At 67.0% G+C, this 200,376-nt stretch carries 183 protein-coding genes, 3 pseudogenes and 1 CRISPR repeat array; of the genes and pseudogenes, 95 read left to right on the plus strand and 91 right to left on the minus strand.

What is annotated here, in order from left to right; translation table 11 throughout:
- A CRISPR array of direct repeats spans positions 1–166; the repeat unit is 34 nt; unit sequence CCTACCGGATGGGAGTCGGTAGGGAAACCACGGC.
- A 299-nt stretch (positions 167–465) separates the two neighbouring features.
- Positions 466–540: pseudogene (locus tag HY058_09255) on the plus strand (uracil-DNA glycosylase).
- A gap of 84 nt (positions 541–624) precedes the next feature.
- On the opposite strand, the gene HY058_09260 reads toward HY058_09255, so the two are convergent.
- From HY058_09260 to HY058_09275, 4 genes are all read right to left on the minus strand, one after another.
- The gene (locus HY058_09260) at positions 625–924 is read right to left on the minus strand and encodes a putative addiction module antidote protein (GenBank protein ID MBI3497474.1); all 300 of its coding nucleotides are present in this window, start codon (positions 922–924) and stop codon (positions 625–627) included.
- 17 nt (positions 925–941) lie between these two features.
- Positions 942–1,232, minus strand: a complete 291-nt coding sequence (locus HY058_09265) for a type II toxin-antitoxin system RelE/ParE family toxin (GenBank protein ID MBI3497475.1) — start codon at positions 1,230–1,232, stop codon at positions 942–944.
- Positions 1,233–2,015: 783 nt separating this feature from the next.
- Complete coding sequence (smpB, locus tag HY058_09270) at positions 2,016–2,489, minus strand: SsrA-binding protein SmpB (protein ID MBI3497476.1); 474 nt, start codon at positions 2,487–2,489, stop codon at positions 2,016–2,018.
- Between the two features lie 32 nt (positions 2,490–2,521).
- Positions 2,522–3,412 carry a 4-hydroxy-tetrahydrodipicolinate synthase gene (locus HY058_09275; GenBank protein MBI3497477.1) on the minus strand — a complete coding sequence of 297 codons (891 nt, stop codon included), beginning with the start codon at positions 3,410–3,412 and terminating at the stop codon, positions 2,522–2,524.
- A gap of 209 nt (positions 3,413–3,621) precedes the next feature.
- Here HY058_09275 and HY058_09280 point away from each other — a divergent pair, with 209 nt between their 5' ends.
- From HY058_09280 to HY058_09295, 4 genes are read left to right on the plus strand one after another with little or no spacing between them, the layout of a single operon-like run.
- Entirely contained in the window at positions 3,622–5,904 is a 2,283-nt protein-coding gene (locus HY058_09280) for a lytic transglycosylase domain-containing protein (protein ID MBI3497478.1), read from the plus strand.
- Positions 5,905–5,913: 9 nt separating this feature from the next.
- A complete protein-coding gene (locus tag HY058_09285; protein MBI3497479.1) occupies positions 5,914–6,612 on the plus strand; it encodes a haloacid dehalogenase type II in 699 nt (232 codons plus the stop codon).
- Between the two features lie 18 nt (positions 6,613–6,630).
- The gene (locus tag HY058_09290; GenBank protein MBI3497480.1) at positions 6,631–7,500 is read left to right on the plus strand and encodes an alpha/beta hydrolase; all 870 of its coding nucleotides are present in this window, start codon (positions 6,631–6,633) and stop codon (positions 7,498–7,500) included.
- Complete coding sequence (locus HY058_09295; GenBank protein ID MBI3497481.1) at positions 7,478–8,485, plus strand: threonine/serine dehydratase; 1,008 nt, start codon at positions 7,478–7,480, stop codon at positions 8,483–8,485. Before HY058_09290 ends, HY058_09295 begins: the two co-directional genes overlap by 23 nt.
- A 363-nt stretch (positions 8,486–8,848) precedes the next feature.
- Here HY058_09295 and HY058_09300 read toward each other — a convergent pair whose 3' ends face one another.
- Together HY058_09300 and HY058_09305 are read right to left on the minus strand one after the other, a co-directional pair.
- Positions 8,849–9,355, minus strand: a complete 507-nt coding sequence (locus HY058_09300) for a polymer-forming cytoskeletal protein (GenBank protein MBI3497482.1) — start codon at positions 9,353–9,355, stop codon at positions 8,849–8,851.
- Positions 9,339–10,820, minus strand: a complete 1,482-nt coding sequence (locus tag HY058_09305) for a peptidoglycan DD-metalloendopeptidase family protein (GenBank protein ID MBI3497483.1) — start codon at positions 10,818–10,820, stop codon at positions 9,339–9,341. The genes HY058_09300 and HY058_09305 overlap by 17 nt, the downstream gene beginning before the upstream one ends.
- Before the next feature lie 535 nt (positions 10,821–11,355).
- Here HY058_09305 and HY058_09310 point away from each other — a divergent pair.
- A complete protein-coding gene (locus HY058_09310) occupies positions 11,356–12,015 on the plus strand; it encodes a TetR/AcrR family transcriptional regulator (protein ID MBI3497484.1) in 660 nt (219 codons plus the stop codon).
- Here the strand turns inward: HY058_09310 and HY058_09315 are convergent.
- Both HY058_09315 and HY058_09320 read right to left on the minus strand, forming a co-directional pair.
- Positions 12,012–13,199 (minus strand): O-antigen ligase family protein, encoded by a 1,188-nt coding sequence (locus HY058_09315; protein MBI3497485.1) that lies wholly within the window; start codon positions 13,197–13,199, stop codon positions 12,012–12,014. The genes HY058_09310 and HY058_09315 overlap by 4 nt on opposite strands.
- 38 nt (positions 13,200–13,237) lie before the next feature.
- Positions 13,238–14,032, minus strand: a complete 795-nt coding sequence (locus HY058_09320) for an SDR family oxidoreductase (GenBank protein ID MBI3497486.1) — start codon at positions 14,030–14,032, stop codon at positions 13,238–13,240.
- 171 nt (positions 14,033–14,203) lie between these two features.
- Between HY058_09320 and HY058_09325 the strand changes: the two genes are divergently transcribed.
- Positions 14,204–16,294: a PAS-domain containing protein gene (locus HY058_09325; protein ID MBI3497487.1), complete on the plus strand. Its 2,091-nt coding sequence runs from the start codon at positions 14,204–14,206 to the stop codon at positions 16,292–16,294.
- 304 nt (positions 16,295–16,598) lie between these two features.
- Here HY058_09325 and HY058_09330 read toward each other — a convergent pair whose 3' ends face one another.
- On the minus strand, positions 16,599–17,438 hold the full coding sequence (locus tag HY058_09330; GenBank protein MBI3497488.1) for a branched-chain amino acid aminotransferase: 840 nt from the start codon (positions 17,436–17,438) through the stop codon (positions 16,599–16,601).
- A gap of 200 nt (positions 17,439–17,638) precedes the next feature.
- Between HY058_09330 and HY058_09335 the strand changes: the two genes are divergently transcribed.
- The 8 genes from HY058_09335 to HY058_09370 all read left to right on the plus strand — a co-directional run bounded on the left by HY058_09335 (position 17,639) and on the right by HY058_09370 (position 26,490).
- Positions 17,639–18,715, plus strand: coding sequence for a quinone-dependent dihydroorotate dehydrogenase (locus HY058_09335; GenBank protein MBI3497489.1), 1,077 nt, complete (start codon positions 17,639–17,641; stop codon positions 18,713–18,715).
- 10 nt (positions 18,716–18,725) lie between these two features.
- A complete protein-coding gene (locus HY058_09340; GenBank protein MBI3497490.1) occupies positions 18,726–19,901 on the plus strand; it encodes an EAL domain-containing protein in 1,176 nt (391 codons plus the stop codon).
- A gap of 5 nt (positions 19,902–19,906) precedes the next feature.
- Positions 19,907–20,767, plus strand: coding sequence for a TIGR01459 family HAD-type hydrolase (locus HY058_09345; GenBank protein MBI3497491.1), 861 nt, complete (start codon positions 19,907–19,909; stop codon positions 20,765–20,767).
- Between the two features lie 141 nt (positions 20,768–20,908).
- Positions 20,909–22,348 (plus strand): metalloprotease TldD, encoded by a 1,440-nt coding sequence (gene tldD / locus HY058_09350; GenBank protein MBI3497492.1) that lies wholly within the window; start codon positions 20,909–20,911, stop codon positions 22,346–22,348.
- Positions 22,349–22,461: 113 nt separating this feature from the next.
- A complete protein-coding gene (locus HY058_09355) occupies positions 22,462–23,769 on the plus strand; it encodes a tetratricopeptide repeat protein (GenBank protein MBI3497493.1) in 1,308 nt (435 codons plus the stop codon).
- Positions 23,770–23,785: 16 nt separating this feature from the next.
- A complete protein-coding gene (locus HY058_09360; GenBank protein ID MBI3497494.1) occupies positions 23,786–25,183 on the plus strand; it encodes an amidase in 1,398 nt (465 codons plus the stop codon).
- Positions 25,180–25,674 (plus strand): DUF2937 family protein, encoded by a 495-nt coding sequence (locus HY058_09365; protein ID MBI3497495.1) that lies wholly within the window; start codon positions 25,180–25,182, stop codon positions 25,672–25,674. Before HY058_09360 ends, HY058_09365 begins: the two co-directional genes overlap by 4 nt.
- Before the next feature lie 57 nt (positions 25,675–25,731).
- The gene (locus tag HY058_09370) at positions 25,732–26,490 is read left to right on the plus strand and encodes a glutaredoxin (protein MBI3497496.1); all 759 of its coding nucleotides are present in this window, start codon (positions 25,732–25,734) and stop codon (positions 26,488–26,490) included.
- Between the two features lie 131 nt (positions 26,491–26,621).
- Here HY058_09370 and HY058_09375 read toward each other — a convergent pair whose 3' ends face one another.
- The 4 genes from HY058_09375 to HY058_09390 all read right to left on the minus strand — a co-directional run bounded on the left by HY058_09375 (position 26,622) and on the right by HY058_09390 (position 31,548).
- Positions 26,622–27,620: an aldo/keto reductase gene (locus tag HY058_09375; GenBank protein MBI3497497.1), complete on the minus strand. Its 999-nt coding sequence runs from the start codon at positions 27,618–27,620 to the stop codon at positions 26,622–26,624.
- Between the two features lie 163 nt (positions 27,621–27,783).
- Positions 27,784–28,704: an acetamidase/formamidase family protein gene (locus HY058_09380; GenBank protein MBI3497498.1), complete on the minus strand. Its 921-nt coding sequence runs from the start codon at positions 28,702–28,704 to the stop codon at positions 27,784–27,786.
- Between the two features lies 1 nt (position 28,705).
- Positions 28,706–29,704, minus strand: coding sequence for an N-carbamoyl-D-amino-acid hydrolase (locus HY058_09385; protein MBI3497499.1), 999 nt, complete (start codon positions 29,702–29,704; stop codon positions 28,706–28,708).
- A 239-nt stretch (positions 29,705–29,943) separates the two neighbouring features.
- The gene (locus HY058_09390) at positions 29,944–31,548 is read right to left on the minus strand and encodes a gamma-glutamyltransferase (protein ID MBI3497500.1); all 1,605 of its coding nucleotides are present in this window, start codon (positions 31,546–31,548) and stop codon (positions 29,944–29,946) included.
- A 234-nt stretch (positions 31,549–31,782) separates the two neighbouring features.
- Between HY058_09390 and HY058_09395 the strand changes: the two genes are divergently transcribed.
- From HY058_09395 to HY058_09405, 3 genes are read left to right on the plus strand one after another with little or no spacing between them, the layout of a single operon-like run.
- A complete protein-coding gene (locus HY058_09395) occupies positions 31,783–33,222 on the plus strand; it encodes an amidase (GenBank protein MBI3497501.1) in 1,440 nt (479 codons plus the stop codon).
- Entirely contained in the window at positions 33,219–34,703 is a 1,485-nt protein-coding gene (locus tag HY058_09400; GenBank protein MBI3497502.1) for a M81 family metallopeptidase, read from the plus strand. The genes HY058_09395 and HY058_09400 overlap by 4 nt, the downstream gene beginning before the upstream one ends.
- Positions 34,704–34,713: 10 nt before the next feature.
- Entirely contained in the window at positions 34,714–35,853 is a 1,140-nt protein-coding gene (locus tag HY058_09405) for an FAD-binding oxidoreductase (protein MBI3497503.1), read from the plus strand.
- Here HY058_09405 and HY058_09410 read toward each other — a convergent pair.
- Both HY058_09410 and HY058_09415 read right to left on the minus strand, forming a co-directional pair.
- Positions 35,848–36,150 carry an AzlD domain-containing protein gene (locus HY058_09410; GenBank protein ID MBI3497504.1) on the minus strand — a complete coding sequence of 101 codons (303 nt, stop codon included), beginning with the start codon at positions 36,148–36,150 and terminating at the stop codon, positions 35,848–35,850. The genes HY058_09405 and HY058_09410 overlap by 6 nt on opposite strands.
- On the minus strand, positions 36,134–36,850 hold the full coding sequence (locus HY058_09415; GenBank protein MBI3497505.1) for an AzlC family ABC transporter permease: 717 nt from the start codon (positions 36,848–36,850) through the stop codon (positions 36,134–36,136). The genes HY058_09410 and HY058_09415 overlap by 17 nt, the downstream gene beginning before the upstream one ends.
- 93 nt (positions 36,851–36,943) lie before the next feature.
- Here HY058_09415 and HY058_09420 point away from each other — a divergent pair, with 93 nt between their 5' ends.
- The 7 genes from HY058_09420 (at position 36,944) to HY058_09450 (ending at position 44,336) form a co-directional block, all read left to right on the plus strand.
- Positions 36,944–37,585, plus strand: a complete 642-nt coding sequence (locus HY058_09420; protein MBI3497506.1) for a CGNR zinc finger domain-containing protein — start codon at positions 36,944–36,946, stop codon at positions 37,583–37,585.
- 206 nt (positions 37,586–37,791) lie between these two features.
- Positions 37,792–38,586, plus strand: coding sequence for a sulfate adenylyltransferase subunit 2 (locus HY058_09425; GenBank protein ID MBI3497507.1), 795 nt, complete (start codon positions 37,792–37,794; stop codon positions 38,584–38,586).
- On the plus strand, positions 38,586–40,469 hold the full coding sequence (gene cysC / locus HY058_09430) for an adenylyl-sulfate kinase (protein MBI3497508.1): 1,884 nt from the start codon (positions 38,586–38,588) through the stop codon (positions 40,467–40,469). The genes HY058_09425 and cysC overlap by 1 nt, the downstream gene beginning before the upstream one ends.
- Positions 40,470–40,643: 174 nt before the next feature.
- The gene (locus HY058_09435) at positions 40,644–42,371 is read left to right on the plus strand and encodes an ABC transporter permease subunit (protein MBI3497509.1); all 1,728 of its coding nucleotides are present in this window, start codon (positions 40,644–40,646) and stop codon (positions 42,369–42,371) included.
- Between the two features lie 7 nt (positions 42,372–42,378).
- Entirely contained in the window at positions 42,379–43,719 is a 1,341-nt protein-coding gene (locus HY058_09440; GenBank protein ID MBI3497510.1) for a nitrate/sulfonate/bicarbonate ABC transporter ATP-binding protein, read from the plus strand.
- Between the two features lie 30 nt (positions 43,720–43,749).
- Positions 43,750–44,094: a VOC family protein gene (locus tag HY058_09445; protein MBI3497511.1), complete on the plus strand. Its 345-nt coding sequence runs from the start codon at positions 43,750–43,752 to the stop codon at positions 44,092–44,094.
- A gap of 26 nt (positions 44,095–44,120) precedes the next feature.
- On the plus strand, positions 44,121–44,336 hold the full coding sequence (locus HY058_09450) for a hypothetical protein (GenBank protein ID MBI3497512.1): 216 nt from the start codon (positions 44,121–44,123) through the stop codon (positions 44,334–44,336).
- Here the strand turns inward: HY058_09450 and HY058_09455 are convergent.
- The 3 genes from HY058_09455 to HY058_09465 all read right to left on the minus strand — a co-directional run bounded on the left by HY058_09455 (position 44,281) and on the right by HY058_09465 (position 48,843).
- Positions 44,281–45,432 (minus strand): hypothetical protein, encoded by a 1,152-nt coding sequence (locus HY058_09455; protein MBI3497513.1) that lies wholly within the window; start codon positions 45,430–45,432, stop codon positions 44,281–44,283. The genes HY058_09450 and HY058_09455 overlap by 56 nt on opposite strands.
- A 76-nt stretch (positions 45,433–45,508) precedes the next feature.
- Positions 45,509–47,101, minus strand: coding sequence for an ABC transporter substrate-binding protein (locus HY058_09460; GenBank protein MBI3497514.1), 1,593 nt, complete (start codon positions 47,099–47,101; stop codon positions 45,509–45,511).
- A gap of 149 nt (positions 47,102–47,250) precedes the next feature.
- Positions 47,251–48,843: an ABC transporter substrate-binding protein gene (locus HY058_09465; GenBank protein ID MBI3497515.1), complete on the minus strand. Its 1,593-nt coding sequence runs from the start codon at positions 48,841–48,843 to the stop codon at positions 47,251–47,253.
- A 246-nt stretch (positions 48,844–49,089) separates the two neighbouring features.
- Between HY058_09465 and HY058_09470 the strand changes: the two genes are divergently transcribed.
- The 5 genes from HY058_09470 (at position 49,090) to HY058_09490 (ending at position 54,331) form a co-directional block, all read left to right on the plus strand.
- Complete coding sequence (locus HY058_09470; GenBank protein ID MBI3497516.1) at positions 49,090–49,269, plus strand: hypothetical protein; 180 nt, start codon at positions 49,090–49,092, stop codon at positions 49,267–49,269.
- 75 nt (positions 49,270–49,344) lie between these two features.
- Positions 49,345–50,757, plus strand: coding sequence for an FAD-dependent oxidoreductase (locus HY058_09475; protein ID MBI3497517.1), 1,413 nt, complete (start codon positions 49,345–49,347; stop codon positions 50,755–50,757).
- Between the two features lie 5 nt (positions 50,758–50,762).
- Complete coding sequence (locus HY058_09480; protein ID MBI3497518.1) at positions 50,763–51,581, plus strand: DUF1365 domain-containing protein; 819 nt, start codon at positions 50,763–50,765, stop codon at positions 51,579–51,581.
- Between the two features lie 53 nt (positions 51,582–51,634).
- A complete protein-coding gene (locus tag HY058_09485) occupies positions 51,635–52,867 on the plus strand; it encodes a class I SAM-dependent methyltransferase (protein ID MBI3497519.1) in 1,233 nt (410 codons plus the stop codon).
- 162 nt (positions 52,868–53,029) lie between these two features.
- Positions 53,030–54,331, plus strand: a complete 1,302-nt coding sequence (locus tag HY058_09490) for an MFS transporter (protein ID MBI3497520.1) — start codon at positions 53,030–53,032, stop codon at positions 54,329–54,331.
- Here the strand turns inward: HY058_09490 and HY058_09495 are convergent.
- From HY058_09495 to HY058_09505, 3 genes are read right to left on the minus strand one after another with little or no spacing between them, the layout of a single operon-like run.
- Positions 54,328–54,765 (minus strand): nuclear transport factor 2 family protein, encoded by a 438-nt coding sequence (locus tag HY058_09495; protein ID MBI3497521.1) that lies wholly within the window; start codon positions 54,763–54,765, stop codon positions 54,328–54,330. The two genes, HY058_09490 and HY058_09495, sit on opposite strands and share 4 nt — an antisense overlap.
- Entirely contained in the window at positions 54,762–55,529 is a 768-nt protein-coding gene (locus HY058_09500; GenBank protein MBI3497522.1) for an SDR family NAD(P)-dependent oxidoreductase, read from the minus strand. Before HY058_09500 ends, HY058_09495 begins: the two co-directional genes overlap by 4 nt.
- Positions 55,530–55,546: 17 nt before the next feature.
- Positions 55,547–56,224, minus strand: coding sequence for a hypothetical protein (locus tag HY058_09505; protein ID MBI3497523.1), 678 nt, complete (start codon positions 56,222–56,224; stop codon positions 55,547–55,549).
- Positions 56,225–56,469: 245 nt separating this feature from the next.
- Between HY058_09505 and HY058_09510 the strand changes: the two genes are divergently transcribed.
- Positions 56,470–56,754 (plus strand): hypothetical protein, encoded by a 285-nt coding sequence (locus tag HY058_09510; protein ID MBI3497524.1) that lies wholly within the window; start codon positions 56,470–56,472, stop codon positions 56,752–56,754.
- A 13-nt stretch (positions 56,755–56,767) separates the two neighbouring features.
- On the opposite strand, the gene HY058_09515 is transcribed toward HY058_09510, so the two are convergent.
- The gene (locus HY058_09515) at positions 56,768–57,742 is read right to left on the minus strand and encodes a zinc ABC transporter substrate-binding protein (GenBank protein ID MBI3497525.1); all 975 of its coding nucleotides are present in this window, start codon (positions 57,740–57,742) and stop codon (positions 56,768–56,770) included.
- A 156-nt stretch (positions 57,743–57,898) separates the two neighbouring features.
- Here HY058_09515 and HY058_09520 point away from each other — a divergent pair, with 156 nt between their 5' ends.
- Positions 57,899–58,417, plus strand: coding sequence for a transcriptional repressor (locus HY058_09520; protein MBI3497526.1), 519 nt, complete (start codon positions 57,899–57,901; stop codon positions 58,415–58,417).
- A 14-nt stretch (positions 58,418–58,431) separates the two neighbouring features.
- The gene (locus HY058_09525; GenBank protein ID MBI3497527.1) at positions 58,432–59,589 is read left to right on the plus strand and encodes a GTP-binding protein; all 1,158 of its coding nucleotides are present in this window, start codon (positions 58,432–58,434) and stop codon (positions 59,587–59,589) included.
- 135 nt (positions 59,590–59,724) lie between these two features.
- Here the strand turns inward: HY058_09525 and HY058_09530 are convergent, their stop codons facing one another.
- Positions 59,725–61,230 (minus strand): malonyl-CoA decarboxylase family protein, encoded by a 1,506-nt coding sequence (locus HY058_09530; GenBank protein ID MBI3497528.1) that lies wholly within the window; start codon positions 61,228–61,230, stop codon positions 59,725–59,727.
- A gap of 223 nt (positions 61,231–61,453) precedes the next feature.
- On the opposite strand from HY058_09530, the gene HY058_09535 reads away from it, so the two are divergent.
- Positions 61,454–62,323, plus strand: a complete 870-nt coding sequence (locus tag HY058_09535) for a DMT family transporter (protein MBI3497529.1) — start codon at positions 61,454–61,456, stop codon at positions 62,321–62,323.
- An 18-nt stretch (positions 62,324–62,341) separates the two neighbouring features.
- On the opposite strand, the gene HY058_09540 is transcribed toward HY058_09535, so the two are convergent.
- The 6 genes from HY058_09540 to HY058_09565 form a co-directional block, all read right to left on the minus strand.
- Positions 62,342–62,872, minus strand: a complete 531-nt coding sequence (locus HY058_09540; protein MBI3497530.1) for a GNAT family N-acetyltransferase — start codon at positions 62,870–62,872, stop codon at positions 62,342–62,344.
- Positions 62,873–62,916: 44 nt separating this feature from the next.
- Positions 62,917–63,630, minus strand: a complete 714-nt coding sequence (locus tag HY058_09545; protein MBI3497531.1) for an ABC transporter ATP-binding protein — start codon at positions 63,628–63,630, stop codon at positions 62,917–62,919.
- A complete protein-coding gene (locus tag HY058_09550; GenBank protein MBI3497532.1) occupies positions 63,627–64,358 on the minus strand; it encodes an ABC transporter ATP-binding protein in 732 nt (243 codons plus the stop codon). The genes HY058_09545 and HY058_09550 overlap by 4 nt, the downstream gene beginning before the upstream one ends.
- Positions 64,351–65,346: a branched-chain amino acid ABC transporter permease gene (locus tag HY058_09555; GenBank protein MBI3497533.1), complete on the minus strand. Its 996-nt coding sequence runs from the start codon at positions 65,344–65,346 to the stop codon at positions 64,351–64,353. Before HY058_09555 ends, HY058_09550 begins: the two co-directional genes overlap by 8 nt.
- Positions 65,346–66,215 carry a branched-chain amino acid ABC transporter permease gene (locus tag HY058_09560; GenBank protein ID MBI3497534.1) on the minus strand — a complete coding sequence of 290 codons (870 nt, stop codon included), beginning with the start codon at positions 66,213–66,215 and terminating at the stop codon, positions 65,346–65,348. The genes HY058_09555 and HY058_09560 overlap by 1 nt, the downstream gene beginning before the upstream one ends.
- 125 nt (positions 66,216–66,340) lie before the next feature.
- Positions 66,341–67,606, minus strand: coding sequence for an ABC transporter substrate-binding protein (locus tag HY058_09565; protein MBI3497535.1), 1,266 nt, complete (start codon positions 67,604–67,606; stop codon positions 66,341–66,343).
- 150 nt (positions 67,607–67,756) lie between these two features.
- Between HY058_09565 and HY058_09570 the strand changes: the two genes are divergently transcribed.
- A complete protein-coding gene (locus HY058_09570) occupies positions 67,757–69,781 on the plus strand; it encodes a CocE/NonD family hydrolase (protein ID MBI3497536.1) in 2,025 nt (674 codons plus the stop codon).
- 77 nt (positions 69,782–69,858) lie between these two features.
- On the opposite strand, the gene HY058_09575 is transcribed toward HY058_09570, so the two are convergent.
- On the minus strand, positions 69,859–71,427 hold the full coding sequence (locus HY058_09575) for a twin-arginine translocation signal domain-containing protein (protein ID MBI3497537.1): 1,569 nt from the start codon (positions 71,425–71,427) through the stop codon (positions 69,859–69,861).
- Between the two features lie 203 nt (positions 71,428–71,630).
- On the opposite strand from HY058_09575, the gene HY058_09580 reads away from it, so the two are divergent.
- Positions 71,631–72,440 (plus strand): aspartate/glutamate racemase family protein, encoded by an 810-nt coding sequence (locus tag HY058_09580; GenBank protein ID MBI3497538.1) that lies wholly within the window; start codon positions 71,631–71,633, stop codon positions 72,438–72,440.
- A 99-nt stretch (positions 72,441–72,539) separates the two neighbouring features.
- On the opposite strand, the gene HY058_09585 is transcribed toward HY058_09580, so the two are convergent.
- From HY058_09585 to HY058_09615, 7 genes are all read right to left on the minus strand, one after another.
- Entirely contained in the window at positions 72,540–73,433 is an 894-nt protein-coding gene (locus HY058_09585; GenBank protein MBI3497539.1) for an amino acid ABC transporter substrate-binding protein, read from the minus strand.
- Complete coding sequence (locus HY058_09590; protein MBI3497540.1) at positions 73,430–74,368, minus strand: N-carbamoyl-D-amino-acid hydrolase; 939 nt, start codon at positions 74,366–74,368, stop codon at positions 73,430–73,432. The genes HY058_09585 and HY058_09590 overlap by 4 nt, the downstream gene beginning before the upstream one ends.
- Entirely contained in the window at positions 74,369–75,841 is a 1,473-nt protein-coding gene (hydA, locus tag HY058_09595) for a dihydropyrimidinase (GenBank protein ID MBI3497541.1), read from the minus strand. It abuts the gene before it with no gap.
- A gap of 26 nt (positions 75,842–75,867) precedes the next feature.
- A complete protein-coding gene (locus HY058_09600) occupies positions 75,868–76,956 on the minus strand; it encodes a dipeptide ABC transporter ATP-binding protein (protein MBI3497542.1) in 1,089 nt (362 codons plus the stop codon).
- Between the two features lie 155 nt (positions 76,957–77,111).
- Positions 77,112–78,119, minus strand: coding sequence for an ABC transporter ATP-binding protein (locus tag HY058_09605; protein ID MBI3497543.1), 1,008 nt, complete (start codon positions 78,117–78,119; stop codon positions 77,112–77,114).
- Positions 78,116–79,564, minus strand: coding sequence for an amidohydrolase family protein (locus tag HY058_09610; protein MBI3497544.1), 1,449 nt, complete (start codon positions 79,562–79,564; stop codon positions 78,116–78,118). Before HY058_09610 ends, HY058_09605 begins: the two co-directional genes overlap by 4 nt.
- Positions 79,561–80,517, minus strand: coding sequence for an alpha/beta hydrolase (locus HY058_09615; GenBank protein MBI3497545.1), 957 nt, complete (start codon positions 80,515–80,517; stop codon positions 79,561–79,563). The genes HY058_09610 and HY058_09615 overlap by 4 nt, the downstream gene beginning before the upstream one ends.
- A 474-nt stretch (positions 80,518–80,991) precedes the next feature.
- On the opposite strand from HY058_09615, the gene HY058_09620 reads away from it, so the two are divergent.
- Positions 80,992–81,513 (plus strand): hypothetical protein, encoded by a 522-nt coding sequence (locus HY058_09620; GenBank protein ID MBI3497546.1) that lies wholly within the window; start codon positions 80,992–80,994, stop codon positions 81,511–81,513.
- A gap of 82 nt (positions 81,514–81,595) precedes the next feature.
- On the opposite strand, the gene HY058_09625 is transcribed toward HY058_09620, so the two are convergent.
- The gene (locus HY058_09625) at positions 81,596–82,483 is read right to left on the minus strand and encodes an OmpA family protein (protein ID MBI3497547.1); all 888 of its coding nucleotides are present in this window, start codon (positions 82,481–82,483) and stop codon (positions 81,596–81,598) included.
- Positions 82,484–83,011: 528 nt separating this feature from the next.
- Between HY058_09625 and HY058_09630 the strand changes: the two genes are divergently transcribed.
- Positions 83,012–84,259 (plus strand): SPOR domain-containing protein, encoded by a 1,248-nt coding sequence (locus HY058_09630; GenBank protein ID MBI3497548.1) that lies wholly within the window; start codon positions 83,012–83,014, stop codon positions 84,257–84,259.
- A 12-nt stretch (positions 84,260–84,271) separates the two neighbouring features.
- Here HY058_09630 and HY058_09635 read toward each other — a convergent pair whose 3' ends face one another.
- Positions 84,272–84,994 carry a hypothetical protein gene (locus tag HY058_09635; protein ID MBI3497549.1) on the minus strand — a complete coding sequence of 241 codons (723 nt, stop codon included), beginning with the start codon at positions 84,992–84,994 and terminating at the stop codon, positions 84,272–84,274.
- 288 nt (positions 84,995–85,282) lie between these two features.
- On the opposite strand from HY058_09635, the gene HY058_09640 reads away from it, so the two are divergent.
- From HY058_09640 to HY058_09705, 14 genes are all read left to right on the plus strand, one after another.
- On the plus strand, positions 85,283–86,125 hold the full coding sequence (locus HY058_09640) for a DMT family transporter (protein ID MBI3497550.1): 843 nt from the start codon (positions 85,283–85,285) through the stop codon (positions 86,123–86,125).
- Positions 86,126–86,237: 112 nt separating this feature from the next.
- Positions 86,238–87,251: a BMP family ABC transporter substrate-binding protein gene (locus HY058_09645; protein MBI3497551.1), complete on the plus strand. Its 1,014-nt coding sequence runs from the start codon at positions 86,238–86,240 to the stop codon at positions 87,249–87,251.
- An 18-nt stretch (positions 87,252–87,269) separates the two neighbouring features.
- Positions 87,270–88,811 carry an ABC transporter ATP-binding protein gene (locus HY058_09650; protein ID MBI3497552.1) on the plus strand — a complete coding sequence of 514 codons (1,542 nt, stop codon included), beginning with the start codon at positions 87,270–87,272 and terminating at the stop codon, positions 88,809–88,811.
- Positions 88,808–89,932 (plus strand): ABC transporter permease, encoded by a 1,125-nt coding sequence (locus tag HY058_09655; protein MBI3497553.1) that lies wholly within the window; start codon positions 88,808–88,810, stop codon positions 89,930–89,932. Before HY058_09650 ends, HY058_09655 begins: the two co-directional genes overlap by 4 nt.
- Positions 89,933–89,958: 26 nt before the next feature.
- Positions 89,959–90,903 (plus strand): ABC transporter permease, encoded by a 945-nt coding sequence (locus HY058_09660; GenBank protein ID MBI3497554.1) that lies wholly within the window; start codon positions 89,959–89,961, stop codon positions 90,901–90,903.
- Positions 90,900–92,108, plus strand: coding sequence for a purine-nucleoside phosphorylase (locus tag HY058_09665; GenBank protein MBI3497555.1), 1,209 nt, complete (start codon positions 90,900–90,902; stop codon positions 92,106–92,108). The genes HY058_09660 and HY058_09665 overlap by 4 nt, the downstream gene beginning before the upstream one ends.
- Positions 92,109–92,175: 67 nt before the next feature.
- On the plus strand, positions 92,176–93,498 hold the full coding sequence (gene deoA, locus HY058_09670; protein MBI3497556.1) for a thymidine phosphorylase: 1,323 nt from the start codon (positions 92,176–92,178) through the stop codon (positions 93,496–93,498).
- A gap of 113 nt (positions 93,499–93,611) precedes the next feature.
- A complete protein-coding gene (locus HY058_09675; protein MBI3497557.1) occupies positions 93,612–94,778 on the plus strand; it encodes an efflux RND transporter periplasmic adaptor subunit in 1,167 nt (388 codons plus the stop codon).
- 19 nt (positions 94,779–94,797) lie between these two features.
- Positions 94,798–97,962, plus strand: a complete 3,165-nt coding sequence (locus HY058_09680; GenBank protein ID MBI3497558.1) for an efflux RND transporter permease subunit — start codon at positions 94,798–94,800, stop codon at positions 97,960–97,962.
- Positions 97,959–99,947: an efflux RND transporter permease subunit gene (locus tag HY058_09685; protein ID MBI3497559.1), complete on the plus strand. Its 1,989-nt coding sequence runs from the start codon at positions 97,959–97,961 to the stop codon at positions 99,945–99,947. The genes HY058_09680 and HY058_09685 overlap by 4 nt, the downstream gene beginning before the upstream one ends.
- Positions 99,948–99,986: 39 nt before the next feature.
- On the plus strand, positions 99,987–101,402 hold the full coding sequence (locus HY058_09690; protein MBI3497560.1) for an IS4 family transposase: 1,416 nt from the start codon (positions 99,987–99,989) through the stop codon (positions 101,400–101,402).
- A gap of 5 nt (positions 101,403–101,407) precedes the next feature.
- A complete protein-coding gene (locus HY058_09695) occupies positions 101,408–102,592 on the plus strand; it encodes a LanC-like protein (GenBank protein MBI3497561.1) in 1,185 nt (394 codons plus the stop codon).
- 218 nt (positions 102,593–102,810) lie between these two features.
- Entirely contained in the window at positions 102,811–103,038 is a 228-nt protein-coding gene (locus HY058_09700) for a DUF1127 domain-containing protein (GenBank protein ID MBI3497562.1), read from the plus strand.
- A gap of 58 nt (positions 103,039–103,096) precedes the next feature.
- Positions 103,097–104,389 carry an MFS transporter gene (locus tag HY058_09705; protein ID MBI3497563.1) on the plus strand — a complete coding sequence of 431 codons (1,293 nt, stop codon included), beginning with the start codon at positions 103,097–103,099 and terminating at the stop codon, positions 104,387–104,389.
- Between the two features lie 24 nt (positions 104,390–104,413).
- On the opposite strand, the gene ggt is transcribed toward HY058_09705, so the two are convergent.
- Positions 104,414–106,171 (minus strand): gamma-glutamyltransferase, encoded by a 1,758-nt coding sequence (gene ggt, locus HY058_09710; GenBank protein ID MBI3497564.1) that lies wholly within the window; start codon positions 106,169–106,171, stop codon positions 104,414–104,416.
- A 71-nt stretch (positions 106,172–106,242) separates the two neighbouring features.
- Here ggt and HY058_09715 point away from each other — a divergent pair, with 71 nt between their 5' ends.
- A complete protein-coding gene (locus HY058_09715; protein MBI3497565.1) occupies positions 106,243–107,826 on the plus strand; it encodes a tetratricopeptide repeat protein in 1,584 nt (527 codons plus the stop codon).
- Here the strand turns inward: HY058_09715 and gpt are convergent.
- Positions 107,804–108,292 (minus strand): xanthine phosphoribosyltransferase, encoded by a 489-nt coding sequence (gene gpt, locus HY058_09720; GenBank protein ID MBI3497566.1) that lies wholly within the window; start codon positions 108,290–108,292, stop codon positions 107,804–107,806. The two genes, HY058_09715 and gpt, sit on opposite strands and share 23 nt — an antisense overlap.
- 207 nt (positions 108,293–108,499) lie before the next feature.
- Positions 108,500–109,477: a DMT family transporter gene (locus HY058_09725; protein ID MBI3497567.1), complete on the minus strand. Its 978-nt coding sequence runs from the start codon at positions 109,475–109,477 to the stop codon at positions 108,500–108,502.
- On the opposite strand from HY058_09725, the gene HY058_09730 reads away from it, so the two are divergent.
- Complete coding sequence (locus HY058_09730; GenBank protein ID MBI3497568.1) at positions 109,468–110,748, plus strand: MFS transporter; 1,281 nt, start codon at positions 109,468–109,470, stop codon at positions 110,746–110,748. The two genes, HY058_09725 and HY058_09730, sit on opposite strands and share 10 nt — an antisense overlap.
- Here the strand turns inward: HY058_09730 and HY058_09735 are convergent.
- The 8 genes from HY058_09735 to HY058_09770 form a co-directional block, all read right to left on the minus strand.
- Positions 110,727–111,674: a dimethyl sulfoxide reductase anchor subunit gene (locus HY058_09735; protein MBI3497569.1), complete on the minus strand. Its 948-nt coding sequence runs from the start codon at positions 111,672–111,674 to the stop codon at positions 110,727–110,729. The genes HY058_09730 and HY058_09735 overlap by 22 nt on opposite strands.
- Before the next feature lie 15 nt (positions 111,675–111,689).
- Positions 111,690–112,436 carry a 4Fe-4S dicluster domain-containing protein gene (locus HY058_09740; protein ID MBI3497570.1) on the minus strand — a complete coding sequence of 249 codons (747 nt, stop codon included), beginning with the start codon at positions 112,434–112,436 and terminating at the stop codon, positions 111,690–111,692.
- Positions 112,433–115,639, minus strand: a complete 3,207-nt coding sequence (locus HY058_09745) for a molybdopterin oxidoreductase family protein (GenBank protein MBI3497571.1) — start codon at positions 115,637–115,639, stop codon at positions 112,433–112,435. Before HY058_09745 ends, HY058_09740 begins: the two co-directional genes overlap by 4 nt.
- Before the next feature lie 188 nt (positions 115,640–115,827).
- The gene (locus HY058_09750) at positions 115,828–116,541 is read right to left on the minus strand and encodes a TIGR02186 family protein (protein ID MBI3497572.1); all 714 of its coding nucleotides are present in this window, start codon (positions 116,539–116,541) and stop codon (positions 115,828–115,830) included.
- A 26-nt stretch (positions 116,542–116,567) separates the two neighbouring features.
- Entirely contained in the window at positions 116,568–117,488 is a 921-nt protein-coding gene (locus HY058_09755) for a sulfite exporter TauE/SafE family protein (GenBank protein ID MBI3497573.1), read from the minus strand.
- A gap of 143 nt (positions 117,489–117,631) precedes the next feature.
- The gene (locus HY058_09760; GenBank protein ID MBI3497574.1) at positions 117,632–118,348 is read right to left on the minus strand and encodes a hypothetical protein; all 717 of its coding nucleotides are present in this window, start codon (positions 118,346–118,348) and stop codon (positions 117,632–117,634) included.
- Positions 118,349–118,520: 172 nt separating this feature from the next.
- A complete protein-coding gene (locus HY058_09765) occupies positions 118,521–119,237 on the minus strand; it encodes a hypothetical protein (protein ID MBI3497575.1) in 717 nt (238 codons plus the stop codon).
- 71 nt (positions 119,238–119,308) lie between these two features.
- A complete protein-coding gene (locus HY058_09770) occupies positions 119,309–120,526 on the minus strand; it encodes an imidazolonepropionase (protein ID MBI3497576.1) in 1,218 nt (405 codons plus the stop codon).
- A 43-nt stretch (positions 120,527–120,569) separates the two neighbouring features.
- On the opposite strand from HY058_09770, the gene HY058_09775 reads away from it, so the two are divergent.
- A complete protein-coding gene (locus HY058_09775; GenBank protein MBI3497577.1) occupies positions 120,570–121,958 on the plus strand; it encodes a formimidoylglutamate deiminase in 1,389 nt (462 codons plus the stop codon).
- A 150-nt stretch (positions 121,959–122,108) separates the two neighbouring features.
- Here the strand turns inward: HY058_09775 and HY058_09780 are convergent, their stop codons facing one another.
- The 6 genes from HY058_09780 to petA all read right to left on the minus strand — a co-directional run bounded on the left by HY058_09780 (position 122,109) and on the right by petA (position 126,926).
- Entirely contained in the window at positions 122,109–122,339 is a 231-nt protein-coding gene (locus HY058_09780; GenBank protein ID MBI3497578.1) for a sulfurtransferase TusA family protein, read from the minus strand.
- A 44-nt stretch (positions 122,340–122,383) separates the two neighbouring features.
- Positions 122,384–123,235: a VOC family protein gene (locus HY058_09785; GenBank protein MBI3497579.1), complete on the minus strand. Its 852-nt coding sequence runs from the start codon at positions 123,233–123,235 to the stop codon at positions 122,384–122,386.
- A gap of 21 nt (positions 123,236–123,256) precedes the next feature.
- The gene (locus HY058_09790) at positions 123,257–124,144 is read right to left on the minus strand and encodes an S-methyl-5'-thioadenosine phosphorylase (protein MBI3497580.1); all 888 of its coding nucleotides are present in this window, start codon (positions 124,142–124,144) and stop codon (positions 123,257–123,259) included.
- Between the two features lie 222 nt (positions 124,145–124,366).
- On the minus strand, positions 124,367–125,119 hold the full coding sequence (locus tag HY058_09795; GenBank protein MBI3497581.1) for a cytochrome c1: 753 nt from the start codon (positions 125,117–125,119) through the stop codon (positions 124,367–124,369).
- Positions 125,119–126,375 carry a cytochrome b/b6 gene (locus HY058_09800; GenBank protein MBI3497582.1) on the minus strand — a complete coding sequence of 419 codons (1,257 nt, stop codon included), beginning with the start codon at positions 126,373–126,375 and terminating at the stop codon, positions 125,119–125,121. The genes HY058_09795 and HY058_09800 overlap by 1 nt, the downstream gene beginning before the upstream one ends.
- 14 nt (positions 126,376–126,389) lie before the next feature.
- Positions 126,390–126,926, minus strand: a complete 537-nt coding sequence (petA, locus tag HY058_09805) for a ubiquinol-cytochrome c reductase iron-sulfur subunit (protein ID MBI3497583.1) — start codon at positions 126,924–126,926, stop codon at positions 126,390–126,392.
- Between the two features lie 224 nt (positions 126,927–127,150).
- On the opposite strand from petA, the gene HY058_09810 reads away from it, so the two are divergent.
- Positions 127,151–127,648 (plus strand): tRNA (cytidine(34)-2'-O)-methyltransferase, encoded by a 498-nt coding sequence (locus tag HY058_09810; GenBank protein MBI3497584.1) that lies wholly within the window; start codon positions 127,151–127,153, stop codon positions 127,646–127,648.
- Entirely contained in the window at positions 127,645–128,496 is an 852-nt protein-coding gene (gene hemF, locus HY058_09815; protein ID MBI3497585.1) for an oxygen-dependent coproporphyrinogen oxidase, read from the plus strand. The genes HY058_09810 and hemF overlap by 4 nt, the downstream gene beginning before the upstream one ends.
- A gap of 120 nt (positions 128,497–128,616) precedes the next feature.
- Here the strand turns inward: hemF and HY058_09820 are convergent, their stop codons facing one another.
- The 5 genes from HY058_09820 to HY058_09840 all read right to left on the minus strand — a co-directional run bounded on the left by HY058_09820 (position 128,617) and on the right by HY058_09840 (position 133,289).
- Positions 128,617–130,395, minus strand: coding sequence for an adenylate/guanylate cyclase domain-containing protein (locus tag HY058_09820; protein MBI3497586.1), 1,779 nt, complete (start codon positions 130,393–130,395; stop codon positions 128,617–128,619).
- A 160-nt stretch (positions 130,396–130,555) separates the two neighbouring features.
- On the minus strand, positions 130,556–131,839 hold the full coding sequence (locus tag HY058_09825) for a CCA tRNA nucleotidyltransferase (protein ID MBI3497587.1): 1,284 nt from the start codon (positions 131,837–131,839) through the stop codon (positions 130,556–130,558).
- A gap of 12 nt (positions 131,840–131,851) precedes the next feature.
- Positions 131,852–132,133, minus strand: a complete 282-nt coding sequence (locus tag HY058_09830) for a hypothetical protein (protein MBI3497588.1) — start codon at positions 132,131–132,133, stop codon at positions 131,852–131,854.
- Positions 132,133–132,783, minus strand: coding sequence for a CoA pyrophosphatase (locus tag HY058_09835; protein MBI3497589.1), 651 nt, complete (start codon positions 132,781–132,783; stop codon positions 132,133–132,135). Before HY058_09835 ends, HY058_09830 begins: the two co-directional genes overlap by 1 nt.
- A complete protein-coding gene (locus tag HY058_09840; protein MBI3497590.1) occupies positions 132,732–133,289 on the minus strand; it encodes a DUF1285 domain-containing protein in 558 nt (185 codons plus the stop codon). Before HY058_09840 ends, HY058_09835 begins: the two co-directional genes overlap by 52 nt.
- Before the next feature lie 137 nt (positions 133,290–133,426).
- On the opposite strand from HY058_09840, the gene HY058_09845 reads away from it, so the two are divergent.
- From HY058_09845 to HY058_09865, 5 genes are read left to right on the plus strand one after another with little or no spacing between them, the layout of a single operon-like run.
- Positions 133,427–134,362: a MoxR family ATPase gene (locus tag HY058_09845; GenBank protein ID MBI3497591.1), complete on the plus strand. Its 936-nt coding sequence runs from the start codon at positions 133,427–133,429 to the stop codon at positions 134,360–134,362.
- A gap of 14 nt (positions 134,363–134,376) precedes the next feature.
- Positions 134,377–135,240: a DUF58 domain-containing protein gene (locus HY058_09850; GenBank protein MBI3497592.1), complete on the plus strand. Its 864-nt coding sequence runs from the start codon at positions 134,377–134,379 to the stop codon at positions 135,238–135,240.
- Positions 135,241–135,252: 12 nt separating this feature from the next.
- Positions 135,253–137,997, plus strand: a complete 2,745-nt coding sequence (locus HY058_09855) for a DUF4159 domain-containing protein (protein ID MBI3497593.1) — start codon at positions 135,253–135,255, stop codon at positions 137,995–137,997.
- Positions 137,994–140,081 carry a hypothetical protein gene (locus HY058_09860; protein MBI3497594.1) on the plus strand — a complete coding sequence of 696 codons (2,088 nt, stop codon included), beginning with the start codon at positions 137,994–137,996 and terminating at the stop codon, positions 140,079–140,081. Before HY058_09855 ends, HY058_09860 begins: the two co-directional genes overlap by 4 nt.
- 24 nt (positions 140,082–140,105) lie before the next feature.
- Positions 140,106–142,121, plus strand: a complete 2,016-nt coding sequence (locus HY058_09865) for a hypothetical protein (GenBank protein ID MBI3497595.1) — start codon at positions 140,106–140,108, stop codon at positions 142,119–142,121.
- Here the strand turns inward: HY058_09865 and HY058_09870 are convergent.
- The 9 genes from HY058_09870 to HY058_09910 all read right to left on the minus strand — a co-directional run bounded on the left by HY058_09870 (position 142,118) and on the right by HY058_09910 (position 149,994).
- Positions 142,118–142,843, minus strand: a complete 726-nt coding sequence (locus HY058_09870) for a type 1 glutamine amidotransferase (protein MBI3497596.1) — start codon at positions 142,841–142,843, stop codon at positions 142,118–142,120. The two genes, HY058_09865 and HY058_09870, sit on opposite strands and share 4 nt — an antisense overlap.
- Before the next feature lie 73 nt (positions 142,844–142,916).
- Positions 142,917–143,573 (minus strand): class I SAM-dependent methyltransferase, encoded by a 657-nt coding sequence (locus HY058_09875; GenBank protein ID MBI3497597.1) that lies wholly within the window; start codon positions 143,571–143,573, stop codon positions 142,917–142,919.
- The gene (locus HY058_09880; protein ID MBI3497598.1) at positions 143,560–143,937 is read right to left on the minus strand and encodes a hypothetical protein; all 378 of its coding nucleotides are present in this window, start codon (positions 143,935–143,937) and stop codon (positions 143,560–143,562) included. Before HY058_09880 ends, HY058_09875 begins: the two co-directional genes overlap by 14 nt.
- Positions 143,938–143,992: 55 nt before the next feature.
- Positions 143,993–144,886 carry a nitrilase gene (locus HY058_09885; protein MBI3497599.1) on the minus strand — a complete coding sequence of 298 codons (894 nt, stop codon included), beginning with the start codon at positions 144,884–144,886 and terminating at the stop codon, positions 143,993–143,995.
- 90 nt (positions 144,887–144,976) lie between these two features.
- The gene (locus HY058_09890; protein MBI3497600.1) at positions 144,977–145,357 is read right to left on the minus strand and encodes a GxxExxY protein; all 381 of its coding nucleotides are present in this window, start codon (positions 145,355–145,357) and stop codon (positions 144,977–144,979) included.
- Positions 145,358–145,411: 54 nt separating this feature from the next.
- The gene (hutH, locus tag HY058_09895; protein MBI3497601.1) at positions 145,412–146,947 is read right to left on the minus strand and encodes a histidine ammonia-lyase; all 1,536 of its coding nucleotides are present in this window, start codon (positions 146,945–146,947) and stop codon (positions 145,412–145,414) included.
- Between the two features lie 123 nt (positions 146,948–147,070).
- Positions 147,071–148,798: a urocanate hydratase gene (locus tag HY058_09900; protein ID MBI3497602.1), complete on the minus strand. Its 1,728-nt coding sequence runs from the start codon at positions 148,796–148,798 to the stop codon at positions 147,071–147,073.
- Positions 148,799–149,026: 228 nt separating this feature from the next.
- Positions 149,027–149,572, minus strand: a complete 546-nt coding sequence (locus tag HY058_09905; protein MBI3497603.1) for a hypothetical protein — start codon at positions 149,570–149,572, stop codon at positions 149,027–149,029.
- Positions 149,572–149,994, minus strand: coding sequence for a hypothetical protein (locus HY058_09910; GenBank protein ID MBI3497604.1), 423 nt, complete (start codon positions 149,992–149,994; stop codon positions 149,572–149,574). Before HY058_09910 ends, HY058_09905 begins: the two co-directional genes overlap by 1 nt.
- A gap of 204 nt (positions 149,995–150,198) precedes the next feature.
- Here HY058_09910 and HY058_09915 point away from each other — a divergent pair, with 204 nt between their 5' ends.
- The 12 genes from HY058_09915 to HY058_09970 all read left to right on the plus strand — a co-directional run bounded on the left by HY058_09915 (position 150,199) and on the right by HY058_09970 (position 163,282).
- Entirely contained in the window at positions 150,199–152,262 is a 2,064-nt protein-coding gene (locus HY058_09915) for a hydantoinase/oxoprolinase family protein (GenBank protein MBI3497605.1), read from the plus strand.
- Positions 152,263–152,264: 2 nt separating this feature from the next.
- Positions 152,265–153,941: a hydantoinase B/oxoprolinase family protein gene (locus tag HY058_09920; protein ID MBI3497606.1), complete on the plus strand. Its 1,677-nt coding sequence runs from the start codon at positions 152,265–152,267 to the stop codon at positions 153,939–153,941.
- Positions 153,942–153,986: 45 nt separating this feature from the next.
- Positions 153,987–154,706: an ABC transporter permease subunit gene (locus tag HY058_09925; GenBank protein MBI3497607.1), complete on the plus strand. Its 720-nt coding sequence runs from the start codon at positions 153,987–153,989 to the stop codon at positions 154,704–154,706.
- The gene (locus tag HY058_09930; GenBank protein MBI3497608.1) at positions 154,706–155,434 is read left to right on the plus strand and encodes an ABC transporter permease subunit; all 729 of its coding nucleotides are present in this window, start codon (positions 154,706–154,708) and stop codon (positions 155,432–155,434) included. The genes HY058_09925 and HY058_09930 overlap by 1 nt, the downstream gene beginning before the upstream one ends.
- On the plus strand, positions 155,431–156,207 hold the full coding sequence (locus tag HY058_09935; GenBank protein ID MBI3497609.1) for an ATP-binding cassette domain-containing protein: 777 nt from the start codon (positions 155,431–155,433) through the stop codon (positions 156,205–156,207). The genes HY058_09930 and HY058_09935 overlap by 4 nt, the downstream gene beginning before the upstream one ends.
- 61 nt (positions 156,208–156,268) lie before the next feature.
- Positions 156,269–157,123, plus strand: coding sequence for a transporter substrate-binding domain-containing protein (locus HY058_09940; protein ID MBI3497610.1), 855 nt, complete (start codon positions 156,269–156,271; stop codon positions 157,121–157,123).
- Between the two features lie 54 nt (positions 157,124–157,177).
- Positions 157,178–158,080 (plus strand): MurR/RpiR family transcriptional regulator, encoded by a 903-nt coding sequence (locus HY058_09945; protein MBI3497611.1) that lies wholly within the window; start codon positions 157,178–157,180, stop codon positions 158,078–158,080.
- A 366-nt stretch (positions 158,081–158,446) separates the two neighbouring features.
- The gene (locus HY058_09950) at positions 158,447–159,106 is read left to right on the plus strand and encodes a UTRA domain-containing protein (GenBank protein ID MBI3497612.1); all 660 of its coding nucleotides are present in this window, start codon (positions 158,447–158,449) and stop codon (positions 159,104–159,106) included.
- Positions 159,107–159,116: 10 nt separating this feature from the next.
- Entirely contained in the window at positions 159,117–160,163 is a 1,047-nt protein-coding gene (locus HY058_09955; protein MBI3497613.1) for an ABC transporter substrate-binding protein, read from the plus strand.
- 124 nt (positions 160,164–160,287) lie between these two features.
- Positions 160,288–161,271 (plus strand): DUF3830 family protein, encoded by a 984-nt coding sequence (locus HY058_09960; GenBank protein MBI3497614.1) that lies wholly within the window; start codon positions 160,288–160,290, stop codon positions 161,269–161,271.
- A gap of 129 nt (positions 161,272–161,400) precedes the next feature.
- Positions 161,401–162,198, plus strand: a complete 798-nt coding sequence (locus tag HY058_09965) for an amino acid ABC transporter permease (protein ID MBI3497615.1) — start codon at positions 161,401–161,403, stop codon at positions 162,196–162,198.
- Between the two features lie 130 nt (positions 162,199–162,328).
- Positions 162,329–163,282 carry a hypothetical protein gene (locus tag HY058_09970; protein ID MBI3497616.1) on the plus strand — a complete coding sequence of 318 codons (954 nt, stop codon included), beginning with the start codon at positions 162,329–162,331 and terminating at the stop codon, positions 163,280–163,282.
- Between the two features lie 12 nt (positions 163,283–163,294).
- On the opposite strand, the gene HY058_09975 is transcribed toward HY058_09970, so the two are convergent.
- Complete coding sequence (locus HY058_09975) at positions 163,295–164,161, minus strand: phytanoyl-CoA dioxygenase family protein (GenBank protein MBI3497617.1); 867 nt, start codon at positions 164,159–164,161, stop codon at positions 163,295–163,297.
- A gap of 67 nt (positions 164,162–164,228) precedes the next feature.
- Here HY058_09975 and HY058_09980 point away from each other — a divergent pair, with 67 nt between their 5' ends.
- The 4 genes from HY058_09980 to hutG all read left to right on the plus strand — a co-directional run bounded on the left by HY058_09980 (position 164,229) and on the right by hutG (position 166,854).
- Positions 164,229–165,167 (plus strand): DMT family transporter, encoded by a 939-nt coding sequence (locus HY058_09980; GenBank protein MBI3497618.1) that lies wholly within the window; start codon positions 164,229–164,231, stop codon positions 165,165–165,167.
- A 70-nt stretch (positions 165,168–165,237) separates the two neighbouring features.
- Entirely contained in the window at positions 165,238–165,540 is a 303-nt protein-coding gene (locus HY058_09985) for a hypothetical protein (protein ID MBI3497619.1), read from the plus strand.
- Positions 165,541–165,665: 125 nt separating this feature from the next.
- Positions 165,666–166,022, plus strand: a complete 357-nt coding sequence (locus tag HY058_09990) for a hypothetical protein (GenBank protein MBI3497620.1) — start codon at positions 165,666–165,668, stop codon at positions 166,020–166,022.
- 22 nt (positions 166,023–166,044) lie between these two features.
- Positions 166,045–166,854, plus strand: a complete 810-nt coding sequence (gene hutG / locus HY058_09995; GenBank protein ID MBI3497621.1) for an N-formylglutamate deformylase — start codon at positions 166,045–166,047, stop codon at positions 166,852–166,854.
- A gap of 73 nt (positions 166,855–166,927) precedes the next feature.
- Here hutG and HY058_10000 read toward each other — a convergent pair whose 3' ends face one another.
- The 6 genes from HY058_10000 to HY058_10025 form a co-directional block, all read right to left on the minus strand.
- Positions 166,928–167,593: a dienelactone hydrolase family protein gene (locus HY058_10000; GenBank protein MBI3497622.1), complete on the minus strand. Its 666-nt coding sequence runs from the start codon at positions 167,591–167,593 to the stop codon at positions 166,928–166,930.
- Between the two features lie 94 nt (positions 167,594–167,687).
- Positions 167,688–168,161, minus strand: a complete 474-nt coding sequence (locus tag HY058_10005; protein MBI3497623.1) for a DUF2938 family protein — start codon at positions 168,159–168,161, stop codon at positions 167,688–167,690.
- A gap of 133 nt (positions 168,162–168,294) precedes the next feature.
- Positions 168,295–169,218, minus strand: a complete 924-nt coding sequence (locus HY058_10010) for a DMT family transporter (GenBank protein ID MBI3497624.1) — start codon at positions 169,216–169,218, stop codon at positions 168,295–168,297.
- Entirely contained in the window at positions 169,200–169,598 is a 399-nt protein-coding gene (locus tag HY058_10015) for a type II toxin-antitoxin system VapC family toxin (protein MBI3497625.1), read from the minus strand. The genes HY058_10010 and HY058_10015 overlap by 19 nt, the downstream gene beginning before the upstream one ends.
- 12 nt (positions 169,599–169,610) lie before the next feature.
- A complete protein-coding gene (locus HY058_10020; GenBank protein ID MBI3497626.1) occupies positions 169,611–169,865 on the minus strand; it encodes a type II toxin-antitoxin system VapB family antitoxin in 255 nt (84 codons plus the stop codon).
- A gap of 58 nt (positions 169,866–169,923) precedes the next feature.
- Entirely contained in the window at positions 169,924–170,688 is a 765-nt protein-coding gene (locus tag HY058_10025) for a LytTR family transcriptional regulator (GenBank protein MBI3497627.1), read from the minus strand.
- A gap of 190 nt (positions 170,689–170,878) precedes the next feature.
- On the opposite strand from HY058_10025, the gene HY058_10030 reads away from it, so the two are divergent.
- From HY058_10030 to HY058_10050, 5 genes are read left to right on the plus strand one after another with little or no spacing between them, the layout of a single operon-like run.
- Complete coding sequence (locus HY058_10030; protein MBI3497628.1) at positions 170,879–171,463, plus strand: hypothetical protein; 585 nt, start codon at positions 170,879–170,881, stop codon at positions 171,461–171,463.
- The gene (locus tag HY058_10035) at positions 171,460–172,185 is read left to right on the plus strand and encodes an ABC transporter ATP-binding protein (GenBank protein MBI3497629.1); all 726 of its coding nucleotides are present in this window, start codon (positions 171,460–171,462) and stop codon (positions 172,183–172,185) included. The genes HY058_10030 and HY058_10035 overlap by 4 nt, the downstream gene beginning before the upstream one ends.
- Positions 172,182–173,579: an ABC transporter permease gene (locus HY058_10040; protein ID MBI3497630.1), complete on the plus strand. Its 1,398-nt coding sequence runs from the start codon at positions 172,182–172,184 to the stop codon at positions 173,577–173,579. The genes HY058_10035 and HY058_10040 overlap by 4 nt, the downstream gene beginning before the upstream one ends.
- Entirely contained in the window at positions 173,576–174,382 is an 807-nt protein-coding gene (locus tag HY058_10045; GenBank protein MBI3497631.1) for an outer membrane lipoprotein-sorting protein, read from the plus strand. Before HY058_10040 ends, HY058_10045 begins: the two co-directional genes overlap by 4 nt.
- Complete coding sequence (locus tag HY058_10050; GenBank protein ID MBI3497632.1) at positions 174,382–175,800, plus strand: hypothetical protein; 1,419 nt, start codon at positions 174,382–174,384, stop codon at positions 175,798–175,800. Before HY058_10045 ends, HY058_10050 begins: the two co-directional genes overlap by 1 nt.
- A gap of 451 nt (positions 175,801–176,251) precedes the next feature.
- On the opposite strand, the gene ychF is transcribed toward HY058_10050, so the two are convergent.
- The 10 genes and pseudogenes from ychF to rfaD all read right to left on the minus strand — a co-directional run bounded on the left by ychF (position 176,252) and on the right by rfaD (position 186,134).
- Positions 176,252–177,352 carry a redox-regulated ATPase YchF gene (ychF, locus tag HY058_10055; GenBank protein ID MBI3497633.1) on the minus strand — a complete coding sequence of 367 codons (1,101 nt, stop codon included), beginning with the start codon at positions 177,350–177,352 and terminating at the stop codon, positions 176,252–176,254.
- A gap of 237 nt (positions 177,353–177,589) precedes the next feature.
- Positions 177,590–178,177 (minus strand): annotated as a pseudogene (locus HY058_10060) (aminoacyl-tRNA hydrolase).
- Positions 178,178–178,198: 21 nt separating this feature from the next.
- Positions 178,199–178,948 carry a 50S ribosomal protein L25/general stress protein Ctc gene (locus HY058_10065; protein ID MBI3497634.1) on the minus strand — a complete coding sequence of 250 codons (750 nt, stop codon included), beginning with the start codon at positions 178,946–178,948 and terminating at the stop codon, positions 178,199–178,201.
- Between the two features lie 104 nt (positions 178,949–179,052).
- Positions 179,053–179,931, minus strand: a pseudogene (locus HY058_10070) (ribose-phosphate pyrophosphokinase).
- A gap of 199 nt (positions 179,932–180,130) precedes the next feature.
- Entirely contained in the window at positions 180,131–180,982 is an 852-nt protein-coding gene (locus tag HY058_10075; protein MBI3497635.1) for a hypothetical protein, read from the minus strand.
- Between the two features lie 213 nt (positions 180,983–181,195).
- Complete coding sequence (locus tag HY058_10080) at positions 181,196–182,347, minus strand: aminopeptidase P family protein (protein ID MBI3497636.1); 1,152 nt, start codon at positions 182,345–182,347, stop codon at positions 181,196–181,198.
- Positions 182,348–182,350: 3 nt separating this feature from the next.
- A complete protein-coding gene (gene pgeF, locus HY058_10085; protein ID MBI3497637.1) occupies positions 182,351–183,124 on the minus strand; it encodes a peptidoglycan editing factor PgeF in 774 nt (257 codons plus the stop codon).
- Positions 183,121–184,176 (minus strand): SAM-dependent methyltransferase, encoded by a 1,056-nt coding sequence (locus HY058_10090; protein MBI3497638.1) that lies wholly within the window; start codon positions 184,174–184,176, stop codon positions 183,121–183,123. Before HY058_10090 ends, pgeF begins: the two co-directional genes overlap by 4 nt.
- A complete protein-coding gene (locus tag HY058_10095; protein ID MBI3497639.1) occupies positions 184,173–184,982 on the minus strand; it encodes a prolipoprotein diacylglyceryl transferase in 810 nt (269 codons plus the stop codon). Before HY058_10095 ends, HY058_10090 begins: the two co-directional genes overlap by 4 nt.
- 165 nt (positions 184,983–185,147) lie before the next feature.
- A complete protein-coding gene (gene rfaD / locus HY058_10100; GenBank protein MBI3497640.1) occupies positions 185,148–186,134 on the minus strand; it encodes an ADP-glyceromanno-heptose 6-epimerase in 987 nt (328 codons plus the stop codon).
- Positions 186,135–186,342: 208 nt separating this feature from the next.
- Here rfaD and HY058_10105 point away from each other — a divergent pair, with 208 nt between their 5' ends.
- The 6 genes from HY058_10105 (at position 186,343) to HY058_10130 (ending at position 189,955) form a co-directional block, all read left to right on the plus strand.
- Positions 186,343–186,633, plus strand: coding sequence for an accessory factor UbiK family protein (locus HY058_10105; GenBank protein MBI3497641.1), 291 nt, complete (start codon positions 186,343–186,345; stop codon positions 186,631–186,633).
- A 198-nt stretch (positions 186,634–186,831) separates the two neighbouring features.
- Positions 186,832–187,335, plus strand: coding sequence for a YbjN domain-containing protein (locus tag HY058_10110; GenBank protein MBI3497642.1), 504 nt, complete (start codon positions 186,832–186,834; stop codon positions 187,333–187,335).
- A 39-nt stretch (positions 187,336–187,374) separates the two neighbouring features.
- Complete coding sequence (locus HY058_10115) at positions 187,375–188,184, plus strand: pyrroline-5-carboxylate reductase (protein ID MBI3497643.1); 810 nt, start codon at positions 187,375–187,377, stop codon at positions 188,182–188,184.
- A 64-nt stretch (positions 188,185–188,248) separates the two neighbouring features.
- Positions 188,249–188,881, plus strand: coding sequence for a TetR family transcriptional regulator (locus tag HY058_10120; GenBank protein ID MBI3497644.1), 633 nt, complete (start codon positions 188,249–188,251; stop codon positions 188,879–188,881).
- A gap of 195 nt (positions 188,882–189,076) precedes the next feature.
- Positions 189,077–189,535, plus strand: a complete 459-nt coding sequence (locus HY058_10125; GenBank protein ID MBI3497645.1) for a phasin family protein — start codon at positions 189,077–189,079, stop codon at positions 189,533–189,535.
- Between the two features lie 84 nt (positions 189,536–189,619).
- On the plus strand, positions 189,620–189,955 hold the full coding sequence (locus HY058_10130) for a tRNA-binding protein (GenBank protein MBI3497646.1): 336 nt from the start codon (positions 189,620–189,622) through the stop codon (positions 189,953–189,955).
- Between the two features lie 160 nt (positions 189,956–190,115).
- Here HY058_10130 and HY058_10135 read toward each other — a convergent pair whose 3' ends face one another.
- Genes HY058_10135 through HY058_10145 form a run of 3 tightly spaced genes read right to left on the minus strand, consistent with a single transcriptional unit; the run spans position 190,116 to position 192,596 of the window.
- Positions 190,116–191,438, minus strand: a complete 1,323-nt coding sequence (locus HY058_10135) for a HAMP domain-containing protein (protein ID MBI3497647.1) — start codon at positions 191,436–191,438, stop codon at positions 190,116–190,118.
- Between the two features lies 1 nt (position 191,439).
- The gene (locus tag HY058_10140; protein MBI3497648.1) at positions 191,440–192,120 is read right to left on the minus strand and encodes a response regulator transcription factor; all 681 of its coding nucleotides are present in this window, start codon (positions 192,118–192,120) and stop codon (positions 191,440–191,442) included.
- A complete protein-coding gene (locus HY058_10145; GenBank protein ID MBI3497649.1) occupies positions 192,117–192,596 on the minus strand; it encodes a MarR family transcriptional regulator in 480 nt (159 codons plus the stop codon). Before HY058_10145 ends, HY058_10140 begins: the two co-directional genes overlap by 4 nt.
- 78 nt (positions 192,597–192,674) lie before the next feature.
- Between HY058_10145 and HY058_10150 the strand changes: the two genes are divergently transcribed.
- From HY058_10150 to HY058_10170, 5 genes are all read left to right on the plus strand, one after another.
- The gene (locus HY058_10150; GenBank protein MBI3497650.1) at positions 192,675–193,565 is read left to right on the plus strand and encodes a branched-chain amino acid aminotransferase; all 891 of its coding nucleotides are present in this window, start codon (positions 192,675–192,677) and stop codon (positions 193,563–193,565) included.
- Positions 193,566–193,632: 67 nt separating this feature from the next.
- A complete protein-coding gene (locus tag HY058_10155) occupies positions 193,633–194,184 on the plus strand; it encodes a histidine phosphatase family protein (GenBank protein ID MBI3497651.1) in 552 nt (183 codons plus the stop codon).
- Positions 194,185–194,357: 173 nt separating this feature from the next.
- Positions 194,358–195,401, plus strand: a complete 1,044-nt coding sequence (locus HY058_10160) for an alpha/beta hydrolase (protein MBI3497652.1) — start codon at positions 194,358–194,360, stop codon at positions 195,399–195,401.
- Positions 195,402–195,475: 74 nt separating this feature from the next.
- Complete coding sequence (uvrB, locus tag HY058_10165; protein MBI3497653.1) at positions 195,476–197,695, plus strand: excinuclease ABC subunit UvrB; 2,220 nt, start codon at positions 195,476–195,478, stop codon at positions 197,693–197,695.
- Between the two features lie 428 nt (positions 197,696–198,123).
- A complete protein-coding gene (locus HY058_10170; protein MBI3497654.1) occupies positions 198,124–198,516 on the plus strand; it encodes an MAPEG family protein in 393 nt (130 codons plus the stop codon).
- Here HY058_10170 and HY058_10175 read toward each other — a convergent pair.
- Positions 198,506–198,808 carry a hypothetical protein gene (locus HY058_10175; GenBank protein ID MBI3497655.1) on the minus strand — a complete coding sequence of 101 codons (303 nt, stop codon included), beginning with the start codon at positions 198,806–198,808 and terminating at the stop codon, positions 198,506–198,508. The two genes, HY058_10170 and HY058_10175, sit on opposite strands and share 11 nt — an antisense overlap.
- A 109-nt stretch (positions 198,809–198,917) precedes the next feature.
- Here HY058_10175 and HY058_10180 point away from each other — a divergent pair, with 109 nt between their 5' ends.
- Positions 198,918–200,201 carry a metallophosphoesterase gene (locus HY058_10180; protein ID MBI3497656.1) on the plus strand — a complete coding sequence of 428 codons (1,284 nt, stop codon included), beginning with the start codon at positions 198,918–198,920 and terminating at the stop codon, positions 200,199–200,201.
- The last annotated feature ends 175 nt before the right edge of the window (positions 200,202–200,376 follow it).

Genomic DNA, 200,376 nt, shown 5'->3' on the forward strand with positions numbered 1-200,376 from the left:
CCTACCGGATGGGAGTCGGTAGGGAAACCACGGCGCAGTTTCAGCGCGACGGCCGGGACCATCTAGCCTACCGGATGGGAGTCGGTAGGGAAACCACGGCAGCTTGGATCGCGCCTCGACAGGAGACAGCAGCCTACCGGATGGGAGTCGGTAGGGAAACCACGGCGGTAGCGTCACGTGACAGTCCTTCAAGGACTGTCACGTGACGCTACGCTCCGCGCGATAGCCTCCAAAAAGATTCGAGCCTACGATCAGCGCCACGCCTTCCGCTCATCCGCGACACGGGAAGCGGCATCGACGCCCTGCCACAGCTCCTTGCCGAGGCCGCGCAGCCCGGGAATCGAGAGCGCTGCGCCCGTCTCCAGCGCCTGGGCACGCAACACGGTGACTACCTCAGCGATCGAGCGGCTCGTCGCCCATCCCTTCCGCCATGGCGCGCTTTACTACCTGAAGCGGCCGCTCTGGCTCGCCGACAGCTATCATTGCTCGCGTTACAACACCAACACCGTGCGGTTGACCGAGGCGATGTTCGCCGCGGTGCTGGCAAATTTGAGGTCGATGCTGATCGGATCAGCCGACCATCAGGGTCGCCAAACAACCCTGCTGCCGAGGTGAAGCGTTGGCTCAGCTCGATACGGGAGACGCGCGGAGCCGGAGGCCGAGTGCGCGAACCACCTTCAGCACTGTGCCGAGTTCCGGATTGCCCTCGGGCGAAAGCGCCTTGTACAAGCTCTCGCGCCCCAGCCCGGCCTCGCGGGCGATTTCAGCCATCCCCCGAGCACGCGCGATATTGCCGAGCACGGCCGCGATCACTCCGGGGTCGCCGTCAGCCAGAGCCGCTTCCAGATAGGCGGCGATATCCTCAGGGGTCTTGAGCAGCGTCGCATTGTCATAGCGCGTCGTTCGGACTCTTTTGCGCGCCATAGCACTCTCCCAAATCCCTAAAGTTCGCGAGCCAATACCTGAGCCCGCTTGATGTCTCGGGCTTGGGTTTTCTTGTCGCCGCCGATCAGCAGGATCGCCACATGCCGACCCTGCTGTTTGAAATACACTCGGTAGCCGGGACCATAGTCGACGCGCATTTCGCTGATGCCGCCGCCCACGGACCTCACGTCGCCGGCGAGCCCGAGAGTCAGGCGATCGATCCGCACCTGGATCCGGGCCCGCGCTGGTCGATCGCGAAGTCTACCGAGCCATGCCGCAAAAGCCGGCGTCTGGCGAACTTCCATCACCGCGCCAATTGTATCCTATAAAATACAAAGACACAAGGTGTCGAGGATCTCACAGCACCGGCTCGCGCGTGAGTTCCTCGTCGCCCACAGCGATCACTACTAGCGCTACAACACGAATACCGGGCGGCTGAAACAGTATCGATTGTGACGCTTCGTGAGCGCTCCACACTATCTATGAGGGAATGGAATTACTTTCCCATCTCCTTTGAACTTCAGGCAGAAGCTAGCCAGGTCCGCACGGACCTCCTCTTGATATTCGATGTTTTGAGCCTCTCGCTCAGCCGCTAATAGCTGCTGACCAACAATCGCCAAATCTAGTTGCCGTTGTGTTGGGTTCTTTCTCCGACGATCACGGCGAATCTGTTTGTCGCAACGAAGCAGGGAGCAAATTCGACGCTTAAGCTCTCGGATATTTCTGCTGTTTTCCGTGTTCATTTTACACTCCACCAGATTGGGAAGTCACCATAAGTAATTGAAATTGAACACTAAATTGGAAACCGTCAAGAAAAATCGATCTCGGCGCACTACGCTCTTGACAGCTTTTCCGCGTGGCGCACGCGCTGGAGCCCGATGAGCGCTGTCGATCCTAAAACTACGCGGCCTCGGCAAGGAGCTGTGGCGCGGCGCCGATGCCGCCATCCACGTCGAGGACGAGCGGAAGGCGTGGCCAATTGAATCAATGGGTTGCCGGTGTCCCAGCGTCCCCGAGCCTAGCTCCTGGAGCGGGACAGCGTTGGAGTCCACCCCTCCCGCGCCCGCGCTCCGGCGGGACGGAGGGAGCCCCTACTCCTTCGACTTCTCGCGCATGAGCCTCGCCTTGTCGCGCTGCCAATCCTGCTTCTTCAGGTGCTCGCGCTTGTCGCCTCGCTTGCGCCCCTTGCCGAGGCCGAGCTCGACCTTGGCGATGCCGCGCTCGTTGAAATAGATCGACAGCGGCACCAAGGTCACGCCCTCGCGCCGGATCGAGCCCAAGAGGCGATCGCGCTGGCGACGGTGGACCAAGAGCTTGCGCGCCCGCCTCGGCTCGTGATTGAAGCGGTTGGCGGCGCGGTATTCCGGCACATAGGCGTTGATGAGGTAGAGCTCGCCGTCCTTCTCCCCGGCATAGCTCTCGTTGATCGAGGCTTGGCCGGCGCGGAGCGACTTCACCTCGGTGCCGCTCAGCATGATGCCGGCTTCGATCGTGTCGAGGATCTCATAGTCGAAGCGGGCGCGGCGGTTCTGCGCCGCCAGGCGGGCGGCGGGATCGCGAGCCATGGTGCTGTAAGCCTAGAGAGGTCGGGGTCGGGTCAGTTGATGAGGCCGGCCGAGGTCATTGCCGCCTTCACCCTGGCCTTGGTCGCCTCGCTCAGGGGGGCCAGCGGCAGCCGGCAATTGGGCTGGCAGTGACCCAAGAGGCTGGCCGCGTATTTGACCGGTGCCGGGCTCGTCTCCACGAACAAGGCCTCATGCAACGGCATCAGCCGCTCGTTCACCTGCTGGGCGGAGCGCAGATCGGCCCGCTGCCAGGCCTCATGCATGTCGGCCAGCGCCCGGGGCGCCACATTGGCGGTGACCGAGATGCAGCCATCGCCGGCCTGGGCGAGGAAGGCGAGCGCGGTCGCGTCCTCGCCCGAAAGCTGCGCGAACGCCTCGCCGCACGCCCGCTTGGTCTTCTGCGGACGGGCGAGATCGTTGGTTGCATCCTTGACGCCGATGATGTTGGCGAGCTTGGCGAGCCGGCCCATGGTTTCGACCGACATGTCGATCACGCAGCGCCCGGGGATGTTGTAGATGACGATCGGCAGCTCGACCGCATCGTGGATCGCCTTGTAATGCAGGTAGAGCCCCTCCTGCGTCGGCTTGTTGTAGTAGGGGGTCACCACCAGGGCCGCATCGGCGCCGGCACTCTTGGCATGGCGGGTGAGTTCGATCGCCTCGTCGGTCGAGTTGGAGCCGGTGCCGGCGATCACCGGGACCTTGCGCCCGCCCGGCTTGCCGCCGGCGACCTCGACGCACAGCTCGACCACGCGCTTGTGCTCGGAATGGCTCAAGGTCGGCGACTCGCCCGTGGTGCCGCACGGGATGAGGCCGTGGGTGCCGTGGGCGATCTGCCAGGAAACGAAGGCTTGGTATGCCTTGTCATCCACCTTGCCGTTCTGGAAGGGGGTGATGAGCGCAACCAGCGATCCCTTGAACATCGTTTTCGCCTTATGGTGTCGGCCTGAAGCCGGGACGATAGTCTCCTCCGTCGAGGGCGGCAAGGCGAGGCTTCGCGCCTGCGGTTGTTGCGCCGGCATGCTTGCGGGTAGAATGCGGTCGGCGCCAAAAATGTAGATGGGGGTAGGGGTTGCGGGGAATTCGGTTGGCTCGAACATGGGCGTGGTCGCGCCTGTCGCCCGCATGTCTCATGGCCCCGCTCATGGGGCTTCTGTGCCTGGTGGGGCTCGGGGTCCATCCGGCGCTGGCGCTCGGCGGCGATGAGCTGCAAGCCGCGCGCGCCGCTTACACCGCCGCCGACATTGGCGACTACGCCAAGGCGGTGACGCTGGCGCAGCGGCTGAACAATCCGGTTCTCAACAAGATCTTGCGCTGGCTCGAGCTGAGGCGCGCCAGCTCCGGGGCGAGCTTCGCCGAGATCACCGGCTTCCTCGCGCAGAACCCCGACTGGCCCAGCCGGCGCCGCCTGCTGCTGCGCGCCGAGGAGTTGCTGCCGAGCGATCTTGCCGATGTCGCGGTCGTCGCCTGGTTCAAGGCGAATCCGCCGATCAACGCCAATGGCAAGCTGAGGTTGGCGGAGTCGCTGGCGCGAACCGGCGACGCGCGCGCCGCCGAGGAGATGGTGCGCCAAGCCTGGATCGGCGGCGATTTCACCGCCCCGCAGGAACGCCAGCTGGCGCAGCGCTACAAGGGCGCGCTCCGGAGCGAGGACCACGTCGCCCGCCTCGACCGGCTGCTCTGGGACGGCAACACCGGTGCTGCCAAGCGGCTCTATCCACGGGTCGACGACGACCACAGGGCGCTGGCCGAAGCGCGGATCCATCTCCGCGCCAATGTCGGCGGGGTCGAGTGGGCGCTGCGCAAGGTGCCGGCGCGGCTGGTGAATGACCCGGGGCTGCTCTACGACCGGCTGAAGTGGCGCCGCGTGCGCTCCAATAACGAGGCCGCGCGCGATATTCTGCTGCACCCGCCGGCGAACCTGGTCCGCCCGGAGCTGTGGTGGCGCGAGCGCGAATACCAGGCGCGGATGGCACTCCGGGAAGGCGACATCTCGCTTGCCTACAAGCTCGCTGCCGGTCACCGCCAGGCGGGCGGCATCGGCCAGGCCGACTCGGAGTTCCTGGCCGGCTTCATCGCGCTCCGTTTCCTCAACGATACCAAGCCCGCACTCGGGCATTTCCAACGGCTCTACGAGGACGTCAACACCCCGATCAGCCGCGCCCGGGGCGCCTTCTGGGCCGGTCGCGCCGCCGATACCCTCGCCAACAAGCCGCTGGCCGCCGAGTGGTACGGCAAGGCGGCCGAGCACGTGACGACCTTCTATGGCCAGCTCGCCGCGGGCCGCCTCACCGACCAGCCGCCGCCCTTGCCAAGCGACCCCAAGCCGAGCCGCGCCGAGAGCCAGAGCTTCCTCAAGAGCGAGCTTGCCCAGGCCGTGCGCATCCTCCAGGAGCTGGGCCAGACCGACAAGCTGCCGACCTTCGCCGCCGCGCTGATGACGCGATCGAAGACGCCGGTCGAGCGGGTGCTGACCCTGGCCCTCCTGCGCGAGCTCGGCCGTCCGGATCTTGCCGTGACCTTGGCCCGGCGGGTGGCGCGCGACGGCCAGGTCCTGATCGATGACGGCTATCCGGTCTTGGAGCTTCCCGACACGCCGGCGGGCGAGCCGGCGCTGGTGCACGCGGTCGTGCGCCAGGAAAGCGGCTTCGATGCGCGGGCGGTCAGCCGCGCCAACGCCCACGGCCTGATGCAGCTCTTGCCGTCCACCGCCAAAGCCGTCGCCAAGGGGCTCAATGTCCGCTTCGACTCCGCCAGCCTCTTGGGCGACCCGCATTACAATCTTCGTCTGGGCCAAGCCTATCTCTCGAGCCTGCTCGAGGACTTCGATGGCTCCTACCTCGCCGCGGTGGCGGCCTACAACGCCGGCCCCGGCCGCGTCAGGCACTGGCTCAGGGACAATGGCGACCCCAGGCGCGGCGAGATCGACGTGCTCGACTGGGTCGAGCAGATCCCGGTGGCCGAGACGCGCAACTACGTGCAGCGGGTGCTGGAAGGATTGCAGGTCTACCGCGTGCGCCTGCACGCGGCCCCGCAGCGGCTCGCCGCGGCGCAAGCGATCGGCCGCTGGTGCCTCTTTGGCTGCGGCGGCGTCATCGAGGCGAGCACGCTGCCGGCCAGGGTCGGCCGCGCCGCGGTGGAAAGCACCTGCGATCCGGCAAGCGATGCCACCTGCCAAGAGGCGCCGGCGATCGAAATCGGCTGCACGCCCGGCGTCGATCCCTCCTGCCAGGCGCCGGTGGTGCCGGTCGTGCCCGCCGTCCGCAGCCGCGCCGATCCCGAGCTGGATGGGATGCTGAGCCAGCCCATCAGGCCGGCGCGCGCGCTGCCTTCCGCCCGGGCGGAACAGGCGGGCCCGGATGTCCGCCCCGGCCTCGGCGCGATCGAGATGCCCGTCAATCACTTGAGGAAGTGACGTGCCGGAATGCCTCACGTGACAGGGCAGGTGCGTTTCAGCGACATCGGCGCCGTGGTCTTCGATGCCTATGGCACGCTGATCGACATCTCGGAGATTACCAATCAGTGCCGCGACGCATTGGGCGACAAGGCCGAAGCGCTGTCGCGCCTGTGGCGCGAGAAGCAGCTGCAATACACCTGGCTGCGCAGCCTCATGGGCGCCTACGTCGATTTCTGGCATGTGACCAGCGAGGCGTTGGAATATGCGATGGCAGCGCTGGGCATCGCCAATCCGCCGCTCCGCGCCCTTTTGATGCAGCTCTATCTCAGCCCGAAGATCTACGCCGACGTGCTGCCCACCCTGCAGCAACTCAGGGCGAAGGGCCTGCGCACGGCGATCCTGTCCAACGGCTCGCCGACGATGCTGGCCGCCGCCGTCAATTCGAACGTGCTGAGGCCGAGCCTCGATGCGGTGCTGTCGGTCGACGCGGTCAAGACCTACAAGCCGCATCCCAGCGTCTATCAGCTCGCCGTCGACCGCATGGCGGTCCCCGCAACCCGAATCCTGTTCGTCAGCGCCAATGGCTGGGATGCGGTCGGCGCCGGTCATTTCGGCTTCCACGTCGCCTGGATCAACCGTTCGGGCCTGCCGCAGGAGGCGCTGCCGCACCGGTCCGAGGCTGAGATCAAGTCATTGGCGGAGCTGCCGGCTCTGCTCGGGCTCTGAGCGAAGGCATCCCTGGCGGTGACCGGGAGCACGCTCGAGTCCGGCTACGTCTCCAGGTTCTTTTCCGCGCAAGACGGGCTTCGCCTGCACTACCGGGACTATGGCGAGGCCACGGCGCAGCACCCGGCCCTCCTGTGCTTGCCCGGCCTCGCGCGCAACGCCAAGGACTTCCACGTGCCGGCCCTTCGCCACGCCGGTAAGCGCCGCGTCATCGCTTCCGACTATCGCGGCCGCGGCCGCTCCGAGTGGGATCCCGATTGGCGGAATTACCAGCCGCGCACCTATCTCGACGACATCCGACACTTGCTCGCAGGCGCCGGCCTCCAGCGCATGGTCGTGCTCGGCACCTCGCTCGGCGGCGCGCTCGCCATGGCCTTGGGCGTGCTTCAGCCGAGCCTGCTTGCCGGCGTCATCCTGAACGATATCGGCACCGAGGTCGGCTCGGCCGGCATCGCCCGGGTACTCGCCTATCTCGCCAAGGATCGCCCGCAGCCGGATTGGCCGAGTGCGGCCGCGCATCTCAAGAGCCTGCTCCCCAATCTCTCGATCGACAGCGAGGACGGGTGGCTGCGCTTCGCTGGCGCGACTTACCGTGAAGGCGATGACGGGCTCTTGCATTTCGATTGGGACCCGACCATCGTGCGGCCGCTCTTGACCGGGCGACAGTCTCCGGTGGATCTCTGGCCCTTGTTCGGATCCCTCGGCCGGCTGCCGGTCCTGCTGATCCGCGGCGGCAAATCCGACATCCTGTCGGATGCAACCGCGTCCCGCATGGCCGACGCGCATCCCGGCATGGGCATGGTGACCGTGCCGGGCGCCGGCCATGCGCCGACCCTCGAAGAGCCCGCGGTGGTGGAGGCGATCGATGCGTTCCTCAGCGAGATCTGAACCTGAGGCCGCCCCGCTGCCGAGCTACGAGGATGTGCGCCGCGCCGCCCTCCGCCTCGCCGGCCATGCCGTCCTAACGCCGCTCCTGGAAGCCCCGCTCCTGAACCAGGCGACGGGCGGCCGGATCCTGGTCAAGGCGGAGCCGCTGCAGCGCACGGGCTCGTTCAAGTTTCGCGGCGCCTACAACCGCATCTCGCTCATCCCGGCTGCGGAGCGGGCCGCCGGCGTCGTCACCTATTCTTCCGGCAACCACGCCCAGGGGGTCGCCGCCGCGGCCCGGCTTCTGGGATTGCCGGCCGTCATCGTCATGCCGAAGGACGCTCCGGCGATGAAAGTGGCGAACACCCGGGCTTATGGCGCCGAGGTGGTGTTCTACGACCGCTACACGGAGATCCGCGAGGAGATCGGCGAGCGCATTGCCGTCGAGCGCGGCGCCACCATCGTCAGGCCCTATGACGATCCCGGCGTCATCGCCGGCCAGGGCACGGTCGGACTCGAGCTGGCACAGCAGGCAAAGGTGCTGGGCGTCAAGCCGGATGCCGTGCTGGTCCCCTGCGGCGGCGGCGGCCTCGTCGCCGGCACGGCTCTCGCCCTCGCCCATGATCTGCCGGGCGTCCCCGTCTATTCGGTGGAGCCGGCCGGGTTCGACGACACCAAGCGCTCGCTCGCCACCGGCGCGCGGCTCGCCAACGATCCGACGGCGCGTTCCATCTGCGATGCGCTGCTGGCGCCCACACCGGGTGCCCTCACCTTCCAGCTCAACCGCCTGCTGTTGGCAGGCGGAATCGCGGTGACGGACGCGGAGGCAAAGCAGGCGATGGCGGCTGCCTTCGGCTATCTCAAGCTGGTGGTCGAGCCGGGGGGTGCCGTGGCGCTGGCCGCCGCCCTCACCGGCAAGCTCGAGGCCAAGGGCAAAACCATTGCCGTCGTGGCGTCAGGCGGCAACGTCGACGCAGCACCCTATGTCGAGGCGCTTTCCGGCTAATCGGCTGAAGTCATCGGGTCTGATCCGCGGGCTTCACCATCGCCCTCGGGACGGACAAGCCTTCGCCGGATCGAGTGGGTCTGCGGCACGGAAACAATCGATCCTGACCGACGTGTCGACGAGGATCACGCCGGCACCGGTCGGCGCCGCGGCGCCGCCGCCAGATTGGGGTCGCTGCCCCCCAAGGCGCGCCAGTCGGCGCGCGCTCTCGCGCTCGATCAGCGCCTTCAGCGCTGCGCGAGCCAAAACGGATCTCACCCGAACCCAGTGAGTTCCTGGGCCCTGGCCAACAGCTCATCATCGAGCCCGAGCGCCGTGCGCGACCGCGATACCTTGCCTGCCTTGGTCGCCAACGAAAGCCGGCTAGATCCGGCTGTCGCCCTCGGAGGCCTTGTGGCCGGCGCCGTTGGTCGGGGCGACGACGACCTTGCCGACCTCGCCGGCCTTGCGCGCCAAGGCGGCCGGCATCAGCTGCTCGATCTTGCGCTGCGCTCCGGTGGTGGCGCCTTCGCCTCGGGAAAAGTGGCGGCAGTTGCCCTCGAAGGAGGCGCCGGGCTCGATCGCCAAGCTCTCCTGCATGACATCGGCAACGACGCGGGCGCTCGTCATCAAGGTCACCTGGCGGGCTTTGACCTGTCCGGTCAAGCGGCCGGCGATGCGGACGGTCTCGGCCTCGACCGCGCCCTTCACCACCGCCGACTCGCTGATGGTCACCCGCCCGCTGCGGATGTCGCCATCGACCGAGCCGTCGATTTGGATATCGCCGTCGGACTCGAGATTGCCGGTGATGCGCAGATCCGCGCTGATGATCGAGGGCGCCGATGCCTTGCTGGGCGCGACCGCGATTTCCCTGCTAGCCTTTGAAAACATCTTTGCCCGCTTTCAAGAATCTGGCCGGATCCCGGGCTTCCCCGTTAACCAGCACCTCGTAGTGCACGTGCGGCCCCGTCGAGCGGCCCGTCGAGCCCAAGAGCCCGATGACCTCGCGAAACTGGACCCGCTGGCCCCTACGCACGTTGAACTTATGCAAATGAGCGTAGCGCGTACGAAGTCCGTGCCCGTGATCGATCTCCACCAGACGACCATAGCGGCTTCTCCAGCCCGCTACCACCACGACGCCGGGCGCCGTCGCCATCACCGGAGTCTTGAGCGGCGCCGACAGATCCAGGCCATAATGCATCCCGGCCTGGCCATTGAACGGATCCATGCGCGGACCGAAGCCGCTCATCAGGGTAAAGGCGTCGATCGGCGGCGTCAGCGGGATGGCGCGTAGCGCCGATTGGATGCCGTCCAGGTGCTGCAAGTGCAAATTGAGCGCCGCCGTCATCGCCTCGATATTGCCGCCATCGGCCAGATCCTTGGGCAGCGGCACGAACGGACCGCCCTGGCCGCTCACCGACGTCCCCCGCCGTGTCGGCGCCACCGGCACCTTCGGCAGCATGGTGTCGAGGTTGAGCCCGGTGCGCGATATGATCTTCTGCACTTCGTTGAGGTCGGCCCGGGTGCGCTCGTTGAGGCGGGCCAGCACCTCGCGGTGCACGCCTTGCAAATCGGCGATCCGCGCCTCGAGGTCGCCGACCTTGCGCTTCAGGCCGGTGCCTTCATCCGTCGCCTGGTCACGCTGGACGGCCGTGCTCGCCAGCTCCTGGCGTATGCCGTCGATCGAGCTTTCGAGCTGGGCGTTGCGCGAGAGCACCAGGCGGAGATCGGTCTGCATCTGGTTCATGCGGTTGGAGAGAGCCGAGCGCTGGGCGGCGATCTCCTGCTTCTCCGCCTCGATGCTGGCGAGCTGCGAGCGCATGGTGGCGATGTGCCGCTCGAGCGCGCCGTTCTCTCCCAGCATGCTTCTGAGCGTGCCTTCCAGCTCGTTCAGCTTGTCGCCGATGGCCATCCGGTGCTGGGCAAGATTGGAGCGCTCCGCCTCCGACAGCTTCAGCTGGCTCTCGGTCGATTTCAGGTCCTGCTTCAGCGCTTCGTTCTGATTGAGCAGTCCGCGCAGATGCGCCTGCTTGGTCTCAAGCTCGCGCATGATCCCCATGACGGAGACCTGGTAGTCCCCCATCTGGTTGAGAAGATTGCGATAATCGTCCCGCGCCTGGTCCAGGGCCTCGGACTTGTTCTCGACGATGCGGCTGAACTCGAAATAGCTGGTGGAGGTGAAGCTGACCCAGGCGGCCATCACCACCCAGAAGCCGGCGACCGCCATCTGCAGGTGCCGGGAGAGCCGGACATAGCGGGTCCGCCCTTCGCTGCGCAAAATGATCTCACGTTCGACGAACCAACGGTTGGGCAGGGCCAACAGCCGTTTGGCAAGTGGTTCCGGTCGATCGAACATGAGACGGTTCTGCCAGCTCCGGAAATCGTCACGCCATGATCCGACCGCTGGCACGGATCTGCAGGCTGGTTCGAATGCGATCGGTGAAATGCGGACTCGGTCCTCGATCAAGCACCACCGCTAGCCGTAGCCATGCGGGCCTCCGCTCGCCCCCCCGACCGATTACTCCCCTGGCTGCCCCCCGGGCCGTTCCCTCCTTCGGGCACGGTCGCGACGGCGCGTACGGTATCGCGTGCCCCAAGGGTGCGCAACCTTAACCTCGTGACGATCGAGCCGGCGGAAAAGAGTGAGGCGCATCATGGACATCCTTCAAGAGCGGCGGGTTCGCCGCGGGCTCGGCGCCAGCGCCGGGGCGTGGCCGGGGGGAATCGCGATCTTCAGGCGACGCCGATTCGCGAGGCTGGACGTTCCGGACAACTAAACTGGACAGTTCAGTTTGGTTTTCGAACCCTGTACTCTCCGGTGGTCTGCCGATGATCGGAATTGCGGGGCCCGCACGGGCGCGCTCGGTCTGGATTTCCAAGCGAGAGGATGCATGGCTCTCCCCCGGACGTTGCTTGCCGCGGACTCGGAGCGCGATGGTTCCCCCCTCGCCGATAGCTCCAAGCGCGCGGCAATCCTGAAAGCGGCAACCGACAGCTTCCTCGAGGTCGGCTTCGGTGCGGCCAGCATGGATGCGATCGCGCAACGCGCGCACGTGTCCAAGGCCACGGTCTACGCGCACTTCTCCAGCAAGGAGGAGCTGTTCGGCACCATCGTCGCCGAGCGCTGCCGGACCGCCTTCGGGGATGAAGCACCGCTCTTGCCGGATGCCCCGGATGTGGCCGGGACCCTGGCCCAGCTCGGCCGACGGTTCGTCGATCTGCTGGTCTCGCCGGAGGGGCTCGCCTTCTATCGGCTCGTCGTCGCCGAGTCGCCGCGCTTTCCCGAGATCGGCCGCACCTTCTATGCAGCCGGCCCCGAGCGCCTCTATGCGCAGCTCGCCCAGTACCTCGAGGAAGCCGACCGTCGCGGCTGGCTCGGCGTGAAGGAGCCGCGGCTCGCCGCCGAGCAGTTCCTCGGCATGCTCAAGGGCGAGGCGTTCCTGAAGCGCATCCTGGGTCTCGATGCGGCCGATCCGGCCGCGCTCCAGCATGCGATCGACGCGGCGGTCGCCGTCATCCTCAAGGCCTACGCGAAGCCGCCGCCGGCTTAGCGCGCGCGCGCCGCCAGGACTGATGCGGCGAAGGCGGCGGCGAACCACAACGCCGCCAGCCACCAGAATTGCCAGATGCCATAGCTCAGCATGGAGATGAGCAGGCCCGAGGCGAACAAGGCCAATCCCGCCGCCGTTTCAGCTCGCCCCCATCCCGCATTCAGGATGGCGCGGACGATGAGCAGGACGAGCCCGGCGCCGAGAACCGCTCCGGGCAGGCCCAGCTCGAGCCACCATTGCAGGGCGGCGTTGTGCGGGTGGAGCGGCAAGAGCTGCGCCTGCATCATGCCCTCGCGGGTCATGACCGCAATCGTGGCCTCGCCCCCGGGGATCACCCGGGCGGTGTCGAGGCCCCAGCCGGCGAAGGGATGCTTGGCGATCTGGTCGCCGACGAAATTCCAGATCACCAGCCGATGCACGCCCGAGGGTTTGAGATGGGGTGCCAAGCGCTCGATGACGCCAAGCGGTATGCCCGCGAGGGGCGAAGCGAGGATCGCGACCGCTCCGCCCGCTGCGGCAGCCCAGCCGACGAAGCGCGGCCAGAAATAGGCGAGCGCGCCGGTGGCAAGCCCGGCCAGCGCGGCCAGCAGCGCCGAGGCGCTGGCAAGGTGGGCGAGGAGAACGAGCGCCGCCGCGGTCCAGAGCCCGGCCAGCCATGGGCCACGCCGCCGCCGCCGCAAAAGGATCGCCGCCACCGGCCATTGCAGCAGCACGAGCACGGTTGCGGCTCGATTGAGGAGGACGTCGATGGGTGCCCGGTCGCCCAACAGGCCGCGAACCGCTTTGAGCAGCGACAAGCCGCTCGCGATCTCGACGCCGAGCAGCACGGTGCCTAGAAGCGTGCCGATGCAAAGCCAACGCTCCAGGCTCCGCCGCTGCCGCTCATCGAGGGCGAGCGCCGCACCCAGCAGCACGAAACCGCACAGCGTGGTACCGGCGAGCCGGAGCGCCATGATGAGGCTGCGCTCCGGAGCGATCGACCAGGAGATACCAATAAGGCTCCAGACCAGCACGAGCCCGAACAGCATTGCCGTCCCGCGCAAAGGCAGGAGCGCTTCGAGCGCGGCGCGATGGTCGAGGCCGGCGCCGATGACAGCGACCGCCGTCAGCGCCAGCAGCAACGGAGCCAACGCGAGCGGCGCCGGCACGGCGAGCGGCAGGATGGAAGCGGCGCCGATGCTCAACGCCAGGGCCGAGCTCCGCGGCCAGGATAGGTGCAAGCTCAGCGGGCGACCCAGCCGCCATCGACCGGCAGCGTATGGCCGGTGACCATGGCAGCCGCATCGGAGGCGAGGTAGCGCACGGCGTCGGCGACCTCCTCGGCCTCCGCCAGCCGGCCGAGCGGCGTCAGCCCTTCGATCGCCGCCCGCATGCCGGGCTCGGCCAGGAGGTTGCGGGTGAGCGGCGTCATCGCGAAGGTCGGCGCCACCGCATTCACCCGAACCCCGCGGCCGGCCCACTCGACCGCGAGCGCGCGGGTGAAATTGACGAGCGCTCCCTTGGTCGCATGATAGGCGATGTTGGGATAAAGGCCGCCGCCGACCAAGCCCATGATCGAGGCGACGGTCACGATGCTGCCGCGCCCGGCGGCCAGCATCAGCCTGCCAGCCGCGCGCGAGCAGAGAAAGCTCCCGGTGAGATTGATCGCCAGCACCCGGTTCCAGGCCTCAAGCGGCATGGATTCGGTCGGTTGCCGGGCACCGGTTCCGGCGTTGTTGACGAGCACGTCGAGCCGCCCATGGCGGCGGCCGATCTCGGCCACGACCGCATCGACCGCGGCCTCGTCGGCCACGTCCATGGCATGGGCCTCGACACGCTTGCCGGCGGCGGCGAGCGACGCAGCCGCGCGCTCAGCCGCCGCTCCGTCGCGATCGGACAGCGCCACGATGGCACCGGCCTCGGCCAGCGCCTGAACGCAGGCAAGCCCGATCCCCGAGGCCCCGCCGGTGACGAGCGCCACCCTTCCCTCCAGGCGCCAGCGGTCGGCGGCCTTGCTTGGATCAGCTCGCTCGTTCATGCCGCTCGTCTCCCGCCCTCCCCCTTGCCCGGCGGAGCATAAGCGCAGGCGCGGCAACGCATAAAGGGCTCGTTAACACCCATAAAGGAGTCATTAACCGTTTCCTGAGACCCTTAACGAATATCTCGCGTGTCGGGTATTGGACGTCGGCAACCCAGGGTCAGCGGCGATATGTCCAGAGCCGCCGAGCTGTCGGCTACGGCTGCGGTAGTGCGAGCTGAGCTCGACGAACCGCTGCGCGATGCCGTCAACTGCCTCGCCGAAGGCTTCTCGCTTTTCGATGCGGAAGATCGGTTGGTGCTGCACAACCAGCGGGTCGCCGAATTCTATCCCTCGCTCGCCGCCCAGCTGGTGCCCGGCACGACCTATGAGGCGCTGCTGCGCGCCATGGTCAAGGGCGGTCTCGTCGGCGAGGCCGCCGGCGAGGAAGAGGAGTGGATCGACGAGCGCATGGAGCTGCACCGCGCCGGCCGCGGTCCGCCGATGCCGGTCAGGCGCAGCGGCCGCTGGCTGCAGATCAGGGAAAGGCGAACCGCGGAAGGCGGCTCGGTCGTGGTGCAGACCGATGTGAGCGAGCTCGTGGTGCGGCGCGAGGAGCTCACGCACCAAACGCTCTTGCTGCACACGACGCTCGAGAGCCTGAACCAGGGCATCGCCGTCTTCGACCGTGATCTCAAGCTGCTCCTGATCAACCAGCGCTGCCTGAAAATGCTGGACTATCCCGAAGCGCTCAAGCGGCCGGGCACACCCTTCGCCGACTTCGTGCGCCATTGCGCCGAGCACGGCGAGTACGGCCCGGGCGAGGTCGAGGCGCAGATCCGCGAGCGCATCGAGCGGGCGCGGCAGGGCGAGCCCTATCGGCTCGAGCGCACGCGCCCCAACGGCACCATGCTGGAGATCGACGTCCACCCCATGCCCGGCGGCGGCTTCGTATCGATCCACACCGATACGACCCAACATCGCCGCTCGACGGAGGCGCAGGCTGCGGTCAACGCCGCGCTGGTGCAGCGCAATCGGCAGCTCGACATCGCGCTTGGCAACATGACCCAAGGGCTGACCGTCTATGATGGCCGCCAACGGCTCATGCTGTGGAACCGTCGCTATGCGGAGCTCTACGGCTTGCCCTCGGGCGGCCTGCACCACGGCATGCCGCTGCGCAAAATCATGGAGCTGAGCGTCCAGCTCGGCAATTACGACGCGGCGCGCGGCACCGAGATCATCGAGGAACGGCTCGCGGTGGCGGCCTCTGGGCAGCGGCGGGTCTTCTATCAGCGTCTTGCCGGAAGCCGTGTGATCGAGGTGATCCACCAACCGCTCGCCGATGGCGGCTCGGTCGATACCTTCACCGAAGTGAGCCAACGCGAACGCACCGAGCAGGCTCTGCTCGCGAGCGAGGAGCGGCTGCGCGACCGGGTGCGCGAGCTGGAAGAGACGCGCCAGAGGCTGGAACGGCAAAGCGTCGAGCTGAGCCAGCTGGCCGACAGCCTGGCGCGCGCCCGCGACGATGCGCAGATGGCAAGCCGCACCAAGTCGGAGTTCCTCGCCACCATCAGCCACGAGTTGCGCACCCCCTTGAACGCCATCATCGGCTTCTCGGAAGTGATGAAGGACGAGCTGTTCGGCCCGATCGGCCAAGCGCGCTACCGCGACTATGCCTGCGACGTGCACGAGAGCGGACGTCACCTCTTGGCGGTGATCAACGACATTCTCGACATGGCTAAGATCGAGTCCGGACGCCTCGACCTGCATGAGGAGGTGATCGTGCTCGCCACGCTGACGGCCGATTGCATCCGCCTCATGCGCGAGCGCGCCGAGCAAGCCGGCCTCGGCCTCGATCTGGTGCTGACCGACGGCCTGCCGCGGCTCCGGGCCGATCCGATCAAGCTGAAGCAGATCATCCTCAACCTGCTATCGAACGCGGTGAAGTTCACCTCATCGGGCGGTCGCATCAAGGTCAGCGCCGAGAGCCTCGAAGACGGCGGGATCGTCATCGCGGTTACCGACACCGGCACCGGGATGCGGCCGGAGGACATTCCCTTGGCCCTGCAGCCGTTCCGGCAGGTCGACACGGTGCTCTCGCGCCGACATTCCGGCACCGGCCTCGGCCTGCCGTTGTCGAAGGCACTGGTCGAGCTGCATGGCGGCCAGCTCGTCATCGAGAGCCGCCTCGGCGTCGGCACCACGGTGAGCGTGCGCTTGCCCTACGCGCGCGTCGTCGCCGAGCCGGATGCGCCGCCGATCGCCTCGGCGGCCGGGGCCTAGCTCATATCGAAGGGAATTTCGCTCCGGACACGCCAGAGCCTGCCCGGCCAAAACGCGTTTCGTCGATGCGGAACCATCCTCTACTCGTCACCCGCGGGGAGGTTCAAGGAGGGGGTGATCCTCACCCCCTCCTAAAGTCCACCCCCGCTTGATCCGCGGGTCCATCTTCCGATTGCACGATGGATTGCCTGGGGAGGGTCGGGGAGGGGTGATCCTCACCCCTCCCAAAGTCCACCCCCGTCAAGCCCGGCAATGACGATTTCATAAATGATTTCGGCTAACCGGACGCCGCTCTGGAACCGGCTCAGACTTCGCTGTGCGCGAATTCCCAGTAGAGCGCCCGCGCCTTCGCGGCGATCGGGCCGGGTTGCAGATCGCGCGTCTCGACCTTGGTGCAGGGCTGCACCTTGCCGAAGTTGCCGGTGTTGAACACCTCGTCCGCATCCAGCACTTCCGGCAAAGTGACCCGCCGCTCATAGGCGGCGTAGCCGGCCTTGCGCAAGAGCTCCAGCACCCGCTCGCGGGTGATCCCGGCAAGGAAGCAGCCGTTCGGGATCGGGGTGTGCACCACGCCATCCTTGACGAAAAACAGATTGGCGGTGGCGAACTCCGCGACGTTGCCAAGGAGATCGCACATAATGGCATTGTCGAAGCCGCGCGCCTTCGCCTCGGCGATGGCCCGCCCGCTGTTCGGATAAAGGCAGCTCGCCTTCGCCTCGGTCGGCGCCGTGTCGGGCGAGGCGCGCCGGTAGCGCGAAACGCAGCTGGTGAATCCCGACGCGGGCGGCAGCGGCGATTCGTAAACCGAGAGGAAGAACCGTGTGGAGTCAGGATCGGGCTCGATCCAGCCGCTCTCCGCGTAGAACATCGGGCGGATGTAGAGCTCGGTGCATTTCGGGAACTGGCGAATGCCGTCCCAGGCGATCTCGTAGAGCTCGCCCGCGCTCAGCATCGGGCGCAAGCCCATGGTCGCGGCCGAGCGGAGGGCCCGGGCGCAGTGCCGGTCGAGGTCGGGGGCCACGCCCTCGAAGGCGCGGGCACCGTCGAAGATGACCGAGGACAGCCACGTGGCGTGGGTCATCGGCCCGAGCAGCGGCGGATTGCCTTCGACCCAATGGCCGTCGATGTAGGTCACCGATCTCATGGCTCGTTTCCTCCCGCGCGATTCTTTAAGGCCTGTCCGCGGAGCGGTCGCGTCGTTCGACGCAAAGAAGTCTATACCGACAAATCGAGCGGGGCCAAGGTCGCGTCGGCCGCGCCTATACGGTCGTTGAGGAAGCCCGGCGCACGGCCGGCATCGCCAATTGCCCGTCCGAGGCGTCCGCTGATAGCGTCGGCCCCCGCATGTCGATCGCATTTGATCCTTGGCCGCCGGTCATGGCTGGGCTCCGCCTGTTGGCGCCGGAATCCGCCCATCGGCTGACGATCGCCGCGCTGCGCCTGGGGTTGGTGCCTGCGGGAGAACCCGACGATCCAATCCTGGCGCAAACGCTCTGGGGCCGCCGGCTCGCAAATCCCCTCGGGCTCGCCGCCGGCTTCGACAAGAATGCCGAAGCGATGGCGCCGATGCTGCGGCTCGGCTTCGCGGCGGTCGAGGTCGGCACGATCACGCCCCGGCCGCAGCGCGGCAACCCGCGCCCCCGGCTGTTCCGGCTCACCCAGGACCGAGCCGTCATCAACCGGCTCGGGTTCAACAATGCCGGGATGGCCGCCGCAGCCAGGCGCCTGGCGGCGCGCGATCGGCATCAGGGCGTCGTCGGCGCCAATATCGGCAAGAACCGGGACTCCGAGGATGCGGTTGCGGACTACGTCGCCGGGGTCGAGATGCTGGCGCCGCTTGCCGACTATCTGACGGTCAATGTCTCCTCGCCCAATACGCCGGGACTGCGCCAATTGCAGGCGCGGGGGCCCTTGGACGCGCTCGTCGTCAAGGTCATGGCGGCGCGCGCTGCCGCCGTTCCCAGCAACCCGCCGCCGCTCTTCGTCAAGGTCGCTCCCGATCTGGACGAGGGTGCCTGCGCCGACATCGCCCAGGTGGCGCTGACGCGCGGCATCGACGGCATCATCGTCGCCAACACGACGCTGGCGCGGCCGGCCGACCTCAAATCGCCGTCCAGAGACGAGACCGGAGGCTTGAGCGGCCGTCCGCTGTTCCAGCCCTCGACCCGGTTGCTGGCGGACTTCCATCGCTTGACCCAGGGCCGCATGCTGCTCATCGGTGTCGGCGGGATCGCCAGCGGCAGGGATGCCTATCTCAAGATTCGGGCCGGGGCGCGGCTGGTGCAGCTCTACACCGCGCTGGTCTTCGAGGGGCCCGGCCTCGTCGGCCGCATCAAGCGCGAGCTCGCCGATTGTCTCCGCGCCGACGGCTTTGAGAGCCTCATCGAGGCGGTGGGTGCGGGCCTTCCCTCCCATCCATGAACGCGCGAGAATGAGGAAACGTCCCGGGAGTCCTTCGATCCTCCGCCACATCGCTCTCGTCTTCGTCTACGGCCTCATCGCCGTCGTAGGCGGCATCCTCGTGCCGCGGTTTCTTCCCGAAGCCGCGGGCGGGATCGCCATCGCCGGCGTGATCCTGCTCCTCGGCGCGGCGCTGCATCTCTGGATGCTCGTTACCGGCGAGCTCGACCGCCTCAGCGACCGCCTGTCGGAGATGGAGGCAGATCAACGCCAGCTCAGCAAGGAGATGGGCAAGACCAACGTCGTGGCCGCCGAGATGCGGGTGCTGCAGACGCTCTTGAAGCAGCTCTCGGCGCAGCGCGCGGCGGCGCGCCAGGAGCCGCCGGCCATTGCCCCGGCGCCGCCGGCTGCCCTGCGCGCTCCGGTCGCAGCCGAGTCCCCGGGGCGTCCGCGCAGCTTGGACGACAACGCCGTGCTCGACATCGTGCGCGATGCGCTGAACGAGGAGCGCGTCGACCTGTTCCTGCAGCCGATCGTCAGCCTGCCGCAAAGGCGGCGGCGCTACTATGAGTGCTTCAGCCGCATCCGCGCCGCGGACGGGACGCAAATCACGCCCGAGCAATATCTGGGCGTGGCCAAGCGCGAGGGCTTGCTTGCGGCGATCGACAACATGCTGCTGTTCCGCTGCATCCAGCTGGTGCGGCGCGCCCGCAAGGGCCATCTCGACATCGGCTTCGTCTGCAACATCGCCAGCCACTCCCTCGGCGATGCGCGCTTCTTCGACGAGTTCATCGAGTTCCTGGCCGACAATCCGACCTTGGCCCAGGGGCTCATCTTCGAATTCGGCCAAGACGATTTGGCGCAGGCGAGCGACCTCGCCCGGCGGCCGATCGTCAAGCTCGCCAATCTCGGCTATCGCTTCTCCCTCGACCGGGTGGTCAACACCGATCTCGACGTGCGCGGGCTGGCGGGGCTTGGCTTCCGCTTCGTCAAGATCGAGGCAAACACCATTCTAAGCAAGCTGCGCGCCGTCCCGCCCGCCCTCGACATGCAGGAGTTCCGCCTGGCGCTCGATCGCTCCGCGATCGATCTCATCGTCGAGAAGATCGAGTCAGAGGACACGCTGCGCGAGCTCCTCGACTACAACATCGATTTCGGCCAGGGCTATCTCTTCGGCGAGCCCAGACTGTCGGCCGAAGCGGCGTAGCGGCGATGACCATCGAGCTTTTGCCCGGCCTCGCCGCCGTGGCCGACGACTATGACGGCTTCATCCTCGATGTCTGGGGCGTGCTCTATGACGGCGGTGCCGCCTTTCCGGGCGTGGTTGCCTGCCTGGAAGAGCTGCGCCGGCGGGGCAAGCGGATCGTCGTGCTCTCCAACTCGCCGCGCCGGGCCGCGCTGGTCCGGACCCGCCTCTCCGACATCGGCATCGCGCCGTCGCTCTACGACTCGGTGCACACCTCGGGAGAGGAGACGCATCGGCATCTCGCCACCAGGCCCGATGCCTGGTATCGCGCACTCGGCCGGCGCTTCGTCGACACCGGCGACCCACGGCCGGGCGATATCACCGCCGGAACCGATGCCCGGCGCGTGGAGCGGGTGGAGGAGGCCGAATTCGTGCTGGCGACCATGGCGCGCGAGGATGCCAACGATGTTCATCTCTACCAGGATTTCCTCCGGCAAGCGGCTGAGCGAAGCCTGCCGATGATTTGCGCCAATCCGGACCTGACCGTCATCCATGGCAGCCGCGTCACGCTGTGCGGCGGCAGCCTCGCCCAGGCCTACGAGGCCGCGGGCGGCAGGGTGCGCTACCACGGCAAGCCGTACCGCGAGATCTACGATTTCTGTTTCGCGCTCATGGGATCGAGCGATCGCCGGCGCATCCTCGCGGTCGGCGACGGATTGCTGACGGACATTCCCGGCGCCAGGGAAGCCGGCATCGACGCGCTCCTGGTGCTGGCGGGGCTCCCTTCGCTCGAGCTCGGGCGCGAACCCGACGCCGAGGCGGTCGATCGGCTCTGCCGGGCGCACGGGGAGACGCCGCTTGCGGCGATCGATTCGCTCCGTTGGTGACGCCGCTCTTGCCACCGCCCCACCAGGGGTAGGAAGGTAATGGGAATTGGCCGGCGCTTCGGCAGGGGTTCCGCCACGCCACGCCGCCCCCATATCTTGGGCACCATTCGCTCAAATCCTCAGCTCAAGGAATCCCGCGTCATGACCGTCCCAGCGCTCACCGACGAGCTCTTCTTCACCCATGCCGGCCTCGACCGGGCCCGCGTCGAGACAATCGTCGCCGAGGCGCTGACGGGGACCGATGATGGCGAGCTGTTCCTCGAATACAGCCAGTCCGAGAGCCTTGCCTTCGACGACGGTCGGCTCAAATCCGCCAGCTTCGATGTGAGCCAGGGTTTCGGGCTGAGGGCGGTTGCCGGCGATTCCGCCGGCTATGCCCACGCCACGGAGCTGTCCGAGCCGGCGATCCGGCGCGCCGCGGAGACGGTGAAGGCGGTGCGCCGCGGCTACACCGGCACCTATACCGATGCGCCCAGGGCGACCAACCGCCACCTCTATGGCGAGATGAATCCGCTGGGGCTCGTCGATTTCTCCCTCAAGGTCAAGCTGCTGCAGGACATCGATGCCTATGCCCGCGCCAAGGACAAGCGGGTGAAGCAGGTGTCGGCCAGCATTGGCGGCAATTGGCAGGCGGTGCGCATCTTGCGCGCCGATGGGGCCAGCGTCGGCGACGTGCGCCCGCTGGTTCGTCTCAATGTGGCGATCGTGGTCGGCGAGGGCGAGCGCATGGAATCCGGCAGCTACGGCGCCGGCGGCCGCACCACCTACGACCTCTACCTCACCATCGAGCAATGGCAGAAGCATGTCGACGAAGCGCTCCGCCAAGCGCTGGTCAATCTAGGCTCGGTGCCGGCACCGGCCGGCGAGATGCCGGTGGTGCTGGGTCCGGGATGGCCGGGCGTCATGCTGCACGAAGCCGTCGGCCACGGGCTCGAAGGCGATTTCAACCGTAAGAAGACCTCCGCTTTCGCCGGCCTCCTCGGCCAGCGCGTCGCCGCCGAGGGTGTGACCGTCGTCGACGACGGCACCATCGAGAACCGCCGGGGATCGCTCACGGTCGACGATGAAGGCACGCCCAGCCAGCGCAATGTGCTGATCGAAAACGGCATTCTCATCGGCTACATGCAGGACCGGCAGAATGCGCGGCTCATGGGCATGAAGCCCACCGGCAACGGCAGGCGCCAGAGCCATGCCCATGCGCCGATGCCGCGGATGACCAACACCTTCATGCTGGCCGGGCCGCATGACCCGCAGGAGATCATCGCCGGCGTCAAGAAGGGCCTCTATGCGGTGAATTTCGGCGGCGGCCAGGTCGACATCACGTCGGGCAAGTTCGTGTTCTCCGCCTCCGAGGCCTACATGATCGAGGGCGGCAAGGTGGGCCAAGCGGTCAAGGGTGCGACCCTCATCGGCAACGGGCCGGATGCCTTGACCCGAATCGCCATGGTCGGCAACGATTTGAAGCTCGACGACGGTGTGGGCACCTGCGGCAAGGATGGCCAGAGCGTGCCGGTCGGCGTCGGCCAGCCGACTCTGTTGATGACCGGGCTTACGGTGGGCGGCACGGCGAAGGCGGCCTAGAGGCGACATCGAGGCGTGCCTCGCCATCCGAGCGGTGGCTGGTCGCCCGTGTTCTCATCGGCAACCCTGTCGGCGTTGCCATCTCCGCCCCCGCCCGTCACAATCCGGCCGGCATGCTGACCGACGCCCAAGGCCTTGCCGTCACCACCGAACGCCCCGAGACCGTCCGCGCCATCGACCGCTTCGTCGAGCAGTTCCTCGGTTATGGCAGCGATCTGAAGGGGATTCTGGAGGCGGCGGAGGCCGACCGGGATTGCGTGGTGGCGCAGGCCCATGCCGGCTTGCTGACCTACCTCATGGAGACCGGCAAAGCCGCCGCGGAAGCGAAGCCGATCCTGGCTGGCGCCACCTTGACCGCCGCCCTGGCTGGCGAGCGGGAGCGGCTCTATCTCTGGGCGGTCTCGAATTGGACCCAAGGCGAGCCGGGCCTGGCGGTCTCGGCATTGAAGGCGCTCATCAAGCGCTATCCGCGCGATCTGATGGCAGCCGCACTGGCCCAGCTCATCGAATTCACCCTGGGCGATGCCGCCGGCATGCTGCACTTCGCCGAGGCAAGCCTCGAGGCCAATGGCGAAAACGCCTATGCCCACGCCAATGTCGCCTTTGCGCTGGAGGAATGCGGCCGCCTCGAGGAGGCGGAAGCAGCCGGCCGCCGGGCGACCGACATGCGCCGGGACAATCCCTGGGCGCATCACGCGGTGGCGCATGTCATGGAGATGCAGGGCCGTCCCCAGGACGGCATCGCCTGGATGATGCCCCTCGCCGATTGCTGGGAGACCTGCAATTCCTTCATGTACACCCACAATTGGTGGCATGTGGCGCTGTTCCACCTCGACCTCGACGACCACGCGGGCGCCCTCCAGCTCTACGACCGGCGCATCTGGGGACGGGTCAAGACCTACAGCCAAGACCAGGTGAATGCCGTCTCCATGCTGGCGCGCCTCGAGCTCCGCCAAGTCGATGTCGGCGAGCGCTGGCAGGATTTGGCGAGCTATCTCGAAGGGCGGATCGAGGAGCATGTGCATCCGTTCCTGGACCTGCACTATCTCTATGGTCTCGCCCGCGCCGGACGCGACCAGGCCGCCACCCGTCTGGTGGCAAGCATCGAGGCGCATGTCGGCAAGGTGAAGCCGTTCATGCGGCCGATCTGGGAGGATGTTGCGGTGCCGCTCGCACGCGGCCTCGTCCTCCATGCGCGCGGCCAGCACGGCGAGGCGGTCTCGCACCTGGTCGCGGTGCTGGCCGAGCTGCATCGGATCGGCGGCAGCCACGCCCAGCGCGACCTATTCACGCAAATCCTGCTCGATGCTTTGATCCGGGCGGGTTACCGTGCGGAGGCTCGGGCCGTGCTCGAGCAACGCCGTCAGCAACGGCCGGGAATCCCCGCCATCGAGCGCCAGCTCGCCTCACTCGCCGCTTGAGCCCAAGAGAATCCCGATGAGCCGCGATCTTGCCCTGATGTCCGCGAGCGAGCTCGTCCGCCATTACCGCCGCGGCACCGCCTCGCCGGTCGAGGCGACGCAAGCGGCCTTGGCCGAGATCTCCCGGCACAACGAGCGCGTGAATGCGGTCTGCTGGCTCGACGACGATTCAGCGCTCACCGCCGCAAGGGAGAGCGAGGTCCGCTGGCGCGCCGGCAAGCCCATCGGCCTCATCGACGGTGTGCCGGCGACGGTGAAGGATCTGCTGCTCTCCAAGGGCTGGCCCACGCTCCGGGGCTCGCGCACGGTCCGCCGCGACCAGCCCTGGCAGGAGGACGCCCCCAGCGTGGCCAGGCTCAGGGCCCATGGCGCGGTCCTCATCGGCAAGACCACCACGCCGGAATGGGGCTGGAAGGGTGTGACCGATTGCGGATTGACCGGCGTCACCCGCAATCCGTGGAATACCGAGATGACCCCCGGCGGCTCCAGCGGCGGTGCTGCGGTCGCCGCCGCGCTCGGCATGGGTGCCTTGCATCTCGGCACCGATGGCGGCGGCTCCATTCGCATCCCCGCTGGTTTCACCGGCATCTACGGCATCAAGGCGAGCTTCGGCCGGGTCCCCGCCTATCCGGCAAGCCCGTTCGGCACCCTCTCCCATGTCGGGCCGATGACCCGCACGGTCGAGGACGCGGCCCTCATGCTGTCGGTGATCGCCGAACCCGATGGCCGCGACTGGTACAGCCTGCCCTACCAGCCCTGCGACTGGCGCACCGGGCTTGGCGGCGGCCTCAAGGGGCTCCGCATCGCCTATAGCCCGTCCTTGGGCGGCCACAAGGTCGACACCGAGGTGGCGATCCTGGTCGCGGCCGCGGCCCGGGAGATGGCCGAGCTCGGCGCCGAGGTCGAGCAGGCGGAGCCGGATTTCTCCGGTGCGGAGGATGTGTTTCGGATCCACTGGTATGCAGGTGCGGCCAATCTCATCGAAGGCATACCGGACGAGTCGCGCCAGCTCATCGACCCGGGCCTGGCCGAGATCGCCGAGGAAGGACGCCGGATCGGGCTCATCGATTATTTCAAGGCGGTCAAGCTGCGCGAGGTCTTCGGCCAGCGTGCGGCGAAGTTCCACGAGACCTACGACCTCCTGCTGACACCGACCTTGCCGATGACCGCCTTTGCCGCCGGCCACGAGGTGCCGCCGGGAAGCGGGATGTCGCGCTGGCCGGATTGGACGCCCTTCAGCTATCCCTTCAACTTGACCCGCCAGCCGGCAGCGACGATTCCCTGCGGGCTCACCCGTTCCGGCCTGCCGGTCGGGCTGCAGATTGTCGGCGCTCTTTATGACGAAGCCACGGTGCTGCGCGCGAGCCGGGCCTACGAGACCATCCGCCCGGTGCCGCTGCCGAAGCTGAAGTGACAGTCTTCCTGCACTGGCTCCTCCGCAGACTCGACTCGGCCGCGGGTGCCGTCTTCGCCGCCCTTGGCTTCGTGCTCGCCTCGCAGTTCCAGGAGTTCCTGCAGCAATACCTGCAGCGTCTGGGCGGGCATCTGGACGAGGCCCGCGCCAACTATCTGAGCCTGGTCACCGGCGGCGTCGCGCGCACCCTCGACCCGGCCTTGCGCGAGACGGTGGTGGCCGGCGCGCGGGCCCGGGTCGACTCCCTGGATCGGGCGCTTGCCGCCATTCGCGATGCCGGCCCGGTCACCCGGCCGTTCCAGCTCGTAACCCATATCGATCTCGAGATCGCGCGGGCGACCTTCGCCGCCTATCAGCCGGCCGTGCCGACCGATCCCCTCAGCCTCGCCTATGCCGCCGCCGGCCTGATTCTGGGTCTTGTGGTCTGGGAGCTGGTCAAGCTGCCGCCCGCGCTCATCTTTCGCCGTCGCCGTCTGCGCCCTGGGCGCTAATATGGCGGGCGCTAATATGGCGGGGGTCGGGCCGGGGATGTAGCGGAGGAGGTCGGCATGGAACGGGTGACACTCTACTGGCAGCCGGGATGCACGAGCTGCCTCAGGACCAAGGAATTCCTCAAGGCCTCCGGCGTCGATTTCATCTCCGTCAACGTCCATGACGATGCCGAGGGCATGGAAGCCCTCCATCGCATGGGACCGCGCACCGTGCCGGTCGTGGCCAGGGGCGATCGCTTCGTCTTCGCCCAGGTGCTGGACGACGTCGCCACCTTCCTCGGCATCGCCCATAACTCCAACCGCTTGAGCCCGGCGGCGCTGGTGTCGCGGCTGGACGGCGTGCTGAGTGCCGCCGAGCGCTATCTCCGCCAGCTTCCCGACGACCGCCTGGAAACCCTGCTGCCGCGCCGCAAGCGCACCTATCGCGAGCTCGGCTACCACATTTTCCGGATTCCGGCGGCGTTCCTGGAAGTGACCGAGGGCATCGCGTTCAGCGCCGCCAGCGCCAATCTGCTGCCCCCGGCGGAGATCAGGACCGTGGCCGACATCGTCGGCTACGGCGTGGGTGTGCATCGGGGACTCAGCACCTGGTGGGTCGGCACCGACGACCGCGAATGCCGCCGCGAGGTCGAAACCTATTACGGGCTGAAGCCCCTGCACCTGGTGCTGGAGCGCACCGCCTGGCACAGCGCCCAGCACACGCGCCAGCTGATGATGGTGCTGGGCCTCTTGGACATCGAGCCCGATCGCCCACTCGCCGCCGCCGACCTCGCCGGCCTGCCGCTGCCGGAAAACGTCTGGGACCCGGCCGAGTAGCGGCGGAAATAGCCCCCACCCCGGCCCTCCCCCGCCTTCGGCGAGGGAGGGAGTGACGATGCGCTTTTACTCCCTCCCCCACGCATGTGGGGGAGGGTTGGGGTGGGGGCTATCGGCCGGGCCGCTTCGCGCTACCGTTGTTCCCCGGCGAACCCTCGCTGCAGCTCCGCCAGGCGGTCGAGCGCCGCCTTGGGGAGCGGACCCTTCTCGGCCGCGGCCAAGGCGCCTTCGAACTGCTCGGGCGTGGCGATGCCCACGAGGATGGTGCCCATCCGCAGCTCGGAGATGGCGAAGCGGATCGCCGCCTCGGCAAGGCTCGCGGCGAATCCGGCATCGATGAGCGGCTTCAGCCGGCGCGCCCGGCCGAGATCGGCGTCATAGTCATTGGCCGAGCCGATCGGTTGCGGCGGCGGGCTCGCGATCGGGTGACGCTCCGCCGTTCCGGACAAGGCGCCGCCCGCCAGCACACGAATGCCGATGACGCCCACGCCTGAGCGCTGCGTGTGCTCGAGCAGCCGCCCATAGTCCTGGGCCGGATAGGTTCCGGAGAGCGAAGTGGCCGCCGACGGGTTCAGCATGTTGTAGACGATTTGCGCGCTCTCGAAGCGGCCGGCATCGATCACCTCTTGGAGAGACGCCGTATCGCCGACCGCGGTGATGCCGAGATGGCGGACCTTTCCCTGCTGCCTGAGCGCCTCGAATGCGGGCGCGACCTCTTCCAGCACCTGCTTTGCCGTCAGCGACTCCTCGCTCTCGGCGTGCGCGATCGGATTGTGCAGGTGGAAAATATCCACCCGCTCCATGCCCAAGCGCTTCAGGCTGCCCTCGAGCGATTTCGTCACCGCCGCACCGATGCCGCGGCGCTCGTCGGGTCCCACCCTGACCTTGGTGCCGACGACGGCGCCGGTCGCCTTCAAAGATTTAAGCGCGCGGCCGAGATTGGTTTCCGAGGCGCCATTGCCGTACTGAACCGCGGTGTCGAAGTAGGTGACGCCGGCCGCGAGCGCGCGGGCGACGGCACGCTCCTGGTCTTTGGGCGTGCCACGCACCATGAGCCCACCCACCGAGCCGCAGCCGAAGCCTAAGACGCCGAGACCAAGACCGGTGCGGCCGAATTGTCGCTTTTCCATGGTGAGCCTCCCTGCCGCGCGGCGAATAAGATGCCCCCACCCTACCCTCCCCCACCTTCGGCGGGGGAGGGTTTAGAATGCAGTGGTCATACTCCCTCCTCCGCGCCCTTCGTCGAGCTCAGGGGCGGGGGCGGGGGAGGGCCGGGGTGGGGGTGTGGCCGAGTCAGGTCCGGGTGAAGCCGGCGTTGAGCTTGGGGAACTCCACGCGGACGCTGCAGCCGATGACCATGCGGCAGTACTGATTGACCCTGAGGTCGCCGGCGATCGACAACAGGCCGAAGGCATCGACCGGGCTCACGCCTAAGCGCTCGCCCATGAGCTCCATCATCGAGCGCGTGGCGATCTCGGCCGCTTCCTCGAAGCCGGGTGCGGATGCGGTGGTGATCAGGTGATCCCTGGTCTCGAGCCAGGGCCACTCCCTGGCCTTGCCCTTCTCCAAGGATAGCCTGAGATGCACCCTGGCGCCGATCTCCACGCCGGTGCCGGAGATCTCGCCGTCGCCCATGGTCGCGTGCACGTCGCCGACATAGAAGTGCGCCCCCGGTACCCTGACCGGCAGATGCACCTTGGTGCCCACCGTGATCCGGTTGTTGTCCATGTTGCCGCCATGCCGGCCGATATAGGCGGTGCCGATGGACTCGCCCGCCGGTGCCGTCGCCATCACCCCGATCATCGGTCGCGTCGGCAATCTGAGGCCGTCGAAATGCACCTCGCCGTCGATCACCGGCAGGATCTTCGCTTCCGTGCGGTTGACCAGGCCTTGCACCAACCCAACGTTCGGCTTCACCAGAACGAAGCCGTAATCGTCGAGATCGATGCGCAGCACCTCGGCCACCACCGCATCGCCGGGCTCGGCGCCGACGATCAAAATGGGCCCGGTCGCGGGATTGGTCTTGGGGAAGCGATCCTCGAAATTGGGCGCCGTCTTCGGCTCGTCCTCCGGGCGCTTCAGCTTGCCGGTGCGCGCATCATGGGTCTCGACCATGACCTCGCAGGGGGCATCGACCGCCAGGCGCGGCGTTGCGGCGCGGTCGAAGCCGTAGACGACGGTGCTGCGGTCGAGGTGGTGGATGGGGAGCGGCATGTCAGCCGGACTTTCCTGGGGGTGGGTTTCGGGAGGGGATGGGGACCATCCCCTCCCCGGCTCTCCCCAGGGGTGGGCCGGCGCCGGTGCGCTCGAGGATGAGCTTGTAGTGCTCCGGCCGCCGGTGGAGGGCGAAGTTGAAGATCGAGGTCTTGTAGGCCGTGCAGAGATCGAGGTCGCAGCGCGCCACCGCGAGCTCGTCGCCGAGCGTGGTGCATTGGGCGACGATTTCGCCCGAGGGCGCGATGATGCAGCTCTGGCCGATCTGATCGACCCCCTCCTCCACCCCAGCCTTGGCGACACCGACGACCCAGGTGCCGTTCTGGTAGGCGCCGGACTGCATGACCAGGTGGTTGTGGAAGGGGCCCAGATCGTCGGTCTCCGGCATCGCCGGATTGTGCACCGGCGTGTTGTAGCCGAGCACCACCAGCTCCACGCCCTGCAGGCCCATCACCCGGTAGGATTCCGGCCAGCGCCGGTCGTTGCAGATCATCATGCCGACCTTGCCGTCGAAGGCCTTCCACACCGGGAATCCCAGATTGCCCACCTCGAAGTAGCGCTTCTCCAGATTTTCGAAGGGAGAGTTCGGACGCCGATCGGTGTAGCCCGGCAGGTGGATCTTGCGATACTTGCCGATGATGCGTCCGTCCTTGCCGACGAGCACCGCAGTGTTGAAGCGGCGCTTCTTGCCGTCCTCCAGGGCCAGCTCGCAATAGCCCAGATGGATGCCGATGCGATGCCGCGTTGCCGCCTCGAACAAGGGCTGGGTCGCCGGGCTCGGCATCTCCCGCTCGAAATAGCTGTCGAGCTCGTCCTCGTCCTCGATCCACCAATGGGGGAAGAATGCCGTCAACGCCGCTTCGGGATAGACGATGAGATCGACGCCCATCTTGGCGCCCACGTCCATGAGCTGCATGAGGCGGCTCACCACCTCCTGCCGGCTCTCGCTCTTGGCGATCGGCCCGAGCTGGGCCGCCCCTACGGTCACGATCCGCACCATGCTTGCTCCTCGCGTGCGCTTAGAGATGTTCACCACGGAGACACGGAGAATGGAGAGTTCACGCAGAGGGCGCTGAGGCCGACGCAGAGGCCGCAGAGGGAAGATTTCAGTGCCGCGCATAGCGCGGCTCAAGCGATTCTTACCTCCGCGACCTCGGCGCTCTTCTCAGCGAACTCCGCGGTTCAATCTTCCGCCGTGCCCTCCGTGTCTCCGTGGTGCGTTTTCTTTGCGTCCCGTCACTACACCCCTAGCGCGTAGCCATCGCGCCTGGGATCGGCACCACCGGTCATCGCCCCGGTCGCCTGATCGATGGCCACGCCATGCATGCCGCCCACCTTCATGGTGTAGTCCTCGAGCGTCTTGATGTCATGGCCGCGCTTGATGAGCTCGCTGCGGACCTTCTCGGGGACGCGCGCCTCGCACCAGGCCTCGCGACCATCCATGAGCCGGAGCCTAGGCGCATCGATCGCATCCTGCAGCGGCTGCTTGAAGTCGACATGCTGCACCAGGGCCTGCACCTGGGTCTGGCAGATGCCGTAGCTGCCGGGCGTGCCCAGCGCCAGCACCGGCTTGCCGTCGCGGGTCGAGACCGAGGGCGCCATCGGCAGAGCGAGCGCCCCGCCGCCTCGCATGTAGTTGGTGCCCTTGGGATTGAGCTCGCCCCAATAGAGGAAGTTGTTGAGGGCGACGCCGCTTCCGGGCAGGACGACGCCGCAGCCGAAGCCGGCGCCGAGGCTCTGGGTGATGCAGACGACATTGCCCTCGCGGTCGGCGACCGAGAACGAGGTCGTATGCTCGCGGTCGACGCCGGCCAGCGCCGGCTCGGCTTCCGGAAATTGCTCGGCCGGTCCCGCGATCGGCATGCCGTCGCGAACGCGTGCACGCAGCCGCTCGATGCTGCCATTGCCCATGAGCTCGGCCAGCTTGGCGACAGGGGGGTTGTTGTTGTTGATGCGCTCGATGCCGGCAAGCCGGATCGCGCGCATGACCGTGTCGATGTGCTCGACGCCGTTCTGCTCGAGCGTGCCCAGATCGAAGCCGTCCAAGATCTGCAGGGTCATCAAGAATTGAAACCCTTCCGAGGGCGGCGGCAGGGTGTGGACCTTGAGCCCGCGATACGGGGCGACGAGCGGCTCGAGCCACACGGGCTCGGCATTGGCGAAATCCGTGTCGGTCAAGACGCCGCCCAACTTCTGCACATGCCGGACGATCTCGCGGCCGAGCTTCCCGCCATGGAGATAGCTCGGGCCCTCGGCCGCGATCGCCTCGTAGGTGCGGGCGAGATCGGGCTGCTTCAGGATGTTGCCGGCGGGCATGCCGCCCTTGCCGTCGGTGTAGGTCTTGAGCCAATCGCCGTAGAAGGCCTTGTAGCTCTTCAGCTCGGCATCGGCTTGGGCGATATATCCGGCATTGTTCTCGGTCACCGGGAAGCCGTCCCGCGCCAGCTCGATCGCCGGCTGAAAGATCTCGGCCAGCGGCTTCGAGCCATGGGCGCGGACCAGCTCGCACCATCCGGCGAGATTGCCGGGTGTGGCGATCGCCATCGGCCCGCGCGCCACATCGGAGCGCTTCAGTCCCTTGGCGTTGAACTTCTCCGGCACGCGTGTGATGAAGTCCAGCGTGCGCACCCGCCGCTCCTTCGCCACATAGCAGGTCGCCATGCCCATGCCGGCCAGCCCCGACATATAGGGCTCGACCACGTTGAGGGCGGCAGCAACCGCGGCGATGGCATCGAAGGCATTGCCGCCGGAGCGCAACAGGCGCACCCCCGCCATCGAGGCGTGCGGATGCGCCGAGGCCACCATGCCTTTGATCGAGCTGATCGTGGGACGTTTACCCGCCATGCTGCTTCCTCGTCTTTCTCTTGGGAAATACCTCTCCAGGGCGCTTAGACTGGCACGCGGCCGGCGGGCGAGGCTAGGCTTTCCAAGGAGCAAGGGTGCGGGCGCGTGGCTATTCCACAGCCTGAAGCGCGTACCGCCGGCATTGGCGCCCGGCGCCCGGCCTCGCGCTTGCCAGAGGCCGCCGGGCCGGTCCAAAGTCCCGCCCTCTCCGCCATCCCTTCCCAACGAGCCCCCATGACCGAACCCTGCGATCTTGCTGCCGTCGAACTGCGCCGTCTCATCGGCACCAAGGCGCTCTCGCCGGTGGAGCTCTTGGAAAGCTGCCGCAAGCGCATCGATTCCGTGAACCCGACCGTGAACGCGATCACCGCCACCTGCTGGGGGCGCGCCGAAACCGAGGCGAAGCTGGCCGAGGCAACCGCGATGGCCGGGGAGGATCTGGGGCTCCTGCACGGATTGCCCCTCGGTGTGAAGGACCTGAACGAGACCGAGGGGCTCCGGACCACCTGGGGCTCGCCCATCTTCAAGGACCATATCCCGGCCAAGGACGAGCGGATGGTGGCGGCCTGCCGGGCGGAAGGTGCGATCGTCGTGGGCAAGACCAACGTCCCGGAATTCGGCGCCGGCGCCAACACCAACAACCCGGTCTATGGGCCGACCGGCAATCCCTTCGATCCCAAGCGCATCTGCGGCGGCTCGTCGGGCGGCTCGGCGGTGGCACTCGCGACCTCGATGCTGCCGATCTGCACCGGCTCGGACACCGGCGGCAGCCTGCGCATTCCAGCGGCGTTCTGCGGCGTCGTCGGCTTCCGCCCGTCGCCCGGCCTGGTCGCAACCGAGCGCCGGCCCTTGGGCTGGAGCCCGCTCTCGGTGCAGGGACCGATGGGTCGCAACGTCGCAGATACCTGTCTCTTGCTGGCGGCCCAGGTCTCTTCCGACAGCCGCGATCCCTTCGCCGGTCCGGTCGACCGCAACGACTTCCTCGGCCTCATGCCTTGCGACCTGGCGCAGCTCCGGGTGGCGGTGACCGAGGATTTCGGCTTCTGCCCGGTCGATGACCGCATTCGCTCGACCTTCCGCCAGCGCATCGATCGGATCCGCCCGGTGTTCAAGACCTGCGATCAGGCGACCCCGGATATGGGCCGCGCCGATGAATCCTTCGAGATCCTGCGCGCCGTGCAGTTCCTGGCCGGGCAGAAGGAGAACTACGAGAAGCGCCGCGACCAGCTCGGCCCCAACATCATCGACAATTACGAGGAGGGGCTGCGCTATTCCGCCGCCGACGTCTCCTGGGCGCATGCCGAGCAGACCCGCATCTATCGCCGGGTGCAGACCTTCTTCGAAGACTATGACCTCATCCTGTCGCCGACCGTGGCGGTGCCGCCCTTCCCCTGGACGCAGCGCTACGCCGACACCATCAACGGCAAGCCGACGCGCACCTATTTCCACTGGCTGGCGCTGACCTATGCCATGACCTTGACCGGCCATCCCGCCATCTCGGTTCCCTCGGGCCTCGAGCCGACCGGGACACCCTTCGGGCTGCAGGCGACCGGCCGCGCCCATGGCGATCGGGCGTTGTTGCGGGCCGCACTGGCCTTGGAGGCGCACTTCGCCGGCGATAGGGAGCTGGCCCGCCCGCTGCCGAACCTGAAGACGCTGGCGAAGAAACCGTGAAGCACATCGCCATCGCCCGCTTCGGGCATGAGGGCAATTCCTTCTCGCCGGTCGAGGCGACGCTGAAGGACTTCCAGGACGGCGAGTGGGCCGTCGGCGAGGAGGTGCCCCGCCACTATCGCGGCAGCAACACCGAGATCGGCGGCGCGGTGAAATTCCTCGACATCCAGCCCGGCTGGAAGCCGACCTGGCTGCGCTCGACCTTCGCCTCGCCGTCGGGCCCGCTGGCGAAGGGAGTCTATGAGACCATCCTGGATGAGATCCTGGACGGGCTCCGCGCCCGGCCTTGGGATGCGGTCTACCTCGCCCAGCATGGGGCGCTCAACGCCCATGGTCGGCCCCATGCGGATCTCGATCTCCTTCGTGCGGTCAGGAGCGTCATCGGCGAGACGCCGCTCGGGGTCACCTACGATCTGCACGCCAACGTGACCCAGGAGCAGGCCGACCTCATCGACATCTCCGTCGGCTACAAATGCCATCCGCACACCGATATGGCCGAGTGCGCGGAGAAGTGCCTGAAGCTGCTCCTGCGCAAGGTCGCAGGCGAGATCCGCCCGGTCGCGCGCGTGGCGAAGACCGGCACCATCCTGCCCAGCATCAATGCGCGGACCACCGACGGGCCGATGGCCTCGGTCGCCGCCTTCGCCCGCGCGATCGAGGCGAAGGAGGGGCTGCTCGATGTCACGCCCTATCACGGCTACGCCTATGGCGACAGCCAAGCGGCCGGCGCCTCGGTCCTGGTGTTCGCCGACGGCGACGCGGCGAAGGCCGAGAGCGCCGCCCGCGATGTGGCGGCCAAGATGAACGAGATCCGCGATGCCTTGTTCGTCAGCCTGCCCAGCGCCGAGGCGGGGATCGCCCGCGCCATCGCCGCCGCCAAATCGGGCAAGGGCCCGGTGGCGGTCATCGATGCGGCCGACCATCCCGGTGCGGGCGCCATCGGCGATACGCCGGAATTCTTCCGCGCGCTGTTGGCGGCAAGACCGTCGGTGCCTGCGGCCTTTGTGTTCTTCGCCGATCCGACGACCGTCGCCCGCGCGCATGAAGCCGGTGTCGGCGGCCGCCTTGAGGCCAAGCTCGGCGGCCGGCTCACGCCGCTCTTCGGACCGCCGGTGCCGGTCGTGGCGCGCGTCGTCACGCTGACGCAAGGCCGCTTCACCAATGTCGGCCCCGTGCAAAACGGACTCGAGACCAATTTCGGCCGCACCGCCGTGCTCGAGGTGGATGGCATCAGAGTGGTCGTCAGCGAGACCTGCCGCTCGGTGACCGACCCCGCCTTCTTCCGGCTGCACGATATCGATCTCGCCAAGCTCGGCGTGCTCGCGGTCAAGGCCAAGAACCAGTTCCGCGCCGCCTTCCGCCAGGTGTTTTGCGAGATGATCGACATCGACACGCCCGGCCCCGCCGCGCTCGATTTTGCGGCCATGCCCTGGCGCATCGCCGACCGCACGCTCTATCCCTTGAACCGACGGGCGGGCTAGGTGCCGGACCATGACCGAGCACGCGGACTTTCTCGTCATCGGCGCCGGCATCGCCGGCTCGTCGGCGGCCTACGAGCTGGCGGCGCTCGGCAGCGTGATCGTAGTCGAGCGCGAGGCGGCACCGGCCTATCACACGACCGGGCGCTCGGCGGCTCTCTACACAGAGACCTATGGCAACCGGGTCATTCGCTCGATCACCAGCGCCAGCCGCGACTTCCTCGAGGCACCGCCGCCGGGGCTGGTCGATCATCCCGTGCTGACCCCGAGAGGCACCTTGCTGATCGGGCGCAAGGATCAAGAGGCGGCACTCGACGCGGCCTTCGCCGAAGCCAAGCGCACGGTCGAGGACGTACACCGCATCGACGAGGACGAGCTGCTGCGGAAGGCGCCGATCTTCCGGCGGGGCTATGCCGTCGGTGCCGTGTGGGAGCCCGCCTCCCGCGACATCGACGTGCACGAATTGCAGCAAGGGTATCTGCGCGGCATGCGGGCCCGCGGCGGAAGGCTCGTCGTCGATGCCGGCGTCGAGCGGCTCGTGCGCAACGGCAAGACCTGGACGGTCGAAACCCATGCAGGACGCTTCGAGGCGCCGGTGGTGGTGAATGCCGCGGGCGCCTGGGCCGACGAGATCGCCACGCTCGCCGGCGCCCAGAAGGTCGGGCTGGTGCCGAAGCGGCGCACCGCCTTCACCTTCGACGTGCCGGCGGCGATCCGGCTCGACGCGATTCCTGCCGTCATCGATGTGGACGAGACTTGGTATGTGAAGCCCGAAGCCGGGCGCTTGCTCGGCAGCCCGGCGGATGAGACCCCCTCGCCGCCCTGCGATGCGCAACCCGAAGAGCTCGACCTCGCCGTTGCGGTCGACCGCATCGAGCAGGCGCTGACCTTCAAGGTGCCGCGCTTCCACAGCAAATGGGCGGGCCTGCGCTCCTTCGTCGCCGACAAAACGCCGGTGGCGGGCTTCGCCCCGGAAGCGCCCGGCTTCTTCTGGCTCGCCGGCCAGGGCGGCTACGGCATCCAAAGCTCACCGGGCATGGCCCGAATCGCCGCGGCACTCGCCACCGGCAAGCCCCTGCCGAACGACATCGCCGCCGCCGGCGTCACCGAAGCGGACCTGGCTCCGGATCGAAAGGCGCTGCGTCCGTCATAGCCACGGCCGCATCGCGGCCACGGCAGCGATGCCGCAGACGACCGCCAGCAGCTCGTGACCAATGAGGCGGAGGGCGGCGAAGGTGACGGCGACGCCGAGGAAAAAGGGCGGCCCGCCGCTGAGCGTCGCCGGAGCGACGATGGCGATGATGATGGCACCCGGAATCTCCTTGAGCCAGGCCTCGAGCCAGTGCCCGAGCGGCATGAAGCGCATGAGAAAGAAGCCGCCGGCGCGGGTCACGTAGGTCGCGAGCCCCATGCCGAGGATGGTGAGGAGCACCTCAGGGTCGACCGACACGCGCCAGCGCTCCAACGATGCTGCCGGCGAGTGCCCCCAAGAGCACATGCGCATAACCCGGCAGCAGCAAAGAGGTAGCGACGGCAACGGTTCCGGCGACCGCCCAGGGCAGGAGATCGGCGCGGCCGCGGCGGATCCCGGAGAGGATCGGCACGGCAAAGCCGACGAGCATGAAATCGAGACCCCACGCCTTGGGATCGCCGATGAAGGTGCCGGCACCGTAGCCGACGGCGCTGCCCGCGAGCCAGCCCCCATACATGACCACACCCACGCCGAGGAGGAAGGCGCCGTCGCGCCGGCCGGCGTGATACTCGCGCATGGCGAGCGACCAGTTGCCGTCCGAGAGAAAGAACAAGGAGCCATAGGCTTTGAGGAGAGGCAGCCGGCCGAACCACGGCCGCAAGGCCACACCCATGAGGATGTGGCGGGCATTGACGGCAAAGGCGGCGAAGACCAGAGCAAAGACCGGGAGCGGCCAGCCCCAGAGCTGGAGCGCCACCAGCTGCGAGGTGCCGGCATAGACGACCGCGCTCATGATGAGGGCTTCGGCCAAGCTGAGGCCGCCTTTCAGCGCGAGCGGCCCATAGGCAAGGCCGAAGAGGAAGCTGCTGATTCCCCAGGGCACGCCTTGGCCGAGCCCGTTCACGAAGCCAGCCCGGCCGAAGCCGATCACCGGATCGCCGTTGGCTGTCGCTCCCATGGCTTCCTAACCTGTTAAGAGGTTACAAGGTAGGTCACTTGCCGAGACGCGGTCAACTCCTATGATGGTTAGAAGAACCATGACGCGCCACAGATGAGCACGGCCGGGCCACGGGCAAGCGAAGTCAAGCTGGTGGGTGGCGCCCTTTGCCTCGACCTCGTCAACACGGTCGGTTGGCGAATGCGCGCGGGGCCGGAGGACTGGGAGCGGCTCCGCGACTATGACGATCTCCTGGATTGGAGCGTTCACGCCGGCGCGCTCGGCGCATTCGAGGGAAAGCGCCTCAGTCGCTTGGCGAAGCGGCACCCGAAGGAAACCGAGGCGGCGCTGGCCCGCGCCCGTGCGCTGCGCGAGGCGGTCTATCGCATCCTCATGCGCTTGATCGACGGGTTGTCGCCGACCGCAGAGGACCTGGCGATCATCAATGCCGAGCTCGCCCGAGCGCCGACGCGCCGGAGCCTGGTTCGATCCGGCGCGCGCATCGGATGGGATGCTCCGGCCGATTCCGACCGGCTCGATCGGATGCTCTCGCCCTTGGTCTGGTCGGCGGCCGATCTCATGGCAAGCCATCGCACGCAGCGCGTCAAGCAATGCGGCGGCGAGGGCTGCGGCTGGCTGTTTGTGGACGAGAGCCGCAATGCCAGCCGCCGCTGGTGCTCGATGGAAAGCTGCGGCAACCGCGCCAAGGCAAAGCGGCACTATGCGAGGCATCGCGGCAAAGAGAATGGACGATGATGCCCCCACCCCATCCCTCCCCCACGCTTGCGCGTGAGGGAGGGTGATCGAAGCGAGCGTCTATTCCCTCCTCCACCGTCCTCGGTGGGGGAGGGTTAGGGTGGGGGCAATGCGACGCCTCGCGGGCGCCCAGAATCCTCGACAGCGCCCGGGCTTTGGCGTAGACAGCGCCGCAATCCCGCACCCCTTCGAGCATCCCTAGCGACATGGACCATTTGGACGCGCTCGAGAGCCAGAGCGTCTACATCCTGCGTGAGGCGTTCAACCGCTTCGACCGGCTGGCGATGCTGTGGTCGCTGGGCAAGGATTCGAACACCATGGTCTGGCTCGCCATGAAGGCGTTCTTCGGCCGCGTGCCGTTCCCGGCGATGTTCTGCGACACCGGCAAGAAGTTTCCGGAGATGTACGCCTTCAAGGAGCGCTACGCCCGGGAATGGCGGCTCGATCTCAGGGTCGGCGCGTGCCCGCCCTTGGAGACGATCGATCCGAGCCTGCCTCCCGCCGCCCGCTCCTCGGCGCGCAAGACCGAGGCTTTGAAGGGGCTCGTCGCCAAATACGGACTGACCGCGGTTATCGCCGGGATCCGCCGCGACGAAGACGCGACCCGCGCCAAGGAGCGGGTGTTCAGCCCGCGCGGCGAGCATGCAGAATGGGATTTTCGCGACCAGCCGCCGGAGCTGTGGGACCAGTTCAAGACCGATTTCGCCCCCGGCACGCATGTGCGCATCCACCCGCTCCTCAACTGGACCGAGCTCGACATCTGGCGCTACATCCAGCGCGAAGCGATTCCGGTCGTCGATCTGTATTTCGCCAAGGGCGGCAAGCGCTATCGCTCGCTGGGCGACACCGACATCACCTCTCCGGTCGCGAGCCAAGCCCGGACCATTGCCGAGATCATCGCCGAGCTGGAACGGACCCGCACGCCCGAGCGGGCCGGCCGGGCGATGGACCACGAGGCCGAAGACTCCTTCGAGCGCCTGCGCGCGGCGGGATACATGTGATGGCGGCGGAGGCGGACGACGCCCCGCTCAAGGTGGCCGTGGTCGGCCATGTCGACCACGGCAAGTCGACCCTGGTCGCGCGCCTGGTGCATGACACGGGCTCGCTCCCCGAGGGCAAGGTCGAGGCGATCAAGGCCATGTCGGAGCGCCGCGGCATGCCGTTCGAATGGGCGTTCCTCCTGGATGCCCTCCAGGCCGAGCGCGATCAGGGCATCACCATCGACACCTCGGAGATCCGCTTCCGCACCCAGCGGCGCAGCTATGTGCTGATCGATGCGCCCGGCCACAAGGAGTTCCTGAAGAACATGGTGACCGGTGCCGCATCCGCCGATGCGGCGCTGCTGGTCATCGACGCCAAGGAAGGCGTGCAGGAGCAATCGCGCCGGCATGGCTATCTCCTGCACCTCCTGGGCGTACGCCAGGTGGGTGTCGCGATCAACAAGATGGACCTTGCCCAATACGATCAAGGCCGCTTCCTCGAGGTGGCGGCGGCGATGCGGGCCTATCTGGACGAGATCGGCGTCAATGCCGCTTCCTATGTGCCGGTCTCCGGCCGCGGCGGCGACGGCATCGTCGGGCCAGCCGCAACCATGCCCTGGTATCGCGGGCCCAGCCTCGCCGATCTCTTCGACGGCTTCGAGCGGCCGTCCTCGCCGGTCGATCGGCCGCTCCGCCTGCCGGTGCAGGACGTCTACAAGTTCGACGAGCGTCGGATCGTGGTCGGCCGGGTGGAGAGCGGCAGGCTCAAGGTGGGCGACCGCCTCACCTTCGCTCCCGGCGCCAAGAGCGCCCGCATCGCCTCGATCGAGGCCTGGCACGTGCCCGAGCCGCCCAAGACTGCCGAGGCCGGTCAGTCGATCGGCATCACGCTGGATGAGCCGATCTTCCTCGAGCGCGGCCATGTCGCCCATCACGAGAACCATCCGCCGATCGAGACCCATGTGTTCCGGGCGCGGCTGTTCTGGCTCGGCCGCGAACCCCTGGTGAAGGGCAAGCGCTACAAGCTGAAGCTCGCCACCGCCGAGCATTGGATCGAGGTGCAGTCGATCGAGCGGGTGATCGACGCGGCCGAGCTCAAGAGCCAGCCCGGGCATGAGGTGCCGCGCAACGGTATCGCCGAGGTGGTGCTGAGGGCGCGCTCGACCATCGTGCTGGACGAGTACGCGGAGCTGCCGCGCACCGGCCGCTTCGTGCTGGTGGACGGCTACGATCTCGCCGGCGGCGGCACCATCACCATGGAAGGCTATCCGCGCCAGCGGCAATCGGGCGTGCGGTCGACCAACCTCGGCAATGTCGAGCACCGGGTCGACCTCACCCAGCGCTGGGCCGCCAACGGGCACAAGAGCGGCATCCTCTGGTTCACTGGCCTGTCGGGCGCCGGCAAGACCACGCTTGCCATCGAGCTGGAGCAGCGGCTCTTTCGCAAGGGCTGGCATGTCTATGTGCTCGACGGCGACAATGTTCGCCACGGGCTGTCGGCGGACCTCGCCTTCTCGCCGGAGGACCGCGCCGAAAATGTTCGCCGGGTGGGCGAGGTCGCCGCCCTTTTCGCCGGTTCCGGCGTGCTGGTGATCGCCGCCTTCATCTCGCCCTACCGCGCCGACCGCGACCGGGTCCGCGCCATCGCACCCGCCTTGTTCCACGAGGTCTTCGTCAAGGCCGATCTCGGCACCTGCGAAGGCCGCGACCCCAAGGGTCTCTACCGCAAAGCACGCGCCGGGCTCATCACCGATTTCACCGGGGTGTCCGCTCCCTATGAGGAGCCGGAAGCCCCGGAGCTGGTGGTCGATACCGGGCATGCCGGCATCGAGGATTGCTTGAGCCGGCTCGTAGACTATGTCGAGCGCGGCTTCGCCCTCGATGCCGCAAGCGGCGGGCGCTGAACCGGCTCAGGAACCGGCCGCCCGGCGTAGACAATTTGTCATCGACCGCCGCCGGCATTTCGGCTGTACAGCGGCCGACGATCCTCCTACTAGTATTGCCACGGGTTGGCCTCCTGCGTATCGGCGCCGGGCGATCGACCCTCATCGCGCAACTGAGTTGCCACGGGTCAGCGGATGAGAGTGATCGTCGTACCTGCCTGGTCTGCGAACCTGACCCCCAATCGCTGGGATCTGGTGGCGTTGCCGGCGGTGCTGGGCCTGGTGGCGCTCTTGGCCTATGGCGCCAACCAGATGGCGGTCCCCTTCGTGCTGGGCGATCCGATCGAGATCACCCTCGATCCCACATACCTTCCCTACTACGCGCTCCGCACCACGCTGCGCATGGGTGCCGCACTCATCTGGTCGTTCGTCTTTACCCTCGTCTACGCGACGCTTGCCGCCAAGAACCGTCGAGCCGGGCTGGTGCTCGTGCCCATTCTCGACGTGCTGCAGTCCGTGCCGATCCTGGGCTACATCTCCTTCACTGTCACCGGCTTCGTGGCAATGTTCCCGGGCAGTCTCTTGGGCGTCGAGATGGCGGCGATCTTCGCCATCTTCACCTCCCAGGCCTGGAACATGACCTTCAGCCTCTACCAGGCGCTGCGCACGCTCCCCAGCGACTTGGTCGAGGCGGCCACTCTGTTCAGGCTTTCCGGCTGGCAGAAATTCTGGCGGTTGGAGCTGCCCTTCGCCGCACCCGGGCTCATCTGGAACACCATGATGTCGGTCTCCGGCGGTTGGTTCTTCGTCGTCGCCTCGGAAGCGATCACCGTCGGCGAGAAGAAGATGACGCTACCGGGCATCGGCTCCTATGTAGCGCTCGCCATCGAGCAACGGAATTTGGGCGCCGTCGGCTGGGCGGTGCTGGCGATGTTCATCGTCATCCTGCTCTACGATCAGCTCCTGTTCCGCCCGATGGTCGCCTGGGCCGATAAGTTCAAGGTCGAGCAATCCCCCGGCATCGCGCCGCGCTCCTGGGTGCGCCAGCTTTTCCAGCGCACGCACTTGCTCCGGCAAGTGTCCTTTGCCGTTGGCTGGCTCTTGCGCCTGGCATTCGCGCTGGGACCGGCGACGCGGGCCACGGCGAAGCCGCGCCGCCCGCGTCCGCCCATCGTCGAGACCTGGATCGACCGGGTCTACTACGCGACGCTCGTCATCGCCGCCCTGGCGGCAGCCGCCTGGATGCTGAACGGAATCGAAACGGCCCTCGGCTGGGCCGAGGTGGGGCATGTGGCCGTGCTCGGCCTCATTACCGGGGTGCGTGTGGTCGTGCTGATCGCGCTGGCCACCCTCGTCTGGGTCCCAGCCGGCGTCTATATCGGCCTCCGGCCGCGGCTGACCGAGCGCGTGCAGCCGCTGGTGCAGTTCCTCGCCGCCTTCCCGGCCAATCTCTTGTTTCCGGTGGCGGTGGTCGGCATCGTCAGCTTCCATCTCGACCCGAATATCTGGCTGAGCCCGCTCATGATCTTCGGCAGCATGTGGTACGTGCTGTTCAACGTGGTGGCAGGCGCGTCGGCCTTTCCCTCCGATCTCAAGGACGCCGCGGCCAATTTGGGCCTCTCCGGCTGGCAATGGTGGCGCCGTGTGATGCTGCCGGCCATCTTCCCCTATTTCGTGACCGGGGCGATCACCGCCTCCGGCGGCTCCTGGAACGCCTCGGTCGTGGCCGAGTCGGTGAGCTGGGGCGACACCAGCATTGCCGCCGTCGGCCTCGGCGCCTATATCGCCGAGTGGACGGAAAAGGGCGAGTATGCCCGGATCGCGCTTGGCGTCGGCATGCTGTCCTTGTTCGTGGTGGCGTTCAACCGGCTGTTCTGGCGACCGCTCTACGCGCTGGCCGAACGCCGCTATCGCATGGATTGAGCGAGCGATGACGACGATCCTGACCCACGCCCCGACCGCGGCTCCGGCAAAGGCGCCACTCATGACCGTCGAGGGCGTATGCAAATCATTCCGCATCGCCGACGGCGGCGAGCTGCAGGTCTGCTCCCAGGTGAACCTCGCCATCGCCCCCCACGAGATCGTCGGTCTCCTCGGCCGCTCCGGTTCGGGCAAGTCGACCTTGCTGCGCATGATGGCGGGGCTCATCGAGCCGTCGAGCGGCGTGGTGCGCTACAAGGGCCAGGAGTTGAGCGGCCCGGTTTCCAGCATCTCCATGGTGTTCCAGACCTTCGCGCTGTTTCCCTGGCTGACCGTCCTGGAGAATGTCGAGCTTGGCCTGGAGGCGCAGAAGGTCGACCGGGCCGAGATGCGCACGCGCGCGCTGGCCGCCATCGACCTCATCGGCCTCGACGGGTTCGAGTCGGCCTATCCGAAGGAGCTCTCCGGCGGAATGCGGCAGCGCGTCGGCTTCGCCCGGGCGCTCGTGGTCAACCCCGAGATCCTGTTCATGGACGAGGCGTTCTCGGCCTTGGACGTGCTGACCGCGGAGACGCTGCGTACCGACTTTCTCGATCTGTGGATCGAGCAGAAGGTCCGCTTGAGCTCCGTGCTCATCGTCACCCACAACATCGAGGAAGCGGTCTTGATGTGCGACCGCATCCTCGTCTTCGGCGCCAGTCCCGGCCATGTCGCCGCCGAGATCCCGGTTGGCCTCAAGCATCCGCGCAACCGCCTGGACCCGGCCTTCCGCCAGCTCGTCGACGACATCTACGTGCGGATGACCGCCCGGCCGCGCACCGCGGCCGTCGGCGTGCCGCACGCGCCCAGCATCTCCGACCGCTTGCCTGATGCGTCCACCAATGAGATCGCGGGGTTCCTGGAGACCCTGGGCTCGCCGCTCTACAAGGGCAAGGCCGACCTGCCCGACATCGCCAAAACGCTTCAGCTGGAGGTCGACGACCTCTTCCCGGTGACCGAGGGCCTGCAGCTCCTGGGATTTGCCGAAGTGGCCGAGGGAGACATCAAGCTGACGCCGGCGGGACTCGCCTACGCCAACGCCGATACCCAGCCGCGCAAGCGCATCTTCGCCGAGCATCTCATTCGCAACGTGCCGATTGCCGCCCATATCCGCCGCGTGCTGGACGAGCGCAGCGGCCACCGCGCACCGCGCGAGCGCTTCCTGGCCGAGCTCGAAGACCATATGTCGGAGGAGGAGGCGGAGCGCACGCTGCAGCGCCTGGCGAATTGGGGCCGCTACGCCGAAATCTTCTCCTATGACGACAATGCCGGCGTTTTCAGCCTCGAGGATCCCGGCACCGAGCCCGCCTGAGTCGAGGATCACCCCAAGGAGGATAGCCCTATGCCCAATCCGGTCGTGCATTTTGAGATCATCTCGAAAGAAGCGAAGGCGCTGCAGAGCTTCTATGGCAAAACCTTCGGCTGGAAGATCAAGAACATGAAGCCGATGGATTACGGCCTGGTCGACACCGGCGCTTCGCCGATGGGCGGCATTGGCGCGCCGATGGGCCGGGGCAAGGGCTGGGTCACCTTCTATGTCGGCGTGAAGAGCATCGCCAAGACGCTGAAGAGCATCGAGAAGGCCGGCGGCAAAACCATCATGGGGCCGATGCAGGTTCCCAACGGACCGCTGATCGCGCAGTTCCGCGACCCTGCCGGCAACCGCATTGGACTCGTCCAGACCTGAACCTCGTTGGCGGTGGTCGCACCGCCATGGCTGAAGACAGCGCTGCCGGCGGATGTTTGCCGGCGGTGTTCGGCCGCTGGTTCGCCGCCAAGGGTTGGCAGCCGCATCGCCACCAGCTGGAGATGCTGGGTGCGGCTGCGCTCGGCCAGTCGGCGCGGCTGAGCGCGCCGACCGGCGGCAGCGCGCTCACTCGACTTTTCGCCCTGGCCTTCCGTCACACGGCGAGCGAAGGTCCTCGATGAGGGCCTCGGCGGTCTTGAGATCGGCAGTTTCGAAACCCTCGCTGAAGCGCCCATAGATCGGCGCCAAAAGCTGATGCGCCTCCTTGAACCGGGCTTGGCTCAGCCAATGCCGCGCCAGGCTGGCGGCGACGCGCAGCTCCCACGACAAGGTGCCTTGCCGGCGCGCCCAATCGAGCGCCGTGCGGAAGCAATCCTCGGCCGTGGTCGCGGCTGCCGGCGCCCCCTCCATGAGGACGATCTCGCCTTTGACACGCAGGAGCTCGGCCATGCACCAACTCTCCTCATCGTGTTCCGCCCGCGCGATCGCCTCCTCGATCGCGGCCCGCCCCCGGGCGATGTCGCCGGCGGCGGCCAAAGCCTCCGCCTGCGCGGCGAGGAAGATGACGTAGCGCAGCGCCGATCGGGTCGCGCGCAGGTCGTTGAGCGCCGCGCCGAACAGCCGCAATCCGCCGGCAACATCGCCGCTCCGGACGAGAAGGATCCCTTGCAGGCAACGGCCGCGGATGTGCAAGACGGGCAGCCCATGCTTTGCCGCGTTGTCGAGGAGCAACGCCACCGAGCGCTCGGCGGCGGGAAGATCGCCGCGCCAGAGTGCCACCATGCATTCCGCATCGGCGAGCGCATTGCAGAGCGTCATCACGTGATCGCTGCTTCGCGCCGCTTCGATCGCGGCTTCCGAGGTGCGCTGGGCCTGATCGGGATAGCCTTGGAGCCACAAGATCCGCGCCAGAATCATCTGCGCCATGACCCGCTGGTCGACAAGAAAGCGGAAGGTGTCCGAGCTGTCCTGGGGCGGGGCATAGCGGCGGAGTACGATCTCGAGGTGACGGCGCGCGTGGACCTGGTCGCCGAGGTAGTGCAGCGAGATGGCGGTTATCCGATAGCCGATGAAGACGTCGAAGGAATCGACCTGGCGCTCGGCAATGACCGTGAATCTGCGGGCGAATTCCTGCGCAGCGCGGTACGCGCCGCAATCCGTGCGGTAGGCCCACAGCCCCCAGAGCGCGCGCAGCTGGTATTCGACATCCTCAAGCCTCTCCGCGATGGCGCCCGTTGGATGATGATTCCGAAGTTCGTAGACGAACTTCGGAATCATCACACTTCCTTCAATAAATTGGCGGCCGGCTTAGCCCTGAAATTCGCCAACGAATTTCAGGGGCGGAACACGAGGCCTATTGCTTCACCGCGGTAGTGTAGAAGACGTTGTCATTGTTGGTCTTGATCTCCTTCACCTGCTTGTGGACGGCAAGGTTGCGGTTGGTCTGGAACAGAATGACGAAGGGACCCTCCTGCATGTGCCGGCGCTGGATCTCGGCATACATCTCGTGACGCTTCGCCTCATCCTTCTCCAACAGCGCGCTTTCAACCATGCCGTTGAACCACACGTCGCTCCAATTGGCGCGCCAGGTCGGGTACTGGGACTTGCGCGCCTCCGGGCGATTGTCGGGGTTGAAGGCCAAGGTCTCCGCCATGGCATGGGCATCGGGATAGGAGATCGCCCAGGCAGACATCACCACCTCGAAGTTCCGCCCGCGATTGCGCGTCATGATCTGGGCGTAGGCCATCTGGTTGATGTTGAGGGTGATCCCGACCTTCGCGGCGTTGGCCTGGATATGTTGGGCGAGGTCCGTGTAGGGGAAGGTGTTGGCGACAATGAACTCCTTGGTGAAGCCATTGGGGTATCCGGCTTCGCTCAGGAGCTGCTTCGCCTTGGCGAGGTCGAGCCTGAAGGGCTGGCCTTCCTCCTTGGACAAGGCGCCGAAGGCGCCGAGCGGGATCGGGCTGTTGCGGGCCATGCCCTCGAACCGCATCACCGTCTTCTGCAGGCCCTCATAGTCGACAAGGTAGCGGAAGGCGAGCCGCACCTTGGGATTGGCGAGGATCGGGTCGCCGCCATAGAGGGTGAGATAGTAGAACTGCGCCCTGGGCGAGGTGATGACGCGCGATCCCGTGCTCTCGGCAGCCGCCTCGAGGTCGGTTGGGTTGAGCACGCGGGCGATGTCGATGTCGCCTTTTTCCAGCAAGAGCCGCTCCGCGCTCGACTCGGGCACATGGCGGACGATGACGCGGCGAACCTGGCTGGCACCCCGCCAATATCCCTCGTTGCGCTCGAGAATGATCGTGTCGTTGGCGATCCAGCTCTTGAGATGATGGGCGCCGACGCAGGCGGTGTTGGTCTTGAGCCAGGTATTGCCCAAGTCGTCGCCCTGGGCGTGCTTCATGATCTCCTTCATGTCGAGCACATAGGCGTAGCGGACGGCGAACACTGCGGGACCGAGGATCGACCGGGGATATGGCTTATCGAACGTGACGGCGAAGGTGTCCGCGTCGACCGTCTTGATCTTCTCGTCCACCTCGTCCTTCGAAATGCCCCACTGCGTGATGTTCTGCGCGCTGGCGAGGTTGAGCTTGACCACGCGCCGCATCGACCAGGCGGCGTCTTCCGCGGTCACCGGATTGCCCGAGGGATGCTTCAGATCCTTGCGGATCTTGAAGGTCCAGGTGCGGCCATCGGGCGAGACCGACCAGCTCTCGGCGACGCCGGGCACGATCTTGCGGGAGTCCGCGTAGTCCTTGAGCAAGAGCGGATCGCAAACGTTGCCCATGATCTCGTCGGTGATCGTCTCCCCGATCTGTGCTGGATCGAGGGTCAAAACCCCGTCGAGGTTCCAGGCGATGACCAAGGCATCGCGCGGGGTGGCCGCATTTGCGGCCGCCGACATGAGTATGACGAGAGCTGCTGCAAGTGAGGCCGAGCGATGCATATATGAAGCTCCGAAAACCGCATCTATCGAATTGAATGCCCTCACCCCAGCCCTCTCCCGCAGTGCGGGAGAGGGGGAACGCGACGTCGCCCTCTTGCTCCCTCTCCCGCACCGTGGGAGAGGGTCGGGGTGAGGGTCGTCATCTGCTCCTACTTCACCGCGGTTGCGTACCAGATGCGGTCGTTGTTGGTCTTGATGTCTTTGACCTGGTTGTGCACGGCGACGTTGCGGTTGGTCTGGAACAGGATGACGAACGGTCCCTCCTGCATGTGGCGGCGCTGGATCTCGGCGTACATCTCGGTACGCTTCGCCTGATCCTTCTCCAAGAGCGCCTTCTGCACCGTGTCGTTGAACCACTCGTCCGACCAGGTGGCGCGCCAGGTCGGATACTGGACCTTGCGCGACTCGGTGCGGTTGTCGGGGTTATAGGCCAGCGTCTCGGCCATGCCATGGGCATCGGGGTAGAAGACCGCCCAGGCGGTCATCACCACCTCGAAGTTGCGGCCGCGATGCTTGGCCACGACTTGCGAATAAGCCATCTGATTGATGTTGAGCTTGACTCCGACCTTCTCCGCATTGGCCTGAATATGCTGGGCCAAGTCGGTGTAAGGGAAGGTGTTGCCGATGGCGAACTCCTTGCTGAACCCATCGGGGTAGCCGGCCTCGGTCAGGAGCTGCTTCGCCTTCGCCAGGTCGAGCTTGAAGGGTTGCCCCGCTTCCTTGGACAAGGCGCCGAAGGCTCCGAGCGGGATCGGGCTGTTACGCGCGGTTCCCTCGAACCGCATCACCGTCTTCTGCAAGGCCTCGTAATCGACGAGGTAGCGGAGCGCCAGGCGAACCTTGGGGTTGCCGAGGATGGGATCGGCGTTATTCAAGGTCATGTAGTAGTACTGCCCGCGCGGCGAGGTGACGACCCGCATCTCCTTGTTGTCGGCGATCGCCGCCAGATCCGTCGGGTTGAGCAAGCGGGCGATGTCGACATCGCCTTTTTCCAACAGCAGCCGCTCGGCCGCCGACTCGGTGACGTGGCGGATGATGACCCGGCGGATCGGGCTGTCGCCACGCCAATAGCCCTCGTTGCGCTCGAGGATGATCGTGTCGTTGGCGTTCCAGGTCCTGAGGTGATAGGGGCCGACGCAGGCGGTGTTGGTCTTCAGCCAAGTGTTGCCCATGTCCTCGCCCTGGGCGTGCGTCATGATCTCCTTCATGTCGAGCGCGGCCGCGTTCTGGTCGACGAACAGCGCCGGTCCCAGGATCGACTCGGGATAGGGCTTGTCGAAGGTGACGGTCAGCGTGTCCTCGCCCAACGCCTTGATCTTGTCGTCGACGTTCTCCTTGCTGATGCCCCATTGAGCGATGTTGGCGACGGCGCCGAGGTTGAGCTTGATCGTGCGCTGCATCGACCAGGCGGCATCCGCCGCCGTCACCGGATTGCCCGAGGGGTGCTTCAGGCCCTTGCGAATCTTGAATGTCCAGGTCATGCCGTCGGGTGCGATCGACCAGCTCTCGGCGACGCCCGGGATCAGCTTCTTCGAATCCGTATAGTCCATCAGCAGCAACGGATCGCAGATGTTGTTGAAGATCTCGTTGGTGGTGGTCTCGCCGATCTGGGCTGGATCGAAGGAGATGACGTTGTCGATGTTCCAGGCCATCACCAAAGTGTCCTTCGGTGTGGCCGCCTCGGCGGCGCCGATCGTCCCGGCAAACACCGCGGCAAGAAGCAGGCGCGAAGAGCGATGCATGATGGTGCCTCCCAGAGCTGAGCCGAGCGGCATGTGGCTTGGCGCCGCCTTTCCGCTCCCCCTCAAAGGATGCGCCAATCAGCCTTGAACCACAACGCCGCAGCACCGGGAGGGACCGCTCCGACCCTCCCAGCGGTTGCTTCGCCTCGGACCGGAGATACTAGAACGCGGGCTTGACGGAGAAGAGCGTCGCCGTGCATCAAACCCTTCCATGTCCGCCGACGCCGCGTGACCGGGCGCTGCTTCGTGACCGATGGATGCCGGCTGATCCTGCCCGCTTTCGGGGCTTATGCGAGCGGTCTCGACGCGCTCGACCCGGCGATCCGCGGCCTCTTCGGCCGGCGGGCCGAAGCGCATGTGCGCGGGTCCGAGCGGGTCGTCCGCCTCCCCATCGACCGGCTCGCCGCCGTCGACCCCCGAACCTGAGGGGGTGCCGGCGCCCGCAAAAGGTGATCCGCGGCCTCCAGCCGCGCGTATATGATCCGAGCGGCGTTTGACGCCATGGGGGGTCGCATAGAGATCGTTGGACCATCCAGCCCGAGGTCTTCCCCGGGGCGAGAGGGCGCGTTGCGCTCCCCGAGGGGTACCGCCGCAAGCCATTCGGCTGCGCCGGAAGCGTGCCAGCGCATCGCCGTGATCGGCAGCGGCATCTCCGGGCTCGGCGCCGCATCGGCGCTCTCCGGCCGGCATCACGTGACCGTGTTCGAGAAGGAAAAGCATGTCGGCGGCCATTCCCATACGGTGGACGTGACGTGGCGCGGCGGCAGGCTTCCCGTCGACACCGGCTTCATCGTCTACAACGAGCGGAACTACCCGAACCTCACCTCGCTGTTCGCGCATTTCCAGGTTCCCACCCGCAAGAGCGAAATGTCGTTCGCGGTCAGCCTCGACGACGGGCGGCTCGAATATGGCTCGGCCAGCTACGACGCCGTATTCGGCCAGCGTCGCAATCTCTTCAATCCGCGCTTCCTTCGCCTGCTGCTCGAGATCACGCGCTTCTTTCGCGAGGCGCCGGTCGTGCTCAGCCAGCCGGGAGACCGCACGATGACGCTCGGCACCTGGCTCGCCGCCGCCGGCTACCGACGCGCCTTCATCGAGGATCACCTGCTGCCCATGGCCGCCGCGATCTGGTCATGCCCGACTATGACCATGCTGGAATTTCCGCTCGAGAGCTTCTTGCGCTTCTTCCACAACCACGGCCTCCTGGTGCTGGCGGATCGGCCGCAATGGCGCACCGTCGTCGGCGGCAGCCGTGACTATGTGGAACGCCTGACGCAATCCTTCGCCAGCCGCATCCGAACCGAGACCCCGGCGATCGGCATCGAGCGCGACGCGCGCGGCGTCAGTATCCGCACCGCCGACGGTGCCTGCCACCGCTTCGATCAGGTGGTGCTGGCGACCCACGCAGATCAAGCGCTCAACCTCCTCGCGGACGCAAGCGAGGCCGAACGAAGCATCCTCGGTGCATTCCGCTATCAGCGAAATCACGGTTATCTTCACGGCGACTCGGCGCTGATGCCGAAGCGCCGCCGCGTCTGGTCGAGCTGGAACTATCTGGGCGAGAGCGACCATAATGGTGAGCGCCGGGTCTCCGTCACCTATTGGATGAACCGGTTGCAGGCGATCGATCCGGCATGCCCGCTCTTCCTGTCGCTCAATCCCTGGCGCCAGCCGCGAAGCGCTCTCGTGCATCGCGAGCTCCACTACGAGCACCCGGTCTTCGACACCGCGGCACTTGCCGCGCAATCCCGGCTCGTCTCCATCCAAGGGGCCAGGCGCACCTGGTACTGCGGCAGCTATCACGGGCACGGCTTCCATGAAGATGGCCTCGCTTCGGGACTGGCCGTGGCCGCGCATCTCGGCGCCTTGGCGCCCTGGCGGCGGGAGGCCCTGATGCCGATGGCGGCGGATTGAGATCGATGCAGAGATCGGCACTCTATCTTGGCGAGGTCATGCACCGGCGGCTGGGAGCGATCCGGCACCGGTTCACCTATCGCGTATTCTCGCTGCTCGTCGATCTGGACGAGCTCGACGGGCTCGCCAAGCGCCTGCGCTTGTTTTCGCGCAATCGCTTCAATCTCTTCTCGTTCTTCGATGCCGACCATGGCCCGCGCGACGGCCGGCCGCTCCGGCCCTGGGTGGAAAGCCAGCTCTCGGCAGCCGGCCTTGCGATCGCCGGCGGACCGATCCGCCTCCTCGCATTCCCGCGGGTGCTGGGATACGCCTTCAACCCGATCAGCCTCTATTTCTGCCACCACAAGTCGGGGGCGCTCGCCGCCATTCTCTACGATGTGCGGAACACCTTGGGCGAGAAGCACGGCTATCTGATGAAGGTCGAGAGCGGCCATGCGCCGGGTCGACCGATCCGCCATGCCTGCGACAAGGCGTTCTATGTCTCGCCCTTCATCCCCATGGGGGCCTCATACCGATTTCGAGTGATGGCGCCCGAGGACCGCTATGCGCTGGTCATTCGTGAGCAGGTCCAGGACCGGCCGATCCTGGTCGCAACCCACACCGCCCGGCGCCAAGCGCTCACCGATCGGGCGCTGCTGGCGACCTTCTTCGCCTATCCGCTGATGACCGTGAAGGTGATCGGCGGCATTCATTGGCAGGCTCTCAGGCTCTGGATCAAGGGGGCCCGGCTGGAGCCCAGGCCCGCCCCGCCGGAGGCGATGGTTTCGTTCCCGGCGGAGCCGTGCGAGGATCAGGGCGCGCCCGATCGGCACGCTGCCGATTAGGCGGCCGAAGAATGAACCGAGGTCGAGACGCAAGCGTTGCGGGGGGGGAACACATGACTCTTGAGGTCACGCGGGGGCAACGTACGACTGCGAGCGCCGCCGCCGCGCCGGGTCCGGGCCGCTGGAGCCGGTTGTTGCTCATGATCGCCAAGCAGATCCAACGCGGCACCGTCACCATCGTCACTCCCGATGGCGCTCACCATCGCTTCGCCGCCGACAAGCCGGGCCCGGAGGCGACCTTGGTCATGCATCGCGAACGGGTGGCGAGGCGTTTGCTCGCCGGCGGCGATGTGCCATTTGCCGAGGCCTATATGGACGGCGATTGGGACAGCCCGTCGCTCACCCAGCTGATCGAGCTCGCGGCACTCAATGGCGATGTGGTCGACCGGCATCTGCAGGAGCGGTTCTGGGGCCGGATCGTCCGCCGCCTCATGCATGCGCTCCACCGCAACAGCAAGCTCGGCAGCCGGCGCAACATCGCCTACCACTACGACCTCGGTAACGACTTCTACCGCACCTGGCTCGATGCGAGCATGACCTATTCCTCGGCGTTGTTCGCCGATCCGAAGCTGACGCTGGAGGCAGCCCAGCGGGCGAAGTATATCCGGCTCGCCCGCATGCTCGATCTCGATCCGGCGCACCATGTGCTCGAGATCGGCTGCGGCTGGGGCGGCTTCATCGAGACCGCGGTCGCCTCGCATGGTTGCCGCGTGACCGGCATCACGCTGTCGCGCGCGCAGCAGGCCTATGCGGTCAGACGGCTGGACCAGGCCGGCTTGGCTGAAAGGGCCAGCATCCGGCTCCAGGACTACCGCGACGTCGAGGAGCGCTTCGACCGCATTGCCTCCATCGAGATGTTCGAGGCCGTGGGCGAAGCCTATTGGCCGACCTTCTTCCGCGTGCTCCACGACCGGCTGAGGCAAGGCGGACTTGCGGCACTCCAGGTCATCACCATCGCCGAGGACCGGTTCGAGGCCTACCGCCAACGCCCCGACTTCATCCAGCGCTACATCTTCCCCGGCGGCATGCTGCCGTCGCTCGAGCGCCTGAAGGCGATCGTCGCCGAGGTCGGCCTCGAATGGCGGGAGGATTGCAGCTTCGGCCAGGACTATGCGCGTACGCTCAAGCTCTGGGGAGACCGCTTCCTCGCCGCCTGGCCGCAGCTCAACGAGCTCGGCTTCGACGAGCGGTTCCGGCGCATGTGGCAATACTATCTCGCCTATTGCGAGGCCGGCTTCCGGGCCGCCACCATCGATGTGAGGCAGATCCTGCTGGCGCGCGGCTAGCGTGATGATTCCGAGGTTCGCAGGCGAACTTCGGAATCTGAATCACACTAGATTCAATAAATCAGTGGCCCGCTTATCCCTGAAATTCGCGGGCGAATTTCAGGGGCGGGACACTTGGTGAAGGCGGCGGCACCGGGCACCGCCACGCGAACGCCGGCTCTCCTGCTGCTGGCTTACGCGCTGCCGGCGACTCCGCTGGCGCTGCTTGGCCTGCCGCTTTACGTCTATCTGCCTTCCTACTATGCGGGCGAGCGCGGCTTGGGCCTGGCCGCAGTCGGCTTGGTGCTGTTGCTGGCGCGGCTCTGGGACGTGGTTGCCGACCCGCTCGTGGGAATTGCCAGCGACCGGTTCGAGCTTCGCTTCGGACGGCGGCGCCCGTGGCTGATCGCTGCCTTGCCGCTGCTCCTGCTGGCCGTCGCCATGCTGTTCTGGCCGGCGGAAGGCAGCGGACTCGCCTATCTCCTCATCTGGACGATGGCGCTCTATCTCGCCTGGACCATGCTGCAGCTCCCCTACAGCGCCTGGGGCGCGGAGCTTTCGGAGGACTATCACGAGCGCACACGCATCGCCGGGGTGCGGGAGGCGGCAGCCATCCTCGGCACGGTCCTGGCGGCTTCGCTGCCGCTTTTCCTCGCCGGCAACGGTGATCAGGGTCAGGCGCTGGCAGCGTTGGGACGGGCCATCCTGCTGCTGATGCCCGTCACCGTCGTCATCGCCGTCGCCGCCGTGCCGGAACCGGCCCGCCGCCTCAAAGAGCGCCTCGGCTTTCGCTCAGGCGTCGCCGCCCTCCTACGCAATCACCCGCTCCGGCGGCTCATTGCGGCCTATCTCTTGAACGGCATCGCCAATGCGCTGCCGGCGACGCTGGTACTGCTGTTCATCGAGCACCGCCTCCAGGCGCGGGACTGGAGCGGGGTGCTGCTGCTCGCCTATTTCCTCTCCGGCATCGCGGCGGTGCCGCTCTGGCTCCGGCTCAGCCGGCATTTGGGCAAGCATCGGACCTGGTGCGTCGCCATGCTCTGGAATGTCGCGATCTTCGCCCTCGTACCGCTGCTCGGAGCCGGCGACGCCTGGTGGTTCCTCCTCATCTGCATCGCCACCGGCGCCTGTCTCGGCGCCGATCTTACCCTCCCCTCGGCGATGTGGGCCGATGTGGTCGACTTCGACGCGGCCGAGACCGGCAGCGAGCGTGCGGGGCTCTTCTTCGCGCTCTGGGGCATGGCGACCAAGCTTGCCCTGGCACTCGCCGTCGGCATCGCCTTTCCGCTCTTGGACCTGGCGGGCTTCTCGACCGCGAGGGGGGCGTCGCCCACGGGACTATGGGCCCTGGTTCTGCTCTACAGCCTGGTCCCGGTCGGCTTCAAGCTGGGAGCGATCGGACTCCTCTGGGGCTTCGAGATCGGTCCCGCCGAGCAAACCCAGCTTCGCCGGCGCATCGAGAGCATGGCGAAACGACCGGGCTAGGCGCCGGCGGCGAGGCGTCGCTTGACCAGGCGCAGGATCGCGCCCAGAAGCGGCACATGCTCATAGACCTGGCTCGCAGCATCCCAGTGATCGACGTGGAGGCGCACCAAGCCTTCCCGGTCGAAGCAGACCATGCTGACGCCCTCGATCTGCCAGGGCTCGGGCCGCCGGTGCCGGCGAAACCGCATGCGCCAGCCGATGTAGCAGGCCGAGCTGCCCACGGCCCGATCGCGCACGGCAAAGGACGGCCCATCCAGCGTTTCGAACATGTGGTGGAACAGCCGGACCACGGCGGCACGCCCGGCGATGGCGTTGAACGGGTCGCGAAACTCCACATCCTCGGCCAAGAGCGCTGCCAGCACCGGCAGCCGCTCCGGCGTCAGCTGCTCATAGGCCGCCGCATAGCGCTCGAGACAGGTCGACCAATCGCTCACAAGCCGGTCGCCCGGTGCATGAGCGGAAAATAGAGGCCATCGGGCAGCAGCCGCAGGAGCTTGAGGCTGCAGGCGAGCCGCCGGGGAAAGCTGATCTCGAAGGCGTTCGAGGCGAGCCCACGGGTGATCCGCTTGGCCGCCTCCTCGGCGCTGATGATGAACGGCATCGGAAACGGGTTGCGGTCGGTGAGCGGCGTCCTGACGAAGCCGGGCGTTATCAGCTGCACCTTGATGCCGAGCCGATCGAGGTCGAATTTGAGCGCCTCCGCCATGTTGATGAGCGCCGCCTTGGAGGCGCCGTAGGCGGCCGCGGTGGGCAGACCGCGGAATCCGGCGACCGAGGAGACGATGGCGATGTGGCCGCGCTTGCGCCGGATCAGACGCGGTATCACCGCGGCGAGCCCGTTCACCACGCCCTGGACATTGGTCGCGAACAGCTGGCGGAACACCTCTGCATCGAAGCGCTCGGCGCTCACCGGCTTGTGCGAGCCGGCATTGAGCACGACCAAGCCGATCGGCCCCAGCGCCGACTCGATCGCCTCGACGGTCTTGCGGCAGGCATCGACGTCGGTCACGTCGAGGCGATAGGGGGCGATTTGCCCGCCTTTGCCTTTGGCCTCGCGGCTGAGCGCCTCCAGCGCCGCCCTGCCGCGGGCGCTGGCAGCCACAAGATAGCCCGTCGACGCCAGACGAAGCGCCAACGCCCGGCCGATGCCCGAGCTGGCACCGGTGATCCAGGCGACGCGGGCAGCGGTCTTATCCATCGGCAGACTTCAAGCTTCTAGGGGGAAGCGAGCAGAAACGCCGAGGGCGGCGGGCGCAGCACATAGTCGATCTCCGCACCGCGCGCGGCGAAGCGTAGCTTCACCCAGGCGCCGTCGGCGGTATACCAGGCCTTGAGGCCGGCATATTCGCCGTCGATCTCATAGGGTGTCGCGACCACCTCCTCGCCCCCGGCCATGATCCGCTCGGCGGGAAGCCGGCGGATCTTCACCGGCTGGACGATGCCGTAATGCAGATCGAGCAGGACGGCTTGTGAGACCAGCCGCATATCCCAGTAGCTGCTCGGCATCAGATCCGGCGGGCCGATCACCTCGCCCTCCGAGCCGGTGATCTCGATGCGGCCATTGGCCGCCTCGGCGCGGACGGCGAGCTTGCGGCCGTCATCGTTGGTTTCCGCCTCGAGCGATTGCAGCCGGCCATCTACCCAAAGCTCGGTTGCCCGGTGGACATAGCGATAAAGGACGATCGGCCCAATGCCGACGGCGAGGTCGATCGCGACCTTGACCTGCATGCGCTCGCCGTCGGGCAGAAACTCCACGCGGTGGGTGCCGATCTCGCTGCCCTGACGCAGCACGGCGAATTCCAGGACCCTTCCCGCCGGGATGGTCGCCGCCGAGGCTGGCACGCCCATGGCCAAGAGCGCGATGACGACCCCTGCCCTGATCCCGTGCTTCATGGCGATGATCCCCCGAGGCCCGCCGCGGCGGGGCGGCGTATTCGCCCGCCGGGAATGGATCCTGCCTCGAAACGGGCCAGGCAGCCAGGGCATGCGGCATCGACGGGACGCCTCCGAAGACCCACGCGCTCTTCAATACGTCGCGAACCGGCTTTCGGATCAATGCCCAGGGGATCGATGCTCCGCCACCTAGGCATTGCCCCGGACCTCGCCTATATATCTCCCGTCGGGTCCTGAGAGGTGCCATGGCTGAGCCGCTTTCCCGCCGCCATTTTCTGTCGGCCTGGTCAATATTGACGGTGGGCGCCATCGCGCGGCCGGCCGCAGCCTTGACCAACGACACGCTCTCGCCCGCGGCCCAGGCGAGCTACCTCAATGCCTGCAGCCAGCGCGAGCAGGATTTCCACAAGCAGCTCCTGGCCCAAGTCGAGGCGACGCTCGATGGCCGCCGCCTCAGCCAGGAAGAGAAGGACCGCATCCGAGCGGCGACCACCTGCCCGCTTTGCGGCTGCCCGGTCTTTGCGTCCTAGGGAGAGGGCGGCCTCAGCCCTTGGGCAACAGACATCCGCGTAGCGTGGCCACCAGGCCGCGCATGATCGAGAAATAGGCTTCAGCGGTTTCCGGCACGTTGGCGCCGAGCGCGTCGAGAACGGCGGTTCTGGCGCGCGTGCCTTCGATGATACCGCGCACCGGCGCCGGCGTCGCCTGCGGCTCGCCGAACACGCAGATGGCGCCCATCTGCATGACCTTGTCGTGCAGATCCTTGATCCGCCGTGAGCTCGGACGCTGGTCGGGTCGCGCTGTGACAGCGCCCACCGCGGTCAGCCCGTAGCGCTTTTCCAGGTACTGATAGGCGTCATGAAAGACCACGAAAGGCAGGTTGCGCACCGGCTGCGTGGCCTCGTTGAGCTCGCGATCCAAAGCTTGCAGGCGCCGCACCAAGGCCTCGGCATTGCGATGATAGATCGGCTCGCGTTCCGGATCGGCATCAGCCAATTCGTCGGCGATCGCCGCCACCATCACCTGGGCATTGGCTGGATCGAGCCAGATATGCGGGTCGGGATCCGGGTCCTCGGTCCCCGGCCCGCCCGCGCTGTTGTTGTCGGCGGTCTTGGCCTGGCGAACCAGCTCCTCATCTTCCCAGGCCGCTCCCTTGCGCGGCGGCAGCAAGGTGAGGCCGTCGATGGCGATGAGCTCGACCACCCGCGAATCCGGCGGCAGCGTCTCGAGCGAGCGGATGAGGAAGCTCTCGAGCCCCTCGCCCACGAAGAACACTACATCGGCCCGGTTGAGGGTGCGGGCTTCCGAGGAGCGCATCACATAGGTGTAGGGCGATGCCGCGCCGCGGAGGATCAGCTCCGGCTTGGCCACCCCCTCCATGACGCCGGCGACCAGCGCATGGATCGGATTGATGGTGGTGACCACCCGCAGCGGCTGCTGCGCCAACGCTATCCCCGAGCCAATGAGGCTCACGGCGCCGGCCAGGATCAGGGCGGGGAGCGCCGCAGATCGGGTCATGCAACGGCCTCCAGGGAGCGGGATCGCTCGACCGGGATTATGCTATAAACTGGAGGATCGGGCCACATGGCGCTGGCGAGCCAGGGCGGAGGCCGGTTTCCGCCGGCGAAGGCTTGCGGCTTCGCCTCCCGGCCCACATATCTTGGATCCTCATCCATGTCGCAACCCAGACGAACCGCACCGACAGCGCCCGCGAGCGACCACGACCACGGACGCTGCGTCGACGACGCGCTCGCCCGCGCCGAGGCGATTTGCGCCGGCCGGGGGGCGCGGCTGACCGAGCTTAGGCGGCGCGTGCTGCAGCTCGTTTGGCGCAGCCACGAGCCGGTCGGCGCCTATGACGTGCTGGAAGCGCTCGGCGGCGACGGTCGCCGCGCCGCCCCGCCCACGGTCTACCGGGCGCTCGAATTCCTCATCGAGCAAGGGCTCATCCATCGCATCGAGAGCCGCAATGCCTTTATCGGCTGCGCCATCCCGGATGCGCCCCATAGCGGCCAGTTCTTGCTCTGCGCCGAATGCGGCAGCGCCACCGAGCTCACCGATTCCGGCATCGAGAAGGCGGTGGCCGCGACGGCGACGCGCGAGGGATTTCGCATCCGCCGGGTGACGCTCGAGGTGGAAGGTCTCTGCCCGCGTTGCCAAGCCGGCGGGCGCAAAGCCGTGCAGACGCATTAGTACGGGATCGAGCCATGACCGAAGTGCAAATCGTACCGACCGAGCGCTTGCCGCTCTCGGTGTTGACCGGGTTCCTCGGCAGCGGCAAGACGACCTTGCTGAAGGCGCTCTTGAAGCACAAGGGCATGGAGAAGACCGCGGTGGTGATCAACGAGTTCGGCGAGGTCGGGCTCGATCACCTTCTGGTCGAGCAGGGTGCGGAAGACGTGGTCCTGCTCGACTCCGGCTGCCTCTGCTGCACGGTCAGGAGCGACCTGGTGAAGACGCTGAGGAGCCTGTTCGTGCGCCGGGTCAAAGGTGAGGTGCCGGAATTCACCCGGCTGGTGATCGAGACAACCGGTCTTGCCGATCCGGCGCCGATCCTGCACACGCTCATGAACGATCCCTTGATCGCGGCCCGCTTCCGCCTGGACGGCGTCATCTCCACCGTCGATGCGGTGCACGGCTCGGGCCAGCTCGACCAGCATCAGGAATCGGTGAAGCAGGCGGCGGTCGCTGACCGTATCGTGCTGACCAAGACCGACCTCGCCACACCCGAGGCGGTGCGCCATCTGACCCAGCGCCTGCAGCGCATCAATCCCGCGGCACCAATTAAGCCAGCGGTCCTCGGCTCGATCGAGCCGGACCAGCTTTTCGATGTCGGACTCTACGATCCGAAAACGAAGAGCCCGGATGTGCGCCGCTGGCTGAACGAGGAGGCCTATCGCGACGGACCCGACCACGACGAGCACGACCACGACCACGACCACGACCACGACCACGATCATGACCACGGCCATGGCCACGAGCATGGTCATGAGCATGAGCACGATCACGCCGACCACGATCACGGCGCCCTCGACGTCAACCGCCACGACGATCACATTCGGGCGTTCTGCCTCTCCTACGACAAACCCTTCGAATGGCCGCGCATTGCCGGCGCGCTCGATCTTCTGGCGCAGACCCATGGTCCGGTGCTGCTCCGGGTCAAAGGCATCTTGAACGTGGTGGAGAGCGAGCAGCCGGTGGTGGTGCATGGCGTGCAGCACATGTTTCACCCGCCGGCAACGCTGCCGGCTTGGCCGGACGCCGATCACCGCTCACGGCTGGTGTTCATCACCCGCGATCTCGACCGCGAGCAGCTGACCCGCACGCTGGACGCGCTGCTCGAGTCGATGGAAGCAGCAGAGTAGCGCCGCGACGAAAGACCCTCACCCTCACCCCCACCCTCTCCCGCGGTGCGGGAGAGGGAGACGAAGGGCGCGCTGTCTCATGCCCCCTCTCCCGCACCGCGGGAGAGGGCCGGGGTGAGGGTTTGAATACAGACTCTAGGGACCCGGCTGCTCGCGGCGGCGCCGGCCGAGGCCGACGGCGTCTTGCAGGCGGGCGATGCCGCTGGCACGGCTGGTGGCGCCCGGGCTGCCGGCGACGAGCCGCTTCAAGGCGCCCGAGGCCGCGACCGGGCCACCCAAGGCGTAGGTTTCGTGGTTGGCTTCGATGTCGGCGGAGCGGTAGCCGTAGTTCACCATCATGCCGGCGGACTCGACGAGACCCTTGGGCGAAGTGTCGGCGAGCCAGTTCAGCCGCTCGACGCTGGCGCCGTTGCCGAGGTGGAACCGCGCCACCGGGTCCAGCGGCTTGCCGCCCCGACGCTCCGCCAGGAGATAGACGGCGGCAAGGCGCGACAGCGGCGCCCGTAGGATTTCGGTCCACTCCGGCTTCGCGTGCCATCGCGGTTGCTCCAAGAGAGCGCGGAAATCTTCGCCCTGATCCGCCGCATGGGCCGCCTCGGAAGCAGCCACGCGCTCGTCCGTCGCCAGGTAGTCGTTCAGGTCCTCCAGGGTGAGCTTGCCGAGCCAGCGCCGGAAGCCCGGGATCGGCGACAGCGTGGCGTAGGTCTGGAGCCGCGGGAACTCCAGAGCCAGATCGTCGACCACGTTCTTGATGAGGAAGCTGCCGAAGCCGATGCCGCGAAGCCCCTCCTGGGTGTTGGAGATCGAATAGAAGATCGCGGTGTCGGCCTGCCTCGGATCCTGCAGGGGTGCCCGCTCGTCCAAGACCGCCTGAATGCTGCCGGCCATGCCGCGCACGAGTGCCACCTCGAGGAAGATCAAGGGCTCGTTCGGCATGCGCGGGTGAAAGAAGCCGTAACATCGGCGGTCGGCATCGAGGCGGTTCTTGAGATCCCCCCAAGAGCGCACCCGGTGCACTGCCTCATAGCGCGACAGCTTCTCCAGGAGCGAGGCGGGCGAGTCCCAGGTGATGCGTCGGAGCTCGAGGAAGCCAACATCGAACCATGACGCCAGCAGCGCCTTCAGGTCCAAATCCAGGCTTTCCAGCGCCGCATCGCCGTCGGCGGAGCCAAGCAGATCGGCGCGAAGATCGACGAGGAACTTCACCCCGTCAGGCAGGCTGGCGAACTGCGTGACGAGGCGCACCCGCGGCGCCAGCATGGCGAAGCGTAAGGCGCGTTCCGCCTCCAGGCGCTCGACCTCGTCCGTGGAGGCGACGTAGCTCTCGACCGCGCGGCCGAGCTCGTTGGTATCGAGGGCGAAGTCGGTGGCGAGGATCTTGAGGAAGCGCTTGCGCCCTTCGGTGCTGAGCCCGAGATAGGCGCCGCCCAGCTCGGCCGCCCGGGCGCGGGCGGAGACCTCTCCGCCCTTGGCATCGAGGCACTCGCGGAATTGCGTGCGGATCGTCTCGGCGTCGTCCTCGCTCACGCCGGGATCGCGGATACGGCGCTCGGCGAAGCCGGCCCGCTCGGCCAAGTCGCGCCACATGCTGCTCAAATTGGCGAGCGTGCGGTCGAAGAAATCCGGCGTCTTCGCGCTCATGGCAATCCGTGGCATCGCCTGGTGGCTGCTGTCGCGGGCCAGCCTATCGCGGATCGGCTTCTCCTGTCAGCGGCCACGAGCGCGCGAATTTTGCATGGCTGCAATCGCAGGTGCGGCGCATCGGCGGCATTGATCGGAGCGGTCGTTGCAGGCAGGTTTGCGCGCTTGCGGCCGCCCCGTCGAGGATCATGGACAGCGGCACGGGAACGATGGACGGCTCGCAATGAAGCTCCGCGACCTGGCGCTGGTTCTCCTGATCAACCTCATCTGGGGCCTCACCTTCATTGCCGGCAAGATCGGGCTCGGCGAATTGCCGCCGGTATGGTTCACCGGCCTCCGCTTCGCCATTCTCCTCGTAGCGCTGGCGCCGATGCTTCGCATCGTGCCGCAACAGATGCCGCGCATTCTCGCGGTGGCGCTGTTCTCCGGTGCCTTGCATTTCAGCCTGATGTACTCCGCGCTCAAGCTTGCGGCGGACGTCTCGACCGTGGCGATCGTCTCGCAGCTGGCCCTGCCCTTGGCCGTAATCCTGGCGGTGGTAATGCTGAGAGAGCGCATCTCCCTCCTCCGTCTCCTCGGCATGGTTGCGGCGTTTGCCGGCGTGGTCGTGATCGGCTTCGATGCGCGCGTCTTCGGCTACATCGCCGCGGTCTTGCTGGTGATCGCCGCCTGCCTATCGATGGCGTTCGCCCAGATCCTCATGCGCGGCCTCCGGAACGTCGGGGTGTTCAACCTGCGGGCATGGGTGGCGCTGGTCTCGGCGCCAATCCTGCTGTTGCTGTCGCTGGGACTCGAGACCGGGCAAGTCCAGGCGATGCGCGATGCCTCGCCGTTGGCCTGGGCGGCGCTCGCCTACACGGCGATCGGCTCGTCCCTCATCGGCTTCGGCGGCATGTACTATCTCTTGAAGCGCTATCCCGTTTCCTTGGTCACACCGCTCTTCCTGCTGGCGCCCATCTTCGCTGTCATCGCCGGTATCACCCTCCTCGGCGATGTGATCACGCTTCGGATGATGGTCGGCACCGTGGTGACCCTGGCGGGCGTTCTCGTCATCACCCTCGCCCGCAATCTCTCCCCCGGCGCCTCCGCCTGACGCGGCTCGGCTTCCGCGTCATGCCGGCAAGCGATCGAATAGGATCGTCGGCTTCTCCTTGTAGGTGGTGCGCTCGAATAGGCGGTAGCCGCATTTCTCCGCGACGCGGATGGAGGCGAGGTTATCGGGGCGGATCATGCAGACGGTCCTGGCGGCAGCGAAGTGCCGGTCGCCCCAGGTGCCGGCGGCGCCGACCGCCTCGGTGGCGAAGCCCGCGCCATGCGCCCACCGGGCGAAGGCCCAACCGATCTCGGGCATGCCGTTCAGCGACGGCTTGATGTCGCGTCGATAGTCGGCAAAGCCGACCTCACCCATGAACCGGCCGGATACCTTCTCCTCGACCACCCAGAAGCCGAAGCCGAGCCATGCCCAATGCCCGGCGTAGCGCAGGAGCCGGGTCCAGACTTCTTCCCCGGTGAAGGGCTTGCCGCCGATAAAGCGCGTCACCTCCGGATCGGCCCACATGGCCAGGCAGGCCTCGAAGTCCTGGACGCGATGGCCGCGTAGGGTGAGGCGCTGGGTTTCGATGGTGGGGACACAGGGCGACACGGGAGGGATGCCTCGCTTTCAAGGGGTAAGATCGGCGACCGACACTACAGGCCGAGATAGGCCTCGCGCACGCGGTCGTCGCGCAGCAATGCATCGGCCGGGCCTTGCATGGCGATGCGGCCGTTCTCCAGCACATAGGCGTGGCGCGCCAGTCTGAGCGATGCGGCGACGTTCTGCTCGACCAGCAGAACCGTCAGCCCCTCCGCATTGAGCCGCCTGATGACGCGGAAGACTTCTTGGACGATGGCGGGGGCGAGACCCAGGGACGGCTCGTCGAACATGATGAGCTCGGGTTGGCCCATCAGGCAGCGGCCGATCGCCAGCATCTGCTGCTCGCCGCCCGACAGCGTGCCGGCGATCTGGCGGCGGCGCTCCAAGAGCCGCGGAAACAGCTCGTAGACCTGGCTCAGCATGGCCGCGGCACCGCTGCGGGCCCGCGGGATTGCGGCACCCAGATCGAGATTGTCGGCGACGCTGAGGGAGGGGAAGATCTGGCGACCCTCCGCGACTTGGCCGATGCCGAGATTGCACACACGGTGGCTCGGCCAGCCGGTGATGTCCTCGCCGCCGAAGCTGATGCGGCCCTTTGTCGGGGCCGCCATGCCGGCGATCGCGTGGATGAGCGAGCTCTTGCCGGCGCCGTTCGAGCCGATGATGGCGACGATCTCGCCTGGCTCGATGCGGAGCGAGACCCCGTCCAGCGCCTGGGCGTCGCCGTAGTGGAGATCGAGCCCGACCACTTCCAGAGGTGCCTTCATGCGAGCGCCTCTTGGCCCAGGTAGCACTCGAGCACGGCCGGATCGCGCACGACGTCCTCGGGCCGCCCCTCGCTGATCTTCTCGCCGTGATTGAGCACGATCACCCGCTGGGCCAGCTGCATGACCGCGCGCATGACATGCTCGATCAGGAGGATGGTGAGCCCGGTTCGGCGATTGAGCTCGGCCAGCATGGCGACCATACGATCGGTCTCGGTCGGGCGCAGTCCGGCCATCACCTCATCCAAGAGCAGGAGCCGCGGCCGCGTCGCCAGGGCGCGTGCCAGCTCCAAGCGCTTGCGATCGGCAAGCGTCAGGCTCACCGCCAGGCGCCGGGCCTTGTCCTCGAGCTCGAGCAACGCCAGCAAGCGCCGGGCTTCCTCGCGGGCGGCAGCGACCGTGGGGCTCCATTTGAGCGCGCCGATCAGCACATTGTCCTCGACCGAGAGCTGGGCGAAGGGCCGCACGAGCTGAAAGGTTCTGGCGATCCCGGCCTGGCAGACCTGGTGCGGGGCAAGCCCGCGAAGGCTGAGCTCGTCGAGCCGGATCTCGCCCGCATCGGCGGCCAGCGCGCCGGCAATGATATTGAAGAGCGTGGTCTTGCCGGCACCATTGGGACCGATCAGCGCCACAACCGCGCCCGGCTCGATCTCGAAGCTGACGCCGTCGACCGCGATCAAGCCGCGGAAGCTCTTGGAGACGCCGGCAAGCCGGAGCAGGAGCTCACTCATCCTGAGGAGGCTCCAGGCCCAAGCGCCGTCTCAGCCAAGGCCAGACCCCTGTCGGCAAGACCATGATCACCAGCAGCAGGACGAGGCCTTGGATGATCTGCTTGGCGCCCGGAAGCGCCATGCCCGTCGCCTCCAAGGCCCAGGTCGTCGCCCGACCCAGTAGGGTCAAGAGAAAGGCGCCGACGACCGGTCCAAACAAGGTGCCGATGCCGCCGACGATGGGGGCGAGGATCGCCTCGATCGACCGCTCCGTCGAGAAGATCTGCTCGGGATAGAGCGTGTTGTAGTAGAAGGCGTAGAACACCCCGGCGAGCGAGGTCATCGCCGCCGACAGCGCAACCGCGATGAGGCGGTAGCGGAAGATGTCGATGCCCATCGCTGCCGCCGCCTCGGGATCCTCGCGGATGGCAAGCCAGTAGTAGCCGACCCTGCTGGTCAAGAGCGCATGGCAGAGGAGGAACGCGCCGGCGTTGAGGGCCAGCAAGAGATAGTAGAACATCGATGGCGGCCCCCTGAGCGCCAGGGGATCGAGCGCGCCGTGCTGGACCGGGAGGAAGAGCCCGCTCGCACCGCCGACCCAATCCAGATGATCGAAGAGGATGCGGGTGAACTCCGCAAAGGCGATGGTCAGCAGCGCGAAATACACACCCTTGACGCCGAAGCGGAATCCCAACCCGCCCACCACCAGGCCGGCCAGCGCCGCGAGAGCCATCCCGACGAACAGCCCGAGCGTGGGCGCCACGCCCCAACGCACGAACAACGCCGCCGAGACATAGGCCCCGAGGCCGAGATAGAGCGAATGGCCGAGGGAGAGCTGACCGGCAAAGCCGGTCATCACGTTCCAGGCCTGGCCGACATAGGCGAAGTAGAGGACGAGGATCAGCACCGATAAGAGATACGAGTCGAGCAGCAACGGGGCCACCAGCATCGCGGCCGCGAACAATGCGAGCGCACGAAGTTGAGCCGGCGGCGTTCGGGTTCGCGCCATCAACTCCGCCGGCCCATGATCCCGCTCGGCCGGAACAGGAGCACAACGATCAACAGACCGAAGCTCACCATGCTCTTGGCCGAAGGCGAGAAGAGAAAGCCGGATACGGCCTCCGATACGCCGATGAGCACGCCGCCGATCAAGGCACCGGTCATGCTGCCGAGGCCGCCGATGATGACGATGACGAAGGCGAGCAGGGTGAATTGCGGGGCCAGCATCGGCGTCGCGTCCAAGAGCAGGACCATGAGCGAGCCGGCGGCCCCCACGCATGCGGCACCCAAGCCGAAGGTGAGCGCGTAGAGGCGCTTGATGTCGAGGCCGATGACGGTGGCGCCGAGGAGATTGTCAGCGGACGCGCGGATCGCCTTGCCCAAAATGGTGCCATGGAAAAAGAGGAAGAGCAGACCGGCCAGCGCGATCGCGGCCAGCGCGGCATAGACCCGCACCTTGTCGAGGAGCAACGGCCCGACTTCGAAGGCGTCGTAGGCATAGGGAAGGTTCACGTGCCGCGCATCGGGACCGAAGGCCAGTAGCAGCAGGTTCAAGACGATGATGCTGACCGCCAGCAGCAGCACGAACTGCTCATGCTCCGGGCGGCCGATGAAGGGGTTCACCACCCAGCGCTGCAGCTGGTAGCCGACGACGAAGAGGGCGGCCGCCACCACCGGCAAGGCCCAGAGGGGGTCGATGCCGGTCCAATGGGAGAACCAGAACGCGGCGAACATCGCCATCACGGTGAGCTCGCCATGGGCGAAGTTCACCACCCGGACCACGCCGAAGATGACCGAGAGCCCGAGCGCCATCAGCCCGTAGACGAGGCCGGTCAAGATCCCGGTCGCGACGATGTTCAGATAGAAGGAGACGGGCATCCACTCGTCATACGCGGGCTTGACCCGCGTATCCATTTCTTGTCTCGGCGATCAGCAGCACGATGGACCCCCGGGTCAAGCCCGGGGGTGACGATGAAATGCGGTCCATCGTGGCGGTGCTGGCGCTATCCGCGCTCGCGCCAGCCGGGCATCGGGAAGACCGGGGCCCTGACCGCCGCCTCCTTGGGCAGCACGACGGTGGGGGTGAGCGCGTGGTTCTGCACGGCGGCCGAACCGATGGCGTTGTTCTGGCCCTTCTCATCGAAGCGGATCGGGCCGCCGACCAGCATGTGGTCGGCGATGTTGGTCTGGCGGAGCGCTTCGGCGATCGCCTTCGGGTCGGTGGAGCCGGCGCGCTTCTGCGCTTCGGCCGCGATGAGGATCGCCTCGAAGGTGAAGCCGACATTGAAGGCATCGGTCTCGAAGCGATTCTTCGGGAACGCCTTCTTGAAGGCGGCCTCGACGGCCTTGGTCATCGCCGCGGTGGCGCTGGGCCAGGGCACGTTGGAAACGCAGAAATTCGCGTAGCCGCCGAGCGCCTGGTAGAACTCGTCGTCATACATGCCGGGGCTGCCCGGGCTGACGATGCCCATGGGCTCGTAGCGCTGCTTCACCATCTCGCGGATGAGACGGATCGCATCGCCGGCCCGCGTGGTGACCATCACCAGCTCGGCCCCGCTCGCCTTCGCCTTGGCGATCTCCACGGACAGATCCTGCGCCTTCGGGTCATAGGCGATGGTCTCGACGATCGGGAACGGCATCGACAAGGTCGGGAACAGCCGATCGATGGCCGCACGGTTCGCTTGGCCGAAGGTGTCGTTGGCATGGATGTAGACGGCACTCTTCGGCGTCTTCCCCGTCGCCTGAAACAGGTCCTTCATGAGATTGAGGCCGTTGCGGATCAAGGTCGGGCTGGTGGGGAAATTGCGGAAGGTGAACTTGTAGCCCTGATCGGTGATCTTCGGATCGGCGGCGACGTTGATGACGAAGGGCACCCCATGCTGCTCGGCGGCTTGCGCGATGGCGCCGCTGGCCCCGGAATCGAAGGCGCCGACCAGCACCTTGGCGCCGTCATTCACCAGCTTCTCCGCCTGGGTGCGGGCGATATCGACATTCGATTCGAAGTCGACGCTAGCCACCTCGACGCGGTAGCCCATGTCGGCGAGTACGCCGGGCGCGATCTCGGCTCCGCGCTGGCAGGATTGTCCGGCCTGGGCGAGAAAGCCGGAGCGCGGCAACAGCACGCCGACCTTGAGGACTGGCGCCTGGGCGCGGGCCGGCCGAAACGGCACGCCCTGGAGCGCCAGGGCGGCGACGGCGCCGGCGCTGAAGGCGCGGCGCGTGGGCTGGAAGCGGGTGGGTCGGGTGGGTCGCGTGGGTCGTGCGGGCATTGAGTCCTCCATGGCACCGGAGCCTATGCATCTGCGGGCGAAGTCTAATGACCGCTCAGCGGCCTCACAAGCAAGCCGAATTGCGCCAGGGCGATCCTTGCTCCCTCGCATTCAGGTTCGTATCCTGGCCCCAGCTGGGGAGGGATGTCCTTGAAAACCGTCGCCACGCTGCCGCATCGGGTGCGTCTGATCGAGAATGTGTTCATTCCGGCCGCCGACGGCGCCCGGCTGGCAGCAAAGTTCTGGCTGCCGGAGGACGCGGAAGCAAAGCCGGTACCGGCGCTCCTCGAATACATCCCCTACCGCAAGCGCGACTTCACCGCCCAGCGCGACGAGCAGACCCATCGCTATCTGGCCGGGCACGGCTATGCCTCGGTGCGCATCGACTGCCGCGGCGCCGGCGATTCCGATGGCGTCATGCTGGACGAGTATCTGAAGCAGGAGCACGACGACGCGCTCGATGCGATCGCCTGGCTCGCCCGGCAGAGCTGGTGCACGGGGCGCGTCGGCATGTTCGGCGGCTCCTGGGGCGGGTTCAATTCCCTGCAGGTGGCCGCACGCCGGCCGCCGGCGCTCCGCGCCATCATCACCGTGGTCTCCACCGACGACCGCTATGCCGACGACATGCACTACATGGGCGGCGCGCTGTTGAACGACATGCTGTCCTGGGGCCAACAGTTCTTCGCCCAGCGCGGCCGACCACCGGATCCGGCCATCGTCGGCGAGCGTTGGCGGGAGATGTGGTGTGAACGTCTGGATGCGCTGGAGCCGCAGATCGCCACCTGGCTCGCCCACCAGCACCGCGATGGGTTCTGGAAGCATGGCTCGGTGTGCGAGGACTTCTCCCAGATCCAATGCCCGGTCTATGCCATCGGCGGCTGGGCCGACGGCTATTCGAACGCCGTCTTCCGCCTGCTCAAGGGCCTGACCGTACCGCGAAAGGGTCTCGTCGGGCCCTGGGGCCATGGCCGGCCGCATTTCGCGCTCCCCGGACCGCTGATCGGCTATCTGCAGGAATCCCTCCGCTGGTGGGACCATTGGCTGAAGGACCGGGACACCGGCATCATGCAGGAGCCGATATTGCGGGCCTGGCTGCAGGAGAGCGTGCCGCCCCGCGCCTTCTACGACATGCGGCCGGGAAGCTGGATCGGCGAGCCGTCTTGGCCGTCGCCCAACATTGCCGAGCGCCGCTTCGTCCTGGCTCCGGGTGGACTCGTGGAATCGAAAGCGGCGGATACGCCGATGCCGATCCGCTCGCCGGAATCCCTCGGCATCGCTGGCGGGGAATGGTGTCCCTTCGGCGTGGGCGGCGTCGGACCGGAGATGCCGTTGGATCAGCGCATCGACGACGGCGGCTCTCTCAATTTCGATACGGCACCGCTGTCGGAGCCGATGTCGATCCTGGGCGCGCCGGTCGCTGCGCTGGAGCTGCAGTCGGACAAGCCCAGGGCCATGGTGGTGGTTCGCCTGTCGGACATCGCTCCGGACGGTGCCGCCACGCGAGTCAGCTACGGGGTGCTCAATCTCGCCCACCGCGAGAGCCATGAGCGGCCGACGGCGATCGAGCCCGGGCGGCGTATCCCTGCGCGCGTCGCCTTGAACGACATCGCGCACACCTTTCCCCGCGGGCACCGGCTGCGCCTATCGATCTCGACCGCCTATTGGCCGATCGTCTGGCCGTCGCCCGATGGAGCGATCCTGACCGTGCTCGCGGGCGCCAGCACATTCCTCTTGCCGGTGCGCAAACCGCGGGCCGCCGACAAAGCCCTGACCCCCTTCGGCGAGGCCGAGGGCGTACCGCCGCTCGCGGTCACGGTCTTCCGCCCGGGCAAGATCGAGCGCACGATCCGCCGCGACGTCGCCACCGGCGAGGTCATCTATCGCATCGATCGGGACGATGGCCGGGTCAGGCTGGAATCCGCCGGCACGATCCTGGAGACGGTGAAGAGCACCGACTATCGCGTGCGCGACGACGAGCCGCTTTCGGCCCGATCGGAGATTGCCGTCACCTTCCGCATGGAGCGCGCCGACTGGCGAGCAACGGTGGCGACCAAGGTGGTCTTGACCGGCGACGCCTCGCATTTCCGGCTGATGACCGACCTCGACGTCTATGACGGCGAGGCGCGCATCCATTCCCGAAGCTGGGACCAGCGGATCAAGCGCGATCTCGTCTGAGGCGAAGGACGGCGGGGCCCGATCGGCCGGACCCCGCCGAAGTTTGCGCATGAACGAGCGAAATTGCCGCCGAAGCGCTATGCTAGGCCGAACTTGCTGAACAGCACCCGCTGCCCGTCCGGCGAGAGCGCCGGTTTGATGCCGTTGCGGCACAACGCGGCGCTGACACCATGGGTCAGGAACACGTAGGACCCGGATTCCTCCATCAGCGTCTGCATGCGCTGATACATCCGGTCGCGCTTGGCGCGATCTTGCTCGCTCAGCGCGGCGACGTGCAGATCGTCGAACTCCTTGCTGCTGAGCCGCTCCCAGTTCCATTCGCCGATTTGGCTGGTGACGTACCAGGCCGTGGCCCATGAGGGATCGGGCTGCATGCTGAAGCGCACGATGTGCAGGGCCATCTTTTTCCACCCGCCGCTCTTGTCGCTGGCCAGCGCCTTTTGGGCACCGGCATCGAAGGGGGTGACTACGGCGGTGATGCCGATTTGGGCGAGGCTGGCGGCAACGACTTGGGCGGCGCTAATGAACTCCGCCGAGTTGCGCACGCCGATGTCGGTCTTGAAGCCATTGGGATAGCCGGCCTCGGCCAGCAACTGCTTGGCCTTGGCGAGATCCGGCTTCTCCACCAGATTCCGCGGGCGATGGCCGATGAGACCGGGCGCAATGACGCCCGTCGCTCGAGTGACGGCCCCAAAGAAGGCGCCTTCCAGCACGGAATCCACATCCACCGCGAGTTGAACGGCCTTGCGCACGCGGATGTCCTTGAAAATTCCATCTTCGCTTTGCATGCCGAGCCACCAGAAGGCGAGCGACGGTTTGACGATCAGCGTGGATCCGGTCGGGGGCTTTGCCTTGAGCCGAGGAACCGCGGAGGCGGGTAGTTGCGGCGTGAAATCGAGCTCTCCCGCTTGATGGGCCACTTCCGCCGCATTGGCATCGACGATGCTGATGTAGTGGATCTCATCGAAGACCGGCTTGGGACCGGTCCACAGCGGGTTGCGTTCGAGAATGACGATCCGGCGTGTCTCGAATTTCTGAATCCGATAGGGCCCGGAGACGGCGGGGACCGACGTCGTGATACGCTGGCCGTCCAGCTTCTCCACGGCCTTCTTGCAGAGGATCACCCCGGAGCCGGACGGCAGCGTCGACTCCCACAGCGGCATGAACGGCTCTTTCATCACGATCACGCCGGAATGGGTGCCGGTGACCTCCACCTTGTCGAGCTTTTCCCAATCCACGCGATAGGCGGCCTTCATGTCCGGATTGGCGATCCGCTCGTAGGAGAATTTGACGTCTTCCGCCGTCACCTCGCCGAATCCATTCGACCAGGCGATGCCCGGCTTCAGCTGAAAGCGGATGTGGGTCGGCGATTCCTGAACGATCTCGGTTGCGTACTCCTTCTCCCAGCCCCACTCGTCTCCGGCCTTGACGGTGATGAGGCCGCCGCAAAGGCAGCGCATGATGTCGTCCTCGATCGCTCCGAGGCGGTTCGCCGGGTCAAGGATTCCGGGATTCCCATAGGCGCGAACACGAAGAACCTTGGTCGATTGCGCGAGGGCATTGGTGTTCGGCGACAATCCCGCCAAGGCGCCGGCTGCGGTGCCGGTTTGCAGGAAGCGCCGCCGAGATAGGGTGTTCCACGACATGACTTCCTCCCGATATGGTTCAGACGCCGAGTCGGCCTCCTAGCGAGGGGTACGGACGCGCGTTTTTCTTGAATTCCGAGCTTCGGCGGCAAGCAATTCTGACATGTCCGCGCCGGCAGGAGAAGCCGAGCACCTGCCGGCACCGCCGTTGCTTGCCGTCCGCAAGGGCTTAGGATGGGACGTCACCCCTTGGGAGTCCCGGCATGCGCATCTTGGTGATCAACCCCAATACGACCGCATCGATGACCGCCAGCATCGGGGCGGCAGCGAGCGCTGCAGCTGCGTTCGGCACCGAGATCGTCGCCGTCAACCCCAAGGACGGTCCGGTGTCGATCGAAAGCCAATATGACGCGGCCTATGCGGTGCCCGGCATGCTGGAGCTCATCCGCGACGGCGAGGGCCAAGGCTATGACGGCTACGTCATCGCCTGCTTTCGCGATCCTGGGCTGGAAGCCGCGCGCGAGATCGCCGCCTCTCCGGTGGTCGGCATCGCCGAGGCGGCCATGCACATGGCGAGCCTGATCGCCGACGGCTTCTCCATCATCGCCACGCTGCCGCGCTCGGTCGCGGTGCAGCAGGCACTGGCGCGCCGATACGGCTTCGAGCGGCATCTCAGGAGCGTGCGCGCCGCCGGCGTGCCGGTCCTGGACCTGGAGGATGCGCATTCCGGGGCCGCCGACAAGGTGAAGCGGGTGGTCGAGGAAGCGATCACCGTCGACGGCGCCGAGGCGGTGCTGCTGGGCTGCGCCGGCATGGTCGATCTGGCCCAGCGCCTCAGCGAGGAGACCGGCGTTCCGGTGCTGGACGGCGTCAGCGCGGCCGTCAAGCTGGTCGAGGCCATGGCCGGGCTCGGCCTCAAGACCAGCAAGGCCCGTTCCTATGGGAGCCCGCGGGCCAAGCCCTATGCCGGCCGCTACGCCGCCGCGGCACCCGGGGGTGGATTTTGGGAGGGGGTGGTCCCTACCCCCTCCCCGACCCTCCCCGGCACGCCGCCGGCGAAGGCAGCAGAGTAGCGTTGACTCCGAACCCTCGCCCGCGATGCAGGAGAGGGGTCAACGATGTCGTTTCCGGCGCCCTCTCCCGCACCGCGGGAGACGGTCGGGGTAAGGGTCTTATTTCTGCGGCACGTAGCCGGGAAAGCCGGGAGTGCCGTAGCCGGGGAAGATCTCGACGCTGGCCGAGCCCGGCGGCGGCTTCATCCCGAACCATTTCTCGTAGATGACGGCGAGCGCGCCGTCCTTCTTCATGCTTTCCAGGATGAGGTCGACCTTGTTGCGGAAGGCCACGTCGTCGTGGCGAAAGGCGAGCGCGTAGACGCGATCGGCCGCCATGGTCAAGCCGACCCGGATCCGCTTCTCCTGCTGGGCCGCATAGAGGGCCCGCGGCAGGTCGAGGATGGCGGCGGCGGCCTGGGTCGAGAGGACGGCGCCGACCACGTCCTCGGTGCGGTCGAAGCGGACGATCTGGAATCCCAGCTTCGGGCCGTTCTCGCTGGCCCAGGTGTCGCCCTGGCCGCCCTTCAAGGCGGCGACGGTCTTGCCTTTGAGCGCGTCCGGGCCGTTCATCTCCGCCTCGCCCGCCCAGACCAGAACGCCGAGGCCGGTGGTCATATAGGGCTCGCTGAACAGCATTTGGCCGGCGCGCTCCTCGGTGACGACCGTCGCGGCCACAACGAACTCGTAGCGCTTGGCGGCGAGCCCGGCGAAGATCCCGGAAAACCGCTGATCGCTGATCTCGTAGCCTGGGCGCCCCAGCCGCCGGGCAAGCTCGGCGGCAAGATCGATGGAAAACCCGGTCAGGGTCCCGTCGGCCTGGCGCATGGCGAAGGGCGCGAACCCCACATCGGCGGCCACCAGCAAGGGTTTTTCGGGATTGGGGTCGACCGGCTCCGGGGTCTGAGCGCCGGGCTTACCCGGGCCCAGCACCAGGAACGCTAGGCCGAGGAGCAGCGGCAAGAAGCCTCTTGAGCCGCGGAACTGAGCGATCGATGCGGCGCCGGCGGTCATTCCGGTGGCGCCGTCGCGCCGGTTTGCTGGGTGATGATGCCGTAATGCTCGACTCGCCGGTGCTTGGCGAAGTTGAAGATGGTCTCCTTGCCCATGCGCGCCTGATCGAGATCGCAGTCGTGGACGACGAGCTCGTCGCCGAGGGTCGCGACCTGGGCCACGATCTCGCCCGAGGGCTGAATGATGCAGCTGCCGCCGATCATGCCGACACCCTCTTCCACTCCCGCCTTGGCCACGCCCACCACCCAGGTGGAGTTTTGATAGGCGCCGGCCTGCATGGTCAGGTGGTTGTGGAACATGCGGAGATGGTTGGGCTCGAATGCGGCAGTATTGCGGTCGGGCGTGTTGTAGCCCAGCAACACCAGCTCGACGCCCTTCAGGCCCATGACGCGGAAGGTCTCGGGCCAGCGGCGATCGTTGCAGATGCACATGCCGATCACGGCCCCTTGGCTGCGCCAGACCGGAAATCCCAGGTCGCCGACCTCGAAGTAGCGCTTCTCCAGGTGCTGCCAGGGCCGCTCGGGCTCGAATTCCATGTGCCCGGGCAGATGCACCTTGCGGTACTTGCCGACGATGCGGCCCGCCTCGTCGACCAGGATCGCCGTGTTGAAGCGCCGCGTGCGGCCGCCCTCGCGGGTGAGCTCGGCAAAGCCGAGGTAGAAACCCATCCGGTAGTCGCGGGCGGCCTCGAACAACGGCCGGGTCGCGGCACTCGGCATCTCCCACTCGAAGAAGGCATCGATCTCCGCCTGGTCGGTCATGTACCAGCGCGGGAAAAACGTGGTGAGTGCCAGCTCCGGGAAGACGATGAGCCGGCACCCCTTGCCATGGGCGGCGGCCATGAGGTCGAGCAGGCGCTTGACCACGCTCTGGCGCGGCTCGGCCCGGGCGATGGGCCCGAGCTGGGCCGCGCCGACGGTGAGGATGCGGGCCATTCAACCCCCTCCCGCGGACAACATCCGGCCGGCCACGGCATCGAAGCCCTCGGTCAGGCGGCCCAAAGGCTTCGCCGACGTCGGCAGGGCGCAGCGCTGGAATTGTCCGCGGCCGCGTGCCTCCACCACCTTGCCACCCTCGGCGACGATTTCGCCGCGGGACAGCACCACCACCGGCCAACCCGTGAGCTGCATGCCCTCATAGGGGGTGTAGTCCATGGCGTCGTGAAGCATGCTTTGGCTCACCGTCACCTGCTTCTTCGGGTCCCAGAGCGCGATATCGGCATCCGAGCCGACGGCGATGGTGCCCTTGCGCGGGTAGAGCCCGTAGAGCTTGGCCGCATTGGTCGCGGTCAGCGCCACGAAGCGGTTGAGATCGATGCGCCCGCGCCCCACACCCTCGGAGAACAACAGCGGCAAGCGCAGCTCTATTCCCGGCACCCCGTTCGCCACCACCTTGAACGGCGCATTGGTGCCGTGGTGCTTCTTGCCCTCGCTGCCTTCGTAGCGATAGGGCGCGTGATCGGAGGAGACGACCTGAAAGACGCCGGTCGTCAGCCCGTTCCACACCGCCTCCTGGCTAGCACGGTCGCGGGGCGGCGGGCTGCACATGCATTTCGCTCCCTCGAAGCCGGGCTTGTCGAGATCGTCGGCGGTCAGGAACAGGTATTGGGGACAGGTCTCGGCATAGATGCGGAGCCCCTGGGCCTGCGCCCAGCGGATCTCCTCGATGGCATCGCGGTGGGAGACATGCACGATCAGGATCGGCACGTCGACCAGTTCCGAGAGCGCGATCGCCCGGTGCGTCGCCTCGCGCTCGGCCAGCCCGGCATGGGCGACGGCGTGGTATTTCGGCTCGGTATGGCCGGTCGCCAACAGCCGGTCGGTCAGCCACTGGATGACGTCGTGGTTCTCGGCATGCACCATGACGAAGGCGCCCTCGGAGCGGGCGAGCGCCAGCACCTCCAAGACCTGGCGGTCATCGAGCCGGAGCGACTCGTAGGTCATGTAGATCTTGAACGAGGTGTAGCCGTCCTTGATCAAGGCCGGGAGCTCCTGACCCAGAACCTCCGCGGTCGGATCGGAGATGATCATGTGGAAGGCATAATCGATGACCGCCTTCGGCTGGGCCAGCGCATGGTAATCGTTCACCGTCTGCCTGAGCGACATGCCGCGATACTGCGCGGCGAAAGGAATGATGGTGGTGGTGCCGCCGCCGGCCGCCGAGCGGGTGCCGGTGTAGAAATCATCCGCGGTCCTCACCCCCGAAGAGGAGATCTGCTCGATATGGCAGTGGCCGTCGATGCCACCGGGGAGCGCCAGCAGGCCGCTGGCGTCGATCTCCCGGAGGCCGCGCTCAAGCCCCTCGCCCAAGGCGGCGACACGGCCGGCGCGGATGCCGATATCGGCGGTGACCGTATCGGCGGCCGTGACCACCGTGCCGTTGCGGATGACGAGATCGAAAGCGGCCATGGTCAAGGCTCCAAAGTGAGGGCAACTCAGCCTGCCGGGTGAGGTTTCCGCTTGCCGTAGATCGCTTCCAGCCGCGGCAGGTAGGCCTCCGCCGCGGCCCCTTTGCGCGCTGCCGGCGGCGTGATCGGCGGAATCTCCCGCCAGAAATGGCAAGCGACCCGATCGCCGCCGCCGATCTCATCCAGGTGCGGCTCCTCGATGCGGCAGCGTTCGCGCGCATGCGGGCAGCGCGTATGGAAGCGGCAACCCGAGGGCGGATTGAGCGGGCTCGGCACGTCGCCCTCGAGGATGATGCGGTCGCGGGGCGCCGTCGGGTCCGGCACCGGGATCGCCGAGAGCAGCGCCTGGGTGTAGGGATGCTTCGGGTGGCGGTAGAGCTCGCGCTTGGCCGCGAGCTCGACGATCTTGCCGAGATACATGACCGCCACCCGGCTGCTCACATGCTTCACCACCGCCAGGTCATGGGCGATGAAGAGATAGGAAAGCCCGAAGCGATCCTGCAGATCCTGCAGCAGGTTCACGACCTGCGCCTGCACCGAGACGTCGAGGGCCGAGACCGGCTCGTCGCAGATCACCAGCTTCGGCTGCACGGCCAGGGCGCGCGCCACGCCGATGCGCTGGCGCTGGCCACCGGAGAATTCGTGCGGATAGCGCTCTTCATGCCAGCTCGACAGGCCGACCAGCTCCAAGAGCTCGCGCACGCGCTGGCGGCGCTCGCCGGCATTGCCGAGCCCGTGGATCCGGAGCGGCTCGGCGATGACGTCGCCCACGGTCATGCGCGGGTTGAGCGAGGCGTAGGGATCCTGAAAGATGATCTGCATCTCGCGCCGGAGCCGGCGCAGCTCGGTCTTGCCGAGCGCAAAGACATCGCTGCCGTCGAAGGTGACGCTGCCTTGGGTGCGGTCGATCAATCTCAAGATCAGCCGCCCGGTCGTCGACTTGCCGCAGCCGGACTCGCCCACCAGCGCCAAGGTCTCGCCGGCATCGAGGTCGAAGCTGACGCCGTCCACCGCCTTGACCGATCCCTGCTGGCGCGACAACAGGAGCCCGCGCCTGACCGGGAAATGCTTCACCAGATCGCGGACCGACAGGATGGGTCGAGCGGCGGCGGTCATGACGCGGTGGCACCGAACATTGGGCTGCGCGAACCACCCCCTCCCCAACCCTCCCCCCTCAAGGGGGAGGGAGTAGAAGGTAGGTCTCCGCTTCGATTCCCTCCCCCCTTGCGGGGGAGGGTTAGGGAGGGGGGTATGGCGGACATTGACTGGTCCTACGCCACATGATGCTCGAGCGGCGCCTTCCAGCAGGCGGCGCGGTGGCCGGGCTTGATCTCGACCAAGGGCGGTTCCTCGGCGCGGCAGCGATCGTCGGCCAAGGGACAGCGCGGATTGAACTTGCAGCCGGCCGGCATGGCACGCGGATTGGGCACCGTGCCGGAAATCGTCGCCAGACGATCCTCCTCGACCGCGAGCTTGGGAATGGAGCCGAGCAGGCCCAAGGTGTAGGGATGCTGCGGATCGCTGAAGAGGGTGCGCACATCGGCCTGCTCAACGATGCGGCCGGCATACATCACCACGACGGCATCGGCCATCTCGGCCACCACGCCCAAGGAATGGGTGATCAGCATGATGGCGGTGCCGGTCTCCTCCCGGATCCGACGCATGAGATCCAGGATCTGCGCCTGGATGGTCACGTCGAGGGCGGTCGTGGGCTCGTCGGCGATGAGCAGCATCGGCTCGCAGGCCAGCGCCATGGCGATCATCACGCGTTGGCGCATGCCGCCCGACATCTGATGCGGATAGTCTTCGATGCGCCGCTCCGGCGAGGGAATGCGCACCAGACGCAGCATCTCGATGGTTCGCGCCCGAGCCTCGCCATGGCTCACATCGCGGTGGAGCTGGATCCCCTCCATGATCTGCTGGCCCACGGTGTAGACTGGGTTGAGCGAGGTCATCGGCTCCTGGAAGATCATCGAGAGCTTGTTGCCGCGCAGGTGGCGCAGCTCCGCCTGGCTCTTGCTCAAGAGCTCATCGCCCTCGAACAGCACCCGGCCGCCGGCGATGCGCCCTGGAGGCTGCGGCACCAGCCCCATGATCGACAGCGCGGTGACACTCTTGCCGCATCCGGATTCGCCGACGATGCCGAGCGTCTCGCCCCGGGCGAGATCGAAGCTGACGCCGTCGACGGCACGGAACTCCCCGGCGCTGCTGCCGAAATAGGTGCGCAGCTCGTGCACGCTAAGGAGGCTGGGCGCCGCGCCGGGCGAAGGTTCTATCATCGTCCCGGTGCCCTGCCCATGGGGAATACCATCGGCGACATCTCCTCGACCGTTCGTCCGGCCCAATCCCGCGCCTGGGCTCCGGCAAGCGCCCGGGCTTGCGCTTCGGCGAGCTTCGCATGCGCCGCTTCAATGTCGATGGTGAGAACGCGGCCGCCGCGGACCACCTGCGCGCCGTCGACATAGACATCCTGGATCGCCCGCTCGCAAGCGGAATAGATGAGGCTTCGGAGCGGCTCGCGCACCGGCCGCATCGCCGGATGGGCGAGATCGACCAGGACCAGGTCCGCCTTGGCGCCCACCGCCAGCCGACCGATGTCGTCGCGCCCCAGCGCCCGGGCACCGCCCACGGTGGCGGCGGTGAACACCTCGGCGGTCGAGGCGCCGCGATAGTCGCCGGCCATGACCCGGGCCAAGGTCGCCGCCCAGCGCATCTCTTCCAGCATGTTGTGGGGAAAGGTGTCGGTGCCGATGCCGACATTGACCCCGGCGGCGATGTAGCGGTGCAGATGATTGAGGACGATACCGCGGCGCACGAAGACATTGGGACAATGGGCGAGGCTGGCGCCCGCATCCGCGAGGCGCCGGAGATCATCGGTCTCGGGCCAATGGAGCCAAGGGTGGTCGTTGATGAAGATGCCGTGGCCGATGATGGTGCTGGGGCCGAGAACGCCCAGCGACTCCAGAAACTGGATGGGCGTCTTGCCGTGGCGCCGGGTGATCTCCTGGAACTCGACCACGCTCTGCGCGGCGTGAATCTGCAAAGGCACGCCGAGTTCCCGGGCGGCATCGCGGCTGGCCTCGAGCAGTGCCGCATCGCAGGTGTCGATCTGCGCCGGCGCCAGCATGGCATCGATGCGCCCGCTCGGGTGCTGGCGCGCGCGGCGAACCACGTCCACCGCCTGATCGAGGCCCTTCATGCCGGCGGCGGTGTCCCAGCTGTACTCGACCGCATGCCCATTCTGCGTCGTCCAGGAGGCGGAGCGGAACATCGGTCCCAACACCGCCCTGATGCCGGTTGCGGCGAGATCATCGGCCCATCCCGGCCGGTTCCCGGAGAGATCGACGAAGGTGGTCACACCGCTCGCCAGGAGCTCGGCCACCGCCACCTCGGTCGCCGCCGTGGCGGCTTCCGGTCCGAGCCGGAATATCGGCATGTACTCATAGAGCGAGCTCATGCCGAGCGCGGGGCTGCCCAGCTCCTCCAGCAGCCCCTTGTTGCCCGGCTCGGAGGTGGGGTGGCTGTGAATATTGACGAGCCCCGGCAGCACCAAGCGATCGCGCGCATCGATCGTGGCGGTCGCCTCGCCCTCATAGCTCGGACCGATATAGGTGATGGCGTTGCCCTGAAACGCCAGGTCCACGTCGCGCAAATAGACGTGGCTCTTCTGCCCGACATCCCACGCGACTAGCCAAGACGCGCCCTTGACGAGCGTTGTGCTCACTCAGCGGCGCTCCGGCGCGGCTGCTTCTTAGCCAAGGCGCGACAGAGGGCGGCGGCGACCGCCTGATATTCGCTGCGTGCCGCTTTGACTCCGGCGGTGAAGCGCAGATAGCCATGGATCAAGCCCGGCGCCAGGCGATACTCCGTTGGAACCCCGGCGCGCTGCAGCTTGGCTGCGAAGGCCGCGGCTTCGTCGCGCAGGCAATCATATTCCGCCGCGGTCACCAGCGCCGGCGGCAAACCGGTCAGATCCTCGGCCTGCAAGGGTGCCGCCAAGGGATTCCTGGTGAATCCGTCGCCGCCGACATAGTGGCGCCAATACCAGGCCATCGCGCTGCGCCTCAGCAAGGGGCCGTCGGCCAGCTGAATGTAAGAGAGCGTGTTCAAATTGCAGTCGGTCACCGGATAGTTGAGCATCTGGAAGGCGAGCTTGGGCCCGCCGCGGTCGCGCGCCATAAGACACACGCCGGCGGCGAGCGTGCCGCCGGCGCTGTCGCCGCCGACGGCGATCCGCGCCGCATCGACGCCGAGCTGAGTGGCTTCCTCGCCGACCCACCCGGTCGCCGCGAAACAATCCTCGAGCCCGGCCGGAAACGGATGCTCCGGCGCCAGCCGATAATCGACGCTTACCACCAAGCCCTTGAGGTCGCGGGCGAGTGCTGCGGCGACGCCGTCATGGGTATCGATGCTGCCGACCACCCAACCGCCGCCATGGAAATAGACCAGCGCCGGCATCGGCGCCGCTGCTTCGCGGTGGCGATAGAGCCTGACCTTGACCCCTTGGGCGATCACGCGATCTTCGACCTGAAGCTCGCTCGGCCTGGGCGGGCGCGAGGCGGCCGAGAGCTCCTCGACGCGGGCGCGCACGACCGTGTGCGGCAACTGTTCGGCCGGCACCGGATAGGCGGCCTCCATGGCCGCGATGAAGGGCAGGAGTTCAGGATCGAGTGGCAAGGGAAACCTCGGCGGCGCGGTTGGAGGAATGAGCATGGGTCAAGGCGAGGTCGCTATTTGAAGTCTAGATGGCAGGGCTTGTACAGAGGTGGCCGCTTCGGGACCGGGACCATGGCCTCGGCGGACGGAGGGGCGAGCGGTCAGCTGACGACGGTCTTGCGCGGGTGGCGTGAGCAGGATCGATTCGGTCTCCGGAGGGGTCCCACTCCCGGCCCCGATTCGAGCGGAGCCCCTTCACGTGCCTTCGGGAAAGAAAACGTCGTCGCTCCTCGCCGAGGGTGAAATGACATGGCCTTGTGGGTTCGGCGATGCCGACCGCCCAGGTGTTGTGTGTCCTCTGTCGTTCCTTTCTCAATGCGCGAGCGGACGCGATTCGAGGTGGCGTTCGGCCCGGGCGATTTTCGTTGTCTCACGGCGCCAAGGCCGACAGACTTCGCCTTCAAAGGTCGCATTAAGCGATTGGGGCGGGGCTTAATGAAACAGCGCAGGCGTGGTACGCGCGCGGCCGCAGCCGTCGTCGCACTGGGTTTGGCGGTAGCACCGGTGGCGGAGGCCGTTGCGGCTCAGTGCGTCAACCGGCCGGAAATCGAAGCCCGGCAGGTGCGCTTGCTGCAGACCGAGCTCATGGTCGCCGCGCTTAGCTGCAAGCATGGCGAAAGCTACGAGTTCAGCGACCATTACAACGCCTTCGTGAACAAATTTCGTGGCTCGCTGCAGCAGCACGCGGCGGTGCTGAAGCAGGAGTATCGACGCCTCTACGGCGCCCAGCACGAGAGCGCGCTTGATCGCTTCATCACCCAGATCGCCAATACGGCGGCCGAACGCAGCTTGCATCAGCCGAACTATTGCGTGACGGTGCGGCCGGTGTTCGAAGAGGTGCTCACGCTGAAGGCGAGCGACCTGCCTACCTATTCCGAGCGCCTGGCGCAGGCGAGCGAGGCGTCTCAGGCCGTCTGCGGCGCCGGCAAACAGGCCGCCCAAAGACCAGCCGGGTAGATCCAGCAGCGCTGCACGCCGAGACGAAACGGGCCGCCCGACCCGGCGGCCCGCCTCTCAAGCTTCGACAGCCAGAGCTCCCTTAGGGGAACACGATCTCCGCCCGCCGGTTGCGCGCCTCGCGCACGCCGTCGCCGGTCGGCACCAGGGGCTCGCTCTTGCCGCGGCCCACGGTTGCGACCTGGCCGGCAGGCAGGCCTTCGCGGACGAGGAAATCCTTCACCGCCGCAGCGCGGCGCTCGGATAGACGCTGGTTGTACGGCACCGTGCCCATGGTGTCGGTATGGCCGGTCACCATGATCCGAGTGGTTCCGGACTTCTTCGCGTTGTCCGCCGCATCCTTGAGGACGCGCGCCGCTTCGGGGGTGATGTCCGACTTGTCGAAGTCGAAGAACACCAGATAGGTGCGCGGCACCACCGGCGGCTGCGCGGCTGGTGCGGCTGGAGCGGGAGCGGGTGCCGCCGCCGCCGGCCTGGCTTCGAGCTCCGTCATCTGCCGGAGGAATTCGGCTCGGCATGAGGGGTTCGGGTCGCCTTCCCACTCATCCTCGATCCAGCAGTCGAACGAGGTCTGCGCCTTGGCCGCCGCGGCCGGTGCGCGGTCGCGCGCGCCGCCGTTCAGCACGTTGATCAACCGAGTCCGCGCCGCAGCGAGCTCGTCCGCCTTCGTTTGCGGCATGACATAGGTGCCGAGCCAGAAGACCTGCGGCGTGATCGTCACCTCGGCAGGCAGCACGGCTTCGCCCTTGGACGCGGCCAGCCCTTTGCGGGCGAACCAGTCGCCATGGGACCAATCGAATTCCTGGGTAGCTTCTTCCACCGCCAACTGTCTGTAATTGTCGGTCAGCGCCGCAGTGAACGGCTTACCCCCGAAAGTCGTGGCGCCGCGCAACGCCGTGACATCGCTGCCGATGCATCCGGCAAGCAATGCCAGCGCGGCAAAGCAGAGTAAGGTTTGCCATTTCTTCATGTTGCTTTTCTCCACTGGGCTCCCCTGCAGGCCAACGCCTTGAGGTCACAAATTAGCACGGTTTCTCCTACGATCTCCCATCCGCAGCCTCACCGTCGCAGTCGCGGCCGAGGGAACCAACACCCTAGCAACCGAGACTAACTCTGGTTTTGCCCGCCGCCCTCCTGGGCGAATGCGGGCATGGCCAGCCCCGACAGCGCCAGGCCGACGATCAGACTTCTCGACACCACGGCTTCCTCGTTCTTCGATGCCCGGGGGCTGGTTTTTTGAGGCGGTGCGGATCCGCCCTCTTCCCGCCCTCCCTAGATGGCGGCGCAAGCATTGGTATTAATGGACTTTTTCAGCTCATATTGCAACGTACCGGAGTTCCAAACCCGTTGAGTGTTGCCCGCTCGCCACGGTCGGCCGTGCGCCGAAACAGCGGAAATGTTAAACTTATTTTCCCTGACGTTGGTTTCTGCGGAGCGAGGGCAGGTCATGCGCTTCATCGGATGGTCGATGCGAAGGGGTGGTCCCCTGAGCCGTGCCGTGTTGGCCGCTCTCCTCGTTCTGTCTCTTGACGGGTGCGCGTCCTGGTTCTCGCGCTCGACCGCGAAAGCCCCTGACGATGCCATGGCCGCGCCGGCGCCGAAGCCGGTCTACGCCGTCGGCGACAGCTACCTCTACGAGGACAACGGCAACCTCGTGCGCGAGCAGGTGATGGGCTTCAACGGCAGCCACGTCATCTGGTTCAACGATCGCGGCATGAGCTGGACCACCAATCCCGACATCGTCTCGCCGCCGCTCGCCTGGAGCGCCGATGCCCGTCTCGGCCCCGGCAGCCAGCATCTGTTCGGGGACCCCGGCGCGCTCTTCCCCTTGCAACCCGGTAAGAGCGTCAAGTTCCTCGTCGCCGGCTCGAGCGAGAACCTGCCCGACGGGTGGCAAGCCGACAATGACTGCGCCGTGAAATCGCAGGAAAGCGTCAAGGTGAAGGCGGGTACCTTCGCCGCCTTTCGCATCGACTGCCGGCGCGGCGAGGTGACGGAAAGCCTGTTCTATGCGCCGATGGTCGAGAACTATGTGCTCCGGCTGCGCGCCCGGGCCGGCGCCGACCCGCATGAGCGCAAAGAGCTCGTCGACTTCCAATACGCCGCCATCCCCGAGCGCGCCGGCTCCCAGCAAATGGCCGACGCGGCGGCGACGGGAGACTTTCACCCGACGGAACCCGCCGGCGCCCATGCCGGTCCGGCCCAGACAGCAGCCGCATCCATGCCGGCCCCCTCCGATCTCGGCGCAAGGTTGACCCGCCTCGAGGCGGCCGTGGCCAAGCTGGAAAAGCAGAACATGGCGATGGCCCCCACTGCGGCCGCCATGGCGCCCACACCTTCCGGACGGCAGCCGGCAAGGCTGTCTCCCCAACAGGCAGCGCACGGGGCGGCACCCGCGGCGCATGGCGCGGCGCCGGCAGCCCACGAAGCCGCCGCTCAGCCGATGGAAGCCAAGACCGCGAGCGCATCCGCCAGCGCCGGTGGCGAACGCTTCGGTGTGCACCTCGCCTCATACCGCTCCGTTGCCGTGGCGCAGGATGGCTGGACCAAGCTCGCCCGCAGCTTCCCCGACCTCCTGGGCCATGCCGATCACCGCACCACGGAGTTCGACCCGGGAGACGGCCGCGGCGTGTTCGTCCGGCTGCTTGCTGGACCCTATGCGGAACGCGCCGAGGCGACCAAGCTCTGCCGTGAGCTGCAGGCAAAACAGCTTTTCTGCCGGGTGGTCAGCCTGGGACCGGCCTAGCCTCCGGGCCACTCACTTGACCTTGCAACGCTCCGCCGAGACCTGGATGAAGCCCCGCGGGCCGGCCGACAACGCGAATCGGTGCCTGGTCTGACCGACCACGACCGCGTGCTGCAAGGGTAGCTTGCCGGCGGCCTCGCTGCCGCGGCCTCCGGGTTCGGCGAACTTGACCGTCACCGGCTCGCCGGGATCGAACCACGCCTCCTGACGACCCTCGGCATTCCGCGTGGCGGCTCCTTGGGCGCTGAGCGTGAGCGTGCCGCCGGCAAACCCGACCGACATGCCCGGCCGCTCGCCTGCAATCGGCGTGCGCACCAGGAATCGCTTGATTTCCGGGGGCTCGCACTCCTCGCCGACCGGGCCGACGGCTGCCAGCAATGCCGCCAGCCGCTGCGGGTCGATCCCGGCGTCGAGCTGACGCCGGAGGCCTTGGATCAGCTCGCGCGGAACACCCGAACTCGACTCGTTTGCTAGACGGTCGCCGAGCTCGGCCAACTGCGACAAGGCGGCCTTATTTTCCGTGGCCAGGCGACGATTGGCCTCGTCCAGACGTTGGTTGGCTTGCGCCAGGCGGGCCATGTCTTCGGTCAAGCGCGTATTGCGGCCGCGTTCATCCTCCACGCCCAGCTGAAAGGCGAACAGGCCGATGCCGGCTGCCAGCAGGACGAGCGCTCCCCAACGCAGCAGCCTGAAGCTGCGGGAATTGCGCTCGTTACCGAAACGACCAGGCCCCATGCCCGATGATCCTGCCTCACATTGCTTAACGCGACGTCAACCGGGGACCGGTCCGGCGCCATCGCGCCGCGGCTCCCCGATGGATGTACCGCAACGGCTGCGTTGCGCCTAGCTCGCTTGGCGTCTGCGGGCGGCGCCGGCAAGCGCGGGCCGCCGCACCGTCTCACGGCTCTATGGTCGGCGCCGTTGCTCCCGCCTATGCTCGCCGCATTGCCGCACGAGCCCTCAGAACGCCCCGCCCCGCCTGGTCCGGCCCCCACCGACCAGCCGGGCAAGGCCATTCTCCTCATGCTCTCGGCGGTTCTCACCTTCAATCTGCTCGATTCCTCGGCCAAGTGGCTGACCGGCGGGTATCCCGTGGCGATGGTCGTTTGGTCCCGCTACGTCTTCAGCGTGCTGCTGATGCTGGCGGCGGTCCCTTGGCTCGGCGGTCTGTCGGCGCTGCGCACCAGGCGCCCGGCGATGCAGGCCGTGCGCGGCGTCCTGCTGCTCGCCTGCACGATCCTGTTCATGACGGCGATCGCCTACATTCCGCTCGCCACCGCCACCGCGATCGGCTTCGCCTCGCCGCTCTTCGTGACCGCACTGTCGATCCCGCTCTTGGGCGAGCGGGTGGGCCCGCGCCGTTGGGCTGCGGTGCTCGCCGGCTTCGCCGGGGTCGTCATCGTCATCCGCCCCGGTCTCGGCAGCGTCCATTGGGCCACGGTACTGCCGCTCCTGATGGCTATCTGCTATGCCGCCTACCAGATCCTCACCCGCATGCTGCGGGTGAGCGAGGGGCCCTTCGCCTCGCTGTTCTATCCGGCACTCCTGGGCGCGCTCCTCGCCTCGGCGGCCGTGCCGTTCTTCTGGGTGACGCCCAGGTGGCCGGATCTCGGGCTCATGGCGCTGATGGGGCTGTTTGGCGGCACCGGACACTTCATCATGATCCGCGCCTTCGCATTGGCGCCGGTGTCCACTCTGGCGCCCTTCGCCTACTGCCAGATCATCGGTGCGGCGGGCCTGGGCTACGCCATCTTCGGCGACCTGCCGGATTGGCCGACGGGGGTCGGAACGGCGGTGATCGTCGCCAGCGGGATCTACGTTTGGCACCGCGAAGCGGTGCTCCGGGGAGCGGCCCGGCAATCGTAGCAGTTCCTCCGGTCGCACGGTGGACCAGCAACACGGCCTATGCGGGGCTTTCTCCCGCCTGATAAGCTAGCCCCGGCCTGATTGGACGCGAGCGCTATACAGGGAGGCTTCAATGATCCGTCGCTTCGTCGCCGCCGCCGCCTTGGGGGCGGCACTGACCGCACTGCCGCCGACGACTGAGAATGCCGCTGCCGAGGATTTCGTGCCCGCCATTCTCTTCGACATGGGCGGCAAGTTCGACAAATCCTTCAACGAAGCCGCCTACAACGGGGCGGAGCGCTTCAAGAAGGAGACCGGGATCGCCTACCGCGAGTTCGAGATCACCAACGAGGCGCAGCGCACCCAGGCCCTGCAACGCCTGGCCAGACGCGGCAGCGGCGGCCTCGGCGCCAACATCGTGGTCGCCATCGGTTTCGCCTTCACCACGCCCTTGACCCAAATCGCCAAGGAATTTCCCGACACCAAGTTCGTCATCATCGATTCCGTCGTCGACGCGCCCAATGTGCAGTCGATCGTATTCCGCGAGCACGAGGGTTCCTTCCTCGTCGGCATGGTCGCGGCCATGGCGACCAAGACCGGCAAGGTCGGCTTCGTCGGCGGCATGGACATCCCGCTCATCCGCAAGTTCGCCCTGGGCTATGTCGAAGGGGCGAAGCACGTGACGGCGAACATCGAGGTGTTCCAGAACATGACCGGCACCACGCCGTCGGCGTGGAACGATCCGACCAAAGGCGGCGAGCTCGCCCGCAGCCAGTTCGACCGCGGGGCCGATGTGATCTACGCCGCCGCCGGCGCCACCGGTCTCGGCGTGCTGCAGGCCGCCAAGGATTCGGGCAAGTACTCGATCGGCGTCGATTCCAACCAGAACTACCTGCACCCCGGCAGCGTGCTCACCTCGATGATCAAGCGCGTCGACGTGGCCGTCTACAATGCGGTGAAGACGGCGCGCGAGGGCACCTGGAAATCCGGGATGAGCAGCCTCGGGCTGGCCGAGGACGGCGTCGGCTATGCCATCGACGACAATAACCGCAAGCTGATCACGCCGGACATGGAGGCGAAGGTCGATGCAGCGCGCAAGGACATTATCGCCGGCAAGATCAAGGTGACGGACTACACGGCCCGCTAAGGCACCGGGATCGGCGGCATGGCCGAGTCCGCCACAGCGGCGGTCGAGCTCATCGGCATCGACAAGTGGTTCGGCCCGGTGCATGCCAACCGGGCCGTCAATCTCACCATCGCCAAGGGTTCGATCCACGGCATCGTCGGCGAGAACGGCGCCGGCAAATCGACGCTGATGCACATCCTCTACGGCTATCACCGCGCCGATGCCGGCGAGATCCGCGTCGACGGCAAGACGGTCCGCATCGACCGGCCCGCCGACGCGCTCGCCCACGGCATCGGCATGGTGCATCAGCATTTCATGCTGGTGGAGCCGTTCACCGTGCTGGAGAACGTGCTGCTCGGGGCCGAAGGCGGCCCGTTGCTGGCCTCCGGCATGGCGCGGGCGCGCCAGCAGCTCCAGCACCTGGCGGCGGAATACGGCATGGAGGTGAACCCCGACGCCCGCGTCGGCGATTTGTCCGTCGGCCTCCAGCAACGGGTCGAGATCCTGAAGGCGCTCTACCGCGGTGCTGAGGTGCTCATTCTCGACGAGCCGACCGGCGTGCTGACGCCGCAGGAAGCCGATCACCTCTTCCGCATCCTCCGGGTGCTGCGCGATCAGGGAAAGACCGTGGTGCTGATCACCCACAAGCTCCGCGAGATCATGGAGGCCACGGACCGGGTGACGGTGATGGGCCGAGGCCGCGTGGTGGCCGACCTCGCCACCGCCGATACCAACAAGGAGGAGCTGGCCGAGCTCATGGTCGGACGCATGGTGCGTCTGGGCGTGGTCAAGGGCCCGGCGCGCGTCGGCGACGTCGTCCTCGAAGTGCAAGACCTGCACGTCAAGGACGATGCCGGCGTGCCCCGGGTCAAGGGCGTGTCCTTCACCCTCAGGACGGGCGAGATCGTGGGTATCGCCGGCGTCGCCGGGAACGGCCAGACCGAATTGCTGGAGGCGCTCGCCGGCATCAGGCCCACCCATGCCGGCCACATCCTCTTCAAGGGACGCGACGTCGCCGGCGGCCAGCCCGGACTGGCGGCGCGCGCGCTCCGGCGCATGGGCCTTGGACACGTGCCGGAGGATCGCCAGCGCATGGGTCTGGTCGTGGACTTTCCCGCCTATGAGAACGCCGTTCTCGGCCATCAGGACGAACGGCGCTATCACAGCGGCCCGTTCCTCGACCGGCCGGGGATGGTGGGGCTCTGCGATGCCTGGATGAAGGGCTACGATGTCAGGCCCGGAAATCCCCTGCTGGCGGCGATCTCCTTCTCCGGCGGCAACCAGCAGAAGCTGGTGGTGGCGCGCGAGATGGAGCACCACCCCGATCTGCTTCTGGTGGGCCAGCCCACCCGCGGCGTCGATATCGGCGCGATCGAATTCATCCACAAGCAGCTCATCGCCATGCGCGACGCCGGCAAGGCGGTTCTCGTCGTCTCGGTCGAGCTCGAGGAGGTGATGACGCTCTCCGATCGCATCCTCGTCATGTTCGACGGTCGGATCATGGGCGATATCGCCCAGAGTGCCGCGACCGAGCGCGATCTCGGGCTGATGATGGCGGGCGTCCAGCCCGCGGCGGCGTGAGCGCGGCCGCGCCCGGGGCCGGAACCCGGCCGGCCGGCCCCCCCCCGCGCTGGGTCGGGCTGGCGCTGGTACCCGTCGTCAACCTGCTGGCCGCGCTCGTGGCCTCCGGCGCCATCGTGCTGGCGGTCGGCGAGAACCCACTCGAGGCGATGCAGGTCTTGGTCACCGGCGCGTTCGGCGACGGCGAGTCCTGGGGCTACACGCTCTTCTATGCGACGAACTTCATTTTTGCCGGCCTGGCCGTCGCCGTCGCCTTCCATGCCGGTCTCTTCAACATCGGCGGCGAGGGTCAGGCCTATATCGGCGGCCTCGGCGTCGGCCTGGCGTGCCTTGCCTTCGGCGGCTGGCCGTTCTGGTTCGTGCTGCCGATGGCGCTCGCCGCCGCCATGCTCTTCGGCGCCGGCTGGGCCTACCTTCCCGGATATCTGCAGGCCTACCGCGGCAGCCACATCGTCATCACCACGATCATGTTCAACTTCCTCGCCTCGGCGCTGATGACCTATCTCATGGTGAACGTGCTGATCGTGCCGGGCCAGCAATCGCCGGAGAGCCGGGTCTTCGATGCATCCGCGCAATTGCCGAGCCTGCATGAGGTCCTGGGCCGGCTCAATATCGACGTCGCCGTCTCGCCGCTCAACCTTGCCTTCCCGATCGCGCTCATCGCATCGGCCATGGTATGGGGATTCATCTGGCACACCAGCGGCGGCTACGCGCTTCGCGTCGTCGGCAAGAGCGAGCGCGCGGCGGTCTATGCCGGCATCTCGCCGTCGCGCAACATCGTCCTCGCCATGGCGCTGTCGGGAGCGCTGGCAGGGCTGGTCGGCATCAACGAGATCATGGGCGTGCAGCATCGGCTCATCCTCAGCTTCACCGGCGGGGTCGGCTATGTCGGCATCGCGGTGGCGCTCATGGGTCGCAATCACCCGGTCGGCATCTGCCTTGCCGCCGTGCTGTTCGGCGCGCTCTACCAAGGCGGCTCCGAGCTCGCCTTCGTCATGCCCAATATCAGCCGCGAGATGGTGGTGGTGATCCAGGGGCTGGTCATTCTGTTTTGCGGCGCGCTCGAGCATCTCTTCCAACCGACGCTCAACTCGCTGTTCCGTGGGCGCGCGGCACCGTGAACGAAACCTTCCTCATCGTCACGCTGATGAGTGCCGCCACCATCCGGGTCGCGACACCCTTGGTGCTGGCAGCGCTGGGCGGGCTTTTCGTCGAGCGCTCGGGCGTGGTCGATGTCGGGCTCGAAGGCAAGATGCTGGGCGCCGCCTTCGCCGCTGCGGCAACGGCGGCGGTGACCGGTTCTGCCTGGCTCGGCCTCGCGGCCGCGATCCTGGCGGGGGTGGCGCTGTCGCTCATCCACGCCTTCGCCTCGGTGACGCACCACGGCAACCAGGTGGTTGCCGGCATGGCGCTCAACATCATGGTTGCGGGGCTGTGCCCGGTCCTGGCGAATGCCTGGTTCAAGCAAGCGGGCCAGACCCCGATCCTCGCCAGTACGGCGCGTTTCGGCCCGATCGATCTGCCGTTTTCCGCCGCGCTGGCCCCGGTGCCGATCCTCGGACCGATCTACCACGACGTGGTGAGCGGCCATAACATTCTCGTCTACCTGACCGCCGCCGTGGTGCCGCTCGCGGCCTGGATTCTCTACCGGACGACCTTCGGCCTCCGGCTCAGGGCGGTCGGCGAGAACCCGGCCGCGGTCGACACCGCCGGGATCTCCGTCCCGCGCCTGCGCTATCAGGCGCTGATCATCTGCGGGGTCCTGTCCGGCATCGCCGGCGCCTATCTCTCGACCGCGCACAATGCCGGATTCATCCGCGACATGACCGCCGGCAAAGGCTATCTCGCCTTGGCCGCGCTCATCTTCGGCAAATGGCGGCCGCTGCCGACCTTGATCGCCTGCCTGATCTTCGCCTTCACCGATGCCTTGCAGATCCGGCTCCAGGGCGTGGAGCTGCCGCTGGTCGGCGCCATCCCGGTGCAGGCGATCCAAGCCCTGCCTTACCTGTTGACCGTGCTGCTGCTCGCCGGGTTCGTCGGCAAGTCGATCGCGCCCAAGGCAAGCGGCATACCCTATTTGAAAGAGCGATGAGCAGCCTCGCCGAGATGATCCGCCGCGCCGCCGAAGCGCGCGAGCGCGCCTACGCGCCTTACTCGAAATTCCAGGTCGGCGCCTGCCTCAGAGGTGCCCGCGGCCAGCTCTATGCCGCTGCCAATGTCGAGAATGCCGCCTACCCGCAAGGCCAATGCGCCGAGGCCTCGGCAATCGGCATGATGATCGCCGCTGGCGAACGCCGCATCGTCGAGGCGGTGGTGATGGGCGGCGGCGACGGACTCTGCACGCCTTGCGGCGGCTGTCGCCAGCGCTTGCGCGAATTCGCCGACGATGGCCTGCCGATTCACATCTGCGGGCCCGAAGGGCTGCGGCGGACGGTCACTCTGGGGGAGCTGTTGCCGCTCTCCTTCGGACCGCATAATCTCGACCGTGCCGCTCCCGGCTCGCCCGACGCAGAGGCCGCCCAATCGGTGATCCAGGCGCGCCGGCCGGGATTCCTGCCCAGGCTTGCGATCATTCTCGGCAGCGGGCTCGGCCCGGTCGCCGACGCGATCGCCGATGCGATCGCCATCCCTTATAGCGAGCTCCCGGGCTTCCCGGAGACCAGTGTTCCTGGCCACGCCGGGCGGCTGGTGCTTGGGCGACTGGGCGGGCTCGGCGCAATCTGCCTGCAGGGGCGCGTGCATCTCTACGAGGGGGTGGCCGCCTCGGCAATGGCCGCGCCGATTGCGGCCATGCGCGCCCTGGGCGCGGAGATCCTGGTTCTGACCAATGCCGCGGGCTCACTTGACCCTGAGCTCGTCGAGGGCAGCCTGATGGCGATCTCCGACCATATCAACTTGCAGGGCGAGAGCCCGTTGCGCGGGCCGCGCTTCCTCGACATGACCGGAGCCTATGATGCGGATCTCCGGCTCCGGTTGAAACGCGCCGCCGCTGGCGCCGGCATCGCGCTCGCCGAAGGCGTCTACGTCGCTGTCCGCGGTCCGCAGTTCGAGACACCCGCAGAGATCACCGCTTTCCGGAAACTCGGCGCCCGGGCCGTCGGCATGTCGACGGCATGCGAGGCCATCGCCGCGCGTCAGGCCGGTCTCCGGGTGGTCGGCATCTCGATGATCACCAACCTTGCCGCGGGGCTCGTCGACAAGCCGGTCGACCATGCGGCGGTGGTAATGAAGGGAGGCGAGATCGCCGGCATGCTTGCTAAGCTGCTCGTCGCCTTCTCCGAGGAGCTCGGCTCATGACCGAGGATCTCTCCCGGATTGCCCGGCACGCGCTGCCGCTCGTGGATCTGACCAGGCGGTATTGATATTGGCCCCGTTCTTTCCCCAGGAGCTCATCCAGAAGAAGCGCGACGGCGGCACACTCTCCCCCGCGGAGATCGCCGCCATCGTCGGCGGCATTGTCGACGGCGCCATGGGCGACGCGCAGGTCGGCGCCTTCGCCATGGCGGTGTTCTTCCGCGGCATGACGGCCGAGGAATGCGCCGATTTGACCCGTGCCATGGCCCGCTCCGGCTATGTGCTGGGCTGGCGCTCCCTCGACCTCGACGGGCCGGTCTTGGACAAGCACTCGACCGGCGGGATCGGCGACAAGGTGAGCCTGATGCTGGCGCCGATCATTGCCGCCTGCGGCGGCTTCGTACCCATGGTCTCCGGCCGGGCGTTGGGGCATACCGGCGGCACCGTCGACAAGCTCGAGAGCATTCCCGGATATCTCACGCAGCCGCCGATCGAACAGTTTCGACGCGTCGTCGCCGATGCCGGTTGCGCCATCATCGGCCAGACCGAGGAGCTCGCCCCGGCCGACCGGCGCCTCTACGCCATTCGCGACGTGACCGCCACCGTCGCCTCGATTCCGCTCATCACCGCCTCCATCCTCTCGAAGAAGCTGGCCGCCGGCCTCAATGGGCTGGTGATGGACGTCAAGTTCGGCTCCGGAGCGTTCATGGAGACGCGGGAGCAAGCGCGCGCGCTGGCAGCCAGCATCGTCTCCGTCGCCGGCAATGCCGGCCTTACGACCCGCGCCTTGCTGACCGATATGAACCAGGTGCTGGGAACGACGGCGGGCAATGCGCTGGAAGTGACGGAGGCGGTGCAATACCTGACCGACGGGCCGCGCGAAGCCCGGCTCGATCGCGTGGTCCGCGCGCTCGCGGCCGAACTCCTGGTGCTGGGCCGGCTTGCTGGAAACATCGCGGAAGCGGAGCGAGAGATCGAGCGCGCGATCCAGTCGGGCGCCGCTGCCGAACGCCTGCAACGCATGGTCCAGAGCTTGGGAGGGCCCGGCAATATCCTCCGAAACCCGGAGGCGCAACTGCCGCAGGCGCCCATTCGGTGCGCGGCGCCGCCGCTCAGGGCGGGTTTTCTCCGATCCGTCGACGCGGCGGCGGTCGGGCGCGTCGTGCTCGCCTTGGGCGGGGGCCGACGGTCGCCTCAGGATCCGATCGACCATGCCGTCGGCCTCTCCGAGGTGGCGGGCATCGGCGCGGCGGTGGGACCGGGTCGCCCGCTCGCCGTCGTGCATGCGCGCAACGCCGCCGAGGCGGAGGCGGCCTGCGCGGCACTGCAGGCGGCAAGCCGGGTTGGCGATGCGGCTCCGGCTTCCGCGGATCCCGTCGCCGCGCGTTTATGACAATTGCGCGGCGAAGGAGTTGTGCGCCTTCGGCCGTGTGATCCGCGGTAAGGCTGTTGCTCGCGTGTTCTAGCTCAGATTACACTCCGCGCCCTATTTGCAATCGGTTCGCCATGCGCCTTGCTCTCATCGTCTCGGGGTTCGGCGTCCTGGCGGTCGGCGCAGCGCTCTACTTCGGTCGAATTCCGGCCGATGTGACGCCGTTGACGGCGTCTCTCCTAGCGTATTTCGCGCCGCCACAGGCCGCCAGCCCTGGCTCGACGACGCCACCCCCGGTCCCGGTGACGGTCACCTCGGTGCGCGTGGAAGACGTGCCGATCCTGCTGTCGGGCATCGGCACGGTGCAGGCCTACAACGCCGTCAGCATCCGCAGCCGCGTCGATGGCGAGCTGGTGCAGATCCTGTTCCAGGAAGGCCAGGACGTGAAGGCGGGCGACCCGCTCGCCATAATCGATCCCCGGCCGTTTCAGGCCCAGCTCGCTCAGCAGGAGGCGATGCGGGCCCGCGACCAGGCGTTGCTGGAGGCGGCGCTCGCCGACATGCGCCGTTACGACGACTTGGTGCAGCGGAACTACGCAACCCGCCAGCAGGCCGAGACCCAGCGCGCGCTGGTCGAGCAGTACCGCGCCCAGCTGCGCAGCGACGAGGCGCAGATAACCTACGCCGCCACCCAGCTCGGATACACGCGCATTACCGCGCCGATCGGCGGCCGGGTCGGCATCCGCCAGATCGACCAAGGCAATCACGTCCGCGCCTCGGACAACACGCCGATCGTGGTGATCAGCCAGCTGCAGCCGATCTCGGTCATCTTCACGCTGTCGGCGGCCGCCGTCAGCCAGACCAGCCTCTCCCTCGGCAAGGCCAACGCGCCAGTGACCGCGCTGGCCCAGGACGACAAGACCGAGCTCGACCAAGGCACGGTCGAACTCGTCGACAACCAGGTCGATCCGGCGACCGGCACGATCAAGCTGAAGGCGCGCTTCCCGAACGGCGCGCTGCGTCTCTGGCCCGGCGATTTCGTCAATGGACGCATCGTCGTCGATACCCGCAAGGCCGGCATGACGGTCCCCTCCGAAGCGGTGAGGCACGGGCCGCGCGGCGATTTCGTCTGGCTGGTGAAACCCGACAACAAGGTCGGCGTGCAAAGCGTGCGAATCGGACAGACCTTCGGCGGACGCAGCTTGATCAATGATGGCTTGTCACAGGGCCAACAGGTGGTGACCCAGGGCTACTACCGGCTGGAGGACGGTTCCCGCATCGAAATCCAGCCGCCGAAATAGCCCCGGGAAGGCTGGAACAGTGTCCGCCCCCTTCATCCTCAGGCCGATCGCAACCACGCTTCTCATCGCTGCGATCATGATCCTGGGGCTGCTCGGCTATCGCTTGCTGCCGGTGGCCGCGCTTCCCACCGTCGACTTTCCCACGATCCAAGTGGTGACACCCTACCCCGGCGCCTCGCCCGACGTGATCGAGACGTCGGTCACGGCACCCCTCGAACGCTATTTCGGCGCGATCTCCGGGCTGGTCTCAATGAGCTCGACCAGCTCGTATGGCGTCAGCGACATCACCCTCCAGTTCAATCTGGCGCGCAGGATCGATGCCGCCGCCGAAGACGTGCAGGCGGCGATCAACGCCGCTTCCGGTTGGATCCCGATCCAGCTATTGCCGGGACCGCCGGTCTATCACCAGGTGAATCCCGCCGATACCCCCGTGCTGATCCTGGCGCTGACCTCGGACACGCTGCCGCTGCACGAGGTCAACGACTACGCGGCCACCATCATCGTACAGAAGCTCTCGCAGGTGACCGGCGTCGGCGCGGTCACCGCTCAGGGCGGCCAAACCCGGGCGATCCGCCTGCAGATCAACCCCGCGCGCCTCGCCGGACTCGGCCTTTCCCTCGAAGACGTCAGGCGCAGCATCGCCGCCTCCACGGTCGACAATCCCAAGGGCGCCTTGGATGGCCCGCGCCAAGCCTTCCAGGTCGGCGCCAACGACCAGCTCATTACCGCGGAGGCCTACCGGGATGCGGTGATCGCCTATCGCAACGGCGCGCCGGTGATGCTGCGCGACATCGGCAGGGCCATCGACGGCGTCGAGGATGCGGAGCAGGCGGCCTGGTTCAACGGCCGGGCTGCAGTCATCCTCGACATCCAACGCCAGCCTGGCGCCAACACCATCGAAGTGGTCGACGCGGTCAGGGCGCTCTTGCCGAAGCTGCAGAACCTGGTGCCGCCGACTCTCAAGATATCGGTCGTCGCCGATCGCACCGTCACCATCCGGGCGGCCATTGCCGACGTGCAGTTCACCCTAGTGCTCACCGCGGCCTTGGTGGTTCTGGTGATCTTCCTGTTCCTGCGCCGGCTGTGGGCGACCGTGATTCCGAGCGTGACCTTGCCGGTATCGTTGATTGCCACCTTCGGCGGCATGGCGGCGGCGGGCTTCAGCCTCAATAACCTCTCGCTGATGGCGCTCACCATCGCGTCGGGTTTCGTCGTCGACGATGCGATCGTCATGATCGAGAACATCACCCGCTACATCGAAGACGGCGAGACGCCGCTCGCCGCCGCGCTCAAAGGGGCGAGGCAGATCGGCTTCACCATCGTCTCGCTGACGCTGTCCTTGATCGCGGTGTTCATTCCGCTCTTGCTGATGGGCGGCGTCGTTGGGCGGCTGTTTCGCGAGTTCGCGATCACGCTGTCCATGGCCGTGGTCATTTCGGGCGTGGTGTCGCTCACCTTGACGCCGATGATGTGCGCGAAGCTCTTGAAGCTCGATCCGCCGGACCATCGACCCGGCCGCATCTTCCAATGGAGCGAGCGGGCCTTCGAGGCGCAAATGCGCTGGTACGTGGCCGGGCTCGATTTCGTGCTTCGGCACCGGGCGGCCACGCAAGTGGTGACTCTCCTCACCATCCTGGCCACGGGATGGTTCTATGCCATCGTGCACAAGGGCTTCGTGCCGCAGCAGGATACCGGGCTCCTGGTCGGGGCCACCGACGCGGCCCAGGACATATCCTTTGCGGCGATGGCCGAGCGGCAGCGGCTGGTGGCCGAGATCATCCGGCGCGACCCCGATGTCGTCGCCGTCGACAGCTTCGTCGGGGCAGGCAAGGTCAATCCGACCCTGAACAGCGGCAGGATCTATATCGACATCGGCAATCCCGACCGCCGCGGATCGGCAGCCCAGGTCATGGAGCGGCTGCGCGGCGCGACCGAGGGCGTTCCGGGCATAGCACTGCATCTGCAGCCGGCCCAGGACCTGCGGATCGAGACCAGAGCCACCCGCACGCAATACCAGTACGTGCTTCAGGATCTGGACGAGGCGGAGCTGAAGGATTGGAGCCTGAGGCTGGTTGCTGCGCTGCGCCAGCAGCCCGAGCTCGCCGATGTCGCCAGCGACCGTCAAGACGACGGGCTGAGAATGGTGATCACGATCGACCGCAAGGCCGCGGCCCGCTACGGCGTCACCTTGAGCGCCATCGACGCCACCCTCTACGACGCCTTCGGACAGCGGCAGATCGCCACCGTGTTCGGGCCGACGACGCAATACCACGTGATCCTGGAGGTCGATCCGGTCTTCCGCGCCGATCCCGGCATCCTCGATAAGATCTACGTCACGCCCGACGCACCGGCGACAGTCGAGGTGCCGGGAGCAGCGGCGGGCGCGCCCAGGCGGCCGTCGATGCCGGTGCCGCTCTCCGCTGTCGCCTCGGCCGAACGCCGGCCCGCGCCCCTCTTGGTGGCCCATCAGGGATTGTTCCCGGCGACCACCATCTCCTTCAATCTGGCCAAAGGTGCTTCGCTCGGAGAGGCGGTGGATGCGCTGCATCGCACCGAGCGCGCGATCGGCATGCCCGAGTCGGTGGCCACCAGCCTCGCCGGGGCGGCGGCCGAATTCGCAGCCTCGCTCGACAGCGAGAAGCTCCTGATCCTGGCGGCGATCGTCACGGTCTACATCGTGCTAGGCGTGCTCTACGAGAGCTTCATCCACCCGATCACCATTCTCTCCACCCTGCCTTCGGCCGGCGTCGGCGCGCTGGTGGCGCTCATGCTCTTCCGCCAGGATCTCGACCTGATCTCGCTCATCGGCATCATTCTCCTGATCGGCATCGTCAAGAAGAACGGCATCATGATGGTCGACTTCGCCATCGACGCGGAGCGGCGAGAGGGGCTGCCGCCCTTCGCCGCCATCCGGCAGGCCTGCATTCTCAGGTTCCGCCCGATCATGATGACGACCATGGCGGCCCTCCTCGGAGCCTTGCCGCTGGCGCTTGGAACCGGCACCGGCTCGGAGCTGAGACGTCCGCTCGGCATCGCCATCGTCGGCGGGCTCCTGGTCTCGCAGTTCCTCACCCTTTACACGACACCGGTCATCTATCTCACCTTCTCCTGGCTGCAGAGCCGTCTCGGCAGCCTCCACCGCCGCAGCCTCGTGCTCGCACCCGCGAAGCCGCCTGAGCCATGAGCCCGGCCGGCTGGAACATCTCGGGTCCGTTCATCCGACGGCCGGTCGCGACGATCCTCCTGATGCTGGGCGTGCTCATTCTGGGCGGGGTCGCCTATACGCGTCTGCCGATCGCGGCCCTGCCCTCCGTCGACCGCCCCACCATCGGCCTCTGGGCCTCCTTGCCCGGAGCCAGCGCCGACACCGTCGCAACGGCGCTGGCGCAACCCTTGGAGACGCAGCTCGGCATCATTCCCGGCATCGTCGAGATGAGCTCCTTCAGCGCCATGGGCGGCACCAGCATCGTGCTGCAGTTCGACTTGAGGAAGGACATCGATGCCGCGGCCGGCGAGGTGCAGGCGGCGATCAACGCCGCCGGCCCGAACCTGCCGAAGGCGTGGGCCTGGCCTCCGGTCTATTGGAAGGCCAATCCGGCCGGCGCGCCGGTGATCGCGCTGGCGCTCAGCTCCGATGTGATCCCGCCGGGCGAGATCTACCAGGACGCCGACAGCGTGATCGGCCCGAAGATCTCGCAACTGCCCGGTGTGGCGCGCCTGTGGATCACCGGCGCCGAGCGCAGCGCGGTCAGAGTACAAGTCTCGGCGGGCCGGCTTGCGGCGATGAATCTCTCCCTCGATGCCGTGCGCGCCGCGATCGTCGCCAGCACCCAAAACCTGCCGAAGGGTGCCATCGACGACGGGGCGCAGCGCTACATGATCGAGGCCAATGACCAGCTGCTGAAGGCTGTCGAATACCAAGACGTGATCGTCGCCTGGCGCAACGGCGCGCCGATCCGCCTCGGCGACATCGCCACCGTCACCGACAGCGTCATCAACAACAAGGTCGCCGGCTGGTTCGGCACCGGGCGCAGCGTGGTGATCTACGTCGCCAAGCAACCCGACGCCAACATCGTCGAGACCGTGGATGCGATAAAGGCGGCGCTGCCGGAGATCAAGCGCTGGCTGCCGGCATCGGTCAAGGTGCAGGCGGTGTACGACCGCACGACATTGATCCGCGCCTCGATCGCCGACGTGCAACGGACGATCGCAATCGCCACGGCCCTGGTGGTGCTGGTCATCGCGCTCTTCCTCAGGCGGTTCTGGGCAACGGTGATTTCCAGCCTCGCGATCCCGATCTCGCTTGCGGCAACCTTGGTGGTGATGGCGCTTTCCGGCTTCACTCTCGACAATCTTTCGCTGATGGCCATCACCATCGCGGTCGGCTTCGTCATCGACGATGCCGTGATCATGATCGAGATCGTCGCCAAGCGGATCGATGAGGGTCAGAGCCCGGTGGAGGCGGCGTTCGCCGGCACGCGCCAGCTCGGATTCACCGTAGTTTCGATCACCGCAGCACTGGTCGCGGCGTTGATTCCGGTGTTGTTCATGCCCGACGTCGTCGGCCGCTATTTCCGCGAATTCGGCGTGACCTTGGTCGCCGCCATCGTCGCATCGGCGCTGGTCTCGCTGAGCTTGACGCCGATGATGTGCGCGCGGCTGCTCGCCAGGCGGAAGCCGCCGGCGGCCAAGGCGCAGCGGCGGATCCGATTGCAGGGATGGTTCACCCGCGCCTACGAGCGGAGCCTCGATTGGGCTTTGCGCCACCGCTGGATCTCGCTCGCGCTGACGCTTGCGGTCACCGCCGCGACCGTCTGGCTCTACATCGCCTTGCCCAAGGGCTTCATGCCGCAGCAGGACACGGGCATCATGTTCCTGCGCACCATCGCCAACGCCAATGTATCGTTTCCCGACATGGAGGACAGGCAGCGCCGGGCCGGAGAGGCAATCCTCAAGGATCCGGCGGTCTCCGGCATTCTCTCCTATGTCGGCGAAGGCGGCGGCGATCCCGTCAGCTTCGGCAGCATGCTGATCGCGCTCAAGCCGCCTGAGGAACGCCGGATTCCGATCCAGGATGTGATCAAGCGGTTGCGCGACTTTCAATTACCCACATTTAGCGCGGGCGCTGAGGGATCGCACAAGTTCTTGCGCTGTTGGAATCGGCTGTGATTCCTTGTCTAGCACCGAATCGCGAGGGGAGCGGTGCCAATGGCGGGGGGATCTGATGCATGGTTTGATCGCGAGCTTGCTGGCTGCAGTCTTGCCGACGAACGTCTGAACAAGCGGCTCCGCAAGCTGGTGGCGCAGATCGGGAGCGCCATGGGCCAAAGCATTCCGCTGGTCTGCCAGGACTGGGCCAACACCAAGGCGGCCTATCGCTTTTTCTCCAACGACCGGGTCAGCGAGGCAGACATTCTGGCCGGTCACTTTCAATCGACGCGTGACCGTACGGTCGCCACCGATGGCCCCGTTCTTGTGCTCCATGACACGACCGAGTTCACCTACCAAAGAGAGAAGTCAGACGCGATCGGGATAACCAAGAGCATAAACAGCGGACGGGACAAGGCGGGGCGCCTGAGATCGCACACGGTTTGCGGCATCCTGATGCACTCTAGCCTCGCAGTCACGACCGAAGGGCTGCCACTCGGGCTAGCGGCCGTCAAATTCTGGACCCGGAAGAAATTCAAAGGGACCGCCGCGCTCAAGAAGAAGATCAACCCGACGCGCGTTCCCATCGAGAAGAAGGAGAGCATCCGGTGGTTGGAAAATGTCCAGCAATCCACGGAGCTTCTGGGTGACCCAGGACGATACGTCCACATCGGTGATCGCGAGAGCGATATCTACGAGCTTTTCTGTGCGGCCCAGGAAACCGGAACGCATTTTCTGATCAGGACCTGTGTCGACCGCTTGGCCGGCGACGGGCATCACACGATTGCCGACGAAATGGAAGAGGTCGCGGTCAAAGGGCTACATCGCATCGACGTTAGAGACAGCAACGGCGAGCCGGACGAAGCCGTTCTCGAAATCAGGTATCGCAAGATTCGCGTCCTGCCGCCGATCGGAAAGCAGAAACGCTATCCCGCGCTCACCTTGACGGTGATCCATGCCGAAGAGCGCGGGACGCCGAAAAACAGAAAGAAGATCGATTGGAAGCTGATCACCGATCTGCCTGTTGGTTCCCGCGCGGACGCCATCGCGAAGCTCGAATGGTACGCTTTGAGATGGAAGATCGAGGTGTTCCACAAGATCCTCAAATCGGGCTGCAAGGCCGAGGAGTCGAAGCTCAGGACCGCCCAGCGTCTGACCAATCTGGTCTCGGTCTTTTGCATCCTGAGTTGGCGGATCTTCTGGATGACGATGCTCAATCGTTCAGCTCCGGACGCGCTGCCAACTCTCGCATTGACCGCGACCGAAATCGCCGTGCTCGATCGCCTCGTGAGCGACAAGCCGCAAGCTCGGCGGAAAACGCTCTCGCATTATCTGACCAAGATCGCCCGGCTCGGCGGCTATCTCGCCCGCGCCAACGATCCTCCGCCCGGCAACACCGTCATGTGGCGCGGGCTTTCGCGCCTGACCGACATCGCGCTCGGAGCCATGGTCGGAGTCGAAATTGTGGGTAATTGAAAGGCATGTTCCAGCGAACACGTCACTTCGCTCCGACATTCAGGGCCTGGGATCAATCTGACGCTAGCGCGGCAATCGGAGAGATCGCCGCGGACGCGATGTCGATGCTCGACGCGTCCGTCCTGTGGCCAGCGCATCCGATGGAAGACGGCTTGCAGGACGGGAACGGGTCCCTGTACTTCGGCGCGGCCGGGGTCGTCTGGGCTTTGGATTACCTGCATCGGGTTCAAACCGTCGCCGACGCGCACGACCTTGCAGCGGCGCTGACGGTAGCCCTGGAGCGAAACGCTCCTTGGTTCGCTGAGACAGCCTATTCCGGCCACGCGTCCCTGCTGATGGGAGAGCTGGGCATCCTGCTGGTTCAGATGCGCGTCGCGCCGAACCCAGGCCTTGCCGAGAAAATCTACGCACTCGCTGCGTCAAACAGCGACTTACCAATAGTGGAGCTCATGTGGGGATTGCCGGGCTCCATGCTCGCCTGCGTCCATATGCAGGCCATGACCGAAGATGCCGGGTTCAAGGCTTTGTTCCAGGTGCAAGCCGCCCGGCTGTTGGCCGAGCTCGAGATGGTCGACGACGGTCCGATCTGGATACAGGATCTGTATGGCCGCAAACAGCGTTTCCTCGGCCCGGTGCATGGCTTCGCGGGCAACATGCTGCCGCTTCTCCGTGGCTGGGATTGGCTGACCCCCGGACAGCGCGCCGTCATTGCTGATGCGGTGCCGCGTACCCTTGCGGCGCATGCGGTTCACTCGGCGCTGGGCGCAGCCTGGCCGGCGGTCGTGCCGAGCAGCCGGTCGCCGGTGCTGTGCCAGCACTGCCACGGCGCCCCAGGCATGGTGACCGCATTTGCGGAGGCGCCCTTCTCCGCGCCGGACTTCGAGGCATTGCTCCTTCGCGGCGGAGAGTTGACCTGGAACGCCGGGCCGCTCGCCAAGGGATCGAACCTGTGCCACGGCACCGGGGGCAACGGCTACGCCCTACTCAAGCTCTATAAGCGGACGGGCGACCCGCTCTGGCTGGAACGTGCGCGGGCGTTCGCCATGATCGCAATTGACCAGGTCCGGGACGCTCGTGCCACATTCGGACGCGGCCGCTACTCGCTATGGACCGGAGATGTAGGTCTTGCGGTCTATCTGTGGGATTGCATCACGGGCGAGCCGCGATTTCCGACCATCGATGTGCTCTGAGCCGTCGGGTCACCGATCTCTATTTTCGGGTTTTAAACCTCATTTCGGCGCTTCAGGAACGCCAACCGCAAGCCCGGCCAATCAGACCTCCGATGAATTAGATTTTCTATCTCAAAGCATGCGAAATCATCGTTTGTTGCATCGCGGAAACCTCCCCAATTCCATGGCTAGACGGGCGCCGAGGCGTCTGTAGACGTGCCGAGTGGGAGTAATCCGCCATGACCACGCTAAGCTTTCATGACTGGCGTCTGGCCGCCGCACAAAAGCCCTCCCAGAGCGAAGGCGGCAGAGCCGTCGCAACCGTTACAAATCTCATCCGGACCTGGCGGGAGCGCGCCCGCCAGCGCCGCGAGCTTGCTTTGCTTGATGCCAGAGATCTCCGCGACATCGGCATCAGCATTTATGATGCGGAGTACGAGATCTATAAGCCATTCTGGCGCGACTGAGCCGACCCTCTCCCTCGCCCAATCCCCGAAGGACCTCCTGTCGATGAGCTCATCCCCGATGACGGCCGCGCCGGCCGCCAAGCGCCTGCACTATGCCTGGATCGTGCTCGCCGTCTCGTTTCTGACCTTGCTGACCGCGGCGGCGACCAGGGCGACGCCGGGCGTGCTCCTCGTGCCCTTGGAGCAGGAGTTCGGTTGGTCGCGGGCCACCATCTCGCTCGCGGTCTCGATCAATCTCGTGCTGTTCGGTCTCATGGGTCCGTTCGCCGCCGCCTTGGTCGAGCGCCTCGGCGCCCGGGCGACGATGATGCTGTCCTTGGGCATGGTCGCCATCGGCGTGGCGCTGACGACCTTGATGACCGCATCCTGGCAGCTCATCCTGCTCTGGGGGGTGGTGGTCGGCGGCGGCACCGGCATGACCGCGCTCGCGTTGGGCGCCACCGTGGTCAATCGCTGGTTCACCCATCGTCGCGGCCTAGCCATGGGCATGCTGACGGCGAGCAGTGCCACGGGCCAGCTCATCTTCCTGCCGCTCTTGGCGACGTTGGTGCAGGACTGGGGTTGGCGATGGGCGGTCATCGTGGCGGCCGCGATCGGCCTTGCCATGGTGCCGATCATCGGCCTCTTCATGCGCAATCATCCGCACGATCTGGGATTGAATCGCCTGGGCGAGCCCGGCGTGGCCGAAGCGCCCAAGCCCAGCGCGGTCAATCCGGCGGTGATGGCGCTCGATGCCTTGCGGGAGGCGATGGCGTCCAGGAACTTCTGGCTCTTGTTCGGCAGCTTCTTCATCTGCGGGCTCTCGACCAATGGGCTCATCGGCACGCATTTCATCGCCGCCTGCATCGACAACGGAATTTCCGAGGTGAGCGGCGCCGGCCTTCTGGCCGTCATCGGCGCCTTCGACTTCGTCGGCACGCTGGTCTCCGGCTGGCTCTCCGACCGCTGGAACAACCGCGTGCTCTTGTTCTGGTATTACGGCCTGCGCGGGCTCTCGCTCCTGTTCCTCCCCTACGCCTTCGATGTCTCCTTTTACGGCCTGTCCTTGTTCGCGGTGTTCTACGGGCTGGATTGGGTGGCGACCGTGCCGCCCACGGTCAGGCTGACCGCCGACGTCTTCGGCCGCGATAAGGCCGGGCTCATCTTCGGCTGGATCTTCACCGGCCACCAGCTCGGCGCCGCGGTCGCCGCCTTCGGCGCCGGCGCCATCCGCACCGGCCTCGACGACTATCTCCTCGCCTTCATCATCGCCGGCGGCTTCTGCCTGGTTGCGGCGCTGATGTCGCTCGCCGTCGGGCGGGCGGGCAGCGAAGGCAAGGTGCCGGTGGCGGCGGCAGCGGCGCGCGGTTGAGCGGGGTCGACCGGATCACCCCTTTCAATCCCCCAGCGCAACGCCTTCACGCCTGGGGTCGGCGCCGCCCAGGAGGCCGGTGCGGGTGACTGCGATGCCATGCAGCCCGCTGGTGAATTCGCTGATCCGCGTCTCGTGGCCCATCGCCTTGAGGGAGGCGGCGAGCGCCGGCGCCGTGCTCGCCGTCTCGAGCTCGGTCACGCTATTGCGGCTGCCGACCAGCGGCAGGTCGATGGCGGCTTGGATGTCGTAGCGCCAATCGGCCCAAGCGACGATCGCCTTGGCAACGTAGTTGATGATGGCGCTGCCGCCGGGCGAGCCGATGACCATCGCCAAATGGCGGTGGCGATCGAAGAGGATGCTGGGGCTCATGGAGCTGCGCGGCCGCTTCGAGGCTTCGACGCGATTGGCCACGGGCTTGCCATCCTCGACCGGCGCGAAGGAGAAGTCCGTCAGCTGATTGTTGAGGAGAAAGCCGCGGACCATCAGACGCGAGCCGAACTGGTCTTCGATCGTCGTCGTCATCGACAAGGCATTGCCGGCATCGTCGACGATCGACATGTGGCTCGTGGACGGAAGCTCGAGCGCATCGTCGTTGCCCCAGAGCCGGCCGGCGAGAAGCGGCGGCTGGCCGGGTGCGGCGCGTTTCATGCTGGCGTCGGCTCGAATGAGCCGGGCTCGGCTTTTCAGGTAGGCGGCATCGATCATCCCTCTGACCGGAACGGCGACCACGTCCGGATCGGCGATGTAGAGACCGCGATCGGCATAGGCCAGACGCTCGGCTTCCGAGAGGAGATGCGCGGCCGCGACCGATGGCGGCTTCAGCGGTTTCAGCGCGAAGCCATCGAGAATGCCCAAGATTTGCAGGAGCGTGATGCCCCCCGAACTGGGCGGCCCCATGCCGCAGATCTCGTAGCGGCGATAGGGTCCGCAGACGGCAGGCCGTTCCTTGGCGCGGTACTCCGCGAGGTCGGCCAGTGTCAGGTCGCCGGCATTGGCAGCCTCGCGCACGGTCCGCACCATGTCGGCGGCGATCGGTCCGGCGTAGAACGCCTCGGCTCCGCCTTTGGCGATGGCGGAGAGGGTCTCGGCCAGCGCGGGGTTCGCAAGCCGCGTGCCGACTGCTTTGGGCGCGCCGTCGGGGTTGTAGAAATAGTCCTTGGCGGTGGGCGATTTCGGCAGATGGGCTTCGTCCTTCAGGAGCCCGTACAGCCTGGGCGAGATGGCGAACCCCTCGGTTGAAAGCCGAATCGCCGGCTCGAACAGCCTGGCCCAGGGCAGCCGCCCATGCGCCTTGTGCGCCATCTCCAGCATTCTGAGAACGCCCGGCACGCCGACCGAGCGGCCGCCGACGACGGCGTCATAGAAGCGCATGGGCTTGCCGTCGGCACCGAGGAAGCGGTCGGGCTTGGCCGAAGCCGGTGCCGTCTCGCGTCCGTCATAGCTGGTGATGCGCTTCTCCCGCGCCGACCAATAGACGATGAAGGCGCCACCGCCGATTCCCGAGGATTGCGGCTCGACCAAGTTCAGCACCATTTGCGTGGCGATCGCCGCGTCGATGGCGCTGCCGCCTTGGCGCAGCATGGCGCGGCCGGCCTCGGCCGCCAGCGGATTGGCGGCGGCGACCATGTGGTGCTTGGCTCTGGCGAGCGTCTTGGTCGTGGCGCCGGTGGCGGCATCCGGCGCCTGGTTCTGGGCAAGCGCTGGCGCCGGTAGGCCCGGCGTCAGCACCAAGCAGACGAGGGTGAGAAGGCGTGCCGAAAGAGGGCAGGTTTTGATCATGACCATGAGTTTAGCCATGGCCGATGCGTCCCGTCATCCAGCCATCCTCGGGGTCATGTTACTCTCCCTCCATGGCAGAGCTGCGGGCGGCCAATGATGCGGGGGATCAGACGCTGATCGACGCGCTGACCCAGGCCCGCGCTCACTATCAGGCCGGGCATGCCGCGGCGGCGGAGCAGGGCTACCGCCAGATCCTCGAGACTCATCCCAACCAGCCCGAGGCGCTGCACCTCCTCGGCTATCTCGCCTATCAGGCGGGGCGGCACGAGGCGGCGATCGAGCTCATCGGCCGCGCCGTCGCCTTCGGCGACGAAGCCGCGGCACCCCGCAACGATTTAGCCTTGGCGCTCTGGGCGTCCGGCAGACCCGAGGCGGCGGCCCAGTGCTGCCGAGCGGCGCTGGCGCTGAAGCCGGGCTTTCCCGAGGCCTGGCTCAATCTCGGCAATGCGCGCAAGGATCAGGGCGAGCCCGGCGGCGCCATCCAATGCTATCGCCGCACGCTGGCACTCGATCGGCGCCGGGTCGAGGCCTGGAACCAAATGGCGATCACCTGGATCGAGGAGGCGCGGTTCGACCTGGCCGAAAGCGCCTGCCTCAGCGTGCTCAGCCTGCGGCCGACCATGGCTGAAGCGCACTACAACCGGGCGCTGGCTCTTCTGGTGCGCGGCCGTTGGGGCGAGGCCTGGCCGGAATTCGAGTGGCGGCTGCGCGTGAAGGCGATGGCGAAGACCCGCGCCGATATCGCCGGCCGGCGCTGGGAGGGCGGCTCCTGGTCCGGCGATCGGGCCGAGGCACCCGTCGTCCTCGTTCATGGCGAGCAGGGGCTGGGCGATTCGATCATGTTCTGCCGCTTCGCCCCCTTGGTGGTCGCCCGCGGCTGGCAGGTGGTGCTGGCCGTCCAACCCGAGATCGTCGGGCTCTTGGCCGAGGGGCTGGATTCCGAGGAGCTCACGGTCGGGGTGATCCCGAACGCGGCCGAGGGCATCGACGTGGCGCTTCCGCCCTACGATTCGCAAGTCTCGCTGATGAGCCTGCCGGCCTTGTTCGCAACCGAGCCCGCGACCATCCCCCATGAGCCCTATCTCCGAGCCGATCCGAAGCGTCGGCAACGGTGGCGGGCGCGCATTCATGAAGCGGCTCCCAGCGGAATTCGGGTCGGCCTGGTATGGGCCGGCAATCCGCGTCGGGGCAATACGGCCGGTGCCGCCGTCGACCGCCGCCGGTCGCTCTCGCTCTCCCTGCTGGCGCCGTTGGGCGGCATCGAAGGAGCTCACTTCTTCGCCCTGCAGAAAGGCAAGGCCGGGCTCGAGGCCCTGCAGCCGCCGCCGGCGCTCGGGCTCGTCGATCTCGCTCCGGAGATTCGGGATTTCCGCGACAGCGCCGCCATCATCGCCGAGCTCGATCTATTGATTTCCGTCGACACCGCGGCCGCGCATCTCGCCGGCGCGCTTGGCTGCAAGGTGTGGCTCTTGAACCGCTTCGACACCGATTGGCGCTGGCTCTGGGAGCGCAGCGATTCCCCCTGGTATCCCTCGCTCACGATCTACCGGCAGCCCCGGCGCGGCGACTGGCAGGCGACGATCCAGAGAGTGTCGGTCGATCTGGAACGTCTCGCCCGCGAGCCTGGCGGGCTCAGCGCGCACCCCGGAGTTTGACGATCGGATCGACGGCGCGGGCTTCCGTGTCCCACGGAAACAGGATCCAGGTATCCTGGCTGACCTCGGTCACGTAGGTGTCGACCAGCGGGCGGCCCGCCGGCTTCGCGTAGACCGTGGCGAAATGCGCCTTCGGCAGTATGCCGCGAACCGCCTGGGCGGTGACGCCGGTGTCGACGAGGTCGTCGATGATGAGCCAGCCGCTGCCGTCGCCGGGGGAGCCCTTCAAGATCGTGAGCTTGCCTTGGGTACGGTCGTCATAGCTGGCGATGCAGACGGTATCGACCAGCCTGACGTCGAGCTCGCGGGCGACCACGGCGGCCGGCACCAGCCCGCCGCGGGAGATGGCGACGATGCCGGTCCAGGGTCCCTTTTCCAAGAGCCGCCAAGCCAGCGCCTTCGCATCGCGATGCAGCTCCTCCCAAGAAACCGGGAAGGTCTTGCGCTGGGCCGATTGCTGGGTCATGGGCTGGCTGTTCTCCGAGGCGGGAGTCTCTAGAGCGTGATCCGGTGAAGTGCAATCACCCCCTCACCCTTCCCTCTCCCCCAGTGGGGGAGAGGGTTGCGAAGGCTTGGCGAGGCGAAGCCGAGCCTAGCCGTAGCTGGGTGAGGGGGATTCCATCTCACCGGATCAGACTCTAATAGCGGAACCCGTGCCGTTCCGACAATCGGCTCATGCCGCCTGATCGGTCCGCCGGCGCACCCGTTCCCGGTGCAGCACATAGAGGCCGCTGGCGACGATCACCGAGGTGCCGGCGGCGGTCCAGGCATCCGGCAGGTCGCCGAACCAGAGATAGCCGATCGGCACCGCCCAGATGATCTGCACATAGGCAAAGGGCGCCAGCACCGAGGCTTGCGCCAAGGTGAAGGCCCTTATGTTCATGTAGTTGGAGAGAGCGGCGGTGCCGCCCATCAGCAGCATCAGCAGCCAGCCCTGGCCATCGGGCCAAACCCATTGGAAGGGGGCGATGGCGGAGGTGATGAGGGCGCCGGTGACGGCGGTGTAGGCGAGCGTGGTCGAGCCCGGGTCATGGCGGGTCAGAAGCCTGGTGTTCACCTGATAGAGGGCCTGCAGGACCGCGACCGCCAGCGGCAGGAACAGGGCCCAGTGCACATGGCCGAAGCCCGGCCGGAGCACGATGACGACGCCGAAGAAGCCCACCAGCACCGCGGCGATCCGGCGCGGACCGACGATCTCGCCCAGCATCGGCACCGAGAGCACCGTCACCAGGAGCGGGGCCACGAAGTAGATCGCGATCGCATCGGCGATGCCGATATAGCTGATGGCGAGCACATAGATGAAGGAAGAGCTGATCTGAAACAGAGACCGGCTGACCTGCAGGAGCGGCTTTGCGGTCCGGGCGAGGCGGCGCCAGCCATAGACCGGCAGGAACGGCAGCAGCGCCAAGAGCTGCAAGGTATGGCGCGCCCAAATGATCTCCGTCACCGGATAGAAACGGGTCAAATCCTTGCTCACGGCATCGACCGAGATGCCGATGCAGCCGCTCACCAGCACGAGGGCAATCGCAATGAGCACGCCGGAGCGTTCGCGCTCCCGGGCGGCGGCGCTGTCGGCGGACTCGAGCTTGGCGGCGCTCACGGTGCGAAAATCCTTGCCGCGGGAGCCGAAGGCGGAGGAGTGTGGCGGCACTTCTGAGCCTCGCCGGTCCCGACACGCCCGTGCCCAATCTGCTCCGCCTTCTCGGTCCGTTGCTGGCCAGCGTCTTGCTGATGCAGCTCGCGACCGGGCTCTTCGGCACGCTGGCGCCGCTCACCATGTCGCTTGCCGGCTTCTCCACGGAAACCGTGGGAACGATCGGCTCGGCCTTCTATCTGGGCCTGCTGGCGGGATGCATCATCGGCGGTCCGTTGATCGAGCGGGTCGGTCACATCCGCACCTTCGCCGGCTTTGCCGCGATCTCGGCCGCCGCACCCCTGGCGTTGCCGGTCTTCCTCGATCCCTGGGCGTGGGCCGGGCTCAGGGCCATTTGCGGCCTCGCCATCGCCGTGCAGTCGGTCGCCGTCGAAAGCTGGCTCAGCGCCAGCTCGAATGACGAGAATCGCGGGCGCGTGTTCGCGATCTACATGTTCCTGGCCTATCTCGCCACCGCGGGCAGCCAGTTTCTTCTCACCCTCGACGATCCAAGGAGCGGCCATCTCTTCAGCCTGGTGGCGGGGTTTTCCGCACTTTGCCTGGTGCCGATCGCGCTCGCCCGTTCGGCCAATCCGGCCTTGCCCGAGCATGCTCCCTTCGGTATCGCCGAGCTCTACCGCCTCTCGCCGCTCGGCTTCATCGGCTGCGTCGCCTCCGGCCTGTTGCAAGGCGCGCTCTATTCGCTGGGCCCGATCTTCGCTGCTTCGAGCGGGCTCGGCCTCGCCCAAGTCTCGACCTTCATGAGCGCGACCGTCATCGGGGCGCTCCTGCTGCAGCTGCCGATCGGCCGCTTCAGCGACCGCATCGATCGCCGCGTCATGCTGCTCGCCGTCGCCGCTGGAACCGCATTTGCCGCGGCGGCGATCGTGCTGGTCGCGGCCCGGATGCCGGCGGCACTCATGGTCGCCGCCCTGCTGTTCGGCGGCTTCGCCGCAACGATCTATCCGGTCAGCGTCGCCCACGCCAACGACTTCCTCCAGCCCAAGGATCGGGTGGCGGCCAGCGCCGGATTGCTGTTCGCCTACAGCGCCGGAGCGAGCCTCGGTCCGTTCCTGGCTTCGCTCGCCATGGGTCGGATCGGTCCGGCCGGGCTCTACATGTTCTTGGGCACCGTCGCCCTCGGCCTTGCCGGCTTCGTCCTCTGGCGCATGCGCCAGCGCCCGACGGTCGATGCCGCCGCGAAGGGCCGCTTTGCGTGGCTCAGCAGTCATTCGACGTCTGGCGCAAATCCGACAGGCGCCACCCCTCAGGCCAGCTCCGACCCATAGTAGAGCGTGACGGTGTGCTTGGCTTCGGCGAAGAAGAGCCAGCGCTCGACCAGGGTGCCCAAAAGCGCCGTCGCCGCCGCCAGCACCGCTTCGGTGCCGGTGAGCCAGGCCGGCCCGGTCAGGGAGGCGAGCGCAAATCCGAGCGGCAGCAGAAACCCGACGATTGTGGCGATGCGCCGGAGCTTCTCCGCATGCTTGCGGGCGATGACGAAGCCCATCTCGCTCATGAGATAGTTCTCGCCGGTATGCGGCGAGGCCAAGAGCCTGACCTTGCCCAGGCTCCCGAGGCCGGTGGCGCTCTCCGGTGTGGAAGCCGCCCGGCTGGTGTCGATGAAGCGCCAATACTGCGCCTTCAAGGTCCAGCCCAAGATGAGCGTCACGACCGCGATCCAGCCGATGGCCGGGTGGACGAGGCCGAAGACATGGGCGAGCGCATGCAAGAGCAAGGCGCCGGTCATCAGACCGAGGGCGAGATAGACCGGCACCACCCATTTGTTGTGCCAGCGTTGGATCGTCCGCAGGCTCCGGTAGATCATCGCCGTCGAGGCAATGGTCGCGAGCGAGAGGAGAATGCTGAGGAGCGCCAGCAGAGTCCAAGCCCCGTCGAGGACGCCGAGAACGACCCAGCCGAAGGCGAAGAGCCCGGCGGCGGGATATGTGGCCAATGCAGCCACACCTTCGCGGCTGAGCCAGGACGAGCGCCACTGGGAGACGGCGCGCCAGGCGCGCTCGGGATGGCCGAGATGCAAGGTCGAGGACAACAGACCCGCGGTCACCAGTGCCAACGCTGCACCGAAGGCTGCCGCTCCGAACCAGCGATCGGGCGGCAGCAAGCCCACAAGTGCTGCGACACCGAGCCACACCAGCAGCCCGTAGCCGGCGCCCGACGCCGTCGTGAAGAGGATGATCGAGAAGGCAGGATGCATGTCAGGCGCGGCTTCTCACGTCGACAGCATCCGATCGATCCAGGCCAAGAGGCGGTTCTCGACCGCGGGGGCTTTTGCCTGCAGACACGAGGACGCGCCGGTCGAGCCGGGTGCCGTCTTGCGCGGCCGCGGCGGCAGGTATTTGTTCACGGGCTTGTAGTCGAGCTCGGGCATGAGATCGTAGCCGCCGCGCTCGGCCACCAAGCGCGATACCGCGCTCTCCGGATCGCCCAGATCGCCGAAGTGGCGGGCACCCACCGGACAGGTCGACACGCAGGCCGGCACCCGCTCCACCTCTTCCAGGTTCTCGTTGTAGATGCGGTCGATGCAGAGCGTGCACTTCTTCATCACGCCGTCGTCTTCATCGTATTCGCGGGCACCATAGGGACAGGCCCAGGAGCAGAGCTTGCAGCCGATGCAGAGCTCGGCATTCACCAAGACGATGCCGTCCTCCGCCCGCTTGTAGGAGGCGCCGGTGGGGCAGACCTCGACGCAGGCCGGCGCCTCGCAGTGCAGGCAGGATTTGGGGAAGTGGACCGTGCGTCCGCCGTGGCTGTCTTCCGTCTCGAAGGCATGGATGCGGTTGAACCAGACACCCTTCGCCTGCGCCCCGTAGGGATCCTGATCGGTGAGCGGTGCGGAATGCCCGCCGGTGTTCCATTCTTTGCAGTTGACGGCGCAGGCGTGGCAGCCGACGCAGATGTCGAGATCGATGACGAGCCCGAGCTTCCGCGGGCCGGGATCGGCGGGAAGGCTGGTCATGCGCGCCGGCCTCGGAACCAGGCGCCGTAGCGGAGCTTCGTCGGCGGCGGCACCATGCCCGGCGGGCGCGGCAGGGCCTGGAAGTCCGGCTCCGTGGTCGGCGGCTCGCCCGCACCTGCCTTCTCGATGCGCACCTTGAGATCATACCAGGCGGCCTGACCGGTCACCGGATCGGCATTGGCATAGCGGTAGAATCCGTCCCGCTCCGGCAGGAGCTCGGAAATGACGTGGTTGAGGAGGAACCCTGTCGTCGCCTCCGGCGCGTCTTGTGCGAGATTCCACGCACCCCGGCGCTTGCCCACCGCATTCCAGGTCCACACCGTGTCGGGGTTGACGCCGTCCATCAGCTTGACCTGGCCCTTCACCCTACCGTGGTGGCTTTCGATCCACACCCAATCGCCGTCGGCGAGCCCCATTGCCTCGCCCCGCGCCCGCTCGAGGTAGAGCGGGTTCGTGCCATGGATCTGCCGCAGCCAGGCGTTCTGCGAGCCCCAGGAGTGATACATCGCCATCGGCCGTTGGGTGATGGCGTGGAAGGGAAAGCGCCTTCCGTCCACCAGCGCCTCCTCGAAGGGCTCGTGCCAGAACGGCAGCGGATCGAAATACTCGGCCACGCGCCGGCGATGCGCCTCGGGGGGCTGCACGCGCCCGTGGCCTTCCGCGGCCAGCCGGAACCGCTGCAGGGGCTCGCTATAGAGCTGCAGGATGATCGGCGCCTCGGAGCCGATGAAGCCGAGCCGCTTGGCGAAGGCGAGGTATTCCCTGTTGACGTGCTTGTAGTAGCGCAGCTCCTCGGGCAGCTCGTGGCGGAAGAAGCAGCCATTCTCGATATAGCGCCGGACCTGCTCGGGATTGGGCGCGCCGGCGCCGACCTCGTTGCCGCTGGGCCCGCGCCAGCCGGCCAAGAGGCCGATGCCGGGGGCCCGCTCGTGATTGGCGATGTAGTCGGCATAGAGCCCGGGATAGCGGGGCGTTCCATCCTCGCGCACCAAGCCTGGAAGCTTGAGCCGCTGACCGAGATCGATGAGCACGTCCTGGAAGGGCCTGACGTCGCGATCGGGTTCCACCACCGGCTGGCGGATGGCGTCGGCGAGCCCGTCGGCGTCGCTGATCGGCCGATCCAAGAGCGAGATGCAGTCATGGCGCTCGAGATAAGTGGTGTCCGGCAGCACCAGATCGGCGTAGGGCACCATCTCGGAGAAATACGCATCGGAATAGATGATGCGCGGGATCTTGTAGGTGCCGTCCGGGCCCTTGTCGGTCAGCATGGCAAGCGTGCCCGGCACGTTCATCGCCGAGTTCCAGCCCATGTTCGCCATGTAGAGAAAGAGCGTGTCGATCGGGTAGGGCTCGGCCTTCCAGGCCTGCAGGATGACCTGCTGCAGAAGCCCATGGGCGGCGAGCGGCGCCTCCCAGGAGAATGCCTTGTCGAGCCGGCAGGGCGTGCCGTCAGCCAGGACCAGAAGATCCTCGGGGCCCTGGGGAAATCCCAGGGGCGGACCCTTCATGGCGCTCGAAGGCGCCACCTGGTCGGGCCTGCCGGCGGGCTTGACCGCCGGCGGTGCGGCCTTCGGATAGGGCGGCTTGTAGCGGAAGCCGCCGGGCACGTCGATCGAGCCCAGCAGGATCTGCAGGAGGTGCAAGGCCCGGCAGGTGTGGAAGCCGTTGGAATGCGCCGAGATGCCGCGCATGGCGTGCAGCGAGACCGGGCGGCCGATCATTGTCGCATGCCGCTTGCCGGTCCAATCGGTCCAAGGCTGGTCGAGCACGATCTCCTGCTGGAAGGCGGCATGGGCGAGCTCGGCCGCGAGCCGCTTGATCGTCGCCGCCGGCACGCCGGTCGACGCCGCCACGCGGTCGGGCGCATAGCGATCGTCGAGATAGCGCCCGGCCATGAGCTGGAAGACCGGAACCGCACGCCGTCCGTCGCCGAGCCGACGCTCGCCCGCGAGCGCCGGCTGGATCTCGCCGGCAAGCGCATCGGCAAGGCGACCCGCACCCATGTCCCAGACCAGCGGGCGGCCATCGCCATCGCGGGCGAAGAGGCCGTGATCGGCGCTACCGGGGTCTTGAATGACAAGCCAGGGCGCGTTGGTGTAACGCCGGAGATAGGCGACGTCGATCGCATCGGCGGCCAAGAGCTCATGGATGAGCGCCAGCACCAGGAGTCCGTCGGTGCCGGGGCGGATGCCGATCCATTCATCGGCGATGGCGGAATAGCCGGTGCGCACCGGGTTGATCGAGACGAATTTCGCGGCGCGCTCCGGCGGACGGGATTTGAGCTTGCCCAAGGCGAGCTTCAACGGATTGGAGGCATGGTCCTCGGCCACCCCGAAGAGCATGAAATAGCGTGTGTGCTCCCAATCCGGCTCGCCGAACTCCCAGAACGAGCCGCCGATGCTGTAGAGCCCGGCGGCGGCCATGTTGACCGAGCAGAAGCCGCCATGGGCGGCGTAGTTGGGCGTGCCGAAGGCGCTCGCCCACCAGCCGGTCAAGGCTTGGCTCTGGTCGCGCCCGGTGTAGAAGGCCAGACGGCGGGGATCCTGCTCGCGGATCTGGCCGAGCCAGCCCGTGGCCAAGGCGAGCGCCTCCTCCCATTCGATCTCCGCAAATTCGCCCGAGCCGCGCGGGCCCACGCGCTTCAAGGGCTTCGACAGCCGCGCCGGCGACAGGTGCTGCATGATCCCGGCCGAACCCTTGGCGCAGAGCACGCCCCGGTTCACCGGGTGGTCGCGATTGCCCTCGATGTAGCGGATGCTGCCGTCCTTGAGATGCACGCGGATGCCGCAGCGGCAGGCGCACATGTAGCAGGTCGTGGTCTTGACCGAATCGGAGACGGCGGGCGACAGCTCGATGTGTTCGGCGGGTGCCAGCCAGCTCACGTGACGGCGTCCACTTGCTCGTCCGTGAGGTCGCCCGGAACGATGGTGATCGGCACCTTGACCTTGCCGGCACCCTTGCCGGTCAGATAGGTCACCAGCGGGCCGGGTCCTTCCGGCCCGGTGCTGGCCGCCAGCACCAGGATGGAGATGCTGGCATCCTCGCCCAGCATCTTCACCACCTCTTCGCTGCGCGTACCCTCGCGCAGCTGCACGACCGGGATCTGCCCGGAGATGCGGTTGACGATCTCCGACAGCCTTTGCAGCGTCGCCTCCGCTTCCTGGCGCTTTTCGTCGCGCATGATCTCGCTGACGCCGCTCCAATGCTGGAACTCGACGGGCTCCTGCACATAGAGCAGCACCACGCGGCCGCCGGTCGCCTTGGCGCGACGGCTGGCGTAGCGAATCGCCACCGACAGCTCGGGGCTGTCGTCGACGACCACGAGGAACGTCCGGTCGTGGCGCGGGGGCGGCGCAACTGGCGTAGTGCTCATGGGTTCGGGCTTCGCCTTTCAGCTCCGGCGGAAGGCCAGGCTAGCAAGATATCCTGCCACTACCGCGATCGACACGGCAACGAGTCCATAAGCCATGGAAAGCTCTTGGGCAAAGTCGTAGATCTCCGCGCCGACGCCGATCTTGCTGATGAGGAGCGGTGTGGTCTGCGCGCTCACCACCTGCCCATCGCGCACGAGATAGACCTGCGCCTGATAGGTTCCGGTCGCCACATTGGCCGGGAAGGAGATCTTGGTGCGGAACAGCTGCTCGCCCAGAAAGGTGACGCGGGCAGCATCGGCGACGTAGAGCCCTTCGCGCTGCTTGTTGCGCACGAGGGCGGCGCGAAACTCCGGTAGATCGTCGCGCTGCGCTTCCGGATTGGGCGGAAGCAGCCGCAAATGCTCGAGGCCGAGCTGGTAGCGATCCAAGAGGCTCGGCTGCAGGATGTCGTCGATCGGCTTGCTGGATGCCAGCGCGTAAAAGGACGGCGCCTCCTCGAACGCCATCTCCTGCCGGTTGATCCAGACGCCGAAGAACCTTCCCTTGCGGCGGACCACCACAGGCCGCGACGGCCCGCTGACGACGACCACCACCTCGCCTGGCCCGTCGGTGGCGCCGAACATGACGACTTCGGCCCCGGTGAAGCCGGCGGTGATCGCCACCAGGTGATCGGCGAGATCGGCGACCAAGGGCTGCGCCGGCGCGGGTCCTGGGGCAAGAATGAGAGCCATGGCGGCCAGCGCTGCGAGAGGCAGCCTCACGACAGCAGCATCACGGCGACGGAATAGCGGTCGGCAGGCGTCACCATGAGGTCGAACGCGAGCTTGAGGCAGACGACCAGCACGGTGACCGCGAGCAGCCCGCGTAGCTGCTCGCCCCTCAGCCGCGAGCCGATCCTGGTGCCGATCTGCGCGCCGATGACGCCGCCGATGATGAGAAGAAAGGCGAGCACCACGTCGACCGCCTGGTTCTGCCAGGCCTGCAGGAAGGTGATGGCGCCGGCGACGAACACGATCTGCAGGAGCGAGGTGCCGACCACCATCGCGGTCGGCATGCCGAGCAGATAGATCATCGCCGGCACCATGAGGAAGCCGCCGCCAACACCCATGATCGCCGTCATCAGCCCGATGCCGAGACCGAGCGACAAGGGCAAGAGCGCGCTGATATAGAGCCGCGATTTGCGGAAGCGCATCTTCAGCGGCAATCCATGCAGCCAATTGTGCTGATGCAGCCGGCGCGGCTTGCCGCCGGAGCGCGCCAGCCGGAGATAAGTGCGGATGCTCTCCTGCAGCATGAGCAAGCCGAGCGAGCCCAGGAGCACGACATAGGTGAAGGAGACGACGAGGTCGATGTGTCCCAGCCGGCGGAGCACGCCAAACAGCCACACGCCGAAGCCGCCGCCGACCAGGCCGCCGCAGAGCAGCACCAGCGCCATCGGCACATCGACGTTGCCGCGGCGCCAATGGGCAAGCGCGCCGGAGAACGACGCGGCGACGATCTGATTGGACCCGGTTGCGACCGCCACCGGCGCCGGCACGCCGATGAACAGCAAGAGCGGCGTCAGGAGGAAGCCGCCGCCGACACCGAAGACGCCCGAGACGATGCCGATGAGCCCGCCGAGACCGACGACGAGAATAGTGTTCACCGAAATTTCGGCGATCGGCAGATAGACGTGCATCGGGCCTGAGTGTTGAGCCGCTGGGGCCGCGCGAGGGCCGGCATTTTGCGCCGAACGCCGGCGAAGCGCAAACGTCCGTGGGGGTGGGGAGCCCCGGCCGCGGGCTCCTGGGCTAAGAGTCGGCTCCGCGGATTAGCGACCGCTCAATCCTCATCCTCGCCGCCCTGCCGGCGCGGCCGGCCCGCAGCGGGCGGCAACCGCACCTCCAAGACCGGCTGGATGACCGTCGACACGGCTTGCTGGGTGGCGGACTGCGCCGGGATGCGCTGCGGCCGCCAGCGCGGTGCCGCGTCGTAGAGCGCCTGCTGCTCGCGCGCGATCCAGGCGGCCAACCCGTCGACGTCCTCGCGCGTCATCTGTGTCTCGCGCGCTTCGAGCTCGATCCAGAGGTTGTTGAGGCGCATCAGGCGCTGGCGGCCGACCGGCATCGCCTCGACCTCGGCCATCCGCTCCTTGCCCCAGGCGATGGTGACGCTCCGCGCCGTCTGCGCCTCGCGGACGACACCCTGCAGGCGCTCCAGCTTGTCGGGCGGCAGGATGCCATCGCCCGGGCCGCAGCGTTTGGAGAGCTCTTGGATCCGCTGGAAATCCGCGCCGGTCAAATCGGCGAGCCGCTTGCCGTAATAGACGAGATCGAGGCTGCGCGGCGACAGCGGCGCCGGCAGGTCGGCGATCGGACCGACCGGCGCCTTGCCCCCCGGCAGGAGCTTGCAATCGGCTTTCTTTCCCGCGTTGAGCGGGGGAGCAGGGGGCGGCAGCGCGATGCCCGGTCTGGGCGGCTGGCTCAGCGAGCCTTGCGCCGCCGCCATCTCTGGCGAAGCCAGCAGCAAGATCAGCCCTAAGGCGAAGCACCGACCCATGGTCCGTTCCGCATCCCAACGGGATGGAGCATTTTATATCAATATTTGCTGCGTTTGCGCTAGTCTCCCGCCGCTGAAATTCGACCGCGAACTTCGGAATCATCACACAAGATGGTTGAGCCGCACCGGAGCCGTTCGCGGGGTGCCGACCATCGATACCAGCTCCGCTCCCTCAACCCTCCTCGCCGCCGGGCTTGCGGGGGCGCGCCGGCGGCGGGGGGCCCGCCGGGCCCGGTGCCGCCTGCAGGGCTGCCGCCGGCTGCCCCGCCCCCGTCTGGGCGGCTGTTGGCGGTGCTGTTGGCGGCAGGGTCGCCCGCTGCGCCGGACGCTGACCGGGTGCTGCGTCGTAAAGCGCCTGCTGCTCGCGGGCGATCCAGGCGGCAAAGCCGTCGACATCCTCCCGGGTCATCTGCGACTCATGCAGGCTGAGCTCGGTCCAGAGCTCGTTGAGCCGGGTCAAGCGCGCCCGCCCGACGGGCAGCGCCTCGACTTCGGCCATGCGTTGCTTCGCCCAAGCGATGGTGCCGCCGCGCGTCTTTTGCGCCTCGCGCACCACGCTCAGCAGCTTCTGCAGCTTTTCTTCGGAGAGGATGCCCTCGCCCGGTCCGCATTTCTGCGACAGCTCGCCGATGCGCTGGAAGTCCGCCTCGGTCAGATCCACCAGGCGCTTGCCGAAATAGATCAGGTCCAGGCTGCGCGGGGACAAGGGCGTGGCCACGTCGGCGATGTGGGCGACCGGCGCCTTGCCCCCCGGCAGCAAGGCGCACTCGCCGGTGCGGAGCGGGGCGGCTTGCCCGGGCCTCGGCGGTTGCGCCGGGGGGGCTTGCCCCAGCGCCGCCGGCGTTCCCAGCAAGGCGAGCAGCAACGCCATGAGGAGGCATCGACCCATCGATTCGATCCGAGCCTGGTTGCAGTGGCTGGAAACTCGGAAGACGGTCTCGCCGCCTTCGCCTGGCAATTCTAGCGCAAGACGCCGCCGCCCCGCACCACCTGGTAGAGGGGATTGAAGCTGATGCGGTAGGCGAGCTCCGCCGGCCGCTCGACATCCCAGAGGACGAAATCGGCCGCCTTGCCGGCTTCCAGCGTGCCGCATCGGGCTGCCAGACCCAGCGCCCTGGCGCCGTTGCGGGTGACGCCGGCCAAGGCCTCCTCCGGGGTGAGGCGGAAGAGGGTGCAAGCCATGTTGAGCACCATGAGGATCGAGGTCATGGGTGAGCTGCCGGGATTGCAGTCGGAGGCGAGTGCCATCGGCACCTCGAGGCGACGCAGGAGGTCGATCGGCGGCACTTTGCTCTCGCGCAGGAAATAGTAGGCGCCCGGCAGCAGCACGGCGACGCTGCCGGCCTCTTTCAGATCCGCCGCCCCCTGCTCGGAGAGGTGCTCCAGATGATCGGCGGACAAGGCCCCGAAACTGGCCGCGAGCGAGGCGCCGCCCTGGTCGGAGAGCTGCTCGGCATGCAGCTTGACCGGCAGGCTCAGCCGCCGCGCCGCCTGGAACATTCGCCTGGTCTGCGCCGGGCTGAAGGCGATCCGCTCGCAAAACGCGTCGACCGCGTCGACGAGATGCTCGGCCGCCGCCGCCGGCAGGACCTCTTCGGCTTGGAAGTGGATGTAGTCATCGGCGCGGCCCTCGAACTCCGGCGGCAGCGCATGGGCGCCGAGAAAGCTGGTGGAGACGGTGATACCCGATTCCTGGCCCAGCTTGCGGGCGATCTGGAGCATGCGGATCTCGGTCGGCCGATCGAGGCCGTAGCCGCTTTTGATCTCGATGGTGGTGACGCCCTCCGCCATCAGCGCCTGCAGCCGACGCCGGGCACTCGCCAAGAGGGTTGCCTCGTCGGCGGCCCGGGTCGCCGCCACGGTCGAGCGAATGCCGCCGCCGGCGCGCGCAATGTCTTCATAGCTCGCACCTTGCAAACGGAGCTCGAATTCCCGGGCGCGATCGCCGCCATAGACGAGATGGGTGTGGCAATCGACGAGGCCGGGGGTGATCCAGCGCATTCGCGCATCCATGACCGTGCGCGCCAACCTTTCGGGAGGCCCCGTGAGCTCCGCGCGGGCACCGACCCAGGCGATGCGGCCGCCCTCGACCGCGATCGCGCCATCGGCGATCTCGCCATAGGGCCGCCCCGGCACCATGGTCGCCAGCCGCGCATTCAGCCAAATCGCATCCCACATCAGGCTTCGCTCCCGGGAGACCGGCCTCTAATCTAGCCCGGCCATGAGCGGAAATTCCCCTTCATCCTCGCTGTTCGCCGCCGCGGCCTTGCTGCCCGAGGGCTGGACCGAGAGGGTACGCTTCGAGATTGCCGGCGACGGCGGGCTTGCCCGGGTGACGGCGGGGGCCTCGCCCGAGGGAGCCCAGCGCCTTTCGGGTCCGGTCATCCCCGGCATGCCGAATGTGCATTCCCACGCCTTCCAGCGGGCGATGGCGGGTTTGGCCGAGCATCGAGGCGCCGGGGACGATGATTTCTGGACGTGGCGGCAGGTCATGTATGGCTTCGTCGAGCGCCTGGGTCCCGATCAGATCGAAGCGGTGGCGGCCGAGCTCTACGTCGAGCTCCTGGAAGCCGGATACACCGCCGTGGGCGAGTTCCATTACCTGCACCACGCGCCCGATGGCCGGGCCTATGACGACGCGGCGGAGCTATCGGAGCGCATCATCGCCGCGGCTGAGAGCACGGGGATCGGGCTCACCTTGCTTCCCGTGCTCTATGTCAGCGGCGGCTTCGGAGCCAAGCCGGCGGGTCCGGCCCAACGCCGGTTTCTCAATACCCCCGATCGATTTCTCAAGCTGGCGGCGGCGCTCTTCCAGCGGCACAAGGACGATCCGCAGCTCAAGGTGGGGATCGCGCCGCACAGTCTTCGCGCGGTGCCGCCGGCAGCCTTGAGCGAGGCCGTCGCCGGGATCGGCAGGCTCGACGGCGCGGCGCCGATCCATATCCACGTAGCCGAGCAGACGCGGGAGGTGGAGGAGTGCCTGGCCTGGAGCGGAATGCGCCCGGTCGAGTGGCTGCTCGAGCACCAGGCGGTCGATCGGCGCTGGTGCCTGGTTCATGCCACCCACATGAACGAGGCCGAGATCCAGCGCCTGGCGTCCAGCGGCGCCGTCGCCGGGCTCTGTCCGACGACGGAGGCCAATCTCGGCGACGGGGTGTTTCCGGCCGGCGCCTATCTCGCTGCCGGCGGGGCCATCGGCATCGGCTCCGACAGCCATATCTCAACGAGCCCGATCGAGGAGCTGCGCTGGCTCGAATATGGCCAGCGCCTCGTTCTGAGGCGCCGCAACCTCTTGGGATCTCCCGGCGGCTCGGTCGGTGCCGCACTCTATCGCCGGGCGCTCGCCGGCGGCGCCCAGGCCCTGGCCCGCCCCATCGGCCGGCTCGCCCCGGGCGCGCGGGCCGATCTCGTGGTTCTCGATCCCGAGTCGCCGACCCTGGCCGGCAAGACCGGCGACCGGCTCCTCGATGCGTTGGTGTTCGCCGGCAACGCGAACCCGGTCAAGGACGTGATGGTCGGCGGCCGATGGCAGGTCCGGGACGGTAGGCATCTTGCGCGCGAGCCCGTCCGCTCCCGCTTTCGCCGGACCATGCAGGCTCTCGGCGTCTAAGGTGCGCGTTTCGTGTGACTCCGATTGCCCCCACCCCGACCCTCCCCCACGCTGACGCATGGGGGAGGGAGCAGGAGGTCCGTCTCGACTCCCTCCCTCGCCGAAGGCGGGGGAGGGCTGGGGTGGGGGCATCCCTTGAACGGACTTGGTCTACCGCGCGCGCTCGAGCTCGAAGGTGTAGACCCCGTCGGCCTCCGACCAGGTGATGAGCGCGTGGCCGGCGGCGCGGCAGAAGGCCTGGAAGTCCTTGACCGCGCCGGGGTCGGTCGCCAGCACGACGAGCTTGCCGCCGGGCGGCACGTCCTTCAGCGCCTTGCGCGCGCGGAGCACCGGCAGCGGACACTTCAGGCCCTTGGTGTCGAGGATTGGGGTGTCGGCCATCACCGGCGATCCTTAAGGCATGGACTCTGGGTGGCCAAGGGCGCTCAGCCGCCGACGAAGCTGACGATCACCCCGGTCGCTTCATCCGCGTGCACGATGAGCGTCTCCTTGGGGCCGGGCTTGGGGTCGACGCCGGTCGATTCCAGAGCGGCTCTGGTGCGTTTGATGTCGCTGACGCGAAGCGTGAGTGCCACGATGCAAGGCAGCGGCCGCGTCGCCTGCGCCTCCACGCCCGGAAAGCGGCTCGCGAGCGATGCGGGCGGCACGATCTCGATCGCTTCCCGGCCGGTGTCGACGACGGGGTGGCGGCAAACGGTGTCGACCGCATGCTTGCCGAACCAGCGCTGGAACAGCTCGACCACCGGCCCGGGCTCGGCGGCGGCAATGGTGTAGCGCTCGACCGCGATCGATTCGTTGGCGTGCCTCACCCATTCCGGGCGGCGCGTGAGCGCGGGCGTGGTGTGATGGCAGACGAAGGCGCGAAATCCCGGCACCGTGCCGTCCGCCGGATTGACCAGGCGGAAGCGCAGGAGCTGCTCGCCCTCCTTGAGCTCGATCCCGCGGGCAAGATCGGTCGGGCCGACCGGCCGGTAGCCCTCGCGCGCCAACAGCGAGGCGGCCGCCTCGGGATCGGCCGAGCCGAAGGCGAGCCCGATAGCGCCGGGGCCGATCGCCAGGTGGCGCTCGAGATTGCGGGTGTCCGCCTTCTCGTCGACGATGCCGATGAGCTCGATATAACCCTCGTTCAGCATGATGCAGTAGTTGCCGGTGCCGCGACCCTGGTGGCGGCCGCGGGGGGTCAGCGTGAAGCCGAGCCTGGCCCAGGTGCGCTTCGCCATCTCGAGATCGCGCGCGACCACCTGCAGATGATCGACGCCGTGGATCGGGGCAGTCATTGGTTTAATCCGGGCATCGCCTCAGCCACCGAGCACGCGGCCGGCCACCGCATCGAGCTTGGCCACCAGCTCGGGATCGCGGGCGTCCTTATGGGTGATGAGGGCGTGATCGAGCACCGTGCGGCAACCCTTCGGACAGGGCCCCTGATGCGCGGCCAATCTGGGCACCACCGCCTTCACCAGTGCGCGGGCCTTGTCGGCATTGCCCAAGAGCACCTTCACCACCGACTCCACCGTCACATGGTCGTGGTCCGGGTGCCAGCAATCGAAGTCGGTGACCATGGCGACGGTGGCGTAGCAGAGCTCCGCCTCGCGGGCGAGCTTCGCTTCGGGCATGTTGGTCATGCCGATGACGTCGCATTTCCAGCTGCGGTAGAGATTGGATTCCGCCAGCGAGGAGAATTGCGGGCCTTCCATCACCATGTAGGTGCCGCCGCGCCTGACATCGAGGCCGAGGCCCTGGCCGGCGGCGACGAGGTGATCGCCGAGCCTGCCGCACACGGGATGCGCCATGGAGACATGCGCCACGCAACCCTTGCCGAAGAAGCTCTTGGCCCTGGCGAAGGTGCGGTCGATGAACTGGTCGACGACGAGGAAGCTGCCGGGGGGCAGATCGGCGCGCAGCGAGCCCACCGCCGAGACCGAGATCACGTCGGTGGCGCCGACCCGCTTCAAGGCGTCGATGTTGGCGCGGTAGTCGATGTCGCTCGGCGCATGGCGATGGCCGCGTCCATGGCGCGGCAGAAAGACCAGGGGCTGCCCGTCGAGGGTGCCGAACATGAGCTGATCGGAAGGATCGCCCCAGGGCGTGTGCACGGTCTGCCAGCGCATGTCGGTCAGACCTGGAATGTCGTAGACGCCGCTGCCGCCGATGATGCCGACCAGCGCCTTGTTCTCGGCCTTTGCCATGGATGGCTCCCTGCCCCCAATGCGAGCTGGGGAGTTTTTCAACAATGCCGGCTCCCGGCAAGCGTGGATGAGGGCCGACGAATTCCTAGAGGGCACCAACGAAACGGGCCACCCTGGGTGGCCCGATCTGAGTGAGACGGGCCACCCTGGGTGGCCCGACCCGAACGAAACGGGCCACCCAGAGGTGGCCCGATCGGTTCGGCGCGGCGTCGGGTCCGAGGCTCAGTGAATATCGGCCCAGACCTTGCGCTTGGTCGCGTAGAGCATGCCGGTGAGGATGAGAAGGTAGAGCATCACCTTCCAGCCGAGCTGCTTCCTTTGCTCGAGGATCGGCTCGGAGGCCCAGGTAAGGAAGGTGGTGACGTCGCGCGCCTCCTCAGCCACCGTCGCCGGCGTTCCGTCCTGGAAGGTGACGCTGCCTTCATTCAACGGCGGCGGCATGGCGATCTGGTGGCCTGGGAAGACCGCGTTGTAGTTCATCCCCTCCAACAGCTTCACCTCGGCCGGCGGCTCGCCGTAGCCGGTGAGAATGGCGAAGAGATAGTCGGGGCCGCCCGGGCGGGCGCTGACGATCTTCGAGAGGTCGGGCGGCAGCGCGCCGTTGTTGACGGCGCGGGCGGCCTTGTCGTTCGCATAAGGCTTGGCGAAGCTGTCGGAGGGTCGTCCGGGCCGCGTGAACATCTCGCCCAGGTCGTTGGGGCCGTCCTGCACCTCGACGCTGGCGGCGATGGCGCGAATGTTCTCCTCGTCGAAACCGATCTCCGCCAGGTTGCGATAGGCGAGATAGGTCATCGGATGGCAGGCCGAGCACACTTCCTTGTAGACCTGGAAGCCGCGCTGGAGGGCCGCCCGGTCGAAGGTGCCGAAGAGACCGTCGAACGACCAGTGCTGCTTCGCCGGACGGCTTTCCTCCGCGGCTTTCGCTGATCCGAAGGTGAGCGCCAGGACGGCGAGAGCGGCGGCGAGGCGGCGCATTACGGCTTCTCCATGGGTGCCGCTCTGGCGCCGGCGATACCGGCACCGCCGGCCAAGACCGGGGCGTTGATCGAGGTTGGCAGCGGCAGCGGTCGCTCGAGCTTGCCCAAGAGCGGCGTTAGAATGAGGAAGTGGAAGAAGTACCAGAAGGTGGCGATGCGGCCGACGATGAGGAACGCGCCGCTCGGCGGGTTGGCGCCGACCCAGCCCAGAACCAGCGCGTCGACGACCAGGACCCAGAAGAACCACTTGAACACCGGCCGGAACCGCGCCGAGCGCACCCGGCTGGTGTCGAGCCAAGGCAGGATCAGCAGCAGCAGGATCGAGCTGAACATGGCGATGACGCCCAGGAGCTTGTTCGGGATCGAACGCAGGATCGCGTAGAACGGCAGCAAGTACCATTCCGGCACGATTTCCGACGGCGTCGACAACTGGTTGGCCGGGATGGAGTTGTCCGGATTGCCGAAGATCTCCGGCCAGAAGAACACGATCGCGGCATAGACGATGAGGAACACGCCGAGCCCGAAGAGATCCTTCACCGTGTAGTAGGGATGGAAGGGGATGCTGTCCTGCGGGCCCTTGGTGTCGATACCGATGGGATTGCTGGAGCCGAACCGGTGAAGGGCCACCAGATGCAGCACGACCACGCCGACGATGACGAACGGCAAGAGGTAGTGCAGCGAGTAGAAGCGGTTGAGCGTCGCGTTGTCGACGGCGAAGCCGCCCAACAGCCAGGTGACGACCTTCGGGCCGACCAGGGGAATGGCGGAGAACAAGTTGGTGATGACGGTGGCACCCCAGAAGCTCATCTGGCCCCAGACCAGCACGTAACCCATGAACGCCGTCGCCATCATCAACAGCAGGATCACCACGCCGATGATCCACAACAGCTCTCTCGGCGCCTTGTAGGAGCCGTAATAGATCCCGCGGAAGATATGGATGTACACCGCGATGAAGAACATCGAGGCGCCGTTCATGTGGATGTAGCGGATGAGCCAGCCATAGTTCACGTTGCGCATGATGTTCTCGACCGAGCTGAAGGCGAGGTCGGCATGCGGGGTGTAGTGCATCGCCAGCCAGATGCCGGTGACGATCATGATCACCAGCATGATCCCGGCCAGCGAGCCGAAGTTCCAAAGGTAGTTCAGGTTCTTCGGTGTCGGGTACTCGTGCAGCTCGTGCTGCATGAAGGTGAAGACCGGCAGCCGGTGGTCGATCCAGCGCACCAGGCCGTTCTTGAAGGTTGGCTCTGCCATGGTCTCGAGGGCCCCTATCCGACGCGGATGGTTGTGTCGTCGAGGAAGGCGTAGGGCGGGATCGGCAGGTTCGCCGGCGCCGGGCCTTTGCGGATGCGTCCGGAGGTGTCGTATTGCGAGCCGTGGCAGGGGCAGAACCAGCCGCCGTACTCGCCCTTCGGATCGGCCGGCTTCTGACCCAGGGGCACGCAACCGAGATGCGTGCACACGCCCACCATGATCAGCCACTCGGGTTTTGGCGCGCGCTTGCTGTCGGGTTCCGGATCAGGCAGCTCGGCCAGCGGCACATCGGCGGCGGTCTTGATCTCTTCCGGTGTGCGGTGCCGCACGAACACCGGCTTGCCGCGCCACAAGACCGTAATCGCCTGGCCGACGGCCACCGGCTTCAGATCGACGTCCGCCGTCGATAGCGCCAGCACGTCGGCCGAAGGGTTCCAGTAGTGGATGAACGGCCAGGCCAGGGACGCCGCCCCGACCGCGCCCATGGCCGAAGTCGCCAAGAAGAGAAAGTCGCGCCGGGTCTCGCCCTTCGCGTCGTGCGCAGTCGCCATGAATCCACCCCTAACGCGGCCCCCCTCACATCGGCAGGGCCCCTGTGAGACCGGCTGGAACCTAACCTAGTTTCACGGCCTTGTCGGACTGTGCGACACTATGACGCAAGACACTGAGGACGCTGGCGATTCATGCCCCGAACGGGTCGCCGCCGCGGCCTCGTGGGGCTTGCGCTCGAGGCTGCCGACGAAGGCTGCCGGCGCCCTGGAAGAAGGCGGACTCGATGCGTCTAGTTCTCTACGAACCGGACATTGCCGAGAACACCGGCGCCATCCTGAGGTTGGCGGCGTGCCTGGCGGTTCCGGTGGACCTGGTCGAGCCCGCAGGCTTCGTCCTCGACGACCGCCGGCTGAGGCGGGTGGGGATGGACTACGTGGATCAGGTGCGGCTTCTCCGCCATACCTCTTGGCAGCGCTTTCTCGAGGCGCGGCCGCCCGGCCGGCTCGTGCTGCTGACGACCAAGGCCGCCCAAGCCTATACCGACTTCGCCTTCGCGGAGGGCGACGCGCTGCTGCTCGGGCGCGAAAGTGCGGGCGTTCCGGCCTCGGTGCACGCCCTCGCCGACGCACGGATCAAGGTGCCGATGCAGCCTCTCTCCCGTTCGCTCAACATTGCCGTAGCCGCCGCGATGGTGCTAGGCGAGGCGCTGAGGCAGACCGCCGGCTTCCCTGGGGGCTTCCCCGGGCCTGCCCCATCGCCAACCCCGATGGACGAGACATGAACGATCCCGCGAGCGAGCGGAAAGAGGCGGCGAACCAGTGGTTCGGCCAGCTCCGCGAGCGGATCTGCGCCGCCTTCGAAGCCCTCGAGGACCAATGCCGCAATCCCGGCTCCGAGCTCGCCCCCGGCCGCTTCGAGCGCAAGGCCTGGGAACGGCCAGGCGGCGGCGGCGGGGTGATGGCGATCATGCGCGGGCGCGTGTTCGAGAAGGTGGGCGTCAACATCTCCACCGTCCATGGCGAGCTTACCCCGGAGTTTCGCAAGCAGATCCCGGGTGCCGCGGAGGATCCGCGCTTCTGGGCCGCGGGCATCTCGCTCGTTGCCCATCTGCAGTCGCCGCTGGTTCCGGCGGTGCACATGAACACCCGCCACATCGTGACCACCAAGGGCTGGTTCGGCGGCGGTGCCGATCTCACCCCGATGGTTCCCGAGGAGGCCGATACGGCGGCCTTTCATGGGGCGCTCGAGAGCGCCTGCGCGCGCCACGACAAGGACTACTACCCGCGCTTCAAGAAATGGTGCGACGACTATTTCCATCTTCCCCATCGCGGCGAGCAGCGGGGTGTCGGCGGCATCTTCTTCGACAATCTCGATACCGGCGATTGGGAGCGCGACTTCGCCTTCACCCGCGATGTCGGGCTGGCCTTTCTCGAGGCCTACCCGGCGATCGTGCGCCGGCACATGGACAGGCCCTGGACCGAGGAGGAGCGGCGCCATCAGCTCGTGCGCCGCGGCCGCTACGTCGAATTCAATCTGCTCTACGATCGCGGCACGCTGTTCGGCCTGAAGACCGGCGGCAATGTCGAGGCGATCCTGATGAGCCTGCCGCCCGCCGTCGCTTGGCCATAGTGTCCCGCCTCTGAAATTCGTCAGCGAATTTCAGAGATAAGCGGGCCACTAATCAATTGAATCTAGTGTGATGATTCCGAAGTTCGCCAACGAACTTCGGAATCATCACACGAGCCCGCATTATTTCCAAGCGACCGCGAAGATCTCGACCGACTCCTTGAAGCCCTTCAGCTGCCGCTGGCCGCGGCTCTCGAAGGTGAACGACTTGCCGGCGCAGAGGCCCTGCACCACGCTCGCCACCATGATCTCATCCGTCCCGGCCTCGCCACAGACGCGCGCGGCCAGCTGCACGGTCGAGCCGAAGAGGTCGCTGCCTTGGGCGATCGGCTCGCCGGCATTGACGCCGATCCTCAAGTGCAGCTCCGGCGGCCTGCCGCTCTGATTGTGCTGGGCCACCGCCCGCTGGATCTGGACCGCGGCGGCGACGGACTCCTGCGCCTTGTTGAATGCCGCCATGATGCCGTCGCCGGTGTGCTTGATCTCGCGCCCGGCATTGTCGCGGAGCGCTTGGCGGACCGCCTGGTTGTGCGCCTCGACCAGCTCCATCTGCGCCTGATCGCCGTGGGTCTGGGTGAACGCGGTCGAGCCGATGATGTCGGTGAACAGCACGGCGACGAAATCCGCCCTGGCGGACTTGGTCTCGGCCTCGTTCCAGCGGTCAAGGGCGGCGATGAGCGCCGGCTCGTCGGACTTCTGGCCTTGGAGATGCGCCTGGATGCCGTCGATGCCGGCCTTGAACATGTCGAGATATTTCGGCTGCGCCAGGTACTCCTGATAGTTCTGCGCGAAGTTGCTGGAGCCATCGGGATCGAAGGCGATCTTCGCCAGCGACTTCGCCAAGAGCCAGCGCACTTCCGATTGGTCGAGCCGTTTCTCGCGCGCGATGCCTTCGCAGGCGCCGGCGTAGAACAGGTGGCAGCCGAAGGTGCTGTAGGGATCGAGCCGGTTGTCGGTGACGTGGCGCCCGCGCTCGATCACCCGGGCCAGCGAGGCGTGCAGGTAGGCGATCACCGCCTCGTCGCACTCCTGCAGCAGGAGGAGACGTTCGGGCTTGACCGTGAACACTTCCGCTTTGCCGGCTTCCTCGCTCTCCGCGGTGGTCGTCGGGGCGGGTTCGGAAGCTGAAGCTCCCTTATCCTCGGCCGGGCGGCGCGGCGCCAGAGCCGAAGGCATGATCAGGGCGTCGCGTTCGCCGCGGCCACGCGACGGGGAGAAGATGGCGCGAATCTGCGCGGCCTCCTCGGCGGTGAGCAGCATCCGCCAAAACCAGAAATAGCCGATGACGAAACCGAGCACCGCGCCGCCGACGAGCGTGCCGTGCGACAGCGTGGCGGCGAACAGGGCCGAGGCGAGCGCGTAGGTGGTGACGCTGACGACCCCGGCGCCGGCGGCCGCCGAGGCGCCTTTGATGATAAGCACACTGCTCGGCGGCGTCTTCCGCACCGCCGATTGCCCCTCCGCGCCGGCACCGGCACCGGCCTTTGGCCGCGCGCCGCCGCCGGCGCGAGCCTGGCCCCCGGAATCGGCGGAACGGCTGCGACTTCGTGCCGCACGCGGCGCCGCCGTGCCGACGGCCGCATCGCGCTCATCGACCTCTTCGAGCGCCGCGCCGCCGGCGGCGCCGCCGGCGGATTTGCTCGCGCCGGCAGAAGAAGCCGCTCTGGAATCCACCGCCTTCGGCTTGTCCTCGCGCCGGTGTACGACGACGGTATTGGTGGTCTTGCGGCCGGTCTGCGCATCGGCGACCTCGACCGTCACGCGCACGGCACTGGCCTTGCCTTCCTCGAAGATCTGCTTGGCGTAGGCGAGCGCCTTCTCCTCCTCCTCGAGGCCGAAGCGGGAGATCATCGAGGATTGTCCGCCGATCGTGGCGTAGATGAGGAAGTTGCCCGTAGCCATCCGCGGAGCCTGTCAAAATGAGGGGCGCGGCCCCCTGATGCGCTGGGTGCGGCCCCGACCCAGCAGGGGAGGGCCGGGTTGACGATGAGCTCTCACCTCGTCCCGAAATCCACCCCCGCCGCCGTCATATTACGCGAAGAGCGAGGACGCTGGCCAAGTTCTATGGAGGATCCGAACCGGCGGCGCCGGCCGGGGCGGCGCCCACCAGACGCGCCGCCTGGGCGAGGCAGAGGGTGCGGTCGGCCTGGAAATCGCCGTCGATCCACCACGCTTCGAGCTCTGCCAGCAGCGCGCCGACCCTGGGGCTGGGATGGATGCCGAGGGCCACGATGTCCGCCCCGCCAATCGGCAGATGCGGCGGAGTCCAGGACTCGGCCGCGGTCAGCCAAGCACGAAATCCGCCCACCGCCGCCTGGATCCGCTCCGGCGAATACTCGGCCCAGGCGATCAGCACGAGATCGCCGGTGAGCAAGGCGCCCAGCCGATAGAGCAGCCGGCGCCGGGCGGCCGCATCGGCCTTCGGATCGATCGCCCCCCGCTCGCGCGCCAGGGCGGCAAGCCGATGCATCTCGGCATTGGCGAGCCTGAGGCGTTCGCCGACGCGCTCGGTTGCGGCGACGTCGGCGGGCAGCACGATGGCAAGACGCCGCAATGGGCTCTGGGTCAAGCGCTCGTCGGTCTCGAGTTCCGCCAGGCGCGCCAAAGCCGTGGTCGGCGCCGCCTCGGGGAGGATCCGCCCCAGCACCGCGGCCGCGTGCATCAGTTTTAGGCTTGCCGCCGGATCGGGCCCGATGAGGATGCGGAAGAGCTCGGCGCGCACCCGCTCGCCGGAGAGCTTCGGCAGCAGGTGCGCCAGCTCGCTGCAGGCGGCGAGCGCCATCGGATCCGGCTCGCCTTGGCCGAAGCGCTGATGGAAGCGGAAGAACCGCAAGATCCTCAGCACATCCTCCTCGATCCGGCGGCGAGCCTCGCCGACGAAGCGCACCCGCCCGGCAACGAGGTCGGCACGGCCGCCGAACGGGTCGTAGAGCGTGCCGTCCGCATCGGCATAGAGCGCATTGATGGTGAAGTCGCGTCTCGAGGCATCGGCTTGCCAATCGTCGGTGAAGGCGACCCGCGCATGCCGTCCGAAGGTCTCGACGTCGCGCCGCAAGGTGGTGATCTCGAACGACCGGCCACCGATGATCGCGGTCACCGTGCCGTGGGCGATGCCGGTCGGCACCACCTTGATGCCCGCGCGCGCCAGCAGCCGCATCACCGTTTCGGGCGCATCGGGGGTCGCGAGATCGACGTCCGATTGCGGCAGCCCCAAGATCGCATCGCGCACGCAGCCGCCGCAGAAGCGCACCGCCGCACCTTCGGCGGCCAGCGCCTCCAGCACCGCCGCCGTCGGCGGGTCCTGCATCCAGCCGGGGAGCGGCTCCAGGCGGCCGGCGGGCTCCATGGTGATACGGGGCTAGTTCGTCTCGGCGGGGACGACGCGGCCGTCGATGATCCGGGGCGGCGTGTAATGGGCCCCGGGCTTGGCGCCGCCGAACACCGCCAGAGCGAACAGGCCGAGGGCGGCGATCATGACGCCGGTGAGCGCCAGCACCGTCCACGGCACATCGCCCAGCCGCGGCGCCTTCTCGGGCTGGCCGGCGAGCTGCGCGCGGCGCAGCGCCATGTAGAACCAGCCAAAATAAGCCATGGTCGGCAACAGCAGCGGCAGCACGACGGTGACGAGAATGCGCGCCATCACAGCCTCAGCCGTTCCGCCAGGTTGACCAGCATGCCAGCCGTAGCACCCCAGATATGATAATGAGCGTAGGGCAGCACGTAGAAGGTGCGAAGCTGGCCGTTCCATTCGCGGCTGTGACGCTGGTGGTTGGCGGTGTCCATGACGAAGGCGAAGGGCACCTCGAACACCTCGGCCACCTCGTGGCTGTCGGGAACGAGCTCGAAGGGCGGGCTCACCACGCCGACGACGGGCGTGATCTCGAAGCCGGTGCGGGTGCGGTAGATATCGAGCCGGCCCAGGATCTCGACCCGCTCTGCCGGCAGCCCGATCTCCTCCAGCGCTTCGCGGAGCGCTCCCGCCTCCGGGCTGGCGTCGCTCGCCTCGATGCGGCCACCAGGAAAGCTGATCTGGCCTGGATGGTCGGGAAGGTGATCGGTGCGGCGCGTCAACAGGACCGTCATGCCGCCCGGCCGCTGCACCAACGGCACCAGGACGGCCGCCTTGCGCAAGTTCGCCGGCAACGCCATGTCAAAATTCAGGTCGTTGTCGCCGCGTCGCGCCGCCTCATTGCCCGGCCGTGGGATGAAGGCGCGCCTTAGCGCGGCCAGGTCCGGGCTCAGCTCGGAGCTTCGAGGCTGCCCAGGGGCCAGAAGGTGTTTTTGCTCCATACTCCGAACGTCGGCTTATCGCCGATGCTCTCCTCTCCTCCCAGTTCGACCAGATGATAATAGACCGGTCTTAGAATGCGGGCTTCGAGACGGCCCTTGACCAGAATATAAGGCCTGGGCTCGCCGGTGACAGGGTCGAGGTCGACTCGAATCGGATGCTCCGGCCCGACCTCCACCTCCTCGTCGAGATTGGTTCGCAGGATCAGGCTCTGTCCACGCCCGGAGCCGGCGACGTTCACTTCTACGGCAATGAAGGGCGAGTCCTCGACCTCGATGCGGCCGCGCTCGACCGGCGTGGTGAGCCAATAGGTGCCGGCTTCATCGCGGCTCAACACACTGGCAAATAACCGAACCAGCGGTTTTCGGCCGATCGGCGAGCCGCGGTAATACCAGGTGCCATCGGCGCCGATTCGGATCTCGAAGTCGCCACAATCGATGGGCAGCGTCGGCCGCCCGCCTTGCGTCGGTCCGCCAAGCTCCTTGGCATCGCGGGATCGCTGGGTCATGCTAACGGCGTTCCCTTATTTCGCGCGCACTCATCAGGCCGAGGATACCCCATACCGTGAGCAGCACCCTCTCCGCCAATCCATCCGGTCCGCCCGCCCCGGAGCTGGTCGCCGAAGTCGAAGCGCTCGGCCAGCGGATGGCGCTGGTGCGCGAGCGTATCGGCCGGGTGATCTTCGGCCAGGAGGCGGTCGTCGACCAGGCGCTGATCACGCTCCTGTCCGGCGGCCATTGTCTCTTGATCGGCGTGCCGGGCCTGGCCAAGACCCGCCTCGTCGAGACGCTCGGCATCGTGCTCGGCCTCGAGGACAAGCGCATCCAGTGCACGCCCGATCTGATGCCTGCCGACATTCTGGGATCCGAGGTCCTGGAAGAGTCCGATGCCGGCCGCCGCCATTTCCGCTTCATCAAGGGGCCGGTCTTCTGCCAGCTCTTGATGGCGGACGAGGTCAACCGTGCGAGCCCGCGCACCCAGTCGGCCCTGCTGCAGGCGATGCAGGAGAAGCGCGTCTCGGTTGCCGGCCAATATCATCCGTTGCCCATCCCCTTCCATGTGCTGGCGACCCAGAACCCGCTCGAGCAGGAGGGAACCTATCCCTTGCCGGAAGCGCAGCTCGACCGCTTCCTCTTGCAGGTCGACGTCGGCTACCCCGACATCGATGCGGAGCGGCGCATGCTGATCGCGACCACCGGGGCGGATGAGGAGAAGCCGGTGGCGGTGATGCGTCCCGCCGATTTGCAGGCGGCCCAGAGGCTGGTGCGCCGCATGCCCGTGGGCGAGAGCGTGGTCGAGGCCATCCTCTCGCTGGTGCGCGCCGGCCGCCCGGATACCTCCGGCATCGACGACGTTTCGCGTCATGTCGCCTGGGGCCCGGGACCGCGCGCGAGCCAAGCCCTCATGCTGGCCTGCCGCGCGCGGGCCGTGCTCGACGACCGCCTGGTGCCGTCGATCGACGACGTGCTGGCGCTCGCCCATCCGGTGCTGCGCCACCGCATGGCGCTCAATTTCGCCGCCCGGGCCGAAGGCATCACCATCAATCAAGTGATCGACCGGTTGTGCGAGCCCTTGGCATAGACCGCCCCATTCCAGTGCGGCAGCGGGCCGAACAGCTAGCCGCGACGCTGCCGCCGCTCCTGGTGGCTGCCCAGCGCGTCGCCTCCACCGTCGCCCAAGGCGTGCATGGACGTCGTCGGGTGGGTCAAGGCGAGACCTTCTGGCAGTTTCGCCCCTATGCGCCCGGCGACCCGGCGAAGGCGATCGACTGGCGGCAGTCGGCGAAAACCGACCGCGCCTTCGTGCGCGAGACCGAGTGGGAGGCGGCCCAGAGCGTCTGGCTGTGGCGCGACGGCTCGGCCTCGATGGCCTATCGCTCGGCGCGTTCGCTGCCGCTGAAGCGCGAGCGTGCCGAGCTCCTGCTGCTGGCGTTGACCGTGCTGCTGATCGGCGCCGGCGAGCATGTGGCAGCGCTCGGCCACGGCATTCCGCCCGCCACCGGCCGTGTCGCCTTGGGTCGGTTGGCCCACGTCATCGAGCAGCCCGTCGCCGCCGCCGCATCCGGCCTGCCCGGCTTCGAGCCGCTGCCGCGCCACGCCGAGCTGGTCCTCATCGGCGACTTTCTGGCGCCGCTCGAGGAGATGCGCCAGCTCATCTCCCGGTTCCTCGGCCGCGGCGTGCGCGGCTACATCCTGCAGGTGCTGGATCCGGCGGAAGAGACGCTGCCCTTTGCCGGACGCGTGCGTTTCGAGGGTCTCGAGGGCGAGGATCCGGCCTTGGTGCCGCGGGTCGAGTCGGTGCGCAGCGACTATGTGAGCCGCATGAGCGAGCATCAGGCGGGTCTCGCCGAGCTCGCGCGCGCGGCCGGCTGGTACTACGGCATGCACCACACCGACCGCACGCCGGAGCGGGGCCTGCTATCGCTCTATGCCGCGTTGGCGCGGCTGCCCATAAACTAGGAGTCGCGGCGGTTGCTGACCCTCGGATCCATCGCTTTCGCTTCGCCGTGGGTCCTGGCCGCACTGGCGGCGCTGCCGATCATCTGGCTCCTGCTCCGGGTGACCCCGCCGGCGCCGAAGCGGCTGCTGTTTCCGGCGATCCGGCTCCTCTATCTCTTGCGTCCGAAGGAGGAGACGCCGGCACGCACGCCATGGTGGCTCATCCTGCTCCGCCTCACGCTGGCGGCGACGGTTATCCTGGCGCTCGCCCAGCCGCTGCTCAATCCGGGTGCCAGGCTCGCCGGCAGCGGACCCTTGGTGCTCGTCATCGACGATGATTGGGCGGCAGCGCCGCGTTGGGTCGATCACCGCCGGGCGCTCGTCGATCTCATCGACCAGGCCGAGCGCGAGGGACGGCCGGTGGCGCTCATCACCACGGCGGCCGGTGCGGAGGAAGGCCGGCGCTCCTCCGGCATCATCAGCGCCGCCGACGCGCGCGCCATCGCGCAGGCCCTCCAGCCGAGACCTTGGCTCCCCGACCATGCCGCAGCGCAGGCGGCGATCGACCGTCTCGTGCTTCCCGGCCCGGCCCACGCCGCCTATCTCGCCGACGGCGTCGCCGGCGGCAGCGCCCAGAATTCCCTCATGGAGAGGCTGCAGCATCTGGGCGGGCTCGCGCTTTTCACCGACCGCGCCGACGTGCTGCCGCATCTCCTGCAGCCGCCCTCGGGCAATGGCAACGACCTGGTGGTGACGACGCTCCGCGCCGCCGCCGCCGGCGAGACGCAGCTCAAGCTCAGGGCGCTCGCCGGTGACGGCCGCGTGCTCGCCCTCGAGCCGGCGCGCTTCGGCGCCGAAGGGCTCAAGGCCGAGACCAAGCTCGCCTTGCCGACCGAGCTGCGCAATCAGGTGGCGCGCATCGAGCTCGAGGGAGAAGCCTCGGCCGGCGCCGTCGTGCTCCTGGACGAGCGCTGGCGCCGGCGGCCCGTGGGCCTCGTCGGCGGCACCGCCTTCGATGCCTCGCAGCCGCTCCTGGACGAGCTGCACTACATCGATCGGGCGCTTTCACCCTTCAGCGAGGTACGGCGCGGGCCGCTCCTGGAGCTGCTGAAGCGCGAGCTGGCGGTGATCGTGCTGCCCGACAGCGGCGCCTTGCCGCCGAACGAGCGCGCCCAGCTCGACCCCTGGATCAACAATGGCGGCGTGCTGCTGCGCTTCGCCGGGCCGAAGCTCGCCAATGGCGATGACGATCTGGTGCCGGTCAGGCTCCGGCGCGGCGACCGGGCCTTGGGCGGCGCCTTGTCCTGGAGCCGTCCGGCCAATCTGGCGCCCTTCGATGCCAGCTCGCCCTTCGCCACTCTGGTGCTGCCGCCCGACGTCACCGTCTCGCGCCAGGTGCTGGCGCAGCCGGTCATCGACCTCAACGAGAAGACCTGGGCGCGGCTCGCCGACGGCACGCCGATCGTGACCGCTGAGAAGCGCGGCTCCGGCTGGGTGGTGCTGGTGCACACCACCGCCAGTCCCGCTTGGTCCAACCTGCCGCTATCGGGCTTGTTCGTGGAGATGCTGCGACGGCTGGTGGCGCTGAGCCAGGGCGTGGTCGGCGGCTCCGGTACCGCCTCGCTGCCGGCGATCGAGACCCTCGATGGCTTCGGACGGTCGGAAAAGCCGCCGGCCACCGTGGCGGTGCTGCCGGCGGACGGGCAGGTCGGCCCGACCAATCCGCCCGGCCTCTACGGCACCGACACGGTCAGACGAACGCTCAACCTGGCGCCCTCGGTGCCGAGCTTGCAGGCGATGCCGGCACCGCCCGACGGCGTCGCCAGGGTCATTTATGCGCGCGCCCAGGAGGTCGATCTGAAGCCGTGGCTGCTGGCGCTGGCGCTCGCCATCCTGTTGGCCGACACCGTCATTGGGCTGGCGCTGCGCGGGCTCTTGCCTGGCCGCGCCGCCGGCATGCGCGCGGCCTCCCTGGCGCTCATGCTCCTCCTCTTCGGCCACGGTGCCGCCTTGGCGCAGACCCGCTCCCAACGCGGCGCCGGCGCCAGCCCCGCCGATATCTTCGCCCTCGATGCCACGCTGCGCCCGCGCTTGGCTTATGTGATCACCGGCGACGGCCAGCTCGATGACACCAGCCGCGCCGGGCTCGAAGGCTTGACCCTGGTGCTGTCGCGGCGCACCGCGCTCGAGCCCGACCAGCCCATGGGTGTGGATGTGGAGAATGACGAGCTCGCCTTCTTCGCCCTCATCTATTGGCCGATGAGCGCCCAGCAGCGTCTGCTTTCGCCCCAGGCGGTGCAGCGGCTCGACACCTACCTGCACAATGGCGGCACCATTCTCTTCGACACCCGCGACCAGGCCGAGACCGTGGCCGATCCCTTCGGCGCCGGGCCCGGCGCCCAGCGGCTGCGCGAGCTGGTGCGCGGCCTCAACATGCCGGCGCTGACGCCGGTGCCGCCCGACCATGTCTTGACCAAGGCGTTCTACTTGCTGAACGAGTTTCCCGGGCGCTTCGTCGGCGGCCAGGTCTGGGTGGAGCCGACGCGGGCGCGCGGCGAAGACGAGGTATCGTCGGTCATCATCGGCGCCAATGACTGGGGCGGCGCCTGGGCAATGGACGGCCGCGGCCGCGGCATCCTGCCGGTGGTTCCCGGCGGCGAGCTGCAGCGCGAGATGGCATATCGCTTCGGCGTCAATCTCGTCATGTACGCGCTTACCGGCAACTACAAGGCCGACCAGGTGCACGTGCCCGCCATCCTCGAGCGGATCGGACAATGACCGCGGCCGGGCTGCACATCGCCATCGCGCCGGCGCTGCCGCTCTGGACGGTGGCTCTGTTCGGTCTGTTGGCGCTGACGGTGCTTGCTCTCGGCATCTTTGCCCGCGCTCGCGGCACGACGCTCAGAACCATCGCCGCCGCGGCGCTGTGGCTGACCTTGCTCAATCCGTCGCTGGTGTCCGAGCGGCGCGAGGCCAGGCCCGACGTGGCCGTCGTCGTCGTCGATCAGACGCCGAGCATGCAGATCGGCGATCGTCGCCAGCAGGTGCAATCCGCACTCGACCAGCTGACCCGGCGTCTGGCGACGATGGCGGGGCTCGAAGTCCGCATCGTGCCGTTGACCGGAAGCGTCGTCGGCCCGACGACCGGAAGCGAGGATGGGAGCCGGCTGTTCAGCGCCCTCGAGCGGGCGCTGGCCGACGTGCCCCGCCAGCGGCTGGCAGGCGTGGTGGCGCTCACCGACGGGCAGATCCACGACGTGCCGAACCCGCCATCCGGCAATCAGCTGACGGCACCCTTCCATGCCTTGATCGCCGGGCACCGCAACGAGGCCGATCGGCGCCTGGTGGTGGCGCGCGCGCCCGCCTACGGGCTCGTCGGCAAGCCCGTCACCATCACCGTCAGAGTCGAGGATACCGCGGCTGTGCCCGGCCAGACCGTGGGCTTGACCTTGCGGCGCGACGGCGCCGGCGAGCAGCGCGTCACGGTTCCGGTCGGGCGCGACACCGACATCACGCTCACCCTCGATCATGGCGGCCAGACCGTGATCGAGCTCGAGGTCGAGCCCGGAGCGAACCCGCTCTCCTTGGACAACAAGCGCGCGGTCATCGCCATCAACGGCGTGCGCGACCGGCTGCGGGTGCTCCTGGTCTCGGGCGAGCCGCATGCGGGCGAGCGCACCTGGCGCAGCCTCTTGAAGGCCGATCCGTCGGTCGATCTCGTGCATTTCACCATTCTGAGGCCGCCGGAGAAGCAGGACGGCACGCCGATCCGCGAGCTGTCGCTGATCGCCTTTCCGATCCGCGAGCTCTTCGAGCTCAAGCTCGACGAGTTCGACCTCATCATCTTCGATCGCTACCAGCGGCAAGGCATCCTGCCCCGCATCTATCTCAGCAACATCGCCGACTATGTGCAGAAGGGCGGTGCGCTCCTGGATGCCGCGGGCCCGCCTTATGCGACGGGCCTCAGCCTCTATCGCTCGCCTTTGGGCCAGGTGCTTCCGGCCGAGCCCAACGGCGTCGTTTTCGAGGAAGGCTTCAAGCCGAAATTGACCGATGTCGGCCACCGGCACCCGGTGACCGCCGACCTGCCCGGCGCCGGCATGGGCACCGACCTACCGGATTGGGGGCGCTGGTTCCGCCACATCGATGCCGACCCGCACCGCGGCGAGGTGGTGATGCAGGGCATCGGCCAGCGTCCGATCTTGGTCTTGGACCGGGTCGGCAAGGGGCGCGTGGCGCAGCTCTTGAGCGACCACATCTGGCTCTGGACCCGCGGCTACGAAGGCGGCGGGCCGCAAGCGGAGCTGCTGCGCCGGCTGGCCCACTGGCTGATGAAGGAGCCGGAGCTGGAGGAGAACGATCTGAAGGCGCAGGTCGTCGGCAACCGCCTGCAGATCACCCGCCGCAGCCTGAAGCCGGACGACCGGCCGGTCGAGGTGACGAAGCCGGACGGCGAGGTCGCCTCGGTGCCGATGACGGACGATCCCTCCGGGCGCGCCGTCGGCAGCCTCACGGTCGAGCGCCCCGGCCTCTATCGCCTGAGCGACGGCACCCTCACCACGGTTGCCGCGGTCGGCGCGCTCAACCCGTTGGAGTTCTCCGACATGCGGGCGACCGAGACCAAGCTCGCCCCGATCGCGGCCGCCACCGGCGGCGGCGTCGAGTGGCTGGCCGACGGCCTGCCCGACATCCGCCGCATCCGCCCGGGGCGGCAGGCGGCGGGCCGCGGCTGGATCGGGCTCAAGGCCAATGGCGATTTCATGGTGACCGGGGTCGACGAGGTGCCGCTGCTGCCGGCCTTCCTGGTGCTGGCCATCGCGCTCGGCACGCTCATGCTGGCGTGGCGCCGCGAAGGACGTTAGTCCGGCGCCGCGGCGGGGGGGCGCGTGGTAACCGTCGAAGAATTCCTGAAAGTGGCGCTTCAGCACCATCGCGCCGGGCGGTTGACCGCCGCCGACTACATCTATCGCCAGGTCCTCGCCGTCAATCAGGACCAGCCGGACGCGCTGCATCTCTCCGGCGTGCTCGCGCTCGAGCAGGGCGAGCCTGTGCTGGCGGCCGAGCGCATCGAGCGCGCCATCGCCGCCAGCGGCGATCGCGCCCATTATCACCTGAGCCTGGCGAAGGCGAAGCGGATGATCGGCCAGAATGCCGCGTCCGCGGCCAGCACGCGACGCGCCCTGGCGCTCGACCCGGCTCAGTTCGACATCGTCAATCTCCTGGGCGCGCATGCCCACGAGTCCCTCGATCCGCAGGGCGCCATGCGATTCTTCACCCGCGCGCTTGCCGTCGATCCCTCGAGCGGCGATGCCGAAAGCAATCTCGCCATGATGCTGCAAGGACACGTCGGAACCGAGCCGGCGGTCCGGCGCTACAAGGCCGTGCTCCAGCGCGAGCCGACCCATAGCGTGGCCGCTGCCGGCCTTGCCTTCACCTTTCAGGAGAGCGGCCGGAGCGTCGAGGCTGAGGCCGAGGCAAGGCGCCTCCTCGCCCTCGGGGCGCCGGCCGCTTCGGTCCTGCCGTTCCTGGCGATGACGCCGCTGTTTCCCCGCGACCGCGAGGAAATTGCCGCCGTGCGGAACCAGCTGCTGACCGCGCTCGACCGCCTCATCGAAACCGCGCCGGCCGGGAGCCTGCCGCATCCGGAAAAGGTCATTCGCGCCACCGGCTTTTTTCTCGCTTATCACGATTGGGACGATCGGGCGACGCAGGAGCGGTTGGCCCGGCTCTACCTCAAGATCACGCCGGATCTCGATTGGACGGCTCCCCATTGCGAGGCCAAGCGGCCGCGCCGGGACCGGCTGCGCATCGGCTTCGTGTCGTTCAATCTCCGCAGCCACACCATCGGTGTCCTCAACCGAGGCATCCTCGCCAATCTGTCGCGGCAGCGGTTCGAGACCTTCATCTTCCGCAATCCGCGCCGCAACGACTCCGTCGCCGATGAGATCGAAGCCTCCGTCGACGGTGTGGGCGTGCTGCCCTTCGATCTTGCGGGCGCGCGTCGCCTCATCGCCGGCTACGAGCTGGATGCGCTCATCTATCCCGACATCGGCATGGACGCCTTCGTCTACTTCCTCGCCTTTGCGCGTCTGGCCCCGGCGCAGGTCACGAGCTGGGGCCACCCCGATACCACCGGAATTCCCAACATCGATTATTTCCTCTCGGCCGCCGACATCGAGCCCGAAGGTGCCGAGGCGCATTACAGCGAAAGGCTGATTCGGCTTCGGAGCTTCCCCAATCATTTTACCCCGCCGGACCGCGCGCGCCGGTTGACGGGGCGCGCCGCCTTCGGCCTGCCGGAGGATGCGATCCTCTACGGCTGCGCGCAGAATCCGGTGAAATTCCACCCGGATTTCGACGCAGCACTGGTGCGGATTCTCCGCGAGGATCGGAAGGCAAGGCTGGTCCTCAATTCCGGCGGCCGCGCCCATTGGCTGGGGATGTTCCTGGAGCGGCTCAAGTCGCGCTTGCCCTCGGTTCAGGAGCGGGTGGTGCTGACCCAGAATCTCGACCGCGCCAGCTTCACCGGTCTCTTGGAGGCGGTGGATGCGCTCGTCGATCCGTTCCATTTCAGCGGCGGCAACACCAGCCTGGAGGCGTTCTCGGTGGCTCAACCCGTGGTGACCTGGCCGGGCCGCTTCATGCGCGGCCGCTTGACCCATGGCTGCTACCGGCGCATGGGCATGGCCGATCTCGTCGCCGACGGCCCGGAGGCGTTCGTCGGCCTGGCGCAGCGCCTCGCCAACGACCGGCCCTGGCGTCAGACCATGAGCGAGACGATCCGGAGCCGCTCGCCGGTGCTCTACGACAATGTCGAGTCCGTGCGCGAGCTCGAACGCTTCCTCGAAGCCGCCATCGCCGCGGCCGAACGCGGCGAGCGGCTGGCGGATTGGAGCGGCTAGGCGGCGCGGCGCGCCCGGCGGTGCTTGACCAAGTCCATCCAGCGGGCGGCCAGCGTGCGGCCGAGGCTCATCGCCTGGTCGAGGTGGCGGTCCATCTCGGCTTGCATGCGGGCCTTGACGTCGCTCCAGCCCGAAGCCGCTTGTGCGGCCGGGCTCGCCGCCCAGTCTTCGAGGATCCGGCGGTCGACCTCGGGATGGAACTGCACGCCATAGGAGACCTCGCCCACGCGATAGGCCTGGTTCCGGCAGAAATCGTTGGTCGCCAGCAGCACGGCGCCGTCCGGCAGGTCGAGGGTGTCCTCATGCCACTCCATTGGCCTGAGATCCGGCCCACGCCCGGTAAAGAGCGGGTCCGCAGCGCCGGCGGCGGTCACCGTCACCGGTTGGAAGCCGAACTCGATGGCGCGATGCCGATAGACACGCCGGCCGAGCCCGCGCGCCAGGATCTGGGCACCGAGACAAATGCCGAGCACCGGGATGCCGGTCTCGTGGAAAGCACCGACTAGGCGAAACAGGGGGCGATAGTGGGGATAGGTGTCGTCCGCGGCGACGCTCATCGGCCCGCCCAAGAGCAGGAGGCCGGCGAATTCCTCCGGCCGGTCGGGCAGGGCATCGCCGCGGAGCGGCTCGACGGTGATGCGCTCCGCCCCCGCCCGATCGAGCCCCTCGCCGACGACGCCGGCCGGCGCCTCCGCCTCGTGCTGGATCACCAGAATGCGCATGCTCGACCCTCCTTGCCGGCCGGGCGAAGGTGGTCTGTCAGCCAGCCGATGGCAAGAGCCGACATGGGGGCAATCACCCTGCCAATCCGGCGCCGGGCGGAGGCGTCTTCACCGCCTCGATGATCTTCACCACGTCGAGATAGACGTTCTCGACCCGGCTGAGCCGGAAGCCGGCCTTCTCGACATTGCCGACCGTATCGCGGTTGAGCGCCGGGCCGAATCGGCGGGTGAGCGGCGTCAACAGATCCATGAGCACGCCGAAGGGCGCGATCTGGCTGCGCACATGCTCGAACATGAGGATCTGCCCGCCGGGCTTCAGCACCCGGTGCAATTCGCGCAACCCCACGACCGGCTGCGGCACGGAACAGAAGGTGCAAACCGTCGCCACCGTGTCGACGCTGTCGTCGGGGAGATCGAGATGGCACACATCCATTACCTTGAGAGCGATGGTTCCGGGGTAGCGAGCGGCCTTTCGCTCCGCCCGCTCCAGCATCTTCGGGCTGATGTCGATGCCGAGGAGATCCAAATCCGGCGGCAGGAACTTGAAGTCGTTGCCGGTGCCGGCGGCGACCAGCAGCGTCTTGCCCCGGACCTTGGCGAAGAGCCGTCGCTTGTGCACGCCCAGCCGACGGTCGTCGGCGAAGGTGAGGAGATCGAAGCTGCGGCTGGCGGCATCCCATTTCCGTTGCGTGGCTTCGTCCATGGCCGAGCCCGCCTCAGAGGCCGGCATCGAGCACGGCGCCCTTGAGCGCGCGGTCGTAGAGCTTGAGGGCGAGCACCACGACGAGGCCGAAGCCCGCTCCGACCATCGCCGCCTCCGCGGTTGCAAGCGATCCGGCGCCCATCGAGTCGCGCATGCCGAAGAGCATGCCGCCATACATGCCGATCAGCGATCCCGGCATCATCGTCTCGAACATGCCGAGGAGCGGCGCCAGCAGCATTCCCACGACCAGATGCAGTGCCATGCCGACGGCCATGCCGAGCATCATGGCAACCACCATGTCCATGCCCGGCCACACCAGGGCGCGCACGCCAAGCGCCACCGCCGCGCCGATCAGGCTACCGGCTAAACAGTCTCCGATCGCGAACAGCATCATCGACCTCCCTTGGGCTATCGTCCTGGCGGGCTCCGGCTCGCAAGCCGGCGGATCATTCTTCGATGCGAACGTGGTCGGCGGACCAGGGGCCGGGCCAGGCTTCCGCGCCCGCGCCCGCGCCGCGGAGCCGCCGGCACTGGCCGACGGGCACGCCGCGGGCGATCAGGAGCGGGCCCAGGCCAACGCATTCGGTCGTCATCGGGTGCTCGGCGAAGATGCCGGTCGAGCCCAATTCCGGCTCCGCCGGCACATAGACCGCCGCACCCGAGGTGTTGGGCTCGCTCAGCCCGTTGATGCGCTGCACGCCGACGGTCCCAACCACCGCCACCGGACACATGAGCTCGATCGCCCGCGCGCGGGCGCAGGCGAAGACGCGGGTGTAGCCCGAGGCAAGATCGGTCATCGAGGGCACCAGCAGCAGGTCGGGCTTCGCCTGCTGCAGCCTCGCGGCCAGCGCCGGCTGCTCTACATCGAGGCAGACGGCGATGGCAAGCCGAAGCCCGCGCCAGGGAATGATCTTGAGCGCATCGCCGGGCCGCACCAGCCAGCCGTCCGCACGCTGCTCCCAAGGGGTCAAGCAGAGCTTGTCTTGCGTGTAGGTCGCCCCCGGCGTGATCAGATGCGCGCGATTGACGAAGCCGTTCGCCTGCGCCGCCGGCATCGAGCCGGCCAAGAGGGTGATGCCGGTGCTCCACACCGCGTCGGCCAGTGCGGCCAGCGCCTTCGGCGCTTGGGCGGCCATGAAGGCGACCTCGCCCGCGGGCTCGAGGCCGGGCGGCGCGAAGGCGAGAAAATGCGCCGCCACCCATTCCGGCAGCATGATGAGATCGACACCACCGGCCGCCGCCTCCTCGATGCGATGGATCGCCTGGTCGATCCACTCGTCCAGGCTCACGAGCGGCTGGCCGAGATTGGTCGCCCACAAGGCGAGCGTCACCTGCTCCATGGTAGATCCCTTGTGGGGAGCCCGTTGCCTCGGATCCCGGATGATGATTCACCACGGAGGCACGGAGAACACGGAGAAGAAAGCGTAGTTTCAGAAAACAAAGCGGCGAAGTCCATCCTTGAGAGCGACGACGTTGAAGTTCATCAGGAGCCCCACCTTGTGACCGCTGAGGCGGAGGTAGGTTAGCATTTGCGCTTCGTGGATCGGCATCAGTCGGTCAACTGCTTTGATTTCAAGGATGAGTTGTCCATCGGCAACGATGTCCATGCGATAGCTGCAATCCAATCGAATGTCTTTGTACACAACGGCGAGAGGAACCTGGCGGGAGTGTGGAATACCCGCTCGCCCGAGCTCGTAGCATAGACATTCCTCGTAGGCAGACTCGAGCAATCCTGGTCCGAGCTGGCGGTGCACCTCGATCGCCAACCCGATGACTTGCTCGCTCAACGCGCTTCCATGCTTGAGATTCAAACTTTGCTCTCCGTGTCCTCCGTGCCTCCGTGGTGAATCTTCAATCGGGCTCCATCAGTCGAGGCTCGGCAGCGCGGCAGCGCCGGGGAAGTCGTTGAAGGTGCCGGATTGCACCAGCGCCTTTGCCGCGGCGATGTCGGGGGCGAGATAGCGGTCGCGCTCATGGAAGGAAATGCGCGCCCGGATGAGCGAATGGGCGCGGGCGAGCTGGCGCGAGGTCGCGAGCGGCCGGCGCAGATCGATCGCCTGCGCCGCCGCCATCAGCTCGATCGCCACGATCCCGGCGGTGTTGTCGGCCATGTCGGCGAGCCGGCGCGCGGCGAAGGTGGACATGCTGACATGGTCTTCCTGGTTGGCCGAGGTCGGCAAGCTGTCGACCGAGGCCGGATGCGCCAAGGATTTGTTCTCCGAGGCGAGTGCGGCGGCGGTCACTTGCGCGATCATGAAGCCGGAATTGACCCCGCCATCGCGGATGAGGAAGGCGGGCAGGCCGCTCATATGCGGATCGATCAGCAAGGCCAAGCGCCGCTCCGACAAGGCGCCGGTCTCGGCGATCGCCAGCGCCAAGGTGTCGGCCGCCATCGCCACCGGCTCGCCATGGAAGTTGCCGCCGGACAGGACCTCGCCCCGATCGGCGAACACCAGCGGGTTGTCGGAGACGGCGTTGGCCTCGATCAGCAAGGTCGAAGCGGCAAAGCGCATGTGATCGAGGCAAGCGCCCATGACCTGCGGCTGGCAGCGCAGACAATAGGGGTCCTGCACCCGGTCGTCGCCCTCGCGGTGCGATTCGCGGATGGCGCTGCCGCGCAAGAGCTCGCGGTAGACGGTCGCCACATCCGCCTGGCCCTTGTGGCCGCGCACGGCCTGGATGCGGGGATCGAAGGGCGTGTCCGAGCCGGCCGCACCGTCCACCGTCATGGCGCCGGCGATCAGCGCGGCCATGAACGCATCTTCCGCCTGATAGAGGCCGGCAAGCGCCAATGCGGTCGACACTTGGGTCCCGTTGAGGAGCGCCAGGCCTTCCTTCGGCGCCAGCTCCAGGGGTGCGATCCCGGCATGGCGAAGCGCATCGGCCGCCGAAACGATGCGGCCTTCGATGCGGGCTTCGCCCACGCCGATGAGCACGGTCGAGAGATGGGCGAGCGGCGCCAGATCGCCCGAGGCGCCGACCGAGCCCTTCGATGGGATGCAGGGATAGACCTCGGCGTTGGCGAGCGCCAAGAGGGCGTCGATCACCACGTGCCTGACGCCGGAATAGCCGAGCGCGAGGCCGGCTGCCTTCAGCACCAGCACCAGGCGGACCACGGCGTCGTCGAGGAGCGGCCCGGTGCCGGCGGCATGGCTCAAGACCAGGCTTCGCTGCAGCTCCTTCAGCTTCTCCGGCGGGATGCGGGTCTTCGCCAGGAGGCCGAAGCCGGTGTTGATGCCGTAGACGGTGTCGTGGTCAGCCACCACGCGCTCGATGATCCTGGCCGCGGCCTCGATGCCGGGACGTGAGGCGGGATCGAGCGCCACCGGCACCTTCTGGCGCCAGATCCGGCGGAGATCGGCCAGCGTCAGCTTGCCGGGGACGATGGTGAAGCGCTCCATCACGAGCCCCCATCCCGGCCTTCCCCCGCTCTTGCGGGGGAAGGAGACGACGATGCGCCCATTGACTCCCTCCCCCGCGCATGCGGGGGAGGGCAGGGGTGGGGGAAATACCGGCGCACGGCGTCAGCCGTCCAACATCGGCAGCTTGAGGCCGTGCTCGCGGGCGCATTCCTTGGCGCGCTCGTAGCCGGCATCGGCATGGCGCATGACGCCCGAGGCCGGATCGTTGGTCAGCACCCGCTCCAGCCGGCGCGCCGCTTCCTTGCTGCCGTCGGCGACGATCACCATGCCGGCATGCTGCGAATAGCCGATGCCGACGCCGCCGCCGTGATGGATCGAGACCCAGGTGGCGCCCGAGGCGCAGTTCAACAAGGCGTTCAGGAACGGCCAGTCGGAGACCGCATCCGAGCCGTCGAGCATGCCCTCGGTCTCGCGGTTGGGGCTGGCGACGGAGCCGGAGTCCAGATGGTCGCGGCCGATCACGATCGGCGCCTTGAGCTCGCCCTTGGCCACCATCTCGTTGAAGGCGAGTCCGACCCGGGCCCGTTCGCCGAGGCCGAGCCAGCAGATGCGCGCCGGCAGGCCTTGGAACTGGATGCGCTCGCGCGCCATGTCGAGCCAGTTGTGCAGATGCGCATGGGTCGGCAGCAGCTCCTTCACCTTGGCATCGGTCTTGTAGATGTCTTCCTTCTCGCCCGACAGCGCCACCCAGCGGAACGGTCCGACGCCGCGGCAGAACAGCGGGCGGATATAGGCCGGCACGAAACCGGGGAAGTCGAAGGCGTCGGCGACCCCCATCTCCTTGGCGAATTGCCGGATGTTGTTGCCGTAGTCGAGCACGGGGATGCCGAGGCGGTGAAACTCCAGCATGGCGCGCACTTGCGTCGCCATCGACTCCTTGGCGGCGCGCTCGACGCCGCGGGGATCGGTCTCGCGCCGCCGCGCCCACTCATCCAGGCTCCAGCCCTGGGGCAAGTAGCCGTTCAAGGGATCATGGGCGCTCGTTTGATCGGTGACGACGTCGGGCCTGATGCCTCGGCGGACCAGCTCGGGGAAGATGTCGGCGGCATTGCCGAGAAGACCGACCGAAAGCGCCTTGCCCGCGGTCGTGGCCTCGCGGATCATCGCCAGGGCCTGGTCGAGGGAATCGGCCTTGCGGTCGAGATAGCGCGTCTCCAGGCGCCGCTCGATCCGGCTTGGCTGGCACTCGACCGCGAGCAATGAGGCGCCGGCCATGGTGGCGGCGAGCGGCTGCGCCCCGCCCATGCCGCCCAATCCGCCGGTCAGGATCCATTTGCCCTGAAGACTGCCGGCATAGTGCTGGCGGCCGACCTCGACGAAGGTCTCATAGGTGCCCTGCACGATGCCCTGGGTGCCGATATAGATCCACGAGCCCGCGGTCATCTGCCCGTACATCATCAGACCTTTGCGGTCGAGCTCGTGGAAATGCTCCCAGGTGCCCCAGGCCGGCACCAGGTTGGAGTTGGCGATCAGCACCCGGGGCGCGTCCGCATGGGTCTTGAAGATGCCGACGGGCTTGCCAGACTGCACCAGCAGCGTCTCGTCCTCGCCGAGATCCTTCAGGCTGGCGACGATGCCATCGAAGCTGGCCCAGTCGCGCGCCGCCCGCCCGATGCCGCCATAGACGACGAGCTCCTCCGGCCGCTCCGCCACCTCGGCATCGAGATTGTTCATGAGCATGCGCAAGGGCGCTTCGGTCTGCCAGCTCTTGGCCGAGAGCACGCTGCCGCGGGGCGCGCGAATGCGCCTGGTGTTGTCGAGACGCCGCGTCGCCGCTGGCGTGGTCGCGCCCGCCTGCCGCGGTCGCTTGTCGACGTCGTTCGAAGCCATTGGTCAGCTCCCGAAGATCCACGCCGGACGGTTGCCGACGGCCAGACTGGATCGGATGACGCGCGACTTCAACGAGCTTGCGCACCATCAGTTTGTCTATACATATCTGCCTGTCGGAAGGCCTCCTGGCAAGGGTCTGCTTGCGGCGGCCTGCTTGGGCGGCTGTATCAGCCGGGCGCAACGATCGAGTTTCGCTCCAGACGCGTCCACAAGGTGCCCGCGCAAAGTCTACTTCTCATGCAAAATCGCAGCGATCGAATCGAACTCGGCGGGAGTACGATGCGGAAATGCCACGCCTAGATTCCATGGAAAAATGAAATGGATCCACCGGTGCATTCTGATGACGTAGGTCATCATCGCTCCGGTAAGCTCCACGTAATCTTCCTTGCTCGATAGTTGGTCGAGCGCATCCGCGTAGGTCTGCCCCATATCATGCATCTTGGTGAGGCCAAGATCCGCCATGAACTCGAAAACATTGAAGGTGCCGACAAGAAACTCCTTCGTCATCCGGACTATCGTCGAAAGTTCCACATCTGGATATTGCGACACTTTGAGGAAGCGATACATCACGTCGGCGCCGACCAGCATCAAATAGGCTTCAAGATGCACGAGCACGGTGAATGATTGCTTGCCGGTTCCGGCGCCGCTCTCGATGACACCCCAGCGGATCTTTTGAATCTCATTGGGCTCGGACAGCCAGATTTGATCGATTTGCCGCTCGATCTCGGCCTTCGCCTGACGCCAATCGCCCTGGTATTTCTTGACTGCAGACATCATGCGGCTCCCCGAACTGTGACGCGCACCAAATTCTTTTTGGGATTGGCCACGGTCTGCTCGTAGACGGACTGGCCGAGGCGGCGCAGGATCGGCAGATCGGACTCGACCACTTGTCCGAATTTGTTGATCGAAGCGCTCTCAGTGATGCTGCCGTAGCACAGACAGATGGTCTGTCCGGGCGCGTAGAGATAGACGGCGCCCAGCGTCCGGCGCACCATGTTGTTGCGCCCGAGATGAACGATCCTTGTCGGCAGCCAGAACGACTCGCCCGAAATGACGACATGCCCGAGCACGCTCTCGAGCGGTAGTCGCTTCACTACTTCGTCGACAACGTCCGGATTATCGTTGGCGAGCAATGCGACTTTGAATTTGAGATCCACGTCCGATGCGTGGAACTCAAGAAATGCGGGTGCCGACATCTGCCTGCCCTCATCCATCGCCGCCTGGAAACCGTACTTAAGTTCTGGATCAATTTATTCACGTTGTCAACATAGGAAAAATCTAATACACATGATGCAACCGAAACCGAACGAGCAAGCGTCACGGGGCATTGCCGGAGCGCTTGCCTCCCAGAGGTCCAACCAACCGGGGCTGAGACCGAGTCGATGAAGAGCACACCGCACATGCTGCAGCGACTACGGGTCGGTGTGGACTCAGGCGGTACCTTCACCGACATCTGCACGTTCGATGAGTCGGCTTGCAAAATTCACGTCTGGAAAGTTCCGAGTACGCCGCAAGACCCGTCGCTCGGGATCGCAACCGGTGTCGAGCAGGCGCTGAAGGAGCTGTCGGGGGCCGATGGCAAATGGCCGGACGTCGTATACTTCGGTCACGGCACGACCGTTGCCACGAACGCGCTCATTGCAGGCACCGGGGCCGAGACCGGGATGTTAACGACCGCTGGGTTCCGCGACATCCTGGAGCTGCGGCGACAGAAGCGCGATTCCCTCTACGACCTGCAGACCGAGAAACCGGAGATCCTTGCAAAACGAGACAAGCGGCTCGAGGTCCGTGAGCGCGTGCTTTTCGATGGGCGGATTCTGGTTGAGCTGCAGGAGGAAGATGTACGGGCGGCTGCGCGGAAGCTGCGTGCGGAAGGCGTCCAATCCGTCGCTGTTTGCTTCCTCTTCAGCTACATCGAGCCCCGGCATGAGCTGATGGTGAAGACGATCCTCGCTGAGGAGATGCCGGGGGCGTTTGTCAGTTCATCCCACGAGGTTGCCCCGGAATTTCGCGAATACGAGCGCTTTTCCACCACTGTGGTCAACGCCTATGTCGGCCCGATCATCAAAGACTATTTGGCACGATTGCAGCCGCGTTTGGCGAAGGCCGGCATCACTGTTCCACCCCATCTCATGCAGTCGAACGGCGGCACGATTTCCAGTGAAGCGGCCCAGAAATTTCCGGCGCGCACAGTGTTGTCCGGTCCAGCAGCTGGTGTTATGGGCGCTCTCGCAGTTGGGCGCCTGTCCGGCTTCGATAGCCTCATCACCTTCGATATGGGGGGCACCTCCACCGACGTGTCGCTTATCGATTCCGGCCGGATGACGACCTCGAGCAGTTCGATGATCCGCGGCTATCCGCTGAAGCTGCCGATGCTCGACATCCACACAGTCGGTGCCGGCGGAGGCTCGATCGCCCATGTCGACGCGGGCGGTTTGCTAAAGGTGGGGCCCCGCAGCGCCTCGGCCGATCCGGGACCGGTTTGTTACGGCCGCGGCAACCAAGAGCCTACCGTGACGGATGCGAATGTGGTCTTGCAGGTGCTCAACCCGAACCACCTACTAAACGGCCGACTGTCGATCAACCAGGCTTTGGCGAAACAGGCCATCATCCGCCTCGGCGAGCAGCTCGGCCTCGATCCGATGGCGACGGCGCAAGGCATCGTTAGCGTCGTCATCGCCAACATGACGAAGGCGATCAGAGTCATTTCCATCGAGCGAGGCTACGACCCGCGAGACTACGTGCTCTTCAGCTTCGGGGGTGCCGGTCCCTGCCATGCCGCGCGCCTGGCGAATGCGCTTGAGGTCCCGCGCATTGTGGTGCCGAAACATCCCGGCATTCTCTGTGCTCTTGGCCTGCTGCTGAGCGATATGCGCACCAGAGTATCCCTGACACGGCTGCAACCGCTCTCCGAGGAATGCGCCGATAGCCTCTCAGAGCAGTTCACAAGCTTGGAACAACGCGTTGCGGCCTGGTTTGAGCGAGAGGCAATACCGTCCGAGCGCCGTTTGACGACCCGGTCAATCGACATGCGCTATGGTGGGCAGGGCTTTGAGCTCAACATCCCAGTTTCCGACGCCAGCTTCGATGCGGCCCAAATTGTGCGGCTCCAGGCAGACTTCGAATGCGCTCACCAGCAAGCCTACGGCTACATCGCCGAGGCCGAACCCATTCACATAACAACTTTGCGCGTCGAGGGTGTCGGCCTAGTGCCGAAGGCAGAGCTGCCGGCGCACTCGCCAGCCACCTCCGCTGTCGCTGATGCGCTCGCTGGCACGAGGCAGGTATGGCTGCCGGAGACAGGGGGATTTTCTGCTTTGCCCGTTTATGATCGGATTCGGCTTGGACCCGGACATCAGGTCATCGGGCCGGCAATCATCGAGCAGATGGACTCCACCACTTTGGTGCTGCCGGATCAGTCCGCGGCCGTGGATCCCTACCTCAACCTGGTCATCGAGCGGTAAAGATGGCTATTACCGCACAATCATTCGGTCTACGTGCTTCCGAGAGCAAAGCTTCGTTAGATCCCATCACGATCGAAGTGATCGGCAGCGCCTTGCTGAGCGTCGCCGAGGAGATGGGTAAGGCGATCATCCGCGCCGCCTACTCGACCAACATCAAGGAACGCCAAGACTGCTCCACCGCGCTATTCGACGAGCAGGGCCGCATCATCGCCCTGGCCGAGCACATACCCATTCACCTCGGCTCCCTGCTCGGTATCACCGAATATGTGATTAAGCGCCACGATCACTCGAGCTTCCGTCCGGGCGACGTCTTTGTGGGCAACGACGCTTATACCGGCGGTGGCACGCATCTGAACGACATCGTGCTACTGGAGCCCGTCTTCCACACCGGCGTGCTCACGGGCTGGGTTGCCAACCTTGCTCACCACTCAGACTTTGTCGACCGCGGCCACGCGCACATCTTTCAGGAAGGGCTGCGGATTCCACCCGTGCGGCTGTATCGCGAGGGCGTCCTGCAGGATGATGTGATGCAGCTCATTCTGCTGAACTGCCAAGTTCCTTGGGAACGGGTGAACGATTTTCGCGCGCAAATGGCGGCTAGCCGGCTCGGTGTTCAGCGCTTCCAAGCGCTCTGCGATAAGTATGGGCGCGAGATCGTCGTCGCCGCAGGCGCACGTATCCTCGACTATACGGAGCGTCGCGCCAGAGCCGGCATCGCCAAGATCCCGACGGGTGTCTATGAGTTTCGCCATGCCTTCGATACCAATCTCATTGACGAAATCCTGGATCTGAAGGTCAGGGTCGAGGTCAAGGGCGGCGAGATCTTCGTAGATTTTCCCGATGCGCCGCCTCAGGTTCGCGCTCCCATAAACATGGTTGAGACGGCGCTGCTGGGGACAGTCTATTTCGCTGTTAAGGCTCTCATTGATCCCGAGATACCTGCCAATGCGGGGCTTCATCGAGTCATTCATGTAACTGCGCCGGTCGGAAGCGTCCTCAACGCAACACCACCCGCTGCCGTATACAGCCGGACGGACATCGCGCAGCGGCTCGTTGACATGATCTTCGCCGCCTTCTCGAAGAGCATTCCAGAGTGTGTTGCTGCTGCTTCGACCGGCGGGACGTTGCTCACGGTAAGCGGAATGCATCCCCTAACGGGCCGGTTCTATGTTTACAACGAGATGCATGGCGGCGGCATGGGAGCAAGGGCAACGAAGGATGGCCTCGACGGTGTGCAGGTCAACATCACCAACACAGCTAACCTGCCTATCGAAGCCTTGGAATCTGAATTCCCGGTCAGGGTCGAATGCTACGAGCTGCTTCAGGACTCCGGGGGGGCCGGCGAATACCGAGGCGGCATGACCATGCGCCGCCGGGTCAGAGTCTTGGATCACGTCGCGACGATTTCTGCGGGGGGCACGAGCAGCGTCATGCCTCCATTTGGCCTGTCCGGTGGGTTGCCGGGTTGCCCTTCGCGGGTTGAGCTCTCCCAAGGAGCAGCTCCGCTGAACCGGCGTTCCGGCACTCTTCAGCCCGACCAAACTGTCGGCATGGTCGCTGCCAGCGGCGGAGGGTTCGGCGATCCCAAAAAGCGAGATCGCAAGCTTGTCCTGCGGGATTTGAGGGAGGAGCGCATCTCACAGCGAGCCGCGGTCGAAATCTATGGCCTCAAATCCTAGCCGTCTGCCGGTTATTTGGATGCGGTCGCCGCAGGATTTGCGCCGATGAGCCAACCCGACTTCTTTGAGCTCGTTGGCTTCGGTCCGAATGGATGGGGCGCGGCGCTCCTGCTTGGAGCACTCATGACAGTCACAGTTGCCTTTTGCGGGCTATTGATCGGGTCCGCAATAGGAACGATGGGGGCTTGGGCAAAGATTTCGGGAGGGCCCATTCTCCGCGGCCTAGCAGACGCATACACGACCGTCCTTCGCGGTGTCCCAGACCTGCTCGTCATTTTCGTGGTCTATTTTGGAAGCAGCTCTGTGCTGACGACGCTTGGCCAGCTGTTTGGCGGCTCCGGATTCATCTCCTTCCCCGGCTTCCTCGCCGGCGCGATCGCAATCGGAGTCACGTCCGGAGCCCAGAGCACGGAGGTATTCCGGGGCGCCTATCACGCGGTCCACCGAGGCGAGATCGATGCTGCGCGTGCGTGCGGCATGCCGACGTTCCTTCGATTTCGCCGGATCATCGCGCCGCTTACGTTGCGCCACGCTTTGCCTGCTCTGGGAAACGTATGGCTGGGCCTCCTGAAGGAGTCATCGCTCCTTTCAGCAACCGGCGTCACTGAACTCATGCGTCAGGCTCAGGTGGCTGCAGGGTCGACCCGGCTACCATTTCATTTCTTTGTTTCTGCGGCTGCTCTCTACGCAATTTTAGCGACGGTGTCTGGCGTCGTCGCCCAGCGGTTCGAGATGCACTACTCGCGCGGCGTTCGGAGAGCTTAGTGGACCTTACGTTCATAGTTGATGCGCTGATTAAGATGGCGGCCGGGATTCCGTTGACGCTTCGGCTCGCCGCCAGCTCTGTCTTGCTAGGTGCTTTGCTCGGCTTAGCGCTTGCTCTGATGCGGCTAGCCGACATCGCATTACTTCGGGCATCCGCATGGATCTACATCCAGCTCATTCGAAGCGTTCCGCTGCTCGTCCTCATGTTTCTCGTGTACTACGGATTGGGACAATTTCAGCTCATTCGCAGCAGCGCGCTTTGGCCTTTCCTGCGAGAACCCTACTGGTGCGCACTGACGGCTCTGACTATCAACACGTCCGCTTACGCAAGTGAGATCATCCGCGGCGGATTGCTTTCGGTTCCACGCGGCCAGATCGAGGCGGCGCGGGCTTGCGGCATGCCTCCGATCCTCATGTTTCGCCGGATCGTGCTGCCCATCGCAATACGGCAGGCCATCCCGGCCTACGGCAACGAGATCATCGCGATGGTCAAGGCGACGTCGCTAGCGTCTCTCGTAACCCTCATGGAAGTGACTGGCATCGCAACTTCGATTGCCTCCGAAACCTACCGTCCTGTCGAAGTCTTTGTCGCCGCAGGAATGATCTACCTGGGGATCAACTTTGCTCTCACGCGGGGAGTGGGCTTTCTCGAATACCGGCTCACAGCGCATCTGAGGCCACGGCCAGACAAGCCGTTGGCGGTGCTCGCAGCAGGTACGCCAACGTGAGCTTATCAAACACGCGACCAACTGCCGTGTCTCTGCAGGACATACACAAGAGCTATGGCTCCATCGAGGTGCTCAAGGGAATCTCGCTCGAAGCCCATGAAGGAGAGGTGATCTCAGTCTTGGGCGTTTCGGGGTCAGGCAAGTCGACCATGCTTCGATGTATCAACATGCTCGAGGTTCCGAACAGAGGTTCCGTAGCCATTGCAGGAGAGACGATTCGGTTAGAGCGGTTACGAAGTGGGGCCGTGCGTCCGGCGGATCAGAGCCAAGTCGATCGGATCCGTTCTCGGATCGGGATGGTGTTCCAGAGTTTTAATCTTTGGTCGCATCTGACGGTCTTAGAGAACGTCATCGAAGCGCCTATACATGTTCAGAAGAGACATCGCGCCGAATGCATCGAGGAAGCCGAAGCGCTTCTTGCCAAGGTCGGTATTGCCGATAAGCGGGATTTCTACCCGGCGCACCTTTCAGGCGGACAGCAGCAGCGCGCCGCGATCGCCAGAGCATTGGCGATGCACCCGATGCTGATGCTCTTTGATGAACCCACTTCAGCGCTCGATCCAGAACTCGTCGGTGAAGTGCTGAGAGTGATGCGCGCTCTCGCGGAAGAGGGACGCACCATGCTGGTAGTGACCCATGAAATGAGCTTTGCGCGGGATGTCTCCACGCGCGTTGTGTTTTTGCACGAAGGCGTAGTCGAGGAGGACGGAACGCCAGCCGAGGTCTTCGGCGGAAGCCGATCGGACCGCGTTCGGCAATTCATCGCAGGTTAGTCCGTAAGTTGCGGAAGCTTCGGGTGCTGGTTCTTGGATCAAGAAGTAAGGGGAACGTGAAATGTTGAAACTCATCATTCGTGTGCTTGCTTCGGTATTCGCTGCTGTTTACCTGCTGGGCGGCGCTCAAGCCCAGGACAAGAAATGGACGGAAGTGCGGATTGCGACGGAAGGCGGGTTCCTGCCTTGGAACTTTACGAAGCCAGATGGAACACTTGGCGGCTTCGAGATCGATCTTGCGAACGACTTGTGCGCCAGGATGAAAGTGAAATGCGTAATCACCGCACAGTCGTTCGACAGCATGATCCCCGCGCTCAATGCCGGAAAATACGACGCCCTCATTGACGACGTCGCGATCACGCCTAAGCGGGAAGAAGCGATCGCATTCTCCATCCCGTACGCCGCTCTCTGCTACACACTTGGAACACTGAAGGGCAGCGACATCTCGAACAAGTTGCCGCCGGAAGACAAGATCTATTCACTCACCGACGAAGCCTCGTCTGGCAAGGCTCTCGACGCAATTAAGCCGGTGATCAAGGACAAGGCGATCGGTACCTTGTCTGCGGGTACGTCCGTGACATTCGTCGAAACGTATTTCAGCGGCGTCTCGCTGATGCGCCAATACAAGACTCCCGAAGCACGTGACCTGGATCTCGTGGCGGGCCGTGTGGATTTGATCATCGGGTCGAAAGATGCGCTTTTGGGCATAGCCAAGAAGGCGGGAAACGAGAACATCACTATTGCCGGGCCCTGCTTTCAGGGTGGGGTCGTTGGCAAGGGCGCCGGGGTTGGTTTGCGCAAAGCGGACGTGGAGTTGAAGGCGCTGTTCGACAAGGCGATCCGGGAAGCGCAGGCCGACGGCACGATTAAGCGACTGTCCGAGGCGACGTTCGGCATGGACGTTACGCCTCAGTGAGGGCTCCGAGGCGTTTTCCTAAGCGGAGAACTGGTCCCAGGAGGGGCAGAAGACTTGCTACTCAAGGCGAATAAGTTCGCGTATAGAAACCGTGAATTGGAACACTCGAACGGAAACGCGGAGCCGCGCATTACTAGCACCAAGTTGGAGGCGCTCCTTCAGGATCGGAGACTGACGCCCGGGCAGCGGCGCATTGCTCAGTGTCTGATCGAAAACAGCGAGGTCATCGGCTTTCTGTCAAGCGGAGAGCTTGCGCAGCGCGCCAATGTGAGCCAACCCTCGGTAACGCGCTTTGCGTTGGCACTGGGCTTCGAGGGCTACCTCGATATGCGCCGCCAATTGCGATCGGGCAAATCGCCGAGGTCTCCGGACGCCAAATCAAAGGCCAATCGATATCAGGCGGCCGCGCTCGCAGAATCGGCGAATGTTGCGGATCTTGCAACGAGCCTTCCCGATCTGCAAACGATCCGTGCCGTAGGGACCGCTTTGGCGCAGTCAAAACCGCTCGTCGTGTTGGGACTGAGGGCATCTTCAGGGCTGGCAACGCAGTTTTGCTATTACGCCGCCAAGATTCATCCCGATGTCCGCTTGATCTCGACTGGTGGGTCATTGGTCGAGGACACGCTGGAGCAGGCACAGGCTGCCGGCGGCAAATTCGTGCTGACATTCATGATGCCACTCTATCCGCGCGAAACCATCACGGCGTTGCGCTTCGCGAAGCAGATCGGTCTGAAAGTTGCGCTCGTAAGCGACTCGACCTTTTCCGACCAGGATAAGATTGCTGACTTGTTGCTTAGGGGGCGCATCAATTCGAGTCTGGTCTTCGATTCCTATGCCGCAATGTCGGTGCTGATCGCCGTATTGCTCGATGCGATGTGCGACGCAATGGCGGGCCGGGCGCAAGTGCGCCTTGATGCGGTCGACCTCTCGTCCAAACGTCGCAAGGTGTTTGTCTGATCACCTTGCCGACCGGCGGGGCAGTCTGCTCGTAGCCTGACCCCGCCGTGGGCTGGCCGGCAGGTTCCCTCTACTCTGCCCGGGTATTCCAGGATCGCACGCGACGTCAACGCGCTTGCGCCGCGTCCGTTTGTCTATACATATCTGCCCGTCGGGAGGGTCGCTGGCAAGGGGCTGTTTGCGGCGGTCTGCCATGGTTGCCGCGGCCTGCTTGGATCTGTAAAACCGCAGGCGCCTCGGTCGATCGAGACGGCGCCGGGAGCAGTCCGAAGAGCGGAGGACGACCAAGATGAGGAGACAGCGTTGAAATCCGAGGCCGCCATTCCGCGATATACCGAGATACAGCGAGCGCTCGAAGCGCAAATCATGTCGGGCGCTTGGCAGCCGGGGCACCGGGTGCCGGCGGAGCACGAGCTGTTGGAGCAGTACAGTTGCTCGCGCATGACGGTGAGCAAGGCGCTGTCGGCTCTTGCCGCCGCGGGCCTCATCATTCGCAAGCGCCGGTCGGGTTCATTCGTCGCCTCGCGCGTCTCTGAGGAGACCGTTCTCGAGATTCACGATACCAAAGCCGAGATCCTCGCCAGCGGCAAGCCCTACAGCTATGAGATCCTGTCCCGGCGACTCCGCTCCGCGACCCGCAAGGACGTGCGGCGCTTCGGCGTCCCGACCAAGACTAGGGTCCTGGCGCTGCTGGTTCGCCATTTCTCCGGCGACCAGCCCTTCGTGATCGAAGATCGCATCTTCAACCTGACCGTCGTTCCCGACGCCGCGCAGGAGCAGTTCAAGCACACCCCGCCCAGCAGTTGGCTCTTGAAGCGCATCCCGTGGACGAATACCGAGCATGCTATCTGGGCGACACCGGCATCCGGCAACATGGCGAGCCGGCTGGGCATCGCCAATGGGACCGCATGCCTGGTGGTCGAGCGCAAGACCTGGCAGCTCGGCGCGCCCGTGACCTTCGTCCGCCTGACCTATCCAGGAAAGCTGCACCGGCTCATCGGCCGCTTCCGCCCCGCATCCTCTTGACATAGCAGCCTTGCGGCCGGAAACGCGCGTCGTCGCGCTTGGGCCCGAAGCGCTCCAGCCGGCCCGCCCCCGGCGGACCGGGCGGGGCGCCTGGGCCAATCTGCGGGCGGCGGCGCAAACCCCCTTGCTGCGGCCTCCGCGCTCTTGCATTATGTCTATACTTAATCTTCCACATGTCTATGCGATTGGCACTGGAGAGAGGAGGCGGCGGATGTGGGGACCCAAGCTCGGAGCGGCGCTCGCGCTGCTCGCCTTGGCTGAATTCACACTCGGTTCGGGCGCTCGCGCTCAGACGATTGTGGCTTCGGAGGTCTTCAAGAAAGCCGGCGAGATCTCATTTTGCAGCGAGCTTGCCGATCCGCCCGCCGCTTATCTGGCGGCGGATGGAACCACGCCGGATGGCTTCGAGGTCGACATCATGAGCGCCATCGGCCGAGCGCTCGGCGTGCGCGCGGACATAAGAAACTACAAATTCGCCGCGATTTTCGCCGCGCTCGATTCCGGAAAATGCGACGCGGTGATGTCGCAGACCTCCAAGAGCCCGGAACGGCTGCAGAAATACCTCTTCGTCGACATCCGCCAGCAGGGGTCGGGGCTGCTGGTGAAGGCGGGGAACCCCCTCAACCTGCAAACCTATTTGGACCTTTCCGGCCGGCGCGTCGCCGTCCTTCTCGGCAGCGCCAACGAACGCCGGTTGCAGGAGGCGAATACGAAGCTCGCGGCCGAGAACAAGGCGCCGATGGCGATCGCTTCATACGCGACCAACGTCGCCGCTTTCCAAGAGCTCGACCTCGGCCGCGTCGACGCGTTCGTGAGCGGTTCGTTGACGCTCGCCTTTTTCCTGAACAAGAGCGGCGCCAAGTTCGTGATCGGCGGCATGCCGGTGCCGCCGACCACGCTGGGGGCGCTCTTCCCCAAGGACCAGGTCGAGAAGGCGGAGGCGGTGAAAGCGGTCTACGCGTCCCTGGTCGCCAACGGCGAGATCAAGAAGATCGTGGACAAGTGGGGCGTCGGCCAGGGCACCTCGATATGCGGCGGCGGGTTCACATGCGATTGACCGTGTCGCGCCATTTGATGCAAGGGCGCCCAGCGCTCCGGCGGGCGGCATCCGCTTCCCCCGCGGTCGGCTACCGGCTGGCGCGTCAACGCTCTCGTTTCAAGCAAGGAGGAAAAGCATAGTCATGGGTCGCAAGATCGACATCCGCTGGCCGGAGCTGGACATCACCGTCGTCGCCGAGCTTGCCGACGAGACCAACCCCGAGCTCTGCGAGGAGTTTTGGCAGCACCTGCCCTTCAAGGTGCTGCAGGCACACCCGGTCGTATCGGGAGAATCGGTCTATGCCTGGACGCCGATCGTGAGCACGGCGCCGGTTCGGCACCGCGAGCAGATCATGAACTGCCCGGTAGGGCGCCTGCGGTATTCACAGGCGACCGGCAACAAGTTCTCGGTGCAATACGGCAGAGGGCTCGAGCCGCTGGCACAGCCGGTGCTGGGCATGGTCTTGCCCGAATACCATGCGCAGCTGCCGATCGTCGGCAAGGCGATCTGGGAAAATGTATTTTGGCGGAAGGAGCTCCTCTTCGTCGTGGTCTCGCAGCACGGTGCGAAGGGCCAGGGCGCGGCGCGATCCGGTGGTCGCGGGCTGCCCGACGTGGCGAGGATGTTCATCGAGGAAGCCGAGCGCATTCAGACGGTCGAGCCCGAGGACCTGAGGAAGGTGCGCCTCGGCCAGATCGGCGACACCGGCACCTACGGGCAATACTTCACCGCCTGGGATTTCGTGAACGGGATGCTGCGCGACTACATCATGTACACGATCTTTCCGCTTCTGCGCCTTGCGGACAAGCTCGGGCCGAAGGAGATCAGCGCCTCCTTGGATGAGTTCGATCCACCCTATTCGGAGTATCTCTCCTATTCCGGCTTGGTGACGCTCGAGCGCTTCGCCAAGGCGCTCCGCGCCGCCGTCCGCGAGGCGAAAAGCGCCGAGGAGGTGAAGGTGCTGTTACGCGCCTTCCTGCGCTACGGAAATCGCCTCTGCGCCTGGTCCTATCACTACTTTCCTTGGTATGTCGGCATGTTCTATGGCCGTCAGGTCAACGGCCAGGAGCTGCCCGGGCGCTGGAACCCGGCCGCCGCCGCCGCGCCCGCGGCCGCGGCGGAGTAGTCTCGCCAGAGACCGGCGCGCCGGCGAATTGCCCGGCGGCGCCGGCGAAGGCGGTCGACCGGGGTGACCGCCCGTTGGGAGTTGGCAGGTCCCGATCTCACGGGCGGCGCATCGGGCGCGGAGGAAGGATTGCAGTTCGATCTGACGTTTTTCCTCGGCTTCGTCTTTCATCCGCCGGCCTCGCTGCTCTTCGGGCTGTGGATCACCGTTGCCTCGACGGTGCTGGCGATGGCGATGGGGGTATTCCTCGGAGTCCTGCTGGCGATCGCCGGTCTCGGGCGCTCGCGTCTCCTCAGGTCCTTCAACCAGGTCTACATCGCCTTCTTCCGCGGCACGCCGATCCTTGTGCAGCTGATGCTGATCTATTTCGGCCTGCCGTATCTGATGGGCGGATTCGATCTGTTTCCCCCCGTCATCTCTCTAGGCCCGCTCGTCCTCAACGGTGCCATGGTCGCCGGCATCGTCGCATTCGGGCTGCACGAAGCCGCCTATATGAGCGAGATCACCCGGGCCGGCATCTCCTCCATCGATCCGGGCCAGGCCGAAGCGGCGAAGTCTCTCGGCATGGCCCGAGCCTTGACCATGCGCAAGGTCATTCTGCCGCAGGCGGTCCGCGTGATCATTCCGCCGCTCGGCAACCAATTCAACGCGATGTTCAAGACGACATCTTTGCTCAGCGTGATCGCCGTGCCCGAGATGTTCCACATCGCCGATGCCATCCACGCCGCCACCTATCGGACCTTCGAGGTGTATCTCGGCGTGTCGGTCTACTACCTCGTTCTCACCGGGATCTGGACGGTCCTGCAGCGCCGCCTCGAAGCGCATCTCAAGACCGAGTTCGTGGCGACGCCGGCCCGTCGGGCAAAGCCGAAGCGGCGCGCCCCATCCCCGGGCCGCGCCGGCTGGTCAGCGCATCCGAGGGAATGAGCAACGGGCACAGGGGCGCGTCCAGGGGCATTTCGACAGCCCCGGCCATCGCCACGCGCGGCCTTCCGATGGAAGGCGCATTGCGGGCGGACAGCCGGGTCGACAGCGGCGATCACCGGAGACTTTAGCGATGAATTTCTCGAGCTTGTCCGAGCTAACCGATGCGTTGAAGGCTCGAACTTCCGAAATGATGACCGACGAGCCGGATGAGATTCGGCAGTTCCGCAGCGGCACGCTGGAGAACAAAGCGGGAAGCTACGGCCAGTATTTCGGAACCTGGGATATCGCCGCCGGCATGGTGCGCGACTATTCCATGTACACGATGTATCCAATCCTGCAGCTTGCCGAGAACCCTCGATTGGACCACGAGCAGTTTCGCGCCGTTTTGGAAGCCTTAGATCCGCCCTACAGCAACTACCTTCGCTACAGCGGCTTTCCGCAGATGGGCGAATATGCCGCCGCCCTGCGATCGCTCATCGGCCGCAATCAGTCGCGCGACGAGGTGATACAGGCGATGCGGGCTTACGTCGCCTATACCAATCGCATGGCCGCATGGTCGTTCCACTACTTTCCATGGGGGCTCGGCAAGCATTTCCAGTACGCCGAGCCGGACGTAGCGCCGCCGGACATCAGCGACCTGAAGCGCCGCGTGCGGATCAAGAACGGACAGCCCATCCGCCTGACCTGGCAGCCGCTCGGCGTGTCGGTCAAAGCGGTGTTGGCGACCAACGAGAACCCGGAGCTCTGCGAGGATCTCTTGCGAGCACTCCCCTTCACCATCCTCCAGGACCATGCTGTCGTTACCGGCGAGTCCATGTATGCCTGGACGCCGGTCGTCAGCACGGCGCCGATCCGCGTGCGCGAGCGGATTTGCGATGCGCCCCGCGGCCGGCTTCGCTACTCGCAATCGACCGGTCAGAAGCTCATCGTCCAGTACGGCCCGACGACGGAGGATCTGGCGCAACCGGTGCTGGGCGAGGTGCTCGAGCCGGATGCCGCCCGGCTCGCCGCGGTCGGGCGCAAGGTCTGGGAAAGCACCTACGAGACGAAGGAACGGATCTGGCTGACCGTGGAGGCCGCTTAGCCCGGAGGCCGTTCAGGCGGGTGGAGCCCGCCAGACCACGGGAAAGGCTTCGCAATCCATGATGGCGCCGTCCTCAGGCGCGCCGGTCGGCGGCGGCGGCGGCGACATCTTTCCCGACCGCCGGCGGAAGCGCGCATCGTCTCCGGTCCAGCGCGTGGAGAGCACGCGGCGCCGCCGGCTCGCGGAGGCGTTCCCGGCCGCGCCATGCAGCGCGAGCCCATGAAAGATCACGCAGTCGCCGGGCTCGACGGCCCAGCCGATGATGCGGTGATCGCCCGGGTCGATGACGGGGAGGACCTCCCAGCGCGGATCGTCGTTCTCCCTGAGGCTGCCGTCGACGAACCGTTGCGGACGATACCATTTTCCGGCGCGATGCGATCCGGCGACGAACTCCAAGGTGATATCCCGCGGAACTGGATCGACCGACAGCCACATGGTGCAGAAGTTCCAGCCGTCGACCGGACTATAGGGCTGGTCCTGGTGCCAGGGGGTGCGCTTTTCCGCGCCCGGCTCTTTGACCAGGACGTGATCGTGCAGGAAGTTGACCTTGCTTGACCCCATCAGCTCGGCGGCCACGAGGCTTGCCGGCGACCGGCGCATGAATGCCTCAAACTCCGGGATCCGCCGCCAGTTGTCGCTGTCCTGGAAGAAGCGCCGCGTATCGCCGTCGGCATAGCTCGCGTGATCGCTGGGCTCGCGCATGTTGCGGGCGATCCCTTCCTCGACCAGCGCCAGCCAATCGCCGGAGAAGGCCCTGCGCATGCAGACGGCTCCATCCGCTTGGAACGAGCGTAGATGCTCGGCATCGATCAGGCTTGTCATGAGGCAGGTTCGTAGTCGGTCCCGATTATGTCTATACATAATTGGGAAGAGCGCCATTGTCCAGATGTTGCGCTGGCGCGAACCCGGCATTCGGGTCACACTCCCGCCCGCGATGACCACGCCCGTGCGTCAAGCGGCAAGTGCCGCCGAGCCGCCGCCGGCCGAGCCGCGAGCGGCCGCCGCGGCACCGACTATCTCCGACGATCGACCCATCCTCGGCATGGCGTTAATGGTCGCCGGCATCATCGTCTTCTCGGTCATGGATGGGCTGTCGAAATATCTCACCAACGGCTACAGCCCGATCGAGATCGCCTGGATCCGCTACGTATTCCTGCTCGCCTGCCTGATCCCGGCGCTCATCGCCGAAGGCCCCAGCCGCGGCCTCGCCACGCCCAATCCGGGACTGCAGATCCTGCGCGGCCTCGGCATGCTGGGCTCGACCCTGCTCTTCATCCTGGCCCTCGCCAACCTACCGATCGCCGATGCGACGGTGATCGGCCTGTTGTCGCCGTTCATCGTCGCCGCCGCCTCGCTGCCGATGCTGGGCGAGCGCGTCGGCGTCAGCCGGTGGCTCGCCATCCTGGCCGGCTTCGCCGGGGTCATGGTCGCGGTCCAGCCCGGGAGCGATGCGTTCCGCTGGGCAGCGCTCTTTCCGCTCCTGGCCTCGGCAGCCTGGGCGCTCGCCTTTCTTATCACAAGGCAGGCGCGCGAAGCGGATTCGAGCCAGGTCATGCTGGGCTACACCGGGCTGGTCGGCGCCGCGGTCACCACGCTTGCCTTGCCCTTCGTCTGGGTTTGGCCCACCCCGGCCGATTGGCTGGTTATGCTGGCCGCTTCCGGCTGTTACGCCTTGGCGCAATGGCTGCTGGTGCTCGCGCTCCGCTTCGCCTCGGCGGCGCTGGTGGCCCCGTTGTCCTACACCCAGATCGTCTGGGCCGGTCTCATCGGCGCGCTCTTCTTCGGCACCACCCCCGATCTTGCCACCGTGATCGGCAGCCTCATCATCGTTGCCAGCGGCATCTTCATCTGGCACCACGAGCGCCGGGCGGCCACCCCACGCTGAGGCTAGCATCTCGCCAGCGGCCGCCGATTGCGGCATAATCCCCGAACGCCATCACCTCGGAGTCCCAGAATTGGCCGTCGACCCGCCTCGCCGTCCTGGCAGAGAGATCACCGGCCCGACGGGCGGCGCCCGCCCGCCCGCCTCGTTCAGCCTGAGACCCGCCGGCGGCAGCGAGATCGGCCCGGTCCAGCGCGGCGGCGCGCCGGCGCGGGTCGCGGCCGCGGGCTTGCCGCGCCGGGTGTTCGAGCGGCTGAAGACCGCCATCAGCGATGCCGACATCGACGCCCAGATCGACCGCATGCTGCGCTTCATCACCATGGGGCTCATCGACCGCACCGCGCCCCGCGGCTCCTATCTCAACCTGCTGACGTGAGCGGTGCGGCCGGCACTCGGGCCGGCAGTTGACGGGAATGCACAGGGCTGAAAGCATAAGCCCAGGGCTGAAGACATGAACGCCGCCGGACAACGGCGGCAGGCACCAAATCGGGGGAGTTGGACATGGCGCGCTTTATCGCGATCATGCTATTTGCGCTGGCTTCCATGGCCGTCATGGGCGCGGCGGCCAATGCCGCCGGTCCCGAGCCGGTGAAGGGGGCCACCTTCGTCAACATCGTCAACGAGACGCCTTCGCGGGTCTATTACCGGGTCAAGCTCTGGCAGCGCGACTATGCCTTCGTCATGGCCGGCAAGACCGCTCAGGTCCCGGTGCCGCAGGAGTCCTCCAAGCTGGCCACGGTCGAGGTCGAAGTCTATATGCGCGACCCCCGCGACAAGTGCTTCGCCACGGTGCCGATCAACGGCAGCATCGTGGTGACCGACCTCGACGTGAAGATCGACTGCAAGGCCAAGCGCTGAGCCCCTGGCGCCGCTTGGGCGGATGCGACCGTTTCGGTTCCAAGAGGGCTCCACGCCGCTTCTGGTGAGCTGCCCCCATGTCGGGACCCACATCCCGGGCGAGTTCGCCATCGGCATGACTCCGGCGGCGCTCGAGGTTCCCGACACCGACTGGCATGTGGACCGCCTCTACGACTTCGCCCGCGATCTCGGCGCCGGCATGCTGGTCGCGACCTATTCGCGCTACGTCATCGACCTCAACCGCCCGCCCGATGGCGCGCTCCTCTATCCCGGTGCCAGCAATACCGAGCTGGTGCCGACGACCCGGTTCGACTTCCAGCCGATCTATCGCGAGGGCGCCAGTCCCGACCGGGCGGCGATCGATCGACGCATCGGGAGCTATTGGCGGCCCTATCACGACCAGCTCGCCCGGGAGCTCGGGCGCCTCAAGCAGACATTCGGTTACGCGCTCTTGTGGGATGCGCATTCGATCCGCTCGCTGGTGCCGCGCTTCGCGCCGGAGCGCCTGCCCGATCTCAATCTCGGCAGCGGCGGCGGCAGCTCCGCCGATCCGGCGCTGGCTGAAAGGCTGGCGGCCTTGGCGGCCGAGGCGTCGGCCTTCACCAGCGTGCTCAACGGCCGCTTCAAGGGCGGCTACATCACCCGCGCCTATGGCAAACCCGCCGATGGCATCGAGGCGATCCAGCTCGAGCTGGCGCAAGCGACATACATGGACGAGGCGCCGCCTTGGCGCTATCGACCGGATCTGGCCGACCGCGTGCGGCCGGTGCTCAGCCGGTTCCTGGAGACGATGCTGGCGTGGCGGCCGGAGATGAAACGCGCCGCGTCTTAGTTCCTCGTTCCGTTCAGACCGACGGGGTGGGGGCATTCGCGAGCGGCACGGACCTGCTCTAATGTATCCGTGCTCAGCCCAGATGCTTCTTGAAGAAGGCGATGGTGCGCTCGCGCGCGAGCTTCGTCGCGCTCGCGTCGTAGCTGCCGCGTTCGTCGCAGTTGAAGCCGTGGCCGGCGGGGTAGAGATGGATCTCCACCTCCGGCCGTTTCTTGCGCACGATCTCCACGTCGCTCAAGGGAATGCCGGTGTCCTTTTCGCCGAAATGCAGCATGGTGGGTGCGGTGGTCTTGGCATCGGCGAACGGGACCATGCCGCCGCCGTAATAGCCGACCGCCGCATCGACGCCGAGGCGCTGGCCGCCGAGGAAGGCCAGCGTGCCGCCCCAGCAATAGCCGACGACGCCGACCTTGCCGGCGGGCTTTGCCTGCTTCACCGCGGCGGCGAGGTCGAGCATGACCTTGTCGAGGTCGGTGGCGCCGCGGATGTCGCGGCCCTTGGCGACGTCGTCGGGCCCGTAGCCGAGCTCGATGCCCGGCTTCACCCGGTCGAAGATGGCCGGCGTCACCGCGAGGTATCCGTCCTTGGCGAAGCCGTCGGCGACGCCGCGCATGTGGTTGTTGACCCCGAAGATCTCCTGGATCACCACCAGCCCGGCCTTGGGCTTGCCTTGGGGACGGGCGATGTAGCAGCCAAGCTTGAAACCGTCGGAAGCGGTCAGCGTGATGGTCTCGGACATGGGATCTCTCTGGATTGACGGGGAGGGGAGGGCTCTTGGAAATCATAGCCGAGGACAGGACCCGGCTGTAAAGCGCCGCCCGGCTCCGAGCCGCTCAAGCGACCATGAGGCTGCCCACCGCCAGACCCAAGCCGCAGGCGGTATGGGAGGCGAGCGACTGCAGGCAGGCGATGAGCGGTGCGGCGGTCTTGTTTCCGAGCACGCCGGCACCCATCGCCGGCATGAAGTAAAACCAAGGCACGACCACGCTGGCGACGCCGAAGACGAGCCCGTTGGCGAGACTGGGCTCGAGGCCCAGCACGGTGCGGATGAGCACGACATAGACGAGCCCGTAGAGAACGCCCACGGCGTAGTGGCCGACCCAGCCGATCACGATCTCGTTATTGACCGGTTCGGCCTTGGCGATCGGTTCGTGGAAGAACGTGCCCCTGGCCGCATGGCCGAACCAGCGTCCGACCAAGCCCCAATTGCCCGCGGGCAAGCCGGTCGCCAGGCGCAGCCCCTGCTGCCAAAGATCCAGAAACACGGTGCCCATGATGCCCGAAGCGACGATCTCCACGATGTTCATTGTTCCCCCGATCGGACGACGCACAATTTTCTTGAGTCATCGCCGGGCTTGACCCGGCGATCCATCGTGCGGCTGGAAGATGGACCCGCGGATCGAGTCCGCGGGTGACGAAAGCAGAGTAGCATTCGCACCCTCACCGCCGCCGCGCCACGAACACGCCGATGAGGATGGCCGCGGCGGAGGCCACGATCGGTACGGTCAAGGGTTCGCCCAGGACCAGCACCGCGAGCGCCACGCCCAAGGGCGGCTGCAGGAACTGGAGGACGCCGATGCGGGCGACGCCACCGCGGCCGAGGGCCCAATACCAGGCGACATAGCCCAGGATCGAGATGCCGATGGCGAGATAGAGGACGCTCGCCCAGCCGAGCCATCCCGCGTCCTGCCAGGAGGGGCCGGACGCGAAAGCGGGCACGAAGGGCGCTTGCAGCGCGCCACCGATGATCACCCCCCAGAAGGTGGTGGCCCAGGAGGAGTAGCCGGCGGCGGCAAGCCGGCCGCCTGAGACATAGCCGAGCGAGGCGACGATCGCCGCGCCGAAGACGATGCTGTCGCCCATGAGGCCGGCGCCCTCGTCGCTGACGCCGCTGCGCGAGAACACGAGATAGATCTCGCCGGCGAGCGCCACGGCGCAGCCGGTCCACCAGATCGGCGCCGGCCGCCTCAGGTCGAACAGCGCGGCAAAGAGTCCGGTGAACAGCGGCAGCGCCGCCAGGATGAGGGCGCTGTGGGAGGCCGAGGTGAAGTGGGTGCCGATGGCGAAGAACAAGGGGAAGAGCACGAAGCCGGAGAGGCCGGAGAGCCCGAGGAGCCCGAGCTGCATCCGCTGCTTGGGCAATCCCAGGCGCAATCCCAGGACCAGCGGCAGCGCCGCCGCCGCCGCCAGCACGCCCCGGAGCAAGGCCGCCAGCACCGGATCGAAAAGGGTGACCGCGATCTTGGTTGCGATCGGGCTGGCGGCGAAGAGAACGACGGCCAGGATCGCCGCGGCGAAGGCGCGGATATCCCGCTCAGGCGCGGATGCGGCGATCGAGGCGGGGCTCACGTTTGCCGGGGACAAGCGGTGACATCGGTGCGGGTGAAGTCATCACCTTTGTAGAGCAGCGGCTCGCCGCTCGCCTTGGCGAGAGCGTAGGCGAAGCAGTCGCCGTAGTTGAGACCAGCGGCATGGCGTCCCCGGCCGAAACGACGCTGGGCCGAACGTGCGATCTCGACCTGCTCGACATCCACGGCGACGACCTCGACGCGCGCACGGTGTAGGAACAGATCCAATTCCCGGCCGGCCAGCTCGCCGCCGCGCGCTTCCAGAACGATCGCCGCCTCGAGCACGGTCGCCGCCGAGACGAGGCGCCTTGGGTCGGCTTCGATGAGTTCGTTGAAGCGCCGCCGCTCGGGCTCGTCGCCCAGAATGGCGATGAGAGCCGATGTGTCGATCACCATGGCCCGCGCTCGTCAGCGAGGCAGGCCATGTTCGTCATAGTCGATGATCTCATCGGAGCTGCGCCGGTCCCGGCGCGTGAGCCTGCCGCAGCGCTTGGCGATCTCGTCGAGCTCGTCGGCGAGTGAGCGACCTCGGCTGCGCGCGTTGAGACGCTGCAGCCGCTCGCGGATGGCGGTCGCGACCGCATCGGTCAAACTCTCGCCGGTCCGTCGAGACAGCTCCCGTGCCAGCCGATCGGTCTCCGCGTCCTTGATGCTCAGGGCCATGGAATCTACCTAGGTAGAAAATAATCTATATTCTACCTAAAGCATACGAGCCGCGCAATCAGCTGTCGAGCCAGCCGGCGCGGCGGAGCTGGCGCATATAGGTGCGGCTCACCGGAATGCGCGTCCCGTTGGTGAGCACCAGCTGGGCGCGGTGGCCGTTGCGCTCGACCGTGGCCACCGCCCGCCTTGCCACCCAGTAGGAGCGATGCACTTGCTGGCCCATGGCAGGGTCGAGCTCGGCCACCGCATCGGACATGCGGAAGAGGATGAGATCGCTGCCAAGCGCGGTGGTGATCCTGAGATAGTGATCTTCGGTGGCGATCGAGAGCAAATCCGTGCCCAGCCTTGCCGGTATGCGGCGGATGAACCGCTGGCCGTCCGCGCCCGGGCCGGCTCCGGCCTCGCTCGCTTCCATCGCTGGTTGCGGCGGGAGCGCCGGCCCGGACTGGGCGCGGGCGCGCCGCGTGTTGATGATGGTCAGCGGCACGCTGATGAGCGCGATCATGGTGGTGACCGAGCCATAGAGCGCCAGGAGATCGGTCGGCGCCAGCTTCGGCGGATGCCCGAACGCCGCCTGCAGCAGAATCGCCACGCCGGCGCTGGGCAGGCTCGCCAGCACCGTGCCGGCGAGCGCCTGCAGGGCGGGATGCCAGGTGCTGCTGATCCGGTGCCGGACCGCGAAGCGGATGGCCGGCTCGACCACCAGGCCGATGAGCGGGATGGCGAGCATCCAGAAGGCGAACCGCTCGATCAGCTCGAAGTCGCGGGTGCCATAGGGCCTGAGCCAGGCCACCGCCGCGCCGATGGCGAGCAGCACCGCCATCCCCTGCGCCGAGCGGACGAGCGTGGTCCGTTCGCGAAGCGCGAGCTGTCCGTCGCCGGCCGTTGACGAAATCTCGAGAACGATTGGCGTATCCGCGCTCGTCCCGGCATTCCCTTCGCTGTATGTCGGCGGCGGTGGCGACCCCGATGGACGGTCGCCGAAGGGATGGGAAAGGGGAGTCATGCTGCTCATGGCGTGGGTCGCAATCCTGGCATTGGCGACATCGGCGGCACAAGCGGCCGAGATCGGCGCCATCCTACAAGGGACGCCTTTGTGGGTATATCCGCTGCTCGGGCTGTTGATCTATCTCGGTCTGCAGGCGAGGCGGGAGCGCGTCGCCCGGCCGCTCAGGCTCCTGATCACGCCTGCCGTCTTCATCGGCTGGGGGATCGTCGGCGTGCTGGTGAAACCGGGCTTCGGCCCGGTCCTGGCCCTGGATTGGCTGGGGGCCGCCGCCGCCGGGATGGCGCTGGCGGCCGCCAGTCTCGATACCAGCCGATGGCGGGTCGAGGGCGGCCTCGTTCGCCTGCCCGGGAGCTGGTTCCCGCTCATCCGCAATCTGGCGATCTTCGCTGCCAAATACGCTCTTGCCGTCGCCGCCGCCACGCTGCCGGGCAGGCGGGGCAGTCTGGTGCTCTGGGATGTCGCCGTATCCGGCGCTAGCGTCGGCTACTTCGCTTTCTGGCTGGTGCAACTGGCCCGGCTCTACCGGCGCTCCGCGCCCGTTGCCGACCAGCCCAAGGACCGCATCGCCGAGGCCGGAGACAGCGCATGACCGGCATCCCTGCGGAGTCGAGCGAGGCCCAGCCGGTGGTCAGGCTCCGCCATGTGAGCAAGACCTATGACGAAGACGGGCTCACCGTGGCCGCCGTCAATTCCATCAGCCTCGACATACCGGGCGGGCGGTTCGCGATGATCGTCGGGCCGTCGGGCAGCGGCAAGACCACGCTCTTGAATCTCATCGGCTGCATCGATCGGCCGACCTCGGGCCAAGTCGAGGTCTGCGGCGAGGAGGTGGGGGTGCTGACCGACCGCGCGGTCACGGATTTCCGCGCCCGCAACATCGCCTTCATCTTCCAGAACTTCAACCTGTTCCCGGTGCTCTCGGCCTTCGAGAACGTCGAGTATCCCTTGCTGCTCCTGGGCGTGGCCGCCGCCGAGCGGCGCCAACGCACGCTGGCGCTGCTGGAATCCGTCGGTCTCCTCGACCAGCGACGCCATCGTCCCAACCAGCTGAGCGGCGGACAGAAGCAGCGCGTGGCGATCGCCCGGGCGCTGGTCAAGAAGCCGGCGCTGGTGCTCGCCGACGAGCCCACGGCCAATCTCGACAGCCACACCGGCGCCGCCATCATCGCCGTCATGCGCCGGATGCAGGAGGAGCACAAGGTGAGCTTCGTCTTCTCCACCCACGACCCTGAGCTCATGTCCCATGCCGAGGACACCTTCGCCATCCGTGACGGAGCGCTGGTCGAGCACCGCTCGGGAACGATCCGATGATGCTCTTCAAAATCGCCTTTCGGAACATTCGCCGCAACGCACGCCGCTCGACCATGACCGCATCCGCCATCGTCGTCGGCGCCGTCGCCTTGGTGCTGTTCGGGGAGTTCATGGCCAATGTGACCACGGGATTTCAGACCAACACGGTCGAGCGGACCGGGCATCTTTCGGTCTTCCGCGCCGGCTATTTCGATTTCGGCGCCGGAAACCCCGCTGCCTACGGCATCGCCGACTATCGCCGGGTCATGGACCTCATCGCCGAGGATCCGGTGCTCCGCCCCTGGCTCAACGTCGTGACGCCGACGGTCACGCTGTTCGGCATCGCCGGCAATTTCGACATCGACGCATCCAAGACCTTCTTCGGCTCCGGCGTCGTCCCGTCCGATCGCGATCGCATGCGGCTGTGGGACGAATACGGCATCTTCCGCGGCCGCATCCTCGCCGATTCCGGACTCAGCGACGACGACGAGACGGTGGGCGTCGTCGGCATCGGGCTCGCGCGCGCGTTGGGTCTCTGCGAGGCCCTCAAGCTCGCCAATTGTCCGCCGCGTCCCAGGGCCGCGGAGGAGCCGGGCGAGACGGCCGCTTCCGAGCTGATGGATCTTGCCCGCCGCGACCGCGACACGATCTCGCCGCAGCACGCCGATGCGGCGCCGCGCCTGGATCTCCTGGCGGCAACCGCCGGCGGCGCTCCCAATGTGCTGAGCCTGACGGTGAGCAAGGCCGAGCCGCAAGGGGCGAAGGAGCTGGACGATGCGTTCATCGCCATGCACTTCAAGCTGGCGCAGCGGCTTCTCTACGGCCGCGGCGAGCCGAAGGCGGTCGGCATCGTGCTCCAACTGCATCGCAGCGAAGACATGGCGGCGGCGCGCGTCCGTCTCGAGCGCCTGTTCAAGGAGCGGGCGCTCGAGCTCGAGGTGCGCGACTTCACCGAGCTCTTGCCCTTCTACAAGCAGGTGATCGGCCTCTTTGGCGCGATCTTCTCGTTCATTGCGGCGATCATGGGTGTGATCGTGCTGTTCACCGTGGTCAACACCATGAGCATGACGGTGATCGAGCGCACCAACGAGATCGGCACGGCACGCGCCATGGGCGTCAGGCGGAGCGTGATCCGACGGCAGTTCCTGATCGAGGGCTGGATGCTGGGCGCCATCGGCGCCAGCGTCGGGTTGATCCTGGCGGCACTCCTCGCCTGGCTCATCAACAATGGCGGTCTCACCTGGACGCCGCCGGGCCAGGCGCTGCCGGTGCCGCTCCGCGTGCTCACCAGCGGCGTGGCGCCGCTCAACCTCGCTGTGTGGCTGGGGCTGGTGGCGGTCGCCACCGTCGCCGCGCTGATCCCGGCCAACCGCGCGGCGCGGCTGCCGGTGGTCGATGCCCTGAGGCATGTATGAGCGCCGTCGGTTCCCGCCTCGCGGCGGCGCTGGCGATCGCCTTGCTGGCGGCGCTCGTCGCCGCACCGGCCAAATCGCAGCCGGCGGCCGCAGCGCCGACGGCTGAGGAGATCATCGCGGCCGCTGATCTCGTGCGCAATCCCGACAAGGCCTTCCGGCTGACCTCCACGCTCATCGAATATGTCGGCGGCAAGCCGCGCGACCGGGTGGTGCTCGTCATCTTCGCGCGCGAGGACAAGGCGACGCGGCAGTTCAGCAATCTCGCGCGCTATGCCGAGCCGTTGCGCGACACCGGCAAGATGGCGCTCTTGAATGCGCCCAATCTCTGGTTCTATGACCCTGCCTCGAAAACCAGCATCCGCATCTCCCCGCAGCAGCGCCTCATCGGCCAGGCCTCGGATGCCGACGTGCTGACCGTCAATCTCGCCCGCGACTACCGGGGCGTGATCCTCGGCGAGGAGACCCTGCAGGACGCCGACCGCAAGGACCGCCTTTGCTGGCATCTCGATATGACCGCGGCGACTGCCGATGCGATCTACAGCCGAATGGAGTACTGGGTCGAGCGCGGCACCTATCGCGCGGTCAAGGCCAAGTTCTATTCCGACAGCGGCAGGTTGCTGAAGATCGCCTATTTCCGCAAATACCAAGAGCAGCTGGGCCAGCTCAGGCCGACCGAGACGATCATCATCGATGCGGTCGATGCGAATCTGGTGACCACCATCAACTCCACCGACTATCGCTTCCAAGATATCCCCGACACCTGGTTCCAGCGGGACTTCCTGCCGCGGCTCAAGGTCGACTGATGCGGCGCCTCACCGGCGCTCTTTTGGCCTTGGCGCTCGCAGCGGCGGCGCCGGGCCCGGCCCATGCCGAGGAGAACGACGACCTCGAGCGCATCCCCGGCGCGATCGAGGATCCGTCCCGCGCCGACCCCGCGGGCGGGGTCGCACCGACGGCTTCTCTCGGCCAGCGCCGCTTGCGGCTCCATCTCGAGGATGCGGCGGTCCTGGCCCTGCTCCGGCGGCCGATCGTGGGCTTCCCGCCGCCGGCGCCGCCGGACTGGCAGAACCGCACCAGCTTCGATGGCAGCAACCAATGGGATCTGGCCGATGGTCTGACCGCAAGCCTCAGCGACCGCTTGACCTGGCGCGAGACGAGCGACTTCGGTCTCGGAGCGCGGCGGTCGGCTCGCAACGATTTCCGCGAGGGCTATCTCACCTGGGAGCCGGCCGGCACGGTCTATCTCGAAGCCGGCCGCATCAATCTCCGCAACGGCATCGCGCTCGGATTCAATCCGACCGATTTCTTCAAGGCGCGGACCCAGGTCGACCAGGCCTCGCTCGATCCTTCGGCGCAGAGCCGCAATCGGCTCGGCACGCTGATGGCGCGCGCCCAAGGCATCTGGGAGGCGGGCTCGCTCAGCGTCGCGGTAGCACCCGGGCTCTATTCCCCGAGCCCGCTCGCGGCGATGAGGTCGGCCTTCGATCCGGGCTTCGAGCGCACCAACGCCGCCGACCGGCTGCTGCTGAGCGCCAGCCACGACCTGGCAGGTCTCAACCCGCAGCTCCTCGCCTATCGGGAAGGGGCGGACATGAAGACCGGCCTCAACCTCTCGCGCCAGTTGGGGCAGAGCGTGATCGCCTATGCCGAATGGGCCGGCGGAAGCGAGCGGCCGCTGATCGCCGAGGCGCTCGCCTATGGCCGGCGCACCGGAACGCTGCCGGCCAGCGCACCGACGCTGCCGCCGACCACCTTCGACAAGCGGTTCCGCAATGATCTCGCGCTCGGCGCGTCCTGGGCCAGCGCCCTCGGCTTCACCACCAATCTCGAATACCACTATCACCAGGCGGGATTCTCCGATGCCGACTGGCGCAACTGGTTCGCCATCGGCCGTGCCCGCCCAGGCGTCCCGCAAGTCGCCAGCGAGCTCTGGTACGTCCGCGCCTTCGCCGCCGACCGGCAGCAGCCGCTGACGCGGCAGCAGATGTTTCTCCGCGCCAACATGCCCGACGCGTTCTGGCGCGGCCTCGAGCTGACGGCGCTCGCCTTCGTCGACCTCACCGACGGCTCCAGCCTGGCGCAGCTATCGGCCAGCTACTACCTGACGAATGCCTGGACCATCGGCGCCTATGTCAGCGCCAATCTCGGCAGCCCGCGCTCCGAGCGCGGCAGTCTGCCGCAGGCGGCAAGCGCCATCCTGCAGCTCGTGCGGTATTTTTGAGGGCGGGGAGACAGTCGGCTTACAAATCGAAGCATTCATGAGAGGCAAAGCGGTTGAGATGGCGGCTGCTTGGGCCTGAGCATCCCGCGTGCTCTCGGAGATCCTGAACGCCGACACCGACCCAATCACCCGCGACAGGCTGCATCCGATGTTGCGTGCCGGCATAGAGGAGAGCGCCGAGCGCGTCTTCTGATGGCCGTCGACGCTGGCCTTCACCTCCGCAATATGCTCGCGGCCATCGCCGGCAGACCGAGCTTTCTCCTTCTATCAACTCGTCATGCACGTGCTTGACCCGCACATCCACGTCGTGCCGCGACTCGGCCGAGGATTTGGATTGCCGGATCAAGTCCGGCGATGGCGACTTAAATCATGTCGCGGGATGCGACGCCCGCATTCGAGCGGTAGGTTATGCTCAACCGGACGGAAGCGGGGCAGGCTCGGATCCGGCCGCTCAAACATTGAAGCGGAAAAGGAATATGTCGCCGTCCTGGACCAGGTAGTCCGCACCCTCGACGCGCATCTTGCCCGCATCCTTGGCGCCCAGCTCGCCGCCTGAGGCGACGAAGTCGGCATAGGAGATCGTCTCGGCGCGGATGAAGCCGTGCTCGAAGTCGGTGTGGATGGCGCCCGCCGCCTGCGGGGCTTTGGCACCTTGGGTCACGGTCCAGGCATGGGCCTCCTTCGGGCCGGCGGTGAAGAAGGTCAAGAGGCCGAGGATGCGGTAACCCTCGCGAATGACCCGCGCCAGCCCCGTCTCATTCAGCCCGAGATGCTCGAGGAATTCCTGCTTTTCGGCCGCGGTCGCGAGCTCAGCCACCTCGGCCTCGATCGCCGCCGAGATGATCACGCTGCCCGCACCCTCGGCCGCCGCCTTTGCAGCGACGCGTTGGGTGAGCGCATTGCCGGTGGCGGCATGGTCCTCGCTCACATTGGCGACATAGAGCACCGGCTTCGCGGTGATGAGCTGCAGCTGCCGCCAGGCCGCGAGGTCGGCGGCCGCCACCGCGACCGTGCGCGCCGGCTTGCCATCGCGGAGTGCTGCCAGGGCGGCCTCCATCAGCGCCAATTGCTGGGCCGCCTCCTTGTCGCCGCCGCGCACCTTCTTGGTGGCGGCGTAGGCCCGTCGCTCGAGGGAGTCGAGATCGGCCAGCATGAGCTCGGTCTCCACCGTCTCGGCATCGCGGATCGGGTCGACCGAGCCCTCGACATGGGTGATGCCGCCATCCTCGAAGCAGCGGAGCACGTGCACGATGGCATCGACAGCGCGGATATGCCCCAGGAACTGGTTGCCGAGACCCTCGCCCTTCGAGGCGCCGCGCACCAAGCCGGCGATGTCGACGAATTCCAGCGTGGTCGGGACGATCTTCGCCGATTTGGCAAGCCCGGCGATGACCGCAAGGCGGGCATCGGGCACCGGCACGCGGCCGATATTGGGCTCGATGGTGCAGAAGGGATAGTTCGCCGCGGCCGCCGCCGCGGTCTCGGTCAGCGCGTTGAACAGCGTCGACTTGCCCACATTCGGCAGGCCGACGATACCGCAATTGAAGCCCATGGTGTCTCTTTGAAAGTGTCTCGCAAGCGAGTTGCCGGAAGACCCTCACCCGCCTCGCTTGCGCTCGGCACCGTCGGGGACGGCCGCGCCGGATCCTTCCGGCGCGGCGTCGGGGACGGGAGGACCCGTCCTCGACCGTCCCGACCCCGCACTGCGGGAGAGGGAGGGACCCGCGTCTTCGCGGGAGGGTGAGGGGTCGCGGTCCGAAGTCGAACCATCACTACGTTGCACATCAGTGCGGGGTGGCTTCGGTCTCGGCGGGTGGAGAGCGAGGTGGCAGCGGTTCATGAATTCGCTGTCATCGCCTGCGACCAGGAGCGGTGCGGCATCGGCGAGCGCGTCCAGGAGCTTTTCCAGCCATGGCTGCTCCTCCTTGTCGAAATCGCGCAGCACATAGGGATGCACCAGGTTCTTGTCGCCGGGATGGCCGATGCCGAGCCGGACGCGCTTGTAGTCGCGGTCGAAAAGCTGATCGATCGAGCGCAGCCCGTTATGGCCGGCGCTGCCGCCGCCCTGCTTCACCTTGACCTTGCCTGGCGTGAGCTCGAGCTCGTCGTGAAAGACCACGACCTGGCTCGGGGCGAGCTTGTAGAAATGCGCCGCTTCGCCGATCGCCTCGCCCGACAGGTTCATATAGGTCATCGGCTTCAAGGCCAGGATTTTCACGCCGGCGATGCCGCCTTCGGCCAGATAGCCGCGGAAGCGTGCCCGCCACGGCCCGAAGCCGTGGCGGCGCACGATCCGATCCAGCGCCATGAAGCCGATATTGTGCCGGTTGCCGGCATCGCCCGGGCGCGGATTGCCGAGGCCGGCGAACAGCAGCATCGGTACCGGTGCCTCTCCTTGCTACTTCTTCCGCTCGCGTTCGGCCGGCTTCCTTTCGGCTGGCGCGGCGGCACCCTTGGCCGGAGCGGCACCCTCGGCCGGAGCGGCACCCTCGTCCGGTGCGGCACCCTCCGCTCCTTCCACCGGCACGGCGCCTTCGGCACCCTCCGCGGTAGCGGCAGCGGCCGGGGTCTCTTCGACCTGCACCGTCGGCGCGGCGACCGAGGCGATGGTGAAGTCGCGTCCGGTGATGGTCGGTACCACCCGGTCCGGCAGCTTGACGGCGCTGATGTGCACCGAGTCGCCGATGTCGAGCCCGGTCAGGTCGACCGAGAAGGAGGTGGGTATTTCCTCGGCCAGGCAGCGGACCTCGATCTCGTGGCGCACCACGTTGATGACGCCGCCGCGCTTCAGGCCCGGGGATTGGTCCTGGTTCACGAAGACCACGGGCACGTTGACGGTGACCCTGGTCTTGGCGCCGACCCTGAGGAAGTCAGCATGGATCGGCCGATCGCTCACCGGATCGAGCTGCACCTCGCGGGGCAGCACGCGCAGCGTCTCGGCGCCGAGCTTCACGTCGTAGAGCCGGTTGAAGAACCCGGCGCGGTGCAGCTCGCGCGCCAGCATCCGGTCCTCGAGGCTGACGAGGATGGGGTCTTTGCGATCGCCATAGATCACGCCGGGAACCCGGCCTGTCCGACGAGTCGCCCGGGCGGGCCCCTTGCCGCCCCGGTCGCGCCGCTCGGCGGCGATGGTTGCAATGTCGACCATGAAAACTCTCTCCTTTCCTCACGCATGGGGCCGGCTGGGGGAGGGAAGGGGAGGAGGTGTTCCACACCCCCTCCCGAAACCCACCCCCGGGGAGGGAAGGGGAGGGCCATCAACTGGGCGATCGAAAGTTGGCGGATGTTGTGGGCGACCCTGACCGCCTCGGTCGCCTGGATGCTGTCGGTCAGCACCATCGCCTCCAAGGGCGAGGCGGTGACCCGGGCGACCGCGCCGCCGGACAGGACGCCATGGGTGATATAGGCGCTGACCGAGGTGGCGCCGTGGTCGATGAGCGCCTCGGCGGCGTTGACCAAGGTGCCGCCGGAATCGACGATGTCGTCGATGAGGATGCAGCGCCGGCCTTTGACGTCGCCGATGACGTTCATCACCTCCGACACGCCGGCGCGCTCGCGGCGCTTGTCGATGATGGCAAGGTCCGCTTCCAGCCGCCTGGCGATGGCGCGGGCGCGGAGCACGCCGCCGACGTCGGGGGAGACGATCACCAGCTCGTCGCCGTCGTATTTCTCCTTGATGTCCTTGACGAACACCGGCGCCGAATAGAGGTTGTCGGTCGGAATGTCGAAGAAGCCCTGGATCTGGGCGGCATGGAGATCCATGGTCAGCACCCGGTCGGCGCCGGCGGTGGTGATGAGGTTGGCCACCAGCTTCGCCGAAATGGGGGTGCGCGGACCGGATTTGCGGTCCTGCCGGGCATAGCCGTAATAGGGGAGGACCGCGGTCACGCGCCGGGCCGAGCTGCGGCGGAGCGCGTCCAAGGTGACCAGGAGCTCCATCAGGTTGTCGTTGGCGGGATAGGAGGTCGATTGCAGGACGAACACGTCCTCGCCGCGGATGTTCTCGTGGATCTCGACGAATATCTCGAGATCGGAAAAGCGCCTGACGCTGGCCTTGGTCAAGGGCAGGTTCAGATACGCGCCGATCGCCTCGGCCAGAGGCCGATTGCTGTTGCAGGTCAAGACTTTCATAGGCAGGGCTCTCCACGACCCGCGGGCGCGGACGCGATCGGGCGCGGGACTATTATCAGCCCGTCGCCGAACTGTAAACCCGCATCAGCGGGGGTGGGCGGGGGAGGGCAGGGGAGGGGGTGTGGTACACCCGCTCCCAAAACCCACCCTCGGGCGGGGACCCTGGCGGCCGGCCCGGACGCAGGGTGGCGCGCCGCCGTCAGTCGGGGATGCGGGCCGAGAGCGCCTGCATGATTTCGGCGAGTCCGCCGGCTGCTGCATCGGCGATGGCGACGGCGACGTCGCCCCACGGGCCGTCGAGCAGCCCGGCGCGCTGGGTGTTCTCCTGGTCGATCACGCCCAGGGACAGGCCTTCGTGGTCGATGACGCTCCAGCTCACCGCCACCCGTTCCTGGCCGGAAGCCGCCGCCGTGATCGTGACCGAGCCCAGCACCACCACGGTGCCGTCATCCGCCTCGGTGGCGATGTTGATCGAGCGTCGCTGCAGGGCCCGCTCCATGGCGCGCTTCAAGGCGGTCCGGCCGTCGCCGGGGGCGCCGTCGACGGGATAGACGACGACGCGCGCCGAGCCGCTGGTGTCGTTCGGCCGGCCGGCCTCGATCAGTCGATTGAGGGAGGGGCCGACGGCGAGCGCCATGCCGAGCAGAACCCCCGGCTCGGATTGCTGCCAGGCAACCCGCGGCACCAGCCAACGGCCGCTGTCGCCGCCGAGCGCCTTGCCGGAGGCATCGAGGAGCCGCCAGTCGAGCTCGATCTCGTCGCGCTCGCCGTCGAAGAGCCGCGCCTTGGCGGTGCCGGCGAGGCTCTTGGCTTCCCGGGTGGTGCGGATGGTGCTCGCCGGCACATCCAGGCGCTGCAGCTGAGCGGCGACGGCGCGGGCGAGCTCGTTCGGTTCGGGAGCGCCTTCGATCGGCAGCACGACGACGCCCCCTCGGTCGGCGAGCTTGAGCAGCGGGTTCGCTTCCTTGTGGTCGTCCATGAAAGGCTGCGGCAGCGGCTGGCAAGCCGACAGGGCGAGGCCCGTGGCAACGATGATGAGCGCCTGGCGCATCACGGGACGATAAGGCCCATGTCTGACCTCATGCCCCCACCCCAACCCTCCCCCACCTGAACCGGTGGGGGAGGGAGCCACGATCTCATGCTCCCTCCCTCGCGTCTTAGCGGGGGAGGGTGGGGGTGGGGGCACCGTCAGGGGAGCGCTAGAGAACACAGCTCACCAAGAGACCGAGGACGCAAAACAAGAGGAAGAGAATGAGGTGCGGCATCACACACAGACGTAGTCGATGGCAGCCTGCGATAGGGGCTCGGCGCCCTGCTCGCCCACGAGCGAGGTGCGCCCGAGGGTCATTGCGATCCCGGAGTCGCTGTCCATGATGATCATGTGGATGAAGAACACCATGCCCGGGGCGGCGATGACCGGATTGCCGCGGTAGAGCATCGGCCAATCCATCCAGTTCGGCGCGAACAAGGCGCCGAGGCTGTAGCCGCAGGCATTGAGCCGGTGCGCCCGGTAGCCGGCGCGGTCCAGCACCTTGACATGCGCCTCGAACACGTTCGCCACCGGCTCGCCCGGCTTTAGGGCCGCCTCGCAGGCCAGCAGCGCTTCCTTGCAGGCCTTGTGCATGTCCTCCTGGCGCGGCAGCTTCGGGCCGACGCGGATGGTGCGCATCAGGCAGGAATGATAGTGCCGGTAGGTGCCGGCGAATTCCAGGGTGAGCTGATCCTCGGCCGAGAGCGTGCGGCGCCCGCTGAAGAACCGGCAGAGCAGCGCATCGCGACCGGAGCCGATGATGAACTCGTTGGCGGGATAGTCGCCGCCGCCGCGGAACACCGCGCCCTGCATCGCCGCCAGGATCTCCGCCTCGTCCGCGCCCGGGCGCGCGAGGCCGATTGCCTCGTCCCAGGCGCGATCGGCGAGCCGGGCGGCATCGCGCACATAGGCGATCTCGGCCGGGCTCTTGATCAGCCGCTGCCGGCTCACGAGGTCGGAGGCGTCCTCGAGCGTGGCCACGCCGTCGAGCGCATCCGCCAGGCGCCTGCCGTTGCGTGCGGTCAGCCCGTAGGCTTCCCATTCGACGCCCAGCTTCTTGCCGCGGCAGCGCTGCTGCTCGAGGATGTGCCGGAGCTCGACCGCCGGCTTCGCGTCCTCGCCATCGACCCAGATGCGGATATCGGCGATCGTCGAGGTGTGCTGCGCTTGGCGCAGATCGGGGACGCGCGTCAGCAGGATGAGCGTGCCGTCGGCGCCGAGATAGAGGCACTGGAAAAACACGAAGCCGAAGGTGTCATAGCCGGTCAGGTAGAACATGCTCTCCTGGCGGAACATCAACAGCCCGTCGAGGCCGCGCTCGGCCATGAGCTCGAGCGTGCGGCGCTGACGCTGGGCGAATTCCTCGCGGGCGAAGTGCAGAGCCATGGGTCAATCCTTCAGCGCGATGACGGACAAGAGCCGACCATAGTCGCCCTCGCCCTGGTGGCAGGCGCGGCGATAGCTGAAGAAGCGATCGGCCTCGTGGCAGGTGTCATGGTCGAGGCGCCGCACGTCGCCGATGCCGGCGCTTCGCAGCCGCGCCTCGACGTAGCCGCCGAGATCGAACAGGCAATGCCCCGCGCGCGCGGCCGGACGGAAGAAGCGGCCATTAGCGGCGTCCTCCTCCAGAAACGGCCCGGGAAACTCCGGTCCGACCTCGTAGCTGTCCTTGCCGATGCAGGGGCCGACGGTGGCGGCGATGCGGGATTTGGCGGCGCCGCGCTCGACCATGGCGGCAATGGTGGCCTCCAACACCCCACCCTTGCCGCCGCGCCATCCCGCATGCGCGCCGCCGATGATCCGCGCTTCCCGGTCGGCGAACAGCACCGGGGCGCAGTCCGCGGTCAGGATCCCGAGCCCGATGCCCGCCACCGTCGTCACCATGGCATCGGCGCGCGGCGCCTCCGCACGGCTGAGGACCTTGTCGACGTGGACCACGACCGGGCTGTGGATCTGATAGAGGGTCACCAGCCGGTCGGGAGCGAGATCGAGGCAAGCCAGCACCCGCGACCGATTGATCTCGACATCGTCCTTGTCGTCCAGCGAGCCCCGCCCGCAATTCAGCGAGGCGTAGATGCCGCCGCTGACGCCGCCCTGGCGCGTGAAGAACCCGTGAGCGACATGGGGCAGCGCGAGATTGTCGGCGGCGAGCAGTACGGTCATTCGAATCCTGGAGGTGTCGATTGGCCTGGCGGGGTGAGGGCGAGCGCCTTGAACAAGGTGCCCATTTCATCGGCGTCGATCAAGCGACGGAGATCGTCCCACACGCCGGCGCGCGCTGGGGCGAGCCGCTTGGCGCGCTCGCCGATGCCGAGACGCTCGAGCCACACGCCCTGGTCGATGGGCCCATGCACCGTGGCACCGGCTTCGGTTGCGGCGGCGGCGAAGGCGGCGAAGTCGACATGGGCGGTCAGATCGGCGGTGCCGGGATCCTCTAAAGGCGGATGCGGTCGATGGCCTTTGACCGCCTGCAGCGTGTCGCCGGGGACGCTCGCGGCATAGCCGTAGTCGATGATGAGCGCCGCACCGCCCAGGGCGACGAGGCGCCGTGCCAGCGCATCGGCGAGCGCCAGGCGGGCCGGCGACAGCTCGATGACCGCGTCGATCGGTGCGGAGGCGAGTGCTGCCGGCACCAGCGCCGCCAAGGGGCTCATCGCCAAGACGAAGCGGAACCCGCCCCCCTTGTCGCGATCGACAAGACGTTCCTGCCAGCCCAGAGGTGTCCGCTGCAGCTGGCGGATCGGCAAGGCATCGACGAACTCGTTGGCCAGCAGGATCGCCGGCCCGTCGGGCAGGGTGGCAACCGCATCATGCCAGGACGCCTCGGCTCCGGTGAGAGCTTCCTGCTGGCGCCGGCGGAGCATCGGACTGGTCTCCACCAGATGCAGCCGGAGCGCCCGGCGGAACGCCGGTGCGGCGGCGGTGGCGCGCAAGGCATCGGCCAGCATGGTGCCGCGGCCGGGGCCGAGCTCGATGAGGAGCACCGGATCGGGCGCGCCCATCTGCCGCCAGACGAAGGCGGCCCAGAGGCCGACGAGCTCGCCGAACATCTGGCTGATCTCGGGCGCGGTGGTGAAGTCGCCGGCGGCGCCGAAGGGCTCGCCGGTGGTGTAATAACCGGCTTCCGGGTCGGCGAGGGCCAGCTGCATGTACTCGCCGAGATCGATCGGGCCCAGCGTCTCGATCCGGCGCCGGAGCCGCCCAGCCAGGCTCATCGCTGGACGGCGGGTCTGACCAGGGCCCAAACGATGAGGGCGAGACCGGCGAGCAGCATCGGCAGCGACAGGAGCTGGCCCATGGTCGCGCCGAAGACGAGGAAGCCGAGATAGTCGTCTGGCTCGCGGAAGAACTCGACGGTGGTGCGGGCCAGCGCGTAGCCGGCGAGAAAGACGCCGCTCACCAGGCCGGGGCGCTGGCGCAGGCGTGGGTTGCGAACCAGCACGAACAGGACGAGGAAGAGCACGAGCCCTTCCAAGGTCGCCTCGTAGAGCTGGCTCGGATGACGCGGCACTGCCAGGCCGTCGCGCGGAAACACCATGGCCCAGGGCACGTCGCTCGGCCGGCCGAAGAGCTCGCCATTGATGAAGTTGGCGATGCGGCCGAAGAAGAGGCCGATCGGCGTGGCGGCGCAGACCACGTCGCCCAGCGCCCGCACGTCGATGCCCTTGCGGAGCGCGAACAGGATGATGGCAGCGACGACGCCGAGCGCGCCGCCATGGAACGACATGCCGCCATGCCAGACCATGAGGATTTCCAACGGATGCTGGAGGTGATAGCCGGGCTGGTAGAACAGCACATAGCCGAGCCGCCCGCCGATCACGACGCCGATCGTGGCCCAGGTCAGGAACTCGTCCACCGCCTCTGGGTTCACCAGGGAAGGTCTTTGCCGGGCGATCCAGAGGCCGTAGCGCCAGCCCAGGAGCAAGCCCGCGATGTAGGAGAGCGCATACCAACGAATGGCGAGCGGCCCGATGGCGATCGCCACCGGATCGATCATGGGGAAGGGGATGACGGGCAGCATCTAGGCGCCTAGCACGCAAAGAGATGGAAGGTGCCCCCACCCTAACCCTCCCCCGCGGAAGACGCGGGGGAGGGAACTGGAGATGTCGCTCTCTGGCTCCCTCCTCCGCGGAAGCGGGGGAGGGCTGGGGTGGGGGTATCGGGCGATTGCAAGCATTGTGCTGCGTCAGCGATAGGGATCGTCGCGGCGGAGGAAATCGTGCACGTAGCTGCCGACACCGTCCTCGATCGCGGTGAAGGGGCGCCGATAGCCCGCTTGGCGCAGCCGGTCCATGCGGGCCTCGGTGAAGTATTGGTAGCGCGGGCGGAGCGCCGGCGGGGTGTCGACATACTCGATCGCAGGCTCGCTGTTGGTCGCAGCGGCGACGGCGCGGGCGAGATCGGCGAAGCTGCGCGCCTTGCCGGTGCCGATGTTGAACAGGCCGCCCAAGCTCGCCTGCTCGCTCATCCAGAGCATCACCTCGACGCAATCGCCGACCCAGATGAAGTCGCGGAGCTGGCCGCCATCGCCATAGTCGGGATGATGGGAGCGAAAGAGGCGCGGCTTCTCGCCCGCCTTGAGGCGCTCGTGGATTTGCCAGGCGACGCTGATCTGTCCGCCCTTGTGGTACTCGTTCGGGCCGTAGACGTTGAAGAATTTCAGACCGGCCCAGGCCGGCGGCCGGGTCGCCGGATCGGCGGCGAGCCGGGCCACGCGCCGATCGAAGAGATGCTTCGACCAGCCATAGGGGTTGAGCGGCATGAGCTTGGCGAGTGCCGCGGGCGTGCCGTCATCCTCGAAGCCGGCGCTGCCGTCGCCATAGGTCGCGGCCGATGAGGCGTAGATGAAGCGCGTCTGATTCCGGGCGCACCAGCGCCACAGCTCGAGCGACAGGGAGAAGTTGTTGGCGGCGATCAAATCGGCGTCGCTCTCCGTCGTCGAGGAGATGGCGCCCAAGTGAAAGATCGTCCTGATCTTGCCCCGCTGGCGGTCGAGCCAGTCCTGGAAGCGGTCGGGGTGCACCAGATCGGCGAGCTCGCGCTTGGCGATGTTGCGCCACTTGTCGCCGCACCCCAGGCGGTCGACGACAACGATCTCGCGCTCGCCTCTGGCTTCCAGCCCGGCCACCAGGTTCGAGCCGATGAACCCGGCGCCGCCGGTCACGACGATCATCTCCGCCCCCAGGCTTCCAGGGCCCCCGGGTTTCCAGGGAAGGCCCGGGTTATAGGGGAGGGACCCCCATGGCGGCAAGGTGGGGCCGGCAAGCTGCCGCAACCATCGACGGCGTACCGCCTGCCGCCCGATCGTCGCTCGCTCACGGTTGCGCGCGCCGTTCGCGGCCTGCGATAGTGGCCACGGTTCGAAGGCGATGGAGAGGCCGATGCAGACCGAAAACCGCCTGCTCGACGATCTGGCCCGGCTTGCCTCCAGCGCCATGGGTGCCGCCGCCGGACTCCGCGCCGAGATCGAGGCCCGGATCAAAGCCGAGCTCGAGCGCATCCTTGGCGAGCTGGACCACGTGCCGCGGGAAGAATTCGAGGCGGTGAAGGCGATGGCGGCCAAGGCGCGGGCCGAGCAGGAGATCTTGACGGAGCGGATCGTCCGGCTGGAAGCCGAGCTCGCCCGGCGGTCGAAGCCCGCATCCCCGGTCGGCAAGAGGACCAGAGCCTGACGCGCGATCTATCGCGCAAATGTCGCAAATTCGACGTTTAAGCGCGCGCGCAATTCTTCCTAAAACAAGCACTTGCGCCGCGGCGTTCACTTTGGCACTCTACAGCTAGTGGTGATTGACGCCTTGCACCACTAAGTGTCGGCAGAAGGCGTCACCATCGCGCAGCCGTCGCTGCGCCTGGGCAAGGAGCTGACAGGCATGACGTTACAGAGCGTCGAAACAGCTCGCTCCCGTCAAAATCCCATCGATATCCTCGAAGAAATCGTCTCCACGAATGAATGGTTGCATGACCGCGCCTCGGAAGAAGAACTGGCCGCCGAGGTCGAGGGTCGCTGGTGCGATTACCGCATGTTCTTCGTCTGGCGGGAGGAGACCGGCGCCTTGCATTTCTCCTGCTGCTTTGATGCCCGCGTCCCCGACAACAAGCGCCATGACATCCACGATCTCCTGGCGATGATCAACGAGAAGCTCTGGCTCGGGCATTTCGAGGTCTCCTCGGAAGACTCCGTGCCGATGTTCCGCCACACGACCTTGCTGCGCGGCGCCCCCGGGGCTTCGGTCGAGCAGCTCGAGGATCTGGTCGACATCGCCTTGACCGAGTGCGAGCGCTTTTTCCCCGCGTTCCAATTCGTCATCTGGGGTGGCAAGAGCGCAGCGGAAGCGATCGGCGCGGCAATGTTCGAGACCGTGGGCGAGGCTTAGCCCCGCCCCTTCGCGGCTCGCAGCGTCGCGCAAATCATCATGGCGAAGCCGGTCCTGCTCGTCGGCTGCGGCAAGATGGGGGGCGCCTTGCTCTCCGGCTGGCTCCAGCGCCAGGATCTTCCGGGCGGCGTTTATGTGATCGAGCCGAATGCGGCCGGCCTTGGCACCTTCCGCGGCGCTGCCGGTGTGAGCCTGCATCCGTCGGCCGGCGACCTGCCGGCCGGGCTCGATCCGGAGATCCTGGTGCTCGCGGTCAAGCCGCAAATGATGGATGCGGCGTTGCCGCCCCTGAGGCGCTTCACCGGTGCCACCGTGCTCTCCATCGCCGCCGGCAAGACGCTGGCCTATTTCAGCCGCAGCTTCGGCGCCGAGGCGCCGATCGTGCGCTCGATGCCGAACACGCCGGCGTCGGTCGGCCGCGGCATCACCGTGGCGGTGGCGAACGCGCGCGTGAGCGCCGCCCAGCGCCGGCGCTGCCACGGGCTCTTGGCGGCGGTGGGCCAGGTCGAATGGGTCGAGGACGAAGGCCTGCTGGACGCCGTCACCGCGCTCTCCGGCGGCGGGCCCGCCTATGTCTTCCTCCTCATCGAATGCCTGGCCGCGGCCGGCGCCGAGGCGGGGTTGCCGGCCGATCTCGCCATGCGGCTGGCGCGGGCCACCGTCAGCGGCGCCGGCGAGCTCGCGCGCCTGTCGGAGGGGCCGGCATCCCAGCTCCGCCAAAATGTGACCTCACCCGGCGGCACCACCTTGGAAGCGCTCAAGGTGCTGATGGCGGAGGACGGCCTGCAGCCCTTGTTCAACCGCGCCATCGCCGCCGCCACCCGCCGCTCGCGCGAGCTCGCCGGCTAAGCCCTTAGGCCCGAGCCTGCGGTGTCACTGGCGGCGGCGGCGCAGCAGCCTATATGCTGTCGTCATGGCCCGCCGCACCGGCAAGACCCGCGCCCGGAAGCCGCAGCAGACCGGCCCGGAAGCGACCGGCATCGAGCCGCGCATCGTCGATGCGGCGCTGGCGCTGGCCGCCGAGCGGCGCTGGCGCGAGGTGGCGCTGGCTGACATCGCCCAGCGCGCCGGCGTCACCCTCGTCGATGTCTACCGCCATTGCCCATCCAAGGCGGCGGCGCTGGCGGCGTTTTCCCGGCGGATCGACGCTGCGGTCCTGGCCGGCGCTGCGGGCGAGGACGCCGATGAGGCCGGGCCCCGCGACCGGCTCTTCGATGTGATCATGCGGCGCCTGGACGCGCTGGCGCCCTATAAGCAGGGGGTCGCCTCGATCATGGCCGACCTGCCGGCCGATCCGATCTCGGCCTTGGCCCAGCAGCGTCCGTTCCTGCGCTCGATGGCCTGGATGCTGGAAGCCGCCGGGCTGTCCGGCGCCGGCCTGGCCGGCGCCCTCAGGGTGCGCGGCCTGGCGCTCGTCTATCTCTCCACGCTCCGGGTCTGGCTCGCCGATGACGGCGCCGATCTCGCCCGCACCATGGCGGCGCTCGACCGCAGCCTCAAGCGCGCCGAGGCCACCATCAAGCTCCTGCCCAGGGCCTGGCGCTGAGCCGGCTCCGCCTTGTATGCTCACGGGCGACTTGTGTCCTCGAAGCCGAGCAAGGGATTGTCGCGGAACTCGGCACAAACCCGCCGGTAGTATGTTGCAGTGCAATATTCCCCTTGACGAAGGCTTATGTAAGGCCTAAATAAGCTGTGTTGCAGTGCAGCAAAATCGATCAATGACGCACCGATGGAGGATCCCATGGCCAAGAACAACCCATTCTTCAACGCCGACAAGTCCAACCCGTTTTTCAACGTCGACATGCAGAAGCTGCTCGGCGACTTCAAGTTTCCCGGCGTCGACTATGAGGCGCTGATGACCAGCCAGCGGCGCAACATCGAGGCTCTGACCCAGGCGAACCAGCTGGCGGTCGAGGGCATGCAGGCGGTCGCCAAGCGCCAGGCGGAGATCATGCGCCAGACCATGGAAGAGACCGGCCGCGCCATGCAAGCCTTGATGCAGAGCACCACGCCGGAAGACCGGATGGCGAAGCAGACCGACATGGTCAAGTCCGCCTTCGAGCGCGCCATCGCCAATATGCGCGAGCTGGCCGAGCTGGTGACCAAGTCGAATGCCGAGGCCTTCCAGCTGGTCAACCAGCGGGTGACCGACAGCCTGGACGAGCTGAAGCAGGCGATCGGCAAGCAGGCGAAGCACTAAGCGACCGACCCTCCGGTCGAAGAAGCCTACCGACCGCCGCCCCGGGCTTGCCCCTGGGGCGGCGGTCTGCTTTTCTGCGCCGCCATGACCATTACCTATGACGATTTTAGCCGGGTCGATATCCGCATCGGCACGATCACCGAGGTCGAACCGTTTCCAGAGGCCCGCAAGCCCGCCTGCAAGCTCAGGGTGGATTTCGGTCCGGCCATCGGCGTCAAGCGCAGCTCGGCGCAGATCACCAAATATTATCGCCCCGACGCGCTCATCGGCCGCCAGGTGGCCGCCGTGGTGAACTTCCCGCCAAAGCAGATCGGCAAGTTCATGAGCGAGGTCCTGGTGCTGGGCTTCCCCGACAGCGAGAGCGCGGTGGTGCTGGTCGGCGTCGACCATCCCGTGCCCAATGGCGGCAAGCTGTTCTGAGGGCCACTTCTCGAGCGCATTCCGTGCTGCTTGATCACCCCCACCCCATCCCTCCCCCGTCAAGGGGGAGGGGGTAAGAGACGGCGAGCGCATTTCATAGTTCCCTCCCCCCTTGCGGGGGGGGGGTTAGGGAGGGGGGTCATCTGAACGAAACTTGATCCTAAACCGGCAGCCTGACCGTCGCCCGCAATCCGCCGATCGGGGAGTCGGCGAGCTCGACGTCGCCGCCATGGCCGCGCGCCACGTCGCGGGCGATGGTGAGACCGAGACCGGTGCCGCCGGTGGCCGGGTTGCGCGAGGGGTCCAGACGGAAGAACGGCCGGAACACCGCCTCGCGCTCGGCCAAGGGAATGCCGGGTCCGTCATCGTCGACGGTGATCTCGACCGAGCGATCGAGGCGCTTGAGCGCCACCTGCACGCGCCGCCCGTGGCGGCAGGCATTGGCGACGAGATTGCCGATGCAGCGCTTGATCGCATCCGGCCGGAGGGAGACGGTCAGCCCAGGCGGATCCAGCTCCGGCACCGCCAGATTGACCTCGCGGCCCTGGCGCCTTGCGCCGCTGACCACGTCTTCCAGGAGATCGGGCAAGCTGGTCGGCACCGGCGCCTCGCTGCCTTCGCCGCGCACGAAGGCGAGGTAGCCGTCGACCATGCGCTCCATGTCGTCGAGATCGGTCTTGAGCCCCTCGGCTTCGACGCCGGCGGGCATCATCGCCAGCTGCAGCTTCATCCGCGTGATCGGCGTCCTGAGATCGTGGGAGACGCCGGCCAGCATTTCCGTGCGCTGGGAGATCTGCCGGCGGATGCGCTCGCGCATCAGGAGGAAGGCGCGTGCCGCCTGGCGCACTTCGGTCGCACCCTCGGGCTTGAAATCGGGAACGTCGATGCCGCGCCCGAAGCTGTCGGCGGCATGCGCCAGGCGGAAGATCGGACGGATCTGCCTGCGCATGAAGGCGGTGGCGACGGCCAGGGTCACCAGCGAGGTGCCGACCATCCACATGATGACGAGATAGCCGGTCGAGCTCGTTAGCCGCTTGCGCCCGGTGGTCACGTCGAAGACCCCGTCGGGCAGCTGCACGCGGACGCCGATGTCGCGGGGCAGACTGGTGACGTCCACCTGGAATGGCCGTCTCACCCGCTCGGAGAGCGCGTTGGTGAGCTGCGTCTCCAGCAGGCTCGGCGACGGGTTGGGCTCGGCGTTGGGCAGGATCGCCCCGGGCTGGAAGGTGATCTGCATGTCGAGATAGCGGCTGGCGGACTCGTAGATCTCCGGGTCGCTCGGGATGTCGTCGGGGCGCTCGCGCAGATCGATCAGGAGCGCCAGGTCGCCGGCGAGCGAGTTCGCCAGCCGGCGCGTCACCGTCTCCCAATGGCGGTCGAAGAACACAAAGGTCGCCACCACCTGCACGATGACGAGCGGCGTGATGATGATCAGCAGCGAACGGCCGAACAGGCTGAGCGGCAATAGACGCTTGAGCATCATGTCAGTCGATCCGGAGCACGTAGCCCTTGCCGCGCACGGTCTGCAGGTAGCGCGGGAATTTCGGGTCCGCTTCGATCTTACGCCGAAGCCGGGTGATCTGCACGTCGACGGTTCTCGGGCTGATGCCGCTGTCGCGATCGGCCAGCTCCTCGCGCCCGATGATCTCGCCGGGCCGGCGCGCGAACGCCATGAGCAGGCTGAGCTCGGCCTCGGTGAGCCGGATCGGCGTGTCGCCCAGAATGAGCGCGCCGCTTCTGGGATCGAAGCGGTAGGCGCCGAAGCGGAGCTCGGGTTGACGCGGCGCCGCCGGCCGGGCGCGCCGGAGGATGTTCTTCAGGCGCAGCACCAGCTCCTGCGGCTCGAAGGGCTTCGCCAAATAATCGTCGGCGCCGCTGCCCAGCCCGGCGATGCGGTCCTGGATCTCGCCCATCGCGGTCAACAGCAGGATCGGCACCGTGCCCTGCCGGCTGAGATCGCGGGTAAGATCGATGCCGCTCTCGCCCGGCATCATGACGTCGAGCACGATCAGATCGAAGGCGACGCTGGCGAGCCTGGCCCTGGCCTCGGCGGCATCGGCGGCGACCGTGACGCGAAAGCCGTTGTCGCCGAGATAACGCCGCAGCAGCTCGCGCAGCCTGGTATCGTCGTCGACCACCAGGAGATGCGGCAGATCCTCGCTCATCGCTTGGCGAACTTGCGGCGGTCCTCCTCCTCGATCATGCCGAGGAGCACCTTGCGATAGCCGTCGACCGCCTCGCCGCCGGCCTCGCGATAGGCGCGTGCGATGCGCGTGCGCTGGGTCTGGGTCAGCTCGCGCTCGAGCTGGGCGCCCTTCATCGCCAGGTCCAGAAGCCGCTGGCGGCGGTCCTCTCCCGGACGCTGGGTGATGAAGCCCTCGCGCACGAGCTGGCCCAGGACCCGGCTCAAGCTCTGCTTGGTGATGCGCAGGATGACCAGGAGCTCGCTCACGGTGATCCCGGGATTGCGCCCGACGAAATAGATGACCCGGTGATGGGCACGGCCGAAGCCGTAGCGCGCCAGGATGGCATCGGGCTCGCCGGTGAAGTCGCGATAGGCGTAGAACAGCAGCTCGATGCCCTGGCGCAGCTCCTCCTCGCGGAGGAAAAGCGGGTTGGCGATGGTTTTTACGTCAGCCATGTTGACATAATTAGCTTAGGATGTTATCGAAGACAATCCCATTGGGAAATAAAGTAACCCAATCCTAGAGGACGTTCCATGGCCCTCATTCCCTTCGACGACCGCGACGGCTCGATCTGGTTCGACGGCAAGCTCACCCCCTGGCGCGAGGCCAAGGTGCACGTGCTCACCCATGCGCTGCACTACGCCTCGGCGGTCTTCGAGGGCGAGCGCGCCTATGGCGGGCATGTCTTCCATTCGCGCCAGCACAGCGAGCGGCTCCTCAATTCAGCGAAGCTGCTCGGCTTCGAGATCCCGTATACCGCCGAGGCGATCGACCAGGCCAAGCGCGACACGGTGGTCGCCAACAACATCGTCGACGGCTATGTCCGCCCGATCGCTTGGCGCGGCAGCGAGATGATGGGTGTGTCGGCCCAGCAGAGCAAAATCCACCTCGCCATCGCCACCTGGGTGTGGCCGTCCTATTTCTCGCCGGAGCTCCGAGCCAAGGGCATCCGCCTGCAATTCGCCAAGTGGCGCCGCCCGGCGCCCGACACCGCGCCGACCCAGAGCAAGGCCGCCGGCCTCTACATGATCTGCACCATGTCGAAGCACGCGGCCGAGCAGGAGGGTTTCCAGGACGCCCTCATGCTGGATTGGCGCGGCCAGGTGGCGGAGGCGACCGGCGCCAACGTCTTCTTTGCCATCGACGGCGCCTTGCACACGCCGAAGCCCGATTGCTTCCTCGACGGCATCACCCGGCGCACGGTGATGGGGATTGCCCGCGAGCGGCAGATCAAGGTGGTGGAGCGGGCGATCATGCCCGAGGAGATGGCGAAGGCGAGCGAGTGCTTCCTCACCGGCACCGCCGCCGAGATCACGCCGGTGGGCGAGATCGGCTCCTATCGCTTCACGCCCGGTCCGATCACCAACCAGCTCTGGGCGGATTTCCAGGCCCTGGTGCGCAAGGCCCCGGCGAAGGCGGCGTAGGCGTGGCATTGGTTGTCGGTTGTCAGTTGGCGGCGCTTCATACCTGACAACCGGCAACCGACCCCTGATGAAGACCATCCATCTCATCCGGCACGGGCAATCGACCTTCAATGCCGCCTTCGCCGAGACCGGAGCCGATCCGTTGCACCGCGATGCGCGGCTGACGCCGCTCGGTCACGCCCAGGTCGCCGCCCAGCGCCAGGCCTATGCCGGGCTCGGCCATGAGCTCATCGTCACCTCGCCCTTGACCCGCGCCATCGAGACCACGCTCGGCCTCTTTGGCGGGACCGGCGCGCCGATCCAGGTCGAGGCCCTCCACCGCGAAAAGCAGACGGATAGCTGCGACGTCGGGCGCTCGCCTTCCATCCTCGAAGCGGAGTTTCCGAGCTTGCGCTTCGGCCATCTCGGTGATCCCTGGTGGCATGACGAGGACCACGACCACCGCGGCATTCCGATCGAGCCGGACTCGCGTTTCGCCGAACGCGTCCAGCGCTTCCGCGCCTGGATCGAGGCGCGGCCCGAGCGGGTGATCACCGCCGTCGGGCATGGCACGTTCTTCCGCATTCTTACCGGCGGCCGGCCCTTCGCCAATTGCGAGTTGTTCACCTTCGAGCTGTAGCCCCGCGCCGGCGGAATCTCCATTTTAGAGCAATGGGATACGTCATGTGACCGGTGCTGAGGAAGGGTCTATCGTGTCGCTGTCCCGCTGTCCCAGTCCCGGGCACGCCCACCCTGGGACAGTCGTGGACTGCACCCCGTCGAGCTCCAGGGGAAATGCTGATAGAAGCAAGCATGCGCGTCCTGCTTGCGGCATCTCTGCTCCTGGCGTTCGGCGCGGTCTTTCCGGCCGCTGCCGTCGAGGCTCCGCCTCCGGTCAAGGAGCTTGGCGCCGAGCGCCTGCAGATTGTCACGCCGGTCGGGAACGCCGAGCTGCCGGTCTATCTTTCCCGGAGCTGGGACCAGGCGCTCTCCGGGATCACCCGGGCGGTGATCGTCGTGCACGGGCTGTCGCGGGACGCAGACACCTATTTCGCCGCCGCCGAGAGCGCCCGGGCGAATGCCGGCGAGGCCGGCCAAAATAGCCTGATCATCGCCCCGCAATTCCTCGCCGATGCGGACATCGACGCCTATGGCTTGCCGGCATCGATGCTGCGCTGGCACTGGAGCGAATGGGGCGGCGGCGGTATCGCCCATGGACCGATCCGGCTCAGTTCCTTCGCGGTCATCGACGCCCTCTTGGCGCGCCTCGCCGATCGCGCCCGCTTCCCGGATCTCGCCAAGGTGGTCGTGGCCGGGTTCTCCGCCGGCGGCCAGGTGGTGCAGCGCTACGCCGTGCTGGGCCAAGGCGAAGCGGCGCTGGCGGCTGCCAGTATCGCCACGCGCTACGTCGTCGGCAGCCCCTCCAGCTACCTCTATTTCAGCCCGGAGCGTCTCGACGAGAGCGGCCGCATCGGTGCCTTCGCCGGGGCCGCGACCTGCCCCGGCTACAATCACTGGCGCTACGGGTTCAGCGGCGCGCTTCCGGCCTATGTGACCGACCCGCCCGCCAGCCTGGAAGAGCGCTATGTCGGCCGCGATGTCGTCTATCTCTTGGGCACCGCCGACACCGACCCGCAGCACCGCTCCTTGGACACGAGCTGCGGAGCCGAAGCCCAGGGCCCGCATCGCTATGCCCGCGGGCTTGCCTATTTCCGCGTCCTGCAGCTCCGCCATCCCGGCACGCTGACGCAGACGCTGTGGGAGGCGCCGGGCATCGCCCATCAGGGCGGCAGGGTCTTCAACTCTCCCTGCGGACTCGCCGCTCTCTTCGACCAGCCGGGTTGCCCGGCGCGCTGAGCCGCCTCCGAGCCGCTTCAACGGCTTGCGCTGGACACTGGCATTTCGCCGCCGGAGCCGACATATGATGGGGCATGTCCAGCGCCTATTGGAACTCGGTCGAGGCCGAGCGCAACACCCCGCCGCTCGCCTTCCAGGCCCCGGCCGAGTCCGGCCAGCCCTTCCGGCTCACCAGCGACTATCAGCCCGCCGGCGATCAGCCCGAGGCGATCACGGCGCTGACGGATGGCCTGAAGCAAGGCGAGCGCGAGCAGGTGCTGCTCGGCGTCACCGGCTCGGGCAAGACCTTCACCATCGCCCATGTCATCCAGAATCTCGGCCGGCCGACCCTGGTGCTGGCGCCGAACAAGACGCTGGCGGCCCAGCTCTATGGCGAGATGAAGGGCTTCTTTCCGGAGAACGCCGTCGAGTACTTCGTCTCCTACTACGACTATTACCAGCCTGAGGCCTACGTTCCGCGCACCGACACCTATGTGGAGAAGGAATCCTCGATCAACGAGCAGATCGACCGCATGCGCCATTCCGCCACGCGCTCGTTGCTCGAGCGGCGCGACGTGATCATCGTCGCCTCGGTCAGCTGCATCTACGGCATCGGCTCGGTCGAGACCTATGGACGCATGATCGTCGCCTTGCAGCGCGGCCAGACCATCGAGCGCAACCGCCTGATCAAGTCGCTGGTGGAGCTGCAGTACAAGCGCAACGACGTCAATTTCAGCCGCGGCGCCTTCCGCGTCCGCGGCGACTCGGTCGAGATCTTTCCCGCCCACTACGAGAGCCGCGCCTGGCGGCTGTCGCTGTTCGGCGACGAGATCGAAGGCATCTTCGAGATCGACTCGCTTACCGGCGAGAAGACCGCCGAGCTGGAATCGATCCGCATCTACGCCAACAGCCACTACGTCACCCCCGGCCCGACCCTCAGCCAGGCGGTGAAGCAGATCAAGATCGACCTGAAGCTCCGGCTGGAGGAGCTGACCCAAGGCGGCAAGCTCCTGGAGGCGCAGCGGCTGGAGCAGCGCACCACCTTCGATCTGGAGATGATGGAGGCGACCGGGAGCTGCGCCGGCATCGAGAACTATTCCCGCTACTTGACCGGCCGCGCCCCGGGCCAGCCGCCGCCGACCCTGTTCGAATATCTGCCGCAAGACGCCTTGCTGATCGTGGATGAGAGCCACGTGACCGTGCCGCAGATCGGCGGCATGTTCAAAGGCGACTACAATCGCAAGTCGACCCTGGCCGACTACGGCTTCCGGCTGCCCTCCTGCGTCGACAACCGCCCGCTCAAATTCGAGGAGTGGGAGACCATGCGGCCGCAGACGGTGTTCGTCTCGGCCACCCCCGGGCCCTGGGAGCTGCAGCGCACCGGCGGCGTCTTCGTCGAGCAGGTGGTGAGGCCGACCGGCCTCATCGACCCGGTGACCATCATCCGGCCGACCACGCACCAGGTCGACGACGTCATCGCCGAGTGCAAGGAATGCGCCGCGCGCGGCCAGCGCGTGCTCATCACCACCCTCACCAAGAAGATGGCGGAGGCGTTGACCGAGTACATGCACGAGGCCGGCGTGCGCGTGCGCTACGTGCATTCCGACGTCGAGACCTTGGAGCGCATCGAGATCATCCGCGATCTCCGCCTCGGCGTCTTCGACGTGCTGATCGGCATCAATCTCCTGCGCGAGGGCCTCGACATCCCGGAATGCGCCCTGGTCGCCATCCTCGATGCCGACAAGGAGGGCTATCTCCGCTCCAAGACCTCGCTCATCCAGACCATCGGCCGGGCCGCGCGCAATCTCGACGGCCGTGCCCTGCTCTATGCCGACACCATGACCCAGTCCCTGGAATACGCCATCGGCGAAACCAACCGTCGGCGCGAGAAGCAGCAGGTCTACAATTTGGCGCACGGCATCACGCCCGAAAGCGTGCGCAAGGGCATCTCGGACGTGATGCAGAGCGTCTACGAGCGCGCCGACCACGTGACCGTGGAGACCGGCGACGAGGAGATGACCCATGCCATCGGCAAGGATCTGAAGGCGACCATCGCCGAGATGGAGAAGCGCATGCGCGCGGCTGCCGCCGATCTCGAGTTCGAGACCGCCGCCCGGCTGCGCGACGAGATCCGCCGCCTGGAGGCGATCGATCTCGGCCTCGGCCCGAACGAAGCCGGCCGCTCCCTGCAAGCCGCCGCCCCCCGAGGCGCCCCGCCGCAGAAATCCCAGGCCAACTACAAGATGCGCGCCCGCATCAACGCCCCGATCCAGCCGCCGGCCGGCCGGCCCAGGGGGAGGAACAGGAGGGGGTGATCCTCACCCCCTCCTAAAGCCCACCCCCGGGGTGGCGGGCGGCGGCGAGGGCCGTAGTCTCCAGCCTTGACTTCTGATGTGCCTCAGGCAGGCTGATCTTCTTCTCTGCAACAACAGAAAGGAGGTGATCCGATGTCTAGCCGTTTGGTGAGGGCGTTGGCCGCTCAGGCGGTCGAGGCTGAGTCGGTTATCTCGATCGGATCGGCCTCGAAGGCGTCAAGCGGCGGCTGAAACACGCCCGGCCAGGGGTGAGCCCGCGGCCAAACCGCGGGTTCCGGCCTAACGGCCGCACCCACCCCGGCTTCGCCCAAACGCTTTCCTCCGCCGCCGCTCCTTCTCGGGGGCGGCGGTTTCTTTTCCCAGCGGGGGAGGACTATGGGAGGGGGTGCGGCGCACCCCCTCCCTGACCCACCCCGAGGAGCCACACCATGATCCCGACGATCACGCCGATCTATGCCGCGCTCGCCGGCCTGCTTCTCATCCTGTTGACGATTCGCGTCGGCGGCCTGCGCGGGCGTTTCCAGATCGGCATCGGCGATGGCGGCAATGAGGAGCTGGCGCGCTGGATCCGGGTCCATGGCAACTTCATCGAATCCGTGCCGCTGGCCCTGCTGCTCATTCTCCTGGTCGAGCTCCAGGGAGTGCCGGCCTGGCGCCTGCACGCGCTTGGCGCGGTGCTGCTGCTGGCCCGCCTTGCCCATGCGCAAGGCCTGTCCTCGACCTCCGGCCGGTCCCTCGGCCGCGCCGCCGGCGCCATCGGCACCTTGGCCGTCATCCTCGTCTCAGCCAGCTCGCTTCTCTACCGGGCGTTCATCGGCTGATCTTCGGCGGCCCCGCCTGCAAGGCACCGGCGGGGAGAGTCCAGGCTTGGTTGCGCAGGTTCATCCGCCATTGCAGGTCCGCATCGACCGCGAAGCCAAGCGTGATGCCGCTGTTGAAGCCGACGGAGACGGCGCAGTGGTGGAACCGGCGGCTGTCCTTGTCGCGAAAGGCGGCCAGCGTCCAATTCTGGATCGGCGCATGCCAGACCTCCTGCACCTCGCCCGCCGACGGAACCGAAGCCAGGGCCAGCATCACTGCCGCCGACGCAACGGCCACCCGGCTCGCGCGCATGCAAGTCCCCCAAAAATCCGGCTGCCCACCGTCATCCCATTGCAACACATCTCCGCTAAAGGCAGAAGCGTCGGGAACAGCGGCGATGGACAGTGCGGAGGAGCGACTCATGGCATCGATCCGAAGGCTGGGTGCGGCGGTGTCGATCGCCGCGGCGATCGCGGCCGGTCCCGGCTGGCTCGGCGGCGCCCAGGCGAAGACGCTTTATCAATGGGTGCAGCTCGGGCCCGACGGCGCCAGCGCCCGGGCGATCACCGATGACGCGGCCTGTCCGCGCCTGATGGTCGACGGAAAGGCGCTGGCGATGGCCACCCGGGCCGAACCCAAGCAAGCCTTCCGCAACGTGCCGGCCGCCGTCTTCGGCGTGCGGAGCTGCGAGCGGGCGGTTCCCGAGGGCGCCGTCGCCGCCGCCATCGACGGCAAGGCGCTGCCGCTGCCGCGCCCGAACCCCGGGCGCATCCTGGTCATCGGCGACACCGGCTGCCGGCTGAAGGAAGGCGACCCGGTGCAAGCCTGCAACGATCCCGCCGGCTGGCCGTTTCCCCATCTCGCCCAAGCCGCCGCGTCGGCGCGCCCGGACCTGGTGATCGATGTCGGCGACTACCACTACCGGGAGACGGCGTGCCCGCCCGCTCATGCCGGCTGCCAGGGCAGCCCCTTCGGCTATGGCTGGGATGCCTGGGAGGCGGATTTCTTCAAGCCGGCAACGCCGCTCCTGGCCGCCGCCCCCTGGGTCATGACCCGCGGCAACCATGAGGACGTCGCGCGCGCCGGCGAGGGCTGGTCGCGCTTTCTCGACTACGGGCCGGCCGCCGGCGATTGCGCCGATCTCACCGGCGTCTATCTGGCGCGCCTCGGCGAGTTCGGCCTCATCGTCGTCGACGGCGCCAACGCTCCCGACCCCAAGGGCGATGCCGGCGGGCTCGCCGGCAAGCTGGCCGCACAGTTCGCGCCGGTGGCGGCCCAGGCGCCGGCGGAATCCTGGCTGATGACGCATCGGCCGCTCAATGCCATGCGCGGCGAGAAGGGCGAGCTCAAGGTGGAGAACAGCGTCCTGCAGCAGGCGCTGGGCGCGCTGATGCCGAATGGCGTCAGCATGATCGTCTCCGGCCATATCCATTTCTTCCAGGCGGTGGATTTCGGGCCGAGCCGCCCGGCGCAGCTGGTGGCCGGCACCGGCGGCGACAATCTCGAGCCGATGGTGCCGAAGCCGGTCGCCGGCGTCCCCATCAACGGCCTGCAGGCGCTCAACGCCACCACACGCTCGGGCTTCGGCTACATGGTCTGGGACCGGTTGAAGCCGGGGACCTGGTCGGGGGTGGTGTTCGACGATCGCGGCGCGCCCATCGAGCGCTGCCGCCTGGACGGCCGCCGGCTCACCTGCGGCTTGTAGGACACGAGACTGCGAATGGATTTAATTCGTCATACGCGGGCTCACATGAGGGTGTTGTCGTCAAGGGGTCATTTGGCTCTCCGTCTTTTAGATCCTGGAGCGAGCCTGTTGTCAGCCACGGCGTCGATGCCGTGGAACCTCACATCCGGTCGCCGCTGTTTGCGGCTGGCACCAC

This window comes from Pseudomonadota bacterium, from assembly GCA_016195085.1.
In the GTDB taxonomy this organism is placed as follows: domain Bacteria; phylum Pseudomonadota; class Alphaproteobacteria; order SHVZ01; family SHVZ01; genus JACQAG01.

What these genes read in the sequence shown, in the direction of transcription:
- HY058_09580 (MBI3497538.1), top strand. Translation starts at nt 71,631, where the DNA reads ATGCGCATCTTGGTGATCAACCCCAATACGACCGCATCGATGACCGCC.
- HY058_09960 (MBI3497614.1), top strand. Translation starts at nt 160,288, where the DNA reads ATGGGTCGCAAGATCGACATCCGCTGGCCGGAGCTGGACATCACCGTC.
- HY058_10155 (MBI3497651.1), top strand. Translation starts at nt 193,633, where the DNA reads ATGAAGACCATCCATCTCATCCGGCACGGGCAATCGACCTTCAATGCC.
- HY058_09825 (MBI3497587.1), bottom strand. Translation starts at nt 131,839, where the DNA reads ATGGAGCCCGCCGGCCGCCTGGAGCCGCTCCCCGGCTGGATGCAGGAC.
- petA (MBI3497583.1), bottom strand. Translation starts at nt 126,926, where the DNA reads ATGGCGACTGCGCACGACGCGAAGGGCGAGACCCGGCGCGACTTTCTC.
- pgeF (MBI3497637.1), bottom strand. Translation starts at nt 183,124, where the DNA reads ATGACCGTACTGCTCGCCGCCGACAATCTCGCGCTGCCCCATGTCGCT.
- uvrB (MBI3497653.1), top strand. Translation starts at nt 195,476, where the DNA reads ATGTCCAGCGCCTATTGGAACTCGGTCGAGGCCGAGCGCAACACCCCG.
- HY058_09875 (MBI3497597.1), bottom strand. Translation starts at nt 143,573, where the DNA reads ATGCCGGCCTCTGAGGCGGGCTCGGCCATGGACGAAGCCACGCAACGG.
- HY058_10180 (MBI3497656.1), top strand. Translation starts at nt 198,918, where the DNA reads ATGGCATCGATCCGAAGGCTGGGTGCGGCGGTGTCGATCGCCGCGGCG.
- HY058_09360 (MBI3497494.1), top strand. Translation starts at nt 23,786, where the DNA reads ATGAGCCGCGATCTTGCCCTGATGTCCGCGAGCGAGCTCGTCCGCCAT.
- HY058_09675 (MBI3497557.1), top strand. Translation starts at nt 93,612, where the DNA reads ATGCGCCTTGCTCTCATCGTCTCGGGGTTCGGCGTCCTGGCGGTCGGC.
- HY058_09260 (MBI3497474.1), bottom strand. Translation starts at nt 924, where the DNA reads ATGGCGCGCAAAAGAGTCCGAACGACGCGCTATGACAATGCGACGCTG.
- HY058_09355 (MBI3497493.1), top strand. Translation starts at nt 22,462, where the DNA reads ATGCTGACCGACGCCCAAGGCCTTGCCGTCACCACCGAACGCCCCGAG.
- HY058_09555 (MBI3497533.1), bottom strand. Translation starts at nt 65,346, where the DNA reads ATGGCGCGAACCCGAACGCCGCCGGCTCAACTTCGTGCGCTCGCATTG.
- HY058_10135 (MBI3497647.1), bottom strand. Translation starts at nt 191,438, where the DNA reads ATGATGCTCAAGCGTCTATTGCCGCTCAGCCTGTTCGGCCGTTCGCTG.
- HY058_09375 (MBI3497497.1), bottom strand. Translation starts at nt 27,620, where the DNA reads ATGGAAAAGCGACAATTCGGCCGCACCGGTCTTGGTCTCGGCGTCTTA.
- HY058_09395 (MBI3497501.1), top strand. Translation starts at nt 31,783, where the DNA reads ATGACCGAACCCTGCGATCTTGCTGCCGTCGAACTGCGCCGTCTCATC.
- HY058_09810 (MBI3497584.1), top strand. Translation starts at nt 127,151, where the DNA reads ATGCGTCTAGTTCTCTACGAACCGGACATTGCCGAGAACACCGGCGCC.
- HY058_09860 (MBI3497594.1), top strand. Translation starts at nt 137,994, where the DNA reads ATGACCGCGGCCGGGCTGCACATCGCCATCGCGCCGGCGCTGCCGCTC.
- HY058_10000 (MBI3497622.1), bottom strand. Translation starts at nt 167,593, where the DNA reads ATGTCCGAGACCATCACGCTGACCGCTTCCGACGGTTTCAAGCTTGGC.
- HY058_09885 (MBI3497599.1), bottom strand. Translation starts at nt 144,886, where the DNA reads ATGGAGCAGGTGACGCTCGCCTTGTGGGCGACCAATCTCGGCCAGCCG.
- HY058_09830 (MBI3497588.1), bottom strand. Translation starts at nt 132,133, where the DNA reads ATGGCGCGCATTCTCGTCACCGTCGTGCTGCCGCTGCTGTTGCCGACC.
- HY058_10095 (MBI3497639.1), bottom strand. Translation starts at nt 184,982, where the DNA reads ATGCTGCCCGTCATCCCCTTCCCCATGATCGATCCGGTGGCGATCGCC.
- HY058_09530 (MBI3497528.1), bottom strand. Translation starts at nt 61,230, where the DNA reads ATGAGCGCGAAGACGCCGGATTTCTTCGACCGCACGCTCGCCAATTTG.
- HY058_10160 (MBI3497652.1), top strand. Translation starts at nt 194,358, where the DNA reads ATGCGCGTCCTGCTTGCGGCATCTCTGCTCCTGGCGTTCGGCGCGGTC.
- hutG (MBI3497621.1), top strand. Translation starts at nt 166,045, where the DNA reads ATGCGACCGTTTCGGTTCCAAGAGGGCTCCACGCCGCTTCTGGTGAGC.
- HY058_10175 (MBI3497655.1), bottom strand. Translation starts at nt 198,808, where the DNA reads ATGCGCGCGAGCCGGGTGGCCGTTGCGTCGGCGGCAGTGATGCTGGCC.
- HY058_10115 (MBI3497643.1), top strand. Translation starts at nt 187,375, where the DNA reads ATGGCGAAGCCGGTCCTGCTCGTCGGCTGCGGCAAGATGGGGGGCGCC.
- HY058_09435 (MBI3497509.1), top strand. Translation starts at nt 40,644, where the DNA reads ATGAGAGTGATCGTCGTACCTGCCTGGTCTGCGAACCTGACCCCCAAT.
- HY058_09415 (MBI3497505.1), bottom strand. Translation starts at nt 36,850, where the DNA reads ATGGGAGCGACAGCCAACGGCGATCCGGTGATCGGCTTCGGCCGGGCT.
- HY058_10145 (MBI3497649.1), bottom strand. Translation starts at nt 192,596, where the DNA reads ATGGCTGACGTAAAAACCATCGCCAACCCGCTTTTCCTCCGCGAGGAG.
- HY058_09340 (MBI3497490.1), top strand. Translation starts at nt 18,726, where the DNA reads ATGAGGAAACGTCCCGGGAGTCCTTCGATCCTCCGCCACATCGCTCTC.
- HY058_09765 (MBI3497575.1), bottom strand. Translation starts at nt 119,237, where the DNA reads ATGGGTCGATGCCTCCTCATGGCGTTGCTGCTCGCCTTGCTGGGAACG.
- ggt (MBI3497564.1), bottom strand. Translation starts at nt 106,171, where the DNA reads ATGATCAAAACCTGCCCTCTTTCGGCACGCCTTCTCACCCTCGTCTGC.
- HY058_10130 (MBI3497646.1), top strand. Translation starts at nt 189,620, where the DNA reads ATGACCATTACCTATGACGATTTTAGCCGGGTCGATATCCGCATCGGC.
- HY058_10120 (MBI3497644.1), top strand. Translation starts at nt 188,249, where the DNA reads ATGGCCCGCCGCACCGGCAAGACCCGCGCCCGGAAGCCGCAGCAGACC.
- HY058_10080 (MBI3497636.1), bottom strand. Translation starts at nt 182,347, where the DNA reads ATGGCTCTGCACTTCGCCCGCGAGGAATTCGCCCAGCGTCAGCGCCGC.
- HY058_09280 (MBI3497478.1), top strand. Translation starts at nt 3,622, where the DNA reads ATGGCCCCGCTCATGGGGCTTCTGTGCCTGGTGGGGCTCGGGGTCCAT.
- HY058_09445 (MBI3497511.1), top strand. Translation starts at nt 43,750, where the DNA reads ATGCCCAATCCGGTCGTGCATTTTGAGATCATCTCGAAAGAAGCGAAG.
- HY058_10105 (MBI3497641.1), top strand. Translation starts at nt 186,343, where the DNA reads ATGCAGACCGAAAACCGCCTGCTCGACGATCTGGCCCGGCTTGCCTCC.
- cysC (MBI3497508.1), top strand. Translation starts at nt 38,586, where the DNA reads ATGGCGGCGGAGGCGGACGACGCCCCGCTCAAGGTGGCCGTGGTCGGC.
- HY058_09525 (MBI3497527.1), top strand. Translation starts at nt 58,432, where the DNA reads ATGACCGAAGTGCAAATCGTACCGACCGAGCGCTTGCCGCTCTCGGTG.
- HY058_09485 (MBI3497519.1), top strand. Translation starts at nt 51,635, where the DNA reads ATGACTCTTGAGGTCACGCGGGGGCAACGTACGACTGCGAGCGCCGCC.
- HY058_09940 (MBI3497610.1), top strand. Translation starts at nt 156,269, where the DNA reads ATGTTGAAACTCATCATTCGTGTGCTTGCTTCGGTATTCGCTGCTGTT.
- HY058_09645 (MBI3497551.1), top strand. Translation starts at nt 86,238, where the DNA reads ATGATCCGTCGCTTCGTCGCCGCCGCCGCCTTGGGGGCGGCACTGACC.
- HY058_09510 (MBI3497524.1), top strand. Translation starts at nt 56,470, where the DNA reads ATGGCTGAGCCGCTTTCCCGCCGCCATTTTCTGTCGGCCTGGTCAATA.
- HY058_09625 (MBI3497547.1), bottom strand. Translation starts at nt 82,483, where the DNA reads ATGAAGAAATGGCAAACCTTACTCTGCTTTGCCGCGCTGGCATTGCTT.
- HY058_10150 (MBI3497650.1), top strand. Translation starts at nt 192,675, where the DNA reads ATGGCCCTCATTCCCTTCGACGACCGCGACGGCTCGATCTGGTTCGAC.
- HY058_09975 (MBI3497617.1), bottom strand. Translation starts at nt 164,161, where the DNA reads ATGGCGCTCTTCCCAATTATGTATAGACATAATCGGGACCGACTACGA.
- HY058_09740 (MBI3497570.1), bottom strand. Translation starts at nt 112,436, where the DNA reads ATGACCAGCCTTCCCGCCGATCCCGGCCCGCGGAAGCTCGGGCTCGTC.
- HY058_09460 (MBI3497514.1), bottom strand. Translation starts at nt 47,101, where the DNA reads ATGCATCGCTCGGCCTCACTTGCAGCAGCTCTCGTCATACTCATGTCG.
- HY058_09700 (MBI3497562.1), top strand. Translation starts at nt 102,811, where the DNA reads ATGACCACGCTAAGCTTTCATGACTGGCGTCTGGCCGCCGCACAAAAG.
- HY058_09915 (MBI3497605.1), top strand. Translation starts at nt 150,199, where the DNA reads ATGCTGCAGCGACTACGGGTCGGTGTGGACTCAGGCGGTACCTTCACC.
- HY058_09900 (MBI3497602.1), bottom strand. Translation starts at nt 148,798, where the DNA reads ATGGCTTCGAACGACGTCGACAAGCGACCGCGGCAGGCGGGCGCGACC.
- HY058_09535 (MBI3497529.1), top strand. Translation starts at nt 61,454, where the DNA reads ATGAAGCTCCGCGACCTGGCGCTGGTTCTCCTGATCAACCTCATCTGG.
- HY058_09665 (MBI3497555.1), top strand. Translation starts at nt 90,900, where the DNA reads ATGAGCAGCCTCGCCGAGATGATCCGCCGCGCCGCCGAAGCGCGCGAG.
- HY058_09325 (MBI3497487.1), top strand. Translation starts at nt 14,204, where the DNA reads ATGTCCAGAGCCGCCGAGCTGTCGGCTACGGCTGCGGTAGTGCGAGCT.
- HY058_10090 (MBI3497638.1), bottom strand. Translation starts at nt 184,176, where the DNA reads ATGAGCCTGGCTGGGCGGCTCCGGCGCCGGATCGAGACGCTGGGCCCG.
- HY058_09515 (MBI3497525.1), bottom strand. Translation starts at nt 57,742, where the DNA reads ATGACCCGATCTGCGGCGCTCCCCGCCCTGATCCTGGCCGGCGCCGTG.
- HY058_09440 (MBI3497510.1), top strand. Translation starts at nt 42,379, where the DNA reads ATGACGACGATCCTGACCCACGCCCCGACCGCGGCTCCGGCAAAGGCG.
- HY058_09750 (MBI3497572.1), bottom strand. Translation starts at nt 116,541, where the DNA reads ATGGCTCTCATTCTTGCCCCAGGACCCGCGCCGGCGCAGCCCTTGGTC.
- HY058_10045 (MBI3497631.1), top strand. Translation starts at nt 173,576, where the DNA reads ATGAGCGCCGTCGGTTCCCGCCTCGCGGCGGCGCTGGCGATCGCCTTG.
- HY058_09925 (MBI3497607.1), top strand. Translation starts at nt 153,987, where the DNA reads ATGAGCCAACCCGACTTCTTTGAGCTCGTTGGCTTCGGTCCGAATGGA.
- HY058_09640 (MBI3497550.1), top strand. Translation starts at nt 85,283, where the DNA reads ATGCTCTCGGCGGTTCTCACCTTCAATCTGCTCGATTCCTCGGCCAAG.
- HY058_09690 (MBI3497560.1), top strand. Translation starts at nt 99,987, where the DNA reads ATGGCGGGGGGATCTGATGCATGGTTTGATCGCGAGCTTGCTGGCTGC.
- HY058_10170 (MBI3497654.1), top strand. Translation starts at nt 198,124, where the DNA reads ATGATCCCGACGATCACGCCGATCTATGCCGCGCTCGCCGGCCTGCTT.
- HY058_09755 (MBI3497573.1), bottom strand. Translation starts at nt 117,488, where the DNA reads ATGCACGTCTATCTGCCGATCGCCGAAATTTCGGTGAACACTATTCTC.
- HY058_09420 (MBI3497506.1), top strand. Translation starts at nt 36,944, where the DNA reads ATGAGCACGGCCGGGCCACGGGCAAGCGAAGTCAAGCTGGTGGGTGGC.
- HY058_09455 (MBI3497513.1), bottom strand. Translation starts at nt 45,432, where the DNA reads ATGATTCCGAAGTTCGTCTACGAACTTCGGAATCATCATCCAACGGGC.
- HY058_09305 (MBI3497483.1), bottom strand. Translation starts at nt 10,820, where the DNA reads ATGTTCGATCGACCGGAACCACTTGCCAAACGGCTGTTGGCCCTGCCC.
- HY058_09635 (MBI3497549.1), bottom strand. Translation starts at nt 84,994, where the DNA reads ATGGGGCCTGGTCGTTTCGGTAACGAGCGCAATTCCCGCAGCTTCAGG.
- HY058_09840 (MBI3497590.1), bottom strand. Translation starts at nt 133,289, where the DNA reads ATGACCCAGCGATCCCGCGATGCCAAGGAGCTTGGCGGACCGACGCAA.
- HY058_09450 (MBI3497512.1), top strand. Translation starts at nt 44,121, where the DNA reads ATGGCTGAAGACAGCGCTGCCGGCGGATGTTTGCCGGCGGTGTTCGGC.
- HY058_09425 (MBI3497507.1), top strand. Translation starts at nt 37,792, where the DNA reads ATGGACCATTTGGACGCGCTCGAGAGCCAGAGCGTCTACATCCTGCGT.
- HY058_09545 (MBI3497531.1), bottom strand. Translation starts at nt 63,630, where the DNA reads ATGAAGGCACCTCTGGAAGTGGTCGGGCTCGATCTCCACTACGGCGAC.
- HY058_09330 (MBI3497488.1), bottom strand. Translation starts at nt 17,438, where the DNA reads ATGAGATCGGTGACCTACATCGACGGCCATTGGGTCGAAGGCAATCCG.
- ychF (MBI3497633.1), bottom strand. Translation starts at nt 177,352, where the DNA reads ATGGGCTTCAATTGCGGTATCGTCGGCCTGCCGAATGTGGGCAAGTCG.
- HY058_09320 (MBI3497486.1), bottom strand. Translation starts at nt 14,032, where the DNA reads ATGAACGAGCGAGCTGATCCAAGCAAGGCCGCCGACCGCTGGCGCCTG.
- HY058_09870 (MBI3497596.1), bottom strand. Translation starts at nt 142,843, where the DNA reads ATGCGCATTCTGGTGATCCAGCACGAGGCGGAGGCGCCGGCCGGCGTC.
- HY058_09295 (MBI3497481.1), top strand. Translation starts at nt 7,478, where the DNA reads ATGCGTTCCTCAGCGAGATCTGAACCTGAGGCCGCCCCGCTGCCGAGC.
- HY058_09910 (MBI3497604.1), bottom strand. Translation starts at nt 149,994, where the DNA reads ATGTCGGCACCCGCATTTCTTGAGTTCCACGCATCGGACGTGGATCTC.
- HY058_09685 (MBI3497559.1), top strand. Translation starts at nt 97,959, where the DNA reads ATGAGCCCGGCCGGCTGGAACATCTCGGGTCCGTTCATCCGACGGCCG.
- HY058_09560 (MBI3497534.1), bottom strand. Translation starts at nt 66,215, where the DNA reads ATGCCCGTCTCCTTCTATCTGAACATCGTCGCGACCGGGATCTTGACC.
- HY058_09770 (MBI3497576.1), bottom strand. Translation starts at nt 120,526, where the DNA reads ATGTGGGATGCGATTTGGCTGAATGCGCGGCTGGCGACCATGGTGCCG.
- HY058_09565 (MBI3497535.1), bottom strand. Translation starts at nt 67,606, where the DNA reads ATGCCCGCACGACCCACGCGACCCACCCGACCCACCCGCTTCCAGCCC.
- HY058_09370 (MBI3497496.1), top strand. Translation starts at nt 25,732, where the DNA reads ATGGAACGGGTGACACTCTACTGGCAGCCGGGATGCACGAGCTGCCTC.
- HY058_09880 (MBI3497598.1), bottom strand. Translation starts at nt 143,937, where the DNA reads ATGCTGTTCGCGATCGGAGACTGTTTAGCCGGTAGCCTGATCGGCGCG.
- hutH (MBI3497601.1), bottom strand. Translation starts at nt 146,947, where the DNA reads ATGGAGCGCTTCACCATCGTCCCCGGCAAGCTGACGCTGGCCGATCTC.
- HY058_09775 (MBI3497577.1), top strand. Translation starts at nt 120,570, where the DNA reads ATGAGCGGAAATTCCCCTTCATCCTCGCTGTTCGCCGCCGCGGCCTTG.
- HY058_09790 (MBI3497580.1), bottom strand. Translation starts at nt 124,144, where the DNA reads ATGGCAAAGGCCGAGAACAAGGCGCTGGTCGGCATCATCGGCGGCAGC.
- HY058_09390 (MBI3497500.1), bottom strand. Translation starts at nt 31,548, where the DNA reads ATGGCGGGTAAACGTCCCACGATCAGCTCGATCAAAGGCATGGTGGCC.
- gpt (MBI3497566.1), bottom strand. Translation starts at nt 108,292, where the DNA reads ATGACCCAGCAATCGGCCCAGCGCAAGACCTTCCCGGTTTCTTGGGAG.
- smpB (MBI3497476.1), bottom strand. Translation starts at nt 2,489, where the DNA reads ATGGCTCGCGATCCCGCCGCCCGCCTGGCGGCGCAGAACCGCCGCGCC.
- HY058_10040 (MBI3497630.1), top strand. Translation starts at nt 172,182, where the DNA reads ATGATGCTCTTCAAAATCGCCTTTCGGAACATTCGCCGCAACGCACGC.
- HY058_09335 (MBI3497489.1), top strand. Translation starts at nt 17,639, where the DNA reads ATGTCGATCGCATTTGATCCTTGGCCGCCGGTCATGGCTGGGCTCCGC.
- HY058_09505 (MBI3497523.1), bottom strand. Translation starts at nt 56,224, where the DNA reads ATGAAGCACGGGATCAGGGCAGGGGTCGTCATCGCGCTCTTGGCCATG.
- HY058_09760 (MBI3497574.1), bottom strand. Translation starts at nt 118,348, where the DNA reads ATGGGTCGGTGCTTCGCCTTAGGGCTGATCTTGCTGCTGGCTTCGCCA.
- HY058_10005 (MBI3497623.1), bottom strand. Translation starts at nt 168,161, where the DNA reads ATGAACATCGTGGAGATCGTCGCTTCGGGCATCATGGGCACCGTGTTT.
- HY058_10015 (MBI3497625.1), bottom strand. Translation starts at nt 169,598, where the DNA reads ATGGTGATCGACACATCGGCTCTCATCGCCATTCTGGGCGACGAGCCC.
- HY058_09550 (MBI3497532.1), bottom strand. Translation starts at nt 64,358, where the DNA reads ATGAGTGAGCTCCTGCTCCGGCTTGCCGGCGTCTCCAAGAGCTTCCGC.
- HY058_09405 (MBI3497503.1), top strand. Translation starts at nt 34,714, where the DNA reads ATGACCGAGCACGCGGACTTTCTCGTCATCGGCGCCGGCATCGCCGGC.
- HY058_09835 (MBI3497589.1), bottom strand. Translation starts at nt 132,783, where the DNA reads ATGGAGCAAAAACACCTTCTGGCCCCTGGGCAGCCTCGAAGCTCCGAG.
- HY058_09520 (MBI3497526.1), top strand. Translation starts at nt 57,899, where the DNA reads ATGTCGCAACCCAGACGAACCGCACCGACAGCGCCCGCGAGCGACCAC.
- HY058_09705 (MBI3497563.1), top strand. Translation starts at nt 103,097, where the DNA reads ATGACGGCCGCGCCGGCCGCCAAGCGCCTGCACTATGCCTGGATCGTG.
- HY058_09605 (MBI3497543.1), bottom strand. Translation starts at nt 78,119, where the DNA reads ATGATAGAACCTTCGCCCGGCGCGGCGCCCAGCCTCCTTAGCGTGCAC.
- HY058_09795 (MBI3497581.1), bottom strand. Translation starts at nt 125,119, where the DNA reads ATGCGCCGCCTCGCCGCCGCTCTCGCCGTCCTGGCGCTCACCTTCGGA.
- HY058_09650 (MBI3497552.1), top strand. Translation starts at nt 87,270, where the DNA reads ATGGCCGAGTCCGCCACAGCGGCGGTCGAGCTCATCGGCATCGACAAG.
- HY058_10030 (MBI3497628.1), top strand. Translation starts at nt 170,879, where the DNA reads ATGGCGTGGGTCGCAATCCTGGCATTGGCGACATCGGCGGCACAAGCG.
- HY058_09800 (MBI3497582.1), bottom strand. Translation starts at nt 126,375, where the DNA reads ATGGCAGAGCCAACCTTCAAGAACGGCCTGGTGCGCTGGATCGACCAC.
- HY058_10075 (MBI3497635.1), bottom strand. Translation starts at nt 180,982, where the DNA reads ATGCGCCAGGCGCTCATCATCGTTGCCACGGGCCTCGCCCTGTCGGCT.
- HY058_09465 (MBI3497515.1), bottom strand. Translation starts at nt 48,843, where the DNA reads ATGCATCGCTCTTCGCGCCTGCTTCTTGCCGCGGTGTTTGCCGGGACG.
- HY058_09575 (MBI3497537.1), bottom strand. Translation starts at nt 71,427, where the DNA reads ATGTCGTGGAACACCCTATCTCGGCGGCGCTTCCTGCAAACCGGCACC.
- HY058_09970 (MBI3497616.1), top strand. Translation starts at nt 162,329, where the DNA reads ATGAATTTCTCGAGCTTGTCCGAGCTAACCGATGCGTTGAAGGCTCGA.
- HY058_09480 (MBI3497518.1), top strand. Translation starts at nt 50,763, where the DNA reads ATGCAGAGATCGGCACTCTATCTTGGCGAGGTCATGCACCGGCGGCTG.
- HY058_10140 (MBI3497648.1), bottom strand. Translation starts at nt 192,120, where the DNA reads ATGAGCGAGGATCTGCCGCATCTCCTGGTGGTCGACGACGATACCAGG.
- HY058_09695 (MBI3497561.1), top strand. Translation starts at nt 101,408, where the DNA reads ATGTTCCAGCGAACACGTCACTTCGCTCCGACATTCAGGGCCTGGGAT.
- HY058_09500 (MBI3497522.1), bottom strand. Translation starts at nt 55,529, where the DNA reads ATGGATAAGACCGCTGCCCGCGTCGCCTGGATCACCGGTGCCAGCTCG.
- HY058_09660 (MBI3497554.1), top strand. Translation starts at nt 89,959, where the DNA reads ATGAGTGCCGCCACCATCCGGGTCGCGACACCCTTGGTGCTGGCAGCG.
- HY058_10065 (MBI3497634.1), bottom strand. Translation starts at nt 178,948, where the DNA reads ATGGTCGACATTGCAACCATCGCCGCCGAGCGGCGCGACCGGGGCGGC.
- HY058_09475 (MBI3497517.1), top strand. Translation starts at nt 49,345, where the DNA reads ATGGGGGGTCGCATAGAGATCGTTGGACCATCCAGCCCGAGGTCTTCC.
- HY058_10025 (MBI3497627.1), bottom strand. Translation starts at nt 170,688, where the DNA reads ATGGCGGTGCTGCTCGCCATCGGCGCGGCGGTGGCCTGGCTCAGGCCC.
- HY058_09620 (MBI3497546.1), top strand. Translation starts at nt 80,992, where the DNA reads ATGAAACAGCGCAGGCGTGGTACGCGCGCGGCCGCAGCCGTCGTCGCA.
- HY058_09585 (MBI3497539.1), bottom strand. Translation starts at nt 73,433, where the DNA reads ATGACCGCCGGCGCCGCATCGATCGCTCAGTTCCGCGGCTCAAGAGGC.
- HY058_09345 (MBI3497491.1), top strand. Translation starts at nt 19,907, where the DNA reads ATGACCATCGAGCTTTTGCCCGGCCTCGCCGCCGTGGCCGACGACTAT.
- HY058_09385 (MBI3497499.1), bottom strand. Translation starts at nt 29,704, where the DNA reads ATGGTGCGGATCGTGACCGTAGGGGCGGCCCAGCTCGGGCCGATCGCC.
- HY058_09590 (MBI3497540.1), bottom strand. Translation starts at nt 74,368, where the DNA reads ATGGCCCGCATCCTCACCGTCGGCGCGGCCCAGCTCGGGCCCATCGCC.
- HY058_09300 (MBI3497482.1), bottom strand. Translation starts at nt 9,355, where the DNA reads ATGTTTTCAAAGGCTAGCAGGGAAATCGCGGTCGCGCCCAGCAAGGCA.
- HY058_09600 (MBI3497542.1), bottom strand. Translation starts at nt 76,956, where the DNA reads ATGACCGCCGCCGCTCGACCCATCCTGTCGGTCCGCGATCTGGTGAAG.
- HY058_10110 (MBI3497642.1), top strand. Translation starts at nt 186,832, where the DNA reads ATGACGTTACAGAGCGTCGAAACAGCTCGCTCCCGTCAAAATCCCATC.
- HY058_10035 (MBI3497629.1), top strand. Translation starts at nt 171,460, where the DNA reads ATGACCGGCATCCCTGCGGAGTCGAGCGAGGCCCAGCCGGTGGTCAGG.
- HY058_09820 (MBI3497586.1), bottom strand. Translation starts at nt 130,395, where the DNA reads ATGGCTACGGGCAACTTCCTCATCTACGCCACGATCGGCGGACAATCC.
- HY058_09275 (MBI3497477.1), bottom strand. Translation starts at nt 3,412, where the DNA reads ATGTTCAAGGGATCGCTGGTTGCGCTCATCACCCCCTTCCAGAACGGC.
- HY058_09285 (MBI3497479.1), top strand. Translation starts at nt 5,914, where the DNA reads ATGCCTCACGTGACAGGGCAGGTGCGTTTCAGCGACATCGGCGCCGTG.
- HY058_09950 (MBI3497612.1), top strand. Translation starts at nt 158,447, where the DNA reads ATGTCGGGCGCTTGGCAGCCGGGGCACCGGGTGCCGGCGGAGCACGAG.
- HY058_09310 (MBI3497484.1), top strand. Translation starts at nt 11,356, where the DNA reads ATGGCTCTCCCCCGGACGTTGCTTGCCGCGGACTCGGAGCGCGATGGT.
- HY058_09785 (MBI3497579.1), bottom strand. Translation starts at nt 123,235, where the DNA reads ATGACTGCCCCGATCCACGGCGTCGATCATCTGCAGGTGGTCGCGCGC.
- HY058_10020 (MBI3497626.1), bottom strand. Translation starts at nt 169,865, where the DNA reads ATGGCCCTGAGCATCAAGGACGCGGAGACCGATCGGCTGGCACGGGAG.
- rfaD (MBI3497640.1), bottom strand. Translation starts at nt 186,134, where the DNA reads ATGATCGTCGTGACCGGCGGCGCCGGGTTCATCGGCTCGAACCTGGTG.
- tldD (MBI3497492.1), top strand. Translation starts at nt 20,909, where the DNA reads ATGACCGTCCCAGCGCTCACCGACGAGCTCTTCTTCACCCATGCCGGC.
- hemF (MBI3497585.1), top strand. Translation starts at nt 127,645, where the DNA reads ATGAACGATCCCGCGAGCGAGCGGAAAGAGGCGGCGAACCAGTGGTTC.
- HY058_09735 (MBI3497569.1), bottom strand. Translation starts at nt 111,674, where the DNA reads ATGCATCCTGCCTTCTCGATCATCCTCTTCACGACGGCGTCGGGCGCC.
- HY058_09990 (MBI3497620.1), top strand. Translation starts at nt 165,666, where the DNA reads ATGGCGCGCTTTATCGCGATCATGCTATTTGCGCTGGCTTCCATGGCC.
- hydA (MBI3497541.1), bottom strand. Translation starts at nt 75,841, where the DNA reads ATGGCCGCTTTCGATCTCGTCATCCGCAACGGCACGGTGGTCACGGCC.
- HY058_09905 (MBI3497603.1), bottom strand. Translation starts at nt 149,572, where the DNA reads ATGTCTGCAGTCAAGAAATACCAGGGCGATTGGCGTCAGGCGAAGGCC.
- HY058_10050 (MBI3497632.1), top strand. Translation starts at nt 174,382, where the DNA reads ATGCGGCGCCTCACCGGCGCTCTTTTGGCCTTGGCGCTCGCAGCGGCG.
- HY058_09715 (MBI3497565.1), top strand. Translation starts at nt 106,243, where the DNA reads ATGGCAGAGCTGCGGGCGGCCAATGATGCGGGGGATCAGACGCTGATC.
- HY058_09380 (MBI3497498.1), bottom strand. Translation starts at nt 28,704, where the DNA reads ATGCCGCTCCCCATCCACCACCTCGACCGCAGCACCGTCGTCTACGGC.
- HY058_09845 (MBI3497591.1), top strand. Translation starts at nt 133,427, where the DNA reads ATGGCGCTGGTGCGCGAGCGTATCGGCCGGGTGATCTTCGGCCAGGAG.
- HY058_09920 (MBI3497606.1), top strand. Translation starts at nt 152,265, where the DNA reads ATGGCTATTACCGCACAATCATTCGGTCTACGTGCTTCCGAGAGCAAA.
- HY058_10125 (MBI3497645.1), top strand. Translation starts at nt 189,077, where the DNA reads ATGGCCAAGAACAACCCATTCTTCAACGCCGACAAGTCCAACCCGTTT.
- HY058_09780 (MBI3497578.1), bottom strand. Translation starts at nt 122,339, where the DNA reads ATGGCCGACACCCCAATCCTCGACACCAAGGGCCTGAAGTGTCCGCTG.